223 protein-coding genes (2 of these 223 only partly in view) are annotated in these 229,108 nt (G+C 56.0%); 136 read left to right on the plus strand and 87 right to left on the minus strand.

What is annotated here, in order from left to right; translation table 11 throughout:
* The 22 genes from gpFI to V1572_RS13880 all read left to right on the plus strand — a co-directional run.
* Positions 1–330 carry the 3' portion of a DNA-packaging protein FI gene (gpFI, locus tag V1572_RS13775; RefSeq protein WP_395299245.1) on the plus strand. The gene continues 78 nt to the left of window position 1, outside the view, so 330 of the gene's 408 nt are visible here — the last part of the coding sequence; its start codon lies beyond the left edge, outside the window; the stop codon is at positions 328–330.
* A complete protein-coding gene (locus tag V1572_RS13780; protein ID WP_395299246.1) occupies positions 327–716 on the plus strand; it encodes a hypothetical protein in 390 nt (129 codons plus the stop codon). Before gpFI ends, V1572_RS13780 begins: the two co-directional genes overlap by 4 nt.
* A 36-nt stretch (positions 717–752) precedes the next feature.
* Positions 753–1,406 carry a hypothetical protein gene (locus V1572_RS13785; protein ID WP_262749631.1) on the plus strand — a complete coding sequence of 218 codons (654 nt, stop codon included), beginning with the start codon at positions 753–755 and terminating at the stop codon, positions 1,404–1,406.
* Positions 1,403–1,957 carry a hypothetical protein gene (locus V1572_RS13790; protein ID WP_395299247.1) on the plus strand — a complete coding sequence of 185 codons (555 nt, stop codon included), beginning with the start codon at positions 1,403–1,405 and terminating at the stop codon, positions 1,955–1,957. The genes V1572_RS13785 and V1572_RS13790 overlap by 4 nt, the downstream gene beginning before the upstream one ends.
* A complete protein-coding gene (locus tag V1572_RS13795) occupies positions 1,935–2,771 on the plus strand; it encodes a phage baseplate assembly protein V (protein WP_395299248.1) in 837 nt (278 codons plus the stop codon). The genes V1572_RS13790 and V1572_RS13795 overlap by 23 nt, the downstream gene beginning before the upstream one ends.
* A 4-nt stretch (positions 2,772–2,775) precedes the next feature.
* Positions 2,776–3,126, plus strand: a complete 351-nt coding sequence (locus tag V1572_RS13800; RefSeq protein WP_262749635.1) for a GPW/gp25 family protein — start codon at positions 2,776–2,778, stop codon at positions 3,124–3,126.
* Positions 3,123–4,040 carry a baseplate J/gp47 family protein gene (locus V1572_RS13805; RefSeq protein WP_395299249.1) on the plus strand — a complete coding sequence of 306 codons (918 nt, stop codon included), beginning with the start codon at positions 3,123–3,125 and terminating at the stop codon, positions 4,038–4,040. Before V1572_RS13800 ends, V1572_RS13805 begins: the two co-directional genes overlap by 4 nt.
* A 2-nt stretch (positions 4,041–4,042) precedes the next feature.
* The gene (locus V1572_RS13810; RefSeq protein ID WP_395299250.1) at positions 4,043–4,585 is read left to right on the plus strand and encodes a phage tail protein I; all 543 of its coding nucleotides are present in this window, start codon (positions 4,043–4,045) and stop codon (positions 4,583–4,585) included.
* 12 nt (positions 4,586–4,597) lie between these two features.
* Positions 4,598–5,704 (plus strand): phage tail protein, encoded by a 1,107-nt coding sequence (locus tag V1572_RS13815; protein ID WP_395299251.1) that lies wholly within the window; start codon positions 4,598–4,600, stop codon positions 5,702–5,704.
* 14 nt (positions 5,705–5,718) lie between these two features.
* Positions 5,719–6,222 (plus strand): tail fiber assembly protein, encoded by a 504-nt coding sequence (locus tag V1572_RS13820; protein ID WP_395299252.1) that lies wholly within the window; start codon positions 5,719–5,721, stop codon positions 6,220–6,222.
* A gap of 16 nt (positions 6,223–6,238) precedes the next feature.
* Entirely contained in the window at positions 6,239–7,780 is a 1,542-nt protein-coding gene (locus V1572_RS13825) for a phage tail sheath C-terminal domain-containing protein (protein WP_395299253.1), read from the plus strand.
* Between the two features lie 17 nt (positions 7,781–7,797).
* Complete coding sequence (locus V1572_RS13830; RefSeq protein WP_333073555.1) at positions 7,798–8,313, plus strand: phage major tail tube protein; 516 nt, start codon at positions 7,798–7,800, stop codon at positions 8,311–8,313.
* Positions 8,314–8,331: 18 nt separating this feature from the next.
* The gene (locus V1572_RS13835) at positions 8,332–8,625 is read left to right on the plus strand and encodes a phage tail assembly protein (protein WP_395299254.1); all 294 of its coding nucleotides are present in this window, start codon (positions 8,332–8,334) and stop codon (positions 8,623–8,625) included.
* Between the two features lie 99 nt (positions 8,626–8,724).
* A complete protein-coding gene (locus tag V1572_RS13840; RefSeq protein WP_395299255.1) occupies positions 8,725–10,245 on the plus strand; it encodes a hypothetical protein in 1,521 nt (506 codons plus the stop codon).
* A 2-nt stretch (positions 10,246–10,247) separates the two neighbouring features.
* Complete coding sequence (locus V1572_RS13845; protein WP_333073562.1) at positions 10,248–10,682, plus strand: phage tail protein; 435 nt, start codon at positions 10,248–10,250, stop codon at positions 10,680–10,682.
* Between the two features lie 185 nt (positions 10,683–10,867).
* Positions 10,868–11,083: a tail protein X gene (locus tag V1572_RS13850; protein ID WP_333073564.1), complete on the plus strand. Its 216-nt coding sequence runs from the start codon at positions 10,868–10,870 to the stop codon at positions 11,081–11,083.
* On the plus strand, positions 11,074–12,129 hold the full coding sequence (locus V1572_RS13855) for a late control protein (protein ID WP_395299256.1): 1,056 nt from the start codon (positions 11,074–11,076) through the stop codon (positions 12,127–12,129). The genes V1572_RS13850 and V1572_RS13855 overlap by 10 nt, the downstream gene beginning before the upstream one ends.
* Before the next feature lie 3 nt (positions 12,130–12,132).
* Entirely contained in the window at positions 12,133–12,648 is a 516-nt protein-coding gene (locus V1572_RS13860) for a prophage tail fiber N-terminal domain-containing protein (protein WP_395299257.1), read from the plus strand.
* Complete coding sequence (locus V1572_RS13865; protein ID WP_395299258.1) at positions 12,645–12,950, plus strand: hypothetical protein; 306 nt, start codon at positions 12,645–12,647, stop codon at positions 12,948–12,950. The genes V1572_RS13860 and V1572_RS13865 overlap by 4 nt, the downstream gene beginning before the upstream one ends.
* Positions 12,877–14,310, plus strand: coding sequence for an SGNH/GDSL hydrolase family protein (locus V1572_RS13870; protein WP_395299259.1), 1,434 nt, complete (start codon positions 12,877–12,879; stop codon positions 14,308–14,310). The genes V1572_RS13865 and V1572_RS13870 overlap by 74 nt, the downstream gene beginning before the upstream one ends.
* A gap of 230 nt (positions 14,311–14,540) precedes the next feature.
* Positions 14,541–14,960, plus strand: a complete 420-nt coding sequence (locus tag V1572_RS13875; RefSeq protein WP_111966514.1) for a translesion error-prone DNA polymerase V autoproteolytic subunit — start codon at positions 14,541–14,543, stop codon at positions 14,958–14,960.
* Positions 14,961–14,962: 2 nt separating this feature from the next.
* Positions 14,963–16,231 carry a Y-family DNA polymerase gene (locus tag V1572_RS13880; protein ID WP_395299260.1) on the plus strand — a complete coding sequence of 423 codons (1,269 nt, stop codon included), beginning with the start codon at positions 14,963–14,965 and terminating at the stop codon, positions 16,229–16,231.
* A gap of 78 nt (positions 16,232–16,309) precedes the next feature.
* Here V1572_RS13880 and V1572_RS13885 read toward each other — a convergent pair whose 3' ends face one another.
* Positions 16,310–18,163, minus strand: a complete 1,854-nt coding sequence (locus V1572_RS13885) for an ATP-dependent nuclease (protein WP_395299261.1) — start codon at positions 18,161–18,163, stop codon at positions 16,310–16,312.
* A gap of 218 nt (positions 18,164–18,381) precedes the next feature.
* The gene (locus V1572_RS13890) at positions 18,382–19,053 is read right to left on the minus strand and encodes an SOS response-associated peptidase (RefSeq protein WP_395299262.1); all 672 of its coding nucleotides are present in this window, start codon (positions 19,051–19,053) and stop codon (positions 18,382–18,384) included.
* 347 nt (positions 19,054–19,400) lie between these two features.
* Here V1572_RS13890 and V1572_RS13895 point away from each other — a divergent pair, with 347 nt between their 5' ends.
* From V1572_RS13895 to V1572_RS13905, 3 genes are all read left to right on the plus strand, one after another.
* The gene (locus V1572_RS13895; RefSeq protein WP_008502288.1) at positions 19,401–19,676 is read left to right on the plus strand and encodes a metal/formaldehyde-sensitive transcriptional repressor; all 276 of its coding nucleotides are present in this window, start codon (positions 19,401–19,403) and stop codon (positions 19,674–19,676) included.
* Positions 19,677–19,707: 31 nt separating this feature from the next.
* Positions 19,708–20,826: an S-(hydroxymethyl)glutathione dehydrogenase/class III alcohol dehydrogenase gene (locus V1572_RS13900; protein ID WP_021242543.1), complete on the plus strand. Its 1,119-nt coding sequence runs from the start codon at positions 19,708–19,710 to the stop codon at positions 20,824–20,826.
* Positions 20,827–20,986: 160 nt separating this feature from the next.
* A complete protein-coding gene (locus V1572_RS13905) occupies positions 20,987–22,678 on the plus strand; it encodes a methyl-accepting chemotaxis protein (protein ID WP_196352289.1) in 1,692 nt (563 codons plus the stop codon).
* Between the two features lie 89 nt (positions 22,679–22,767).
* Here the strand turns inward: V1572_RS13905 and V1572_RS13910 are convergent, their stop codons facing one another.
* The 4 genes from V1572_RS13910 to V1572_RS13925 all read right to left on the minus strand — a co-directional run bounded on the left by V1572_RS13910 (position 22,768) and on the right by V1572_RS13925 (position 27,848).
* Positions 22,768–25,149, minus strand: a complete 2,382-nt coding sequence (locus tag V1572_RS13910) for a glucose/quinate/shikimate family membrane-bound PQQ-dependent dehydrogenase (RefSeq protein WP_395299263.1) — start codon at positions 25,147–25,149, stop codon at positions 22,768–22,770.
* Positions 25,150–25,404: 255 nt separating this feature from the next.
* Positions 25,405–26,328 (minus strand): LysR substrate-binding domain-containing protein, encoded by a 924-nt coding sequence (locus tag V1572_RS13915; RefSeq protein ID WP_045910501.1) that lies wholly within the window; start codon positions 26,326–26,328, stop codon positions 25,405–25,407.
* A gap of 181 nt (positions 26,329–26,509) precedes the next feature.
* Entirely contained in the window at positions 26,510–27,394 is an 885-nt protein-coding gene (locus V1572_RS13920) for an SDR family oxidoreductase (RefSeq protein WP_045910502.1), read from the minus strand.
* Between the two features lie 64 nt (positions 27,395–27,458).
* Positions 27,459–27,848, minus strand: coding sequence for a YdeI family stress tolerance OB fold protein (locus V1572_RS13925; RefSeq protein WP_045910503.1), 390 nt, complete (start codon positions 27,846–27,848; stop codon positions 27,459–27,461).
* A 138-nt stretch (positions 27,849–27,986) separates the two neighbouring features.
* On the opposite strand from V1572_RS13925, the gene V1572_RS13930 reads away from it, so the two are divergent.
* Genes V1572_RS13930 through V1572_RS13945 form a run of 4 tightly spaced genes read left to right on the plus strand, consistent with a single transcriptional unit; the run spans position 27,987 to position 30,480 of the window.
* Positions 27,987–28,490: a hypothetical protein gene (locus tag V1572_RS13930; RefSeq protein WP_196364599.1), complete on the plus strand. Its 504-nt coding sequence runs from the start codon at positions 27,987–27,989 to the stop codon at positions 28,488–28,490.
* A 9-nt stretch (positions 28,491–28,499) separates the two neighbouring features.
* Positions 28,500–28,946 (plus strand): DUF421 domain-containing protein, encoded by a 447-nt coding sequence (locus V1572_RS13935; protein WP_008502280.1) that lies wholly within the window; start codon positions 28,500–28,502, stop codon positions 28,944–28,946.
* A gap of 11 nt (positions 28,947–28,957) precedes the next feature.
* Positions 28,958–29,476: a 2-oxo-tetronate isomerase gene (locus tag V1572_RS13940; protein ID WP_045910504.1), complete on the plus strand. Its 519-nt coding sequence runs from the start codon at positions 28,958–28,960 to the stop codon at positions 29,474–29,476.
* Between the two features lie 17 nt (positions 29,477–29,493).
* Positions 29,494–30,480 (plus strand): SDR family oxidoreductase, encoded by a 987-nt coding sequence (locus tag V1572_RS13945; protein ID WP_395299264.1) that lies wholly within the window; start codon positions 29,494–29,496, stop codon positions 30,478–30,480.
* Here V1572_RS13945 and V1572_RS13950 read toward each other — a convergent pair whose 3' ends face one another.
* From V1572_RS13950 to V1572_RS13985, 8 genes are all read right to left on the minus strand, one after another.
* Positions 30,481–32,106, minus strand: a complete 1,626-nt coding sequence (locus tag V1572_RS13950) for an alpha-amylase family protein (protein WP_395299265.1) — start codon at positions 32,104–32,106, stop codon at positions 30,481–30,483. It lies immediately after the preceding gene.
* Positions 32,107–32,114: 8 nt separating this feature from the next.
* Complete coding sequence (gene cydB / locus V1572_RS13955) at positions 32,115–33,125, minus strand: cytochrome d ubiquinol oxidase subunit II (RefSeq protein ID WP_048030525.1); 1,011 nt, start codon at positions 33,123–33,125, stop codon at positions 32,115–32,117.
* Complete coding sequence (locus V1572_RS13960) at positions 33,125–34,528, minus strand: cytochrome ubiquinol oxidase subunit I (protein WP_045910508.1); 1,404 nt, start codon at positions 34,526–34,528, stop codon at positions 33,125–33,127. Before V1572_RS13960 ends, cydB begins: the two co-directional genes overlap by 1 nt.
* A 67-nt stretch (positions 34,529–34,595) precedes the next feature.
* On the minus strand, positions 34,596–35,468 hold the full coding sequence (locus V1572_RS13965) for a manganese catalase family protein (RefSeq protein WP_008502274.1): 873 nt from the start codon (positions 35,466–35,468) through the stop codon (positions 34,596–34,598).
* 17 nt (positions 35,469–35,485) lie between these two features.
* Complete coding sequence (locus V1572_RS13970) at positions 35,486–35,992, minus strand: ferritin-like domain-containing protein (RefSeq protein WP_014883791.1); 507 nt, start codon at positions 35,990–35,992, stop codon at positions 35,486–35,488.
* Between the two features lie 25 nt (positions 35,993–36,017).
* A complete protein-coding gene (locus V1572_RS13975) occupies positions 36,018–36,221 on the minus strand; it encodes a hypothetical protein (RefSeq protein ID WP_013096662.1) in 204 nt (67 codons plus the stop codon).
* 23 nt (positions 36,222–36,244) lie between these two features.
* Positions 36,245–36,739 (minus strand): ferritin-like domain-containing protein, encoded by a 495-nt coding sequence (locus tag V1572_RS13980; RefSeq protein WP_023311678.1) that lies wholly within the window; start codon positions 36,737–36,739, stop codon positions 36,245–36,247.
* A 94-nt stretch (positions 36,740–36,833) separates the two neighbouring features.
* Entirely contained in the window at positions 36,834–37,019 is a 186-nt protein-coding gene (locus V1572_RS13985; protein WP_004150795.1) for a general stress protein, read from the minus strand.
* A gap of 527 nt (positions 37,020–37,546) precedes the next feature.
* On the opposite strand from V1572_RS13985, the gene V1572_RS13990 reads away from it, so the two are divergent.
* Together V1572_RS13990 and V1572_RS13995 are read left to right on the plus strand one after the other, a co-directional pair.
* Entirely contained in the window at positions 37,547–38,890 is a 1,344-nt protein-coding gene (locus V1572_RS13990) for a VOC family protein (RefSeq protein ID WP_045910509.1), read from the plus strand.
* A 43-nt stretch (positions 38,891–38,933) separates the two neighbouring features.
* Positions 38,934–40,439 carry a carboxylesterase/lipase family protein gene (locus V1572_RS13995; protein ID WP_111966694.1) on the plus strand — a complete coding sequence of 502 codons (1,506 nt, stop codon included), beginning with the start codon at positions 38,934–38,936 and terminating at the stop codon, positions 40,437–40,439.
* On the opposite strand, the gene V1572_RS14000 is transcribed toward V1572_RS13995, so the two are convergent.
* Positions 40,426–41,268 (minus strand): LysR family transcriptional regulator, encoded by an 843-nt coding sequence (locus tag V1572_RS14000; protein ID WP_395299266.1) that lies wholly within the window; start codon positions 41,266–41,268, stop codon positions 40,426–40,428. The two genes, V1572_RS13995 and V1572_RS14000, sit on opposite strands and share 14 nt — an antisense overlap.
* A 114-nt stretch (positions 41,269–41,382) precedes the next feature.
* On the opposite strand from V1572_RS14000, the gene V1572_RS14005 reads away from it, so the two are divergent.
* The 4 genes from V1572_RS14005 to rimL all read left to right on the plus strand — a co-directional run bounded on the left by V1572_RS14005 (position 41,383) and on the right by rimL (position 45,888).
* Positions 41,383–42,552 carry a pyridoxal phosphate-dependent aminotransferase gene (locus V1572_RS14005; RefSeq protein ID WP_104948593.1) on the plus strand — a complete coding sequence of 390 codons (1,170 nt, stop codon included), beginning with the start codon at positions 41,383–41,385 and terminating at the stop codon, positions 42,550–42,552.
* Positions 42,553–42,574: 22 nt separating this feature from the next.
* Complete coding sequence (locus tag V1572_RS14010; RefSeq protein ID WP_048030514.1) at positions 42,575–43,348, plus strand: transporter substrate-binding domain-containing protein; 774 nt, start codon at positions 42,575–42,577, stop codon at positions 43,346–43,348.
* A gap of 242 nt (positions 43,349–43,590) precedes the next feature.
* A complete protein-coding gene (locus V1572_RS14015; protein WP_252073308.1) occupies positions 43,591–45,246 on the plus strand; it encodes a glucan biosynthesis protein D in 1,656 nt (551 codons plus the stop codon).
* A 102-nt stretch (positions 45,247–45,348) separates the two neighbouring features.
* Entirely contained in the window at positions 45,349–45,888 is a 540-nt protein-coding gene (gene rimL, locus V1572_RS14020; protein ID WP_063417384.1) for a 50S ribosomal protein L7/L12-serine acetyltransferase, read from the plus strand.
* Here the strand turns inward: rimL and ydcK are convergent.
* Positions 45,883–46,863: a YdcK family protein gene (gene ydcK, locus V1572_RS14025; RefSeq protein ID WP_223540484.1), complete on the minus strand. Its 981-nt coding sequence runs from the start codon at positions 46,861–46,863 to the stop codon at positions 45,883–45,885. The genes rimL and ydcK overlap by 6 nt on opposite strands.
* Before the next feature lie 134 nt (positions 46,864–46,997).
* On the opposite strand from ydcK, the gene tehB reads away from it, so the two are divergent.
* Complete coding sequence (tehB, locus tag V1572_RS14030) at positions 46,998–47,591, plus strand: tellurite resistance methyltransferase TehB (protein ID WP_048030510.1); 594 nt, start codon at positions 46,998–47,000, stop codon at positions 47,589–47,591.
* On the opposite strand, the gene pepT is transcribed toward tehB, so the two are convergent.
* The gene (gene pepT, locus V1572_RS14035) at positions 47,588–48,817 is read right to left on the minus strand and encodes a peptidase T (protein WP_248221664.1); all 1,230 of its coding nucleotides are present in this window, start codon (positions 48,815–48,817) and stop codon (positions 47,588–47,590) included. The two genes, tehB and pepT, sit on opposite strands and share 4 nt — an antisense overlap.
* A gap of 111 nt (positions 48,818–48,928) precedes the next feature.
* On the opposite strand from pepT, the gene V1572_RS14040 reads away from it, so the two are divergent.
* Together V1572_RS14040 and V1572_RS14045 are read left to right on the plus strand one after the other, a co-directional pair.
* Complete coding sequence (locus V1572_RS14040; RefSeq protein WP_048223159.1) at positions 48,929–50,524, plus strand: ABC transporter substrate-binding protein; 1,596 nt, start codon at positions 48,929–48,931, stop codon at positions 50,522–50,524.
* 135 nt (positions 50,525–50,659) lie between these two features.
* A complete protein-coding gene (locus tag V1572_RS14045; protein ID WP_008502258.1) occupies positions 50,660–51,334 on the plus strand; it encodes a DUF3313 domain-containing protein in 675 nt (224 codons plus the stop codon).
* Between the two features lie 34 nt (positions 51,335–51,368).
* On the opposite strand, the gene V1572_RS14050 is transcribed toward V1572_RS14045, so the two are convergent.
* On the minus strand, positions 51,369–52,265 hold the full coding sequence (locus tag V1572_RS14050; RefSeq protein ID WP_008502257.1) for a DMT family transporter: 897 nt from the start codon (positions 52,263–52,265) through the stop codon (positions 51,369–51,371).
* A gap of 173 nt (positions 52,266–52,438) precedes the next feature.
* Here V1572_RS14050 and V1572_RS14055 point away from each other — a divergent pair, with 173 nt between their 5' ends.
* Complete coding sequence (locus V1572_RS14055; RefSeq protein ID WP_395299267.1) at positions 52,439–53,311, plus strand: helix-turn-helix transcriptional regulator; 873 nt, start codon at positions 52,439–52,441, stop codon at positions 53,309–53,311.
* On the opposite strand, the gene V1572_RS14060 is transcribed toward V1572_RS14055, so the two are convergent.
* Complete coding sequence (locus V1572_RS14060) at positions 53,291–54,457, minus strand: benzoate/H(+) symporter BenE family transporter (protein WP_262777682.1); 1,167 nt, start codon at positions 54,455–54,457, stop codon at positions 53,291–53,293. The genes V1572_RS14055 and V1572_RS14060 overlap by 21 nt on opposite strands.
* Before the next feature lie 92 nt (positions 54,458–54,549).
* On the opposite strand from V1572_RS14060, the gene V1572_RS14065 reads away from it, so the two are divergent.
* Positions 54,550–55,077, plus strand: coding sequence for a helix-turn-helix domain-containing protein (locus tag V1572_RS14065; protein ID WP_048223163.1), 528 nt, complete (start codon positions 54,550–54,552; stop codon positions 55,075–55,077).
* A gap of 80 nt (positions 55,078–55,157) precedes the next feature.
* Positions 55,158–57,122, plus strand: coding sequence for a U32 family peptidase (locus tag V1572_RS14070; RefSeq protein WP_395299268.1), 1,965 nt, complete (start codon positions 55,158–55,160; stop codon positions 57,120–57,122).
* Here V1572_RS14070 and V1572_RS14075 read toward each other — a convergent pair whose 3' ends face one another.
* The 3 genes from V1572_RS14075 to ftrA form a co-directional block, all read right to left on the minus strand.
* On the minus strand, positions 57,123–57,353 hold the full coding sequence (locus tag V1572_RS14075) for a DUF2554 family protein (RefSeq protein ID WP_045910627.1): 231 nt from the start codon (positions 57,351–57,353) through the stop codon (positions 57,123–57,125).
* Positions 57,354–57,657: 304 nt separating this feature from the next.
* On the minus strand, positions 57,658–58,194 hold the full coding sequence (locus V1572_RS14080; RefSeq protein WP_262805255.1) for a dihydrofolate reductase family protein: 537 nt from the start codon (positions 58,192–58,194) through the stop codon (positions 57,658–57,660).
* Positions 58,195–58,227: 33 nt separating this feature from the next.
* Complete coding sequence (gene ftrA / locus V1572_RS14085) at positions 58,228–59,235, minus strand: transcriptional regulator FtrA (RefSeq protein ID WP_045910525.1); 1,008 nt, start codon at positions 59,233–59,235, stop codon at positions 58,228–58,230.
* 73 nt (positions 59,236–59,308) lie between these two features.
* Between ftrA and V1572_RS14090 the strand changes: the two genes are divergently transcribed.
* The 8 genes from V1572_RS14090 to zinT all read left to right on the plus strand — a co-directional run bounded on the left by V1572_RS14090 (position 59,309) and on the right by zinT (position 67,327).
* Positions 59,309–59,722 carry a rhodanese-like domain-containing protein gene (locus tag V1572_RS14090; RefSeq protein WP_008502248.1) on the plus strand — a complete coding sequence of 138 codons (414 nt, stop codon included), beginning with the start codon at positions 59,309–59,311 and terminating at the stop codon, positions 59,720–59,722.
* Between the two features lie 156 nt (positions 59,723–59,878).
* Positions 59,879–60,982 carry a cobalamin-independent methionine synthase II family protein gene (locus V1572_RS14095; RefSeq protein WP_395299269.1) on the plus strand — a complete coding sequence of 368 codons (1,104 nt, stop codon included), beginning with the start codon at positions 59,879–59,881 and terminating at the stop codon, positions 60,980–60,982.
* 202 nt (positions 60,983–61,184) lie between these two features.
* Positions 61,185–62,456, plus strand: coding sequence for an urea ABC transporter substrate-binding protein (gene urtA, locus V1572_RS14100; RefSeq protein ID WP_196346318.1), 1,272 nt, complete (start codon positions 61,185–61,187; stop codon positions 62,454–62,456).
* A 24-nt stretch (positions 62,457–62,480) separates the two neighbouring features.
* Complete coding sequence (gene urtB / locus V1572_RS14105; RefSeq protein ID WP_234083126.1) at positions 62,481–64,055, plus strand: urea ABC transporter permease subunit UrtB; 1,575 nt, start codon at positions 62,481–62,483, stop codon at positions 64,053–64,055.
* On the plus strand, positions 64,055–65,128 hold the full coding sequence (urtC, locus tag V1572_RS14110; protein WP_196364585.1) for an urea ABC transporter permease subunit UrtC: 1,074 nt from the start codon (positions 64,055–64,057) through the stop codon (positions 65,126–65,128). Before urtB ends, urtC begins: the two co-directional genes overlap by 1 nt.
* A complete protein-coding gene (gene urtD / locus V1572_RS14115) occupies positions 65,128–65,925 on the plus strand; it encodes an urea ABC transporter ATP-binding protein UrtD (RefSeq protein WP_045910529.1) in 798 nt (265 codons plus the stop codon). The genes urtC and urtD overlap by 1 nt, the downstream gene beginning before the upstream one ends.
* 9 nt (positions 65,926–65,934) lie before the next feature.
* The gene (gene urtE / locus V1572_RS14120; RefSeq protein ID WP_045910530.1) at positions 65,935–66,633 is read left to right on the plus strand and encodes an urea ABC transporter ATP-binding subunit UrtE; all 699 of its coding nucleotides are present in this window, start codon (positions 65,935–65,937) and stop codon (positions 66,631–66,633) included.
* 52 nt (positions 66,634–66,685) lie between these two features.
* Positions 66,686–67,327, plus strand: coding sequence for a metal-binding protein ZinT (zinT, locus tag V1572_RS14125; RefSeq protein ID WP_048030493.1), 642 nt, complete (start codon positions 66,686–66,688; stop codon positions 67,325–67,327).
* Positions 67,328–67,370: 43 nt separating this feature from the next.
* On the opposite strand, the gene ydeE is transcribed toward zinT, so the two are convergent.
* Positions 67,371–68,588, minus strand: a complete 1,218-nt coding sequence (ydeE, locus tag V1572_RS14130) for an efflux MFS transporter YdeE (RefSeq protein WP_277718894.1) — start codon at positions 68,586–68,588, stop codon at positions 67,371–67,373.
* 194 nt (positions 68,589–68,782) lie between these two features.
* Between ydeE and eamA the strand changes: the two genes are divergently transcribed.
* A complete protein-coding gene (eamA, locus tag V1572_RS14135; protein WP_021242508.1) occupies positions 68,783–69,688 on the plus strand; it encodes an O-acetylserine/cysteine exporter in 906 nt (301 codons plus the stop codon).
* A gap of 32 nt (positions 69,689–69,720) precedes the next feature.
* Here the strand turns inward: eamA and marB are convergent, their stop codons facing one another.
* From marB to marR, 3 genes are read right to left on the minus strand one after another with little or no spacing between them, the layout of a single operon-like run.
* Positions 69,721–69,939, minus strand: coding sequence for a multiple antibiotic resistance protein MarB (gene marB, locus V1572_RS14140; protein ID WP_008502238.1), 219 nt, complete (start codon positions 69,937–69,939; stop codon positions 69,721–69,723).
* Positions 69,940–69,972: 33 nt separating this feature from the next.
* Positions 69,973–70,353 (minus strand): MDR efflux pump AcrAB transcriptional activator MarA, encoded by a 381-nt coding sequence (gene marA / locus V1572_RS14145; RefSeq protein WP_008502237.1) that lies wholly within the window; start codon positions 70,351–70,353, stop codon positions 69,973–69,975.
* Between the two features lie 22 nt (positions 70,354–70,375).
* Positions 70,376–70,810 (minus strand): multiple antibiotic resistance transcriptional regulator MarR, encoded by a 435-nt coding sequence (gene marR / locus V1572_RS14150; protein WP_008502236.1) that lies wholly within the window; start codon positions 70,808–70,810, stop codon positions 70,376–70,378.
* Positions 70,811–71,065: 255 nt separating this feature from the next.
* Between marR and V1572_RS14155 the strand changes: the two genes are divergently transcribed.
* Positions 71,066–71,731, plus strand: coding sequence for a MarC family NAAT transporter (locus V1572_RS14155; protein ID WP_069719240.1), 666 nt, complete (start codon positions 71,066–71,068; stop codon positions 71,729–71,731).
* A gap of 96 nt (positions 71,732–71,827) precedes the next feature.
* Here the strand turns inward: V1572_RS14155 and V1572_RS14160 are convergent, their stop codons facing one another.
* Positions 71,828–73,024, minus strand: a complete 1,197-nt coding sequence (locus tag V1572_RS14160; protein ID WP_223540495.1) for a sugar transporter — start codon at positions 73,022–73,024, stop codon at positions 71,828–71,830.
* Positions 73,025–73,201: 177 nt separating this feature from the next.
* Between V1572_RS14160 and V1572_RS14165 the strand changes: the two genes are divergently transcribed.
* Positions 73,202–73,990 (plus strand): PhzF family phenazine biosynthesis protein, encoded by a 789-nt coding sequence (locus V1572_RS14165; protein WP_111966680.1) that lies wholly within the window; start codon positions 73,202–73,204, stop codon positions 73,988–73,990.
* Between the two features lie 27 nt (positions 73,991–74,017).
* Positions 74,018–74,809, plus strand: a complete 792-nt coding sequence (locus tag V1572_RS14170; RefSeq protein WP_024908451.1) for a PhzF family phenazine biosynthesis protein — start codon at positions 74,018–74,020, stop codon at positions 74,807–74,809.
* Here V1572_RS14170 and V1572_RS14175 read toward each other — a convergent pair.
* From V1572_RS14175 to V1572_RS14200, 6 genes are all read right to left on the minus strand, one after another.
* Entirely contained in the window at positions 74,806–75,483 is a 678-nt protein-coding gene (locus V1572_RS14175; protein WP_196352268.1) for an SDR family NAD(P)-dependent oxidoreductase, read from the minus strand. The two genes, V1572_RS14170 and V1572_RS14175, sit on opposite strands and share 4 nt — an antisense overlap.
* Position 75,484: 1 nt before the next feature.
* On the minus strand, positions 75,485–75,955 hold the full coding sequence (locus V1572_RS14180; protein ID WP_196352267.1) for a YhcH/YjgK/YiaL family protein: 471 nt from the start codon (positions 75,953–75,955) through the stop codon (positions 75,485–75,487).
* Complete coding sequence (locus V1572_RS14185) at positions 75,952–77,115, minus strand: exo-alpha-sialidase (RefSeq protein WP_032640178.1); 1,164 nt, start codon at positions 77,113–77,115, stop codon at positions 75,952–75,954. Before V1572_RS14185 ends, V1572_RS14180 begins: the two co-directional genes overlap by 4 nt.
* Before the next feature lies 1 nt (position 77,116).
* A complete protein-coding gene (locus V1572_RS14190; protein WP_395299270.1) occupies positions 77,117–78,529 on the minus strand; it encodes a sodium:solute symporter family protein in 1,413 nt (470 codons plus the stop codon).
* Positions 78,530–78,605: 76 nt separating this feature from the next.
* On the minus strand, positions 78,606–79,490 hold the full coding sequence (locus V1572_RS14195) for a dihydrodipicolinate synthase family protein (RefSeq protein WP_395299271.1): 885 nt from the start codon (positions 79,488–79,490) through the stop codon (positions 78,606–78,608).
* Positions 79,491–79,507: 17 nt separating this feature from the next.
* The gene (locus tag V1572_RS14200; RefSeq protein WP_395299272.1) at positions 79,508–80,650 is read right to left on the minus strand and encodes an iron-containing alcohol dehydrogenase; all 1,143 of its coding nucleotides are present in this window, start codon (positions 80,648–80,650) and stop codon (positions 79,508–79,510) included.
* A 173-nt stretch (positions 80,651–80,823) separates the two neighbouring features.
* On the opposite strand from V1572_RS14200, the gene dtnK reads away from it, so the two are divergent.
* From dtnK to V1572_RS14220, 4 genes are all read left to right on the plus strand, one after another.
* Positions 80,824–82,041 carry a D-threonate kinase gene (dtnK, locus tag V1572_RS14205; protein WP_395299273.1) on the plus strand — a complete coding sequence of 406 codons (1,218 nt, stop codon included), beginning with the start codon at positions 80,824–80,826 and terminating at the stop codon, positions 82,039–82,041.
* Positions 82,034–83,020, plus strand: coding sequence for a D-threonate 4-phosphate dehydrogenase (locus V1572_RS14210; RefSeq protein WP_063621615.1), 987 nt, complete (start codon positions 82,034–82,036; stop codon positions 83,018–83,020). Before dtnK ends, V1572_RS14210 begins: the two co-directional genes overlap by 8 nt.
* A 1-nt stretch (position 83,021) precedes the next feature.
* Positions 83,022–83,783: a DeoR/GlpR family DNA-binding transcription regulator gene (locus V1572_RS14215; protein ID WP_023311787.1), complete on the plus strand. Its 762-nt coding sequence runs from the start codon at positions 83,022–83,024 to the stop codon at positions 83,781–83,783.
* A gap of 80 nt (positions 83,784–83,863) precedes the next feature.
* Positions 83,864–84,346, plus strand: a complete 483-nt coding sequence (locus V1572_RS14220; RefSeq protein ID WP_024908460.1) for a GNAT family N-acetyltransferase — start codon at positions 83,864–83,866, stop codon at positions 84,344–84,346.
* Here the strand turns inward: V1572_RS14220 and ptrR are convergent.
* A complete protein-coding gene (ptrR, locus tag V1572_RS14225; protein WP_032674777.1) occupies positions 84,300–85,178 on the minus strand; it encodes a putrescine utilization regulator PtrR in 879 nt (292 codons plus the stop codon). The two genes, V1572_RS14220 and ptrR, sit on opposite strands and share 47 nt — an antisense overlap.
* 98 nt (positions 85,179–85,276) lie before the next feature.
* Between ptrR and sad the strand changes: the two genes are divergently transcribed.
* The 9 genes from sad (at position 85,277) to V1572_RS14270 (ending at position 95,644) form a co-directional block, all read left to right on the plus strand.
* Positions 85,277–86,665 (plus strand): succinate-semialdehyde dehydrogenase, encoded by a 1,389-nt coding sequence (sad, locus tag V1572_RS14230; RefSeq protein WP_395299274.1) that lies wholly within the window; start codon positions 85,277–85,279, stop codon positions 86,663–86,665.
* Positions 86,666–86,776: 111 nt separating this feature from the next.
* Complete coding sequence (locus V1572_RS14235; RefSeq protein ID WP_395299275.1) at positions 86,777–88,366, plus strand: methyl-accepting chemotaxis protein; 1,590 nt, start codon at positions 86,777–86,779, stop codon at positions 88,364–88,366.
* Positions 88,367–88,428: 62 nt separating this feature from the next.
* A complete protein-coding gene (gene glsB, locus V1572_RS14240; protein ID WP_045910537.1) occupies positions 88,429–89,355 on the plus strand; it encodes a glutaminase B in 927 nt (308 codons plus the stop codon).
* A complete protein-coding gene (locus tag V1572_RS14245) occupies positions 89,355–89,711 on the plus strand; it encodes a DUF4186 domain-containing protein (RefSeq protein ID WP_045910538.1) in 357 nt (118 codons plus the stop codon). Before glsB ends, V1572_RS14245 begins: the two co-directional genes overlap by 1 nt.
* 113 nt (positions 89,712–89,824) lie before the next feature.
* Positions 89,825–91,264, plus strand: a complete 1,440-nt coding sequence (locus V1572_RS14250; protein ID WP_395299276.1) for a GGDEF domain-containing protein — start codon at positions 89,825–89,827, stop codon at positions 91,262–91,264.
* 119 nt (positions 91,265–91,383) lie between these two features.
* Positions 91,384–92,349, plus strand: coding sequence for a sensor domain-containing diguanylate cyclase (locus tag V1572_RS14255; RefSeq protein WP_262810680.1), 966 nt, complete (start codon positions 91,384–91,386; stop codon positions 92,347–92,349).
* A gap of 82 nt (positions 92,350–92,431) precedes the next feature.
* Positions 92,432–92,959, plus strand: coding sequence for a GNAT family N-acetyltransferase (locus tag V1572_RS14260; RefSeq protein WP_395299277.1), 528 nt, complete (start codon positions 92,432–92,434; stop codon positions 92,957–92,959).
* Positions 92,960–93,076: 117 nt separating this feature from the next.
* Positions 93,077–94,528, plus strand: coding sequence for a tagaturonate reductase (locus V1572_RS14265; protein ID WP_395299278.1), 1,452 nt, complete (start codon positions 93,077–93,079; stop codon positions 94,526–94,528).
* A 201-nt stretch (positions 94,529–94,729) separates the two neighbouring features.
* Positions 94,730–95,644 (plus strand): bestrophin family protein, encoded by a 915-nt coding sequence (locus tag V1572_RS14270; RefSeq protein ID WP_048223212.1) that lies wholly within the window; start codon positions 94,730–94,732, stop codon positions 95,642–95,644.
* Here V1572_RS14270 and V1572_RS14275 read toward each other — a convergent pair.
* A complete protein-coding gene (locus V1572_RS14275) occupies positions 95,632–96,180 on the minus strand; it encodes a GNAT family N-acetyltransferase (protein ID WP_045910544.1) in 549 nt (182 codons plus the stop codon). The genes V1572_RS14270 and V1572_RS14275 overlap by 13 nt on opposite strands.
* Before the next feature lie 118 nt (positions 96,181–96,298).
* Here V1572_RS14275 and V1572_RS14280 point away from each other — a divergent pair, with 118 nt between their 5' ends.
* The 6 genes from V1572_RS14280 to V1572_RS14305 all read left to right on the plus strand — a co-directional run bounded on the left by V1572_RS14280 (position 96,299) and on the right by V1572_RS14305 (position 101,774).
* Entirely contained in the window at positions 96,299–96,769 is a 471-nt protein-coding gene (locus tag V1572_RS14280) for a GNAT family N-acetyltransferase (RefSeq protein ID WP_395299279.1), read from the plus strand.
* Positions 96,770–96,781: 12 nt separating this feature from the next.
* Positions 96,782–97,222, plus strand: coding sequence for a GNAT family N-acetyltransferase (locus tag V1572_RS14285; RefSeq protein WP_045910547.1), 441 nt, complete (start codon positions 96,782–96,784; stop codon positions 97,220–97,222).
* Between the two features lie 145 nt (positions 97,223–97,367).
* Positions 97,368–98,363, plus strand: coding sequence for an alpha/beta fold hydrolase (locus V1572_RS14290; protein ID WP_045910548.1), 996 nt, complete (start codon positions 97,368–97,370; stop codon positions 98,361–98,363).
* A gap of 44 nt (positions 98,364–98,407) precedes the next feature.
* Complete coding sequence (locus tag V1572_RS14295) at positions 98,408–99,148, plus strand: response regulator (RefSeq protein ID WP_045910549.1); 741 nt, start codon at positions 98,408–98,410, stop codon at positions 99,146–99,148.
* A complete protein-coding gene (locus V1572_RS14300) occupies positions 99,145–100,446 on the plus strand; it encodes an ATP-binding protein (protein ID WP_395299280.1) in 1,302 nt (433 codons plus the stop codon). Before V1572_RS14295 ends, V1572_RS14300 begins: the two co-directional genes overlap by 4 nt.
* A gap of 137 nt (positions 100,447–100,583) precedes the next feature.
* On the plus strand, positions 100,584–101,774 hold the full coding sequence (locus tag V1572_RS14305) for a cytochrome c biogenesis protein/redoxin (RefSeq protein ID WP_395299281.1): 1,191 nt from the start codon (positions 100,584–100,586) through the stop codon (positions 101,772–101,774).
* A 5-nt stretch (positions 101,775–101,779) separates the two neighbouring features.
* Here V1572_RS14305 and tam read toward each other — a convergent pair whose 3' ends face one another.
* On the minus strand, positions 101,780–102,538 hold the full coding sequence (gene tam / locus V1572_RS14310) for a trans-aconitate 2-methyltransferase (RefSeq protein WP_395299991.1): 759 nt from the start codon (positions 102,536–102,538) through the stop codon (positions 101,780–101,782).
* 439 nt (positions 102,539–102,977) lie between these two features.
* On the opposite strand from tam, the gene V1572_RS14315 reads away from it, so the two are divergent.
* Positions 102,978–103,616, plus strand: coding sequence for an acyl-homoserine-lactone synthase (locus V1572_RS14315; RefSeq protein ID WP_048223222.1), 639 nt, complete (start codon positions 102,978–102,980; stop codon positions 103,614–103,616).
* A gap of 14 nt (positions 103,617–103,630) precedes the next feature.
* On the opposite strand, the gene V1572_RS14320 is transcribed toward V1572_RS14315, so the two are convergent.
* Together V1572_RS14320 and V1572_RS14325 are read right to left on the minus strand one after the other, a co-directional pair.
* Entirely contained in the window at positions 103,631–104,323 is a 693-nt protein-coding gene (locus V1572_RS14320) for a helix-turn-helix transcriptional regulator (protein ID WP_048030459.1), read from the minus strand.
* A gap of 306 nt (positions 104,324–104,629) precedes the next feature.
* Complete coding sequence (locus tag V1572_RS14325; RefSeq protein ID WP_045910554.1) at positions 104,630–105,214, minus strand: NUDIX domain-containing protein; 585 nt, start codon at positions 105,212–105,214, stop codon at positions 104,630–104,632.
* Between the two features lie 86 nt (positions 105,215–105,300).
* On the opposite strand from V1572_RS14325, the gene V1572_RS14330 reads away from it, so the two are divergent.
* Positions 105,301–106,074, plus strand: coding sequence for a DeoR/GlpR family DNA-binding transcription regulator (locus tag V1572_RS14330; protein ID WP_048030458.1), 774 nt, complete (start codon positions 105,301–105,303; stop codon positions 106,072–106,074).
* Positions 106,075–106,112: 38 nt separating this feature from the next.
* On the opposite strand, the gene V1572_RS14335 is transcribed toward V1572_RS14330, so the two are convergent.
* From V1572_RS14335 to V1572_RS14345, 3 genes are all read right to left on the minus strand, one after another.
* Positions 106,113–106,475 (minus strand): DUF4406 domain-containing protein, encoded by a 363-nt coding sequence (locus V1572_RS14335; protein WP_048223225.1) that lies wholly within the window; start codon positions 106,473–106,475, stop codon positions 106,113–106,115.
* Between the two features lie 135 nt (positions 106,476–106,610).
* Positions 106,611–106,982: a VOC family protein gene (locus tag V1572_RS14340; RefSeq protein WP_045910557.1), complete on the minus strand. Its 372-nt coding sequence runs from the start codon at positions 106,980–106,982 to the stop codon at positions 106,611–106,613.
* Positions 106,983–107,076: 94 nt separating this feature from the next.
* On the minus strand, positions 107,077–107,520 hold the full coding sequence (locus tag V1572_RS14345) for a PACE efflux transporter (protein ID WP_395299282.1): 444 nt from the start codon (positions 107,518–107,520) through the stop codon (positions 107,077–107,079).
* Positions 107,521–107,945: 425 nt separating this feature from the next.
* On the opposite strand from V1572_RS14345, the gene V1572_RS14350 reads away from it, so the two are divergent.
* The gene (locus V1572_RS14350; RefSeq protein ID WP_262780702.1) at positions 107,946–108,983 is read left to right on the plus strand and encodes an aldo/keto reductase; all 1,038 of its coding nucleotides are present in this window, start codon (positions 107,946–107,948) and stop codon (positions 108,981–108,983) included.
* A gap of 104 nt (positions 108,984–109,087) precedes the next feature.
* On the opposite strand, the gene V1572_RS14355 is transcribed toward V1572_RS14350, so the two are convergent.
* Entirely contained in the window at positions 109,088–110,074 is a 987-nt protein-coding gene (locus V1572_RS14355; RefSeq protein WP_395299283.1) for an aldo/keto reductase, read from the minus strand.
* Positions 110,075–110,286: 212 nt separating this feature from the next.
* Here V1572_RS14355 and V1572_RS14360 point away from each other — a divergent pair, with 212 nt between their 5' ends.
* Positions 110,287–111,195: a LysR family transcriptional regulator gene (locus tag V1572_RS14360; protein ID WP_045910561.1), complete on the plus strand. Its 909-nt coding sequence runs from the start codon at positions 110,287–110,289 to the stop codon at positions 111,193–111,195.
* 36 nt (positions 111,196–111,231) lie between these two features.
* Here V1572_RS14360 and V1572_RS14365 read toward each other — a convergent pair whose 3' ends face one another.
* Entirely contained in the window at positions 111,232–112,131 is a 900-nt protein-coding gene (locus tag V1572_RS14365; RefSeq protein ID WP_234083179.1) for a LysR family transcriptional regulator, read from the minus strand.
* A 139-nt stretch (positions 112,132–112,270) separates the two neighbouring features.
* Between V1572_RS14365 and V1572_RS14370 the strand changes: the two genes are divergently transcribed.
* The 8 genes from V1572_RS14370 to V1572_RS14405 all read left to right on the plus strand — a co-directional run bounded on the left by V1572_RS14370 (position 112,271) and on the right by V1572_RS14405 (position 118,766).
* Entirely contained in the window at positions 112,271–112,576 is a 306-nt protein-coding gene (locus tag V1572_RS14370) for a hypothetical protein (protein WP_045910563.1), read from the plus strand.
* A gap of 11 nt (positions 112,577–112,587) precedes the next feature.
* Complete coding sequence (locus V1572_RS14375) at positions 112,588–113,277, plus strand: type 1 glutamine amidotransferase domain-containing protein (RefSeq protein ID WP_395299284.1); 690 nt, start codon at positions 112,588–112,590, stop codon at positions 113,275–113,277.
* 84 nt (positions 113,278–113,361) lie between these two features.
* Positions 113,362–114,309, plus strand: coding sequence for an aldo/keto reductase (locus V1572_RS14380; protein WP_395299285.1), 948 nt, complete (start codon positions 113,362–113,364; stop codon positions 114,307–114,309).
* 102 nt (positions 114,310–114,411) lie between these two features.
* Complete coding sequence (locus tag V1572_RS14385; RefSeq protein ID WP_395299286.1) at positions 114,412–115,446, plus strand: amidohydrolase family protein; 1,035 nt, start codon at positions 114,412–114,414, stop codon at positions 115,444–115,446.
* Positions 115,447–115,597: 151 nt separating this feature from the next.
* The gene (locus V1572_RS14390; RefSeq protein WP_395299287.1) at positions 115,598–116,170 is read left to right on the plus strand and encodes an NAD(P)H-dependent oxidoreductase; all 573 of its coding nucleotides are present in this window, start codon (positions 115,598–115,600) and stop codon (positions 116,168–116,170) included.
* A 2-nt stretch (positions 116,171–116,172) separates the two neighbouring features.
* Positions 116,173–117,192, plus strand: coding sequence for an aldo/keto reductase (locus V1572_RS14395; RefSeq protein WP_262780714.1), 1,020 nt, complete (start codon positions 116,173–116,175; stop codon positions 117,190–117,192).
* Positions 117,193–117,251: 59 nt separating this feature from the next.
* Positions 117,252–117,947 carry a putative quinol monooxygenase gene (locus tag V1572_RS14400; RefSeq protein ID WP_252077522.1) on the plus strand — a complete coding sequence of 232 codons (696 nt, stop codon included), beginning with the start codon at positions 117,252–117,254 and terminating at the stop codon, positions 117,945–117,947.
* 15 nt (positions 117,948–117,962) lie between these two features.
* Positions 117,963–118,766 (plus strand): carboxymuconolactone decarboxylase family protein, encoded by an 804-nt coding sequence (locus V1572_RS14405; RefSeq protein WP_111966656.1) that lies wholly within the window; start codon positions 117,963–117,965, stop codon positions 118,764–118,766.
* Between the two features lie 354 nt (positions 118,767–119,120).
* On the opposite strand, the gene V1572_RS14410 is transcribed toward V1572_RS14405, so the two are convergent.
* Complete coding sequence (locus V1572_RS14410) at positions 119,121–119,447, minus strand: Silver-binding protein (protein WP_229225882.1); 327 nt, start codon at positions 119,445–119,447, stop codon at positions 119,121–119,123.
* Between the two features lie 301 nt (positions 119,448–119,748).
* Here V1572_RS14410 and V1572_RS14415 point away from each other — a divergent pair, with 301 nt between their 5' ends.
* Positions 119,749–120,195, plus strand: a complete 447-nt coding sequence (locus V1572_RS14415) for a hypothetical protein (RefSeq protein WP_277718946.1) — start codon at positions 119,749–119,751, stop codon at positions 120,193–120,195.
* A 41-nt stretch (positions 120,196–120,236) separates the two neighbouring features.
* On the opposite strand, the gene silA is transcribed toward V1572_RS14415, so the two are convergent.
* From silA to V1572_RS14435, 4 genes are read right to left on the minus strand one after another with little or no spacing between them, the layout of a single operon-like run.
* Positions 120,237–123,377, minus strand: a complete 3,141-nt coding sequence (silA, locus tag V1572_RS14420; RefSeq protein ID WP_395299992.1) for a Cu(+)/Ag(+) efflux RND transporter permease subunit SilA — start codon at positions 123,375–123,377, stop codon at positions 120,237–120,239.
* 10 nt (positions 123,378–123,387) lie between these two features.
* Positions 123,388–124,638 carry an efflux RND transporter periplasmic adaptor subunit gene (locus tag V1572_RS14425; protein WP_167210702.1) on the minus strand — a complete coding sequence of 417 codons (1,251 nt, stop codon included), beginning with the start codon at positions 124,636–124,638 and terminating at the stop codon, positions 123,388–123,390.
* Between the two features lie 11 nt (positions 124,639–124,649).
* A complete protein-coding gene (gene cusF / locus V1572_RS14430; protein ID WP_262796252.1) occupies positions 124,650–124,991 on the minus strand; it encodes a cation efflux system protein CusF in 342 nt (113 codons plus the stop codon).
* 24 nt (positions 124,992–125,015) lie between these two features.
* On the minus strand, positions 125,016–126,401 hold the full coding sequence (locus V1572_RS14435) for an efflux transporter outer membrane subunit (protein WP_262780730.1): 1,386 nt from the start codon (positions 126,399–126,401) through the stop codon (positions 125,016–125,018).
* 162 nt (positions 126,402–126,563) lie between these two features.
* Between V1572_RS14435 and V1572_RS14440 the strand changes: the two genes are divergently transcribed.
* Positions 126,564–127,247 (plus strand): copper/silver response regulator transcription factor, encoded by a 684-nt coding sequence (locus V1572_RS14440; protein WP_395299288.1) that lies wholly within the window; start codon positions 126,564–126,566, stop codon positions 127,245–127,247.
* A complete protein-coding gene (locus V1572_RS14445) occupies positions 127,237–128,691 on the plus strand; it encodes a Cu(+)/Ag(+) sensor histidine kinase (protein WP_395299289.1) in 1,455 nt (484 codons plus the stop codon). The genes V1572_RS14440 and V1572_RS14445 overlap by 11 nt, the downstream gene beginning before the upstream one ends.
* A gap of 3 nt (positions 128,692–128,694) precedes the next feature.
* On the opposite strand, the gene V1572_RS14450 is transcribed toward V1572_RS14445, so the two are convergent.
* Positions 128,695–129,600 carry a LysR family transcriptional regulator gene (locus V1572_RS14450; RefSeq protein ID WP_048223255.1) on the minus strand — a complete coding sequence of 302 codons (906 nt, stop codon included), beginning with the start codon at positions 129,598–129,600 and terminating at the stop codon, positions 128,695–128,697.
* Positions 129,601–129,717: 117 nt separating this feature from the next.
* Here V1572_RS14450 and V1572_RS14455 point away from each other — a divergent pair, with 117 nt between their 5' ends.
* The gene (locus tag V1572_RS14455) at positions 129,718–131,133 is read left to right on the plus strand and encodes an MFS transporter (protein ID WP_395299290.1); all 1,416 of its coding nucleotides are present in this window, start codon (positions 129,718–129,720) and stop codon (positions 131,131–131,133) included.
* A gap of 46 nt (positions 131,134–131,179) precedes the next feature.
* Here V1572_RS14455 and V1572_RS14460 read toward each other — a convergent pair whose 3' ends face one another.
* The 3 genes from V1572_RS14460 to V1572_RS14470 are packed head-to-tail and all read right to left on the minus strand — an operon-like array spanning position 131,180 to position 133,890.
* Positions 131,180–132,175, minus strand: a complete 996-nt coding sequence (locus V1572_RS14460) for a DUF2891 domain-containing protein (RefSeq protein ID WP_395299291.1) — start codon at positions 132,173–132,175, stop codon at positions 131,180–131,182.
* 9 nt (positions 132,176–132,184) lie between these two features.
* Positions 132,185–133,171, minus strand: a complete 987-nt coding sequence (locus V1572_RS14465) for a DUF979 domain-containing protein (RefSeq protein WP_395299292.1) — start codon at positions 133,169–133,171, stop codon at positions 132,185–132,187.
* A complete protein-coding gene (locus V1572_RS14470; RefSeq protein ID WP_395299293.1) occupies positions 133,168–133,890 on the minus strand; it encodes a DUF969 domain-containing protein in 723 nt (240 codons plus the stop codon). The genes V1572_RS14465 and V1572_RS14470 overlap by 4 nt, the downstream gene beginning before the upstream one ends.
* Positions 133,891–134,090: 200 nt before the next feature.
* Here V1572_RS14470 and V1572_RS14475 point away from each other — a divergent pair, with 200 nt between their 5' ends.
* Positions 134,091–134,636 (plus strand): winged helix DNA-binding protein, encoded by a 546-nt coding sequence (locus V1572_RS14475; RefSeq protein ID WP_024908533.1) that lies wholly within the window; start codon positions 134,091–134,093, stop codon positions 134,634–134,636.
* Here V1572_RS14475 and glgX read toward each other — a convergent pair whose 3' ends face one another.
* Genes glgX through treZ form a run of 3 tightly spaced genes read right to left on the minus strand, consistent with a single transcriptional unit; the run spans position 134,637 to position 140,980 of the window.
* Entirely contained in the window at positions 134,637–136,712 is a 2,076-nt protein-coding gene (gene glgX, locus V1572_RS14480; RefSeq protein ID WP_395299294.1) for a glycogen debranching protein GlgX, read from the minus strand. It abuts the gene before it with no gap.
* Positions 136,713–136,727: 15 nt separating this feature from the next.
* Complete coding sequence (gene treY / locus V1572_RS14485) at positions 136,728–139,196, minus strand: malto-oligosyltrehalose synthase (protein WP_395299295.1); 2,469 nt, start codon at positions 139,194–139,196, stop codon at positions 136,728–136,730.
* The gene (gene treZ / locus V1572_RS14490) at positions 139,193–140,980 is read right to left on the minus strand and encodes a malto-oligosyltrehalose trehalohydrolase (RefSeq protein WP_395299296.1); all 1,788 of its coding nucleotides are present in this window, start codon (positions 140,978–140,980) and stop codon (positions 139,193–139,195) included. Before treZ ends, treY begins: the two co-directional genes overlap by 4 nt.
* A gap of 132 nt (positions 140,981–141,112) precedes the next feature.
* Here treZ and V1572_RS14495 point away from each other — a divergent pair, with 132 nt between their 5' ends.
* The 4 genes from V1572_RS14495 to V1572_RS14510 all read left to right on the plus strand — a co-directional run bounded on the left by V1572_RS14495 (position 141,113) and on the right by V1572_RS14510 (position 144,527).
* Positions 141,113–141,640 carry a GNAT family N-acetyltransferase gene (locus tag V1572_RS14495; RefSeq protein ID WP_045910584.1) on the plus strand — a complete coding sequence of 176 codons (528 nt, stop codon included), beginning with the start codon at positions 141,113–141,115 and terminating at the stop codon, positions 141,638–141,640.
* Positions 141,641–141,739: 99 nt separating this feature from the next.
* Positions 141,740–142,483: a 5'-nucleotidase, lipoprotein e(P4) family gene (locus tag V1572_RS14500; RefSeq protein WP_395299993.1), complete on the plus strand. Its 744-nt coding sequence runs from the start codon at positions 141,740–141,742 to the stop codon at positions 142,481–142,483.
* Positions 142,484–142,624: 141 nt separating this feature from the next.
* Entirely contained in the window at positions 142,625–143,611 is a 987-nt protein-coding gene (locus tag V1572_RS14505) for an MBL fold metallo-hydrolase (protein ID WP_395299297.1), read from the plus strand.
* A gap of 4 nt (positions 143,612–143,615) precedes the next feature.
* Entirely contained in the window at positions 143,616–144,527 is a 912-nt protein-coding gene (locus V1572_RS14510) for a LysR family transcriptional regulator (RefSeq protein WP_262801670.1), read from the plus strand.
* Here the strand turns inward: V1572_RS14510 and V1572_RS14515 are convergent.
* Positions 144,518–145,402 carry a LysR substrate-binding domain-containing protein gene (locus V1572_RS14515; protein ID WP_008501665.1) on the minus strand — a complete coding sequence of 295 codons (885 nt, stop codon included), beginning with the start codon at positions 145,400–145,402 and terminating at the stop codon, positions 144,518–144,520. The genes V1572_RS14510 and V1572_RS14515 overlap by 10 nt on opposite strands.
* Before the next feature lie 113 nt (positions 145,403–145,515).
* Here V1572_RS14515 and V1572_RS14520 point away from each other — a divergent pair, with 113 nt between their 5' ends.
* Positions 145,516–147,006: a UbiD family decarboxylase gene (locus V1572_RS14520; RefSeq protein WP_395299298.1), complete on the plus strand. Its 1,491-nt coding sequence runs from the start codon at positions 145,516–145,518 to the stop codon at positions 147,004–147,006.
* A 24-nt stretch (positions 147,007–147,030) separates the two neighbouring features.
* On the opposite strand, the gene V1572_RS14525 is transcribed toward V1572_RS14520, so the two are convergent.
* The 5 genes from V1572_RS14525 to opgC are packed head-to-tail and all read right to left on the minus strand — an operon-like array spanning position 147,031 to position 151,137.
* On the minus strand, positions 147,031–147,456 hold the full coding sequence (locus tag V1572_RS14525; RefSeq protein ID WP_208762889.1) for an ATP-binding protein: 426 nt from the start codon (positions 147,454–147,456) through the stop codon (positions 147,031–147,033).
* On the minus strand, positions 147,457–147,795 hold the full coding sequence (locus V1572_RS14530; protein WP_048223277.1) for an STAS domain-containing protein: 339 nt from the start codon (positions 147,793–147,795) through the stop codon (positions 147,457–147,459).
* Positions 147,785–148,999 (minus strand): PP2C family protein-serine/threonine phosphatase, encoded by a 1,215-nt coding sequence (locus V1572_RS14535; protein ID WP_126533853.1) that lies wholly within the window; start codon positions 148,997–148,999, stop codon positions 147,785–147,787. The genes V1572_RS14530 and V1572_RS14535 overlap by 11 nt, the downstream gene beginning before the upstream one ends.
* A 9-nt stretch (positions 149,000–149,008) precedes the next feature.
* Positions 149,009–149,908, minus strand: a complete 900-nt coding sequence (locus V1572_RS14540) for a hypothetical protein (protein WP_080474230.1) — start codon at positions 149,906–149,908, stop codon at positions 149,009–149,011.
* An 11-nt stretch (positions 149,909–149,919) separates the two neighbouring features.
* A complete protein-coding gene (gene opgC / locus V1572_RS14545; protein WP_395299299.1) occupies positions 149,920–151,137 on the minus strand; it encodes an OpgC domain-containing protein in 1,218 nt (405 codons plus the stop codon).
* 281 nt (positions 151,138–151,418) lie between these two features.
* Between opgC and V1572_RS14550 the strand changes: the two genes are divergently transcribed.
* From V1572_RS14550 to V1572_RS14590, 9 genes are all read left to right on the plus strand, one after another.
* The gene (locus V1572_RS14550) at positions 151,419–153,236 is read left to right on the plus strand and encodes a glycosyltransferase (RefSeq protein ID WP_395299300.1); all 1,818 of its coding nucleotides are present in this window, start codon (positions 151,419–151,421) and stop codon (positions 153,234–153,236) included.
* On the plus strand, positions 153,233–154,552 hold the full coding sequence (locus V1572_RS14555; protein ID WP_069719201.1) for a DUF3131 domain-containing protein: 1,320 nt from the start codon (positions 153,233–153,235) through the stop codon (positions 154,550–154,552). Before V1572_RS14550 ends, V1572_RS14555 begins: the two co-directional genes overlap by 4 nt.
* Complete coding sequence (locus tag V1572_RS14560; RefSeq protein ID WP_024909516.1) at positions 154,549–156,096, plus strand: DUF3131 domain-containing protein; 1,548 nt, start codon at positions 154,549–154,551, stop codon at positions 156,094–156,096. The genes V1572_RS14555 and V1572_RS14560 overlap by 4 nt, the downstream gene beginning before the upstream one ends.
* A complete protein-coding gene (locus V1572_RS14565; RefSeq protein ID WP_167210758.1) occupies positions 156,081–157,475 on the plus strand; it encodes a DUF3131 domain-containing protein in 1,395 nt (464 codons plus the stop codon). Before V1572_RS14560 ends, V1572_RS14565 begins: the two co-directional genes overlap by 16 nt.
* On the plus strand, positions 157,472–157,897 hold the full coding sequence (locus V1572_RS14570; protein WP_024909518.1) for a globin: 426 nt from the start codon (positions 157,472–157,474) through the stop codon (positions 157,895–157,897). The genes V1572_RS14565 and V1572_RS14570 overlap by 4 nt, the downstream gene beginning before the upstream one ends.
* A gap of 11 nt (positions 157,898–157,908) precedes the next feature.
* Positions 157,909–160,575: a response regulator gene (locus V1572_RS14575; protein WP_395299301.1), complete on the plus strand. Its 2,667-nt coding sequence runs from the start codon at positions 157,909–157,911 to the stop codon at positions 160,573–160,575.
* On the plus strand, positions 160,575–162,746 hold the full coding sequence (locus V1572_RS14580; RefSeq protein ID WP_395299994.1) for a glycosyl hydrolase 2 galactose-binding domain-containing protein: 2,172 nt from the start codon (positions 160,575–160,577) through the stop codon (positions 162,744–162,746). The genes V1572_RS14575 and V1572_RS14580 overlap by 1 nt, the downstream gene beginning before the upstream one ends.
* A 94-nt stretch (positions 162,747–162,840) precedes the next feature.
* On the plus strand, positions 162,841–163,128 hold the full coding sequence (locus V1572_RS14585; RefSeq protein ID WP_395299302.1) for a VF530 family DNA-binding protein: 288 nt from the start codon (positions 162,841–162,843) through the stop codon (positions 163,126–163,128).
* Between the two features lie 7 nt (positions 163,129–163,135).
* Positions 163,136–164,428: a glycoside hydrolase family 10 protein gene (locus V1572_RS14590; protein ID WP_395299303.1), complete on the plus strand. Its 1,293-nt coding sequence runs from the start codon at positions 163,136–163,138 to the stop codon at positions 164,426–164,428.
* Positions 164,429–164,468: 40 nt separating this feature from the next.
* Here V1572_RS14590 and dsbG read toward each other — a convergent pair whose 3' ends face one another.
* From dsbG to V1572_RS14620, 6 genes are all read right to left on the minus strand, one after another.
* Positions 164,469–165,227: a thiol:disulfide interchange protein DsbG gene (gene dsbG / locus V1572_RS14595; protein ID WP_395299304.1), complete on the minus strand. Its 759-nt coding sequence runs from the start codon at positions 165,225–165,227 to the stop codon at positions 164,469–164,471.
* A gap of 41 nt (positions 165,228–165,268) precedes the next feature.
* The gene (locus V1572_RS14600) at positions 165,269–165,880 is read right to left on the minus strand and encodes a DsbA family protein (protein ID WP_395299305.1); all 612 of its coding nucleotides are present in this window, start codon (positions 165,878–165,880) and stop codon (positions 165,269–165,271) included.
* Positions 165,881–165,887: 7 nt separating this feature from the next.
* Positions 165,888–167,912, minus strand: coding sequence for a protein-disulfide reductase DsbD family protein (locus V1572_RS14605; RefSeq protein ID WP_395299306.1), 2,025 nt, complete (start codon positions 167,910–167,912; stop codon positions 165,888–165,890).
* 48 nt (positions 167,913–167,960) lie between these two features.
* On the minus strand, positions 167,961–168,332 hold the full coding sequence (locus V1572_RS14610; protein WP_395299307.1) for a hypothetical protein: 372 nt from the start codon (positions 168,330–168,332) through the stop codon (positions 167,961–167,963).
* Positions 168,333–168,419: 87 nt separating this feature from the next.
* Complete coding sequence (locus V1572_RS14615; protein WP_395299995.1) at positions 168,420–168,980, minus strand: RNA polymerase sigma factor; 561 nt, start codon at positions 168,978–168,980, stop codon at positions 168,420–168,422.
* Positions 168,981–168,985: 5 nt separating this feature from the next.
* The gene (locus tag V1572_RS14620; RefSeq protein WP_023292366.1) at positions 168,986–169,405 is read right to left on the minus strand and encodes a hypothetical protein; all 420 of its coding nucleotides are present in this window, start codon (positions 169,403–169,405) and stop codon (positions 168,986–168,988) included.
* A gap of 484 nt (positions 169,406–169,889) precedes the next feature.
* Between V1572_RS14620 and V1572_RS14625 the strand changes: the two genes are divergently transcribed.
* The 3 genes from V1572_RS14625 (at position 169,890) to V1572_RS14635 (ending at position 172,678) form a co-directional block, all read left to right on the plus strand.
* Positions 169,890–170,399: a hypothetical protein gene (locus V1572_RS14625; protein ID WP_179367252.1), complete on the plus strand. Its 510-nt coding sequence runs from the start codon at positions 169,890–169,892 to the stop codon at positions 170,397–170,399.
* Positions 170,396–170,809: a hypothetical protein gene (locus V1572_RS14630; RefSeq protein ID WP_395299308.1), complete on the plus strand. Its 414-nt coding sequence runs from the start codon at positions 170,396–170,398 to the stop codon at positions 170,807–170,809. Before V1572_RS14625 ends, V1572_RS14630 begins: the two co-directional genes overlap by 4 nt.
* A gap of 498 nt (positions 170,810–171,307) precedes the next feature.
* Positions 171,308–172,678 (plus strand): FRG domain-containing protein, encoded by a 1,371-nt coding sequence (locus V1572_RS14635; RefSeq protein WP_395299309.1) that lies wholly within the window; start codon positions 171,308–171,310, stop codon positions 172,676–172,678.
* Positions 172,679–173,147: 469 nt separating this feature from the next.
* Here the strand turns inward: V1572_RS14635 and V1572_RS14640 are convergent, their stop codons facing one another.
* The 8 genes from V1572_RS14640 to V1572_RS14675 form a co-directional block, all read right to left on the minus strand.
* The gene (locus V1572_RS14640) at positions 173,148–174,698 is read right to left on the minus strand and encodes a methyl-accepting chemotaxis protein (RefSeq protein ID WP_395299310.1); all 1,551 of its coding nucleotides are present in this window, start codon (positions 174,696–174,698) and stop codon (positions 173,148–173,150) included.
* 89 nt (positions 174,699–174,787) lie between these two features.
* On the minus strand, positions 174,788–175,804 hold the full coding sequence (locus V1572_RS14645; RefSeq protein WP_023344186.1) for a LacI family DNA-binding transcriptional regulator: 1,017 nt from the start codon (positions 175,802–175,804) through the stop codon (positions 174,788–174,790).
* Positions 175,805–175,832: 28 nt separating this feature from the next.
* Entirely contained in the window at positions 175,833–177,239 is a 1,407-nt protein-coding gene (locus V1572_RS14650) for a sucrose-6-phosphate hydrolase (RefSeq protein WP_395299311.1), read from the minus strand.
* Positions 177,239–178,609 carry a sucrose-specific PTS transporter subunit IIBC gene (locus V1572_RS14655; protein WP_023619263.1) on the minus strand — a complete coding sequence of 457 codons (1,371 nt, stop codon included), beginning with the start codon at positions 178,607–178,609 and terminating at the stop codon, positions 177,239–177,241. The genes V1572_RS14650 and V1572_RS14655 overlap by 1 nt, the downstream gene beginning before the upstream one ends.
* 66 nt (positions 178,610–178,675) lie before the next feature.
* A complete protein-coding gene (locus V1572_RS14660; RefSeq protein WP_262780765.1) occupies positions 178,676–180,193 on the minus strand; it encodes a carbohydrate porin in 1,518 nt (505 codons plus the stop codon).
* Positions 180,194–180,365: 172 nt separating this feature from the next.
* The gene (locus tag V1572_RS14665; protein WP_395299312.1) at positions 180,366–181,256 is read right to left on the minus strand and encodes an aminoimidazole riboside kinase; all 891 of its coding nucleotides are present in this window, start codon (positions 181,254–181,256) and stop codon (positions 180,366–180,368) included.
* Between the two features lie 89 nt (positions 181,257–181,345).
* Positions 181,346–182,557, minus strand: a complete 1,212-nt coding sequence (locus V1572_RS14670) for a diguanylate phosphodiesterase (RefSeq protein WP_395299313.1) — start codon at positions 182,555–182,557, stop codon at positions 181,346–181,348.
* A 95-nt stretch (positions 182,558–182,652) separates the two neighbouring features.
* Entirely contained in the window at positions 182,653–184,134 is a 1,482-nt protein-coding gene (locus tag V1572_RS14675) for an alpha/beta hydrolase (protein ID WP_395299314.1), read from the minus strand.
* Between the two features lie 265 nt (positions 184,135–184,399).
* On the opposite strand from V1572_RS14675, the gene V1572_RS14680 reads away from it, so the two are divergent.
* From V1572_RS14680 to V1572_RS14710, 7 genes are read left to right on the plus strand one after another with little or no spacing between them, the layout of a single operon-like run.
* Positions 184,400–185,254, plus strand: coding sequence for a MurR/RpiR family transcriptional regulator (locus V1572_RS14680; RefSeq protein ID WP_045410261.1), 855 nt, complete (start codon positions 184,400–184,402; stop codon positions 185,252–185,254).
* A gap of 12 nt (positions 185,255–185,266) precedes the next feature.
* Positions 185,267–185,842 carry a D-alanyl-D-alanine dipeptidase gene (gene ddpX, locus V1572_RS14685; protein WP_025911023.1) on the plus strand — a complete coding sequence of 192 codons (576 nt, stop codon included), beginning with the start codon at positions 185,267–185,269 and terminating at the stop codon, positions 185,840–185,842.
* A gap of 15 nt (positions 185,843–185,857) precedes the next feature.
* Positions 185,858–187,390, plus strand: a complete 1,533-nt coding sequence (locus V1572_RS14690) for an ABC transporter substrate-binding protein (RefSeq protein WP_395299315.1) — start codon at positions 185,858–185,860, stop codon at positions 187,388–187,390.
* Positions 187,391–187,413: 23 nt separating this feature from the next.
* The gene (locus V1572_RS14695; protein WP_023327529.1) at positions 187,414–188,436 is read left to right on the plus strand and encodes an ABC transporter permease; all 1,023 of its coding nucleotides are present in this window, start codon (positions 187,414–187,416) and stop codon (positions 188,434–188,436) included.
* Positions 188,433–189,326 carry a D,D-dipeptide ABC transporter permease gene (gene ddpC, locus V1572_RS14700; RefSeq protein WP_395299316.1) on the plus strand — a complete coding sequence of 298 codons (894 nt, stop codon included), beginning with the start codon at positions 188,433–188,435 and terminating at the stop codon, positions 189,324–189,326. The genes V1572_RS14695 and ddpC overlap by 4 nt, the downstream gene beginning before the upstream one ends.
* Complete coding sequence (locus tag V1572_RS14705) at positions 189,326–190,312, plus strand: ABC transporter ATP-binding protein (RefSeq protein WP_395299317.1); 987 nt, start codon at positions 189,326–189,328, stop codon at positions 190,310–190,312. Before ddpC ends, V1572_RS14705 begins: the two co-directional genes overlap by 1 nt.
* The gene (locus V1572_RS14710; protein ID WP_395299318.1) at positions 190,305–191,234 is read left to right on the plus strand and encodes an oligopeptide/dipeptide ABC transporter ATP-binding protein; all 930 of its coding nucleotides are present in this window, start codon (positions 190,305–190,307) and stop codon (positions 191,232–191,234) included. Before V1572_RS14705 ends, V1572_RS14710 begins: the two co-directional genes overlap by 8 nt.
* Here the strand turns inward: V1572_RS14710 and V1572_RS14715 are convergent.
* A complete protein-coding gene (locus tag V1572_RS14715) occupies positions 191,231–191,980 on the minus strand; it encodes an SDR family NAD(P)-dependent oxidoreductase (RefSeq protein ID WP_223539020.1) in 750 nt (249 codons plus the stop codon). The two genes, V1572_RS14710 and V1572_RS14715, sit on opposite strands and share 4 nt — an antisense overlap.
* Before the next feature lie 115 nt (positions 191,981–192,095).
* On the opposite strand from V1572_RS14715, the gene V1572_RS14720 reads away from it, so the two are divergent.
* Positions 192,096–193,001, plus strand: a complete 906-nt coding sequence (locus V1572_RS14720; protein ID WP_090416843.1) for a LysR family transcriptional regulator — start codon at positions 192,096–192,098, stop codon at positions 192,999–193,001.
* Positions 193,002–193,024: 23 nt separating this feature from the next.
* Here V1572_RS14720 and V1572_RS14725 read toward each other — a convergent pair whose 3' ends face one another.
* Positions 193,025–193,453, minus strand: a complete 429-nt coding sequence (locus V1572_RS14725) for an OsmC family protein (protein ID WP_008501708.1) — start codon at positions 193,451–193,453, stop codon at positions 193,025–193,027.
* A gap of 75 nt (positions 193,454–193,528) precedes the next feature.
* Positions 193,529–194,410, minus strand: a complete 882-nt coding sequence (locus V1572_RS14730) for a LysR family transcriptional regulator (protein WP_045908780.1) — start codon at positions 194,408–194,410, stop codon at positions 193,529–193,531.
* Between the two features lie 110 nt (positions 194,411–194,520).
* Here V1572_RS14730 and V1572_RS14735 point away from each other — a divergent pair, with 110 nt between their 5' ends.
* The 12 genes from V1572_RS14735 to V1572_RS14790 all read left to right on the plus strand — a co-directional run bounded on the left by V1572_RS14735 (position 194,521) and on the right by V1572_RS14790 (position 208,494).
* Complete coding sequence (locus V1572_RS14735) at positions 194,521–195,372, plus strand: Vmh family MBL fold metallo-hydrolase (RefSeq protein WP_023292348.1); 852 nt, start codon at positions 194,521–194,523, stop codon at positions 195,370–195,372.
* 232 nt (positions 195,373–195,604) lie between these two features.
* Complete coding sequence (gene bdm, locus V1572_RS14740) at positions 195,605–195,820, plus strand: biofilm-dependent modulation protein (protein WP_013096534.1); 216 nt, start codon at positions 195,605–195,607, stop codon at positions 195,818–195,820.
* A gap of 95 nt (positions 195,821–195,915) precedes the next feature.
* Positions 195,916–196,053 (plus strand): stationary-phase-induced ribosome-associated protein, encoded by a 138-nt coding sequence (sra, locus tag V1572_RS14745; protein ID WP_008501714.1) that lies wholly within the window; start codon positions 195,916–195,918, stop codon positions 196,051–196,053.
* Positions 196,054–196,229: 176 nt separating this feature from the next.
* Positions 196,230–197,927, plus strand: coding sequence for an NAD-dependent malic enzyme (locus V1572_RS14750; protein ID WP_008501715.1), 1,698 nt, complete (start codon positions 196,230–196,232; stop codon positions 197,925–197,927).
* A gap of 382 nt (positions 197,928–198,309) precedes the next feature.
* Positions 198,310–200,022 (plus strand): ABC-F family ATP-binding cassette domain-containing protein, encoded by a 1,713-nt coding sequence (locus V1572_RS14755; protein ID WP_395299319.1) that lies wholly within the window; start codon positions 198,310–198,312, stop codon positions 200,020–200,022.
* A 196-nt stretch (positions 200,023–200,218) separates the two neighbouring features.
* Positions 200,219–201,229 (plus strand): alcohol dehydrogenase AdhP, encoded by a 1,011-nt coding sequence (gene adhP / locus V1572_RS14760; RefSeq protein ID WP_008501719.1) that lies wholly within the window; start codon positions 200,219–200,221, stop codon positions 201,227–201,229.
* Between the two features lie 150 nt (positions 201,230–201,379).
* The gene (locus tag V1572_RS14765; RefSeq protein ID WP_223539023.1) at positions 201,380–202,999 is read left to right on the plus strand and encodes a TIGR04028 family ABC transporter substrate-binding protein; all 1,620 of its coding nucleotides are present in this window, start codon (positions 201,380–201,382) and stop codon (positions 202,997–202,999) included.
* Positions 203,000–203,009: 10 nt separating this feature from the next.
* Complete coding sequence (locus tag V1572_RS14770) at positions 203,010–203,954, plus strand: ABC transporter permease (RefSeq protein ID WP_223539024.1); 945 nt, start codon at positions 203,010–203,012, stop codon at positions 203,952–203,954.
* The gene (locus V1572_RS14775) at positions 203,951–204,802 is read left to right on the plus strand and encodes an ABC transporter permease (RefSeq protein WP_025910991.1); all 852 of its coding nucleotides are present in this window, start codon (positions 203,951–203,953) and stop codon (positions 204,800–204,802) included. Before V1572_RS14770 ends, V1572_RS14775 begins: the two co-directional genes overlap by 4 nt.
* Entirely contained in the window at positions 204,799–206,406 is a 1,608-nt protein-coding gene (locus V1572_RS14780; RefSeq protein ID WP_048223342.1) for a dipeptide ABC transporter ATP-binding protein, read from the plus strand. The genes V1572_RS14775 and V1572_RS14780 overlap by 4 nt, the downstream gene beginning before the upstream one ends.
* Positions 206,403–207,392, plus strand: coding sequence for a putative FMN-dependent luciferase-like monooxygenase (locus V1572_RS14785; protein WP_223539026.1), 990 nt, complete (start codon positions 206,403–206,405; stop codon positions 207,390–207,392). Before V1572_RS14780 ends, V1572_RS14785 begins: the two co-directional genes overlap by 4 nt.
* A 10-nt stretch (positions 207,393–207,402) precedes the next feature.
* On the plus strand, positions 207,403–208,494 hold the full coding sequence (locus tag V1572_RS14790; RefSeq protein WP_223539027.1) for an alkylhydroperoxidase domain protein: 1,092 nt from the start codon (positions 207,403–207,405) through the stop codon (positions 208,492–208,494).
* A 6-nt stretch (positions 208,495–208,500) separates the two neighbouring features.
* On the opposite strand, the gene araJ is transcribed toward V1572_RS14790, so the two are convergent.
* The 3 genes from araJ to V1572_RS14805 form a co-directional block, all read right to left on the minus strand.
* Positions 208,501–209,676, minus strand: coding sequence for an MFS transporter AraJ (gene araJ / locus V1572_RS14795; RefSeq protein WP_395299320.1), 1,176 nt, complete (start codon positions 209,674–209,676; stop codon positions 208,501–208,503).
* Positions 209,677–209,864: 188 nt separating this feature from the next.
* On the minus strand, positions 209,865–210,371 hold the full coding sequence (locus V1572_RS14800) for a YbjP/YqhG family protein (protein WP_325841341.1): 507 nt from the start codon (positions 210,369–210,371) through the stop codon (positions 209,865–209,867).
* Positions 210,371–210,739 (minus strand): hypothetical protein, encoded by a 369-nt coding sequence (locus tag V1572_RS14805; RefSeq protein WP_229225925.1) that lies wholly within the window; start codon positions 210,737–210,739, stop codon positions 210,371–210,373. Before V1572_RS14805 ends, V1572_RS14800 begins: the two co-directional genes overlap by 1 nt.
* Before the next feature lie 258 nt (positions 210,740–210,997).
* Here V1572_RS14805 and ppk2 point away from each other — a divergent pair, with 258 nt between their 5' ends.
* Entirely contained in the window at positions 210,998–211,816 is an 819-nt protein-coding gene (gene ppk2 / locus V1572_RS14810) for a polyphosphate kinase 2 (RefSeq protein ID WP_069719172.1), read from the plus strand.
* A gap of 58 nt (positions 211,817–211,874) precedes the next feature.
* Here the strand turns inward: ppk2 and fdnI are convergent, their stop codons facing one another.
* Genes fdnI through fdnG form a run of 3 tightly spaced genes read right to left on the minus strand, consistent with a single transcriptional unit; the run spans position 211,875 to position 216,467 of the window.
* Complete coding sequence (gene fdnI, locus V1572_RS14815) at positions 211,875–212,531, minus strand: formate dehydrogenase-N subunit gamma (RefSeq protein ID WP_025910984.1); 657 nt, start codon at positions 212,529–212,531, stop codon at positions 211,875–211,877.
* On the minus strand, positions 212,524–213,408 hold the full coding sequence (fdxH, locus tag V1572_RS14820) for a formate dehydrogenase subunit beta (protein ID WP_045908794.1): 885 nt from the start codon (positions 213,406–213,408) through the stop codon (positions 212,524–212,526). The genes fdnI and fdxH overlap by 8 nt, the downstream gene beginning before the upstream one ends.
* Before the next feature lie 11 nt (positions 213,409–213,419).
* Positions 213,420–216,467: a formate dehydrogenase-N subunit alpha gene (gene fdnG / locus V1572_RS14825; RefSeq protein ID WP_395299321.1), complete on the minus strand. Its 3,048-nt coding sequence runs from the start codon at positions 216,465–216,467 to the stop codon at positions 213,420–213,422.
* Positions 216,468–216,688: 221 nt separating this feature from the next.
* On the opposite strand from fdnG, the gene yddG reads away from it, so the two are divergent.
* Together yddG and ompC are read left to right on the plus strand one after the other, a co-directional pair.
* Positions 216,689–217,567, plus strand: a complete 879-nt coding sequence (gene yddG, locus V1572_RS14830) for an aromatic amino acid DMT transporter YddG (protein WP_008501732.1) — start codon at positions 216,689–216,691, stop codon at positions 217,565–217,567.
* 630 nt (positions 217,568–218,197) lie between these two features.
* Positions 218,198–219,271, plus strand: coding sequence for a porin OmpC (ompC, locus tag V1572_RS14835; protein ID WP_395299322.1), 1,074 nt, complete (start codon positions 218,198–218,200; stop codon positions 219,269–219,271).
* 57 nt (positions 219,272–219,328) lie between these two features.
* Here the strand turns inward: ompC and V1572_RS14840 are convergent, their stop codons facing one another.
* Positions 219,329–220,261 carry a LysR substrate-binding domain-containing protein gene (locus V1572_RS14840; protein ID WP_325841338.1) on the minus strand — a complete coding sequence of 311 codons (933 nt, stop codon included), beginning with the start codon at positions 220,259–220,261 and terminating at the stop codon, positions 219,329–219,331.
* 170 nt (positions 220,262–220,431) lie between these two features.
* Between V1572_RS14840 and V1572_RS14845 the strand changes: the two genes are divergently transcribed.
* The 7 genes from V1572_RS14845 to V1572_RS14875 are packed head-to-tail and all read left to right on the plus strand — an operon-like array spanning position 220,432 to position 226,882.
* The gene (locus V1572_RS14845; protein WP_395299323.1) at positions 220,432–221,382 is read left to right on the plus strand and encodes a branched-chain amino acid ABC transporter permease; all 951 of its coding nucleotides are present in this window, start codon (positions 220,432–220,434) and stop codon (positions 221,380–221,382) included.
* A gap of 8 nt (positions 221,383–221,390) precedes the next feature.
* Positions 221,391–222,497: a branched-chain amino acid ABC transporter permease gene (locus V1572_RS14850; RefSeq protein ID WP_395299324.1), complete on the plus strand. Its 1,107-nt coding sequence runs from the start codon at positions 221,391–221,393 to the stop codon at positions 222,495–222,497.
* Complete coding sequence (locus tag V1572_RS14855; RefSeq protein ID WP_048029857.1) at positions 222,494–223,261, plus strand: ABC transporter ATP-binding protein; 768 nt, start codon at positions 222,494–222,496, stop codon at positions 223,259–223,261. Before V1572_RS14850 ends, V1572_RS14855 begins: the two co-directional genes overlap by 4 nt.
* On the plus strand, positions 223,254–223,973 hold the full coding sequence (locus tag V1572_RS14860; protein WP_069719167.1) for an ABC transporter ATP-binding protein: 720 nt from the start codon (positions 223,254–223,256) through the stop codon (positions 223,971–223,973). The genes V1572_RS14855 and V1572_RS14860 overlap by 8 nt, the downstream gene beginning before the upstream one ends.
* A gap of 28 nt (positions 223,974–224,001) precedes the next feature.
* Positions 224,002–225,159, plus strand: a complete 1,158-nt coding sequence (locus V1572_RS14865; RefSeq protein ID WP_048223361.1) for a branched-chain amino acid ABC transporter substrate-binding protein — start codon at positions 224,002–224,004, stop codon at positions 225,157–225,159.
* Between the two features lie 17 nt (positions 225,160–225,176).
* The gene (locus V1572_RS14870) at positions 225,177–225,659 is read left to right on the plus strand and encodes an L-2-amino-thiazoline-4-carboxylic acid hydrolase (RefSeq protein ID WP_023619185.1); all 483 of its coding nucleotides are present in this window, start codon (positions 225,177–225,179) and stop codon (positions 225,657–225,659) included.
* The gene (locus V1572_RS14875; protein ID WP_395299325.1) at positions 225,656–226,882 is read left to right on the plus strand and encodes a Zn-dependent hydrolase; all 1,227 of its coding nucleotides are present in this window, start codon (positions 225,656–225,658) and stop codon (positions 226,880–226,882) included. Before V1572_RS14870 ends, V1572_RS14875 begins: the two co-directional genes overlap by 4 nt.
* A 35-nt stretch (positions 226,883–226,917) precedes the next feature.
* Here the strand turns inward: V1572_RS14875 and V1572_RS14880 are convergent, their stop codons facing one another.
* Both V1572_RS14880 and V1572_RS14885 read right to left on the minus strand, forming a co-directional pair.
* Entirely contained in the window at positions 226,918–228,801 is a 1,884-nt protein-coding gene (locus V1572_RS14880; protein WP_048029934.1) for a potassium transporter Kup, read from the minus strand.
* Between the two features lie 89 nt (positions 228,802–228,890).
* A protein-coding gene (locus tag V1572_RS14885; protein ID WP_090392474.1) for an MFS transporter crosses the window boundary here: on the minus strand, positions 228,891–229,108 show its 3' end. It continues 1,270 nt past the right edge of the window; only the last 218 of its 1,488 coding nucleotides appear in the window; the start codon falls outside the window, past its right edge — the gene reads right to left on this strand; it ends in the stop codon at positions 228,891–228,893.

A 229,108-nucleotide genomic window follows, 5' to 3' on the forward strand; every position in this document is an offset into this window, starting at 1 on the left:
ACAAATGAGGCGCTGCAGGCGGTTATAGACAGTGCGGAAGCTGAGCTGAAGCTACTGAATGAAGATGACGGCGAAACGCTGCCCCTGCAGCCGCTGCCGGGTGGGTCAAATTCAGGAACGCTGCTGACTGCCAGCTCTCCTGACGAAAATGATGAAGCTGATGCAGACGGCGCAGCGTATCGATTTGTGAAATTACGCGCGACGCTTCATATCGTTCATTACGTTAATCAAAAGCCGGTGCGTGAAATCGTCCCAGCTGGCCAGTCAATCTACGTTGACCCGGAGGAAGCTGCGAAACTCATCGCTGCAAATCACGTCTACGCGCTATGAGCTGCTACGACGACGATTTGAACGCCGGTGACGAGCAGATGCTCGAAGCGTTTGGTCGTCCAGTTCGCCTGCCGAACCGAGCTGACCCCATCATCGCGATATTCAACGAACCCTACGCGCGAACTGATTTACCCAGCTCGGGGGCCGGGTTTATCACCGGCACAGTAACGAGTATTACGGTTAAATCGGGGAGCGTTGATGGTATCGCCAGGCGTGATGTCATCCAGGTACCAAAAAAGCGCGAGCTGGATGAAAAGGGAAACCTGGTCTGGGGCAGCTGGACTGATTACGTCGTGAAAGAGCCGCAGCCGGACGGCACCGGATTAACTGTTATTTATCTCGAGCCGCACACTACCAGCGAAAACAGTATGTACTCGAAATATTAAAGGGTGGGACCGCGGTCCCACCCCGCAGGGGGTCGCATGTCAGAACCTCGCAGCAATGCGCAGATGTTCGATATCGATATGTCTGCGCTGCGCGAATTACGTGAAGCTGTGGGAGCCACACAGCAGCAGATGCTGATGGCATACAACCGCGCGCTGAACAGAACGGCGAAGCATATGCACCGCGTTTCGGTCGGGATGATGATCGATGCGCTTGCAGTCAAAAAGCGCAAAGTAGCGAATAAGCGCATTAAGCCATTCGTGAAACGTCGTAATTTCGGGAAAGAGAGCACCGGCGAGCTGAGCAGCGCGAAGCTCTGGTACGGCCTGAACGATTTTCGCGTTCACGATTTGCGCGGGTCGATGCGGAAACAGCGAAAGCAGAAGCAAAAACGTGACCCGGAGACGGGTCAGTTCATGAAAACGAAAAAAGGTGCGCGCGGTGCGACATTCATTCCCAAGAGCGAAGGGCTGCACTCGATGAGCTGGCCCGATTCGTTTGTCGCTAAACGCTACAGCGTAAAAAGCATCTGGATTCGTCGCGAGGGTGGCGGCGTCGAAGAGGCGCGCGTACCGGTTCATGAAGCGCTGGAAGACGCTATCGACGATTACATTTTTGAAAATATCGGCTCTGTATTCATGCGCTATTTTGAGCAGGATTTACGGGGCCGCGTGGCGGGGAACGTTCAATGACAGCTACTGCTGAAGCGGGAATGGACGCTTTTGATGAGTATACGAACCGGGTTCGAGCAGCAGTTCTGCAGATCCCTTTCGTCAAAACGTTTGGCGTATATCCGGAAATCCCGGAAGGATTCGAAACGCCAGCCGTCTTTTTTGAAATTGAAAACTGGGAGCCGAGCAGTGAAGTGATCGCAGGCTCAGCGCTGACAGTTTCGCTCAACTGCAGTCTGTATGTTCTGCGCGAATTTGCTGCAGATCAGTACGGGCAGAAGGCCAGGAACGCGGCGCTGTATATATCGAGCTGGATAGACGGTCGGGGGTTCGGTCCTGGTACTCAGCCAGCCACGTTCGGCGGCTCGGAGCCTGCTGATTGGGTGAAAAACGGCAAAGCGCTCGGATCGCACTCCGTCTGGTGCGTATCGTTTTCGCAAGTAGTCGGCGTCGGCGTCGGGCCTTTCGTGACCCCGGCAGATGCCCCGCTTCTGAAAGAAGTGTTTGTCAGCCTTGCGCCAGATATTGGAAAAGAGCACGAGGCTGATTATGTCCGGGTCTTCCCAAGATGACTTCACCGGCGCGGATATGTATCGCCGGTTGCGCGACATCATAAAGCGCGGTGTCGTTAAAGAAGTACAGTTGTCACCCCCACGCGTGCGCGTCACGTTCGGCGGCGAGCATCAGTCAGGCTGGCTGCAATGGTTTACCCTTGCAACATCAGAACGTGTGGACTGGAGCGCCCCGAAAGTGGGCGACCCCGTAACGGTCATTTCGGAAGGCGGGGATCTGCGAAACGGCGTCGTTTTTCCGGGTCTTCTCGTTGATGGCCGCGCCGTTCCGTCGAATAAGCCAAATGAGCACGTCACAGCGTACTGTGACGGCGCGACGCTGACTTATGATACCGAGAGCCACGTTTTAACCTGGAAGGGCGTGCAGGGCGGCGCAGTGCGTATTATCGCAGAGTCAAAAGTCGATATTCTCGGTAAAGATGAAGTGACTGTGACAAGCGAAAACGTCGTGAATATTCACGGTGGGAAGCTAATCAACGCTGACGCGGAAGTAATCAACGCTACAGCCGCAAAAGAGATCAATCTGGCCGCGCCGAAGATAAACGCTACGGCCCCGGGGGGAATTCTTTTCGATGGTCCCGTTCATATGACTAAAACGCTCGTTGTGGACGGCCTGGGGACGTTCAGAACGGATCTGAGCGTTGAAGGGGACAAAGGCGGGTCAGGCAACATCAGGACTGCTGGCAGCGTTATCGCCGGTAAAGAGGTCCAGGACCGGCAGGGAACGCTCTCAGAAATCCGTGTCACATATAACGGACACATTCATCATTGCCCGGACGGACCAACTGACGGGCCCTCAATTTTAATGAGCTAACAAAATGAAAGGTATGAACCGCAGCACTGGAAAAGTGCTCGCGGGGACCGATCACATTCGTCAGTCGGTCATTGACATACTGACAACTCCGCTCGGAACCCGCGTGATGCTGCCGGAATATGGCAGCAATCTACCAGACCTGGTCGACAACCCCAGCGACCCCGTTCTGGCCATCAAAATCATCATGGCCAGCGCCGGAGCGCTGGCGAAATGGGAACCCCGCATACGCGTCGACAGGGTGAGGCCCGTCGCGCTGGATGCGAAAACCGGCAGGATGGCCATCGATATCGAAGCAACTGATGTCGAAACACGAAAACGGCTTAAGCTGAACAACCTGGAGCTGCCCTTCAAATGACGACGATTGTGCAGAACTCGATTGTTAAGACGATCGATATGAGCCTGCTGCCGCCACCGGCGTTCGTGCAGACCCCGCTCTTTTCCGATGTAAAAAACGAACTCATTGTAGAGCTGCAGACGCTCGATGAAACGTTCGATGCGCTTCTCGAGTCTGACCCTGCGATGAAGATGCTCGAGATTGTCGCGTACTGGAAGATCATTAACACTGCGCGGGTGAACCAGGGCCAGCTCGCCGTTTTACTAGCTTTTGCAAAGGGCGATGACCTGACGCAGCTCGGCGCGAATCTCGACTGCGAACGCATGCTCATTACACCTGCAGATCCGGATGCAATCCCGCCTGTCGCAGCAGTTTACGAAAGCGATGACGAATACCGGCATCGCATCCAGCTTTCGTGGTACGCGCGGAACACCGCAGGCAGCACTAACGCCTATAACTACTTCGCGCTCAGCTGCGATCCGAATGTTCTCTCAGCGCAGGCGTATGGCCCCCCGGTTACTCAGCCGGGTTATGTCGATATGTACATTTTGTCGCGCACCGGCGACGGCACACCCTCGCAGGCGTTGCTTAATGCTGTTAATGCCGCGCTCTCTCCGGATGATACGCGGCCACTGACTGATTTTGTCACGGTAAAACCAGCGTCGAACTTGGCCTATCAGGTCGAAGCTGTGATTATCGCGGGATTGGGGCCCGATACCGGCGTATTGCTGAATGGTGCGCAAAGTGATCTTGCTTCATACGTTGCTGCTCAGCACAAAATCGGGGCTACAGCAGCAATTTCGGGCATATACGACGCGATTCATCGCGACGGCGTTGAACGCGTGCAACTTATTTCACCTGCTGCAGATGTGATTAGCGGGGTGGGGCAGGCCCCCTATTGCACGAACATTAAACTGTCGGTGCAGATGGGGTAATCATGACGAGTCAGAGCTTATTACCGCCCAATTCAACGCCTGCAGAACGCGCGCTCGAAGCTGTTCTGTCGCATGCCGGTGACCTGCCCGGTGATATCCGGGTCATCAAAAATCCGGATTTGTGTCCGGTTGATTTGCTGCCCTGGCTGGCCTGGGAATACGCGGTCACATTCTGGAACCCTGAATGGACCGAGCAGCAAAAAAGGCAGGTTATTAAAGATGCCGCCTGGCAGAACAAACACCGTGGTACGCGCGGAGCGGTCGAACGTGCGCTGCTGTCAGTGGGCTACGAAAGCCAGCTGCAGGAGTGGTTCGAAATGACCCCAAAGGGCGATCCTTATACCTTCGCGATTAAAATCTTTCTCTTAAAATCAATGGGGATGGATGAAAACCTGCTAAATACTTTCGTTGCGCAGATATTCGATTCAAAAAACTGTCGGTCTTTTTTATCGAAAATAGAATTCGAGAGCAATATAAGCGGTGATTTTTATATCATGGGTTCTGGTTTTGCTCATCTGTATATAGATATACCACCATTAAAATAAGAGTATTTCGTAATGGCAGAAGATAAGGTCTATTCGATTCTAACCAATCGGGGCGCGGAACTGGAAGCGGAAGCTATCGCAACGAATACCCCCGTTATTCTTAATAAATTTGTAGTTGGCGATGCTAACGGCGCAGCTAGTGTTATACCTGACCCGTCACAAACGAGTCTAATACATGAATTATACAGGGGAAGTATTCAGGCTGTTTCGTGTGAAGATAACCATATTACTTTCCAGTTATATATCCCTCCTGAAGTTGGAGGGTATACCATTAAAGAGATTGGTATTTTAACAAATAACGGAGAGCTTTATTCCGTTGGTCGCTCGCCCGATATTATTAAGCCGAACGGCAGCAATGGCGCGGTTGTAGCTATAACGTTTAAATATACACTTGCAGTGTCCAGTACAGATTCGGTTAGTGTAGTCATATATGATGAATACATAACGCCCAAAGAGGGCGATGCCAGATATTTAAAAATTGCTGAAAACCTTTCTGAAATTAAAAAAAAGGGAAACCCGGCTCAGACAGCAGCAAGGGAAAACATTGGCATTGAGGGCGATATTGCATACAGGGATAAAAATAATACCTTTAAATATGAGAATAAACATGAGGGAGATATTTCTTTCACTCTAGATAATGCTTACATAAACTGGCCCGCCAATCGTTTATCTTCCTGCGGTCTTGTATTTGGTGGCGGTCTTAATAACGGAGCGGGTTTATTCGTATATCCAAATAATGAGGTTCAGATACTATCTACGTATAGAGTAGCATTACGTATTCCAACTGCTAATTCGGCATTTATTCGAGATGTGGGTGATAATTATTATAAAATCTGGAATGAGGGAAATTTAACACCAGTCAGAAAAGTAAATAATATCTCACCTGATGCAAGCGGGAATGTGACAATAGCAGGCGGCATAAGGGGGGTGCAACTTGGGTCTGAAATATATCTAAACAGAAATGACAGTGACGGTTCGCATCGACCGCCTCGCGGTTATGTACTGACCGGGGCGCACTCGAATTATAATGATAGCAACTGGGAACTAGACCATGTTTATGCGGCGCCTGTGCAGGTAACGTCAGATGGAAATAATTGGGTGACAATTTCAGCCCTTTAATATTTAGAGGCTTTATGCAAGATATAAAAAATTTTAAACCCTCCACGCCTACTCCGGAACAGATAGAAACATACACATTAAGTCACGGCCAAATACCGCTTTTTCTGAAATCAGAAGATGGACAGGACTGGTATGAATGCCAGTCTTTGTTTTCAGATGATACAGTTAAAATAATGTACGATGAGCAAGGTATTATTTGGGGCGTTGTAACTGAGCCAATACCGCAAAGGGGAAATACATATGCAGTAAGTGTGTTCTTTCCTGTTAATTTGTCAGTTGCTGAAATAAATAAAGAGGAATGCCCGGTCGGATGCACCAACGATAAAACATGGCGATATCAGGCCGGGGTGATATCTAAAATTGAGGAAATACCATTATTGCAGGCGAAAAGAAAAACCACTCAGGAATTGGCGGTTGATGCTTACATTCTTCAATGTGCAGTAGACGCGGGTAATGCTACTGCAGAGCAAGCTTCGCAGTTAGCAGAGCTTAAACAATTTATTGCATCAACTATTTAAAGATAAAAGAGGTTATATGAGTAATACAGATTTTTTACATGGTGTACGGACTATTGAATATGATGACGGTGCGGATGCCATCTCTACAGTAAACGTTTCTGTTATTGGCATTGTAGGCACAGCTCCGAATTCAGAAGGGGCAAAGTGCGCATCGCTTGTGACAGGTAGCGCAATAACGGAAAATCAAATCACTTACTCAGTAGAAACCCCAGGAACGGCGGGAAATGCTTACAGTATTGAAATCGTTCCGGGTGATATTTATCCGGCAGATACAGAATGGGGGAGTGGCACTGATTATAAAACTATCTGGAAATATTCAGTAAAAGCCGATGGTTCTGTTAAGTTAACGATACGTATGCCGGTTGATTCAGCGGGTAATAAGCTGATGAAGGCTGAACAATTATCTAGTGTTTGGGATGATGTCCCTGCACTACCGGGCTATAGCCGTGTTATAGCCTCTGTTGACCCGGACAATGACGGCGGAGAAGTAATGTATCTGTCAGAAACGAACTTCGGGGGTGGCGCAGATGAAGCTTTTCCCTTAAATGTTCCGACGGTCATTGCAGGCAGCTCAACAAAAGCCGCAAAACTTGGGACCACTGGCACGCTACCGGCAGACATAAACGATATCTTTAATCAGACGCGTGCGCTGATCGTCGTTGTGCGCGTAGCTGATGATACAGACGCGTTAAAGCTACAGCAGAACGTAATTGGAGGATTAAACCGTCTCCCGGACTCTGCGCAGCTCAATGAAGTTATGCCCCGCGTCATTATCGCGCCGGACTTCAGCGCAACTGACCCCGTTGCAGCTCAGATTGAAGTGATTGCAAATAAGGTGCGCGGTGTCGGGTATATTGATTCGCCGTCGTTCGCGACCGCAAAAGCCGTTGCTATGCGTCGACAAAAGTTCGGCAAGCGCGTCGAAATCCTCCGGCCCCGAGTTTTCACTACCAGCTCTGGCGCGAAAACGTCACGCGCGTATTCCGCATGCGCAGCTGGCCTGCGCTGCCGGATAGATAACGAAAAAGGTTTCTGGTGGAGCAAATCAAACCAGCAGATCCTCGGCATTACAGCTCTCGAGCAGATTGACGAGTACATCAGCGGCGATGATACGTGTGTTACCAATTTGCTCAACAAAAACCAGGTGAGCACTATTATTCGCCGTAACGGTTTCAGGCACTGGGGAAACTATCTCTGCAATACAGACCCGCAATGGGCTTTTGAATGCGTTCGTCGCACTGCTGATGTTATTGAGGATTCGATTGCAGATACGGTCGAAGATGAGTTTATTGATCGCCCGATTGATTTTCATCTTGGCGATGACATTATCGAAAGCACTAATGGTTTTATTCGCTACCTGTTTGACATCGGAGCTATAAACGGCGGTAAAGCATGGCTTGATCCTGAACTCAATACAAAAGAGAGTCTGGCGGCGGGTAAGCTATATATTAACGTGGAGTTTGCGCCTAAATCGCCGTGCCAGAGCGTTATCATCACTTATCGTATCAATAACGATTACACCGTTGAACAGTTCTCTGAATTGCTGCAAGCGGCATAATTAAGCGGGTATTTAAAATGGCTGAAGCAAATGTATATCGCGCCCATGCGTTATGGGTGCAGGGTCGTCTCGTCTGCGGTTGCGAGTCTTACACTCCGGTTGATATGAAAATCATTGAAGATGAATTTAAAACCGGCTCAATGGATATGGCCATGACGCTTGATGGCGGCATGGAAAAGATGGGCGCAAGCTTTAAAGTTAAAGGCTCTGATGTTGACGTTATGTCCATGTTTGGATTCATTCCCGGTGTACGAACGCGTTTCGAAATCCGTTCGGCGTTTGTTAATACGAATACAGGAAAAACAATTATTCGCAAAGACTTTTATGAAGGTCTCATTACAGGCATTACTGATGATGAAGAAGGAACTGACTCGAAATCAAGCGTCGGTCAGAACGTGACGATAGCACCGAACTATTTCAAACGGATTCAGGGCGATAAAGAAATATATGAGCTTCATCCGGCAAAAATGATTCGCCGTATCAATGGCGTTAACGTCCTCGGTGAAATGGCCAGTGGTTTAAAAATTTACTAAAAATATTGAGATTTTAAAATGACAGATTCATTACTTGAAACAATAGACATCCCATTATCCCGTCCCTATGAAATTGACGGTGTGGCTCATACTAAATTAACTATGTATGAGCCAAAACTGCGCGATAAAATTCTTTATAGTAAAGATAAAGGGACCGAGGATGAAAAAAGCGCACGCATGATTGCTCGCTTATTAAACGTAAAGGATACGGACCTGATGAATTTACCATCCTGTGATTATACGCGCCTGGAGGACGCGTTTAATGAGATGGTAAAGGACCCGAAAGAACGGAACATGAAATTATTCTCATAATTCCGTTTGTTTCTAAAATACTGGCCATACCGCCCGATACGCAGATGAACCTGCCGTATCGGGTTTTTAATTTCTACGTGAGGGAGCTATGTAAAAAAGATGGCTATTTCTCAAAACTTTAAATCGACGGTTACTTTCGGGGGGCGCGTAGACCCCTCTTTTCGTCGTGGCAAAGACGAACTGAAAACCGCAATCCGGGAGACTGGTCAATCAGTCAGCCAGCTCACAAAACGCCAGGAAAAGCTAAAGGCGGAGATGGCCAGCATGAAGCTGGCCGGGAAAGATATTTCAGCGCTGACAAAACAGTATGAAAAATTATCTCGTCAGATCAATAACGCTACAGACGATCAGGAGAAGCTGAACAAGCAGCTCAAACGGCAGGAACGTCTCGATAAGTGGAAAGGGCGAGCAACCGCGGTCCCAAAATGGGCTGGAAAAGCAGCGTGGGGTGCTGCGAAGGGGCTGGCCTTCAGCTCGCTGGCCCCGGCTGCAATGTTCGCCGGTGCTATCCAGATGAACTCTGAGACGTCGGAAAAGCTCGGTCTGGCCAAAAGCTATGGTGTCGGTATCGATAAGTATGGCGCCTGGGAAAATATAGCCAAAAAAGCCGGATTGAACGGTGAGAACGTCGGGGATCTGGCCGAAGAACTGACGAATAAAATAGGCGAAAAGGATAACGAGAAGACCATCAACCCGATGCTCGCTCAAATCAATTTAAGCAAGCGCCGAATGGCGGGCTGGAGCCGTGAAAAGCAGTTCGATGAAGTCATGAGCCGAATTTCCCGGATGAAAGATGAGAAGCAGGCGGCAAGCCTCGCTGACCAGCTGATGGGTGGTGAAGCGAATAAAATCATGACGTATATGCGCATGACCGGGAAGACGTGGGAACAGACGATGGCTGATGCTAAAAAGTCCAACCTGCTGACCCAGGAAGGGGCCGAAGGCGCTGCGAGGGCGCATTTTGCTGTCACTAACTTATGGGGTGCAATCACGTCCGGGCTGTCAGATACGCTCGGGAAAATCGGCGGCGAGCTGGAACCCGATATCAACCGCTTCAAAGAGAGCACGATCAGCTGGTTTAAGGAGAACCAGGGCGCGTTTGTTGACGGGATCAGGAACTGGATAAAACAAGACGAAAGTGGAAGAACCGGGCCGCAGCGCTTGTTCGATACCGTCAAAAAGTTCGGGGAGGGGTTACTCGAGCTGGGAAAAATCGTCTGGGCCGTAGCGAAAAAGCTGTCATGGATTCTCGCTGATGATGAAAAAAATCAGGCGAAAATTAATGAGTACGTGAAAAACGGAAACAGCTATGAGGGGGCAAAATCGCTCGCAGATGACTACGGTCTGGAGGACTGGTTCAAAGAGAACTATACGCCGGAAAAAGTCGCTGCAGCTCAGCAAAAAGCCGCGGGTGATGGTGAGGCCCCTGCAGCGCTGGCGAAACGGCAGGCCAGCCAGCCGGTGGGGTATGGGAACTACTCTCCGCGCGTTGAAATCCATGTGCAGACGCAGCCGGGTCAGTCAGCTGAAGAAGTCGGTCAGTCGACGTATGCCGCGTTTAAAGCAGGCCTGCCAACCGCCCCTGGCGGTTCGGGCGCGATGTATGACATACCGGGGTAAATATGGCTAATACCGAAACTGAAGGCAGCAGCGACGTAATGATGGGGATCGGCGAGTCATTCATCTTCTGCATCTCAACAGTCGCGTATAACTCCCTGCAGCGCTCTGACGAATGGCGCTGGGTAGAACAGACCCGGTTCGGAAAAAATGACGCACTGCAGTACACCGGCAGGCCGAATCCGACGATCACGCTGGCTGGCAAAACCCATGCGTTGTTTCTGGACGGCGCAGGCGTCGGACAGATTGAGCTACTGCGCCAGCTGGGGAACACATACGAGCCGCAGCAGCTCGTGATGGGGACGGGGGAAGTGATGGGCTACTGGACGATAACGGCGCTCTCTGAGAACCAGACATCGTTTCTCGCGAAGGGAGCGCCAAAGGTGCAGGAGTTTTCTTTGTCGCTTAAATACTACGGAGATACGCTGACAGCATCATAATTTAGTGTGCTGGCGCTGGATTCTGAACATTTACCAATCAGCGCCAGCACGATTATGATCATGATGATTCCTCCCCATGGGCCACCGCCTTTTTTCCTTCTGCGTGTTGAAAATGAAACGCCGAACGTCCCGCGGTTATTGATATAAAAACGCATTTATATTCTCTTATCCGTTACGGTTAATTTATGGCTATTACATATAAAACGAGAGATGGAGATCGTCTCGATACAATCTGTTTAAAAATCTACGGCAAAACCGGAAAAACCACAGAGGAGGTTTTATATCAGGTCGCTAATTACGGGGTAGTCGATATGTGCGCAGTATTCCCGGCAGGTAAAGAAATTGTTTTACCTGAAATATCATCGGAGCCAATAGTTGAGGAGACGCAATTATGGGAGTGAATGATTCATACATAAAAACAGGAGAGCAACCGTGGCTCCCTAATTTTTATATATCGGTGGGCGATAATGATATTACTGAAAAAGTTCGGAAGGGGCTTATTAATATCTCGCTTGACGATTACGGCGGTTCAAACAAGCAAACGGATCAGATTAAAGTCGCGATAGTGTCAGAATCGCTGCGTATACCTGCCAGAGGCGTCAAAGTGACGCTCGGGCTTGGGTTCGGTACTCAGATCGTAAATAAGGGCGTGTACGTCGTTGACGGCGGTTCAAGCGGGGGTGAGCCGCGCATCGTCGAATTCACTGCGAAAGCCGCCCCGATGAACAGCGCTAAGGGCCTGAGCACGGTACAGAGCAAAAAGACCCGGAGCTGGACGGGTAACACCCTCGGCGACGTTCTTGCGAAAGTAGCGAGCGACAACGGGCTTACAGCGCGGGTGTCTGCGCAGTTCGCCGGAAAAGTCATCGAGCAGTTAGATCAAGTCGGTGAGTCTGATGCGAACCTTGTTTCACGGCTTGCTGACCGCTTCGATGCCGTCAGTAAAGTCGCAGGGGGGTACTGGATGTTTTTGCCCCGCGGCGCGGGTGAGTCTGCGAGCGGGAAGCCGCTTAAACAGTACACGCTGGAACGCCAGGGGAACTCGCAGTGGAACTATTCGCGGAACGGTCGCAGCGGCGACAGCGGAGACAACAGCGACGGCAGCAAAGATACTTCAACGTTTGTGATCAAGTATCACGACCAGGCAACCGGCACGATAAAAGAACTGCGTTCTGGCAGCGGTGAGCCGATCATAGAGGCCCCGTTTGTGGAACCCTCGCTCGCAGCTGCGCAGGAACTGCTGCCCGGTGCGAGCAGCTCGAGCAAAAAGAAAGAGATCACGATGTCGCACTCGATGACAGCTACCCTCGATCTGCTCTCTCTCACTGCTGAATGCAAAATCACGACAAAAGGGTTCGGCCCGGACGAAGACCGGGACTGGACGATCAACACGCTGAATATGACGCTCGGAGAGAGCGGCCTTTCAGTTCGACTGCAGCTGGAATAAACGATGGCCAGAATCTCAGGAATTTATGCAAACGGGTTTGGGGAGCCGGTTGCCGGTGTAAGCATTCTGCTGACAGCGAGGGCTACCAGCAGCGGTGTCGTGATGACGACGATGGCGAGCCAGAAGACAGGCTCAGATGGCAGTTATGGTTTCGACCTTCGCGCCGGTGTTTATGTTGTAACAGCCAACGGTTTGTACCTCGGTGTGATAACAGTCAGCACCGGCGGCCCGGATGGAACCCTGAACGACTATCTCGCCGCTTATAATCCCGCAGCATTAACACCGGCAGTGGTAGAAACAGTGCAGGGCCTGGTGAAAGAAGCTCAGGCCGCGGCAATAGCGGCAGCTGAGTTTGTTCGTCACCCTGTTATTGAAGTTCCGGCGAGTAAAGATATCCCAGCTAACCCCAGCGGATTTTATTTAGTAAAAGACGATGAGGATAAAGGGGGTGGCCCTCAGTTTTATTATTTTTCTGATGTGAAGAAATATTGGATCGCAATGGTGGAGGATACGCAATGAGCACAAGATTCCCGGTAGAAAATATCAGCGCCCCGGCAGCAAATTTGACAGATTACAGCGGCCAGACAAGCGCCGGTCAAAGTATACAAATTATGCCCGCTAATCCTGCTGCACGGCTTTATCGCCTGCAGAATTTATCGGATAGCGTTTCACTCTGGTTTAACGATACCGGCGCGCCAGCCGCAGCTAAGGCCGCAGGTTCGTATGAACTGGTGCCTGGGGCGTACTATGAATTTTCGTCTCCTTGTGCTGTATCGGTTTATGCCGATGCAGCGATCACGTTCAGCGCTGCGAGATATTAAAATGCCAATGATGATCCCAGTCCGGGGAGCCGCGGAAACGGGCGCGGCAATTAAGAAAAATTTTGATGTTTGGTTTTCTCAGATTCACAGACAGCAGTCGCTAAATATTGCGCCGTTGCAGGTTATGAGTTCGCCGCCGGTTACAGTGCTCACGAAAGCAACCGGCATTGCTGCAGCGGCCATAGTGAATGCCGGAAGCGGCTATTCGTCTGGTGATAACCTGACGCCTGCAGGCGGAGAATGCGCGTCAGCTGGTCGAATCCGTGTCCTTGAAGTGGATGAAAGCGGCGCAATTACTGGTATTGCGGTCCAGTTGCCAGGAGTGTATTCAGTCACGCCGGGAAATCCAGTGGCTGTAACGGGTGGCAAAGGCAGCGGCGCAACGTTTAATCTGTCATGGAACGCAGGGATAGCCAGTTCAATTTATAACGGCAAGACCTGGGCCAGGACTGATACGTCATTCTTTAAATACACAGGCTATGACATACGCGACACAATTTCCGGATATCGCGGAAATGGTATTCAAAACGGTACTCAATGCGTAATAGAATTTCAGAGCGATGCGCCAGTCATGGACTTTCGTTTCGTCGGCGGGAATGGTCAATATGACCTTTATGTTGATGGCTACCGCGTTTCATCAGAATCAGTTAGAACAGATACGTCGGGCGCGCCGTATATTTATACTGTTGATTGGGGTGGGGTATCAGTCACGCGGCACTATAGGTTGTGTGGAATTAATACCGAGTTTGGCGGAGTAATTACGGGTCCGGATTTTACTGTATCATCGCCGCGCGGGAATAAGCGCCCGCTGGCGTGGCAAATGGGAGATTCATATACAGTGGGCGTCGGGGCTAATCAGGGTTCATTTAATGATTTCCGTGTCATGTGTGACCTGCTGGGGATGGACGGCATCGCCGACGGCATAAGCGGCTCTGGGTGGGGGTCACAGCAAGAGGGGCGCGTTCCGGAGTGGCGAGTCAGGAATAAATTAGGGGTTATCACCCAAACTCCGCAATATGTTTTTCTCTCTCTGGGATATAACGACGCCGGGGGCAACATAAACACAATAACGAATTCTTTTGTTTCCTCAGTACAAGCCGTAAGAGAAGTTTGCCCGCTTGCTAAAATAATTGTCATTGGCCCGGCCACGCCAATCGGACATACAAAACAACTTGATGAAATACGCGCGGCATTGATGAATCAATGCAGTATCCTGGGGCTAACATTTATTGACGTGCGTGACGTTGTAAACTCATCAAACGCTGGAATATACACGGGAAGTGACAACACGCACCCAAGTAATGCGGGGCATTTATACAGGGGGGTTCAGATCGCGTTAAGAGTGCAGGAGTGTTTGTAAAACATAAGTGAGTCCATGAGCCACGCCCCATCTTTTTACGTCTTAAATAGCGGGGTTAAAAATGAGCAATTGAACGAACTTCCCAAAATTTACAAACCCCATAAATCCAGCGGCAATAAACGTTTAGAAGCGAAGCGGCTAGGAAGTAGCCACTCCGAGACAAACGGCCATCTTGATCAATGCCTCAGTTAAAACTACTGTATATAAAAACAGTATTTGAGGTGTGCAACATGGAGTTCTTCAGACCGGCAGAATTACGCGAGATTATTGCTATCCCGCTGTTCAGCGATTTGGTGCAATGCGGGTTCCCCAGCCCCGCGGCTGATTACGTTGAACAGCGTATCGATCTCAATGAGCTACTTGTCGCTCACCCGAGCTCTACATATTTCGTTAAAGCTGCGGGTGATTCTATGATCGAAGCCGGGATCAGCGACGGCGATCTGCTGGTGGTCGACAGCTCGCGCACTGCTGAGCATGGAGACATTGTTATCGCCGCAGTAGAAGGGGAGTTCACTGTTAAACGCCTGCAGCTGCGCCCGACAGTCCAGCTCATTCCGATGAACAGCGCTTACTCACCGATCATCGTCGGCAGCGAAGATACGCTTGATGTGTTCGGTGTCGTGACTTTCATCGTTAAATCTGCGAGCTGAATATGTTTGCGCTCTGTGATGTGAATTCGTTCTACGCATCATGCGAGACGGTGTTTCGTCCGGATTTGAGGGGGCGGCCGGTGGTTGTTCTCTCGAACAACGATGGCTGCGTAATCGCGCGCAGCGCAGAAGCCAAGGCCGCTGGAATTACAATGGGGGAGCCTTTCTTCAAGCAAAAGGAGCTTTTCCGACGCGCTGGCGTTGTTTGCTTCAGCAGTAACTACGAGCTTTACGCAGACATGTCGAACCGTGTGATGACGACGCTGGAGGAAATGAGCCCCCGCGTCGAAATTTACAGTATCGATGAAGCTTTTTGTGATCTTACCGGAGTTCGAAACTGCCGGGACCTGACTGACTTTGGCAAAGAGATCCGCGCTACGGTTCTGAAGCGTACTCATCTTACCGTTGGCGTTGGCATTGCTCAGACAAAAACACTCGCTAAGCTGGCAAATCACGCCGCCAAGAAATGGCAGAGGCAGACGGGCGGAGTGGTTGATTTGTCCAATATCGATCGCCAGCGTCGGTTGTTGGCTATTGTGCCGGTAGAGGACGTATGGGGCGTCGGCAGACGCATTAGCAAAAAGCTGAACGCCATGGGTATCAAAACGGCTCTTGACCTCTCTGAGCAGAGTACGTGGATTATTCGAAAGCACTTCAATGTCGTCTTGGAGCGAACTGTCCGGGAGTTGCGCGGCGAACCATGTCTGGATCTGGAGGAGTTTGCACCTGCAAAGCAGGAAATCGTCTGTAGCAGGTCATTCGGCGAACGCGTTACTGAGTACGAACAGATGCGCCAGGCAATCTGCAGCTACGCCGCCCGTGGTGCTGAAAAACTTCGGGGTGAGCATCAATACTGCCGCTTTATCTCTGCGTTCGTGAAAACATCGCCGTTCGCGCTTAACGAGCCGTATTATGGAAACAGCTCATCGGTGAAGTTGCTAACGCCCACCCAAGATTCACGCGACATCATCAACACCGCGGTAAAGTGCCTGGACAAAATCTGGAAGGATGGTCACCGCTATCAAAAGGCTGGAATCATGCTGGGAGACTTCTTCAGCCAGGGTGTCGCCCAACTCAACCTGTTCGACGAGAACGCGCCACGCGCAGGAAGCGATAAGTTGATGGAGGTGCTCGATCACCTGAATGCGAAAGATGGTAGGGGAACGCTCTACTTTGCTGGGCAGGGAATACAGCAGCAGTGGCAAATGAAGCGAGATATGCTGTCACCTCGATATACAACGAGATATTCAGATCTGCTAAGGGTAAGATGAGTTTCGAGATGTCTTGTTCCGCTCTGTAACAGCGGCGGACCAAGACCTTTATAAATTTAATTGTAGTTAAGTAGAAAACTAAGTTGTAGAGTTTACTTGCTCGTTTGCTTGCACCACTTCTTCAGATTGAGCCGCAACTGCTGAGAGTGAGTTCAATATATCCCGAAGTCCTAATATTGTTTCACGCAAAGGTTCTAACAGTTCTGGTTCTTGATCCGCTTGTTGTACAATCCATTCAGCAAAGGTATCTTTACTTTCAGGCATCAAGCAAAGTATATGGAAATGTAGATGATCATCCCTTTCATTTATGTAATCAACAATTTTTTCAAAGTTATCTGTAAGAAATTCACTATGGGGTTTTTTAGTAATTGTCAAAAAACCAGCTGCTGATGCTCTATGTTTAACCTCTGCAGTGAATATATTCTCCAAACAACCAGGCCAAAAAGCTTTTTCCACTCTAATGCTTGTCATCAATTGCTGTAGTTCATTAATAAATGGTAATCTACACCAATAAACTTTATTGGAATTGTCTTGTATCCAAACCCCACCATCGCCTAATCTTTTATTTTTATAAAGCTCACGACCTTCTTTATCATTATCAACTAAAGCAAAAACAGCTCGCCCAGGTGCTAAGGTGCTGATGATTTTCCCATTACTTGCAAGAGCAGCCATTTTAGTTGTCCCTCCACCAGATTCGAAGGTGAAAGGCATGTCGCCTCCAACAAATAATTCCCATGCCTTTGCAAATACAGCTGCATCTGTCGCACCTTCCACAAAAACGATTGAGGAATTATGCTGTACTAACTGCTGTTCCAACGAAGTTCTAAGCGCTTTAGACTTTTCTATTTGTGCATGGGCCTGCTCAAGGTAACTGCTAATCACAGGAAGGTGCGGTGTCTCACCCATTAACTCACTTGGAACATGTGTAGATGAATCGTTAGATAATTCTTTTACAACAGAGTTCAGGCGCCCCATGCGCTTGTTAGTCTTCGAGACAAAATATTTTGTAACCCCCTCATCTTTGAGGGAAAAGAAGGCCGGACTGTGACTGGTTAAGAATATTTGTTTGTTATTGGATTTACCAAGTTCAAGGAAGGTGTTAGCTTCCTCTATAGCACTTGCGAGCTCAAGTGAATTTTCAGGTTCTTCAAAACCCCATATATGGTATTCTTTTGAGCTATTGTCGGAGAGAAATGAAAGAATCTGAGGGATATGTCTTACTTGAATGCCATCACCCCGTTGCAAAGTTAAACTGTATGAATCACCCTCGTCTGAAGTTATTTCAAAATCCAAAGATTTAAATAAGTCCGTAAGATCTCTTGGAGTAGAGACAGAGCTATTAATTTTGAGAGAGCTTAATAGTCCTTGAGTTAACTGTTCAGTCCTGTTTCTTAGCGCATCGGTGAAACTTATTAACGACCCGGAAAATTCTGCATGTTCGGAAATTACTTTATATATTTCAGCCTGGAGGCCTTCAAATATCTTCCTGTCTTTTATTGCAGGAATGTAATGAAACTGTATTTTATTAAGGAATCTCGTCAGATATTGTTGAAGATTAGGCTGAGTAATTGATGAGTAAAATTTTGGTTCCTCTTGATTGGTTATACTCCATTGCTTCTTAACCCAAAAGGAATCACCTAATGATGCTCTCCAGTTTACTGGGGTTGTAAACCAAATCTTAACGTATACAAATTTTCTTATATCATTATCTGGTGTTGCCTCTGCGCGGCGAGTATGCGAGAAATCACGCTCGAAACGAAAAGCTTGATTTGGATTGGTTTCATTTCTGAAGAATAAATTTAGAGCTCGCAAAAAGTTGCTTTTACCGGCATCGTTTCTGCCAAAAATGACATTAGTCCCAGAACAATTATTTAAATCATCTTTATAAATCGAACGGAAATATGCAATTTCCACTTGCTTAATAAGTTTCATCGGTATCTCCCTATTAAAAGTTCAATTATTAACACCTTGAATTATTACTTCAAGCAAAATTTTTATAGCAAATTAGCATAACTAAGCAATCAGATGAAGCAATCTTAACCTAAGAGGAATGAATGAAACATGCATCGTACCAACTATTCGAATCGTTGATGAACAAATCAACGTCAAGTACTCACTCATTTCGGAGGTTATGGGGCTCTCTTGTTTATTCATCGGGCCACTTCGATTAACTCCTGCCCCTGATTCTTCGGATTACCTACAGCTCGCGTCACAGCGTGCCAAATAAACTTCTCTGCTGGCTCTGCACCATCGGCTACTATCTCTTCAGCTTCATTACCGCCGATATCTTGTCTCATCCATTCTCGTGCTGCTTCTGGTGACAAAACTAGTGGCCTACGGTCGTGAATATCAACCAGGCCTTTATCAGCTGCAGACGTAACTATCAGAAAACCTTCTGCTTCATCACCACGCTCAAATGGCGTGCTGCCTATAGCCGCCATAAAGATTGGCTGACCGTCAGCGCGGTGAATGAAGTAGGGCTGTTTCTTGTCGCCTTCCTTCTTCCATTCGAACCATCCGTCGGCGAAGCATATCGCCCGGCCATGCTGCCATAACGGTTTAAACATTCTGCTGGTGGCCGCCGTCTCGACGCGAGCGTTAATCAGTGGCGGCTTATCCCACCATCCGGGTGCGTAACCCCAAAGCACCGGATCGAGATGCAGCTGCTCGTCGCGTTCGCTCAACAGCAGGACTTTTGTACCGGGCGCGACGTTGTATCGACCAATAGGCTCTGGGTCATATGCGATATCACGATCGGCTTCATCTGCCAGGTAAGCAAGATATTCTTCACGGGTTTGGGCTTGTGCAAAACGTCCACACATAGAAACCTCCAGCCAGATGTCAGACTGAAAGTATAGGGCAGGGAGAAAAAACTGGTGCGCACCGAAAGTCTATGATTTTGAAACACGGACATGATGATCGAAGTCAGCGACGCGGTAAAGCAGGGCGTTTCGAAACTGGAAGGAGCTACGCAAAAGAGTGAATTTTGGGGGCAAATTTGGGGGCAAAATACGCTTCGGGGGCAATTTGGGGGCAGTAAAAAGTCCTTTTATGTCCGATAGTGCCTTTTGTGTATACCGCGTAAATGCCTGATAACCATATAAAACTTAATGTTTACATAAAGTTGCTTTGAAAGATACAATACCCCCCTATAGTATCAGGAGGGCGTATGCCGCATTCACCCGAAGATAAAAAACGTATTCTTACCCGCGTCCGTCGCATTCGGGGCCAGGTTGATGCCCTTGAACGCGCGCTGGAGTCGGGCGACCCCTGCCTGGCCATCCTGCAGCAAATTGCCGCCGTGCGCGGGGCTGCCAATGGCCTGATGGGCGAAATGGTTGAAATTCACCTCAAAGATGAGCTGGTAGCGGGGGACACCACGCCGGATCAGCGAGCCGTACGCATGGCGGAAGTCGGCCATTTACTGCGCTCTTATCTAAAATAAATCCACATACCTGACAAAAAAGGGAAGGCATATGAAATCTCGCGCTGCAGTTGCATTTGGCCCCGGCCAGCCGCTCAAAATCGTTGAAATTGACGTGGCACCGCCGAAGAAAGGCGAAGTGCTGATCAAAATCACCCATACCGGCGTGTGCCATACCGATGCGTTTACGCTCTCGGGCGATGACCCGGAAGGCGTCTTCCCGGCAGTACTCGGTCATGAAGGCGGCGGGATTGTGGTGGAAGTGGGCGAGGGCGTGACCAGCCTGAAGCCGGGCGATCACGTGATCCCGCTGTACACCGCGGAATGCGGCGAATGTAAGTTCTGTAAATCCGGCAAAACTAACCTCTGCCAGGCGGTGCGCGCCACCCAGGGGAAAGGGCTGATGCCGGACGGGACGACCCGTTTCTCTTACAACGGCGAGCCGGTTTATCACTACATGGGCACCAGCACCTTCAGCGAATACACCGTTTGCGCGGAGATCTCGCTGGCGAAGGTGAACCCGCAGGCGCCGCTGGACAAAGTCTGCCTGCTGGGCTGCGGCGTGACCACCGGTATTGGCGCGGTGCATAACACGGCAAAAGTCAAAGAGGGCGATACCGTGGCGGTGTTCGGTCTCGGCGGCATTGGTCTGGCGGTGATTCAGGGCGCGGTGCAGGCGAAGGCCGGTCGTATCATCGCTGTCGACACTAACCCGGAGAAATTCAGGCTGGCGGGTGAAATGGGCGCGACCGATTTCGTGAACCCGAAAGATCACGAGAAGCCGATTCAGGACGTCATCGTTGAGATGACCGACGGCGGCGTGGACTTCAGCTTTGAGTGTATCGGCAACGTGAACGTGATGCGTTCCGCACTGGAGTGCTGCCACAAAGGCTGGGGCGAGAGCATCATCATTGGCGTGGCCGGTGCGGGTCAGGAGATTAAAACCCGTCCATTCCAGCTGGTCACCGGGCGCGTATGGCGCGGTTCCGCGTTTGGCGGCGTGAAGGGGCGTACCCAGCTTCCGGGTATGGTTGAAGATGCCATGGTCGGCAAGATTCAGCTCGATCCGTTCATTACCCATCGCTTACCGCTGGAGCAGATCAACGAGGCGTTTGATCTGATGCACGAAGGAAAATCCATTCGTACCGTTATCCATTTCGGCGACAAGTAACTCTTGTGCCAGCGGTTTTTCGCCGCTGGCATTTCTTTAATAATCTTCTCTAAAGTGTGACCAGTGCGGCGTTTTTAGCCGTAATCTAAATCTCTGCCGTGCCGATGACTATTTAACAGGCGTGTTTTTACGCATCTTACCTACAAGAGAGTCGACGGTCATGGACAACACTACTTCGATGCTGGCGCAGCGCAAGCTGGGCTTCTTGCATCACATCAGGCTGGTTCCGCTGTTTTCCTCCATTCTCGGTGGCATTATTCTTCTGTTTGCCTTGAGCTCGGGTCTTGCGGGTTATTTCCTGCTGCAGGCCGATAACGATCAGCAGGATGTCACAGCTGAAATTCAGGTGCGTATGGGGCTGTCGAACAGCTCAAACCATCTGCGAACCGCGCGTATCAATCTGATCCACGCCGGTGCGGCAAGCCGTATCGCGGAGATGGACGCCATGAAGCAGAACATCAGCGAGGCGGAAACACGCATTAAGCAGTCCCAGGAGAGCTTTACCGCCTACATGAATCGTGCCGTGCGCACCGCCGAGGGCGCAGCGCTGGACGCGGATCTCAAGGCGCGTTACGACGCCTATATCGCTGGCATGCAGCCGATGGTGAAATTCGCCAAAAACGGCATGTTCGAAGCGATCATCAATCACGAAAACGAAACGGCGCGTCCGCTGGATGACGCTTATAACGCTGTACTGCTGAAGGCGATTAAGATCCGTACCGACCGTGCCAATGCGCTGACGGCGCAGGCGCACAGCCGCACGCAGCTGGGCCTGATGTTTATGGTGGGCGCGTTTGCGCTGGCGCTGGTGCTGACGGCGATGACCTTTGTCGTGCTGCGCCGCACGGTAATCAATCCGCTGCAGCGAGCAGCGAAACGTATCGAGAATATCGCTAAGGGCGACCTGACGATGCCGGACGACGTGGCGGGGCGCAGCGAAATTGGTCGCCTGACGCGCGATCTGCAAACCATGCAGCACTCGCTTGAAAAAACGGTCGGCACCGTGCGTCAGGGGGCGGAGGAAATCTACCGTGGCACCAGCGAAATTTCTGCCGGTAACACCGATCTCTCTTCCCGCACCGAGCAGCAGGCTGCCGCCATCGAGCAAACCGCCGCAAGCATGGAACAGCTGACCGCGACGGTGAAGCAGAACGCCGATAACGCCCATCATGCCAGCAAGCTGGCGGAAGACGCTTCCGGTAAAGCCACCCGCGGCGGCCAGATGGTCTCCGGCGTGGTGAAAACCATGGGCAATATCTCCAGCAGCTCGAAGAAGATCTCTGAAATCACCGCCGTGATTAACAGCATTGCCTTCCAGACCAATATCCTGGCGCTTAACGCGGCGGTAGAAGCGGCCCGTGCGGGTGAACAAGGGCGCGGATTTGCCGTGGTGGCAAGTGAAGTGCGCACTCTGGCAAGCCGCAGTGCGAATGCCGCAAAAGAGATCGAAAGCCTGATCAACGAATCGGTATCGCTGATTGACCAGGGCTCCGGCGAGGTTGTGGCCGCCGGTAACACCATGAATGAGATTGTCGACGCGGTGAAACGCGTTACCGACATCATGCTGGAGATCGCCGCGGCGTCCGATGAGCAGAGCCGCGGTATTGTGCAGGTGAGCCAGGCGATTTCTGAGATGGATAAAGTGACCCAGCAGAACGCCTCGCTGGTGGAAGAAGCTTCCGCGGCGGCGGCGTCTCTGGAAGAACAGGGCGCACGTCTGACCGAGGCGGTTGGCGCGTTTCGGTTGAATAGCGCAAAGCAGGGCCGCGTGGTGACGGCTGCGCCGGTGGCGCAGAACGTACCGTTGCGCCCGGCGGCGACGGTTTCCGGGGATAACTGGGAGACGTTCTGAGTGGCGTGTTGCGTCGGGTGGCGCTTCGCTTACCCGACCTACAAAAACTGACCTACAAAAAAGGGACCTTTCGGTCCCTTTTTCACATCTTATTTCTTATCAGGTAATGCGTACGCGATAACGTAATCACCGCGGTCCGGCGACTGACGGGCGCCACCGGCGTTAATGATGATGTACTGCTTACCGGTTTTCGGGGACACGTAGGTCATCGGGCCGGATTGGCTGCCAACCGGCAGGCGATCTTTCCAGATCTCTTTCCCGGTGGCGGTATCAAACGCGCGCAGGTAGAAATCCTGGGTACCGGCAAAGAACAGCAGACCGGACTGGGTAGAGAGCGACGCGCCCAGGGTCGGCATACCGATTGGGATTGGCATGTGCATGCGAATGCCCAGCGGGCCGGTATCTTCCACCGTGCCGACAGGAACCTGCCACACCAGCTTGCCGGTTTTCAGGTCAACGGCTGACATGGTGCCAAACGGCGGCTTCTGACACGGAATACCCAGCGGTGACAGGAAGCGTTCACGCATCGCGCCGAACGGCGTGCCGTCCATTGGAACAATCCCCATCTCGATGCCGCTGGCATTTTTCGCCACGTTCGCGCGCGGCACCATATAGTTTGCCAGACCCAGGCGCATATCGTTGACGAACATCAGGCTGTTGTTCGGGTCAACGGAGACGCTGCCCCAGTTCATCCCGCCGAGTGAGCCCGGGAACTGCAGGGAACGGTCGAGACCCGGAGGGGTGAAGACGCCCTGATGACGCATCTCTTTAAACTGAATGCGGCACAGCAGCAGGTCGACTGGCGTCGCGCCCCACATGTCGGACTCGGTCAGCGTCTGGTTGCCAATCATCGGCATGCCTACGGAGTACGGCTGGGTTGGGGAGTAGCGTTCACCTTCAACGTTGCCCGCCGGGACAGGGCGTTCCTCTACCTTCGCCACCGGCTTGCCGGTTTCGCGGTTAAGCATGAAGATCATGCCCTGCTTGCTGGTCTGCACCAGCACCGGCGTGGTGCCGCCCTTACCGTCAGATAGATCGTACAGCAGCGGCTGGGAAGGCAGGTCGAAGTCCCAGAGATCGTGGTGGGTGGTCTGGAAATGCCAGCGGACCTGACCGGTGGCCGCGTCGACGGCGACGATGGAGGAACTGTACTTATCGTCCAGCGCGGTACGCTCGCCCGCCCAGAAGTCTGGCGTGGCGTTGCCGGTTGGCAGGTAGATCAGGTTCAGTTTGGCGTCGTAAGACATCGCAGACCAGACGTTCGGCGTACCGCGGGTGTAGGTCTGGCCTTCCGGCGGCAGGCCGGTCAGGTTCGGATTACCCGGATCCCAGGCCCAGGCCAGTTTACCGGTGTGAACGTCGTAGGCGCGCACCACGCCCGGCGGTTCACCGGTCGAGTAGTTATCCGCGACGCGACCGCCAACGACGACAACGTTCCCGGCAACCAGCGGCGTGGAGGTTTGCTGATAATATCCGGGCTTAATCTCACCCATGCCGACGCTCAGATCCACGATGCCATGGTCGCCAAAGTCGTCGCAGACCTTGCCGTTATCCGCGTTGATGGCAATCAGACGGGCATCGGTGGTGGGCAGGAACAGGCGGCGAGGGCATGCCGCTGGCGATGTTCCGGTCTGTGACGCTGTCACGTTTGCGTGATCTTCAAAGTAGCCCAGACCGCGGCAGCGTTGCCAGTTCGGCGCGGTCGCTTTCGAATCATAACGCCATTTTTCTTTACCGGAATCCACGTCCAGCGCCAGCACTTTACTGTACGGCGTACAGACATACAGCGTGTCGCCAATCTGCAGAGGCGTGTTCTGATCTTCCGCACCCGAGCCGTTGCTCTGCGGAATATCGCCGGTGTGCGCAACCCACGCGACTTTCAGTGAGTTGACGTTTTGCTTGTTAATCTGGTCCAGCGCGGCGAAACGGTCGCCGTGGGTGGTGTTGCCCCAGTGTTCCCAGTTCTTTTGCTGCTCGCCGGGTGCAACGGGTTTCACCGGAACGGGCTCGTTCGCTGCCACGAGGGTTTGCGGCTTAAACATCCAGCCCAGGCTGACCAGCATGGCCACCGCGAGCAGGGCCGCGACGCCAAAGGCGGGCGCCTTGTTCGGGGCAGTGTGGTTTGCTGCGCGCAGGAAGGGCCAGACGATGGCGCATAGGAACGCCAGCACGGCAAAGGTAAACAGGCGGGAGAAGAGCGGCCAGAAATCCCAGCCTGCATCGCTTACCGCCCAGAACAGCGAGGCAATAAACGCGATGCCGTAAAGCAGGATCCCGCTGGTGCGGTTGAGGAAAATCAGGATCGCGGCAATCACCATTACCACGCCCATTATCAGGAAGTAACTACTTCCGCCTACGGTGGCGAGCTTTAAGCCCAACCCGCCGACGGCCAGACCGATGAGCATCATCAGTCCGGCAAGAAGCCACTGCAGAATACGAGGTATCCCGCGCGGCGCGCTGCCAAATGCCATTTCTGTCTCCTTAGATCCCCCGCCGTGTCGGGTATGTACCAGTTGGGTAATAAATGCGGTGGGATTGATGGTTAATACGGGTGAATTCGTTTCTGTCAAATAATTTGCGAACCATTTGGTGAATTCGCCGCTATGATAAAACTGTTAAATTGTTTTACGCAATTGTTAATGATTTATTCCGCATTATTTGATTAACGCACAGGACAGCCCCCTCGCCCCTGAGGGGAGAGGGTTAGGGGGAGGGTCGAAAAGGTTTTAAACCGGCATTGATTTGCGGATGGCGCTCAGCAGCGTCTGCGCGCCTGTGGAAAGTGGAGTATCTACCCGGGTCAAAATACCAATAGGTTCACCAGCGCCGGGGGCCGTTACCGGGAGAGCGGTCAGCGTGCCCTGGCGCAAATCATCTTTTACCGCCCCGGAGGGAACGAACCAGACGTAGTCATAGTCGAGCGTGAGCTGGCGTGAAAGCGAGGCCGACAGCGTTTCGATGCACCCTGATGGCAGCGTACACCCCTGCATTTGCAGCAAGGTTTCGGCGGTCTGACGTGGGACGGTCCCTTTCGGACACACCACCACCGGCCACTCCATCACGCGGCTTAACGTCACCGTGTCCTGTAGCAGAGGGTGATCGGGACGAACCACCAGCTTCAGGGACTCCAGGAACAGCAGTTCGTAATTGAGACCCCCCATCAGTTCAGGATCGGACATGCGGCCGATACCGATATCCAGCTCGCCCGATTTCAGTCCCGCGAGCAGCATGGTGTTATTCATGGTGGCAACCTGGATAGTGGTATGCCGTTGCTGCTTGTGGAACTGGCCAATCACCGGCGGAAGAATGCCGAGCGCGGCGGTAGGCAGGGCCCCGACGCGGACGACCTCGCTGCTGTGCTCTTCTTTTCGATGCAGGGACTGGCCTGCGGTATTGAGCGCATCCAGCACCTTAACGGCGTGCGTCAGGAACTGTTCGCCGACGATGGTAAGCTGCGCGCCAAGCCGACCGCGGTCAAAAAGACGGGCGCCGGTCAGCTGTTCCAGCTCGTTGAGGGTTTTCGAGAGCGCAGGCTGGCTCAGGTTAAGAGTTTCAGCCGCACGCCCCAGCGTTCCCTGTTGAGCGACGGCCACAAATGTATGCAAATGGCGCAAGCGTATGCGCTGACTGAACAGACCATTTTTTTCCATAGGCGATGTTAAAAACAGAGCGATGCGGGTGACAAGTTAAGTTGTTTAATTTTGATAACCTGATAGCAAAATATTTTTAACATTTGATCTGTTTGAGTTACAACATGTTTTTCGGCAGGGGAATATGAGCGAACATCCTTGTTCATTTATTGCTCATTGCTGAGGGGAAAGGGTTATGCGGTTAGATTACCCCGTCACCGCCGTCAGAACACCACACCTGGCCGGACGTAAATGAACATTCATCCGAGGCCAGCGTGACGTACAGCGGGGCAATCTCGACGGGCTGACCCGGACGTCCCAGCGGTGTATCTCCACCAAACTCCTTCACTTTTTCCATCGGCTGGCCGCCGCTGGACTGAAGCACCGTCCAGTAAGGCCCGGGAGCGACCGCGTTGACGCGAATGCCTTTCGGACCCAGCTGCTTGGCTAAGGATTTGGTAAATACCGCCAGACAGGCTTTCGTCTGAGCGTAGTCCAGCAGCACCGGGCTGGGCTTCACCGCCTGGACGGAGGAGGTATTAATGATCACGGACGAGGCTTTCAGGTGGCGCAGAGCCGCCTTCGTGATCCAGAAAGGCGCGTACACGTTAGTTTTAAACGTCGCGTCAAAATCTTCGGTGGTCAGCTCTTCAAGCGATTCACGGAACTGCTGGCGACCGGCGTTGTTGATCAGAATATCCAGCCCGCCCAGCTTCGAGACGGCTTCTTCGACCAGATTCTGGCAGAAGGTTTCGTCCCGGACGTCCCCCGGTAGCGCGACGGCATTCCGCCCTTCGGCTTTGATCAGGTCGATAACCTCAGCGGCGTCTTTTTCCTCTTCAGGCAGATAGTTAATGGCCACGTCCGCGCCTTCGCGGGCATAGGCGATGGCTACAGCGCGACCGATACCCGAGTCACCGCCGGTGATCAGCGCTTTTTTGCCCGCCAGGCGGCCGTGCCCTTTATAGCTGGTTTCCCCGTGGTCGGGTACGGGTTGCATTTCGGATGCCAGTCCCGGTGGCGTTTGTGGCTGTTCCGGGAACGGGGGCTGCGGGTAAGCGTTCGTACGTTGTTTAGTATCACTCATAGCTGACTCCTTAAGCCAAGGGGTGAGATTTGATGGATAACTGCAGCGTTAACGCTTCGCTGAATTATTTCTGCAAACGATCAACACGGACGACGGCAGGAGATGATTTTTTATCAAGCGAACCGTTGATACTGATCATCTGGTCGGGTTTTACCGTTCTGCCGTCGAAGACTGCCTGGGGAATAATAACGTCGATTTTTCCGGTTTTATCCTGAAATACAAACTTATCGCCGCTACCATCAATAAGATTACCGCGTAATGAAATGGTCGCACCGTCGTGCAGTTGTTTTGCCTGATCGATGGTCATAATACGCGCATCATCGGTTCCGCGATATCCGCTATCCAGCGCATGAGGTGGCGGCGGAGCTTCACCTTTTTGTAACCCGCCGTTATTATCTGCGAAGGCGGCCGGAACCAGAAATATCATAAAAGCGGAAATAAGCGATAATTTCATCGGATATCCTTCATTTTGGGTGTCTTGACTTATTAAGTATTGTTGCTATTTCTTTATGTGGCAAATGTGATAAGTCCTAAAAACATTCGCGTGAAAAATCAAACTTATCGGATAATAAGCGAAACGGTGACGATGACCATGAAGCGTGAAAATGAAAAGTTGCCCGGGATAGATGAGAGTTATCGCTTGCTGACGTTTGAATACGCGTTTCGTCAGGTGGGTTTTATTGTTCTGCTGGCTATTATCATCGCAGCCATTGCCGGTCTGTTTTCAAGCGGATGGGTCAGCGATACGGTTAAAACCAATTCCGCTAAATCACTGACCATAAGCTATGAACGGTTTGGCCGCCGGGAGACGGAGACGCGAATGGAGCTGGGGTTCCCGGTGCGAACAGAGGGAAAGTATGTTCTCAGTATGGCCAGCGAGAGCAGCGATGTTTACGAGCCTGGCAGCGTCTGGCCGCAGCCGGACAGCATGTTCAGCCGTGGCAAGACCCTCTATTTTGTCTATAACAACCTGAAAAAGTCAGACCGCTTCGCGGTGTTACTCTTCACCACGCCTTCGAGAGCCGGTAAATGGAACACGACCGTTCGTGTAAACAACGAGCCGGAGATAACCCTCTGGCAATTTATTTACCCCTAGGAGGCTGATATGGATATGGTCTTTCGTGCGCTAGCGATTTATCTGTTCCTCGTGGTGGTATTTAAAGTGGCCGGGCGGCGTGCGCTGCTGCAGATGACCAGCTTCGATCTCATTCTGCTCTTGATAATTAGTGAAGCTACGCAGCAGGCGCTACTCGGACAAGATTTTTCCGTCACCGGTGCGATGATTACGATTACCACCCTGGTGGTAGTGGATATTATTTTTGGCCTTATGAAGAAGTATTTTTCCCCGGTGGAGAATATTCTGGACGGCACTCCCGTGATTCTGGTGGAAAACGGCGTACCCCTGGCGGATAAACTCAAAAAGGTCGATGTCTCTTGCGATGATATTCTGGTGTCAGCGCGTCAAAACAATGGTATTACCGAAATAAGCCAAATTAAATATGCCATACTTGAGCGCAATGGACATATTTCAATCATTCCTTTCGAGAAATAAGAGGCGAAAAGATGAGCAATCTTTTTCACGACAATAATTATACCGTGGGTGAACTGACGAAAAAACTGGCGAGCAAATTAACCGATCTCGGGCTTCGCTTAACCACGGCGGAATCCTGCACCGGCGGAAAGCTATCGGTAGCACTTTGCGCCGAAGAGAACACGGCCGATTTTTATGATGTTGGCCTGGTCGTATTCAGCGACGAAGCCAAAGCGCGGATCCTCGGCGTTCGTCCTGAGACGCTCGCGCGCTATACCGCCGTCAGTGAGCAGACGGTGACCGAGATGGCCGCCAGCATCCGCGACATCGCCCAGGCGGATATCAGTATCGCCATCAGCGGCTATGCTGGCCCGGAAGGGGGCGACGATGGCACGGCGGCGGGGACGGTCTGCTTTGCGTGGAACATCCAGGGCGAGACGCAAACCCGCACCGTACTTTTCTCCGGCGACTGTCAGGACGTGGTGGAAAAAGCGGTGCATTTTTCGCTGGCCGAGCTGGTGACAGCATTGTCGGACGGGCATAACGGTTGATTTCACGTGGAGGTTCTATGGCTGTCATAGTGATTACCGGTGGGACGGCGGGCGTGGGAAAAGCCACGGCGCTGCGCTTTGCAAAAGCAGGTTACGATGTCGGCCTCATCGCCCGCGATGAGGCAAGCCTGCACTCCACCCAGGAAGAGTTGCGCCGCTTCGGCGTAAATGCACACGCCGTGCAGGCTGACGTCGCCGACAGTCAGGCGGTGGTGGACGCGGCTAACGACATTGAGTATCGCCTCGGTGCGATTGATGTCTGGGTTAACAATGCCATGGGGGCTGTGCTGGCGCCGTTTCGCACCCTTACGCCGGACGAGTTTTGTCGCGTGACTGAGGTGACGTACCTCGGCTACGTGAACGGTACCCGCGCGGCGCTCGAGCTTATGGTTCCGCGCGACAGGGGGGTGATTATCCAGGTAGGGTCCGCGCTGGCCTACCGTTCCATTCCCCTGCAGTCCGCCTACTGCGGGGCCAAAGCGGCGATCCGCGGGTTTACCGACGCGGTACGTACCGAGTTGATGCATGAGAACAGCCGGGTTCAGCTTTCGATGGTGCAGATGCCGGGGCTTAACACGCCGCAGTTTGAATGGGCAAGGAACAAGTTCGCGTGGGCGATGCGCCCGGTACCGCCGGTGTTCGAGCCTGAAGTCGCCGCCAGCGCCATCTTCAGGGTGGCGCAAAAGCCGGTGCGTGAGCTGTGGGTAGGCAGCAGCACCATCCAGTCGATTGTCGGGCAGTTCCTCTTCCCGGGGTTTCTGGACCGGCTGATGGTGAAGAAAGCCTGGGAAGGTCAGATGACGGACGATCTGAACGCGCCGGACCGCCGGGATTATCTCGACCAGCCGGTTAACGACCTGCACAGAATCCATGGCCGTTTCACTGACGAAGCGAAAACCCGCGCGACGTCCGTGACCTCCGGTATGCCGGGCAAAGTGGCGTTAGGGGGGCTGGCGTTGGCGGGGATTGTATTAACGCGTTTGCTCACCCGCCGGAAACCGTAATCAGCGCAGCGCGCTGCGGTGCGTCCAGAACCAGCGATAGCCGTAGCCGCCAAGGCTGAGCTCGACGGTTTTACCGCAAACCAGCGCGTCATCGTAGCGTTTGTCCGCAAGACAGGCGGTCCAGGTGGCGTTGCGGATCCCCTTGACGGTGAACCGTACCGGCTGGTCGCTGAAGTTAACAAAGGTCAGGATGCTGCGTTCTTCGGTCTCGTAATAGATCCCCAGCACCGCGTCACTATCGATCGTGAGGAGCCGAAAGGGCGCAACGGCGATTTCGGGGAACTCCGAGCGGGTATTGGTGATATCAATGATCCGGTGCAGAAGCGAGTTGCGGTGGAGCAGCGAATCGGCGACGTTGATTTTCTGATAGCGATAAGGGCCGCGGTCGATAATCGGCGCGATAAATTTTTCCGGGTCGGCTGCCGAAAAACCGCCGCCTTGCGATCCCGCCCACTGCATCGGCGTGCGGACGGCGTAGCGCTCCTCCAGTTCGAGGTCATCCCCCATGCCGATCTCATCGCCATAGCGCATCACCGGAACGCCAGGCAGGGAAAAAAGTACCGCGTGGCAGAACGCCAGCCGCTTCAGATCGCCGTTGAGCATCGGGGCCAGGCGACGGCGGATCCCGCGCTGGTAGACGTTCATCTCGTCGTCAGGGGCGAAGGTATCGAGGACAAACTGTTTGTCTTTCTGGCTGATGCCCTCCAGATCCAGTTCGTCGTGATTGCGCAGCCAGTTGGCAAAACAGCATGAATCGGGCGGGACGATCATCTTCTTCACCGCGTTGCGCAGCGGGCGGGCGCTTTTTCGGGCCAGGCTGACGTAAAAATACTTGTTGAGCCAGAAATTGAGCACCAGATTCAGGCGGTCATTATTGCCAAAGTAGTCCTGATAGGCCTCCACCTCGACGTCCACTTCACCCAGCAGGATCGCCTCCGGATTATGCTCCTCAATAAGACGGCGCATATGCTCGAGGATCCACAGACCCTTTTTTTCATCACCATTTCCCGCCTGCGTGGTCAGGTGCGAGGCGGCATCCAGGCGGAACCCCGATACGCCCAGCTTGAGCCAGAAGAGGATGATGTTCTCAATCTCTTTTAGCACCGCGGGTGAGGTCAGGTTCAGGTCCGGTTCGTGGCGATAGAACATGTGCCGGTAGTATTGTCCCGCCTCGTCGTCCCAGCTCCAGATGCTCTCCTCCACGCCGGGAAACATCGGGGGCGTATCGTCCTCGTCAGTATCTGACCAGAGGTAGTAATCCCGGTAGGGTGACGCCGGGTTACGGCGGGCCTGCTGGAACCAGGGGTGCGCGTCGGAGGTGTGCTGGATCAGCAGCTCAATAATGACCTGCATGCCCAGCTCGCGGGCCTGTTCGATAAGGGCGATGATATCGGCCAGTTTTCCGAAGCGGGGGTCCACCTGGAGATGGTCGCTGACGTCATAGCCTTCATCGAGAAAGGGCGTGAGGTAAAACGGGGTGATCCAGATAACCGTCGCCCCCATCCGGCGAATGTAGCGCAGCTTGGCCGCTATCCCGGCGATGTCCCCGCAGCCATCGCCGTTCAAATCATAAAAGAGCGCGGTATCAATCTGGTAAATAATGGCCCGTGTATGCCAGTCCGTCATAGCGTTCCTCAGTGATAGCCTTCAGTATCCGAGACCTTGCCCCGGAAAACGTAGTAGCTCCAGGCGGTGTACACCAAGATCACTGGAATAATCAGTAACGTCCCAACCAGCATAAACAGCTGGCTGGCAGGCGGGGCTGCGGCCTCCCACAGGGTGATGCGTGGCGGAATAATATTTGGCCAGAGGCTGATGCCCAGCCCGCTAAACCCGAGGAAAATCAGCCCCAACGTCAGCAGGAAAGGGCGAGAGTGGCTGTCCGGATTGCGGGTCAGGCGCCAGATCAGCACGCTGAAGATACCGACCAGCAGAGGAACCGGCAGGAACCAGAAGAAGTTGGGCAGGGTAAACCAGCGGTCGGCGACGTACTGCCAACCGAGCGGCGTCCAGACGCTGACTACCGCGATAACCACCATTAGCGCCAGCAGCACGTGGCGGGTCAGCTCGCGCATGCGTTGTTGCAGCGCGCCTTCGCTTTTCATAATGAGCCAGGTGGTGCCCAGCAGCGTGTAGGCGACGACCAGACCGATGCCGCAGAAAAGGTTAAAGGGGGTGAGCCAGTCCAGCGCCGAGCCGACAAAGCGTCGGCCCTCCACGTCAAAGCCGTTGATCACCGCCCCCACCACCACGCCCTGGCTAAAGGTGGCGAGCAGGGAGCCGCCGGCAAAGGAGTAGTCCCAGAACCGGCGGTGTGAGGGTGTGGCTTTGAAGCGGAACTCAAAGGCGACGCCGCGAAAAATAAGGCCAATCAGCATTGCGGTGAGGGGGATCGTCAGCGCATCTATAATGACCGCGTAGGCCAGCGGAAACGCGCCGAACAGCCCCGCACCGCCGAGCACCAGCCAGGTCTCATTGCCGTCCCAGACGGGCGCTACGCTGTTGACCATCACATCGCGCTCTTTCGCATCGCCCACGAAGTTAAACAGCAGGCCAATGCCCAGATCGAAGCCATCCATAATGATGTACATCAGCGTGGCAAACACGATGATGGCAAACCAAATCACTGAGATATCGACGCCCATCAGATTCTCTCCTCTTCCGGAACAGACTCAGCGGCAGACAGCGGACGGGCAGGCGTGCCCGAGGTGTTTGACGTCAGCGTATCGACGGGCTGAGGTCCTTTCTTAATCAGCCGGATGAGATAAACATAGCCCACCCCAAACACGGATGAGTAGACGACGAAGAACGCCAGCAGGCTGATGCTCATCTGTAGGGTACTATGCAGCGATACCGCGTCGATGGTGCGCAGGTAGCCATAGACGACCCACGGCTGACGGCCCACTTCGGTTGTCACCCAGCCGGCAAGCAGCGCCAGCAGCCCGGCAGGCCCCATGCAGAGGGCAAACCACTGGAACGGACGCGAGTGGTAAAGTCGATGGCGATAGCGTAGCCAGAGGCTGACCAGACCAAGGGTAATCATCAGCAGTCCCATCCCGACCATCACGCGGAACGACCAGAAAACGATGGTCGAGTTGGGTCGATCCTCTTTCGGGAAGTCTTTCAGCGCCGGGACCTGCTTGTCCAGACTGTGCGTCAGGATCAGGCTGCCGAGCGCGGGGATCTCCAGGCCGTATTTGGTGCGCTCTTCCTCCATATCCGGCAGACCAAACAGCAGCAGCGGAGTGGCCTCGCCGGGGGGATTTTCCCAGTGGCCCTCAATGGCGGCAATTTTTGCCGGCTGATGTTCAAGCGTGTTAAGGCCGTGCATATCGCCCACTACCGCCTGAATGGGCGCGACCAGCAGCGCCATCCACATCGCCATCGAAAACATGGTGCGAACGGCGGGCGTATCGTTACCGCGCAGCAGATGCCATGCCCCCGATGCCCCGACAAACAGCGCGCTGCTCAGAAACGCGGCGATAGCCATATGAATAAGACGGTAAGGGAAGGAGGGGTTAAAGACGATGGCCAGCCAGTCCTGCGGGATCACCTGGCCGTTCTCGATAGTGAAACCCTGCGGCGTGTGCATCCAGCTGTTGGAGGCAAGGATCCAGAAGGTCGACATCAGCGTGCCGAGCGCCACCATGCAGGTCGAAAAGAAGTGCAGCCCCGGGCCGACCTTGTTCCAGCCGAACATCATGACGCCGAGGAATCCGGCCTCCAGGAAGAAGGCGGTCAACACCTCATAGGTCAGAAGCGGGCCGGTAATGCTGCCAGCGAACTGGGAGAACCCGCTCCAGTTGGTGCCAAACTGGTACGCCATCACCAGCCCGGAAACGACGCCCATGCCGAAGTTAACGGCAAATATCTTTAGCCAGAAGTGGTACAACGATCGCCAGACGTCGTTTTTGGTGCGCAGCCACATGCCCTCCAGCACCACCAGGTAGCTGGCGAGACCGATGGTGATTGCAGGAAACAGGATGTGGAACGAGACGGTAAAAGCGAACTGAATTCTGGCCAGATGAAACGCATCGAGTTCGAACATGGTCCGTACCTCTGAGACGATGGGGCACGCGAATTGCCGGGCAGTTCAGGCCTGCCCGGCAAACCGATTACGGTTTAGTCTTACCGGCACCCAGCTCGGCACCGGTCAGTGGGTCGGAATGTGGATCGGATTTCGTGCGGGCAGACATCGCCTTGACCAGGGTTGCCTGCTCGGTTGTGAGCGTGACGCTGGCACTGCCATCGCCGCCATCCACCGCAGGCTGGGGGGACTCAACGTAATCGAAATGTTTATCGCTGTTCCAGCTTCCGCGAACCTCTCCACCTTCAGACATATTGTAGTACTTGTTGGTGAATTCCTCGATTGGCGGCAGTTTTCCCGGCGGGAAATTATTACGGATGGACTGCAGCGCCTTCTCAAAGGAGAGCTGATGCGCCGCCTCACGCGTCATCAGAAACGCCAGCGCGTCCTTAACGCCGGGATCGTCAGTCACGTTGATCAGCCGTTCATAGATGATTTTCGCTCTGGCCTCTGCCGCCACGTTTGAGCGCAAGTCCGCCGTCGGCTCGCCGATGGTGTCGACGTAGGCCGCCGTCCAGGGCACGCCCGCCGAGTTGGTGAGCGGGGTACCGCCGCCGTAGAGCAGGGAGGTGATGTGGCTGTCATTGCCGTTTTCGGTCATGGAGCGATACAGCTCGGCCTCATTTTCCACCCCTTCCGCCAGCGCGCCCTTGGCCCCTTTATTCAGCATACCGACCAGGGTACCGATGATTTCGAGGTGGCTTAATTCCTCGGTCGCGATATCCATCAGCATATCCTTGCGGCCCGGATCGTCATCGCTCAACCCTTGCGTAAAGTAGCGGCAGGCGGCGGCCAGTTCACCCTGCGGTCCGCCAAATTGTTCCAGTAAAAGGTTGGCCAGGCCGGGATTCGGTTCGGCGACGCGAACCGTGTATTGCAGCTGTTTGACGTGTCGAAACATAGGCACTCTCCTGTGGATTATTTTTTCGCTTCGACACCCGATGCGTCTGAGCGCAGCAGGAACTGTTCCGTCGTTTGCGGGATATGGCGAATCAGCCAGTCGGCCATTTCGCGCTCTTCTGCGAGGATCGTCTCAATAGCGGGTATCGAAGCGGTGTCCCCGGCTTTTTTGGCCGCTGCCAGCAGGGAGGTATAGCAGGCGATTTCAAACTGTTCGAAAACATATCCGCTGATCGAGCCCTTCACGATTTCGTCTGAAGGGAACATGCCGCCGATGGATTGCCCCAGCGCCGCCATTTTGCTCATCGAGTCTTTTAAGACCGAACGAGAAATATCATTACGGTCGAGGATTTCCTCCAGCAATGTGATTTGCCGTTTTGTCTCATTAATATGCTGTTCAATTCTGGCGCGAACATCAGGATAATTATCGATACGGCTGGCCATGGATTCCAGCATAGATTCGGCTTGCTTTTCCATCGCATGGGCATCGCGTAGCCAGTCATGGTAGTGTTCTACGTGATTCATCATTGTATCCTCATTAGGGGTTCGCTTATTTGGTCTCACTTTCAGCAGCCTGATCGGCACGTGCGGCACTGTAGCCAGATAAATGGCCGACAATATTGGCATAGATACTGATGATAATGACCCATAGCACGCTGTTCTTCCACCATATTACGGAAGGGATAGCGAGTATGAACCATATTATAGCTGCCGTTAAATGGCACCGTTTAATTGTCCTGGGACTGATGCTCATTTTATTTAACCTGTGTTATTGCGTCATTTCTGCGCTTTTTGGTTAATATTTCCAACGGCCAGGTCGGTGAGTTTAAGGTCGGTCTCTTTTTCTTCTTCCAGCGTTTCGGCAAGAAGTTTAACGGCTTTTTTATAGCCCAGTTGTTCTGCTAATGTGGCAAGGGTACCGTAGCTGGCTATTTCATAATGCTCAACTTTTTGTGCAGCAGCAATTAACGCGGCATCACGCACTTCATTTTTTTCCGTGCTTTCGATAACTTCGTTGGCTTCTTCAATTAAGCCTTCCATCGCCACGCACTTCATGCGTTTGATCTTAATACCGTCTTCCTGCTCGACGATCTGGTCGATACGCTCAATCTGACCCTGCGTTTCTTCAAGGTGTGCGGTAAAGGCGGCACTCAGCTTCTCGCTGGAGGCGGCACGGGCAAGTTTACTTAACGCTCGGGTAAGCTGCTTTTCCGCGCTGTAGGTATCCGACAGAAGATGAATAAATACATCCTCAACACTTTTCATATTCATAATAATTACGCTCCGGTAAAATAAAGAAAGGGTACTGCGAGCTTTTCAGCCCGCAGCATGCTCTCTGGTTTTATTAAAAGAGTACTAAATAAGATCAGGAGTTATCAGACTTACGGCCTCCGCCGTGACTGTTCTGTCCCCCTTTCTTACCCGCTTCAGATGCGCGTTGCGGATCGTTTTTAAAATTACCACCGCTGTGCTGGCCACCTTTACGTCCAGCTTCTGATGCTTTTTCACGGTCTTCTGCGAAATTACCGGAACCACCACGATGCTCTGCCATATTAAACCTCATAGTCATATATTGGTTATGTCAGTACGATACGAAAATATTCCGTATCACTCGTCGTTCGAGTAATAACTCTAGTCGCTGTGCGTCATCCGTCAAATGCGTTTTGCTATTTGCGGCTGCGTTATTTTTAAATATTTGTAAATTTACGCTTCGCTTAAAATGGAAATATGGATAGGAAGGAGGGACTTGTAAACAACCATTCGGATTAATCCTAACTTCGAACTAAAAATTTGAAAGGTGAGGAAAAAATAATGGCGCACTCAAATTGGTTAATTTGCAGTCAGGAAAAAAGCAAAAAATACTCCTTTATAGCTAGCAAGCGGAACCCTAAATAATTATAAGGAAAATCCTGGATAAAAACGTTCAGGTCGAAAGGGCGGTTTCGTTCGGACCTGTTCAGGGACCAGTAGCACACGGTTTGACCACTGTCGTCTTAAGATCACAAATCAGAAATTCTTCCCCCCGGAAGGAACGGGTTTCTCTACACTCCAGGTAATATTCACTGGAGGCATGACATCATGGCGAACACCATCACGGCTGATGACATTCGGGAACACTTTTCGCAGGCTATGTCGGCGATGTACCAGCAGGAAGTTCCGCAGTACGGCACCTTGCTCGAACTGGTTGCGGACGTAAACCTGGCGGTGCTGGAAAATAACCCACTATTACATGAACAACTGGCAAATGCCGATGAGCTTGCGCGCCTGAACGTGGAGCGTCACGGGGCGATCCGCGTTGGCACAGCACATGAACTTTCAACCCTGCGTCGTATGTTTGCCATTATGGGGATGTACCCGGTCAGCTATTACGATCTCTCCCAGGCGGGGGTGCCGGTCCACTCAACGGCGTTTCGCCCGATCGATGATGCGGCGCTGTGCCGTAATCCGTTCCGTATCTTTACGTCGCTGCTGCGCCTTGAGCTGATTGACAACGTCGCGCTGCGCGAACGGGCGGCGGAAATCCTCTCTCACCGGAACATCTTTACCCCGCGCTGCCTGGCGCTGCTTGATCTGTATGAATCTGAGGGACAGTTTACTGACGAACAGGCGCACGAGTTTGTGCAGGAAGCGCTGGAAACCTTCCGCTGGCACCGTCATGCGACGGTCGATCAGGAAACCTATCAGGCGCTGCATAACGAGCATCGCCTGATTGCCGATGTGGTCTGCTTCCCGGGCTGCCATATTAACCACCTCACGCCGCGCACGCTGGATATTGACCGGGTGCAGGAGCTGATGCCGAAGTACGGTATCGAGCCGAAAATTTTGATTGAAGGGCCGCCGCGTCGCGAGGTGCCCGTCCTGCTGCGTCAAACCAGCTTTAAAGCCCTGGAAGAGCCGGTGCTGTTTGCCGGGGAACATAAGGGCACCCACACTGCGCGCTTCGGTGAGATTGAGCAGCGCGGCGTGGCGCTGACCCCGAAAGGGCGTGAACTCTACGATAGCCTGCTTTCCCAGGCCGGTACCGGCAAAGATAACCTGACGCATCAGCTGCATCTGCGGGAGATCTTTAGCGCCTTCCCGGACAGTGAACTGCTAATGCGCCGTCAGGATCTGGCGTATTTCCGCTACCGTCTGACGCCTGCGGGTGAAGCGCATCGCCATGCGTTCCGGCCGGGCGATGATCCGCAGCCGCTAATAGAGCGCGGATGGGTGGTCGCTCAGCCGATCACCTACGAAGATTTCCTCCCGGTTAGCGCCGCCGGGATATTCCAGTCCAATCTCGGGAATGAAACCCAGGCCCGTAGCCACGGCAACGCCAGCCGCGATGCGTTTGAAGACGCGCTGGGCTGCCCGGTGTATGACGAGTTCACGCTCTACCAGGAGGCTGAAACCCGCAGCAAACAGCGTTGCGGTTTGCTCTGAAATCGTTACTCTGCTGGGGTGTGATGGAAAAAATAAGGTCGTTATGCAAAATCCTTCCGCCCCTGTGGTTGAAACGCGCCAGGGCGCACTGTCTGGTTTAACCGATGAAAATGTCCACGTCTGGTGCGGCATTCCCTACGCCGCACCGCCCGTGGGCGAGTGGCGCTGGCGCTCCCCGCGGCCCCCTGAGCCGTGGGATGGCGTTCGCCAGGCTACTACCTTTTCGGCCTCAAGCTGGCAAAGCAGCGAATATTGTCAGGAGCTGGGCGGGGGCGATCCCGGTCAGTTCTCGGAAGACTGTCTTTATCTGAACGTCTGGTCCCCCAAAGAGCGCGCCGGGGCGCTTCCGGTTATGGTCTGGCTGCACGGGGGCGGGTTTACGATTGGCGCAGGCGGCCTGCCGCCTTATAACGGCAAATCGCTGGCCACACGCGGGGTGGTTGTGGTCACGATTAACTATCGTCTCGGCCATCTCGGCTTTTTCGCCCATCCCGCGCTGGAAGGCGAGGAAGATCGCGTGGTGCATAATTTTGCCCTGCTGGATCAGATCGCGGCCCTCGAATGGGTTAGGGACAATATCACCGCATTTGGTGGCGACCCCGCTAACGTGACCCTGTTTGGCGAATCCGCCGGTGCGCGCAGCGTGCTCTCTCTGCTGGCATCGCCCCTGGCGGCTGACTTGTTCCACAAGGCGATTGTGCAAAGCGGGTATACCTTGCCGGACACGCCGCGTGAACAGGCGCTGCAAAAAGGGGAGGCGCTGGCCGCCCATTTTGGCCTGGAGAAGGCGACTGCTGAGCAGCTGCGCGCCATTCCGCCGGACGCGTTCTGGCCGTTAACCGCGCCGCTGAACGTCGCCCCGGCGCCCATCGTCGGGGACTGCGTTCTGCCCGAAGCGATGCTGGACGTCTTTTTCGCTGCCCGCCAGCATCCCGTACCGGTGATGATTGGGTCGAACAGCGATGAGGCCAGCGTGATGGCGGTGTTTGGCATCGATCTCGCCGGGCAAATTCAGAAGCTCCGCCGGGAGCGACGCTTCGGGCTGGGGCTGATTAAGCTGCTCTATCCGGGCGTCAAAGGCGATGAGGAGTTGGGCAGGCAGGTGTGCCGCGACATGGCGTTCACCACGATGGGCTACGTCGTGATGCAGGCGCAGCAGCGCGTCGGCGGACTGTGCTGGCGTTACTGGTTTGACTATGTCGCGGAAGCAGAACATGCCACCTATATCAACGGTGCCTGGCACGGCAATGAGGTGCCCTACGTCTTCGATACCCTCGGCCAGGTGGAGCCTTCACGCCAGTATGTCAACGAACGGGATTTACAGTTTGCTGCACAGGTCGCCGATTACTGGGTGAGCTTTGCGCGAGACGCAGGGCCTCGCGAGATCCTGCCAGGGCCGACGCACTGGCCCGCATGCCGAAAAGGGCGGGATGTTTTGTTACGCATTGGCGTGAATAAACATGCAGGTTTCCGGCTTGAAAACCGCTTTATGCGCGCCCGCATGAGCCTCTTCAAACGGGTGATGAAGCACCACGTCAGCCTCGATTAAGCAAACAGGCGCGAAACGCCGCCAGTCCATTTTCCTCCCCTGGCGTTTCGCGCAGTACCAGCCGGTAGCTCGCGCCGGTTTTTATGCTGGTTTCATAAGGCCGCATCAGTCTTCCCGCGCGGACATCTTCGGCCACCAGCGTTTCGTCGGCAATGGCCACGCCCAGCCCCTGAATGGCGGCCGTGATGGCGAGATCCATCGTGTCGAAGTGTTGATTTTTGTGCATGGCAAAGCCCGGACCTTCCTGTTTCGTCAGCCACAGCGACCAGTCTGTCTTATCCCTTGTTGGGTGCAGGAACGTCAGCGATCCCAGCGCTGCACCCGCCCGTACCGGGCTTATCACCGGGGTGAGCGCCTCTTCGAACAGCAGGTCGCCTGCGCTCATGTGCGTACCGAACACGATGGCCGCGTCGTAAGATTCGGTTTTGAAGTTGACGTTGTGATCGGTGGTGGTGGTCAGGGCGATCTGCAGACCCGGCTGCTCACGCTCCACCTCCAGCAGGCGCGGCACCAGCCAGCGCATGGCACAGGTGGGCGCCTTGAGCCGGATCACGGTCTGCTGGCTGCGGGCCTGGTCGGCCACGGTCAGCAAGTGTTCGAAAGCAGACTGCAGTTCCGGGAGCAGGGCGCTGCCCTGCGAGGAGAGACGCAGGCCGCGTGCGTGGCGTTCAAAAAGCGGAAAGCCAAACCACGCTTCGAGGGAGGCTATCTTGCGGCTCACGGCCCCCTGCGTCAGGCAAAGTTCTGCGGCAGCATGGGTCAGATTCAGGTGACGCGCGGTGACTAAAAATGCGTCGATGGCATTAAGCGGGAGCGAACGGCGCGACATGGAAACACCTCAGCTATGCATTTTTCTCATGGCTATTATGACAACAATTCGATTGTCCCGACAACAGAGATGTTGTTTGAATAGTTATGCAATGTCCATGAGAAGGGAAAGAGGATGACTTTACGAACGCCAGTTCAAACGCGCTCTAAACTGCCCGATGTGGGCACCACCATTTTTACCGTTATCGGCCAGCTCTCGGCGCAGCATAACGCGATTAACCTTTCTCAGGGCGCACCGAATTTTTCCTGCGACCCAAAGCTTGTTGCGGGCGTTACCCGCGCAATGGAGGCGGGGCATAACCAGTATGCGTCGATGACCGGTCTGCAGCCGCTCAAAGAGCGCATTGCCGATAAAATTGCCACCCTATACGGCACGCGCTATGACCCGGCCAGCGAGGTGCTGGTGACCGCCAGCGCCAGCGAAGGGCTCTATTCGGCAATCAGCGGGCTGGTGCACCCGGGTGATGAGGTGATCTACTTTGAGCCGTCATTTGACAGCTACGCGCCGATTGTCCGTCTGCAGGGGGCAACGCCGATTGCCATCAAGCTCACCGTGCCGGATTTTGCCGTCAACTGGGACGAAGTCCGGGCTGCCATCACCCCGCGCACGCGCATGATCATCATCAATACGCCGCACAACCCGAGCGGCCAGGTTTTTTCAGCCAACGACCTGCAGCAACTGGCGGCGCTGACGCGCAATACCGACATCATTATTTTGTCTGACGAAGTGTATGAACACGTGGTGTTTGACGGTGAGCCGCACCACGGGATGGCCACGCACCCGCAGCTGGCGGAGCGTAGCGTGATTATTTCTTCTTTCGGAAAAACCTATCACGTCACCGGCTGGCGCGTGGGTTACTGTGTTGCACCGGCGGTGCTGATGGACGAGATTTGTAAAGTCCATCAATTTTTAATGTTTTCTGCCGATACGCCAATGCAGCACGCGTTTGCTGAACATATGGTCGACCCGCAAACCTGGCTGTCGCTGTCGGCGTTTTACCAGCGCAAGCGCGATCTGCTGCAGAGTCTGCTGGCCGATTCGCCGTTCACGCTGCTGCCCAGCGCCGGATCGTTCTTCATGCTGGCGGACTACAGCCAATTCAGCAACGAGCGCGACAGCGAGCTGGTGAAACGGCTGATCGTTGAGTACGGTGTAGCTACCATTCCGCTGTCGGCGTTTTATGCGGACGGTACGGATAATAAATTGATTCGTCTCTCTTTTGCGAAAGATGAGGCGACGTTACGGGCAGGTGCCCAAGCCCTGTGTCGGGTTAAACCACGCTGAGATAGGCTCTGAGGAGTTTGAGATGAAAATACGCGCGCTAGTTGTCGGCATGGGATTGCTGTGTACCTTTTCCTCCTTCGCGGCGTCCGAGCTGCGTTACGGTCTGGAAGCCGAGTATCCGCCGTTTGAAAGCCGCAATGCGGCAGGTGAACTGGAAGGGTTTGACGTTGAGCTGGGGAATGCCATCTGCAAAGCGGCAGCGCTGAAGTGCAGCTGGGTGGAAACCTCGTTTGATGCGCTGATCCCGGGCCTGGTGGCGAAGAAATTCGACGCCATCAACTCGGCGATGAATATCACCGAGCAGCGCCGCAAGAGCATCGATTTTACCCAGCCGATTTACCGTATTCCGTCGCAGCTGGTGGGCAAGGCCGGCACGGCGGTCGAGGCAACCCCAGAAGGGCTGAAGGGGAAAACCATCGGCGTGCTGCAGGGATCCATTCAGGAAACCTATGCCAAAGAGCACTGGGAAAAGCAGGGTGTCACCGTGGTGTCGTATAAAGATCAGAATATGGCCTGGGGCGATCTGCTGAATGGCCGTATCGACGCCTCGCTGGTCATGTCCGCGGCCGGGCAGGCAGGTTTCCTCAGCAAGCCGCAGGGGAAAGGGTTTGGCTTCATCGGCAAGCCGGTGTCTGACGACACTATCCTCGGCAGTGGGATCGGCTTTGGTTTGCGTAAAGGTGACGAGGCCACCAAAAAGCAGCTTGATGCCGCAATTGATAAAGTACGTGCCGACGGCACGATCGCCAAACTCGCTGATAAGTACTTCCCGGGTATCGATGTCAGCGTAAAATAACCGCCTCATTCGCCCCGTCAGCTGATGTCCTGACGGGGCATTTTTATACACATTTTCCAGGCTTTCTTTACACCACTTTCGGGCCGTTCTGGTCGACAGAAAATATTTCTCACTTTGTTCAGATAATCACCGGCCAACAATTGGATTCTTAACCATTTTTGTTTAGGCTGTGCGTTCTTTCTTGCCGTCATTTCGCCGAGCGCGAAACACATTCACACGACCATAAGGACGTTTTTCCAGGCATGAATCGCAGACGTTTTCTAAAAGGCTCGCTGGCAGTGGCAGCCCTGAGCGGCACATCCGGCCTTGCTTCCCTGTTTTCCAAAGCGGCATACGCTGCTGACTCTGACATTGCCGACGGCCAGAGCCGTCGTTTTGACTTCTCCGTCCTGCAATCCATGGCGCATGACCTGGCGAAAACCCCATGGGGTGGCGCGCCGCGCCCGCTGCCGGAGACGCTGGCCACGATGACGCCGCAGGCGTACAACGCCATCCGCTACGATGAAAAGCAGTCACTGTGGAACAACATTGAAGGGCGTCAGTTGGACGTGCAGTTCTTCCATATGGGAATGGGGTTCCGCCGTCGCGTGCGGATGTTCTCGCTGGACCAGTCCACCTCTATGGCGCGCGAGATCCACTTCCGTCCGGAGCTGTTCAGCTACGGTGAAACGGGAGTGGATACCAAACAGCTGGAAGGGCAAAGCGATCTCGGCTTTGCGGGCTTCCGCGCGTTTAAGGCGCCGGAGCTGGCGCGTCGCGATATCGTCTCTTTCCTGGGCGCGAGCTATTTCCGCGCGGTGGATGACACTTACCAGTACGGCCTTTCCGCCCGCGGCCTGGCGGTAGATACCTTCACCGACACGCCGGAAGAGTTCCCGGACTTTACCTCCTTCTGGTTTGAGACCGTCAAGCCCGGCGACACAACCTTTACCGTCTATACGCTGCTCGACAGCCCGAGCATCACGGGTGCCTATAAATTCGTGATCCACTGCGAGAAGAGCCAGGTGATCATGGATGTGGAAAACCACCTCTACGCGCGTAAGGACATCAAGCAGCTCGGCATTGCGCCGATGACCAGCATGTTCAGCTGCGGCAATAACGAACGCCGCATGTGTGACACTATTCACCCTCAAATCCATGACTCCGACCGCCTGGCGATGTGGCGCGGCAACGGGGAGTGGATCTGTCGTCCGCTGAACAACCCGCAGAAGCTGCAGTTCAATGCCTATATGGACAAAAACCCGAAAGGGTTCGGTCTGCTGCAGCTCGATCGCGATTTCTCGCACTATCAGGACGTGATGGGCTGGTACAACAAGCGTCCAAGCCTGTGGGTGGAACCGCGTAACGACTGGGGTAAAGGCGCGGTTGGCCTGATGGAGATCCCGACCACCGGTGAAACGCTGGATAACGTGGTCTGCTTCTGGCAGCCGGAAAAAGCCGTCAAAGCGGGCGACGAGCTGGACTTCAAATATCGCCTCTACTGGAGCGCGATGCCGCCGGTGCGCTCCCCGCTGGCCAACGTCTACGCCACCCGCACCGGCATGGGCGGCTTCCCGGAAGGCTGGGCACCGGGCGAAAACTACCCGAAAGTGTGGGCCCGTCGCTTTGCCATCGACTTCGTCGGCGGCGACCTGAAGGCTGCTGCGCCAAAAGGCATCGAGCCGGTGATTACGCTCTCCAGCGGTGAAGCGAAGCAGGTAGAGATCCTCTACGTTGAGCCGTTTGACGGCTATCGCATTCTGTTTGACTGGTACCCAACGTCGGATTCGACGGAACCGGTGGATATGCGCCTGTTCCTGCGCTGCCAGGGCGATGCCATCAGCGAAACCTGGCTGTACCAGTATTTCCCGCCAGCGCCGGATAAACGTCAGTATGTTGACGACCGGGTAATGCGTTAACTTTTGTGGGATTGTGCCGGGTGGCGGCTTCGCCTTACCCGGCCTACGTTTCAGTACTGTAGGCCCGGTAAGCGCAGCGCCACCGGGCGATGACGAGGCACCATGACATCTGAAATCATCCCCGTTTCACAACACATCGAACTACGTTCCGTCGAAGAGCGCTACACCGCCGACCTGCACAATCTCGTCGTCAAAAACAGAGCCTTTCTGCAAACCGCCTTTGACTGGGCGCAGCACGTGGGCAGCGAAGAGGATACCCGCCGCAACGTGCAGAGTAACCAGATGCTGCACCAGCGCGGCTACGCCAAAATGTTTCTGATCTTCAAGGATGATGCGCTGGTTGGCGTCCTGTCGTTCAACACCATTGAACCGACCAACAAAGCCGGCTACATCGGCTACTGGCTGGATGAAGCCCACCAGGGTCAGGGCATTCTCTCTCAGTCACTGCAGGCGTTTATGCGCTACTACGCTGAACGCGGTGAGATCCGTCGTTTTGTGATCAAGTGTCGGGTGGCGAATCAGCACAGCAACAGCGTTGCCGTGCGCAACGGTTTTACGCTGGAAGGGTGCCTGCGGGAAGCGGAATACCTGAATGGCCGCTTTGACGATGTCAATATCTACGGCCGGATCTATACCCTATAACGCGCCCAGCAGCGGCGTGCGGGTGATGCGCTGGTCGCCATTAATCACTTTTTCGCCGCGCAGGTGAATGCTCTCGCCGGCAAACGCTTCAATGACCGCATCGTCGGTGATTTCAACCCGGTGTTCGATAAGCACATCTCCGCTGATGCGCGCGCGCCCCTGGATCACCACTTTATCATCCAGCATGATTGGCCCGCCGCGCAGCCAGGCCTGCCCGCCAATCAGGACGTGATGCTTAATGACGCAGTTGCCTTCGACCACGGCATTCTCCGCAATCTGAGAGCTATAGCGCACCGTGGGGATGGCATCGTCGTCAAACCCGGCTATCACGCGGGCGTTACCATAGACTTTTGCGCAGTCGCACACCCAGACGTTGTTGAGTTCGTTACCCTCCAGGATCGCGTTGTCAAAGACCTCGGCCCGGTGTTCAACAAAGGCAAAATTGACCATCGCCTCGCCGTAGATTTGCGCCTGGTGCACAATCCGCGACTGGCTCACCGTCGCCTTGTCGTAGATTTGCAGGATCTGTTCATGGTCCGGCGTCAGCCCTTTGGCGGCAATGACAACACTGTGATGCAGCACGCGCGCGTCGCCGGAGATATGACACTCGCCCCGTACGCAGGATTGCTGAATGGTGACGTTGTCACTTATTCGCGCCCCGTGGCTGACCTCTGCGCCGTCCAGCCAGCAGCTGTCGCCGATATGCGCGTTATGGCTAATGATGCACGGAAGGGTAAGACGCGCGTTGCCGGAGACGACTGCACCCGCGAACACCACGCTGTTTTCATCGTAGATCCAGCAGTCGCCGTCCTGCGCGAGGGCGCGCTCATCGTCAATCCAGCCGCCTCTCGTGCCGACTGTCACGTCGTTAAAGTCCGCCGTGGCGATAATCTGCCGCAGCGTGGTGGCGTGGGTGGTTTCGCCGTTTTTCCATTGCCAGAGGCGGGTCTCGTCGCTAAGGCGATATTTGTTCATCTTCATGTCTCTGATAAGCGTCTTCACTAAACGTAGCAAAGTTTTCGCTTTTCGAGCGGCTGGCAACCAGACGGCAAACGCCTTAAAATGGCATGTAAAATGCACTTTCACTTTATGCGAACGCAGGAAAAACAATGACCGTCGATGAGAATTACTTCACAGAGAAATATGGCTTAACCCGTACCCATTCAGAGGTGCTGTACAGCGCGGAGATTGTGAAGCCCGGTAAAACGCTCGATCTGGGCTGCGGCAACGGCCGTAACAGCCTGTACCTTGCGGCCAACGGGTACGACGTGACCGCATGGGACAAGAACCCGATGAGCATCGACAATATCGAGCGCATCAAGGCGGAAGAAGGGATTGCTAATCTGCATACCGCGATTAAGGATCTGAACAACCTGAGCTTTGACGGCCAGTACGATTTTATTCTCTCTACCGTGGTGATGATGTTCCTGGAGGCAAAAACCATCCCGGGCCTTATCGCCAATATGCAGCGCTGCACGACGCCGGGCGGTTACAATCTGATCGTTGCCGCCATGGATACGGCAGACTACCCCTGCACGGTCGGCTTCCCGTTTGCCTTCAGGAGCGGTGAGCTGAGCAACTACTACGAAGGCTGGGAGTTGCTCAAATACAACGAGGACGTTGGCGAACTGCACCGCACTGATGAAAACGGCAACCGCATCAAGCTGCGCTTTGCCACGATGCTGGCACGCAAGCCCGCTTAACGGGCGGCCAGCAGGCAGATCTGCAGGGCAGTCTTATAAGACGCCTCGAACGAGGAGAGCGGCAGGAATTCAAACTTCGAGTGGAAGTTATGCGCCCCGGTGAAGAAGTTCGGCGTGAGTAGCCCTTTAGCCGAGAGCGCCGCGCCGTCGGTGCCGCCGCGCATTGGCGTCGGTTTCGGCGTGATGCCGAGCGATTCCATCGCCTCGAACATCAGATCGATGGCACGCCGGTCTTCGCCAATCGCATTGCTGATATTGCTGTAGGTATCTTCAATGCGATAGTCCACTCTGGCCGTCGGATATTGGGCGGCAATCAGCGCGGCTACGTCGGCAATCTGCTGCTTGCGCGCGGCAAAGCTCTCCTTATCAAAGTCGCGTATATTGGCCTTAAGAACGGCCTCGTTCTGTCCGGCCTGAATGCCGTTAAACCAGATATAGCCTTCACGTCCCTCGGTGCACTCGGGCGTTTGCTGGCGGTCAAAATGGGTGATGTAATCAGTCGCCATCAGCAGGGGATTCACCAGCACGCCTTTGGCGGACATCGGGTGCGCCGTCACGCCGGTAAAACGGATTTCCGCGGCTGCCGCATTAAAGTTCTCGTAGACAATCTCACCGAGCTCGCAGCAGTCAATGGTCCAGGCAAAGTCGACGTCGAAGCGCTTAAGATCCAGCGCTTTGGCACCGTTCAGGCCGATCTCTTCGTCAGGCACAAACGCCACGACGATATCGCCATGCCGGTGCTCCGCCGTCAGGTTTTCCAGCACCGTCATGACCACCGTGACCGCCGATTTATTATCGGCGCCCAATACGCTGGTTCCGTCGCTGAAAATAATCTCCTCGTTCGGATAAGCCAGAATTTCGGGATGCTCGTTTACCCGTAGCCAGATGTCTTTCTCTTTATTCAGACAGAGATCTTCACCGGTAAACGTTAATATTTGTGGATGAATATCCGGTGAAAGTCCCACGTCGACGGTATCAATATGGGTAATAAAGCCGATGCGCGGCGCACCGGGCACGTTGCCTTTTTTAACCGCCGTCACCGTGGCGAATTCATCAATCACAATGTCGTCTAACCCCAGCTGTGCCAGCTCCTGCGCCAGCTCGCGCGCCATGTCATGCTGGCCCGGCGTTGAAGGCAGGGTTTTGACTCTGGGATCGCTCTGGCTGGTGATCGCGAGATAGCGGAAAAAACGGTGCGTTAATTGTCTGGAAAGCGGCGAGCCCATAGTGATTTATTCCTTATTTATTTTTCAGGTGTTTGCCACATCACTTTAATGTTATTTATGAAATGGCAAAAGAATTAATTAGCCGTCGAATTAAAAAGACAGGAATAAATGATGACAAGCAAACTCACAACTTTCACATTGGCGCTCGCGGCACTCACGGTCAGTTCCGCTGTCGCTGCGAAAACGCTGGTGTATTGCTCCGAAGGATCGCCGGAAAACTTTAACCCTCAGCTTTACACTTCGGGAACCAGCGTCGACGCCAGCGCCGTGCCGGTCTATAACCGTCTGGTCGATTTCAAACCCGGCACCACGGAGCTGGTGCCGAGCCTGGCGGAACGCTGGGAGGTGAGCGACGACGGCAAGGTTTACACCTTCCATCTGCGCAAGGGCGTGAAGTTCCAGAGCAATAAATCCTTCACGCCGACCCGTGACTTTAACGCCGACGACGTGATCTTCTCGTTTATGCGGCAAAAAGACGTGAATCATCCCTACCACAACGTCTCTAACGGCAGCTATTCCAACTTCGAAAGCCTGGAGTTCGGCAGCCTGATTACCGCCATTGATAAAGTCGATGACCACACCGTGCGCTTTACCCTGGCGCACCCGGAAGCGCCGTTTGTCGCCGATCTGGCCTGGTATTTTGCCTCGATCCTTTCAGCGGAGTATGCCGACGCGATGCTGAAAGCGGGCACGCCGGAGAAGGTGGATATGGAACCCATCGGCACCGGACCGTTTAAGCTGGCGCAGTATCAGAAGGATTCCCGGATCCTGTTCACGGCGTTTGCCGACTACTGGCAGGGGAAATCGAAGCTGGACAGGCTGGTGTTTAGCATCACCCCGGATGCCTCCGTGCGTTTTGCCAAAATTGAGAAGAACGAATGTCAGGTGATGCCGTTCCCGAACCCGGCCGATCTGCCGCGCATGAAGGCCAACAAAGATATCAACCTGATGAGCAAGGCCGGACTGAATACCGGCTTCCTGGCGTTCAATACGCAGAAGCCGCCGCTGGATAACGTGAAGGTCCGTCAGGCGCTGGCGATGGCCATCAATAAACCGGCCATTATTGATGCGGTGTTCCACGGTACCGGCACCGTGGCGAAGAATCTGCTGCCGCCGGGCGTCTGGAGTGCCGACAGCGAGCTTAAGGATTACGACTACGATCCTGAAAAAGCCAAAGCGCTGCTGAAAGAGGCCGGCTTTGCCAGCGGCGTCAGCATCGATTTATGGGCGATGCCGGTCCAGCGTCCCTATAACCCGAATGCGAAACGCATGGCGGAGATGATTCAGGCGGACTGGGCGAAAATTGGCGTACAGACCAAAATCGTTACCTACGAATGGGGCGAGTATCTGAAACGCGTGAAGGGCGGAGAGCATCAGGCCGCGCTGATGGGCTGGACGACGGCCACCGGCGATCCGGATAACTTCTTCGGCCCGCTCTTTACCTGCACCTCGGCGAACGGCGGATCAAACTCGGCGAAATGGTGCTACAAGCCTTTCGATAACCTCATTGCCGAGGCGAAATCGATAACCGATCATGATAAGCGCGTGGCGTTGTATAAAGAGGCGCAGCAGATGATGCATGACCAGATGCCTGCGGTGATGATTGCGCATTCAACGATTTTCGAACCGGTACGCAAGGAGGTGAAGGGCTATGAAATCGACCCGTTTGGCAAACATCTGTTCTGGCAAGTGGATATAAATCAGTAATTTTTCACTGCCCGGCATGCGTCCGGGCAATCTTTTTGCAATTTGTGCTCACCGCATCATTTTTTGTCACAACAAACCCGCCCGTCTTTTGCTATAACTTCAAATGCATACTTGCAGATAACATGGAAAACTATCATGCGTACTCAAACTTTTTTTAAAGTTGCAGTGCTTACTGGTCTGTTGGCGTTGGCGGGCTGTTCTTCAAAAGTCGCCGCTCCAGAACAATACTCCGGCTTTTTAAAAGACTACTCAGGCTTGCAGCAGACAACGTCTGCGACGGGTAAACCAACGCTGCGTTGGGTTGATCCTTCTTATAATGAAGCTAACTACGACAGTATTCTCTGGACACCAATTACCTATTACCCAACGCCAAAACCGACCACGCAAATTGGTCAAAAAACGCTTGATGAGTTGTTGAATTACACCAATAACAAAATGAAAACGGCGATTGGTACGCGTAAGCCGGTTGTGACCACGCCGGGTAAACATAGCCTGATTTTCCGCGGCGCGATTACCGGGGTGAGTTCGCAGAAAGAGGGGCTGCAGTTCTATGAAGTGGTGCCTGTTGCGCTGGTGGTTGCCGGTACGCAGATGGCAACCGGACACCGCACCATGGATACGCATCTCTTCTTTGAAGGCGAGCTGATCGATGCGGCCACCAACAAACCGGTCATGAAGGTGGTACGTAAAGGCGAAGGTAAAGAGCTGAATAACGAAAACACACCAATGACCTTTGCGACGCTGAAGCAGGTTGTTGATGATATGGCGACGGATGCCACCATGTTTGATGTGAAAAAGACCGCAAAATAAAATAAAAAGGCCTGCGTAATGCAGGCCTTTTTATTTACGCCATCCGTAAGCGTCTGAACCAGGTTTCCGGTTTGGTAAACATCACCATATTTCCCCCCAGGATCAGCACTAATCCCACGATACCGTTGACATGCCAGACGTAGCCTTCATAGACCGTGGAGATGGAGAGCGCCACCAGCGGAAAGAGCAGCGTGCTGTAGGCCGCTTTGCCTGGGCCAATACGTCCCACCAGTGTGAAGTAGGCACCAAAAGCAATCACCGAGCCAAACAGGGCCAGATACACCAGCGCGCCGAGATAGCTCACCGTCCATTCCGGCACAAAGCTATCGCCTCTGAACAGCGCAATGCAGCCCATCACCAGCGTGCCATAGAGCATCGCCCAGGCGTTGGTGGTCATGGTTTCAAGGCCTCTGCGCTGATGGCGCATGCTGATCATATTGCCCAGCGAGAAGCCGTAGGTACCGAGTGCGGAAAGCCCAATACCGGTCAGGAGTGACGCGCTCCAGCCGCTGGCCAGCAGATCGTCCCAGAAGAGGGTGACAATCCCAACCAGCCCCAGTGCCGCCGCCGTCCAGAAACGCGCGGGCGGGCGCTGCCCGAAGAAAATAAAGCTGTTAATGGCGTTATAGAGCACCGCCATGGAGAAGATCACCGACTCCAGTCCGGTATTGATATGTGCCGCTGCCGTGTAAAAACACCAGAAGTTAAAGCAGAAAACACAGCATCCCTGAAGCAGGCAAAAAAGATGATCCCGAAGCGCCAGCGTGCGCAGGCGACGCAGGGCGAGTAACACCACCATCATGGTGAGGCTGGCGACGGCGAAGCGCCAGAAAATCGACACCGGCGCCGCGACGGGGCCCTGCTGCAGGAAAATCGCAATCCAGGTGGTTCCCCAGATAATGACCACGAGTCCATATAATAATGCGTTCATAGTTGTCTCTTCTCAAACCGCGGAAGCCCGCAGTATGGCGCTGAGCTGCGTAACGGGCTTTCACCTTCTTGCGGGTGACTTGCAAAATCTTGCGCTTTTTTCTTCCCTGGGGTCTGGCAACGCGGGACAACTCTTTTTAGACTGATATTCCGATCATTCATGCGCTAACGGTTATGTCTCACGCTTACGATACCTTTGAAACGCTTTGCCAACAGAATGCAGTCCTGCGGGAAACCGTCTCGCTGAATTCGGGTATTCAGCTGGCAGCGTGGTACAACAAGCACGACACGATAACCGTTAAAAGCAACCATCATACCCTCAGCCTGTACGTGGCGGACGGCTACGAAAGCTATCAAAAAACGCCGGGCGGCTGGAAGAACGGTGGGGGGCCGGACCGTTTCTGCCTGATGCCCAAAGAGAGCGAATCGACGTGGGACATCCGTGATGACCTGTCGTTTGTGCATCTCTACTGCACCGATGAACACCTGCGCGACGTGGGGGAGAAAATCTGGGACAAGCGACCGCTTTCGCTGACCCTGGACGAGCGCATTTTTGGCAGCGATCCGAAGATCACCACGCTGTATCGCCAGTTTTTACTGGGCTGTGACTGGCAGCAGCACGCCAACCAGCTGACCCTGAGCACGGCCTCCACGCTGCTGCTGACCCATCTGCTGCAAAACTACTCAAACGTGCAGTGGAAGCTACCGGTTATCACGGGAGGGTTGTCGCCGTTTGTGCTGCGCAACGTCCTCGCCTTTATCGAAGAGAATCTCGGGCAGCCCCTGACGCTGGCCGAACTGGCGGCGCAGGCTGCCCTCAGCGAATACCATTTTGCTCGCATGTTCCGCCAGTCGACGGGGCTGGCGCCGCATCAGTATGTGATGCAGAGGCGAATGGATAAAGCGAAAGCCCTTGTCCAGCATACGACGACGCCGCTGACGGAGATCGCGCTTGCCTGCGGGTTTAACTCCGCCAGCCACTTCAGCAACCGCTTTCGCAGCGCGACGGGCATGACGCCTTCGCAACTACGCGCGGCGAGCGCGTGAAAACAGGGCGTAGCATACTCCGCCCAGCACCAGCCCCCAGAATGCCGAACCGATGCCCAGGATTGTCACGCCGCTTGCGGTCATCAGAAATGTGACGATAGCCGCGTCGCGCTCCGCTTCGTGACTCAGCGCCTGATATAAACTCCCGCTGATGGTGCCCAGCAGTGCCAGACCGGCCAGCGTCTGGATCCAGCTGAGCGGCAGCGCGGCCATCAGCCCGGTAATGGATCCCCCGAAAATTCCCGCCAGCAGATAAAACCCTCCCGCAGCGATGGCCGCCAGCCAGCGTTTACCCGCATCCGGGTGTGCATCCGGGCTTTGGCAAATGGCGGCGGTAATGGCCGCAATGCAGATTGAAAAGACGCCAAACGGAGAAAACAGCAGCGCCATTCCCCCCGTAACGATAATGAGCGGTGAGACCGCCAGCGGGTAACCGGAGGCTTTCATCGTGGCGAACCCCGGTGCGTTTTGTGAGGCCATGGTGACCAGGAAGAAGGGCAAGCCAATACTCACCAGGCTGGTGAAGGTGAAGGCGGGCGCAATAAATTCGGGCATCACCAGTGAAAGCGTGAGCTTATCCGTGACAACGTCACCACCGACCCATGCCACCATACCGCCCACCAGGAGCGTGACCACGATGGCATAGCGCGGCGACAGCGCTTTGGCGATCAGCCACGCCGCAATCATGCTGCCGCACAGCAGAAAGTGTCCCTCAAGATGCGCAAACGCGTGGAGGCCAAACTGCAGCAATACCCCGGCCAGCATGGCGGCAGCAAGCGAATGGGGGATCAGCTTCATCAGTCGGGCGAAAAGCCCGGTAACGCCGCAGAGCAAAATAAGCGCGTTCGCAAAGATGAACACGCCAATGGTTTCCGCCAGCGTGACGCCGTGCAGGCTGGTGGCGAGCAGCGCCGCACCGGGCGTCGACCAGGCGGTCAGTACGGGCGCTTTGTACCACCAGGAGAGCGCCAGCGTGCTGATGCCCATCCCAATCCCCAGCGCGGTCATCCAGCCCGCAATCTGCTGCGCGCTGGCGCCTGCCGCGGCGGCGGCCTGCCAGATGATGGCTGCCGAGCTGGCGTAACCGACCAGTACGGCGACAAATCCAGCCAGTGCGACTGGAATAAGATGAGAGGAAGGGCGCATGAAAACTCCGTTGTGCGTTATAACGTCCGAAGTAAGGTAGCACTGTGCGCTATAGCGTACAAGTGGTATGCTGAATGACACCAGGAGGGAACATGGACATCACACGACATCTTGCAACCACATTAAAAACGCTGCGCCAGGCACGCGGCTGGAGTTTGTCGAAGCTCGCGGACGAGACCGGCGTGTCAAAGGCCATGCTCGGGCAAATCGAGCGAAATGAATCTAGCCCCACGGTGTCGACGCTGTGGAAAATTGCCACAGGACTGAACGTGCCGTTTTCCGCCTTCATCACGCCTGAGGCGGACCGACAGGCGGTGTTTGACCCGCAGCAGCAGGCGATGGTCGTCAAGCCGCTCTTTCCGTGGGACGAGGCGCTCCGGTTTGATTATTTCTCCATTACCCTGGCCCCCGGCGCCCTGAGTGAATCCACGCCGCATGAGGCAGGGGTGATTGAACATGTGGTGGTGATCAGCGGCGAGCTGGAGATGAAGCTCGAGGGCAAGTGGCAGACGATTTCTGCCGATTCGGGCGTCCGCTTCGCCGGCGATAAACCGCATGCCTACCGCAACAGCAGCGACCGGACGGTGCATTTTCACTCCCTGATTCATTATCCCCGCTGAGGCTACGCAAAACTGTTTCGCTGACGCAGACTTCTGACTACAATAGCCGCCATTTTGACCATAACGGATAACGACGAAGTATGCGCCTGCAATCCCATCATCTTGAACTTTTAAGCCCGGCCCGTGACGCCGCCATTGCCCGTGAAGCGATCCTTCATGGCGCAGATGCCGTCTACATTGGTGGTCCTGGCTTCGGTGCCCGCCATAACGCCAGCAACAGCCTGAGCGATATTGCTGAACTGGTGCCGTTCGCCCACCGTTTCGGGGCGAAAGTGTTCGTGACCCTGAACACCATTCTTCATGATGATGAGCTGGAGCCTGCGCAACGTCTGATTACCGATCTCTATCAGGCCGGGGTGGATGCCCTGATTGTTCAGGATATGGGCGTGCTGGAGCTGGATATTCCGCCCATTGAACTGCACGCCAGTACCCAGTGTGATATCCGCACGGTTGAGAAGGCGAAGTTTCTCTCTGACGTCGGCTTTTCGCAGATCGTCCTGGCCCGCGAGCTGAACCTGAATCAAATCCGCGATATTCACCACGCGACAGACGCGACGATTGAATTCTTTATCCACGGCGCGCTGTGCGTCGCCTATTCCGGTCAGTGCAACATTTCCCACGCGCAGACGGGGCGCAGCGCCAACCGCGGCGACTGTTCACAGGCCTGCCGTCTGCCGTATACCCTGAAAGACGATCAGGGCCGCGTCGTGGCATTTGAAAAACACCTGCTCTCGATGAAGGATAACGATCAGACCGCCAACCTGGGCGCGCTGATCGACGCGGGCGTGCGTTCCTTCAAGATTGAAGGGCGCTATAAAGATATGAGCTACGTGAAGAACATCACCGCGCACTATCGCCAGATGCTGGATGCCATTATTGAGGATCGCGGTGACCTGGCGCGCGCGTCGGCCGGTCGTACCGAGCATTTCTTTATTCCGTCGACGGACAAAACGTTCCACCGCGGCAGCACGGACTATTTTGTGAATGCCCGTAAAGGGGATATCGGCGCGTTTGACTCACCGAAGTTTATCGGCTTACCGGTTGGCGAAGTGCTGAAAGTGGCGAAAGATCACCTTGATGTTGCGGTGACGGAGCCGCTGGCGAACGGCGATGGCCTTAACGTGATGATTAAGCGTGAAGTGGTGGGCTTCCGCGCCAACACAGTCGAAAAAACCGGCGAGAACCGCTACCGCGTATGGCCGAATGAAATGCCGGCCGATCTCTACAAGGCGCGACCGAACGCGGCGCTTAACCGTAACCTCGATCATAACTGGCAGCAGGCGCTGCTGAAAACCTCCAGCGAACGTCGTATCGCGGTGGATATTGAACTGGGCGGCTGGGAAGAGCAGTTGATTCTGACCATGACCTGTGAAGACGGCATCAGCGTAACGCATACGCTTGATGGCCTGTTCGAGGTGGCAAACAACGCGGAGAAAGCGCTCAACAGCCTGAAGGATGGCGTGGCGAAGCTGGGCCAGACGATTTACTACGCCCGCAACGTTGAGGTCAACCTGCCGGATGCCCTGTTTGTGCCGAACAGTTTGCTCAACCAGTTCCGCCGTGAAACCGCCGAGATGCTGGATGACGCGCGCCTGGCGAACTACCCGCGCGCTAGCCGTAAAGCGGAAGCCGTTCCTGCGCCCGTCTACCCGGATACGCATTTATCCTTCCTGGCCAACGTCTATAACCATAAAGCACGTGAATTCTATCATCGCCACGGCGTGCAGCTGATCGACGCGGCCTATGAAGCGCATGAGGAGAAGGGCGATGTGCCGGTGATGATCACCAAGCACTGCCTCCGTTTCGCGTTTAACCTGTGCCCTAAGCAGGCAAAAGGCAACATCAAGAGCTGGAAGGCTACCCCTATGCAGCTCGTAAACGGTGACGAAGTACTGACCCTCAAATTTGACTGCCGTCCTTGCGAAATGCATGTGATTGGCAAGATGAAAAACCACATCTTCAAAATGCCACAGCCCGGCAGTATTGTGGCGTCCGTCAGTCCGGACGATCTGATGAAAACGCTGCCAAAACGCAAGGGCAGCTAATTACCGAACGTGCGTGTCCGGTTTGCGCGATTTCTGCCACAGGTGGTGTTCGCGCAAACCTTCCGCCGACTCCTCCGCCGCACTTCGCAATTCATCGCTGTCGGCTTCATGACGCAGCTGATGCTCCACATTCTTTACCCACAGATATTCATGTCCTTTGTGCCCGGCCATAAGCTGGCCTGAAAAGAGGGCACAGATCAGCATCACGAGAGATAAACCTTTTTTAACCATGAAGTCACCGCCGAATAACATTGCGGCTTGATCATGCCGATTATTTATTATGGTTATTATTCAAAACTTCAAATTAGCGCAAAGGAAATGTCAAAGAGTATGATTTCGGGCGCGCTGCATGTCATGCCACCATGCGGGTTAAAAAAGGCTGTTTAACCTTCGTTAAGACAACGGGTGTTAGCTTGTATGGGATCCGCAGCCCGGCCATGTCGTGTCGGGACGTAGAGACCAAAATACAAATCTATCCATGCAAGCATTTACCGCCATTTTTGGCGGTTTTTTTTGCGCAGTATTTACCGTGGTTTTACGGCATCAGTCGGTAGTGCGACTGCACCAGACCCGAAGGGAAGCTGCGGCTGGAGACCAGCGTCAAATCGATATCCCCGGGCAGGGCGCCAAACAGTGATTTACCCGAGCCGAGCAGCACAGGTACGGTCGTGATCACCATATCGGCGACCAGTCCTTCTCGCAGAAACGACTGTATCACCTGCCCACCATCAAGATAGACGCGATGGACGTTCTGCATCGTCAGATCGTCGAGCACCTCCTTTGGCGTGCGGCCTGAAAACTGTACTTTGCCCCTCAATGCGTCGGGCACCGGCGTGTCGGCCAGCCGTCGGGAGAGGACCAGCACGGGCCGATCATACGGCCAGGTGTCAAAAGTCAGCACCTTCTCATAGCTCCCCCGGCCCATCACGATCCACTCTTTGTCCGCGATGAACGCCGCATAGCCATGATCCTCAGTCGGGTCATCGCGCTGCAGCAGCCACTCGATATCGTCATTGTGTCTGGCGATGTAGCCATCAAGACTGGTTGCGATAAAAACGTGTGTGGTGACCATCAGGTGCTCCGTATTAACCATAAAACTAACGCCTCAGCGGGCAGTACCGGAATGAGAAAATTGTTTACGGTACTGGGCCGGGGAAATCGCGAACTGCTGGCGGAAATGATGACGCAACGTCGATGCCTGACCAAACCCGGTCTGTTCCGCGATGCTGTCGATGCTTAAACGGCTGCTTTCAAGATAATCTTTCGCCCGCAGCAGGCGCTCATTGAGTAACCAGCGGGCAGGCGTCGTTCCCGTTGCCGCTTCGAAGCGACGAAGAAACGTGCGCTGACTCATACCGACTCGGCGCGCCAGCGAGTCGACGCTGTGCGGCTCGGTAAGATGCGTGTGCAGAAAATCAAACAGCTGACCAAGGCGCTGGCTTTCGCGCAGCTGCGCCACCGGGCGACTCAGCTGTTGCGGCTGAGAGCCATCCCGGTGAGGGGGAATGACCAGCCGACGCGCCACGCTGTTGGCGGTTTCCATCCCATAATCTCTTCGTACAACGTGAAGGCAGAGATCGATCCCCGCCGCGCTGCCTGCGGAAGTCAGTATATCGCCTTCATCCTGGTAGAGCACATCCTCGACCACGTCGATGTCAGGGAAGCGGGTTTTTAGCGTCTCAATGTAGCGCCAGTGCGTCGTGGCTTTACGTCCGTTCAGCAGCCCCGAGGCGGCCAGCACAAATACGCCCGAGCAGATGGAGAGCAGCTGACAGCCTCGCGCGCTGGCCTGACGTAATGCGTTGCAGAGCGCGTCCGGCACCGGCGAATCCAGCCCACGCCAGCCCGGCACCACGATCAGATCGGCAGACTCAAGCAGGGAGAGATCGCCATCGGTAATGATACGGATCCCGCCTGTCGCCCGAAGCTCACCGCTGTCAACGCTTGCCACGGCAAAACGATACCAGTCGTCGCCCAACTCGGGGCGCGGCAGGCCGAAGATTTCCACCGCCACCCCAAACTCAAAGGTACACAGACCGTCATACGCCAGCACCACCACCTTCGGGCGGGCAATCTGTCTTAACGTTGTCATCTTTTTGCTGTTTTCTGGCATAAGCGAGCGCATTCACGGGCTGAATTTGTGGATAGAGTAGTGTTAACACAAACGCCAAAGATGAGGAAGGATCATGAGCTATGTTACTGAATTTCCGGCTGCCGAGCCGCAGGAAGCCGTTACCCATTTCCTGCGCCGCCTGAGCGTCGAAACCGACTGCGCCGATGTGCATCATGCCATCACGCATAATGAGCAGGACTTTGTTTTACTGCACGTTGTGGGAAGCCCGGAGCAGTTTGCCCGTCGCCATGTGCCGGGCGCTCTGCATATGCCGTGGAGCCAGATGACCGCTGAGCGCATGGCCCAATGGCCTGAAGGGACGCTGTTCGTCGTCTACTGCGCAGGGCCGCACTGTAACGGTGCGGACAGAGCCGCGCTGAAGCTGGCGCGTCTCGGTCTGCCGGTCAAAATCATGCTCGGTGGGATCACCGGCTGGGAAGATGAACGCTACGCGTTTGCCAGCGAGGCGTCCGTGGCCGCGCTGTGAAGATGAATTTTTTTCAACACCCGTGAAATTTTCTCGTTTGCCGGCACCGGTGAGGTATGACATTGTTTTTGGACATTTAGACATCCAGAAGTCTAAATATTCAAATGATGAATTATCACTGCGGGCAATTATTGCCGGCAGACTGAGGAGATTTCCATGCAACGACACCACGCCCCGTTCCGCGCCGATGTAGTCGGCAGTTTTTTACGCCCGGATGCCATCAAGCAGGCTCGCCTGAAATTTGCCAGCGGTGAGATTGATGCCGGGCAGCTTCGCGCGGCGGAGGATGAGGCCATTCGCCACGTCGTCGAGCAGCAGTGTGCGTGCGGCCTGCATGTGGTGACCGACGGAGAGTTTCGTCGTGCCTGGTGGCACTTCGACTTCTTCGACGGTCTTCAGGGCGTTGAGCGTTACGATTCGCAGCAGGGCATCCAGTTTAACGGCGTGCAAACCAAAGCCCACGGCGTGCGCGTCACCGGCAAGCTGGGCTTTGGCGAGCATCCGATGCTGGAAGACTTTCGCTATCTGAAAAGCATCAGCGGGAACGCCCAGCCGAAAATGACCATTCCCAGCCCGAGTGTGCTGCATTTCCGCGGCGGTCGCAAAGACATTGATGCGACCGTCTACCCGGACCTGAACGTCTATTTTGATGACCTGGCGACCACCTGGCGCGACGCCATTCGGGCCTTCTACGATGCGGGCTGCCGTTATCTGCAGCTGGATGACACCGTCTGGGCCTATCTCTGCTCGGACGATCAGCGCCGTCAGATCCGCGAGCGCGGCGACGACGCCGATGAGCTGGCGCGCATCTATGCCCGCGTGCTGAACAAGGCGCTGGAGGGCAAGCCGGACGACCTGACCATCGGGCTGCACGTCTGTCGCGGCAATTTCCGCTCCACCTGGATTTCCGAGGGCGGCTACGAGCCGGTAGCGGAAGTGCTGTTCGGAACCGTCAACGTTGACGCCTTCTTCCTCGAATATGATAACGACCGCAGCGGGGATTTTGCGCCATTGCGCTTTGTCCGCCCGGGCAAGCAGCAGGTGGTGCTGGGTCTTATTACCACGAAAAACGGCGAGCTGGAGAACCCGGAGGGGATTAAAGCCCGTCTGGAAGAGGCGGCGAAATACGTGGCGAAAGAGCAAATTTGCCTTAGCCCGCAGTGCGGCTTTGCCTCTACCGAAGAGGGCAACAGCCTGAGCGAATCCCAGCAGTGGGACAAAGTCCGTCTGGTCACGCAGATCGCCAGCGAAGTCTGGTAAAACCTTCCTCCTCAGCGCTGCATTATAAAAGTGCAGCGCTGTGCCATTGTGAGACGTTCTCTTTACATCCGGCGTTCCCCTCCCAGAAATAGCGCTATCTCCATTCTGGCATTCTTTTTGCTCCTGCTTCGCTGACACATTTTTTCCGCGTCCACGCCGTAACGGACGTTTTCGCACAGCGTTCTTTTTCAGGAGTGAAAATATGCACCGTCGTACTTTACTAAAAGCCTTCGCGTTGTCTGCGTCCGTCGTGGCGATGGGGATGAGTTTTGGCGCGCAGGCGGCCGATACCATCAAAGTGGGGATCATGCATTCTCTTTCCGGCACGATGGCTATCTCCGAGACCCCGCTGAAAGATGTCGCCCTGATGACCATCGACGAGATCAACGCCAAAGGCGGCTTGCTGGGCAAGAAACTGGAGCCGGTGGTGGTGGATCCGGCCTCAAACTGGCCGCTGTTTGCCGAGAAGGCCCGTCAGCTGCTGAGCCAGGATAAAGTGGCGGTGGTATTCGGCTGCTGGACCTCGGTTTCGCGCAAATCCGTACTGCCGGTCTTTGAGGAGCTGAACGGCCTGCTGTTCTATCCGGTGCAGTATGAGGGCGAGGAAATGTCGCCAAACGTCTTCTATACCGGCGCGGCGCCGAACCAGCAGGCGATCCCGGCGGTGGAATACCTGATGAGCGAAGACGGCGGCGCGGCGAAACGCTTCTTCCTGCTGGGAACCGATTACGTCTATCCGCGCACCACCAACAAGATCCTGCGCGCGTTCCTGCATTCGAAAGGGGTGGAGGATAAGGATATTGAAGAGGTGTATACCCCGTTTGGTCATAGCGACTACCAGACCATCGTCGCCAACATCAAAAAATTCTCTGCGGGCGGCAAAACCGCCGTGGTGTCGACCATCAACGGCGACTCCAACGTGCCGTTCTACAAAGAGCTGGCTAACCAGGGGCTGAAAGCGACCGACGTGCCGGTGGTGGCCTTCTCTGTCGGTGAAGAAGAGCTGCGCGGGATCGACACCAAACCGCTGGTGGGTAACCTGGCGGCGTGGAACTACTTTGAGTCCGTCGATAATCCGACTAACCAGGCGTTCGTGGCGGATTACAAAGCCTATGCGAAGGCGCACAAGCTGCCGAACGCCGACACTGTGGTGACCAACGACCCGATGGAAGCCACTTACGTGGGGATTCATATGTGGGCGCAGGCGGTGGAAAAAGCAGGCACTACCGATGTGGACAAAGTGCGTGCGGCGATGGCCGGTCAGTCCTTTAAGGCGCCGTCAGGCTTTACGCTCACCATGGATGCCACCAACCATCATCTGCATAAGCCGGTCATGATCGGTGAAATCGAAGGCAACGGTCAGTTTAACGTGGTGTGGCAGACCGAACAGCCGGTACGCGCCCAGCCGTGGAGTCCGTTCATCGCCGGGAATGACAAAAAGCCCGACCAGCCGATGAAAACCGCCAGCAACTAAGCCATCACCGCAGGGAGAAACGTCATGAACGCCATGCGCCTGTTCATCGCTCTTGTATGGCTTTCCGGACTGCTGCCAGGGATGGTGCAGGCATCGGATGCCGATCGTTTTGTTGCCGCCAGCCGCAGCCAGCAGGCGGATTTGTTGACGCAGTGGGCCGCCGCGCCGGATGCGTCAAGACTGCCGCTCCTTGAGGCGCTGCAGAAAGAAAATCTCTACGTCGATACGCAAAAGCACGCCTTTGCACAACGCGATGGCAACGTCATCCCGCTGGGGGAAAGTCAGACGGCAGAGGGCCCAACTAAAGCCGTTCGACTGACGAACCGGCTGCGCGTGCTGGCTGCGACCGCCATCGCCACGCATCAGCTGGTGAGTGACAGTGTCACCGAAAGGCGAGCGGCGGCGCGTCAGCTACAGCGCGATGCCCGGCCCGACATGCTCGCGTTTCTGGAAAAGCGAGTGAGCGATGAAACGGATGCCGTGGCGCGTCAGGCGCTGCTGCTGGCAGTCGCGAATCTTCAGCTGGCAAGCCCGCAGGCCGAGGTGCGCCGCAAGGCCGTGGCGTTGTTAGGCCAGTCCGACGATCCGGACGTACAGTCCAGACTCACCCCGTTTACCCAGCCACAGACGGAGCCGGATAGCGGCGTTCGCGCGGCCGCAGAAGAGAGTCTTAGCCAGATCCAGCACCGACTGATGTGGGGCGATCTGCTGGGCCAGGCGTTTATGGGGCTGTCCCTCGGATCGGTACTGCTGCTGGCCGCGCTGGGGCTGGCTATCACCTACGGCCTGCTGGGCGTGATTAACATGGCCCACGGCGAGATGCTGATGCTGGGGGCATATGCCACCTGGATGGTGCAGCAGGCGATGGCCGGGCTTGCGCCCCAGTGGCTGGCGCTCTATCCCGTTATCGCCTTGCCGGTCGCGTTCTGCCTGACGGCGGGCATTGGAATGGTGCTGGAGCGCACGGTGATCCGTCATTTGTACGGTCGTCCGCTGGAAACGCTGCTGGCGACGTGGGGCATCAGCCTGATGCTTATCCAGCTGGTGCGCATGACCTTTGGCGCCCAGAACCTCGAGGTGGCGAACCCGGCATGGCTCTCCGGCGGGGTGCAGGTTTTTGCCAACCTGACGCTGCCGTGGAACCGCATTGTGGTACTGGGATTCGTGCTGCTGGTGCTGTTCTTCACCTGGCTCATTCTGAATAAAACCCGTCTGGGGCTCAACGTGCGGGCGGTGACGCAAAACCGCAGCATGGCCGCCTGCTGCGGGGTACCGACAGGGCGCGTCGATATGCTGGCGTTCGGGCTTGGCTCCGGGATTGCGGGGTTAGGCGGCGTGGCGTTATCGCAGCTGGGTAACGTCGGGCCGGAGCTGGGACAGGGCTATATCATCGACTCCTTCCTTGTGGTGGTGCTTGGAGGCGTAGGCCAGCTGGCAGGCAGCGTGGCCGCGGCGTTTGGTCTGGGCATTTTCAATAAAATTCTTGAACCGCAGATGGGGGCGGTGCTGGGCAAGATCGTGATTCTGGTGGCGATCGTGCTGTTTATTCAGAAACGCCCGCAGGGACTGTTTGCGCTGAAAGGGAGGGTGATTGACTGATGAGCCAGCCGCTGACCTTAACGCTGGCGCGTAAAGCGCCACGCACCACGCAGATAGCAGGCAGCCTGCTGGTGGTGTGTTTGCTGATATTGCCGTTTTTCGCCTTACTGCCTGCGACGCATCCGCTGGCGCTGTCGACCTGGATGCTGACGCTCATTGGCAAGATCCTCTGCTATGCCATCGTTGCGGTGGCGCTGGATCTGGTGTGGGGCTATGCCGGTATGCTGTCGCTTGGGCACGGGATCTTCTTCGCGCTGGGAGGCTACGCGATGGGCATGTACCTGATGCGCCAGGCTGCAGGTGACGGTCTGCCTGCGTTTATGTCGTTTCTCTCCTGGAGCGAACTGCCGTGGTTCTGGTGGGGCACCCAGCATTTTGCCTGGGCGCTGGTGCTGATTGTGCTGGTGCCGGGGCTGCTGGCGCTGGTATTTGGCTGGTTTGCCTTCCGCTCGAAGATCAAAGGGGTCTATTTCTCGATTATGACCCAGGCGCTGACCTATGCCGGGATGCTGCTGTTCTTTCGCAACGAAACCGGCTTTGGCGGCAATAACGGCTTTACCGGCTTCACCACGCTGCTCGGGTTTTCAGTAACGGAAACGACAACCCGTATCGCGCTGTTTCTGGCCACCGTGCTGTTGCTGCTCCTGGCCCTGGGCACCGGGTTTGCGCTGGCGAAGAGCAAGTTTGGCCGCATTCTGACCGCCGTTCGCGACGCCGAAAACCGGCTGACGTTTTGCGGCTACGATCCGCGCGGGTTCAAGCTGCTGGTGTGGACGCTCTCTGCCGTACTGTGCGGTCTGGCGGGGGCGCTCTATGTGCCGCAGGTGGGCATTATCAACCCGGGCGAAATGTCGCCGACAAACTCGATAGAGGCCGCCATCTGGGTGGCGCTGGGTGGGCGCGGCACGCTGGTGGGGCCGGTGATTGGCGCGGCGCTGGTGAACGGGGCGAAAAGTTTCTTCACCGTTGCGATGCCGGAATACTGGCAGCTGTTTCTGGGGCTGATTTTTATCGCCGTTACACTGTTTTTACCGCGCGGCGTCTACGGACTGTTTCGTAAGGGAGAAAAATAATGCAGCCAGCCGAAGGGTTATTCACCCGCCAGCTACCCGGCGATCGTTACCGGGACCAGACTGACCCTGTACTTCAGCTTGAATCCATTAACGTCAATTTTGATGGTTTTCAGGCCCTGACCGATCTCTCGCTGAATATCGGCGTGGGCGAGCTGCGCTGCGTGATCGGTCCCAATGGGGCGGGTAAAACCACGCTGATGGACGTCATCACCGGCAAAACGCGGCCAAAGAGCGGCAGGGCGATTTACGATCAGTCCATCGACCTGACCGCGCTGGAGCCTGCGGCCATCGCCCGCCAGGGCATCGGGCGTAAATTCCAGAAGCCCACGGTTTTTGAAGCGCTGACGGTGTGGGAAAACCTGGAGATCGCTATGAAAACCGATAAATCCGTCTGGGCGAGCCTGCGGGCAAAACTCAACGGCGAGCAGCGTGACCGGATCGACGAGATGCTGGTTTTGCTGCGCCTTAGCGCGGAGCGCGACCGACGGGCCGGGCTGCTTTCCCACGGGCAGAAACAGTTCCTAGAGATCGGCATGCTGCTGGTGCAGGACCCGCATCTGCTGCTGCTGGATGAACCCGCCGCTGGAATGACCGACGCAGAAACGGAATACACCGCAGAGCTGTTCAAAACGCTGGCAGGCAAACACTCCCTGATGGTGGTGGAGCACGATATGGGCTTTGTTGAAACCATCGCCGACCATGTGACCGTGCTGCATCAGGGGCGGGTGCTGGCGGAAGGGTCGCTTCGCGAGGTGCAGGCCAACGAGCAGGTGATTGAGGTCTATCTGGGACGTTAAGGAGAGGGAATGTTACAGGTCAACGAACTGAATCAGTATTACGGCGGCAGCCATATCCTGCGCGGCGTGAGCTTTGAGGCCGTCACCGGGGAAGTCACCTGTCTGCTGGGGCGCAACGGCGTGGGGAAAACCACGCTGCTAAAGTGTCTGATGGGGCTGATCCCGGCGAAAACCGGGGAGGTCATCTGGCAGGGAAAAACGATCACCCACAGTAAACCGCACCAACGGGTGCAGTCTGGTGTGGCGTATGTCCCGCAGGGACGGGAGATTTTCCCGCGCCTGACCGTGGAGGAGAACCTCCAGATGGGACTGTCGCGATTTTCTGCCCGCGAGGCGAAGCAGGTGCCGGAGGAGATCTGGCAGCTGTTCCCGGTGCTCAAAGAGATGAAGCATCGTCGCGGGGGCGATCTCTCCGGCGGGCAACAGCAGCAGCTGGCGATTGGGCGCGCGCTGGCGAGCCGTCCGCAGCTGCTGATCCTGGATGAACCGACCGAAGGTATACAGCCTTCCGTTATTAAAGAGATCGGCCACGTGATCCGCACCCTGGCAAACAGAGGTGACATGGCGATCCTGCTGGTGGAGCAGTTTTACGACTTTGCCGCCGAGCTGGCCGACAGCTATCTGCTGATGTCCCGCGGCACCATTATTCAGCGCGGGCGGGGCGAAAACATGGAGCAGGAGGGCGTGCGCGGCCTGGTTGCGATCTGAAATGTTATAATATAACATCATCATTCTTATAAAACGGAATGAGGGCGTTACTTTGGCTGCACATATTGGAAAATTTGCCATGACTCTGGGGGCGCTGCTGGTCAGCGGCCAGCTGTTTGCTCACTCGCACGGCCATCAGATGACCGAAGCGGAACAGAAGGCGGCGAACGGCGTGTTTGAGGATAAAGACGTGAAGGACAGAGCGCTGTCTGACTGGGACGGGACCTGGCAGTCGGTCTATCCGTTCCTGCTCGATGGTTCGCTGGATCCGGTCTTTAGACAGAAAGCCCAGAAGGACAAAAGCAAATCCTTTGATGAGGTGAAAGCCTACTACCGCACGGGATATGCGACGGACGTGGATGCCATCGGCATCGAAAATAACGTGATGGAATTCCATCAGGGCAAAGCGGTCAGCCGGTGTCAGTATGATTACAGCGGCTACAAAATTCTGACCTACGCGTCAGGTAAGAAAGGCGTTCGCTATCTGTTTGAGTGTAAGGATGCCGCTAGCAAGGCGCCGAAGTTCGTTCAGTTTAGCGACCATACCATCGGACCGAAGGCCTCGTCTCACTTCCATATCTTCATGGGCAACACCTCTCAGGAGGCGCTGCTGAAAGAGATGGACAACTGGCCGACCTATTACCCGAACGAGATGTATAAAGAGCAGGTGGTGGAGGAGATGTTGCACCACTGATGCTTTATTGCCGGGTGGCGGCTTCGCCTTACCCGGCCTACGATTAGGGTTTTGTAGGTCGGGTAAGTGCAGCGCCACCCGACACGCTATCTTCACTTTTCACGCTCATCCCACGCAAAATCATCAGCCAGGCCACGGCGATGGCGACCATCATGATCACAAATAAGGACCAGTGCGGCAGGTTGGTCAGGATGATACCGGTGATCATCGGGTTTGCCGCCGCGCCGAGCCAACCCAGCGCCTGCGCGGAGAAATAGCTCGCTTTCATACCCGGTGGCGCAATGTTGTCGATCAGCATGTATTCACCCGGCGCATAGATAATCTCACCCAGCGTGAAAATGGCGGCAGCGATGCCCCAGTAAACCAGGTTTTCCCCGGAGAGCATAAAGCCGCCCAGTCCCACGATAAAAAACAGGGTGGCAAGGGTCATCAGCGGGCGGATATTGCTGGCTGAGATTTTGCGGCCCAGCGCATATTGCAGCGTCACCACCACGGCAGCGTTGACCGGGAGCACCACGGCCACCACCTTTTCGGCGAAATCACTGTCCGCATGCGCGGCCAGAACGTATTGCGAAATACAGCTCGCGAACGACCCGCCCACGTAGGACGCCAGCAGGCCAGAGAGCGTGTACCAGAACAGCGCGCGGTCTTTCAGCAAGACCGACGGCTGCCAGGGCGTCTTCTCCTCTGCGGTATCTAACGCCACGCTTTTTTGCACAAAGAAATGGATAAAGCCCAGCGGCAGGGCGGCACAGAAGGCTGCCAGCCAGAACGGCAGCTGCAGGCTGTACATCACCAGCAGGGTGCCAATCGGCGGGCCGACCGTCCAGCCAATGTTCAGGAAGCTGTAGTTCAGCGAGAAGACCCGCGCCTTCTGGCTGGACGTCAGTACGTCGGAGAACCAGGCTTTCAGCACCGTCGAAAAGACGGAGTAGGCGCAGTTAATCAGCGCAAAGAACAGCACCACCAGCGTAACGTTATTGACCAGCGGGATCGCCACAAAGCCGGCGATAAACGCCACAATCGCGATCAGCATGTAGCGTTTTTTATCAAACTTATCGGCCAGAATGCCAAATCCCAGGCTGAATACCACGCCAATGGTCAGCGCCACGGTCAGGGCATAACCAATATTCTCGACGCTCATGCTGTAGACGCGCGTGAGATAGATGGTCATGAACGGCAGCGTTGCCCCTCTACCGATGGTTAACAACAATGACGATGCCAGCAGCGCTGCGGTTGAGCGCCTGAGAGATGGTTTCATATTCCTGCCCGACAGTTGCTTATGCTTTTATTAGATGTGTGTTAACAGGATTACCATGACATAAGGGGCTTGTATAGCACCTGATTTATCCCTAAGTGCTTCAGCTGCCTGCCAGAAATAATGATCTTCTCGTGACGTACTTTTTTCTGTTACCTTGAAGTGTTAACAAATTATTAATAATTCAGGGGCGGGATATGACGCGGAAAGACGGGCTGCTGGCATTGCTGGTGGTCGTAGTATGGGGGCTCAACTTTGTGGTCATTAAGCTGGGGCTGCATAACATGCCGCCGCTGATGCTGGCCGGTTTACGCTTTATGCTGGTCGCTTTCCCGGCCATCTTTTTTGTGGCGCGTCCAAAGATCCCCTTTAAACTGCTGCTGGGCTACGGTCTGACCATTAGCTTTGGCCAGTTCGCGTTTCTCTTTTGCGCCATCAAGTTCGGTATGCCGGCGGGTCTTGCCTCGCTGGTGTTACAGGCGCAGGCGTTCTTTACCATTATTCTCGGCGCGTTCGTGTTTGGCGAGCGCCTGCAGGGCAAACAGCTGGCGGGGATCACCCTGGCGGTGTTCGGCGTGCTGGTGCTGATCGAGGCCAGCCTGAATGGTCAGCATGTGGCGCTGCTCGGGTTTATGTTGACGCTGGCGGCAGGGCTGAGCTGGGCCTGCGGGAATATCTTCAATAAGCTGATTATGCAGCACGAGGCGCGCCCGGCGGTGATGTCGCTGGTGGTGTGGAGCGCACTGATCCCGGTTATTCCGTTTCTGCTGGCGTCGAGTATTCTGGACGGTCCGGCGGTGATGCTGAACAGCCTGGTCGACATCGATATGACCACGATCCTGTCTCTCGTCTATCTGGCCTTTGTCGCCACCATTGTTGGCTACGGGATCTGGGGATCTCTGCTGGGGCGGTATGAGACCTGGCGCGTCGCGCCGTTATCTCTGCTGGTGCCGGTGGTAGGACTTGCCAGTGCGGCGATATTGCTGGATGAAACGCTAAGCGCGCTGCAGCTGTTGGGTGCCGTGCTGATCATGGCCGGGCTGTACATTAACGTGTTTGGTCTGCGGGTTCGTCGGACGACGCGGGTAAGCGAAAAGGCATAAAAAAAGCCCCGCATCTGCGGGGCAAAAACGAATCAGAAGCCGTGCTGATTATAATAAGGCACGCCTAATTCGTCGGATTTGTCGCTACCAGCACCCATGTGGTTGAAATCATAAGGCGACTGGTCATGTGCTGACGGCAAAATCATCGTATCAGGATTATTTTGCTGCGTTGCACGAGGGGTTTGCTCCGCGAAGGTCTGGCTGGAGAACAGCACCAGCAAGGCGAGGGCGGCGGAGGCGATAACTTTCATGATTTCCTCGGTTACGTCTGTTACAGGCGATGATTAACTACAGTGTTTTAACGGATACAGGTATCGGGATTCGCCCGGCACGCTGGTGATTCGGTACTTATGAGGCGGCACGTCAAAATAGTTCTTGAACGTACGCGTCAGGGTTTGCTGTGATTCAAATCCGTAACGCTCCGCCAGATAAAGGATCGGCTCATTGCTTTCTTTCAGTTTCTGGGCAATTTCCGTCAGCTTGCGGCTGCGAATATATTGACCTAATGAATGACCGGTCTCTTTTTTGAACATCCGTTGCAGGTGCCATTTGGAGTAACCCGAACGCTCTGACACTTTTTCAAGGGAGAGCGGCGATTCCAGGTTATCCTCGATCCAGTCCAAAATGCTATGAATGGTGATAGCGTCAGTATTGCGTCTGGACATCGTCATACCTCTTTTTTTCTGTTTACGGCAGGATTTTCTTCAGCAGAAGCTCAAGGGTTGCCACTTCATCTGCCGTTAAGTTTTTTGTTAGTTCCTGATGCAGTGTTTGTCCTACTAATTGATGACATTGCTCGCACATGGCCGCGCCATCGCTGGTTAGCTTCACCAGTACGCCGCGTTTGTCATTCGGGTTAGGGCTTCGTTCTATCCATCCTTTGCAGACGAGACGATCGAGCATGCGGGTTAACGCACCCAGATCGACAGAGAGCACCTTTTTCAGCTCAACCGGCGTGATACACACTTCGCAGCGAATGGAACACAGCACTTTGAACTGTGTTGCGGTGATATCCAGCGGTGACAGGTAGTCATTGAGCAGGCGATCTTTTTTCTGATTGACCATATGAATAAGACGACCCAGCGGAACAACGTCGTTAAAGATATCACTGGTGCTTTTCACAATGGTTGCCCTGGCAAGTAGTTAGTCACGGCAGATATTATTGCTCAGGCAAGTATAAGTCAACTGAATGAATCAGCCGATGCCACGAATTGCTAAAACGTTTCATGAACTTTTTTTGAGGTCTTTCAAATCATAGAGATAACTGACAGTTATCTTTTCTGAAGGAAAATAATCGTTACGTTGCCCCCATGGCTGAATGTCACACTTTCCCCCTATAATTGCTGTGTTAAATATGGATAAGGACGACAACGCACTATGTTGGATTTAATTAAAGCAGTCAGCCTCGGGCTGGTGGTCTTGCTGCCGTTGGCTAACCCGTTAACGACGGTGGCGCTTTTCCTCGGGCTGGCAGGGAACATGAACAGCGCCGAGCGCAACCATCAGTCGATGATGGCCTCGGTGTATGTGTTTGCCATCATGATGGTGGCTTATTACGCCGGACAGGTGGTGATGAATACCTTCGGGATTTCCATCCCTGGTCTGCGTATCGCCGGGGGGTTGATTGTGGCCTTTATTGGTTTCCGCATGTTGTTCCCGGCGCAAAAAGCGCATGAGTCGCCGGAAGCGACCAGCAAATCGGAAGAGCTGGAAACCGAACCGAGTGCGAATATCGCCTTTGTGCCGATTGCCATGCCGAGCACGGCGGGGCCGGGGACTATCGCGATGATCATCAGCTCCGCGTCAACGGTGCGTGACAGCGCAACTTTTCCTGACTGGGTACTGACGGTTGCGCCACCGCTGATTTTTGCGATTATCGGTCTTATCGTGTGGGTGTCGCTGCGCAGCTCCGGCGCCATTATGCGCTGGGTAGGTAAGGGCGGTATCGAGGCAATTTCCCGTCTGATGGGCTTCTTACTGGTCTGTATGGGCGTGCAGTTTATTATCAACGGCGTGCTGGAGATTATTAAGACCTATCACTAAGTTCATTGCCGGGTGGCGGCTTCGCCTTACCCGGCCTACGAAATCCGTCTTTTTGTAGGCCGGGTAAGCACAGCGCCACCCGGCACCAACAATCCCTCACCCGTGCTGCCCCTGTTCCTCCAGCGCCACCGGCCACTTACGGAAGATGAGTACCGACCAGATCAGCGCCACCAGGGCCGGAATAGCCCCCAGATAGCCAATCGCCGACATCGACACGTGCAGGATGACCTGATTTCCCACCAGCGCCCCCGCGCCAATGCCCAGATTGAAAATCCCCGAGAACAGCGACATGGCGACGTCCGTCGCATCCGGCGCCAGGGCCAGCACTTTCACCTGCATGCCCAGGCCAATAATCATGATCGCCACGCCCCAGAAAAGGCTGAGGATCGCCAGATGGCTTTCACTGCCCGCGGCGGGCATCAGCAACAGCAGACAGCCCAGCAGCAGGCCGATGGCGCTGCTCACCAGCAAGGAGGCGTGCCGGTTACCCAGCTTGCCAAACAGCACGCTGCCGATAATGCCCGCGCCGCCGAGGATCAGCAGTAAGACGGTGGCAAAGTTGGCGCTAAAGCCCGCCACCACCTGTACAAACGGTTCAATGTAGCTGTACGCCGTGTAGTGTGCCGTCACGACGATGGCGGTCAGCAGGTAGATGCTCAGCAGTGCAGGGCGACGCATCAGCAGCGGCAGGCTTTTCAGCGAGCCGGAATGTTCGCTCGGCAGCGTGGGCAGCAGTTTAATCAGGCATACCAGTGTCACCAGCGCGCCCATACCGATGGCGAAGAAGGTCGTGCGCCAGCCGAAGTATTGCCCCACGATGCGGCCAATTGGCAGACCCAGCACCATCGCCAGTGCGGTACCGGTAGCAATCAGGCTCAGCGCCTGGGCGCGTTTACCTGCCGGCGCCAGGCGAATCGCCAGCGACGCGGTAATCGACCAGAACACCGCATGGGCAAAGGCGATGCCGATTCGGCTCATGACCAGCACCGTAAAATTCCACGCCATAAACGACAGCACATGGCTCGCAATGAACAAGACAAACAGACCGATCAGCAGCTTGCGCCGCTCCATCTGGCTGGTCAGCAGCATAAACGGCAAAGACATCAGCGCCACCACCCAGGCGTAGATGGTCAACATAATGCCCACCTGCGCTGTTTCCATCTGGAAACTGTCAGCGATGTCAGACAACAGCCCAACCGGCACAAATTCTGTGGTATTAAAAATAAACGCGGCAACTGCCAGCGTGACCACGCGTAGCCACGCGACCCTGCGGGAAACTGTGTTCGTTGTCATAGGGATGTCTGAGATTCGTTGCTGAAAAGAAGAGGAGACGATCTTAAAACGTCGAACGGCGAAAACTCAACCATTATGTGACGCAGATCTCAATATTTACCTTATAAAAGCGGTAGCCGGGGACGCTGTTTTCATTGAATATAAAAGAACAACACAATAAAAACAGGCGGTAAGACAATGCAGGAGATTGATTTTTATCTGGTCGATGCGTTCAGCGATACCACGTTTGGCGGTAATCCGGCCGCCGTGTGCCCGCTGAAAGCATGGTTACCCGATGAGATCTTGCTGAAGATGGCGCAGCAGCATAATCAGTCGGAAACGGCGTTTTTCGTCTGCAGCAAAGGGGGCATTGAGCTACGCTGGTTTACCACGCTTAGCGAAGTCAATCTCTGCGGTCACGCTACGCTGGCGGCGGCGCACGTACTGTTTACCGAGCTGGATTATCCGGACGCGCGGATCCACTTTGATACCGCCTCTGGCCGCCTGACGGTCACCCGGGAGGGGGACTGGATGACGCTGGACTTCCCGGCATGTCCAACCCATGAAGAGACGCCCCCGCCGGAAATGCTTTCGGCGCTGGGTATCAGCCGCTACGTTGAAGCCCGTAAAGGGCGCGCCTGGGTCATCGTTCTGGAAAATCGCCAGCAGGTCGAGGCCCTCGCCCCGGATTTTTCGGCGATGACGCCGGGCGAGCATAAGGTGAGCGTGACGGCGCGCGGTGAGGGGGAATACGATTTTGTCAGCCGCTTTTTCTCCCCCGGCGTTTCCGTACCGGAAGATCCGGTCACCGGCTCCGCGCACACCATGCTAATTCCCTGGTGGAGCGAAAAATTGGGGAAAACAGCCATGCTTGCCCGTCAGGTTTCCGCGCGCGGCGGCGACGTGCGCTGTGAACTGAAAGGCTCGCGTGTGCTGATGAGCGGACAGGCTTCACTTTATCTGAAAGGCACAGTTTTTCTGCGCTAAATACCCATAACAAGAGAGGAAGAGACAATGCAGGAAATTGATTTTTATCTGGTGGATGCCTTCAGCGACAAAACCTTTGGCGGCAACGCGGCAGCGGTATGTCCTCTGGAAGAGTGGCTGCCGGACGAGACGCTGCTCAAAATGGCGCAGCAGCATAACCAGTCTGAGACCGCCTTTTTCGTCCGTACCGACGGTGGGTTTGAGCTGCGCTGGTTTACCACGCTGGATGAAATTAACCTGTGCGGCCATGCCACGCTTGCCGCATCGCACGTTATTTTCGAATACCTTGACTATCCGCACACTGAAATCACCTTCACCACGCGCTTCGTGGGCGAGCTGACGGTTAAACGCAGCGGCGACTGGCTGACGCTGAACTTCCCCGCGTGGTCAACGGAGGTGGTCGAGAACCCACCTGCGCTGTTGTTTAGCGGCCTGGGCATCACAGAGGCAAAAGAGGTGCGCGTTGGACGTGATTACCTGGTGGTGCTGGAGAGCCAGCAGCAGGTAGAAGCGTTAACGCCGGATATTGGGGCAATGCTTCCGCTGGATAAAATGATCTGCGTGACGGCGCCGGGCGATAAATATGACTTCGTCAGCCGCTTTTTCTGCCCGGGCGAAGGGGTGCCCGAAGATCCGGTTACCGGATCTGCCCACAGCATGCTGATCCCTTACTGGAGCGAAAAGCTGGGTAAAACGTCACTCAATGCCCGCCAGGTGTCACACCGTGGCGGGGATCTGCGCTGCGAATTGAAGGGCGACCGCGTGCTGATCGGCGGTCAGGCCACCCTGTATCTGAAAGGGCGCGTTTTCCTGCGCTAGCCGAGTGAGGCGCCGCCGCATATCACCATCTCCTGACCGGTGATAGCGGCGGCTTCATTGCTAAGTAAGAAATTCACCAACCCCGCCACCTCCTCTGGGGCGATCAGACGTCCGATTGGCGGACACTTCGGCGGCGAGGTTTCTCTCCCCGGTGCGCTGAGCATCGGCGTTTGGGTTGCCCCTGGCGCGACCACGTTAGCGGTGATCCCGCGCGGGGCCAGTTCCGCCGCCCAGCTTCTGACCATCCCTACCATCGCTGCTTTGGTGGCAACGTACTGCGATCGTCCTGCTGCACCGCGAGAGGTTCTGCTGCCAATCGCCACAAACCGTCCACCTGCGGCCATTGCGGGCGCAAAATGGTTAAACAACGCCTCACAGGCCCGGACGTGGAGTTGCCACAGTGAGGCGCTCACATCGCTTTCGAGCTGGCCCAGGGGCGCAGCGGCCATCATCCCTGCAGCATGGATCACCGCCTGGGGCGTCGCGATGGTTTGCAGGGCACTGCACAGCGCAGCAGGATCGCTGATATCCACGCGCAGGCTCGTGAAGCCAGGGGCATTCAGCATCACTGCCCGGCGGCTGAGCCCGGTGACCTGCCAGCCTTCCGCCAGTAAACGCTTGACGATGGCCTCACCAATTCCGGAGCTGGCCCCGGTGACGACGGCGTGACGCATGTCAGACCTCCAGCATCGCTCGGGGAATTTTAAATACCGCTTTGCGAACGGTCTGCGGCGCCTCTGCGGCGCACAGCGCCTGGTGGGGTTCTCCCGGACAAAAGACCGCAAAGTCTCCTGCGGCAAGACGGATCCTCACGCTGTGTTCAGCAGGTGAAGTAATAAAGAGATCCGGTTTACGCTCTTCGTCCTCCGGCTTGCCAGTGGGGCGTGCGCCAGCATAAATATGTTCTTCTCCTGCCAGTACAACCTGAATATCGGCCCACTGGCGATGGTACTCCGTATGCCGATCTGCACGTGGCTGCGTCTGCGCCGGACCAATCTGGCAAAACCAGGTTGCATTTTCCGGCTGCCAGCGCCCGTCATCGCGTTCGCTGAGCGCCTGCAGCGTGCAGTCCGGACGGGATAGCAGGGCGTACAACGTAGACGGAAGCCCTGCCAGCGGCAGGGCGTTGAGATGACCGATGATCATATGGACTCCTTAACCCATTCCGGGGTCACCCGCACATATTTGATGGCCTGGCGGAAGTAGGTGTACGCGATATGAAGCGCGCCATCGGGCCCCTGTTTGATGCTGGGATAGGAGAATTCGCGGTTCAGCTTTTCCAGAGAGTTGTTGGTCATGCAGTAACCATCCCCCTCGTCCAGATGACGCTGCCACGGCCAGGTTTTTCCGCCGTCAGGCGAAATGGCGACGGTCATCGGCGCCCGCGGTGCGCCCCAGAAGGCCGTCCGACCGTGGGTAACAACCGGCTCCTTGCGGTCATCACCATCGTCAATTTCATCGTATAACGAGGCGCGACGTTCCCGCGCCCCAGCGGCGCTCATGGGGTTAAAGACCAGCGCGAGTTCACCGCCCGCAAGCGTGGTCACCTGGATAGAGGAGTTATTATTAGGGAGCTCCGTGGGCTCCGGTACGGACCAGCTTTCGCCGTTATCCGTTGACTGGCTGTAATAGATATTGTCTGCCCAGCGGCTGCGGAACAGGGCGACCAGTGTGCCGTTGAGCAGGCGGGTAATATTCATATGTACGCAGCCGAGGCTTTCCGGTACTTCAACATCGCGCCACGTTTTGCCGCCGTCCCCGGATATTTTTACCGCGCTGATATCGTCGTTTCCGACCCATTTCTCACCTGGTTGGGTACGGCAATAAAACACCGGGAGCAGCCAGTTACCGTTATCCACCACGACAATCGGCTGACGGATAAACGTGCCCGGTTTATCGAGCAGGGTAGCGATCTCCCCCCAGGTTTTCCCCAGATCCCGGGACTGGCGATAGCGAACGATAGCCGTATCCTGATTACCTGAGATCTGCGCGGTCCACAGCAGCCACAGGACGTTGTCCGGGGCCAGGAACAGAACCGGGTTCTGTTCGGAACGCGTGGCATCGTCCGACAGTTTTACCGCATCACTCCACTGCTGGCTGCCCGGTGCCAGGCGTGACCCCCACACGGAGATATCGGCAATGCCTTCCTGAGTGCCGCCAAACCAGACGCACATCAGCGAGCCATCCGGCAGCGGCAGCAGATTCGCCGCGTGGTTTTGTGGGCAAGAGGAGGGCAGCATGGCGGTTTGCACGTGCGCATCCTGTTGTGGTCGAACAATCCCGTCGCGGGTTACGGTTACAGACATATCAGACTCCATTATTTTGAGCGGGGGTTGGTGCTTTACCCTGCGCTTTTCCCGGAATGAGGCGGTCGATCGCCATGATGACGGCAGGGGTCAGCAAGGCAATGTACATATTGTTGATGCCGAAAGGATCGCCCAGCAGATACCAGACGGAGGTGACGACGCAGGCGCCAATCAGGCCCGCATTGGCACCGCGGGTGCTGCGGAAGAACGGCGCGTAAAACGCAATAACGGCCACCACGGAAATCGACAGGCGAATGGCGCGGGTAAAGAACGAGAGCTTCAGGACTTCAGGTACCAGCAGAACAAAAATCAGCGGCAGGAAACCAATCAGCAGGGAGATCCAGCGGGTGGCCTTAAACTCCTGATCGGGCGTTGGGTTGCGCATCGGCACGTAAAAGTCTTTTACCACCAGGGAGGCGATAGCCAGTGCCACGGTACTGACGCTGACGAAAATAGACGCCACCAGAGAGGTGGTGACCAGGCCGGCCAGCCACGGGTTCATGTCCTGCAGGAAAATCGGCATTGCATACAGGCTGTTAATTTCCGGGTGCAGGTATTTTGCCGCCACCCCAATCACCGCAATGGCCAGCGCAATCGGCAGGCAGAAGAAGAAGGCGACCCAGGTAGAGCGTTTGGCCGATTTCACATCTTTGGTGGAGGAGATTGCCTGGATTACAAACTGGGTACAGAAGATAGAGCCGATGGTGCCGATGAGCCAGGCGAAAATGGTCGACGCACCGATGTTACCGTCCCAGGTCCAGTAGAAGGCCGGCATGTTTTCAATCATTGGCGTAAAGCCGCCGGTTTTGGAGAGCGCAAAGCCCATGATAGCGAGGATACCAAAGTATTTCAGCGCGCTGTGCAGTACGGTCACCCAGGCTACCCCCTTCATGCCGCCAAAGGCGAAGTAGAAGGTACTGACGATGGCCGTAATGAAGGCGGCAACGGGCAGGTTGACTTTCAGTACGGTGGAAATAGCCGCTGCGCCGCTGACGTAATTTCCCACGTTAACCAGCAGCAGGGCGTAAATCATGATGACAGAGATAATGTTTTTGGTGCTGTTACCGTATTTTTCAGCAATCGCACCAGAGATAGTGATTTTCCCGGTGTTGTAGATGCGTTTTACCAGCAACAGGCCAAAGAGCGGGAAGCCAATCGCGGCCCCGATGACCGACCATGACGCGGCAAAGCCGTCTTCAAACGCCGCCTGTGCGGTGCCGATGGTGGATTTAGCGCCGATATACTCGGACATCAGCAGGATCTCGACAATAAACGCCGGCATCGCGCGGGAGCCTTCCATAAAATCGCCTGAATTTTTACTGCGGATCCGGAAGGTCAGCCAGGTGGTGAAAAGGATGTAAGCAATAACAATGCCCACAATGATTAGGGTATCTTCAGCGGTAAAATTATTCATCTTTGCCTCTCTTCAGGGCGAGTGAATCCTGGGCACCTCAGGTACCCGGTATTCTTATTGACGAAACCAACGCCGTTTAGTTAAGTGACGTTGTCACTATTCGGCGTATCTGTTGGCACTGCTGCTCGCTAAATGCCACGGCATATCGACTCTCACCGACGTCTTCCCCCATGATCTGCAGCGCTTTTTTGACTGCAGCAGGGGAAAACGCCACGTTGTACAGCTCGGTGCGCAGTTGGGTGACGCTCTCCTGCGCAAGGCGGGAACCGTCAATATCCCCCGCGTTAAAGCGTGACCAGATAGCGTTGATGGCCGTCGGCGCCACGTTTGCCAGCCCGGAAATGCAGGCCGAACATCCTTCTACGAAGCCCTGGTGGATAAGCGAATCTGGGCCGTTGAGCACGTCGAATCCATCCATGTCCCTCACCGCATTAAGGAATCCGCGCAGGCTTTCATAGCTCCCGGCACTGTCTTTAATACCGACGATGTTGGGATGTTCGGCCAGCGCGCGTGCGGTAGCGGGTTCAATGGTATTGCCGGTACGCGCTGGAATGTTGTACAGAAATACCGGTACGGCTAGCGCGTCGGCGATAGCGGTGTAGTGCGCGACGAGTTCGGACTGTTTCAGCGGAACGAAGTAAGGGGTAATGACGGAAACGGCATCGACGCCCAGCGAGGCGATCTGTTTCCCCAGACGGATGGTTTCGCGGGTCGAAATTTCCCCAATGTGCGCCACGACCGGTGCGCGGCCGGCCACCGTTTCCACGCAGGTGCGGGTGACGGCGATTTTTTCTTCTTCGTTAAGCACGAAGAACTCGCCGTTTGTGCCGCCGCAGAAGATGCCGTTGCCAGCACTGAGTTGACGATCGATCTGTCGTTTCAGGCCCGACAGGTTCAGCGCGCCTTCCATGTCAAAGGGGGTTACAACGGCCGTTAGCACGCCCCTGATGTTGTTACGCATTACACACTCCTTGGCTATTAATGTTGGGGAAACAGTGTCCGGTAAATCGCCTGCACCTCGTCGTGATTAACCTGACAGGGTGCATTGTTCATGAGCCGCTTAACGTTAAGGGCCGCATCACTTAGGGAGGCGATATCTTCACGCGGTACGCCCAGTGTCTCCAGGTTATCCAGCAGGTTGAGTCTGCGAACCAGCGCGGCAAAGTACTCCACCAGCGCGTGGGATTTTTCTTCGTCTGACAGCGACGTATCCGCGCCGGGCACCAAATCCCAGACTTGCGCAAATTTCGTCACGCAGTGGGGACGAACCACGCGCATGCAGGGCGCCAGCAGAATCGCGTTGGCCACCCCGTGAGGCAGGTGATATTTGCCGCCGAGCGGGTAGGACAGGGCGTGAACCAGGTGCGTGCCAGCATGTGCAATGGCGACCCCGCCGTAGTAAGACGCCCACAGCATCTCCAGCTTCGCCAGCAGATTGCCCGGTTCGGCGCAGGCCGTTTCAATGTTGTTGAGCAGCTTAGACAGGCCCATCAGCGCGGCGTTATCGCTAACCGGATTAGCGACCGTTGAGGTGAAACACTCAATCAGATGGCACAGGGCATCAATCCCGGTGGATGAGGCAATGTGTGCGGGCATGCTGGTCGTCAGCTCCGGCAGCAGGGCGACGTAATCGGGCAGCAGGACGGGGGAGATGATGCCCACTTTCGTGCTTTGCTCCGGTATGGCCAGAATGGCATTCGGCGTCGCTTCCGATCCGGTTCCTGCAGTGGCCGGGATCAGCAGTGACGCGATGCGTGCCACCGGTTTTATGCCCGCGAGCAGGTTGTCCAGCCCCGGAGAAAGCGGGTGACAAAGCACTGAAAGCAGTTTGGCTACATCCAGTACGCTACCGCCGCCGAGCCCGACGACCAGCCCAAACGTTCCCTTTAACATCGAGAGCAGCTGGTTCACGTCGTGATGGGTGGGCTCAGGCGGGACATTGTCGATAATCGTGACGCCGCGCTGGTCCTCTTCGAGGATCGCGCGGATCTGCTTTGCTGCCTCCAGACGCGCAATATTGCCGTCCGTCACCAGCAGGATCTGCTTTTTATCAGTAAGTAATGGCCTGATGGCGGCGATGGCATTCGCCCCGCTAATCAGGGTGCTGTTGATCGTAACCACGTTTTTCTCCTGTCTCTGTATCCATGATTGATTTCGCTCAAGCAAGACGCTTCATGGTCATCGTGTGGTTAAATTTATAATTTATTCGCAAACTGATTAACTTGATCTTGCTCACATATAATCAATCATGATTGAATATAATCATTAACGGGAAAGGCTAACCCGAAGTGGGGATGAAAGTGAGCAATGTGAACAGAGAGGTCGTGGTCGTCGCCGATGACTTTACCGGCGCAAATGATGCCGGTGTCAGCTTGGCGCTGTGCGGCAAAAAAGTCAGCGTGGCGTTTCATACACCGTTTACCCATGCGAGCGAGGTGCTGATCGTTAACACCGACTCCCGGGCGCTGAAGGCATCGGAGGCGGCCGAAAGGGTGGCCGCACTCGGGGCTGAAATCGCGGATGCCCGCTGGCTCATTAAAAAGATGGATTCCACGCTGCGCGGCAACGCAGGAGCCGAATCTCAGGTTCTTAAGGCATTAAGCGGCAGGCGGCAGGTGATCGTGGCGCCGTCATACCCGTCAGCAGGGCGGATCACGCGGTACGGCAGGTGTCTGGTAAACGGCGTTCCGGTGAATGAAACCGAATTTGCCAGCGATCCCAAAACGCCCGTCCCGTCTGCCGCTATTGCTGACCTGTTTACCGGGGTCAGCGCTAAAAGCGTGACCGTGAAAACACTCACAGCCGAACTCGCCCGAGGAACGGAATGGCTCATCGTGGATGCGCACACCGATGAGGAGATGGACGCCATTATCGATGCCGCGTTGGCCTGCGCGCAGACGCCGCTGCTGGTGGGCTCTGCCGGACTATGCGATGCGCTGGCCCGTCATCTGGCCCCGGTCCGGCGTAAACAACTGCTGGCCGTCGTCGGCTCGATGAGTGAGATCGCGCAACGACAGATTGCGCTGGCGGTAAGCCAGGCGGACGTCTCGTCGGTACTCATTGATGTGAATGACGCGCTGCGCGGAGACACGTCCGGGTATCTCGAACAGATTGCGCAGGTACTTCAGTCTGGCCATCACTGCATTGTGCATACCTGTGCGGGTCACGAGGCCCGGCATCAGGTCGAGCAACTCTGCCAGCAGTATCGCGTCACCCGCGCAGGCCTGGGCGAAAAAATTTGTACGTTTTTAGGCGAACTGACCCGACAGGTGCTGGCGGCGCAGACGCCTGACGCGCTGTACGTCTCCGGTGGCGACGTGGCGATGGCTGTCGCGAGGGCACTGGACGCTCGGGGGTTTGAGATTACCGAGTGCGTCGCACAGTGCGTGCCAGTCGGAAAATTTCTGGGTTGTGGCTGGCAGCAGCCGGTAATGACCAAAGCAGGGGGCTTCGGAAACGAAGAGACGCTGCTTGAGGTGTTGCATTTTATCGAGGAGAGACTGAGTGACTAAAATTATTGCTGTAACCATGGGTGACCCGGCTGGCATTGGCCCGGAAATCATCATCAAATCCCTCACCGAGGGTGAGTTGTCAGGGGCGCCTGTGGTGGTTGTGGGCTGCGCCAGAACGCTGCAGCGGGTGCTTGAGAAAGGAATCACCGGGCAGGCGGATATCCGCACTATCGACACGGTCAGCGGCGCGCGCTTTGCCGCTGGCGTGATTAACGTGCTTGATGAACCGCTGGCCGATCCTGATGCACTGAAGCCGGGTATCGTTCAGGCTGAGGCCGGGGATCTGGCTTATCGCTGCGTGAAGCGTGCTACCGAACTGGCGATGGCGGGTGAGGTGAAGGCGATTGCAACGGCTCCCCTGAATAAAGAGGCGCTGCACCTGGCCGGTCATCTCTATCCGGGTCATACCGAGCTGCTGGCGCATCTGACCGACAGCAAAGATTACGCCATGGTGCTGTATACGGACAAACTGAAGGTGATTCACATCACGACCCACATTGCGTTGCGCAAATTCCTTGATACGCTCAATCAGGATCGGGTAAAAACCGTGATTGGGATTGCGGATAGATTCCTGAAACGCGTCGGCTTTCAACAACCGCGCATTGCGGTTGCCGGCGTTAACCCGCATGCGGGTGAAAACGGCCTGTTTGGCGATGAAGAGATCAAGATTGTCGGCCCGGCTGTCGACGCGATGAAAGCGCAGGGGTTAAACGTCACCGGACCGTGTCCACCGGATACGGTATTTATGCAATGCCACGAAGGAATGTATGACATGGTCGTTGCGATGTATCACGATCAGGGGCATATTCCGCTAAAATTACTCGGCTTTTATGACGGGGTGAATATCACCGCCGGCTTGCCGTTTATCCGTACCTCTGCGGACCACGGTACCGCATTCGATATTGCCTGGACCGGCAAAGCGAAGTCTGAGAGCATGACGGTGTCTATCCAGTTGGCTATGCAAATTACACGGGAATGATATGAAGGGATATAACCGGTTAGAGCAGATAATGGATTACCTGAAAGGGCACAATCTGGTGACGGTGGATCAGCTGGTGGCAATTACCGATGCCTCTCCGGCGACGATCCGCAGGGATCTGATAAAGCTCGATCAGGAAGGTGTCATTAGCCGCACCCATGGCGGTGTTACCCTTAACCGGTTTATTCCTTCCCAGCCCACAACGCATGAAAAAATGCAGCGCAGTCTGGCAGAAAAACACGCCATCGCCAGCGCGGCGGCAAGCTTTGTTAAAGCGGGCGACGCCATTGTTCTTGATGCTGGCACCACGATGATTGAACTCGCTCGCCAACTTACGCATCTGCCGCTTCGCGTCATTACCAGCGACTTGCACATCGCGCTGTTTCTCTCGGAATTCCGTCAGATTGAAGTGACGATAATTGGCGGGCGTATTGATGATTCGAGTCAGTCCTGCATCGGTGAGCACGGGCGTCGCTTGCTGCAGAACGTGTGGCCAGACGTGGCTTTCGTTAGCTGTAACGGATGGGATATCACCCGCGGCATTACCTCACCAACGGAAGAGAAGGCTGCCTTAAAGCGGGATCTGATTGCCAATGCAAAACGTCGCGTGCTGCTGGCGGACAGTTCCAAGTACGGAGCCTGGTCGTTGTTTAACGTGGCGCATCTTAATACCCTGACGGATATCGTCACGGACAGCAGGCTGGACGAAGCGACACAGGCCGGGTTGAGGGCGTTAGATGTCCAGTTGACGCTGGCGTCATGACATAAGTTAATACTATGAAGCACCCTGGCAGGCCTGCGCTATGTTGAAATTTAGCCTCATAAAAAAGCAAGGAGCCTGCCATGTATTCCATTACCTCTGAATCTGCACGTCACCCGGACATTCTTAGCCTGATCGCGGCGCTTGACCGCTATCAGAGCGAACTCTATCCCGCTGAAAGTAATCATCTGCTCGATCTGGCTGCGCTGCCGGAAGCCTCGCTGATCCTGATGATCATTCGCGACCAGCAGCTTCAGGCCGTTGGCTGTGGCGCTATCGTGCTCAACGGCGACGGTACGGGCGAGATGAAGCGGGTCTATATTGACCCGGCCCATCGTGGCCAGCATCTGGGAGAGACGCTGCTGGCCGCCCTGGAAGATGAAGCTCTGAGCCGTCATTGCCATACGGTACGGCTGGAGACGGGCATCAAGCAGCATGCCGCGGTGCGTCTTTATGAACAGTGCGGATACGATTTGCGCCCGGCGTTTGCCCCGTACGTTGACGATCCGCTCAGCCTGTTTATGGAGAAGGCGCTGGTTGAAGACGTTCGTTTAGCAGCGCTATAAAGGCCTCCAGCTGGCGGGTCATCGCCCCGCGTCGCCACACCAGCCAGGTGGTGAGCCAGCGCCAGTTTTCTGCCAGCGGCCAGGCTTCCACCTGATGATGTCCAGGCATACTCTCCAGCATCGAGCGCGGCATCAGCGCGATGCCCGCGCCCGCAATAACGCAGGCGAGCATGCCGTGATAGGATTCCATCTCATGAATGCGACCGGGCGCGGCGCGGTCAGCGTGAAACCAGCTCTCCAGGTGTCGGCGATACGAGCAGTTGGCGCGAAAGGCATACACGTCGCTGCCGCTGACCTGCGCGGCGCGCGTCACCTCCACATGCCCGGCAGGCGTGACCAGCATCATCTCTTCCCGGTAGACCGGCATTCCTTCCAGCTCCGGGTGCGACAGCGGCCCGTCGACGAAGGCGGCGCTGAGGGTTCCCTCCAGTACGCCATCAATCATCGTCCCGGATGGCCCGGTCGAAAGGGCAAACTGAATGCGCGGATAGCGCTGGTTAAACTGTGCCAGCGTTTCCGGAATGCGCACGGCGGCGGTACTTTCCAGCGCGCCGAGGGCAAATAACCCCTGCGGCTCATCCCCCGCGACAACCATGCGCGCTTCATCCACCAGCGCGAGGATCTGCTTGCTGTAGCGCAGGAAGTTATGCCCGGCCGGGGATAAACGCAAACGCTGGTTCTCACGAATAAACAGCTCAACGCCCAGATCGGCTTCCAGCTGGCGGATGCGGGTCGTCAGGTTAGACGGCACGCGATGCACCTTTTGCGCCGCCTGGGTGATACTGCCCGTCAGCGCGACGGCGTTAAACATCTCAAGCTGGGTTAAATCCATAATGTTCTCGTTTCGTGAATAAGGTGGTTAGTATTATTCATTTTTAAGAAATAGCAGAGTGGGCCACAATTAATCAACCGAAAAACGTGGAGAACACCATGACTTATTCCTCTGCAACACATGCCTTCTCTGTCAACCCGGCCACGGGTGAAACCCTCGCCGCGTATCCGTGGGCGACGCCGGAACAGGTTGAACGCGCGATTTCTCAGTCCGACGCGGGCTATCGCCAGTGGCGTCGCGAAAGCGTCTCCCACCGGGCGCAAAAGCTGCGCGATCTTGGTGCCGCGCTGCGTCATCGCGCTGAAGAGATGGCGCAGACGATCTCCCGTGAAATGGGCAAACCCATTCAGCAGGCGCGGGCGGAAGTGGCGAAATCCGCTGGCCTGTGCGACTGGTACGCCGAGCACGGCCCGGGGATGCTGCGTGCGGAACCCACGCAGGTGGAAAACCAGAACGCGGTTATTGAATACCGTCCGCTGGGGCCGATCCTCGCGGTAATGCCGTGGAACTTCCCGCTCTGGCAGGTGCTGCGCGGCGCGGTGCCGATTCTGCTGGCAGGGAACAGCTATCTGCTCAAACACGCGCCCAATGTGCTCGGCTCGGCGGATCTTATCGCGCAGATTTTTGCGGATGCGGGTTTCCCTGAAGGCGTGTTCGGCTGGGTGAACGCCACCAACGACGGCGTCAGCCAGGCGATTAACGATCGTCGTATTGCGGCGGTGACCGTCACCGGCAGCGTGCGTGCCGGGGCAGCCATTGGTGCTCAGGCGGGGGCCGCGCTGAAGAAATGCGTTCTTGAACTGGGCGGCTCAGACCCGTTCATCGTTCTCAACGATGCCGACCTGGATCTTGCCGTGAAGGCGGCGGTAACAGGCCGCTACCAGAATACCGGACAGGTGTGCGCGGCGGCCAAACGCTTCATTGTGGAAGAAGGTATTGCGGACACCTTTACCCAACGCTTTGTCGATGCGGTTGCGGCCCTGAAGCTGGGTGCGCCGGACCTGGAAGAAAACTATCTGGGCCCGATGGCGCGTTTTGATCTGCGCGATGAACTGCATCAGCAGGTACAGGCGACGCTGGCAGAAGGGGCAACGCTGCTGCTGGGCGGTGAGAAAATCAGCGGCGAGGGGAATTATTATGCGCCAACCGTGCTGGCGAATGTCACCCCGTCGATGACGGCGTTCCGTCAGGAGCTGTTTGGTCCGGTCGCGGCCATTACGGTCGCGAAAGACGCGGAGCACGCCCTGATGCTGGCCAACGACAGCGATTTTGGTCTGTCAGCCACGGTCTTTACCGCCAGTGATGCGCTGGCAGAGACCTTCTCCCGCGAGCTGGAGTGCGGTGGGGTGTTTATCAACGGCTTTAGCGCCAGCGATGCGCGCGTAGCCTTTGGCGGCGTGAAGAAAAGCGGCTTTGGCCGCGAGCTTTCCCACTTTGGCTTGCACGAGTTCTGTAATGCGCAGACGGTGTGGAAGGATCGCGTGTAATCCTTAATTTCGGCCCTCATCGCGAGGGCCGTTGTCACTAATCTGCAATGGTTCTGTCATTTTCATTTCGTAGACTCGCTCGCGTCTAACGCCTTGTAAATGAAGCTAATTATGAACCTAACGCAAATTTTTCGCCGTATTGCGCAGCGTCTCACCCCCCGTCACTTTGGCCTGCTGACGGGGATCTTTTGCATCATTGGCCTTTTCTCCGCGCTGCAGCTCTCCTCGTCACTCCTGCTTAACGCCTCCCTGAACGAAGCCCAGCGCAACGAGCAGCACAACCTGCTGGCCTGGCAGCAGCAGAGCAAGCTGGATTTGGCTCGCGTCTCTCTGCTGGCCGCAAGCGATCTCCTTAACCGCTCCGGCGTCTGGTTTATGCAGGATAAAGAGACCGGCTCCGACGGAAGCTGGCATAGCCTGATGGATGACGCGCAAAAGGCGCTGACGGTTTCGCAGCAGGCGTGGAAGGCCTGGCTGGCGCTGAATCCCCCGAAAGACGACGCGCTGGTGAACAGCTATCAACTTTTCTACGGTGCGATCAAAGAACAGGCTGAAGGTCTGGTCAAGACCAACACCATCGACGCTTTTTTTGCCGTCCCGGCGCAGGCGTTTCAGACGGATTTTAACGACAACTATGCGCGCTATCAGCAGGCAAGCGAGAAGCAGGCGATGCAGGGGCGTCAGAGCCTCATGGCGCAGCTCTCCGACCTGCAAACGTTATTCCTGTTTGCCCCGGTGCTGTTAGTCGCCATCGCCGCTGTCGTCTGGTTCGGTATGTCCCGATGGGTGATTACGCCGCTGCGTCGGCTCATCGCGCATATCAACCGGCTGGCAGCAGGGGATCTCTCCGGCACGCCGCCGAACGTTATGCGCTTCAATCGCGAGATTGGGCAGCTTAGCGACAGTATTGCCACGATGCAGCTTGGCCTGCAGCAGCTGGTGACGCAGGTCAGCCATGCCACGGCGACCATGGTGGAGAACATTGATGCCCTGGCACAGGGTAACCAGAAGCTGTATCAGCAGTCGGCACGCCAGGCGAAAGAGCTTGAGGATGTGACGGCGCATATCGCGGCGCTCGAAAGCCACGTTGAAGGCAATACCGGGTATGCCAGACTCGCCAGCGCCCGGGCCGATGAAGCGCGCCAGGCAGCCGTGGGGGGAGACCAGAAGATGTCGACCGTAAACGCGTCCATGCAGGCGATCGTCGAGCGATCGTCAGAGATGCGCGGGATCGTGGCGATGATCGACAGCGTGGCGTTTCAGACGAACATCCTGGCGCTGAATGCCGCTATTGAGGCGGCCCATGCCGGAAATCAGGGGCGCGGATTTGCCGTCGTTGCCCGGGAGGTTGGGCTGCTGGCCAGAAAGAGCAGCCACTCAACGCAGACCATTCAGGAGCTGATCAACCGCTCGGTGCAGGGGATTGAAGACGGTTCTCGTGCCGTCACCCTGATGGAAGAGAATCTGCAGCAGGTCACCGGTCTGGTGGGCAATTTAAGCAGTTTGCTTAATGAGATCTCCACCGCCACGCTCAGCCAGGGAGACAGTATTCACCAGATGACGCGTCAGCTTCAGGCGCTGAACCAGGTCTCCCGTCAGACGGATTTACTGGTCTCTGACGCCTCGGATGCTTCTGAACGTCTGCAAAAGCAATCCGATCTTTTATTGCAGGCCGTTTCGCGTTTTCGTCTTAGCGCCTGACGCAATACATAAGCCTCTGTTATACTCGCAGCCCGTTTTAGCCTGAGGGCAAGGAGCAAAGTGTGGCTGCGGTCATCCATAATGAGATGTTGGACGAGATTCTGGCGCAGGTTCGTCCGTTAATTGGAAAGGGGAAGGTTGCCGACTATATTCCGGCCCTTGCCTCGGTCAGCGGGAATAAGCTGGGCATTGCTATCTGTACCATCGACGGACAGCGATACCAGGCAGGGGATGCAACAGAACGTTTTTCCATTCAGTCCATTTCGAAAGTGCTCAGTCTGGTTGCGGCGATGCGCCAGTATGAAGAAGACGAGATCTGGCAGCGGGTGGGCAAAGATCCGTCCGGCCAGCCTTTTAACTCGCTGCTTCAGCTCGAGATAGAACAGGGTAAACCGCGAAATCCCTTTATCAACGCCGGGGCGCTGGTGGTCTGCGATATGCTGCAAAGCCGCCTCAGCGCGCCGCGTCAGCGTATGCTGGAGATCGTGCGCCAGCTTTCGGGCGTCGACGACATTGCCTACGATCCGGTGGTGGCCCGCTCGGAATTCGAACATTCCGCCCGTAACGCGGCCATCGCGTGGCTGATGAAATCCTTCGGCAATTTCCATAACGACGTGGCGACCGTCCTGCAAAACTACTTCCATTACTGCGCCCTGAAGATGAGCTGCGTTGAGCTGGCTCAGACGTTCCTGTTCCTGGCGCATCAGGGGCACGCGCCGCATCTCGATCAGGAGGTGGTTTCACCTCTGCAGGCACGCCAGGTTAACGCGCTGATGGCGACCAGCGGGATGTATCAAAACGCCGGCGAGTTTGCCTGGCGCGTTGGTCTCCCGGCTAAATCGGGCGTCGGTGGCGGAGTCGTGGCTATTGTGCCGCATGAAATGGCGATTGCGGTCTGGAGCCCCGAGCTGGATGAAACCGGAAATTCCCTTGCCGGTGTCGCGGTTCTGGAGAAACTGACCCAGCGTATGGGACGTTCAGTCTACTGATGTCTGACCTGGATCCTCTTTTTTCCCGTCTGGCGCGATCGACGTTTCGCTCGCGCTTTCGCTTAGGCGATAAGGAACGGCAGTACTGCTGGGACAAAGGCCCAGATACCATTGACCGGCATGCCGCGGATTTTGTCGAAAAGCGTCTTGCCCCTGCACAACCTGCAAACGACGGGAAACAGACGCCCATGCGCGGTCACCCGGTGTTTATCGCCCAGCATGCTACCGCCACCTGTTGTCGGGGCTGCCTGGCAAAATGGCATAATATTCCACACGGTGTTCAGCTCACCGCGCAGCAGCAGCAGTATATCGTCAGCGTTATTCACCACTGGTTGGTACTGCAGATGAACGCCTAAATTTGACGAGTTATGATCCCGCTGTATTTGTGTTATAGATGCATCTTAAGTGAGCTCCGATCGTGCTGACGACCGCAATAATTGCCATAAGCTTTCATATGGAATGATATTTAATGCGTTCTGCTCTTACCGCTTTCAGACCGTTCCAGCCTGACACGCCGCTGCGAAATGCATCGACGATCTTTATCCTCACCACCTTGTTCTATTTTGTGGGCGCGGAATTACGTCTCGTGGAGGCCTTGTCGCTGTTCTGGCCACTCAATGGCGTGATGGCAGGGATCTTTGCCCGTTATGTTTTCCTGAATCGCCTGCATTACTATGCGGTATCCTATGTCGCGATGCTGTTGTACGACGCGGTCACGACCAGTTGGGGGATGGCCTCCGTGGTGATCAACCTGTCTAACATGGTCTTTATCGTCGTTGTGGCCGTGCTGGTTCAGCGTGACAAGCGGCTGATGAAGAAAACCCCCGATCCGCTTAACGCATTACGCCTGTTCAACTACTGTCTGATCGCCGCGCTGCTATGCGCGTTGCTCGGCGCGGTAGGTTCGGTCGGGATTGACAGTCACACCTTCTGGCCGTTGTTTGCCGACTGGTTTAGCGAGCAGTTCTCAACCGGCGTGCTTGTTGTGCCGTGTATGCTCACGCTGGGCATGCCCGTGCGCGAATTCAGGTTGCGTCTGGAGCAACTGTTACCGGTTATTGCGCTAATTGTCTCGGTGGTCGCGTCGGTGGTGATCGGCGGAGCGGGGAGCCTCTCTTTTCCTCTGCCTGCGCTTATCTGGTGTGCGGTACGCTACCCATTGCCTGTGACCTGCTTGCTGACGTTTGTGACGGGCGCCATTGAAATTATTCTGGTCGCCAACTCGGTGATTAATATTGCCGTGGCGACGCCGTTTACCACCCCAATGATGTTTTCTGCCCGGCTGGGTATTGCCACGATGGCGATCTGTCCGGTGATGGTCTCCGTCAGCATGGCTGCCATTAATTCCCTGATCCGTCAGGTTTCCCTGCGGGCGGATTATGACTTCTTAACGCATGTTTACTCGCGTTCCGGGCTTTATGAGGCGTTAAAACACGAAGAGACGCACCGGCACTCGCGTTTTCTGACCGTCATGCTGCTGGATATCGATTACTTTAAAAGCATTAATGATAACTATGGTCACGAGTGTGGCGACCGCGTGCTGGCGTCATTTGCCCGGCAGGTTCAACAGGTTGTCGGCGAAGACGGCATGGTTGCGCGAATGGGCGGGGAAGAGTTCGCGGTGGTGGTAAACTCTGGTAATGCGCAAAACGGTTATGAACTGGCGGAACGTATCAGAACCAACGTCGCCAGCCATCCTTTTACGTGGCGCCACCAGACGCTCTATCTGACGGTCAGTATTGGCCTCGGAAGCGGAAAGTCTGAGTCATGGCAGTTGACCGAGGTCTTCAACACGTTGATGGCCGAAGCGGACGATCATCTTTATCGTTCAAAAAAAGCGGGTCGAAATCGTACCAGTGCCCGGATGTCGGACGAGCAGGTTGCCGCGACCTCCGGGAGTGAAATATAGCTGCGTTAATCGTCATAAGGCATTGACGTGAATAGCAAGCGGCTTAACAGGACGTTCGAACACTGACAATGTCTCTGTTTAAGCTACGCTTTTAGTAACGCTTTACGTCAGGAGACATTATGAAAGCACCTGCAACCCCTGAAAATGAAACAGACAGACTGAACTCGCTGCGCGAATCCGGTTTGCTTGAGATAGACAGCTCCCCGGCGTTTGACCGGTTAACTCGTCTGGCAAAGCGCTTCTTCCAGGTGCCGCTGGCGATGGTCAATCTGATTGATGAGCATTCACTTATTGTGAAGTCGGCAGACGGGCAGGCACCCAATTCCGTACCGCGTAACATTTCGTTTTGTGGCCATACGATCCTCACCGAAGCACCGCTGGTGGTGGGAGACATGCTGCAGGACGATCGTTTTGCGGATAATCCGCTGGTGGCCGGTGAACCTCGCGTGCGTTTTTACGCGGGCTTCCCGCTGCGCCTGCGTGACGGCGCGAGCGTGGGCTCGCTCTGCCTGATTGACTACGCGCCCAGGGAGTTTTCAGCGGCCGATCTCGCCGTGCTGGGGGATCTTGGCGCGCTGGCTGAAGATGAGTTTGCCGCTATCAGCGCGGCGACAACGGATGAATTAACGGGTTTATTCAACCGTCGGGGCTTTAATCAGCTGGTGCGGTTCACGCTTTCCGTTGCCCGACGCCGGGCTGAGCCGCTCACGCTCGGCTGGCTGGATCTGGATCGCTTTAAGGAAATCAACGATCGCTTCGGGCATGAAGAGGGTGATAAGGCGCTGAAAGCCATGGCGCAACTGATGCGTGCTTCTTTCCGCGAAGCGGATCTGCTGGTGCGTTTTGGCGGGGACGAGTTCGCCGTGCTGTTTGCGGATACCGACGAGCAGGGCGCCTGGATTGCCATGCAGTATCTCGCTGAGCAGGTGGAACACTATAACGCCCGCAAGCTGCATCCCTGGTCGCTTCATTTCTCATGGGGGCTTAGCGAATTCGATCATAACGGCAACGACCTGCAGCAGTGGTTAAAAGATGCCGATGAAAAGATGTACGCCATGAAACAGCAGCGCCAGCGCGCCCGGTGACATAACAAAAGCCTATGTCCGATCCGCTTGCGTTAATAAGTTGTTAAATACAAAGTGAGTGTATTCAACGTAAGGAAAAACAATGAATACCTCACTGCAAATCAAAAATCTCACCCGGGAAGAGATCCTCACCCATCTTGATGCGCTGGCCGGGATCCTCGAAAACTGCGTAAACGGCGGGGCATCCGTCAGCTTTATGCTTCCTTATGGCCTGGATAAGGCCCGTATTTTCTGGCGCGGTATTGCCGAAAGCGTCGCGCGTGGCGAGCGACTGGTGCTTGCCTGCGTCGATGCGCAGGACGGCGTCATCGGAACGGTGCAGCTGATCACAGATCAGCCCGAAAACCAGCCGCATCGCGCCGATGTGGCGAAGCTGCTGGTTCACGAGAAAGCTCGCCGGAAAGGAGCCGCGATGGCATTGATGGAAGCGCTGGAAGCTGAAGCCAGAGCCAGAGAGATTTCGGTGCTGGTGCTCGATACCTCCACCGGCAGTGGGGCCGAAACCTTCTACCAGCGTGCTGGCTGGCAAAAGGTTGGTGAGATCCCGCGCTATGCCCTGATGCCGGACGGTGCCATTACATCCACGTCCGTGTTTTATAAGTTCTTATAATTTTTCTGCACAACTACGCGACGTATTGATCAAAACAGGGTTTCTGGTCGTTAAGTTTTGATAAGTTATCGTACCAATCTTATCAGGCTGTATGACTAATCATAAAAGGAACCTCTTGTGAACACGCTCAACCGTCGCGACTTTCCCGGTGCTCTGTATCCCGAACGCATCATTCAGTTTGGTGAAGGCAATTTCCTGCGCGCGTTTGTCGACTGGCAAATTGACCTGTTAAACGAACATACCGATCTTAACGCCGGCGTGGTTATCGTCCGTCCGATTCAGAGCGACTTCCCGCCGCCACTGAATACGCAGGACGGTCTCTATACCACGCTCATTCGCGGTCTGAATGAGAAGGGTGAGACGGTGAGCGCAAGCCGGCTTATCCGCTCCGTTAACCGGGAAATCGACGTCTACGGACAGTATGATGCGTTCCTGAAGCTGGCACACAATCCGGATATGCGCTTTGTTTTCTCGAATACCACCGAAGCGGGTATCAGCTACCACGCGGGTGATCGGTTCGACGATGCCCCTGCGGTGAGCTATCCGGCGAAGCTGACGCGTCTGCTGTTTGAGCGCTTTAGCCACTTCAACGGTGCGGCTGACAAGGGCTGGATCATCATTCCCTGCGAGTTGATTGACTACAACGGTGACGCACTGCGTGAACTCGTCTTGCGCTATGCGCAGGAGTGGGCGCTGCCCGCCGCCTTTATTCAGTGGCTCAACGACGCCAACAGTTTCTGCTCGACGCTGGTTGACCGTATCGTGACGGGGTATCCACGTGACGAAGCGGCTGCGCTTGAAGCTGAGCTGGGTTATCACGATGGATTCCTGGACACGGCCGAACACTTCTATCTGTTTGTTATTCAGGGACCTGCATCCCTTGCCCGCGAACTTCGTCTGGATAAGTACCCGCTAAATGTACGGATTGTCGACGACATCAGGCCCTACAAAGAACGCAAGGTTGCCATTCTGAACGGGGCGCATACGGCGCTGGTGCCGGTCGCCTTCCAGGCCGGGCTGGATACGGTAGGCGAGGCGATGAATGATGCGGAGATCTGCGCGTTCGTCGAAAAAGCAATTTATCAGGAGATCATTCCGGTCCTCGATTTGCCGCGTAACGAGCTGGAATCTTTCGCCAGTGCGGTGACTGGGCGTTTTCGTAACCCTTACATCAGACACCAGCTGCTTTCCATTGCGCTTAACGGTATGACCAAATACCGTACCCGCATCCTGCCGCAGCTGCTGGCAGGGCAGAAGGCAACGGGGCAATTACCGGCACGTCTGACGTTTGCCTTAGCCGCGTTGATCGCGTTCTACCGCGCGGAGCGTGACGGGGAGAGCTATCCGGTGCAGGATGATGCGTGCTGGCTGGAACGCTATCAGCAGCTCTGGGCGCAGCACCGCGATCGGCAGTTGAGCACCCGTGAGCTGGTGCAGTCGGTGCTCAGCGCACGCGAACACTGGGAGCAGGACTTGACGCAGGTAAGCGGTCTTGTCGACCAGGTCACGCTGGACCTGGATGCCATTCTGCTGAAGGGCATGCGCGCTTCGGTTAAACCGCTTTGCTAATGCGTTCACCCGGCTTCGGCCGGGTTTGAATACGATCTATTTAGTTACAACATACTATTGGCTTTTTTTTAAAAAAAACACATGCAACACTGTGCGGATTTCGCTAATCAGGGGAGAAAATGCAATGTCCCGTTAACAAGCTTGCAACGGTGACGGGGATCTCGTTTAATAGCCTCGCTCTTTTCTTTCCTGAAACTCACTATGATCGTTCGTCCTAAACAGCACTGGCTACAACTGATTTTTGTCTGGCACGGTTCGGTACTGCCTAAGATCTATACCCGATTGCTGCTCAATTTCCTGCTTTCTATTGCCGTTATCCTGATGTTGCCGTGGTATACCTCGCTGGGCATCAAATTTACCGTGGCGCCATTCAGCATTCTCGGCGTGGCGATCGCTATCTTTTTGGGTTTCCGAAACAACGCCTGTTATTCACGCTACGTTGAGGCTCGTCTGCTCTGGGGGCAGTTGATGATAGCGGCACGCTCGCTGTTTCGCGAGGTAAAAAACACCTTGCCTGACGATAAGCACCTTGGCGAATTCGTGCGACTGCAGATTGCTTTTGCCAACTGCCTGCGGATGACCCTGCGCCGGGAGCTGAACGCAGAGCAACTCTCTCGCTATCTTTCTCCGGATGATTTACGTCAGGTGATGAACGCCAGCGCGCCCGCGAACCGTATTTTACTGATCATGGGGGAGTGGCTGGCCGTGCGGCGACGTAACGGGCAACTCTCAGACATCCTGTTTCACAGCCTGAATAACCGTCTGAACGATATGTCCATCGTCCTGTCCGGCTGCGAGCGCATTGCGACCACGCCAGTACCGTTTGCCTACACGCTGATTTTGCACCGTACGGTCTATCTGTTCTGCATCATGCTGCCGTTTGCGCTGGTTGTGGATCTGCACTACATGACGCCCTTTGTCTCGGCGCTGATTTCATACACCTTTATCTCGCTGGACACCCTGGCGGAAGAGCTGGAAGACCCGTTTGGCACAGAAGATAACGACCTGCCGCTGGACGCCATCTGCAACATGATGGAACGCGATCTGCTGCAGATGAACGACGAGGAGAATATTCCGGAAAGGCTGGTGCCGGATAAGCACTATCAGCTGACCTGACGGGCATTCCACTCGTCGCGGGTGATCTCCCACAGCTCGGAGTCCAGCATCCCGCTGACGTAGGCTTTCTTCTCCGTCCTGATAAGCCGCATGCCGCTACTGTCTGAAATACGACGGGAGCGGCTGTTAGCAGCGGCCTTCGGTGCCCGCAAAACGGATTTGTTTAGCGTGTTGAACCAGTAATCCGTCGCGGCAATGCTGGCTTCGCGCATATATCCCTGACCCTGGAACTCCGGTGCGAGCCAGAACCCGCGGTTGTTATCCTCGACGTCGTACAGGCAAATAATGCCCATCAATTCATCCGGCACCTCACGTCGCCGGATGCTCCAGAACCAGGCAATCCCTTTCGCCATATCCGGCAGCGCCACGTTGTTGACATAGTTTTCCGCGCCGTTATCCGGATAGGGCCAGGGCACGGAAGAGACCATATAGCGGACGATCTCCCAGCGCGGATACAGCGTTTGTATCTGGACGGCATCTTCCGCAACCAGCGGTTTCAGCAGTAAACGTTCTGTCGTGAGCGTCGGTATCGTCATGCGCGGATCTCCCTATTTAGGCGTTATGCTTTTGTTTGCGTTCTGGTATTTTCATCTCAATAGCACTCTATCTCAGCAAGCTCACTTTTCCATCCTACTATCATTTGCAGAGGTCACTATGGCATTGAGACGAGCCCACCCACAGGAAGCCGAAACACTCTGGAATATTCGCAACCAGGCGATTCGTCACGGCTGTAAAACCAGTTACGACGCAGAGGTCATTGCGCGCTGGACGCCTGATCTGATGCCCGAACGCTATCGGCAGATGGTCATTGAATACCCTTTTTACGTGGTTGAAGATGAAAAGGGCGATGTTGCGGCAAGCGGCTATCTCGATCTGGATACCCATTGCCTGGAGGCGATTTTCACCTTGCCTGCAGCCTTCGGTAAAGGCATGGCGACCCGGATTATTGAGGCACTCAAACATGAGGCCCGCAGCCGGGGGATAACCCGCCTGACGCTCGATGCGACGCCTAACGCCCAGTCGTTTTATCAGAAGCTTGGGTTTGTTACGCTGAGAGAACATAATCATCATTCGCGTATGGCGGGGGCTGATTTACGCTGTTTTGAAATGGCAATTGACCTGTAATGTGAGGAAAACATGGCAGTTACGGTAAGACCTTTACGCGCAGAGGATTATTCCCAATGGCGACCGCTGTGGGATGGTTACACCCATTTTTATGATTGCTTCCTCGAGGAATCCGTCACCGCAGCGACGTGGGAAAGGGCGCTCTCAGCGCATTCATCGATGTTCTGCCGGGTCGTGGAGAAGGACGAAAAGGTCATCGGTTTCGCAATGTGTGTTCTGCATGAAGGCACCTGGTCAACCGCGCCCATCTGCTACCTGGAAGATCTGTTTGTTGATGCTGCCGAACGCGGGGCGGGAGCCGGTAAGGCGCTCATTGACGCGCTGATTGAGGAAGGCAAGCGCGAAGGGTGGTCGAAACTGTACTGGGTCACCCGGGAAAACAACCCGGCGCGTAAACTCTATGACAAATATGGTGAAGCTGACGATTACGTCCGCTATCGTCTCTCCCTCTAAAACTTCAGCGCCTGTGTTTGTATCACACTGTATCAGCGTCCCGGATACATACACAGGCTTGCAATAAACCCGCTTTCGCACATATCCGCTATACATTGAGGTGTTGTGATATCCCCGTGAATTGTACTCAACCGGAGATACCAACATGTTCAGCAAACTTGCTTACTCAACCCTCGCACTGACCGTTTCGCTTGGCACCGTGATGTCCTGTCAGGCCGAAGTCACTGGCACAAACGTCACCGCAGCCTTTGATCATCCTCAGCAAATTAACGCCGGCGATCTGAATGTCGGTTATGTCGACATTGGCCCGAAAGACGGTCAGCCGGTTATTTTACTGCATGGCTGGCCCTACGATATTCACAGCTATGCCGAGGTTGCACCCGCACTGGCGGCAAAAGGGTACCGGGTCATTGTGCCGTCTCTGCGCGGCTACGGTACCACGCGTTTCCTGTCAGCAAACACACCGCGCAACGGCCAGCCCTCGGCGATGGCGAAAGATATCGTTAATCTGATGGATGCCCTGAATATCAGGCAGGCGGTATTTGCAGGATATGACTGGGGCGCCCGGACGGCGGATATCGTCGCGGCGCTGTGGCCTGAACGCGTAAAATCACTGGTGTCGGTGAGCGGGTATCTCATCAGCAGCCAGCAGATTGGCAAACAGCCGCTGCCGCCAAAAGCAGAGCAGCAGTGGTGGTATCAGTTCTATTTCGCCACCGCACGCGGTGCTGAAGGCTATGCCAAAAACACGCATGACTTTGCGCGCTTAATCTGGTCGCAGGCCTCGCCTGACTGGAAATTTAGCGATGCGGTCTTTAACGCCAGCGCCAAATCCCTCGATAATCCGGACCACGTCGCGGTGACGCTCAGTAATTATCGCTGGCGTTTAGGACTGGAAAAAGGCGAGCGCAAATACGACCGCTACGAGCAAAAACTGGCCACGCTGCCGAATATCACCGTCCCAACGATCACCATCGAAGGCGGCAACAACGGCGCGCCGCATCCGGCACCGCAGGCCTATGCAGCTAAATTTACCGGCAAATATGAGCACCGCACCTTCGGCGCAACCGTGGGGCATAACCCGCCTCAGGAAGATCCACAGGATTTCGTCAAGGCAGTTATCGACGCGGATAAGCTGTGAAATGTGCTATTTTCAGTACGTTACCCTTCGGTCTGGAGAGTTCGGTGGAACATATTGACCACATCCTTGTCGTCGATGACGACAGGGATATTCGTGAACTGATTGTCGATTATCTCGGTAAGTCTGGCTATCGCGCGACGGGCGCGGCCAACGGCAAAGAGATGCGTAGCGTACTGGATAAACAACATATCGACCTGGTGGTGCTGGACGTCATGATGCCCGGCGATGACGGTCTCACGCTATGCCGGCAGCTACGCAGCGGCAAACATAAAGATCTGCCCATCCTGATGCTGACGGCGCGCAATGAGGAGACGGACAGGATCCTGGGTCTGGAGATGGGGGCGGATGACTACGTGGTGAAGCCGTTTATCGCCCGTGAGCTTCTGGCACGCATTAAAGCGATTTTACGGCGTTTTCGCACAATGCCGCCCAATCTACAGGTGACAGAAGCAGGGCGGCTGGTGATGTTCGGTGAATGGCAGCTCGATACCGTTGCTCGCCACTTAATCGACCCGGAAGGGGTGATTGTGGCACTCAGTGGGGCGGAGTATCGTCTGCTGCGCGTTTTCCTGGACCATCCGCAACGCGTGCTGACCCGTGACCAATTGCTCAATTTGACGCAGGGACGTGACGCCGAACTGTTTGAACGTTCTGTCGATCTGCTGGTAAGCCGGGTTCGCCAGCGTCTCAATGAAGATGCCCGCACGCCCGCCTATATCAAAACCGTGCGCAGCGAAGGCTACGTCTTTACGATGCCGGTGACCATCAAAGAGGTTAACGAATGACACTCTGGCCACGCTCTCTGTTGGCCCGTTTGCTGATCGTCGTACTGTCCGGTTTGCTTCTGGCTAACGCCATGAGCCTGACGCTGGTCATGACTGAACGCATGCACAGCGCGCGCACGGTGATGCTCGGTAATCTGGAAAACGATGTCGCAACCAGCGTCGCCATTTTAGACCGCTTACCGGCCAGCGAACGCGCCGCCTGGCTGCCTCGACTTGAACGAGGTAACTATCGTTATATTCTGGGCACAGGAGAACCCGGCGCAGCGCCGACGGATAAGCGTTCGCAAGATGCTATCCGAACCTTAAAAGCGACGCTTGCCGCGCATTACCCGCTTAGCTTTACCGCGGTTCCCGGCGCCATTTCACATATTCAGGCCCATCTTACGTTACGCGATGGCGCGCCGCTGACCATTGACCTGATCCCGCGCATGCCGCCCGTCGCCAGCTGGCTCCCGATCGTTCTCGTTTTGCAGCTGCTGGTTGTGGCCGTCTGCGCCTGGGTCGCCGTGCGGCAGGTGGTACGGCCTTTTTCACACTTTACCCGCGCGGTGGATGCGCTGGATCCGGCGGCCAGCACGCCAATGACGGAAAAGGGGCCGCTTGAGGTGCAGCGGGCAGCGCATGCCTTCAACGCCATGCAGGCGCGCATTCAGTCTTATCTCCGGGAACGCGCGCAGATCCTGGCCTCGATTTCCCACGATCTCCAGACGCCCATTACTCGCATGAAGCTGCGCGTCGAAATGGCCGGGGAGCCGGAACTACGCGACAAGCTCCTCAATGATCTTGATAACATGTCTCGTCTGGTGCGGGAGGGTATTGCGTATGCCCGGTCATCAGAATCACTGGAAGAAACGTCGCTGAAGCTGGAGCTGAATGCCTGGGTCAACAGCATCGCCAGCGATTATCAGGACATTGGTAAAAACGTGCAGTTTCAGGCAAACAATGTTCGTTTGCCGATCGTCACGCGTCCACAGGCGCTTCGTAGAGTGATGACTAACCTGCTGGATAATGCGCTTAAGTTCGGCGGCGGTGCCGTTATTGCCATTGATATTTCGTCTGCCGAAGAGGTGGTGATTCACATTGTGGACGACGGGCCGGGAATACCCGAAGCCGAACTGGAGGCGGTTCTGCAGCCGTTTTATCGGGTTGAAACCTCGCGTAATCGCGATACCGGCGGGACAGGACTCGGCCTGGCGATTGCCGCGCAGCTGACCGCACAGCTGGAAGGAAAACTCAGGCTGGCGAACCGCGCCGGAGGCGGACTGGATGTCGCCATTACGCTACCGCGTCGTTCGTAAAATTGTACGGCTTTGTATCTCCCGGCCTGAGTGATACAGAGCCAGACAAAAACCGCGCGTTTACACATATCCTGAACACATCAGGACGATGAAATAGCCTCACTGCAGTGTCGCAGGACGTGTAATGTGAGGTCATTATGTTTCTGTTAATCGCTTTTCTGGGTGGGATGATAAGCCTGCTCAGCCCATGTACGCTCCCGGTTATTCCACTCCTGTTTGCCGGTTTTCAGGGGCAACGACGACATATTTTGGCCCTGCTCGCAGGGCTGGTCGTGATGTTCACCCTGGTGGCGATGGTCGTCACCGTCGCCAGCGAGTGGATAACAGAGGCGACCATTGTCGGGCGCTGGATCGCGCTCGTCATTGTGGCCACCGCCGCGCTGGCCTTAATTTTCCCGTCTTTCGCCCAGCGTATTGCCGGTCCGGCCGTCAGCGCGGGAAATGTCCTCAACACCCGAAGCGGGCAAACGCGCGGAATGGCATCGGCTTTTCTGGCCGGGCTTGCGGTAGGACTGCTCTGGTCTCCCTGCGCGGGCCCCATCCTGGGAGCGATCTTCAGCATTAACATTGCGGGGCATTCCGCCATTACTACCGGCGCACTGCTGGCTGCCTATGGCAGCGGATGCGCGCTGATGCTGGGATTACTCGTCACTGGAGGCCGCACGCTAATGACCCCGCTGAAAGCAAAATCGGCACTCATGGCGAAGCTGCGTCAGGGGGCGGGGGTGGCGATGTTAGCGGCAGTCGTCCTGAATGCGACGGGGATGACCTCGTTGCTGAAAGGCGCTAACGGCGTCGCAGACCGTCTTGAGACCGCGCTCTTAAACCTGGCAAAACCCACAACCGCGACGGTGAAGCTCCAGCCGGTGGCAATCGCTGAGCCCAGCAGCCAGCTTCCCCAGCTAAGTGGTGGAACAGGATGGATTAACGGTGACCCTGTCACGTCTGAATCCTTGCGAGGGAAGGTTGTTCTGATTGATTTCTGGACCTGGGACTGCATTAATTGCCAGCATACGCTCCCACATGTGCGGGAGTGGGCTACAAAGTATCAATCGCAGGGTCTGGTGGTGATTGGGGTTCACACCCCGGAATACCCCTGGGAAAAACCGCTTTCGTCGGTTAAAAATGCTGTGAAAAAGTGGCAACTGCCGTATCGGGTCGTGACGGATAACAACTATCAAATCTGGAATGCGTTCGGCAACCAGTACTGGCCAGCGCATTACTACTTTGATGCCAAAGGGCAGCTGCGCTATACCGCCTTTGGCGAGGGGGATTATGCGCAGCAGGAAAAGGTTATCCAGCAGTTGCTCAAAGAAGCCCGCCTGTAATCGGATCAGGGCTGGCGTTGAGCCACGATAAACAACCGAGGAAAAGCCAGCAGTATCTGCCCGTTTTCCTGAAGCGGATACTGCTCTTCCAGCAGTTCATGGTAGCGTTTCAGGAAACGTTTCTGTTCGCTCTCATTCAGTTCCTGGAGCCAGGGCCGCAGGCCGGTGGCGCTTACCCAGTCAATAATGGCCTGATGAGAGCTCATTTTGTGATAATAGGTTGTCCGCCAGATATCCACGTCACAGCCAGCCTCCGACAGAATATCGTAATAAGCATGTACGCCCGGCAGAGGTTCGCGGCCCCGGTCTGGGTAGTCTTGCTCCAGCGCCACTTCACGCATCGCCACATGAGTAGGTTCCAGCCAGTTGTCGGGCATCTGGATCGCCAGCACGCCATTTAACTTAAGCAGGGAGACAAGATGCGGCAGGAGATCGTAATGGTCCGGAACCCATTGCAGCGACGCGTTGGCATAAATCAGGCTCAGCGGCTGACCAGGCTTGTACTGCCGGATATCGGCCTCAACAAAGTGGCAGTCAGGTAAGGCGGCGCGTGCTTCCTCAAGCATAGCAGGGGAGTTATCGACCCCGGTGATGTATGCAGAAGGCCAGCGATGCTTCAACAGCGCCGTGCTGTTGCCTGGACCGCAGCCCAGATCGGCGATAGTCGTAGCCTCATCCAGAGGAATTCTGGCGAGCAATTCGGCGGCTGGACGCGTTCTTTCTGCGCCAAATTGCAGGTAAAGAGAAGGGTTCCAGTCGGCCATCATCAATTCTCCGTCTTACATGATTCAGCAAGAATAGCACAGGCAGATGTCTGTAAAGCGGTACCGACGAGGGTTTTGGGCAGATGAAATCAGCAGAGTCAGTAAAACGAAGGGAAGGTAGAAAAAATAAGCAAACGGAAATATTACCCCTTAAAAGATTAAGGGGCAATGTTTTTATTGTAATTATTTTGTGATTATTGTTTTTTAATATTTTATCGGCAAAGTGCTTCTTATGCTCTGTACCCGAAACTTTAAATATTAGATAATCATCGATGGGTATATCCCTGGTGTTTCGTAGGTCTTTGACCTCCTGACCGCTTAGTTTTGCGAGAACTTCGTGGTCAGGTACTTTTTAAGTATAGGGAATATGCGGCACAATGAAAGCTGTCCTTAAAGACAGGTGATAATAGTTTCAGGTGTTATTATCAGGAACAAGAGCATGAATTCTGTCATTGAATTTTTTTTACACGACTACGATGATTTACCACCAGCATTAGCACACGAACTCTACCGACTCAGAAGAAAAACTTTTCGGGACCGACTCGACTGGAAAGTGGAATGCATCGAAGGTATGGAAAAGGATCAGTTTGATTCCCATAACACGACATACTTGCTGGGGATGTATGATGGACAGCTGTTATGCGGCGCGCGATTTATTAACGCAACGCAGCCGACAATGATAAGCGAAATCTTTCACAACTATTTCGATAATCCCATTGTTTTTCCAGCAGATGTTCCCTGCTGTGAAGTGAGTCGTTTATTTTTAGATAAAGAAACACGAGACTCTGCAAGTCTGCAGGGCGTGCCCGCCAGTAAAGCATTGTTTCTTGCAATGAATATTTATTGCCTAAAGAAAAAATATCACGGGATGTACGCAGTAGCCAGTCGTGGGATGTATGCCATATTTCGCCATGCGAACTGGAAAGTAGAAGTAATTCAGCGCGGTGTCTCTGAAAAAGGGGAGGTTATTTATTATATTTATATGCCTGCCAGCCCCAGCATTATTGAAGACATTATTAGCAAAGATAAATCCAGTCACTGGCTTCGCGAAATGCTCGAGCATTTACGCCATTTATAACCAGTGGCTGAGGCTCAGTCCTCCAGTAACCGGAGTTCCGTTCCAAGTTTTATTGCGTGTCTGGCATTATTTACACCGAGTTTTTTCATTATATTGCCCATGTGAAATTTAACGGTGCGCTCAGCAATAGACAAAATAACCGCAATTTCTGCGTACGTTTTCCCGGCGCTGACCCATTTAAGGATTTGGCGCTCGCGTGGCGATAAGAAAACATTCTTCTTCTGCTGATGCTGACTATAAAGGTTGAGTGTCTTCTGATGTAACTGAACAAGGAAGCGTAGAAATTGCGGTCGATATTTCTCTATGTCAATGCCAGAATGCTTAGGACTGATGACGGATAAGACCACAAGATTATTCAGATAGTCATGAAGAGGAAACGTCTGTCCCTGGTAAATATCATACTGGACACTTTCGTCGAAAATGCGTGTCAGGTTGTAACCATCCGACAGGACGACATCACTTTCCCAGAAAAAATCGTCAACACAGCGCAAAGCCCGAATAATAACAGGGTCAATGAACTGATATTTTCTTTCAAGGTAGATATTAAACCACTCGGGGCTATTATTGAGTATCCTCATCTGTGAAGGATCTTTCTTGTTCATAATAGCGTAGGCGAAGACGATCCCTTTGAAATCCTCAAAAAACGCGTCCAGCTCACTCTGAATTTGCGTGTTGATCGTTATGTCGTTGTAATATGTATCCTTCACGTGAGTTGCTGCCTCCTGTTCGAGTGGAGGACCAAGTATAATATGCTTCGTTATCTGTAGCGAGTCGCATTTTAATCCAGACAACCGATAAGACAGGCTACCTCAGCAGGCAGCCTCGTGAACGTTTGGCATTTTTGAATGATAAATGCAGGTGACTCAGGGAATAGTTGATGATTTTATCGAATTTCGAAATCGTTCACTAAATATAGTAGGCTGCAAAATTTAGGAGGTTTTCCGCTTTTCATCCGGGTAGCGCACAAGCGTACCGATTTCATGCGCCTTCAAATCAGGATGTAAACCAGTAGGTTACAGAATACCTTTCAGGGCAACATGATAAAGCAGCATGATGGTCTTACCGTCGACAATCTTGCCCGTTTCAATGCTGCGTAATGCCTCTTCAAGCGTCATTTCCAGCACGTCGATATCTTCACCCTCGGCCTTGATCCCACCGCCTGCGCCGGTTCTGTCATCTGGCTGGTACTCGGCAAGATAAAAATAGAGTTTTTCCGTGACGGAGCCTGGGCTCATATAGGCTTCAAAGATTTTCTGCACGCGAGAAACGTGAAAGCCGGTCTCTTCTTCCGCTTCTGCTTTTATGCGGCTTTCGGGATCCATGTTGTCCAGCAATCCCGCGGCAGCTTCAATTAAATCGTCCTGGTGGCCGTTGATAAAGACAGGGAAGCGGAACTGGCGCGTCAGGATCACCGTCTTTTTCTCACGGTTATAGAGAAGAATCGTCGCGCCGTTGCCACGGTCATAGACTTCCCGATGCTGCCGTTGCCATTCGCCATCACGTCGCTGGAGGTCAAAGGTATATTTTTTAAGGATGTACCAGTTGTCAGAAAGGGTTTCACTGTCGATGATGCGCACATCTGCACGTTTTGATTGCACGATTGTTCCTCCTTACGTAGAGTAATGATCATAAACAGCAATATCATGCATGTTCAAGATAAAACATGCAACGTCAGGAATTCAAGATGCTCACCAGTCAGCGAAAACAATTGATCCTTGAAAAGCTGGGTGCCGAAGGCCAGGTCCAGTCAAAAGCGCTCAGCATTCTCTTTGACGTCTCTGAAGATACCATCCGGCGCGATCTGCGCGAGCTGGCAGCAGAAGGGCGTTTGCAGCGTGTTCATGGCGGCGCGCTGCCGTCATCTTCCGCTATAGCTCCGTTTGCAGAACGGCAATCCGTGAAGATGGATGCGAAAAAACGGGTGGCCCGGAAAGGAGCACAGCTGATTTCATCAGGCCAGGTGGTGATTGTCGACGGTGGCACGACTACCTCGGAGCTGATTACATTTTTCCCTCCTGACTTGCGCATCACCGTGGTGACGCACAGCCCAAGTATTGCTCTGGGGCTCGTTGATCATCCTTCCATTGAGGTGATTTTAATCGGTGGACGCTTGTATAAACACTCGATTGTTGCGGTCGGTGCTGCGGCCATCGAAGGCATAGAGAATATACATGCAGACCTGTTCTTTATGGGAGTGACCGGTATTCATCCCGATGCGGGGCTGACAACCGGTGATTTCGAAGAGGCATGCATCAAACGTGCATTTTCCGGCAGAGCCGCGGAAACGGTCGTTCTGGCGTCTCCGGAAAAGATCAACACCGCGTCGTCGTTTGTGATTGGCGATGTATCTTCAGTGAATACCATCGTCGTTGAAGACGGTACGGATAAGGCGTGGATCCGCGCGGTATCGGAAAAGGGGGTATCCGTCGTGCTGACCTCAGATCGTGACCGCCTCTGACAGCCAGCCTTTAACGTCAGGCTGGCTGGCGTCCAGGCTTACGCTTCTGGAATGTTCTCAAGCGCGGTATACACGCTGAGACCATATTTTCTGGCTACCTCAATGTCCATATCGGCACCTTTAGACGCACCGGCAATACGATAAATCGCATCGCATTTTGCGATGAGCCGGTGAGCAACGGGGTACAGCATCGCTTCGCTGATTTCATCACCTACCGTTTTTGAGCCTGCGGCTTTTGCCAGCGGCAAAGCAAGCCATTCACCAATGACCGGGATGTGGCCACGCTGGTAAACGGCTAATGCTGCGTTTTCGAGACGCGCCAGATTCTCGTCAATTCGCGCCTGAACACCATCGGTTCCGCTGCGATAGGGACCGGCAATTAAAATCAACTGTTGTGTCATTAATACCTCTGTCAGCGTTATTGCATGAAACTGCACATTTACAGAGGATACCTTACGCCATTACCGGCCTGAAATACAACACTTCGTGCAATATCGTGCACAAAGTCGCATGAGCATTTTGACAAAGGCGTTGTGCTACCGGTTCTCCGGTGCATGGCACACGGCCTCGATGTTATGACCATCAGGTGAGATGACAAAAGCGGCATAATAATTTTCACCGTACGGTCGTAATCCCGGCCCGCCGTTATCACGTCCGCCAACGCGCAGCGCGGCGTGGTAAAAATCATCAACCTGCTGACGTGTAGTAGCCACAAACGCCAGGTGCAGAGGCGCAGGTTTATCATTTGTCTGGAAAAGGCAAAGTGAAACATCGCCAGCGCTCATTTCAACACCGTAATCTGGCGCGCCTTCATCAATGAGTTCCACACCAAGCGGGCGAAGCGCCTCAAGGAAGAAGGTTTTACTTTTTTCATAATCGCTGACGCCGAATTTAACGTGGTCAAACATTTTCGACTCCTCAAAAGAGATAGAGAAATGAAGAGTATAGAAGGTGAGAGGAGTCGAATATGATCAAGGGCGTGCCTATGTGACAGATGTCTCGCTACAGAGCAGACCGTTTCCGTCCAACAAATGTCCAGCGCAGGTAGTCGTAGAGCCAGTTAAACAGCATCGTGTACGGCAGGAAAAACAGTACAAGACCGATCTCTACAAAAAAAGCCTCCGTCACCGTTAAATTCAGCATCACCATTGCCACAGGAATTAACGTGATGATAAGGCCAACTTCAAAACAGGCCGCATGGAGCGCGCGGACCAGAAATGTTCTTTCAAATCGGTATTTTTTCTGAAGAGAGTCAAAGAGTTTGTTAAACACAAAATTCCAGGCCGTGGCGGTTAGCGCGGATATCAGGGACAGCGAGCCTGACTGGAGTACCGACACGTTCATCAGCCAGGCAAGCGACAGCGCGATGATAACGTTGGCCGTCACTTCAAAAATAACCGCGTGGAAAATCCTTTCTCTGACACTTTTATCTAATTCAATTTCCATAAGTTTACGGCAGCAGTGGTCAAAGGCTGAAGTATATCAAACGTCTTTCAACCATGTGTAAACGCAGATGTTGGGTTGTGTGGGTATCATGTCAGCATGAACGCGTGAAAAGGCGACTGCACGAGCTCGGAATGGTCCAGGACAATTACGACCGAATACATCCAGATTTTGAGGAATCATACATTGGTGCGCATAATGTATATTATGTTAAATTGACTTCATTGGTCTATTCTCCATGGTGCTCTCATGCAGCTCCAGAAATTAGTACGTTGGTGTCCTCCCTTCTCGATAAAATCCACCGTCGATAACAAACCATTTGTGAGAAAAACTCACAGCACCATTCGATAGCACATGCTGGTCCCCTTCATACCAGTGCAATAACCTGTCGCATACAGAATTGCTGATAATAAAAGAAGGAACACCGAATGAAGTATGTGAATCTGGGTCGTAGCGGTTTGAAAGTCTCCCGTCTTTGTCTCGGTTGTATGAGCTATGGTGACCCCGAACGTTTGCCTCAACCCTGGTCCCTGGATGAAAAAGCGTCACGTCCGCTCATTCGTCAGGCGCTTGAAGCTGGCATTAATTTTTTTGATACCGCAAATATCTACTCGGGCGGAAGTTCTGAAGAGATCACAGGAAAAGCGCTGAGAGAAATGGCCAGACGCGACGAGATCGTTGTGGCGACAAAGACCTTCTTTCCGTGGCGCAACTCACCCAATACCGGGTTTCTTTCCCGCAAGGCCATTTTTCAGTCTATTGACGATAGCCTGATGCGCTTAGGTATGGATTATGTGGATCTTTTTCAAATTCACCGCTTTGATCACTCCACGCCTGTTGAAGAGACCATGGAGGCTCTACATGACCTCGTTAAATCAGGAAAAGTACGTTACATCGGCGCATCATCTATGGAAGCCTGGCGCTTTGCAAAAATGCAGCATACTGCAGAGCGTAACGGCTGGTCCCGATTTATTACGATGCAACCGCAATACAACCTGCTTTACCGGGAAGAAGAGCGCGAGATGCTGCCCCTGTGTGAAGACCAGGGCGTTGGTGTGATCCCCTGGAGTCCGATGGCACGCGGCAGGCTCACGCGCGACTGGAGTGTCACGTCCCAACGAACGCAAAACGATGCCTTTGCGTTAAAAATGTATGAGAACGCAGCCCTGCTGGATAAGCCCGTTGTTGATGTTGTTGCCAGAATTGCTGAAAAGCACGATGTGCCAAGAGCCCATGTTGCAATTGCCTGGTTGCTATCAAAAACGGTCATCACAGCACCGATCATCGGCGCGACGAAACCAGAACATCTTTCCACGGCTATCAGCGCGCTGGACTTTTCACTTAGCGATGCAGAAATCACGGAACTCGAGGCACACTATCTGCCACACCCCGTCGACGGGATCATCCCCCCACTTCCGGATACGCCACCTTCACTCACGCCGCCTTCAGCAATACAGGACTGTTAATGCCCTACCCTGGCCCGGCGTTGCCGGGTCCCCCAGTAAAGGTTTAACTTTTATCAAACTGACTCTCGGTTAACGGGTCTGCGCGACCACCCTACATACGGTAATTACCAGGCATAAGCCTGGGGCGCTTCTCCCCCGGGTCCGGGCCAGATTTCGTCGAGACAGCTCATGGTGTCGTCTGATAGCGTGATTGTCGTTGCGTGAAGCGCCTGATGGAGTTGTTCGACCGTACGAGGCCCGATAAGTGGAGCAGTAACGACAGGATTCTGCAGGAGCCACGCAAGCGCCACATCGGAAGGGGTTTCACCGAGGTCCTCACATAATCCTTCGTAGGCTTCCAGCTGAGGACGGTGCTGTTCAATTAGACGGGCAAACGCGGGCCTTGCACGGCGCCCGCTTGCCATCTTTTTCAGTGCGCCGCCAAGCAACCCTCCGGCAAGTGGGCTCCAGGAGATCAACCCCATGCCAAAATGGCGGCATGCGGGAATGACCTCCAGCTCAACAGTTCGGGCAGTCAGATTGTAGAGACTTTGCTCAGCAACCAGGCCAAGGGAATGACGGGCCGTAGCAACTGACTGCGCAGTCGCAATGTCCCAGCCCGCGAAATTGCTGCTACCGATATAAAGCACTTTTCCCTGCTGAACAAGGAGTTCCATGGCCTGCCAGATCTCTTCCCATGGCGTATAGCGATCGATGTGATGCATCTGATAGACGTCAATATGGTCGGTCTTAAGCCGTCGCAAACTGTCCTCGCAGGCCTTGCGAATATGGTAAGCAGAAAGACGGCGATCATTCGGACCTGGCCCCATTGGCTGATAGACTTTCGTCGCCAGAACGATACGGTCACGGCGTCCACCCTGCTGGATCCAGCGACCAATAATCTCTTCGGACAGCCCCGAGCCTTGCTGGATATCGGGTGATTGTTCGGTGCCATACACGTCTGCTGTATCAATGAAATTTATACCTGCCTCAAGCGCTTCATCCAGAATGCGGGCGCTGGTTTTCTCGTCGGTGACGTCACCAAAATTCATGGTTCCGAGACAAAGGCGGCTGACTTTCAGGCCGGTGCGGCCAAGATGCGTATAGTTCATACACGGCTCCGTTAGGTGAATGTTCCGCCCTGACCGACCGCCAGAGCGCATAATTTTCAAGAATAACGAAGCACAACGTGTTCAGTGAGAGGCGATGAGTGGATGGACTTGTGAAATAAATTCAGCAACGGATTAGCGCTAATCGGTCTATGGTGTATATCATTTCCGTATCAATACATTCGGGCCTTAACGCACAAGGAAAACGATTCTGTATGCAAATAAGCAGAGCTGATGTCGCTGATCTCATTTATTTCATGGCTATTGCACGTCATCGCAGTTTCAGCCGTGCGGCGATTGAATTAGGTGTCAGTGCATCAGCGCTTAGTCATGCCCTGAAGGGGCTGGAAACCCGGCTCGGTGTTCGCCTCCTTAATCGCACGACCAAGAGCGTTACACCTACGGCTGCAGGTGAAGAACTGGTTCAGTCTGTCCTTCAGCCTTTCGACAAGATAGAAGGCGCGCTTGAATCGCTTAACCGGTATCGTAATACCCCTACCGGACGTATCCGCATCAATGCTGCCGTTGAAGCGGCCAATCTTTTGCTTGCGCCAGTTATGCCCGCGTTTATGGATCGCTATCCCGATATTGAAATCGATATTGTGGCCAGCAACCGTATGGTTGACGTCACTGATGCGGGCTTCGATGCCGGTATCCGCTATGGTGGCACCGTCCCGGAAGACATGGTTGCCCGGCGTTTATCTGCCGATATTCGCTGGGTTATCGCAGCATCCCCCGACTACCTTGAACGCTACGGAACGCCTGAACATCCTGATGATTTATTACACCATCGCTGTATAAGCAATCGTCTCGGCGACGATCGGATTTATCGCTGGGAACTTGAGCGAGACGGCGAAACGTACCAAATCAGTGTGCCTGGCTCTGTGACGGTCAATCAGGCTGAAACGGGCCTTGTGGCCGTATTAGGCGGAGCCGGCCTGATGTATTTTCCGGAGCCTCTTGTTGCATCCTATGTGAAGGATGGACGGCTCCGCCTGGTGCTTACGGAGTGGTCCCCGCTGGAGGAAGGTTTTCATATCTATTATTCAAGCCGCCGGCAACTACCGACCGGGCTTCGCCTTCTGATTGAGTTCATACAGGAGGCCCGACCGCTAGGGTTGTGAAATAGCGCCTCCATACTGAACGAGGCGTTATCGTCTTTATCGTCCCGTAGCGGATATCAGAAAATCAATCAGGGCCTTCACTCTTTTCGTTTTACCCGCATTTTTGGGGTAATAGAGATACACTGCCGGGTAGGTTTTCCAGTAGCTCTCCATCACGGGTATAAAGCGCTCCCTGTCCGGCTGTAACTGCCAGATGGGTTCAAACAAACGTCCAATTCCCAGGCCGTTACGGATCCCGTCTGCCATAACGTCAATATCGTTGCTGATTAACTGCCCGGGCATCTCAACCGTCAACTGCTCTCCGCGATCGTTCAGAATCAACGGAAGGATGCGGTTGTTAGTGATAAAACGGTAGCCAATCAGCTTGTGATGACTGAGGTCAGCCGGCTCCTCGGGCATTCCATGCTCGCTGATATAAGCTGAGGATGCATATAGCCCTTCACGAAAGGGTTTCATTAACGGCCGCGCCACCACCCCACCTTCGAGGATATCGCCAAAACGGATCCCAAGATCAAAACGCTCTTCGATAACATTCACGGTACCGTCGTAAACCGAAATTTCAAGCTGTATACCCGGATATTGCTGACAGAATTTCGCCATTGCAGGCTTAAGAATTAACAGATAGGCAAAACGCGAGAGCGTGATTCGCACGATACCAGAGGGCTCCTGATTCTGGTCGCGAATGCTTTCAAGCGAATGTTCCAGCGACTCCACCGCCGCAGCGGTCTGTTCCAGCAACAGCTGCCCAGTTTCCGTCAGCTCAATACGGCGGGTCGTACGCACAAAAAGCGGATGGCCAATATGATCTTCCAGCAGCTTAAGCGCATTGCTGACGGAGGGAGGCGTAATTTCCAGTTTTCTTGCGGCTGCCGAAATATTGCCCTCACGTGCAATGCTCTGAAAGATCCGTATCTGGTTATACAGGGCGTTATTCATAATGTTTTCCTAAAGCAATCTCCGCCTGATTATTAAGTACAGTCTAAAGATGCTTAAGTCAATGCTCCTCTAATCTTCGTGAAATTCGCCTCTTATACTTTTATCTCTTTCTACAACGACCTGAGTTCAGGAGACTATGATGCGAATTTTATGTCTGGATATCCCCGCACCTGGAGCATCGCTGGAAAAATATGCGCCACACCTTAACGCTGAAGCGCTGCACGCCTGGGGATTGTATAAATCCGGCTTCATCCGCGACATCTACTTCCGTCAGGACAGACCTGGCGTCGCTATTTTTCTTGAATGTGACTCTGTCGATGAAGCGATGAACGTAATGGCCGAATTCCCGCTGGCAAAAGCTGGCTTATTAAGCTTTGAGTGCATTCCGCTTGGCTCCTTTATTAACTGGGAAAATCTCTTTGCCGCTGAATTTAAAAATAAATAGTGAGGCCCGATATGAAACCTGCAGATAAACCCGTGCTGTGTGTCGTTTCCAGCCATCCGATTAAAGGCGCATCCGGTGTACCAACCGGTTTTTTCCTGGCCGAGCTGACCCATCCGCTGAAAGTACTGGAAGATGCCGGACTAAAAACAATGATCGCCAGCATTCGCGGGGGACAGCCGCCGGTGGATGGATTTGACCTCAGTGATCCTGTCAACGCCTGGTACTGGAACGAAACCGATTTTCAGCAGCGCCTGGCAACAACACCAGCGTTATCCGAGCTAAACGGTACCGATTACAGCGCCGTTTTCTTTGCAGGCGGCCATGGAACCATGTGGGATTTCCGCGACAGCCAGGATGCCCAGCGTATTATCCGCGAAGTATATGAAAGTGATGGCATTGTCTCAGCCGTCTGCCACGGACCTGCGGCACTGGTTGACGCAAAGCTCAGTAGCGGCGAATACCTGGTGAAAGGCAAAAACGTGGCGGCCTTTACCAACAAGGAAGAGGAAGAAGTTCACACTACAGATGTGGTTCCCTTCCTGCTTGAGACTGCACTTCGCGAGCATGGCGCGCTTCATCATGAAGCCCCGAACTGGTCTGAAAATGTGGTTACTGCCGGTCGCCTTATCACGGGGCAGAATCCCGCTTCAGCGCACGGTGTCGGTGTGGCGCTGTTAAATGCCCTCCGCCAGTCAGCTTAATCCATTCATCTCTTTTTCACCGTTACTCACCCTCTTTGGCCGGTTTACGTCAGCAACGTTCCGGCCTTTTTACAGGAGCTGAATATGAAAACACTACCTCCCGTCGCGCTGGGCACATGGTCCTGGGGCACAGGTTTCGCCGGTGGCGACACCGTCTTCGGCAATCATCTTTCTGATACTCAGATGGCAGACGTGTTCACCACGGCCATGAGTAAGGGCCTCAATCTCTGGGATACCGCAGCAGTATATGGCATGGGGAGTTCCGAGGCAGCGCTGGGAGCATTAGTCCGTCAGTTCCCCCGCGAGGATATGATTTTATCCACCAAATTCACGCCGCAGATTGCGAACGAACAGTCAGCGCAGCCTGTCAGCGATATGCTTGAGGCCAGCCTCGGACGCCTGGGCGTGGACGCGATTGATATCTACTGGATCCATAATCCCCTCGACGTTGAGAAATGGACGCCAGGACTGATCCCACTTTTACAAAGCGGTAAGGTAAAACGCGTAGGTGTTTCCAACCACAATCTGGCACAAATCAGACGCGCCAACGAAATCCTTAACGCTTCCGGTTATTCCCTCAGTGCAGTACAAAATCACTACAGCCTGCTCTATCGCGCTTCTGAAGAGGCCGGGATCCTTGATTATTGCCGACAAAATAACATCACGTTCTTTGCTTACATGGTCCTGGAGCAAGGCGCGCTCAGTGGTCGTTATGATTCAAATCATCCCATGCCTGCCGGGAGTGGCCGGGCCAAAAGTTATAACTCTGTACTGCCGCAGATTGAAAGATTAACCGCCGCCATGAAAAAAATGGGAGCCGAAAGGAATGCCAGCGTGGCACAGATAGCCATCGCATGGGCTATTGCGAAAGGTACCCTTCCCCTCGTTGGTGCGACTAAAGTCCATCACGTTCTGGACGCCGCCTGCGCTTCAGACATCCAGTTACGCAATGAGGAAATCATCCTGCTGGAACAACTCGCCGCAGAGACCAGAGTGGATACACGAGGCGCCTGGGAAAAACCGATGGTGTAAAGTCCATCCGGAACAGACTGTCATGAATCACATTCACGTATGGACAGTTCCGGGCGATCCTAATCTGTATCACTTTTACTGCTTTGTATGAAGGGTGAGAATATGAAAATCATTTGCCTTGAAGAACATTATCTCGACAGCGAGTTAGGCCGAGCGTGTATGCCTGTTGCGCTTGAGCAGGCGCCTTTCCTTGGCGACTGGGGGAAAACCGTCGCTGATGGTCATAATCCTGACCGAAGCCGGCCGCAGATAGAAAAGAATGCGCTGATAAACGCGAAAGGCGCTGATTTGGGAAGCCGCCGCCTCAGGGATATGGATGAGGCTGGAATTACCCTTCAGATCCTTTCTGTGGGCGGATTCCCCCAGCTGGCACCTAAGGATGAAGCGGTAACATTAAATACGGCGGCAAACGACCGCCTTGCCGGGGCGGTAAGAAATCATCCGGATCGCTTCGCGGCATTTGCCACTCTTCCCTGGGCACAGCCGGAAGAGGCTGAAAAAGAGCTTGTCCGCGCAGTTGAAGAATTGGGGTTTAAGGGGGCACTTCTGAATGGCCGACCCTCTTCATGCTTTCTCGATAATCCTGACTATGACTCCCTGCTTTCCCGCTTTAATAAACTGAATATACCACTCTATCTTCATCCCGGATTACCGTTTAACAGCGTGCAACAGGCCTACTTCACGGGCTTCAGCGCAGAGGTCAACGCCCGGCTCTCTATGTTTGGCTGGGGCTGGCATCACGAAGCCGGGATCCATTTGTTACGGCTGATGTTATCGGGCGTATTTGATAAATATCCCCACTTGCAGGTAATCAGTGGCCACTGGGGGGAGATGCTGCCCTTCTGGCTGCAGCGTCTTGATGACAGCCTTCCACTGGCTGCAACGGGTCTGTCACGCACGCTAACGAGAACCTTCCAGGAGCACGTTTACGTTACCCCGTCAGGTATGCTGTCGCTGCCGCACTTCCAGTTTATCTACGCGTTAATGGGGGCAGAAAGGATCCTGTTCTCCGTCGATTATCCCTATCAGACCCTGGACGGTGTAAAAACCTTTATCGACAGTCTGCCCGTCAACAAGGCTGAAAAAGAGGCCATCGCATTTCGCAATGCAGAACGTTTACTGGGCATCACGGCGTAGTTCACGGGTTCGTGATGACCGGTACAATGAGAACAGTCGACCATTATTAGTTTTTGTCTAAAAGTGAATGAGTCTTTACTGCTCTAAAAAAAAATAATGGTGTCACTCTATACTGGGTTAAACATTCATCAAATATATTTAACTCATTGAAATGAAAAATATCCTTATTGTTTCAGGCCATCCTGAGCTTACCCATTCCGTCGCCAATGCCACGATCCTTGATGAAGTGGCGACCGCCCTTCCCGATGCTGAAATTCGTCGTCTGGACTGGCTCTATCCGGACGGCAAATTCAATATCGCTGCGGAGCAGGAAAGCCTGCTCAGGGCCGATGTGATTGTCTGGCAGTTTCCTTTTTCATGGTATGGGCTGCCCGGGTTAATGAAACAATGGCTGGACGAGGTCTTTGTCCACGGCTTCGCGCATGGCTCAACGGCGAAACTGGGCGGTAAAAAGCTGATCCTCTCCTTCACTACAGGGGCGCCGCAGGTGCTCTATACCGCTGACGGTTTCTTTGGCCATGCCATAGAAGAGTATCTTATTCCATTCGAGACCACGGCAAGGCTGTGCAATCTTGAGCTGCTGGCGCCGGTTTATACCTGCGGTATCAGCTATGCCGACCGGGATGCCGACAAAATCGCGCAGCAAAAAACGCTTGCCCGGGAACACGCTTCAAGGCTTGTCGATCTGCTCAATTCCGTCGTGAATAATCCAGAGGGAGAATAACGATGCAGTATACCCGGCTCGGTAAAAGTGACTTACTGGTCTCCCGCATCTGTATGGGATGTATGGGGTTTGGCGACCCGTTAACGGGCCAGCATCGCTGGACGCTGGACGAAACAGCAAGCCGGGACATCATCCGCTACGGTCTCGAAAAGGGTATCAATTTTTACGATACCGCCCTCGCCTATCAGAACGGCTCCAGCGAGCGATACGTTGGCCGGGCGCTGCGGGAGATGGCAAAACGCGAGGACGTGGTGCTGGCCACCAAGTTTCTGCCACGAACCGCCGCGCAAATTGCCGCGGGGATCGGCGGAAAAGAGGCAATAGCCCGATCACTCGACCAGAGCCTGCAGAATCTGGGGATGGACTACATCGACCTCTACATTTACCACATCTGGGATTACAACACGCCAGTTATTGAGGTGCTTGAAGCGCTTCATGCCGCCGTTACTGAGGGCAAAGTGCGCGCTATTGGTATATCCAATTGCTATGCCTGGCAGCTTGCGAAAGCGAACGCCCTTGCCGAACGCGAAGGGCTGACGGGCTTTGTTTCCATGCAAAGCCACTACAACCTGATTATGCGTGAAGATGAACGAGAGCTCTTCGGTCTGTGCGCTGAAGATGATATCGCCATGACCCCCTATAGCGCGCTGGCCAGCGGTCGTCTCTCCCGGAAAGAAGGCCACACGCGGCGAGCCTCCGAGGATGCCTATGCCCGCGGAAAATATGACAGCACGGCTGAACAGGATCGGAGCATTATCGAGCGCGTCGCCGAGCTTGCTGAACGACATCAGGTGTCCATGACGGAAATATCTCTCACCTGGCTGCTGACAAAAGTCACGTCACCTGTCGTAGGGGCCACAAAAAAAGATCACGTCGATGGCGCGGTAAACGCCGTAAATCTTCAACTGAGCCCGGAGGAAATCCGGTTTCTGGAAGAAACCTACCAGCCGCACGTTCTGACGGGGATCATGGCGCAAAACACGCCGCAAACGAAAGACGTTAATCAGGTCTGGACGCGGTAGCAAACAGTAATTTCAGTAAAAGGATCATCGTGAAAAAGCCCCTTATGCTTTTAATTTGTATGCTCATAAGCAGCCCTGTCTTTGCAACAAAACTGGACGCGCCGGATAAGCGAGTGATGAATATCTTTGAGCTCGGCGTCAGGCACGATCGGGACAAAGATTTTGCAGACGTAGCCAGACAGACGATTTCCGCTTCGGTTGATCATGAAGCAGGTACGCTGGCGATGTACGCCCTGCACCGCAGCGACAATCCACGTCAGGCATTCATGGTCGAACTTTATGAAAACGAAAGTGCTTACCGCAAACATCTGAATGCCGAACCATATAAGGCATTCGCTGCCCGGGCACCTGACATTATCGATCGGAAAAATAAAATCACCCTGGAGCCCCAATTTCTGGGGGACAAACACATCATACCGGATGAGCGAACCATTAATAATCTGGTGATCGTCGAGGTAAAGCCTGAATTTCAGACCGAGTTTAAAAACATCGTCCTGCCCGAAATGGCGGAATCGCTCAAAGTAGAGAAAGGCGTATTAGCGATGTATGCCGCTACAGATTCACAGACTCCGAACCGCTGGTATTTCTATGAGATTTACGCCAGTGAGGAAGCGTATCAACTGCACCGACAAACGCCACACTTCCGTGACTATCTCAGGCAAACGGCGCATATGAGCACCAGTAAGGACGCTATCCCGGTAAAACCGGTATTTCTTCGTAACAAAGGCGGAATCAAACAGGATCCGCACCGTTGACCAGTGAGGATTAACATGAAAAGCGTAATTGCAGCGGCGGCCATGTCGCTTGTTATTTCTGATTTTGCTACTGCTGAGGAAACAAAAGGTAAAGCGATGATGAAAATTGAACCTTCAACAATTTCGGAAGCTGATATTCGTTCCGTCTCACCGGCTCTTGCGCGCTTTGGTCGAGAAGCGATTACTGAAGATCTGTGGACACGCGATGCCCTCTCGCCCAGGGATCGTAGTATGGTGACCGTCGCCATGCTAATTGCCAGAAACCAGCCTGGCGACCTTAAGCACTATATAGACATTGCCCTTGATAATGGCGTTACGCCAGCGGAGTTGTCAGAAATCATTACCCATCTGGCGTTCTACTCAGGTTGGCCAAATGCCATGTCAGCCGTCAGCGTGACCAAAGCAGTATTTGAAACTCGTGGCGTCACGGCAGATGTACTTCCTGAAGCTTCTCCGGACCTGCTTCCTCTCAATCAGGAAGCAGAAAAGCAGCGTTCAGAGACAGTGGAAAAAAATGTTGGCCCAATATCTCCGGGCCTGGTTAAATTCACTACAGATCCACTGTTCCTGGATCTCTGGCAAAGACCCGCGCTGAAACCCCGCGACAGAAGTATGATTACGGTCAGCGCGTTAATCGCATCCGGACAGAGCGCGCAGATTGGCTATCACCTCAATAGAGCAATGGATAATGGACTTTCTGTTGAGGAAGCTGGTGAGATCGTTACCCAGGCCGCGTTCTACGCTGGCTGGCCAAACGCATTTACTGCTGCTCCGGTTGTCGGAGAGGTGCTAAACAATCGATCATCGAGTAAAAGGTAATATTACTGAACACTAAAACCTGACGCACATCACAAAATTAGAACGAACAGTTCATGAACCAACAGGCGTGACATCGAGTGATTTATGGACAGCGTTTAACACAGTTATGAACCAAAACTGAGTTCATAACTGTGAGTTTGAATCGCCATTTGATTAATATGCATTTAAAACAGTTTGTTATACTGTTTCTGGTGCTGTCGTAAATTATGTATATTCCTCAAACCCAGAATAGTTAAATACGATATGCCAATAACCATTCTCTACGTGATAACCCGGCCTTCCCACTAACAAACGCCCCTTTTTTTAAGGAGCGTATGAGTAACGTCAATAATCACTGAGAGGCTTCGCAGCCGATTAATTCTCAGTCATCTGGCGACGATGCTGTTCAGCCTGCTGCTGATGGCTAGCCGAAGACTGGCCGTTATTCGCCGTCTCGTGTGCAATCGCCGCTTTCTCGTGTTCATTCACCGCAGAAAACGACGTCGCAGTTTCGTTAGTACTGCATGGACCGTTTTTGATCATCTCCTTATGCATGTCAGCCATGCTCTGGTGTGCAGCTTCTGTGTTGTTTTGCATCATGTCATGAGACATTGCTGCCTGTTCGTTGTTGTTTGTCTCTGCAGCCCAGCTGGATGCAGAAACCGCCAGGATGGCAATAACAGATAAAAGGAACTTTTTCATGGTTGTATCTCCGAAATTAAAGTGCTCAACAGTTGGTGGCCTTCTTTATAATGAATTATAAAAACCGGCCGCTGTTTATCGCATGACTGGCGAGTGACATTTCTGTCACTCCAGGGGCTTAATCCCTACCCTGATCCAGGACTCAAGGAGTGAGAGAGGCAAAACTTTGATTATTCAAATAATTAGAAGAGCATCCCGTCGCCTGCAACACTGTAACGAGGCGGCTACCAGCATAAGCAATACCTGCCCGACACAGCTGCAACAGCTAAAGACTCAGTTGGCTGAAGAAATGGGCAAACCTGTGGGTCTACACACCATGGGTATTCCGGCGGCAATCAGCACTCTCGGGGTAATTGTCAGCTTCGCGATTCCTCAGCTGTGGTTGGGCTATAGCGTACTCGCCGCACTCGGCCAGCCAGCCGAACGCGTATTCGTGTGGATTGTGCTGATCGCCCTACTGTTCGCAGGCATCAACGGCGTGACGATGTTTATGATTGGCAAAGGCAGCATGCGCGCCGTGCGGTTACATCTTACGCTGGCGGTGATGAGTCTGGTATTAACGGCAGCCTATTTGCTGGCCGCGCTGAGCGGTAGCGCTGCTCCGGGCGTCAGTCTGACCGCTGCGATGGTGAGTACTGTCATGCTGGGGCTTAGCGGCAGCTGTATCCTCTCTACCGCTTTCTATAAGATGCTGCTATTTACGCTACATAACAGAGCCTGGCGCAAACTGCTCAGCAAGGCGCGCTAAGCATTCATCCCGTAAAAACCCGCCGCTACCGGCGGGTTTTTTTATGGTTTTTTATGTCTGCGCAACCAAATTAACTTATACGCCGCAGGAATAATAAACAGCGATAGCAGCGGTGCCGTAATCATCCCGCCGATCATGGGCGCCGCTATCCGGCTCATGACTTCTGACCCTGCGCCGGTCCCCCAGAGAATGGGCAGCAGACCCGCGATGATCACCGCGACGGTCATTGCCTTTGGCCGCACGCGCAGCACGGCACCATGATAAAGCGCCTCATCAAGCCCCTGTTCGGTGAACGTTTCCTGGCGGGACAACGCCGGATGTGCTTCTACGGCATGACGCAAATACATCAGCATGACCACCCCAAATTCTGCCGCCACCCCGGCCAGGGCGATAAACCCGGTGCCGGTTGCAACTGACATATGAAAACCCTGCCAGTAGAGGAACCATATCCCGCCGACCAGCGCGAACGGCAGGCTCATCAGGATCAGCAACGCTTCGTCCACGCGACGGAACGCCAGATAGAGCAGAATGAAAATGATCATCACCGTCATCGGCACCATCAGCTTCAGTTTCTTGTTAGCGTGCTCAAGCAGTTCAAACTGTCCGGAAAATGACACGCTGGTACCCGGCCTCAGCTTCACGTTCTGACCGATGGCCGTTTTAATGTCGTTCACTAAGGACACCATATCCCTGCCGCGGGCATCAATATAAATCCAGCTTGCAGGTCGGGCATTCTCCGTTTTTAGCATCGTGGGGCCGGAAACCACGTTGATATCCGCCACATCACCCAGCGTGATCTGCTGTTTCATCGGCGTCAGGATCGGCATCTGCCTCAACGCGTTCGGGCTGTTCCGGTAGTCCTGAGGATAACGAATATTAATCGGGTAGCGGGCCACGCCTTCCACCGTTTCCCCCACCGTCGCGCCGCCGATGGCCGAGGAGACGAACAGCTGCACGTCGCCAACCGTCATCCCGTAGCGGGAGGCTTTCTCCCGGTTGATATCGACATCAATGTAGCGCCCGCCTTCCAGACGTTCAGCGAGGGCAGACACCACGCCTGGCACCGTTTTGGCGACTGCCTCTATGCGCTGCGCCGTGGCGTCGATATCAGCCAGAACGGTACCTGACACCTTGATACCAATGGGGCTTTTAATCCCGGTTGAAAGCATATCGATGCGGTTGCGGATGGGCGGAACCCAGAGATTCGCCAGGCCAGGCAAACGAACGGTCTTATCGAGCTCGTCAACGATCTTGTCAATCGTCATGCCGGGTCGCCACTGATCCTCAGGCTTAAGCTGAATGGTGGTTTCGACCATTTCGAGCGGCGCGGAATCCGTGGCCGTTTCGGCTTTACCGGTTTTACCAAACACCGATGCTACCTCAGGCACGGTTTTGATGAGTTTGTCCGTGGTCTGCAGGAGCGCCGCCGCTTCTGCCGGAGACACGCCTGGCAATGTCGAGGGCATATACAGCAGATCGCCTTCGTTGATCTTCGGTAAAAACTCGCCACCCACCTGGCTCAGGGGCCAGATCACCGTGAAGATGGATAATGTCGCAACCAGCAGGGTTGTTTTAGGCCAGTGGAGCACCCGAATCAGAAGCGGATGATAGGCGTTAATCAACAGTCTGTTCAGCGGGTTACGGGTCTCGGCAGGGATTTTACCCCGGATCCAGAATCCCATCAGAATGGGGATCACGATGATGGCCAGCGCGGCTGCGCCCGCCATGGCGTACGTTTTCGTGAAGGCCAGTGGACCAAACAGCCGCCCTTCCTGACCCTCGAGGGTAAAGATGGGAATGAACGACAAGGTGATGATCAGCAGGCTGATAAACAGGGCTGGCCCCACCTCAACGGAGGCACTGGTGATCACCTGCCAACGGGTGGCGTTGTCAATCTGTTCCCCCGGATGCTGGTGATCCCACTCTTCCAGCCGTTTATGCGCATTTTCAATCATCACGATGGCGGCATCCACCATTGCACCGACGGCAATGGCAATGCCTCCGAGCGACATAATATTGGCGTTCAGCCCCTGGAAATGCATGACGATGAAGGCAATACACAGGCCAAGCGGCAGAGAGATAATCGCCACCAGCGCCGAGCGAATGTGCCAGAGGAACAGCGCGCATACGATGGCCACCACAATAAACTCTTCGAGAAGCTTGCCGCTCAGGTTATCAATGGCCCGGTCGATGAGCTGGCTGCGATCGTAGGTGGTCACAATCTCAACGCCTTCCGGCAGGCTGGCCTTCAGCGTCTCCAGCTTATCCTTCACCGCCGTGATGACCTCGCGCGCGTTTTTACCCGAACGCAGGATCACCACGCCGCCCGCCACTTCACCCTGCCCGTTCAGCTCGGCAATACCGCGGCGCATTTCCGGCCCTGTTTGTACGCGGGCAACGTCACGCAGATAGATCGGTACGCCGTTCTCGCCGGTTTTCAGGACGATGTGATTGAAATCATCGATGGTCTGCAGATAGCCGCTGGCCCGCACCATATACTCCGCTTCCGCGATTTCTACGGACGATCCCCCTGCTTCCTGATTAGACGACTCAAGGGCCTGCTTAACCTCCGGCAGGCTGACGCCATACTGTGCCAGCTTTAACGGATCAACCTGAATCTGATACTGCTTCACCACGCCGCCGACGGAGGCCACTTCGGCCACATTCGGGATCGTTTTCAGCTCAAACTTCAGGAACCAGTCCTGCAATGAGCGCAGCTCGGCGAGATCGTGTTTTCCGCTGCGATCCACCAGCGCATATTCAAATATCCAGCCCACGCCGGTGGCATCCGGGCCGATCTCGGAACTCACGCCAGCAGGGAGTTTGCCCTGAACCTGGTTCAGGTACTCCAGCACGCGCGAACGGGCCCAGTACAAATCGGTGCCATCTTCAAAAATGACATAGACATACGAATCACCAAATTGCGAAAAGCCGCGCACGGTCTTCGCGCCGGGAACCGACAACATGGTGGTGGTGAGTGGATAGGTCACCTGGTTTTCAACAATCTGCGGGGCCTGGCCGGGATAGCTGGTTTTGATAATCACCTGAACGTCAGACAGATCGGGCAAGGCATCGACCGGCGTATTGATGATGGTCCATGTTCCCCAGACGCTGAGAAACAGCGCACCCATCATAACCAGGAAACGATTAGCCACTGACCGCCGGATAATCCATTCAATCATCATCGTCTCCTTAATGGCCAGAATGGGCGTCGTCAGGGGTTTCAGCGTGGCGCATGCGCTCCAGCGCACCGGTAATATTGGCCTCCGAGTCAATCAGGAACAGACCGCTGACGACGACTGACTCCCCCTCTTCCAGCCCGCTACCAATGCCGGACTGCTGCTGAGATTCATGCAGAACGTGGATCCTTTTCGGTACAAAATTCCCGTTAGCGTCAACGGTAATAACGCGCTGCTCTTTGCCGGTATCGATAACGGCCTGAGACGGAATCAGCAGCATTTCCTGACTTTGGGTATTCAGCTTCAGGTAGGCATTCATGCCCGGTTTCAGCAGTTCATCCTTGTTGGAGACCTGCAGGCGCACCTGCAGCGTACGGGTGGTTTGATCCACGCTCGGCAGAAGACTCCACTTTTCAACCGGGAAGGATTTATCCGGCCAGGCCGGTACCGAAACAGCAAACTGCGAGGTATCTTTCAGCAGATACGCAATCGATTCTGGGACCGCCGCGCCGATCCAGACCGGATCCATCCCCTGAATTTGCGCCACGACCTTATCTTTCGAAATATTCATCCCGGTGCGCAGGTCAAATCCCGTAATCACCCCGTCGATGGGCGCCCTGATGGTAAACCGGGTCTGGATAGTGCGGGTCGCACGCAGCCGCTGAATATCCTCATCCGGCATACCCGCCAGCCTAAGCCGTTCCAGAACTCCTTTAATCTGCGTGGGCGTTCCACCGGTGCCGGAGAGCAGCAGGAACTCGCTCTGCGCTTCGACCCAGTCCGGAATGGTAATATCAATCAGCGGCGTGCCTTTCTTCACCTTATCGCCGATCGTCAGCGGGTAGACTTTCTCAACGAACCCATCCGCACGCGCCTGCACAATGACAAACTGATAGTCGTTATAGCTGACGTTGGCCGGGATCGTCTGGGCATAATTCAGCGTTCCGCGCGTCACTTTTTGCGTTTTTAATCCTAAATTCTGGACCTGCGTCGGATCGATACGGATACCGCCGCCGCTTTTATCGTCATTTTCGTCCGCATATTTCGGGACCAGATCCATATCCATAAACGGTGATTTACCGGGCTTGTCGAATTTCACGTCAGGCTTCATCGGGTCATACCAGAAAAGGACCTTTCTTTCCGCAACGCTATTTGCTGTTTTTTCAGATGAATAAAGTGTCTGCCATGCCGTCACGGATATCAGCCCTCCGGCAATAAGGCTGCTGACTATCATGGCAGCGTATTTTATTTTTAATGAGGCCATGCCGTTTCTCGCTATTTTATGCTCTTTAGTAAAGAGATATTGCCCTGCTGAACAAATGAAAAATCAACGTGACTGCCGACCTTTAAGGCGTTGATGCTCTCATCGGCCTCAATAAAGGTGAAACGCATGGTCATCGCGGGCCAGCCAATCGTCGGGATGGCCTCATGAGAAATCGTGACTTTTTTATTCGTGAGATCAATGTCTTTCACGATACCGGTCCCCGTAATAACCTGCTCTGCGGCCCCTTCACGGGCGGCGCTCATCGCCTCGTGCTGATGAACCTCAGCCTGAAGGCCGGCAGAAAACGTCACGGCGATCGCACCGAATACCACGGCTTTAAGTGAATTACGCATTTTTAGTTTCCTCTTTAAGTACAGTTATTCGACCCAACCGCCGCCCAGGGCGGTGAAGAGCGTTATTTCATTAACCTGTCGGGCATAAATAAGGTCGAGAAGGGTCTGGCGGGTGGAGAAAAGAGAACGTTCCGCGTCCAGCACGTTGATATAACTGACCGCACCACTGGCATATAATCCTCTGGCACGCTGGAGCGTGATCTGGAGCGAATCAAGATAACGACGCTGAGCGTCAATTTGCTGGTTAATGCTGTCCCGCAGCGCGAGCGCATCGGCGACCTGTTTGAAGGCGGCCTGTATTTTTTGTTCGTAATTCACAACCGACTGCTGCTGACGAATTTCAGCCAGCTTCAGGTTGGCCTTATTCCTGCCCGCATTAAAAATGGGAATATCGATTTTAGGGATAAAATTCCACATCCCGCTGCCCGCGGTGAACAGGCTGGATAATTCCGTGCTGCCTGTGGAAAGCCCGCTGGTCAGGGAAATCGACGGGAAAAAGGCGGCACGCGCGGCGCCGATATTCGCATCGGCCGCGTTAAGCTGATACTCCGCCTCCATAATATCCGGGCGCTGCAACAGTATTTCTGAAGAAAGATGAGGCGGGAGTTTTACCGGCGCAATATCGCTGGCGTTCATTCCACTGTCGCCCGGCAGCGCACGGTACGTCCCGAGGAGCAGCTGCAGGGCATGATTGGCCTGCGCCAGCTCCCCCTCACGTTTGGCAATCTCTGCCTGCGTGCTTTCGATCTGTCCCCGGGCCTGCTCCAGCGCGAGTACGTTCGTGCTGCCCGTCACCAGCTGTTGCTCAACGAATGCATAAGACTGCCGGTAATTTTCCAGCGTTTCCCGCGCGATACGCAGCTGTTTATACGCCAACTGCTGGTTGAAATAGCTCTGCGACACGTTAGAGACGAGCAGGATATGCACGGCGCGACGGGCCTCTTCCTGGGCATAATAGTTCTGTCGATCAGCCTCACTCATGTTCTTCAGCCTGCCGAAAAAGTCGAGTTCGTAACTGAGCGCAAGACCCGCGTCGTACTGTTGAGAAGTCGGTTTGTCACTTTTCAGTCCACCGCTGTACGTGATACCCGCGGATCCGTTCAGCTGCGGATAACGGTCCGCCTCCGTCACGTTGAACTGCGCCCGCGCCTCTTCAACCTTCAGGACGGCCATTTTTATATCGCGATTATTGTTCAGGGCTTCCGTAATCAACCCGGCTACCTGCGGATCGACAAAAAAGGTGCGCCACCCGGTGTCCTGATACCCCGCCACCGCGGGCGTCAGGCCGTTACGCGAAAGCGAAAACTGCTGGGGGACCGGTGACGCCGGGCGCTGATAGTCGGGGGCCAGCGAGACGCAGCCTGCCAGGATAAATACCGTACTGATGCTAAGTCGTTTTATCAGGAACATAACGGTTCAAATGAAGTCCAGAGTATTTTTAGGGCTACTCTACTGAACGCTTCCTGTTTGACGGGTGACGGGATAATGACAATGTTGTCATTTTTAACGTAAGTCATTGTGAACGGTGGCGGGCGCCATAGAATGTCATCAGCAGCCAGTCAGGGGAGCAAGATGAAAATACTGATCGTTGAAGACGAAATGAAAACCGGTGAGTACCTCAGCAAGGGACTCACTGAAGCGGGGTTTGTCGTGGACCACGCTGATAATGGCCTGAACGGTTACCATCTCGCCATGACCGCTGAATACGATCTGCTGATTCTCGACATCATGCTGCCCGATGTGAACGGCTGGGATATTGTCCGCATGCTTCGCTCTGCCGGAAAAGGGATACCCATACTGCTTCTGACGGCTCTCGGTACGATTGAACACCGTGTTAAAGGGCTTGAGCTGGGCGCAGATGATTATCTGATCAAGCCGTTCGCCTTTGCCGAGCTGCTCGCCCGGGTAAGGACGCTGTTAAGACGCGGAAATACGGTGATCGCAGAAAGCCAGCTTCAGGTAGCAGACCTGACGGTTGACCTCGTGTCGAGAAAAGTCAGCCGGGCCGGTAGTCGGATTATGCTCACCAGCAAGGAGTTCAGCCTGCTGGAGTTTTTCATGCGCCATCAGGGGGAAGTGCTGCCCCGCTCCCTGATTGCCTCCCAGGTATGGGACATGAACTTTGACAGCGACACGAACGCGATTGATGTGGCGGTAAAGCGGCTGCGCGCAAAGATCGATAATGACTTTGAACCGAAGCTGATCCAGACGGTGCGCGGCGTGGGCTATATGCTGGAGGTGCCGGATGCGCGTTAAGCCCCTCCGACGCCCGTTCTCTCTTGCGCTGCGGCTGACCTTTTTTATCAGCCTCTCCACCATACTGGCCTTCTTCGCCTTTACCTGGTTCATGCTGCACTCCGTTGAGAAGCACTTTGCCGAGCAGGATATCAGCGACCTTCAGCAGATCAGCACCGCGATGCACCGCATTCTGCACTCACCGGCCGATCCCGACCAAAAGAAAATCAGTAAGATCAAAGAGTCGATCGCCAGTTACCGCAACGTGGCCGTCCTGCTTCTGGATCCACAGGGCAATACCCTGTTCAGCTCGACGCAAGGGGCGGCATTGCGCCCGGCAATGAAGACGGCGGACTTTAGCGAACACCGTCGTGCACAGGATGTGTTTCTCTGGACGGTAGAAGACCCGGCCAACCCCATGCATGCCGGGTCCGACATGAAAATGGAAACGTACCGGATTATCGCCTCCTCAGGCACGGCGACGCTGCAGGGCAAAACCCAGGACTACGTCATGCTGATCGGGCTCTCCATTAATTTTCATCTTCACTATCTTGAGGCGCTGAAAAAAAACCTTCTGGCGATTGCCGCGGTTATCAGCCTGCTGATTATTCTTGTCATCCGCATCGCGGTGCGTCAGGGACATTTGCCCCTGCGTAACGTCAGCAACGCCATTAAAAATATCACCTCCGAAAACCTGGATGCACGACTGGAGCCGTCCCGCGTCCCCGTTGAGCTGGAACAACTGGTCATCTCCTTCAACCAGATGATCGAGAAGATTGAAGATGTTTTTACCCGTCAGGCTAACTTTTCCGCCGATATCGCGCACGAAATCAGAACCCCCATCACCAACCTGGTGACGCAAACCGAAATCGCGCTGAGTCAGAACCGTTCTGCGAAGGAGCTGGAGGATGTGTTGTACTCCAGTCTGGAAGAGTACAACCGGATGACCCGCATGGTCAGCGACATGCTGTTTCTGGCACAGGCCGATAATAATCAGCTCATCCCGGATCGGGTGATGTTTGATTTAAGCGCCGAGGTCATAAAGGTGTTTGATTTCTTCGAGGCCTGGGCGGAAGAACGCCACATCGCGCTGACATTCAACGGGATGCCCTGCCTGATAGAAGGCGATCCGCAGATGTTCAGAAGGGCCATCAATAATTTGTTATCTAATGCCCTGCGCTATACGCCAGCGGGCAAAACGGTGACGGTCTCACTGCGAAAACAGGATAACGACGTTGAGCTGGTGACAGAAAACCCCGGTACGCCGATCCCGCAGGCGCATCTGCCGAAGCTGTTTGACCGTTTTTATCGCGTCGATCCATCCAGGCAGCGTAAAGGCGAAGGCAGCGGCATTGGGCTTGCCATCGTGAAGTCCATCGTCACCGCACACCACGGAAAAGTCCGCGTGGAATCGGATGCGGTGTCGACGCGCTTCATCCTCACCGTGCCGGGGAAAGTGCTCTGAGCGTCAGCAAACTGCGCGGCACACCTCAAGGACCTTTTCCCTGAGCCAGCGATGCGCCGGGTCCCGTTCCATGCGCGGATGCCACATCTGGGATACCGTAATAGTGCGGGTCTTAAAGGGCAGTTCAAAGACATGCACGCGCTCGGTCATCGCCTGATTGAGCAGGTATAACGCCGGCACCATGGCAATCAGATCGGAGGCCAGCGCCACGGATAACGCCGTCGGAAAACCGGGCACCACGCTGGCGACCTTGCGCTTCATCCCGCGCTCCGCCAGCGCCTCATCGACAAACCCGTGCAGCGATCCGTCCGGCGAGGCCACCACATGCCCCCAGGCGACATAGTCACTCAGGCTGACCTCCGGCTGCTCTGACAGCGGATGCCCCTTGCGCACCGTGCCAACAAACCGATCCTGGAAAAGCCTTTGCAGCCGTATTTCAGGCCCCATGTTGCCCTGCACGCCAATCTCCAGATCGACAAGTCCCTCCCGCAAGTAGCGCGACGTTTTTTCCGGTTTCGGTGAGAAGCGGATGCACACCCCGGGCGCGACGCTCGCCACCGCAGCAATAAGCAGAGGCCCAAACGCCACCACAAAACCGTCATTGGCCCGGATGGTGAACAGCCGTTCGAGGTTTTCCACCTTCAGCGCGTCGGTGGAGGGCTGCAGCACCGCCCTCGCCTCGTGCACGGCGCTTCTGGCGCGGTCCCGGGTGGCTTCGGCCCAGGGCGTCAGCACCATGTGACGACCGGCCCGTACCAGGATCGGATCGCCGGTCACCTCCCGCAGCCGGCTCAGGGTGCGGCTCATGGCGGAGGTGCTCAGGTTCAAACGTCGCGCCGCGCCCGCCACGCTGGCTTCTGCCAGCAAAACGTCGAGCGCAACCAGAAGGTTAAAATCAGGATCGGACACGATGGCTCCTCAGATATGGCGTTACGTGCAACGATTAAGTGCAAATACTGCGTCTTCCGCCCTGTATACCGCATGATTATAGTTTCGTCATCACGATTCTTATTCGGAGTAACGACGATGACGCTCTTTTCAAACCAGCCCGGCGATGAAGGTTTACCCGGACATGAACGCGCCAGGGTGATGGCCGCCGTTATGACCACCACGCTGATGGGCGTTTTTGACGGTACCATGATCAACATCGCGCTCCCCTCCATGGCAAGCGCGATGCAGGTCCCCGCGAACGTAGCGGTCTGGTTCGCCAACGGTTATCTGCTGTCAGCGGCGATGACGTTGGCCATCTTCGCGGCGCTGGCGGCCCGTGTGGGCTATCGCCCAATCTTTCTGACCGGGCTTGCCACCTTTACGCTCACCTCGCTGGGCTGCGCGCTGGCAACAACGCCGGAAATGTTAACCGGGATGCGAATTCTGCAGGGCATCGGCGGCGCGGCGACCCTGAGTATCGCCCCGGCGATCCTGCGGTCCGTTTTTCCGGGGCGACTGCTGGGCCGTATCCTGGGACTGCACGCCCTGCTTATCGCCTCCAGCACGGCGATAGCCCCGGTACTCGGCGGAACAATACTGGACGCCCTGAGCTGGCAATGGCTTTTCGCCATTAACCTTATTCCGGGCAGCATCGCCCTGCTGCTGGCATGGCGGGCCTTACCGCGGGAATCGGCCGTTGATCGCACTCCCTTTGACGCGCCGGGCGCCGTGCTCTCCGCCGTCCTGTTAGGTTCGGCGATCATGATGGCCGACAGCCTTCAGCACGTGACGGAGCACATTAACCGGCAGGCCGTCTGCTGGGGCGTTCTCGCGCTGGTCAGCGCCTTCGCCTTTACCTGGCGTATCCGGCGCGCGCAACATCCTTTACTGCCGCCGGTGATGTTCAAAAACGGGCGCTTCACCCTCGCCGCGCTGACCTCGCTGGCCTCGTTTGTGAGCCAGGGGATCACGTTTGTCACGCTGCCGTTCCTGTTTCAGAGCGTGTATGGCTACAGCCCGGTGGTGTCGGCGCTGCTGTTTACCCCGTGGCCGATTGGCATCGTGCTTATCGCGCCGCACGCGGGTCGCTGGGCGGATACGATCTCCGCGCCGCTGATCTCGACCCTCGGGCTTATCGTCTTTGTCGGTGGGTTGGTCCTGCTGGCCACGTTGCCGGAGAATCCTTCCGTGTGGAATATCTGCCTGCGCAGCCTGGTATGCGGTATTGGTTTTGGCTGCTTCCAGAGCCCCAATAACCGGGAAATGCTCGCTAACGTCGCGCGGGAATATGCCAGCTATGCCTCCGGCGTGTTGTCGATTGTGAGGACATTCGGCCAGTGTCTCGGCGCCGCCGTGGTGGGGGTTCTGCTGGGAGCAGCGGCAGGATGGGACCATCAACATGCTATCCAGGTTGCACTGTGGCTAGCCGTCATCGCCTCGACGGGTTCGGTGATATTTAGCCTGAGCAGGCTGCGCCCTGCGCGGTCTACAGGCAAGCGTTGCACAATGTAGGCCGGGTAAGCGCAGCGCCACCCGGCAAGAAAGACGGCGCGTTTGTTTACTCCAGCGCCAGCAGCGCAAAGCTCGCCAGCCAGTGCCCGCCGCTATAGTGGCTGCCGACCACATGCCCGACACTTGCGGCCAGATGTTTCGTCACCGCCTCGCGCAATGCCGGTTGCGCCGGGTGGCTGGCAGGAAGCGCTTTCGCAATGTGCTTCATACACCACGCGCGGCTGAGGTTTAATCCGTCCAGGTGGGCAATTTTCGGGTCGGTACGATCGTTCACTTCCGCCGGGTTCATCAGTGCCGTAACCGCGCCCACCTCCGGCAGAAACGCGTCAAACCAGGCCGGGAAATCTTCAGCCACCTTACTCATCAGCAGCGCCTCCGTCAGCGCGCCGGAAATATACTCGTCTCCGCCGGGCTCATAATGAGCCGGATAGCGCGTGTCGGCGAGATAAAACCGCTCCGCCGCTGCCACCATCGCCTGTTCAAGCGCCTTGTCTCCGACTGCGCGACCGTAATCGAGCGCCAGCGCAAGGGCAAACGCGGTGTTGTAGTGCGTCCCGACGCGGATCGGATAGGTGAGCTTACCGAGGTAATCCACCAGCCGGTTGCGAATATCCTGGGTGAGCGGCGCCAGCGTCTGGTACCAGCCCGCGGCCTGCGGCAGCGACGACTGCTTCAGCTCCTGGGCCAGCGCCAGCAGCCAGCCGTAGCCATACGGACGCTCAAACGAGGCGCGGAACGGCGCGGTAAAATAGGCCAGCTCCTTCGCCACGTTCTCTTCGGTCATGTGCTCGTCAAAAAGCGCGACGATCGCGTCCCGACACGGTAATTCTGGATAGAGGCGTACGCAGCGCAGCAGCAGCCAGTAACCGTGCACCGCCGAGTGCCAGTCAAAACAGCCGTAGAAAATGGGATGCAGTTCACGCGGCGGCAGAACGTCACCATCATCATTAAGCAGGTGCATGATGTGGTTCGGGTATTCCTGGCGCAAATAGGTCAAAGGCATGCGGGCAAACGCGTCGGCCTGATGTTGCGTTAATTCCATGACAGCTCCTTAGCGAAACACGAGGAAATACATTAAGAACACGTTCACCACCAGCAGGGTTAACGCGGTCGGGATCTGGATCTTGATCACCTGATATTTGTCTTTCAGCTCCAGCAGCGCGGCGGGAACGATATTGAAGTTCGCGGCCATCGGCGTCATCAGCGTGCCGCAGTAGCCTGCATACATGCCAATCGCCAGCAGCGGCGCAGGGTTGCCGTGATGCACGTTGATCAGAAACGGCAAGGCGATACCGGCACTTAACACCGGGAAGGCCGCAAAGGCGTTACCCATGATCATGGTAAACAGCGCCATACCCACGCAGTAAATCACCACCAGCATAAAGCGGCTATCCGGGTTCACAAACAGGCTCACCACCTTCTGTACCGAGTCGCCCGTGTTGGCCACCACGAACACGCCGCCGAGCATGGCCAGCATCTGCGGCAGGATCACCGCCCAGCCGATGGTATCGACAAGACGACGGGACTGACGAACGGCATGGAGCGGTGTGCCTTTGGTCAGCCACCAGCCGGTGAGGATCGCCGCGACGCAGGCCACGCACAGCGCCGCCAGGGTGAGCTGCTTCTGATCGAGCAGAAACACGCCGCCGATCGAAACGCCCTTCAGGAATAACGTGCCCAACACCGTCACCACCGGGATCATCAGCGCGGGCAGGAACAGCCAGTTTTTAAGCCGGTTTGACGACGCGACGCGCTCCTCCTCGGTCGATATTTTATAGTGCCCTTTCCCGACGAGGCCAAACCCCGCCAGCAGCGCGATGGCGATAACGCCGCCGCCGATAATCCGGTACGCCAGCGATTTGCCGAGTTCCTGAACCATCAGATCGCCAAACAGGAAGATCCCGCCAAACAAGAACCAGAACAGCGCGGTGGTAAAGCGCTTCGGATTGGCGCGATCGCGCAGGGTCATCACAACCAGCAGCATCACGACAAAGCCAATCAGGTAGTACACGCGGTTGATGGTGATAAGCGTCATCATTGCGCGGCCTCCTGCGTACCCTGCTCTACACGCCAGGCCATCACGTCGCGACGGATGCTTGCATCGAGGCGCAGCAGGCGCGTCATATGAATAATCAATGCCGCAATCGCGGTGGGAATGGCCCACAGGCCGATATGCAGCGGTTCAATGCCCTGAATACCGTTCTCTTTCAGGAACGCGTCGATCAGCAGCACCGCCCCAAAGGCAATAAAGATATCTTCCCCAAAGAAAACCGCGATGTTGTCGCACGCGGCGGCGTGGGCTTTGATTTTGTCGCGAATGTGCTGCGGCAGCTCGCCATATTCGTTCAGCGCCGCTCCTTCGGCCATCGGCGCCAGCAGTGGGCGCACCGTCTGCGCGTGACCGCCCAGCGACATCAGGCCCAGCGCGGCGGTGCCTTCCCGCGCGACAAAATAGAGCATCAGAATACGCGCTGAGGTGGCGCTGGCGATCTTCGCCACCCAGGCCTGGGCGCGCTCTTTAAGCCCGTAATATTCCAGCAGACCAATCACCGGCAGGATCAGGATGAAGGTGGCCAGCGATCGGCTATTGACGAACTTCTCGCCAAAGGTCTCCAGCAGCATGCCGAAATCCATCCCGACCAGCAGACCCGTCGCCAGCCCCGCCACCACGACCACCAGCAGCGGGTTGAAGCGCAGTGCAAAACCAATAACCACGATCGGTATCCCGATCAGCGGCAACAGCGTAGTACCGTCCATAACGTTTACCCTATCGAAAGTGAGCGTTGCGCGCCGACGGCTATTTTTTTAATTTGCGGCGAGCGATGTTGTGTTTTGTTGGCAGGCTTCGCAAAACCTGCGCTAAAAAGCTATATCTGAACCTCAAAAACATGTAAACAAATTATCAATAAAATGTTCTTATTTTATCGATGAGTTTACATTTCTGGCTAAGGAACGTTATGACCTCAGAAAAGAGTGCTTCACCCGATCGCGACGATATCAACGATGGCCGGATCGTCTCTTCCCGCCACCTGGTATCCGAGCGCTGCGCGGAGTTATCAGAGCTGGAATATGCGCTGATCATGACCAGCAACGCGTTCAACAAATGGATGGTGCGCTGCATGACGGCTGCCGGCGAGCCCGATATGGGCGCCTTTGACGTTTCGCTGCTGCATCACGTGAACCACCGCGACCGCAAGAAAAAGCTGGCCGATATCTGCTTCGTCCTCAACGTGGAAGATACCCACGTGGTGACCTATGCCCTGAAAAAGCTGGTCAAAGCAGGCTACGTGACGAGCGAGAAAGCGGGTAAAGAGCTTTTTTTCTCCACCACGGAGGAAGGGAAAGCGCTGTGCATGAAATACCGGGACGTGCGGGAAGCGTGTCTGATTGCGATCCACGCGGAGAGCGGCATTGCCGGGAAGTCGATTGGCGAGACCGCGCAGCTGTTACGCACGATCTCCTCCCTGTATGACACCGCCGCCCGGGCGGCGGCGTCACTGTAACTAAGGACGGCGGAACAGCGTAATGCTGCGCCCGGCCAGTTCGTACTCAACGGTTTCGGTGATCGCTGTCCCGGTGGCAGCGTCATCCGCCGTAGACAGCTCCAGCACCCATCCCCCTTCGCCAAATTGCGGGATCTGGAACGGCACGGTGCCTTCAAACGGGTTGAACAGCATCAGCACGTCGTGCCAGATACCGTCCTCCTGCCGCAGATCCGGCCTGCTGATGGAGACCCCAAGCGTCGAGCCTTCATCCCACTGCTCGGCCTGCTGTGGACCGCCTCCGGCATTGAACCAGCGGATCTCCAGCCCGTCTCGCCAGCTTTCACGGCGCAGCAGCGGCTGTTGCGCGCGAAGGGCAATGAGACGACGGGTAAAGTCACGCAGCGCAGCGTCGTTTTCGGAGAGTCCCTTCCAGTCGATCCACGAGATCTCACTGTCCTGGCAGTATCCATTGTTATTCCCCTTCTGCGTACGGCCAAACTCGTCCCCCGCCAGCAGCATCGGCGTGCCGTGGGAGAACAGCAGCGTGGTCAGGAAATTACGTTTCTGCCGTTCGCGGGTAGCAATAATATCCGGGTTCTCGGTTGGCCCTTCCTCGCCGTAGTTGTACGAGCGGTTATCGTTATGCCCGTCGTTATTGTCCTCACCGTTGTCGGCGTTGTGCTTTTCGTTGTACGACACCAGGTCATTCAGCGTAAAGCCGTCATGGGCGGTGATAAAGTTGACGCTGGCCCACGGACGGCGTCCGCGCAGATCGTACAGATCGCCGGAACCGAGCAGACGCGCGGCAAAGTCCGTGGAGACGTTGTCCCCCTTCCAGTACTCGCGAACGGTGTCGCGGTATTTGTCGTTCCACTCCCCCCAGCCTGGCGGGAATCCGCCCACCTGATAGCCGCCGGGACCGATATCCCAGGGTTCACCAATCAGCTTCAGTCGGGATAAGACCGGATCCTGAGTCATGGCGTCAAAAAAACCGCCGCGCGGGTCAAACCCTTCGGGCTCGCGGCCCAGGATCGTCCCGAGGTCGAAACGAAAACCGTCAATGTGCATCGATTCCGCCCAGTAGCGCAGGGAATCCATCACCATCTGCAACACGCGCGGATGCGAGGTGTTGACCGTGTTTCCCGTCCCGGTGTCGTTGATGTAGTACCGGTGCTGGTCCGGGAGCGTGCGGTAATAGCTGTAGTTATCAATCCCCTTAAACGAGAGCGTCGGGCCAAGCTCGTTCCCTTCCGCCGTGTGGTTGTACACCACGTCAAGAATGACCTCGATGCCCGCGTCATGATAGGCGCGCACCATATCGCGAAAGCCCTGAATCCCTGCCGGGCCGTAGTAGCGCGACGCCGGAGCAAAAAAGCCCAGCGTGTTATAGCCCCAGAAGTTCTTCAGGCCGCGGTCGAGCAGGTGCTGGTCATCCGGGAACCAGTGAACCGGCAGCAGCTCCACCGAGGTAATGCCCAGGCTTTTGATATAATCGACCGAGGCTTTATGCCCCATGCCTTCAAACGTGCCGCGCAGTTCGGGTGGTATGGCCGGGTTCATCTGGGTAAAGCCTTTCACGTGGCTCTCATAGACAACGGTATGCGGCCAGGGCACGTTCGGCCGGCTGTTGTCCTGCCAGTCAAAGGCGTTCGGGTCGATGACCCTGCCTTTCGGCGTAAACGGCGCGCTGTCTCGCGTATCAAAGCTCAAATCCAGCTCGTCATGCCCCAGCTCATAGCCGAAATGGGCGTCGTTCCAGTCGATGTCACCCACCAGTTCGCGGGCGTAGGGGTCGATAAGCAGCTTATGCGGGTTGAAGCGATGACCGTTTTCCGGGTCGTAGGGGCCGTAGACGCGATAGCCATACAGTGCCCCCGGCTTCAGGTCGGGCACATAGCCGTGCCAGACCTCATGGGTATACTCCGGCAGCTCCAGCCGGGCGATTTCCGTTTTCCCGGACGGGTCAAACAGACAGAGCTCCACCCGTTCAGCGTGAGCGGAGAACAGCGCGAAGTTAACGCCCTTCCCGTCATAATTCGCCCCCAACTGCTGGCCATGACCGGCCCGAATTTCAAACGTTGTATCCTTTGCCATTTTCGTTCTCCACGATTATTCGCAGGTAAGCAGAACCAGTACACATCCCTTTTCTGACGTTAACGCCAGCGTTTCTTGCAGCATGCGGCTTTCGCCGCTGAACAGATCCCGATAGCGCTTCCCGGCCAGTTCGTCGGGTAACGCGACCGTGGTATTGACCCACAGCTGATGATTATCGGTGACGTCAAAAACCAGACGCGGTACGGCGACAATCAGCGCCTCGTCGTCCTTAACGCGCGCATAGACAATCAGGTTCTCCTCGCGCTCGCCGCTGACCTTGAGCGGTAGCCAGTCGCCGTAGCGGAAAAGCGCGTCGTAGTGCGGTCGAAGCCGCAGCAGCGTGGCGGTAACGAACTGTTTTACCCTGCCGTCCAGCCAGCATGCCGGGTTGTCAAACACCCCGGCATCCGCCGCGCTGAGGCTCTGCACCAGGGCCGGAAAGTCCGGCTCGCGTCGGTTATCCGGGTCGACAAGGCTGAAGTTAAGCGCCTCGCTGCCCTGATAGATATCCGGCACGCCGGGTGCCGTCAGCTTGATCACCGTCTGGCTGAGGCTGTTCATCAGCCCGGCGCGGATAAAGGGCTGCATCGCCTCGCTGAAATCGTGCAGGAACAGGCTATTGTCCGGTGAAAGCAAGTGCCGCGCGTAGCTCAACACCACGCTCTCATAGCTCTCGTTACTGTCAATCCAGTCGGTGCGCTGTTTCGCCTCGCGCAGCGCTTTTTCGAGGAAGCCGAGAAAACGTTCTTCCAGTGATGCCAGCCCGTCAGCGTCGTCCGGTGACAGCCTGGCGGGCCAGACGCCCGCGAGCGCCTGGTAGATCATCCACGTATCGGCGGCGTTTGGCGCGGTACCGTCATTGAGAAAACGCACCTGGGTCTGGTTCATCTGCCGCCAGCGGGCCAGATTTTCCCCCCAGCGTTCCGGGGCTTCCGTCAGGGTGTAAAGGCGCGCCCGGGCATCTTCCCCGCGCTTGGTATCATGCGTGGAGGTGCCCAGCAGCGCGTCGGGCTGACGGGCCAGACGAATGCGCATCTCCTGGTGAAAGCGGGATAAGGAAAACGCGCGCGGGGTCGGGTCAGCACCGACTTCATTGAGCGCAAGCTCGAGGTTGTGGCGAAAGAACAGCGTGTCTTCAACGGACTTCGCCATCAGCGGCCCGGTTAGCTGCTGGAAGCGGGTCCTGAACAGCGCGGCGCTCTCGCGGCAATCTTCCGGCAGGTCGCCGGTAAGAATGCGCACGATCAGGCTGAGCGCGGCTTCCGACGTCTCCACGCTGGCAACTACGCGGTTAAGCAGCGCCACGTCCGGCGGGGTTAATCCTTCCCGGGTGCCGTAGGTGCGGTAGACCGGAAACGCAATAAGCAGTTCGCGCAGCGCGTGGCGGATTTCCTCGCGCGGCAGCGCAACCTCATTGCGGCGTGCCAGATCCTCAGCAAGGTTTAGCAGCGTAGTGAATTCACCCTCAAAATTACGATCGGCCATCAGGCCTTTGGCATCGCGCAGTTCCGCGTGGCGATCGACCGTGATGCCCAGCGTCTCGTCGTGGATTTTCTCCAGACGCCCCAGGCTACTGTCGTCGACCAGCACTTCCGCCAGCGAGGCGATAAACTCGTAGCCGGTGGTACCGGATACCGGCCAGTCAGTGGGGAGCTGTTCCCCTTTGGCGAGAATCTTTTCGACCGTAATGTAGCAGTCGGGCCCGGTGGCATGCCGCAGGCGCTGCAGATAGCCCAGCGGATCCGCCAGGCCGTCGACATGGTCAATGCGCAGACCATCCACCACGCCCGCGTGGACCAGCTCAAGGATCAGCCGGTGCGTGTCGTCGAAGACTGCATCATCTTCAACCCGGACGCCGACCAGCCCGGTGATCTCAAAGAAGCGCCGCCACGAGAGCTGCTTTGGCGCCTCCCGCCAGGACATCAGCCGCCAGCTTTGCGCGTTGTGCAGTTCTGCAATGCTCTTCTCCTCGCTGTACGTGCCGGGGTTGAGCGGATACTCCGCGTCGTAGTAGACCAGCGCGGCCTTTTTCGTGACAGGGTCACGTTTTAGCGTGATAGCTCCCTTCTCCAGCTCCGCCTCAAAGGTGTCGCCAAGAAACGGCAGCGTTAGCGGTCGCGACCCGTCGATATCGAAGTAGCGGAAATAGCGGCTCTGTTGGCCATATTCAATCACATCCCGCCACCAGAGGTTTTCCAGCGAGGTGGACATATGGTTCGGGACAATATCCAGAATCAATCCCATGCCGGCCTGTTTGAGCGCGGCGGCCATACGGTCAAACCCGTCTCGCCCGCCGATGGCGGGGTCGATTTCATTCGGGTTGGTCACGTCATAGCCGTGGGTAGACCCCGTCGTGGCAGTGAACACGGGCGATGCGTAAAGGTGGCTGATGCCGAGGTCCTTCATATACGGCACCAGCGCCACAACGCGGTCGAAGGTCATGCCGTTACGGAACTGAATTCGGTACGTGGCGGAAGGGATCATAACGATGCTTCTCCATCAGCAAAGCGAACGACAATACCGTTCGGGGGTAAAACGTCAGTGACCTCCGGCGAGGCAAAACGCGTCTCCCCCGCCAGAGCGGGCAGCGCGACAGGCTTAATGCCGATATTAAGCGCCAGTGAGAGCGTCCCCGACGGAAAGCGCCAGCATACCGCCACCATGCCGGGCGCGGTCTTGAGCACATGGCTCTCAACGGCGCCGCCCGGATGCAGAAGCGGAACGATATAGCGATGGCGCAGCGTCAGCAGATGGCGCGTATAGCGCAGCCACGTCTTGCCCTCGTCGGTGGCGACTTTATGCCAGTCGAGCTTTGAGCGGATAAACGTGTTCACGTCGTTCGGGTCCGGGACGGTTTCATCGTGCCCGGCATGGCCAGTAAACTCTTTCGCGCGCCCTTCCCGCACCGCCTTTGCCAGTTCGCCGTGAAAGTCGGTGAAGAACAGGAACGGGTGGGTTTCACCATACTCCTCGCCCATAAACAGCAGCGGGATATGGGGGGAGAGCAGCAGCGCGGCAAGCAGCACCCGCGTCTTGTCGGCACCCGCGAGGGAGATAAGCCGCTCGCCCTGGGCGCGATTGCCGGTCTGATCGTGGTTTTGAATAAAATCGACGAAGAACTGCGGCGGCTGCGTGCGACACTCCACCCCGCGGGATTCGCCGGTTTGCAGAGACACCTCGCCCTGGTAGACAAACCCTTCCGCCAGCGCCCGGGCGAACTTTTTCTCCGGCTCAAAGGCAAAATCCTGGTAGTAGGCGTGCGTCTCACCGGTGGCAAATACGTGGGCGGCGTTGTGGAAGTCATCGTTCCACTCGCCGGTAAACAACGGCGCGTTGCCCTGTTCATCGCGCGGATGCAGGAAAATCACGTTGCGGCTGTCTTCCGTGGTCAGGTGAACGTGACGATGCGGAATGGCCTCGCGAATTTTTGCGGCAATCTCCTCGAGAATATGCGTATCCGAGCCGTCTTTAATCTGGTCGATGGCATCAAACCGCAGGCCGTCCAGCCGGTATTCCGTCAGCCAGAAGAGCGGCGCGTCGGTCATGTACTGTCTCACCGGCTCGCGCTCGTAGGCGATGCCGTTGCCCCACGGCGTCATCCGCTGAGCATCGAAAAACGCGGGTGACAGCAAAGGCAGATAGTTCCCCTCCGGGCCGAAGTGGTTGAGCACGATATCCAGCACCACGGAAAGCCCCAGCCCGTGCGCGGCGTCGATAAACGCGTGGAAATCCTCCGGCGTACCGTAGGCAGAGTGAGGGGCATACAGCAGCACGCCGTCGTACCCCCAGCCGCGGGAACCGCCAAACTGAGAGACGGGCATCACTTCAAGCTGGGTAATCCCGAGTTCTGCCAGATACGGCAGCTTGTCGATGGCCGCCCGGAAGGTGCCCTCCGGGGTAAAGGTGCCGATGTGCAATTCGTAAATGATCGTCTCTTCCCACGGCCGCCCTGCCCAGTCGCGGTTGACCGGCTGGTAACGTCGGGGATCGATCACCACCGAGGGTCCGTTAACGTCGCCCTTTTGCGCCCGCGAGGCGGGATCGGGCACCGCCATGCCGTCCTGAAGAACAAACTGATATTCTGCACCGTGCGTGACGCCAGGGACGTCTGCCTGGAACCAGCCGCGGCCTGTTGCCGTCATCGGCACATCGGTGGCGGCAAGACGTAGCGTAAGTTCTTTCTGTCCTTCTGCCCAGACGCGAAAACGTACAACGTCATCGGAAATAAACTCAGCACCCCACTGCTTTTGAAATGTCCTGAATTCCATTCATTGTCCTCGAATGACCCACATTTTACGCGGAACGAAGTACAAGCTTAGTTCAGGATTAAAAGTGCGTGAGCTCAGCGGATTTAACCGCTTCGTCTATTCTTTATGAAATAACTCACTATCGGGAATACTATGCAGATTCGAAAAGGATTAAATACGGACCTCGTCCGTCTTGAATGTTGTGACTTTTCTTTCACCATTAGCCACATTGCGCGAGAGCCCTTTATCCATTGTGATTTGCATATTGAAGCCGTCGCCGAGCCGTGGATAAAAACCTACGAACTTGACATTCAAACGCTTGAAAACCATTGCGTTAATCCGGACGCCATATTTCTTGTGGCGGAAACGGATGACGGTGAATTAGCCGGATTTATTACCGCGTCGATCGGCTGGAATAAGTTTATTTCAGTGGATTATATTGCCGTTGATCGCACCAGACGCAGAACCGGCGCCGCGCAAAAATTAATGGCCGCCGCCCACGTCTGGGCCCGCAGCGTAAACGCGCCGGGATTACGGCTTGAAACACAAAATGTGAACGTCTCTGCCTGCCTGTTTTACCGTCACTACGGATTTACCCTGGGCGGATACGACCGTTATCTCTACAACGCCTTGCCGGAAAAAGACGAGGTCGCCCTGTTCTGGTATTACATGCTGGTCTAGCGGAAACACATTGCCACATCACGGTCATATTTCTGTCACTGAATTTCATTACGCTTTCGGGATTTTAACCAGGGTGTTGAGGAAAAAAGCGTGAATTCAATGGCTAAGGCATTACTGCTGGCATTACCTGTTCTGAGTGCGACGGCAACGGCCGCTGAGAGTAACCTGTGTGAACCGAAAGCGTACGAAATGGCGCTGCGCTATCAGCAGAAATCGGCAGAGATTATGGCCCTTCAGCTGCAAACCTATCGGTTTGCCACCGAGCGTTTCAACGAGAAGTTAAAAGATCTGAAAACGCCCGAAAACTACGCCGTGGTGATGGACCTCGACGAAACGGTGCTGGATAACACCCCTCTGCTGGTGCGCGACGCGGAGCAGTGTCACGACTATACACAATGGGACACCTGGAGCGACTGGGAGAAGCAGGGAAAACCCGGCTTAATCCCGGGTGCAAAAGCGTTTCTTGACCACGTGAATCAGAGCAAGGTCCGGATCTACTATGTCTCGGATCGTATGCAGGAAAATAAAGCCGACACGCTGAAAACGTTAAACGCTCTCGGCCTGCCGCAGGTGTCTGACGAAAGCGTGCTGCTGGATACGGTCAGCAAGGAAGAGCGCCGCCAGAGCATCCTCAAAAAGCAGCAGATCGTGATGCTGTTCGGCGACAGCCTGCCGGACTTCGCCGTGCAGTTTAAAAACAAAAAGCCGAGCGAGCAGCAGCGTGAGCTGGTTGAAGCCAGCGCCGAACACTTCGGCAACGACTGGATTGTGCTGCCTAATGCCGCTTATGGCGCCTGGTCCAAAGCCACGCTCGAGAGCTGGAACGCACCGCTGAAAAAATAAGGTCTTACGGGCCGGAAAAGCATTGCACGCCTTCCCGGCCTTTCGGTTGACTATCCATCCCGTTTATAGGTCCTATCATTTCTGGGCAGGTTCTTATAATTTTACGGAGCAGTAAGATGAGCACTTTCAAAGGAGACTCGTATGCTTACCGTGAAAAAACTTGCTCTTTCCACGCTGATTTCCAGTTCACTGCTTTTCTACCCTGCGCTCCAGGCCTCGGCAGAAACGCCCCAGCACGTCGTTAAACAACCGGCGGGCGGATATAGCGTTCAGGTTGGGGACGTTCTGGTCACCTCGTTTACCGACGGGACCGTCGCGCAGGATCTGCACAAGCTACTGCGCCGGACAACGCCGCAAAACATTGATGCGCTGCTCGCGAAAAATTTCCAGACCAACCCGGCTGAGGTCTCCATCAACGCGTTCCTGATTGCGATACCCGGACATAAAATCCTGGTGGATACCGGCTCTGGCCAACTCTTTGGTCCTGATACCGGCGGACGTCTGGTTGAAAGCCTCGCAACGCAGGGGATAAAACCCGAGGACATCACTGAAGTCCTGCTGACTCACGCTCACTCCGATCATGCCGGTGGTCTGGTGAAAGATGGCAAGGTGGTGTTCAGCAACGCGCGCGTTTTCGTTGGCAAACCGGATATCGACTTTTTCTTTAACGACGACAATCAGAAGAAAACCGGCTACGGCAAGAACTACTTTGACGTCGCGCAGAAGACCTTGAAGCCCTATCTTGACGCGGGGAAAGTGGTGCCGTTTAGCGGCACATCGGAAATTCTCCCGGGTCTGACCGGCACGGTTCATCCCGGCCATACGCCGGGTTCAGCCTTCTACACGCTAACGAGTAAAGGCGAGAAGATCACCTTTGTCGGCGACATCATTCATGCCGCGGCGGTTCAGTTCCCGCAGCCTGCGGTGACCATCACCTATGATGAAGATCAGAACAAAGCGGCAAGCGTACGCGAGCATGCGTTCGCTGACTTTGTGAAAAACAAGGACCTGGTTGCCGCCCCGCACCTGCCTTTCCCGGGCATCGGCTATGTGACGAAAGGCGAGAAAAGCGGTTATGCCTGGGTCCCTGTCACCTATACCAACCGGGACGCCAGCGGCGCGAAATAGAGCGATGACGCGGATATCTGACATGGACATAGCCCTGCTCCTGACGCTGGACGCCCTGCTTCAGGACAGGAACATCACCCATGCGGCCGCTCGGCTGGGCATCAGCCAGCCCGCGCTGTCTGCCCGTCTCGCCCGTCTGCGCACGCTGTTTGGCGAACCGCTGTTCATTCCCTCCCCGCATGGACGCGGGGTATTACCCACGCCGCGAGCGGAAGCGCTCAGGCCGCAGGTGGCGAACGTACTGCGCGGCATCAGCGCGATGTTTGCCCCCACGGCATTTGATGCGCAAACCAGCAGCCGGACCTTTGTTATCGCGCTGCATGAGAACCCGGCGCTGATGCTCGGCACCGAACTACTTAACCAGGTGGGAACCGACGCCCCCGGCATCCGCCTGCGCTTCGCCCTGCCAGCAATGGCTGACCTGCCGCAGCAGCTGGAAAACGGGGATGTGGACATCTACATCGGCGTGAGCGCGGGCGCCCATGACGGCTGGGTGAGGCGCAAACTCCTCGACGACGCGTTTGCCACCGCTCAGCGTAAAGGCCATGCGCGCGGAACAGGTCCGTTAGATCTGGAAAGCTACTGCGCGCTTTCCCATCTGGTGGTGTCGTCAGTGGGAGATCCGTTTACCGGCTTTGTCGACCAAACTCTTGCCGGGCTGGGCTATCAGCGACACGTCGCCATGTCCACCCAGAGCTACGCCATGGCGCCGCCGCTGGTTGCCGGTACCGACCTGGTCTGTACCCTGCCGGAACGGATGCTGCGACGGTTCGCCAGCACGCTGGATATTTTTCCACCACCGCTGCCGCTCCAGCCGATTATCATCAACATGTACTGGCACCCGAAAAACAGCCAGGATCCGGCGAATGCCTGGCTACGCGAGCAGCTGCTGCGGGCCGCCGGACGTCAGGTGTGATCGAGGGTAACCAGAAACTTTTTAAGCACTTCTGAGCGTATAATCCGGTGGCAAACCAGGGTGAGTTCGCTCTCCCGCAACCGGTCGAGGATGTCCACGTAGACGACGTTCTCGACGCTCACCGCCTTTGCCGACGCGGGCAGCAGCGCCAGACCAAACCCTGCCGATACCAGGCTTATCACCGTGGGCACGTCAGTCGCGTTTTGCACCACGTCCGGCTGAAAGCCCGCCCCGCTGCAGGCGTCATAGAAATACTGTTCCAGCCCCATACCCTCCGGGTCGCGCAGGGAGATCCATTTTTCGTCTTTCACCGAAGAAAGCGTCAGCGCGGCGGACCCGGCCAGCGGATGCTGACGATACAGCGCCAGCACCGTTTTCTCCGAGGCGAACGGCCGGCTTTGCAGATCGTCCGGTAGTGACGGCAGCGGCGCGCGGATGATGGCCACATCCAGCTGGTTGCTCTGCACGGCGGCATAGAGCGTCTGCACGTTTCCCGTCATCAGCGACATGGTAATGGCCGGCCAGCGGCTATGCATCTGGCGAAGCGCGGCGGGTAGCCTGCCGTCGAACATCGCGCTCGACACGCACCCGAGGTTTAACACGCCCTGCTCGCCCCTTGCCGTCTGTCTGGCGTCCAGCACCGCCTGCTCGGTTAACGAGATGGCAAGCCTGGCTTTTACCAGGAACGCTTCGCCCGCGGGCGTCAGGGTTAAGCGGCGATTCGCACGGCTGAAAAGCGTGACGCCTAAACGTTCTTCCAGCGCCTTTATCTGCTGGCTCAGCGCCGGTTGCGCCATGTTCAGACGCTCGGCGGCCCGGTGCATATGGAGCTCTTCGGCCACGACGATGAAGTGGCGCATCTGACGAAACTGCACGAGACGACTTCCTGAATTGATATGAATTTACTTATCAATTTAACAGTAATGATGCAATTGATGCTATTGGTCATTGCCATAAAAATGGAGGTATTCAACCGAGGGAGGAAAATATGGAACACAAGATTAACGATCTCCGCAGCGCCATCGCCTTACTGCAGCGCCACGAAGGGCAGTATATCGAAACCGATCATCCGGTCGATCCCAATGCGGAGCTGGCGGGCGTCTATCGCCATATCGGCGCGGGTGGCACGGTCAAACGTCCAACCCGTACGGGCCCGGCCATGATGTTCAACAGCATTAAGGGCTATCCGCACTCCCGCATCCTGGTGGGCATGCACGCCAGCCGCGAGCGCGCGGCGCTCCTTCTGGGCTGCGAGCCCTCTGAACTGGCAAAACACGTCGGCCAGGCAGTCAAAAAGCCGGTTGCGCCGGTTGTCGTCCCGGCCTCGCAGGCCCCCTGTCAGGAGCAGGTCTTCTACACTGACGATCCTGACTTCGACCTGCGCAAGCTGCTTCCGGCCCCAACCAACACGCCGATTGATGCGGGTCCGTTCTTCTGTCTGGGGCTGGTGCTGGCAAGCGATCCGGAAGACAGCTCGCTGACGGATGTCACCATTCACCGCCTCTGCGTGCAGGAGCGCGACGAGCTTTCCATGTTCCTTGCCGCCGGGCGCCATATCGAAGTGTTCCGCAAAAAGGCGGAAGATGCCGGAAAGCCGCTGCCGGTGACGATCAACATGGGTCTCGATCCCGCCATCTATATCGGCGCGTGCTTTGAGGCCCCAACCACGCCGTTTGGCTATAACGAGCTGGGCGTCGCCGGGGCGCTGCGCCAGCAGCCGGTTGAGCTGGTGCAGGGCGTGGCGGTCAAAGAGAAAGCCATCGCGCGGGCGGAAATCATCATCGAAGGTGAACTGCTTCCGGGCGTGCGCGTGAGAGAGGATCAGCACACCAACACCGGCCACGCGATGCCAGAGTTCCCGGGCTACTGCGGCGAGGCGAATCCCTCCCTGCCGGTGATCAAAGTGAAAGCCGTGACCATGCGAAACCACGCCATCCTGCAGACGCTGGTGGGACCGGGGGAAGAACATACCACGCTGGCCGGACTGCCGACCGAGGCCAGCATCCGCAATGCGGTTGAGGAGGCTATTCCGGGCTTCCTGCAAAACGTCTATGCCCATACCGCGGGCGGCGGTAAGTTCCTCGGGATACTGCAGGTGAAAAAACGCCAGCCGTCAGACGAAGGACGCCAGGGCCAGGCGGCGCTTATCGCCCTGGCCACTTATTCGGAGCTGAAAAACATTATTCTTGTCGACGAAGACGTGGATATTTTCGACAGCGACGACATCCTGTGGGCGATGACGACGCGCATGCAGGGCGATGTCAGCATCACCAATATTCCGGGGATCCGCGGCCATCAGCTGGATCCGTCCCAGTCGCCGGATTACAGCACCTCGATTCGCGGTAACGGCATCTCCTGCAAGACGATCTTCGACTGCACGGTGCCGTGGGCACTGAAGGACCGCTTCGAGCGCGCGCCGTTTATGGAGGTGGATCCGCGTCCATGGGCGCCGACGCTGTTTGCTGACAACACGAAATAAAATCATGCGCGTATGACCTGCGGGTCATACGCTGATTTTCTTCTCAAGTGTGGCGATATTTTCACCCGCCACGCGTTCCACAGTGAAACGATCGACGCTCAGCAAAATGAGCATCAGCCCCCTGCCGCTCTCCAGCAGCGGCGACATTTCGCAGAAGCGGTCTCGCCTGGCGGCCTCAAGCCGCTCCTGCGGGAACGCGTCACCCGCGTCGCTAAAAACAACGCAGACGTCATTGCCGCGGACATCGAACTGGACGCGAAAGACGCGCGAGTTATCCTCGTGAAGCGCGTAGCGGATGATGTTCGTCGCCACTTCACAGGCGGCGAGATCGAAGGCGAAACGCCACTCATCATCGACGGGAAGCGCGCTCAATCTGTCGCCAAGCCAGCCGGACAGCGGCGTCAGGGACGCGATCGCCGCCGGAAACTCAGCCTGTTCCGGCCTCTGCATCTACTGCCCCAGTTGCGCAAGCGCGCTATGTTTATCCGGATAGATGCGGAAGATGCGATCCATTCGGGTCAGGGTGAACATGTTCATGATCCCGGGGTTCAGGGCGCACAGCGCCATTTCGCCTTTTCCGTTCATCAGCTTGAACAACGACACCAGCATCCCCAGCCCGCTGCTGTCGATAAAATCCACTTTGCTAAAGTCGACGATTAAGGCTTTACGATCGCTGCCAATTTCCTCCGTCACGGACGCTTTAAACGTCGCGGCAACGGAGGCATCCAGCCGCCGGACCGCGGGCGTGAGAATGTTGGCATGCGGTAGTCGCTCGGTGTTAATAATCATTCTGTTCTCCCTGACGTTCAATCACGAGCAGTGACACGTCGTCGGTTAAGGCGATCGGTTCATCACGATTTGCATTGCGCCAGCCAGTCAGGTGGTCACCAAACCGCGGCAGGAGCTGGTCAACCGGGAGCCGGGCATGCTCATGAAGCCAGCGTTCGAGACGCTGCGGGCCAAACTGCTCGCCGCTGACGTTCTCGCACTCCGTAATACCGTCACTGAATAAGCATAAGCGATCCCCCGGATTGAGGGTAAACGCGACATCCTCCCAGCTCAGGTCTGGGATCAGGCCGACCGGCGGGCCGCCATCGCCCACGGACGTGACAGCGCTGTCTGCGTTCACAATGACGGGAGTAGGATGCCCTGCCTGGCACAACAATCCCTGCCCGCTTTCTGGATCGATCACGCCGTAAATGAGCGTGAAATAACTGGTGATGTCGCTCTCTTCACTGCAAAAGCGGCTGTTCAACATCCTGACAACCTCCGCGGGTGACTGAATGCCGCCCTCATCGGTAAACAGGAAGCGGTCCACCACCCGGCCATGTAAAAACTGGCGAGCCACCGCGAGGGACATCATCGCGGCCCCCACGCCGTGACCCGAGACATCAACGCAATAGAATCCCAGATGGGAATCCAGCGGAAAGATATTGAACACATCGCCCGAGACCCAGGCTGACGGCAAGAAAAGCCAGTCGGAGAAGTAGTCGCCGTAGCGTAAGCGGTGTGAAGGCAGCACCGAGTGCTGAACCCGTGCCGCCAGTTCAAGATCTTTTTCAATCTGATGCAAGGCTTCACTCAGGCGCTTGTTGTGCGCCGCGAGGGTCGCCTCCAGCGTCAAAATACGAACCCCGGCGTGAAGCCGCGCCCGGAGTTCAGCCTGTTCAACGGGCTTACTCAAAAAATCATCCGCCCCGGCATCAAACCCCTGCGTCACGTCCCCGGCATTCTCACGGGCCGTCAACAGGATCATATACACATAGCGGCCAAACTGACGGTTGCGGATGGTCTGACACAGCGTCAGCCCGTCCATTTCCGGCATTTCCCAGTCGCTTATCACCATGCTGACCGGCTGACTGGACAAGATTTCCAGCGCGGCAACACCATTTTCCGCCTCGCTCACGAGATACCCCCACTGGGTGAGCATCCGGGAGAGTAACCGACGATAAATCAGCGAATCTTCAACAATTAACACGTGCAGCGCCGACATGTATCCCTCCTATAGCGGTAAGAACCAGATGAGGCTCACGGTCCCTTCCCTGAATTTTGCGTTACCGTTGCCGTGCCCCGGATAGCGCGTCCCCGCATAGTTAGCATACTGAACAGAGAACGATCCCGGCGTATAGCCCGCGTAGCCAAAGCTGTAGCTGTAATCGCCGTTCCAGGGCTGCTGCTGGCTGCTGTCCGGGAACCAGAATGCCGTCGCACGAACGAAGAAATGTTGTTTAAAGGTGTAGCCGCAGCCGCCAAGCATGACGTTTTTATTTTTACGGATGTCATCGCTGCTGAGGTCGTAGTAGCGCGGCACCCAGCTGTACCCGACCTGGCAAATGATGGAATCCCCTTTATTAATCAGGAGCGTGTTTTCAACCGGTTTCGGTAGTGAAAACTTGTAGGCCAGCGTGAAGGCGCCCTGTTCGAAATAGGTATGTCTCCGGCTGCCTGACGTCCAGAAGTGGTTTTCACCGTAGTTACCGTAAACCAGGCTGAACGTATTGGCGTGCCAGTCGTCATAGCCGAAGCTGTAGCGAAAATCGGCGGTATAGCGGGTGGTATCTCTGACCGGCAACCGGGAGGTAATGTTGGCAAACCAGAAGCTGTACGGGGAATACTGCAGACTAAGGTTGAGCGTCTGGTTAATTTTTTTCTCCTGCGCGGCGCTGTCAGAGCTATTAGGCACGCTCACCAGCTGCTCTTTCAGCCCCGAACTGAAGCTCAGAGCGCCTGAAAATTTCTTGTCATTTCCCGAGAACAAACGCCCCCACCGGCTGGTAAAGACGCCTGCCTGAACGGGTTCACCGTTTTTATCGCGCAGGGTTTCTTTATCACTACTTTGTGCCGCCTCTGCGGCGGGGATCGCGGCGAGCAGCACGCCCGCCAGAAGCCATTTTTCGCGCATAACCGCCATCCTTAGTTAGGTATCCAGCGTGCGCCGACGTCGTATTTTGCCATCAGCCACAAAATACCCAGTGCCGCCGCATGCACTAACGTGTTCTCTATCCAGGCGTGACGCCATAAATCGAAGGTAATGAACTGGCTCACCAGCAGCACCACGTACACATGCAAAATAAAGGTATAGAGCGAGTGCTGGCCTAGCGGGATCAGGAACCATCCCAGCAGGCGGTTGAGCGGCGTCCAGCAAAACGTCAGCACCAGGTAGACGGTAACCATCAGGGCGATATCGTTTAGCACCCTCACCGGGCCCAGCCCGTTCTTCGCCGCCCAGGTGTGATAAAACGTATTGAAGCTGTCAGGCGGGATGACGTGCATAAGTAGCGCGGGCGGCATAAACGGGTTGGTATGGTTCTGGGCAACAAACCCCAGCACCAGCGACACCATGACCAGCGCCACTACCACCCCTTTCCCCGGAGGCGTCCGGGCGAAAGAGAGCAGTTCGGCTTTATACCAGCCGCTGGCCATCCCCAGCACAAAGATGAACTGCCAGGCCAGCAGCGGGAAGGCAAATTCGAACTCCGACGGCGTCAGCCGAAGCGGCCACCGCTGCCACAGGCTGTACACCAGCAGCGACAGCCCCAGCAGCCACCAGACTTTCCCTTTCTGCAGCATCCCCAAAAATAGCGGGCTGAGTAGCAGCAAGAAGATATACAGCCCCAGAATCTGCGTCTGATGGGGGCCGATCTGCAAATAGAGAATAATGTTGAACCAGGTCTCTTTAATTTGCGGCGTAACAGGATAAAGCGACCAGCTTTGACCCGAAAAACGGTCGGTAAAATGGGTGACCTCGAACACATTAATATGTGGGATATAGGCCAGGAGAATAAATGACACTATGATAATGATATTTACGCGATATATTTTCCACGCCCTGAGATAAAGCCCCCAGGAAACCGTGAGTAAAACCACTTTTTGCAGACGCGCGCGATTCAGCATGCCAAGCATAAACCCCGAGAGAATGACAAAGCCTTCTGCACCGGTTGTTAGCCCAAAACGTTCCCAGGAGAATATATTAAATACCGACATGACCTCCGTATGCGCCACGACCATCATGACGAGGGCTATGCCGCGCATAAAGTCAATTCTCAGGTCCCTGGCACCTGCTACGGCATAACGCCATGCTGTTGATTTAGCGTCATCTTCTTGCGCTACCGACGGCGCAACATGGCTCATAGGGTGTCCTTTGCCTGAAAACGAAAATTAAGGTCTAAATAAAGTAGATAGTCTAAAGGAATAGTAACCGCAATATATCGACGGCCGATGAAACATCATTAAGCAGAATTTAAGCTGAATTAACCACCGCTACATATTAATAAAAACGACGCTGGACACTTTTATTCGGCGTTCTACACTTATCTTAAATCTTGTTTAATCGCTATTTTCTTTCGCTTTTGGGCAACTGTCTGCGCAGCAGAATGGGTCTGCATTTTCACGGAATCAGGAACGCCGGAACTATGGATTTTTATTTTTCCCGTTTTGAACATCGTCGTCCTCCGGAGCCGTTAACAACACCGCGTTGGGTAATGATGACCTGGCAGGTGTTAGCGGTCGCGGCGCTTATTCTGGGTGCCAATTATATTTACTGGCGCTGGACCGCCTCCCTGAATACTGACGCATTATGGTATGCCATTCCGCTGGTCCTCGCCGAAACCATGGCGTGGATTGGCACCGTGCTGTTTACCATCAATTTGTGGAAAGAACAGGATCCTCCTCAGAGTCCGCCGCCCGGCGAAATTAACGAATGTCTGTCACCTGAGGAGGTCGTAGAACCTCGTCCTGTAAAAGTGGATTTGTTCATTGCCACCTACTCGGAAGACACCGAGCTGGTCAGGCTATCCATTCGCGATGCCCTGAAGATGGCGTACCCGTTCCCGATTGACTACCGCATCCACGTGCTTGATGACGGCCGCCGCCCGGAGATGAAAGCCGTCTGTGAAGAGGAAGGCGTTAACTATATTACTCGCCAGACCAACATCGGCTTTAAGGCCGGCAACCTGCGCAACGGCCTTGAGCAAACCGACGGCGATTTTATTGTTATCTGCGACGCCGATACCCGCGTATTTCCCACCCTGCTCAGCCATACGCTGGGTTATTTTCGCGATCCGGACGTGGCCTGGGTACAGACGCCGCAGTGGTTCTTCGATCTTCCGGAAGGAGAAAACCTGTCTCGCTGGGGCCAGCGAAAAGCCGGAAAAGTGGGCTACGGTCTGGGCTGGCTGATTCAAAAGTGTGTTGGCCCGGTCACGATAGGCCGCGACCCGTTTTTTAACGATCCGCGCATGTTCTATGACGTGATCCTGCGGCGGCGCAACTGGGCGAACGCGGCTTTCTGCTGCGGCGCGGCGTCCATTCACCGTCGCGAGGCGGTCATGCAGGCCGCGCTGAGAAGCTATGTCTGGTCCGTCGAAGAGGAGATCCATCGACATACCCGCGACATCCGCGATGACGAAACGCGGGACGCGCTGCAGAATGCAATGCGTCCGCACGTGGCGTTTGACACCGAGCTTACCCCCTACAAATTCCACGTCTCGGAAGATATTTACACCTCGGTGCTGCTGCACGGTGACGCCGCACGACGCTGGCGCTCGGTTATGCATCCGCGGGTGGAGTCGAAGATGCTCTCTCCGCAGGATATGCTGACCTGGATGATCCAGCGTTTTAAGTACGCCGCCGGTTCGCTGGATATTTTGTTTCATGACAACATCTTCAGCCGTCGCCGCTTCAGGCTTTCCCTCCCCCAGACGCTGATGTATGCCACCACCTTCTGGTCGTACATGGCCTGCGTGTGGAACACGGTGTTTTTGATTTCGCCCATTATCTATCTGTTTACCGGCATTCCGCCGGTGTCCGCCTGGTCGACGCCGTTCTATCTGCATTTTCTTCCGTTTTTTATTTTCTCCGAACTGGCCTTTATGTTCGGTACGTGGGGGATCTCGGCCTGGGACGGCAGGGCCTCTTACCTCTCCTTCTTTTCCATGAACCTGCGCGCGCTCAATACGGTGCTGCGCGGCGAGCAGATTAAATTTCACGTCACGCCAAAAGAGCGGCAGACGGGCCGTTTTCTCTACCTGGTGAAGCCGCAGATTGCCATCGTAGTGCTGACCCTCGCAGGGCTTATCTGGGGCGGTATCCAGGTGGCGCGTGGACAGGTGGACGACCCCTCCGGCTACGTCATCAATATTTTCTGGGGAGGGGTGAACATCGCCGCCATGCTGCCGCTGATTTTCGCGGCCATGTGGACGCCCGCTGAAGAGGATGAGGTCACCCAATGAGGATACGTGATGCCCTGCTGCCCGCGCGCAGCTACCTCACCATTTTGCTCGGCTTCCTGCTCGGCTTTGCCATTGTGGTCTGGGTGGAGAAACAGATGCCCACGCGCGTGGAAAGCAGCGGCGGCATCGCGCTCAGTAAAGACTTCCCGCCGCTGCCTGCGAAACGCGCGCTGACCTATGACGAAGCCATCTGGGCGCGCGTCGCCTGGCAATACTACGTGAATAATACCCAGCCAAACGGTCTGGCGAACGCCAGCGACGGCGAGCCGTGGCTGAGCCTCTGGAGCGTAGGGAGCTACCTGTTTGCGACCGCTGCCGCAGAGCAGCTCAACATTATTTCCGCCGATGAATTCGACGAGAGGGTCGGCACGGCCCTGTTCACGCTGGGGCAGTTGCCGCTCAACAAGCAAGGCCTCCCTGCCGCGTATTACCATGCGGACACCCTGAAGATCCTCGGCAAACCCGACGCCTCGGCAATTGGGCTGAGCCGCCTGCTGACGGCGCTTCAGACCCTCCTGTGGCGCTATCCTCAGCACGCGGCGGCTATCCACGATCTGTTTAGCCTCTGGAACACCGGCGCACTGATTGAAAATAACGTTCAAAGTCAGGCGGCCGTTCCACTCCATCACTGGACGCTGACTGATGACGAACAGCGGGACAGCTTTGGCTACCGTCTCTATGCCAGCCATACGCTGCGCCTGATTGACAGCGCGGCAGGCCTCGCGGTGACCAACCCCCCTGAAGGGCAAAAGATGATCGATCTGGATGGCGTGATGGTGCCCGATGAGGGACTACGCACGCCATGGGGCAAGCAAACCTCCCTGATCAGTCTCCCCTATCTGTTAACCGGTCTTGAGCTGGGCTTTGATGCGCAGAGCGCTGAAATCGCGTGGCGGATTATGCAAATCCAGCAGCGGCGCCATAGCCTGCGCAGCCCAAAACCGCCGGTCAGCACGGATTATGCCGAACCGGCGCCGGATTACGTTAACGATCTGCCGGACAGGCAGCCGGTTCAGGCGCGCAATCTGCGCGACGAGGTGCCAGAGAAAGTGGCGATTACCTCCACCCGCACCGCGTTTGCCTGGTATGCCCTGTTCCGCAACAGCTGGAGCGAAGCGCTGCGCCAGCAGGTTCTGGCCCTTCAGGTGCCGGGTAAAGGCTGGCAGCGCGGGTTAAATCTCAACAACAGCGTCAATGCCGTCGTGGACGCCGATACCAATGCCATTGTGCTGGAAAGTCTGTCTTACATCGCGCATGGTCAGATGCTCTGTCTGGCCTGCCTCTACACTTCCCCCTCAGCAGGAGCAACGCCATGAAGCCACGATCCCCGATCCTTTTTCACCTGCTCACGGGAATAACGATCTGCTGGCTGGCGTTATCGACCGTGCGTGCGGATACCGAGCTGCCTGCATCAGGTTACTCCCCGCGCAGCGGCGAGCTGACCGCCCGGGAGATGACCATCGCGAAAAACGCCTGGCAGTATTTCGTCTCCAACTATCAGCCCACGACGGGCCTGGTGAATGCGGTCAACAAATATCCCTCCACCACCATGTGGGACAGCGCCTCCTATCTGGCCGCCCTGACGGCGGCGCGCGAGCTGGGGATCATTGATAAAGCGGAATTTGACCGCCGGATGCTGAAATTCCTCGCCACGTTAAACACCCTGGTACTGTTCCGCAACGAGCTCCCCAATAAAGCCTATAACACCATCAGCGGTCAGAAAGTGGACTACACCAACAAGCCCGGCGAAATTGGCTTCTCGGCGCTGGATATCGGGCGAATGCTGGTCTGGCTGAAAATCATCAAAGAACGTTACCCGGAATACGGCAACAGTATTGATAACGTGGTGCTCGGCTGGGATTTCAGCCATGCGATCGACCCCTGCGGCACGCTGTATGGGGCCTATCTGGAGAACGGCCAGCCGAAATATGTTCAGGAAGGTCGGCTGGGCTATGAAGAGTACGGCGCGGCCGGTTTCCAGCTGTGGGGGTTTAATACCTGTAAAGCCAGCCGTCCGCAGCCTTACGAGCTGGCCGAAATCTACTGCGTGCTGGTCCCGTACGATACGCGCGATCCGCGCAACACGTCGCAGCATAACTACGTGGTGACGGAATCCTACCTGCTCTACGGGCTGGAGTTCGGCTTTGATAAACCGACCGACCGGGATAACGCCCCGCGCGACTACTCCCTGACGTGGATGAAAAACTTTGCTGACCGCGTTTATCAGGCTCAGGAGAACCGCTATACCATTACCGGCGTCCTCACCGCGCGCTCCGAGCACCAGCTCGATAAGGCGCCTTATTTCGTCTATGACACCGTCTTCAGCGACGGATACAACTGGAACACCATTACCGATAAGGGCCAGTTCGTCCCTAACGCTGCCGCGATTTCGCTGAAGGCGGCGCTGGGCATGTGGGTGCTGTGGAACTCCCCTTATACCGACCGCCTGCTGAATACCATTGAGAATGCCAACGAAGAGGGAAAAGGCTACTACGAAGGGCTGTATGAAAACGGTGACGGCCCGATCAAAGAGTTCACCGCGAACAATAACGGCATCATGCTGGAGGCCCTGTTGTTCAAAAAAGAGGGAAAACTGCTAGCCTTCAACACCGACAACCCGAAGAGCAAGGATTTTGCGCCGTCGCTGTGGGATCAAAAGCTGCTCGATCAGTTTGAAGAGAACAACGCGCTGCGCAGTCGCCCGTTCCTGACCAGCACACCGGCCGTAAAAAGCTGGTGCGACCGGACCGGCGTCACGCAGCGTACCAAACCCGCCTGTCAGGCCTGTCAGTGCGCGTCATGCAGCGCGGACGAGCCCGTTAAACTGCCTCCGGTGACTGCGCAATGCTTAAAACCTTAGCCAGAGGGCTCGCGGGATTACTCCTCGCAGGCGCGATCGTCTTTGCCCTGTTTGGCCATCAGGGCGCAGGCTGGCGCTGGCTCATCCATGGCGGATGGCACTCCAGCGCGCGTATTGCCGCCCTGACGCCGGAGGAGCAGACGTGGGCGGCGATCGCCTGGCGCTATTTCGTCAATAATACCCAGCCGCAAACGGGCCTGGTCAACGGGAGCGACAAACAGCCTCGCGTCACGCTCTGGCAAATGGGCGATACGCTTATTGCCCTGCTGGCGGCAAAAGAGCTGGGGCTAATTGATGATGCCGAGTATGACGCTCGCTTAACCCGTATCATGGGCACCCTTAACCGTCTGATGCTGACCGATGCCCGGACGCCGGGCCGACTCTATTCCAGCCAGACGGCGACGCCCGTCGATTTTAGCGGCAAGCCCAGCAAAAACGGCTGGTCCGCGCGCGATATGGCGCGTCTGATGCTCGCCCTGCGCCTTACCGCAGAGCGGGAACCGCAGTACAGCGAATACCTCGATAAAATCATCCTGCGCTGGAATTTCTGTCCGGTCATCGACGACGAAGGTGAACTGTGGTCATCTTCCCTGCAAAACGGCCAGCCGGTGGTGCGCGAGGAGCTGCGCCTGGGCGAGAGCGAATATGCCGCGACGGCGTTTCAGCTGTGGGGGTTTTCCCCGGAGAAAGCGTTTACGCCCCCGGCGCACCACGTCATCATCGCCCAGCGGCGTCTGGCCGTTGATGCCCGGGATCCGCGCACCACGTGGCAGCCCTCCCTGATTACCACCCTTCCCTATATGCTGCCGGGTCTGGAGTTTGGCTGGGAGCCCGAAGGCGTTGCGGCCGATCGGCAAAAGCACCTGCGCAAGCAGGCCGAAAACGTCTGGCTGAGCCAGAAGAGCCGCTGGGAGACCGATAAGATCCTGACGGCCAGAGCAGATTTCTCGCTCTCTCAGGCGCCCTGGCATATCCAGGATACGGTCTGGGGAAATGGCTATGCCTGGAACTCGGTCGGAGACGATGGCCGGGACTACACCCGTTTCGCGCAGGTATCGACCAAGGCGGTTTTTGCCCTGTGGGCCCTGTGGGACACTCCGTACACCGACGTGCTGATGACGGTCACAAAACACCTTAACGATCCGCAGAAAGGCTGGTACGAAGGCCGTCAGGAAGCCACGGGCGATACCAACGCTGCCTTAACCCTCTCAACCAATGCCACGGTTCTGGAAGCCCTTTTCTTTAAACACAACGCCGGGCCGCTGTTTGACGTTCGTCGGTCGAAGAAAGAGAGCTATTTTTCACGCCGTCTGGCAGAGGAATACACGCCTGTCGGCCACTGTCTGCCGGGCGAAAGCACCATAAGGAGGACGCCGTGAAGTTTTATCGCGATCTGTTTGAATCCAGCCTGAACCGCGTCTTTCCGAATAATGAAAAAACCGCGTTTTTTCAGACGTTCTATGACGCCTTCGTCCACATGTCACCCGAAACGGAAGCGCATTTTTCTCGTCTGCCGGATCGGGAGGGTCAGCAGACCCTGTTTAAAAGTTTCTTCGCCATGCTTGCGGTAGACGGCGCCCTGATTGTCCCTGATTTCCTCGAGCGCCTGGCGCGGGAGCAAAGCGACGACGGCCTCCACCTCCCCCCGCGATTCTTTGCCCTGTGGCGCGAAGCGATGTTGAACGCGGTGAGCGAGCGCGATCCGCAGTGCGACGATGAGATCCTGACGGCCTGGGCCATGGCGATCGCGCCCGGGCTGGAATATCTGCGCCGACAGGCAGAACTGCACTACCGCGCGTAGGGAGGATCACGATGAGTTCGTTCACGTACGATCTTAACGCACTGCCAGCCGCCGTCATGATTTATGACCGCGAGGAACGCCTTCAGGCCTGGAATCACAACGTGGCCCTGTTTTATCCGGTCATAACCCCGTGGCTGAAGGTGGGAACGACACTTGAGGCGCTGGCGGAACGCTTTATCGATGCCGTTTACAACGTCGACCCCGGCCTGCGCCAGACGCTGCGCGAGTCGATCGTGCGCAACTGTCGACAGAATAAACACTGCGAAGTGCGGCAGGCCGGCCAGCGGCGGATCTTCGTCCAGCATCAGCGGCTTGCGGACGGCGGCATTGTCAGCCTGCACAGCGATATCACGGAGCTGGATGAAGCGCAGCGGGCGCGCCACCAGCTGCATGACGACTTTCTGCTGACGGCGGAATCCATCCATATCGGGATCTGGGACTGGCAGGTTTCCGGCGACACGCTCCAGGTGAACGACACCCTGCTTGCCATGCTGGGCCAGTCGCGCACACAGTGGCGATATCCGGTGCGTTTTCTCCTCAATCAGGTCCACGAGGACGATCGCGCAGCGCTACGCAAGGCGCTGCACGCTTCGAAGCAGGATCACCGTCCGGTCTTTGAATGTGAAATTCGCGTACATCACCCTACCGAAGGTCTGCGCTGGATGCTGCTCTCCGGCCAGGTGGTCACCCTCTCCATTGAGGGAAACGCCGAGCGCGTGATTGGCACGCTGCAGGATATTACGCGGCGCAAAGAGGCTGAAATTCAGGCGTTCGCCTCGGCCATTGAGGCACAAAAAGCCAATGAGGCAAAAAGCGCGTTCCTGGCGAATATGAGCCATGAAATTCGCACCCCGATGAACGGCATTATTGGCATGACCCAGCTGTGCCTGGATACGTCTCTCAGTGCCGATCAGCGCGATTATCTGACCCTGGTGATGAGCTCTGCCCAGTCTCTGCTGCATATCATCAACGACATTCTCGATTTTTCCCGAATTGAAGCCGGCAAAGTGGAGCTGGAGGCGGACCCCGTGCCTGTGCGCACATTTATTCAGTCGCTTATTCGCCCACACATGCCGGGGGCGAGCGAAAAAGGCATTGAGCTGCTGGTTGATATTGCGCCCGACGTCCCCGACGTGCTGCTGGTCGACGGCGCGCGTCTGCGCCAGATCCTGACCAATCTGCTGGGTAACGCGTTGAAGTTTACCCATCAGGGAGAAGTGATCCTGGTTGTTGAGCCCGACGATAGCGCGGGCAGATGGCGTTTTCGCGTGCGCGACAGCGGCATTGGCATACCGGCAGATAAGCAGAAGGCTATTTTTGAAGCCTTCAGCCAGGCGGATAACTCAACCACCCGCCGCTACGGCGGTACGGGGCTCGGGCTAACCATCTCGGCAAGACTGGTTGCGGCGATGGGGGGCGAATTAACGGTCTCCAGCGAACCGGGAAAAGGCAGCGAATTTTCGTTCTCGCTGCCGCTGGCGGCGCAGCCCCTTGCGCCCGGAGAGCGCCCACATAGCCAGCGCTTTAACGGGGAACCCGTGCTGGTGGTTGATGATAACGCGACCAACCTACGGCTGCTGGCCGCGATGCTCAGCCAGATGGGGCTGAAACCCACCTGTGTTAACAACGCCAGCGAGGCCATCAACCGGGTTAAAACGGGAACGGCTTGGCCACTGATCCTGCTGGACGCGCAGATGCCGGATATGGACGGCGTGTCGCTGGCCCTTGAGCTTTCGGTTCTGCCGCAGGTTGCTGAGAGCCATATCATTATGCTGAGCTCCATGAGCCGACATTTTGATATCAATATGCTGAAGCGGATCGGGATCAAGACCTATCTGCATAAGCCTATCGCCCAGGATGAATTACATCAGGCGATTGCCGCCGCGTTTGAACGTTCGCCGGGGCCCGTGGGTGAAAACATCCCCGCGCCTGTCGCCTCGCCAGGGGCTACGGGACTGCGGATCCTGCTGGCTGAAGATAATCTGGTCAACCAGAAGGTCGCCGCGCGCCTGCTCGAGCGGCTCGGACACACCTGTCAGATCGTCGATAACGGCGTCACGCTGCTTGAACGCTGGCGCGAGGATACGTGGGACGTTTTGCTGATCGACCTTCAGATGCCAGAGATGGACGGAGAAACCGCCATTCGCCTGCTGCGTGAAGAAGAACGGTCCCGCCCCGGCCCGGCTCAGCCCACCGTCGCCATGACCGCACACGCCATGCAGGGGGACAAAGAGCGCTGTCTTAACATGGGTTTCGACGGCTACATTGCCAAACCCATCAGCCAGGAGCGTCTCGCTGAAGAGATTGCCCGCGTACTCCAGCACCACGAAGACACCTCCGCTTTTCCGGATGAAGCACGCCTGCTGAAGCAGTGCGCTGACGATCCCGCCCTGGTGCAGGAGCTGCTGGCCCTGTTTGGCGAAGGGCTAAATGAAGCAATCAAAACCATTACCCAGGCGATCGACAGCAACGACCGCGAGGCGCTGCGCCGCGCGGCCCACAAGCTGCGCGGAGAGGCCGTCACCCTGGACTTCAGCACGCTCGCACAGCAGCTGCAGGTGCTGGAAAGCGATGCGCATGCGCTGGATGGGCAACAGCTTGCGGCCCTGAATGACAACCTTCGCCAGGAATCGCTGCGCCTGATGGCGTGGCTCACCGCACGCGGGGTAAACGCATGATGACTCGCAACTGCGCACTGCTCTTTGCCCTGTTGACCACCCACACGGTGGCGAACTCCGTGCCGGTCAGCTGGTCTCTGGCAGGTGAATGGCAGGTTCAGGATGCCAATGACAGCGTACATCCTGCCGCATCAGGCTGGCGCCCGCTTCAGGTTCCTGCCAACTGGTACAGCGCCGGGTACGATCACCAGGGCGCGCTGTGGTATAAGCACGCGTTTTCCCTGCCCGTGCAGCCCCCCGACGTAATGAGTACTCTGGTGTTTGACGGCGTCGATTATCTTGCAGAGGTGACGCTGAACGGCCAGCCGCTGGGCAAGCATGAGGGCTATTTTCAGCGATTTTCGCTGGATGCCCGCTCAGCGTTACAACGTCACAACCAGCTCGTGGTCAGGGTCGACAGCCCTTACGAAGATCCCACTAAGGTCTGGCCGCTGCATAAAACGCTTATGAAGGGGATCCTTAACCAGCATGACACGCGTCCCGGTGGGGCCTGGTCGCCGCAAGGACAGGACGCTAACTCAGGCGGCATCTGGGCACCGGTCAGGCTGCATCTTAGCCGGGGCGCTACCCTTGATGAGACCATCCTGCGGCCCGACTGGACGCAGGGGCTGACTCGCCCGGCGTTAAAGGCGGAGATTCGCTATCGCGCGCTCGATCCGGGCCCGGCGACCGTACGGCTCACCGCCACGCCCGCCAATTTCAGCGGCAAGCGCTATCAGGCTGATTTTCCGGTTACCCTCGAAAGCGGCGCCCATTCCGTGCAGGTGACGCTGCCCATGCCGAAGGCAAAACTGTGGTGGCCCGTCGGCACGGGGAAACAGCACCTGTATACCATTCGCGTGGCATTACGCGATGAAAACGGCCTGATGGATACGGCGGTCACCCGCACCGGGCTGCGTAAGATCGTCGAGCAGCCCGACAATAAGGGCTGGCTCATTAACGACAAACGCCTTTTCATTAAGGGCAGTAATTACATCGGTTCCCCCTGGCTCAGCACCATGACGCGAGAAAAATACCGTCGCGATCTTCGTCTGGTGGAGGCCATGAACGCCAACGCCATACGCGTGCACGGACACGTTGCCGGACGTGCGTTGTATGACGTGGCCGATGAGATGGGCATGATGATCTGGCAGGATGTTCCGCTGCAGTGGGGCTACAACAACAGTGCGGCTTTCACGGAAAATGCGGTTCGCCAGACGCGGGAGATGATCGAACAGTTTGGCAATTCGCCCGCCATCATCGTCTGGGGCGGCCATAACGAACCGCCGTGGAATTCGCCGTGGATGGAAAAACGCTTCCCGGACTGGAATAAAGATCTGAATCGCGAGCTCACGCAGCAGGTAGCGGATACGCTTGCCGAAGATACTTCGCGCATCGTGCATCGCTTTTCCGCCGTCGAGGAGCATTACTGGGCGGGCTGGTACTTCGGCACCCTGCGCGACCTGCTTGCACCGGCTAAAACGGGGATCATTACCGAGTTCGGCGCGCAGGCGCTTCCCCGCTTATCGACGCTAAAAACCATCATCCCGGCGGCGTCGCTCTGGCCAAAAACGACCGCCGCTGACGATCCCGGCTGGACCGTCTGGAAATACCATAATTTTCAGCCCTTCCAGACCTTTAAGTTTGCCGGTATTCCGCGCGGGAAGAACATTCAGGCGATGATTCGCAATACTCAGGCGTACCAGTCTCAGCTGGTGGCCACGGCGGCAGAAAGCTATCGCCGACAGCGATACCAACCGGTGACGGCCCTGTTCCACTTCATGTTCGTGGAAACCTGGCCCTCCATCAACTGGGGCGTGGTGGACTACCTGCGTAAGCCTAAAGCCGGGTTTTACGCGTTACAACGTGCGTACCAGCCTGTTCTGCCGTCCATTGAGCCGGTCACCGCGCAGTGGCAATCCGGGGCGGTGGCGACCGTGCGTCTGTGGGCCATCAACGACACCTGGAAACCGTGCCGCGAATGCCGTCTGACCTGGCGTATCACCCAGCGCGATAAGGTGCTGGCAAAAGGCACGACGACGATGACGATCGCAGCAGACTCGGGAACGATGGTAAAAGCGGTCACGGCTACGCCCGCGGGCCAGGATGACGTGTCGATTCGGTTTACGATAAAAAACAGTGCGGGAAAAATTGTCGGCGAAAATCAGCGCACGGAGTCCGTCATAAAGTGAGCGAGGGGAAAAGGAAAATTGCCGCTTCCCCTGCTTTCTTGTACCCTTTCAGCGTTTACCCCAATCCCCTAAAAATCGAGATAACCGGACGCCTATGACTGCACATATTTCCAAAGATCCTTTGCATGGCGTAACGCTGGAGATGATGGTCAACGCCCTGGTGGCGAAATATGGCTGGAGCGAGTTGGGCGACCGCATCAAAATTAACTGTTTCAGAAAAGACCCCAGCGTTAAATCGAGCCTGAAATTTCTGCGCCGCACCCCATGGGCGCGTGCGGAAGTGGAAGCCCTGTATCTGGACTCTCTCAACGATGAGGGAAATACAGCGCAGGCGGCGCCCTCCTTTAATCCCTGGGCCAACAGTCGGATTATCAAGAGCTAATACGCAAATGACGCGACACGTAAAACGGATCGGTGCGCTGGCTGCCTGCGCGCTTTTACTTGTGAGCTGCTCCTCAAAACCACCGAAATCGCTGGTTACCCCTCTCCCCACCGTCAGCAAACCGACGCCGCAGGCAAACCAGCCGATGCGCGGCATCTGGCTGGCGACCGTCTCGCGTCTCGACTGGCCCCCGGTGGCCTCGGTGAATGGCCGCAGCGCGGACCAGCGCATCGCGATGCAAAAGCAGGCGCTGATCGCAAAGCTCGACAACCTTAAGCACCTCGGCATCAACACGGTCTTTTTCCAGGTGAAGCCGGACAGCACGGCCCTCTGGTCATCAAAGATTCTCCCGTGGTCGGATATGCTGACGGGCAACATCGGGGAATATCCGGGATACGACCCGCTGCAGTTTATGCTCGATGAAGCGCACAAGCGCGGCATGAAAGTCCATGCCTGGTTCAACCCCTATCGCGTGTCGACCAACACCAAACCGTCTACTATCACCGCCCTGAACCGGACCGCCTATCAGACCCCGTCCAGCGTCTATGTTCAGCATCCGGAGTGGGTGCGCATCTCAGGCGACCGCTTTGTGCTTGACCCTGGCATTCCCGAGGTGCGGGACTGGATAACCAAAGTGGTCACCGAAGTGGTGGCGAACTACCCGGTAGACGGCGTGCAGTTTGATGATTACTTCTATGCCGAATCGCCGGGCTCCGCGCTGAATGATTCACAGACCTGGCGGCAGTACGGCCAGGGTTTTGCCTCAAAAGCCGACTGGCGAAGGCACAACACGCAGCAGCTGATCGTCCAGGTCTCCCGCGCAATCAAGCAGACAAAGCCCGACGTTGAGTTTGGCGTCAGCCCGGCGGGGGTATGGCGTAACCGCTCCTTTGACCCGGCAGGCTCCGACACACGGGGCGCCGCGGCCTATGATGAATCCTTCGCCGATACGCGTCAGTGGGTGCAGCAGGGCCTGCTGGACTACATCGCGCCGCAGATTTACTGGCCCTTCGCGCGTGATGCCGCGCGCTACGACGTGCTGACCAGATGGTGGGCCGACGTCGTGAAGCCGACCCACACGCGCCTGTATATCGGCATTGCGTTCTACAAGGTAGGCGAGCCGTCGAGAAACGAGCCGGACTGGACGGTTCAGGGCGGCGTGCCGGAGTTGAAAAAGCAGCTCGATCTCAACGATTCGCTGCCCAACGTCAACGGCACCATCCTGTTCCGGGAAGATTACCTGAACCAGCCGCAGACCCAGCAGGCGGTAAACTACCTCCGTGGACGCTGGGGTAGCTAAGTAACGAGCAGGCAGAAACGCCCGTTTCTGCCTGTTTTTTTTACGGCTTCGGCCCGAACATCGCCTCGAGCTGCTGCGCATCCGGCATCCCCACCACCTGCTGCAGCTCGTTTTCCGCATTCAGATAATAAATAGCCGGCGTGGCGTTAGCGCCCAGGCTGTCCATCAACGCCTGATGTTTCTGTAGGATCTCAACCGTTTCGCGGGAAGCCTCGCCTTCAGGCTTGGGCAATTTTTTGCCGCCGGAGAGCTCGTATTCGCGCCAGGCCGCAACCGGATCTTTCGCATTCAGAATGGCGGCGGCGTTGCGTCCGCTGTTGGGGTTGAGGAACGCCACCAGCAGCGTATTGAGCTGCACCTTACCGGCCTTCACCCACGGCTGCGCCTCGGACCAGAACTGCTTGCAGTACGGACAGAACGGATCGGCAAAGACAAAGACCTTACGCGGGGCGTTATCCGCCCCTTCTTTCAGGGGATGCGCCACATTCAGGTTCTTCCACATTTCACGTCCCATTGGGGCGTAGATCTCTTTCTGGAAATAGCCCTCGCTGAGGTTCTTCCCTTTGTCATCATAAAGATAACCTGAGATCACGTGCTTGCCGTCCGGCGTAAGAAAGAGCGTCACGCCCATATCCTGATACTGCCCCAGCCAGGCTGGCGCGCCGCCCGGCGCATCCAGCTTCTTGATGATCTTGATGTTCTGCTGCTCGCTGAAGTGCTTCACCACATCCGGTATGGCTTCAGCCGCCTGTACCAGCCCTGACGTCGCCAGCGCCGAAAGTAACAGTAATTTTTTCATTTCCCTCTCCGGTTTGTCGGGGGCATTTCGCCCCCTTCAGGTTAGCGGTTTTTCAGTGCGTCACTGACCATTTCGTCGAATTGTTCGAACGGCACCCAGCCGGGAAGCAGCCCCTCGCCGATAAGCGTGGCGGGCGTGCCCTGGATCCCCATTTTTTCCGCCACAATGAGGCTGCGCCTGATCGTCAGAAAACTCTCCTCGTCCGGCGTCGTCACGCTCACGCCCGCCCGCTTTTGCGCCTCCTGAATGCTGGCGTCATCGTGGTACCCCTTTTTCGCCATCAGGGTGTGGTTCAGCTTCATAAACTGCTCAGGATGCGCACGCCAGACGGTTAACGCGTCTCGTGCGGCGGTCAGCGAACTTTCCGAGCGGAAAGGTAAAAACTTAAAGACCACCGCCACGTCCGGATGTTTTTCGACAATCTTCTCCAGGTACGGATCGAATTTTTTACAGTACGGGCAGTTGTAGTCGGTAAACACCACCAGGGTGAGCTTTGGGTTTTTTGCGCCGATGCGCGGGGAGTTTGGATCGTTAAACAGGAAATCAGCGATCATCTTCTGCGCGCGCTGCTCCTGGTCCGGCGTCAGCGGCTGGGCAGCAAACACCTGAACCGGGGGCAGCAGGAGCAGCAGCGTAATAAGGAATTTTTTCATGACACAGTTAGCCTTTTGCGTTGTTCAGGGTGGTGACCAGGGTGCGCTTGTCCAGCAGCGGCGAGAGGATTTCGCCATCAGGCAGGCCGGGGCCATACACCGCGTTAAACGGAATGGCGTAGCGGTTTCGCTTCGCCAGAAAATCCGCGATAAACGCGGACGGCTGGCTCCAGTCTCCGCGCAGGGCCACCACGTCCGGCTGGCGCAGCGCGGCAATCACGTCCGGCTGACTGAGTACGCGGTGCTCGTTAACTTTGCAGGTCACGCACCAGTCCGCCGAGATATCCACAAACACTCGCTTCCCCTGCGCCAGCGCCTGCTCAATGGCCTCTTCACTGAGCGGCTGCCACGGGACGGTTTGCGCAACGCTTTGTGCCGGAGCGTCAGACGGCGCGTTAAGCAGACCGCGCAGCTGATACCCGCCGAACGCCGACAGCGCGATGACCACCAGCCAGAACAAGAGCGAAGATTTTTGCCCCTTCAGCGCGAACAGCACCAGCGCAGCGGCAGTCAACGCCAGCATCACGATCTGGCTGACCGCCTCGCCCAGATGCGCGCTCAACAGCGTTGCCAGCCAGAGACTGGAGGCCAGCATCATCATGCCGAGGATGACCCTGAGCGTGTTCATCCAGCGGCCGGGTTTCGGCAGCAGCATGGCCGTTTTCGGTACCAGGGCAACGAACAGCCACGGCAGACTCATGCCCACACCGAGCATCAGGAAGATCAGCCACAGGGCGTGCAGCGGCGCGCCAAGGGCAAAGGCGACCGCGGTACCGAGGAACGGTGCGGAGCACGGCGTCGCCAGCAGCGTGGCGAACATTCCTTCGCAGAAGCTGCCGCCGATCCCCGATCCCCCTGCCGTCGCCAGCCGTCCTGCGGCAGAAGAAGGCAGCAGCATTTCAAACGTCCCAAACAGGTTCAGCGCAAACAGGAAGGTCACGGCGACCATCAGGCCGATAAACCACGGGTTCTGGAACTGAATGCCCCACCCCAGCGACGCTCCGGCCAGCTTCAGCGCGGTGACCATCACGGCCAGCAGCATAAAGGAGGTGAGGATCCCGGCGCTGGTGGCCAGAAAGCGCAGCCTGATGGCGCGGCTGTTCGATCCCGCCAGCAGGATGCTGTTAAGCTTCATGCCCATCACCGGCAATACGCAGGGCATCAGGTTCAGGATCAGCCCGCCCAGCAGGGCAAAGAGCACCATTTTTCCCGTCCCGTCCGGTACGGAGGTCTCTTCGGGCGTTGTCCCAACGGTCATGGTGGTTTGCTGCGCCCGATCGCCGTTGGTCAGCACAAACGACAGCCTTTTGCCTTCCAGCGAAGCGGGCTTATCGCCCCATTCGTCGGTCACGGGTACCGTCACCCGAAGCGTAGTGCCGTCATGTTTAATGACCGGCTCGCCGGGCAGAATATCGCCCTCCAGCGGGTCAAAGTAGATCCCCGGATTGTCCCACTTCCCGTCCGTCGTGCCGGTAATCACCAGCTTGTCGCCAGCGAGCCAGGCGGAGAGATCCGTGGATACGCCAGACGTGCCCGGCACGGCGCGCATCGCTTGCCCGAAGGCGCTACGGAAGCCCTCATCCACCGGCTGGGTAAAATCGAGGTGCAGCGGGTAGTCCGTCAGCAGGCAGACGTTGCTGCACGTAGAGAGCGTCAGCGTCCCGTCGAGCGTGTCGCCCTTCGCTCCGTCGAGCGTAATCGGGATCGTCACCTTATCGTGATAGCCCTGCGTGGTCATGCCGGAGATATCAAAGCGCGACGGCACCGGCCAGGACCAGCTGTCCGTTACGCCTTCCGGCCAGCTGATTTTCGGCGCCACGCCGCCCTCGCCCGGCGATCGCCAGTAGGTTTTCCAGCCGGGCTTTAGCTCAACGGTGAGCAGGCCTTTAACATGCGTTTGTTCCCTCTCCGCCTGAAAGCGGATGCGGGCGTGATCGTTTTGTGGGGAGACCAGCCAGCCGGTGTCTGCCGCATGGACAATGCCGATGCAGGACAGCCACAGGAAGACGAATCCCCTGAAGAGGTTAACCATGTTGTACTCCGTGAACAGTGAAAAATTATCGTGTGGTGACGATGTTTTTCATTCACGGAAAACGCAGTTTTTCAGGTGTATTCGGGGAGGCGGTGCCTGAATGGGCTGTTCCGCCGGAGCCAGTGCCCGCCCTTGCGTCAACAGCTGCAGCAGCGCGAAGAAGATAATAATGGCCGGTAATGCACCGTCGAAGAACAGCGGCTGGGCGCAAAGCAGCGAGTGCGCGCCGAGCTGACACGGCGACGGGCCGGGTTGTTCAGTGGTGCTGGTTTGAGCCGGGGCATCTGCACTCAGCGAAATCTGCGGATCCAGTCCCTGTAAAAAATGGTTAAGCATCACCGCACGCTGCACGAGGCAAAGCGCCATCGCGAGACAGGTGATAATCAAAAGCCATTTTCCGAGGAGCTGACGGTTGCGCATAACATTCCAGAGTGACAAGACGCCCCGATCATAAACGATAGTGATGAATCTACAAGTGCCGGAAGTGTAAGGTTTTGTCTGTCGCCGCTATTCGCCCGTCAGCGCGTCATAGACGTCCCGCAGCCGCGTGCGGAGAAACAGCACCGCCTTGTGCTTGCGGGATAACAGCGCCTGTTCGCTGGCGCCGGTCTCCTCTGCCAGCATCTTAATGCTGTAGCCGTGGAGCTCGGTCTTTTCAAACGCCTCCCGCTGCGGCTGTGGAAGTTCAGACAGCGCCTGCCCCAGCTCTTCCCACAGCAGCGTCTTGAGGTACTCCTCCTCCGGCGTGTGCGGTACGCCGAACAGGGTTTCGGCCAGCTCGTCTTCCGGATAACCGTCGTCATCTTCGCCCGTAAAATAGCTGGAGAGCGACACCTCGCGCTTTTTACGCGCCCGGTCGGTCATTTCGTTACGCGCCGCGCGGAACAGCCAGGCGGCGACGTTTTCGACCGGCTGCTCCACTTTCATCAGCTGATACGTCACTTCCTGCAAAATGTCGTCGGCATCATCGCGCACGGACGACCGTCCGCGAATGAAGGCTTTCAGCCGGGCGCGGCAGGCATTGAGCGCCGACATCAGCATGGATCCGCCCGCCTCCCCGGCTTTCATCTCGCTCACTCCGCGTCCGGCGCTTTTGGCGTGGCGTCATCGCGCTTATCGTCACGATGACCGTGCCAGCCGCAGTGGCCGCGTCCGTGGCGACCAAACCCTTCGCGACGCTGCTGAATAAACGCCTCACGCTGTTCGGGCGTCATGTTCATCCAGCGCTCGTGCATCCGGCGGTGCGCGCCAAACATTCCGGGGCGGAAACCTAACCCGCCAAACAGAATGCGGCTCAGCACCAGAATGCCCAGCGCCTGCCAGAATCCGATGGCCTTCACGCCCAGGATCGCCGGGAGCAAGGCGTTCCACAGGGACATCACCAGCAGGCCGAGCACGATGAAAATCACCGCGCCGATGACTAAGCCCTTGCCCATACGGTGGCGACCAAATCCACGCCCGTGACCTCTGCCGTGCAGTTCAAAATCTCTCATGGTGTTTACCTCGTTTATACTAACTGATTATGGCGTGTGATGAGGTAGACGGATGAGGGAGTGAAATATTGCTGGGGTGAAGGTATATTTCGTACTCGTAACCCAAAATAATCGTAAAAAATTTTCGCATACCAAGAAGATCGGTTCCGCTGTCCTTTATGGCCAGCATATCAACCAAGCCCCTGCGCACGTTTTCGTCGCGCCACGCCTATGTTTTTTAACGTAGCATCCTGCCATACTAACCACAGAGAGTAGACTTGAGTCTGTCCTACTGGTACTTGAATCCTCTATGATCATGAAAATTTAGCCTAGTGCGGATAGGGTTACGGACCACGAGTAAGATTTCGTTAAGTGTCTGTTCAAGATGAAAGATTGAAAAGATGCTCATTTATATGCAGTATGATAGGATGTGCTTGGTTTTATGAAATAGTTCAAACGTTCTATACATGAATAGTATTTCGTACCGCAGAATGGCGAGGGAAAGGTGAATCTTAAATCATTATTGCCTAGTTTTTCATCAGTAGCATTTGGTGCTGCCGGCTTCCTTTCTGCAATTGTTACTATGTTTATAAACACATCAAGTTCACTTTCAATTAAATGGTTCATTTTTTTAACTTGGGTGTTTGCAACTATTACAGTAGTGTTAATAAAAATAATTATTAACTCAGAAAGAGAATTCAACAAGAAGAGACCACTTCCTTTTGAACATCCAATTGGTCTTCCTGACGAAGAAGGAATATTATTAATAAGAAGAAATGAAGCCTTCGCTAATAACATAATAATAGGGGTTTATTTTGTAAATGAAGAGATGGAAAGACCAGCCTTTGCGGCCCACGTATTTCATGTGCAAGAAAAAATAATACAAATAAAAATCATCAAATCCTTTTTATCCGAGGAAAAAATGCAACTCCTACAACAAAAAGGGTTTTCTAGTCTTATTGTTAGACCAAATATCCCATATGACTTATTAACGAATGCAGGAGTTGATTTATGAGCACTGAATATATTGGCGTCATCGCTTTAGTTTATGATGACCATACGCAATTCGTTCTTAATAAAGGCTGGGCACATGGGGTACAAGAGCATCATAGATTTATAATTTTTGAATTAGGAAATGAAGTAATTGATCCTGAAACTGGGGAGAATTTGGGTACATTGGAAATAATAAAAGGGCGAGTTAGACCCCTGCATATACAAGAAAAAATAACAACCTTAATTTCAGAGGAAATTACAAAATCTCCTGTTACTGCAGAGTATATATATAGAAACAACTCAGGTAACCGATGGGCTTTTGGTCTAAACAATAACTTACCAGCAAGTAAAATTGTTTCGGAAGAAGCAAGAAAAATAAAACCCTTACGAAATGTTAAAATTGGCGACAAAGTTAAAATCAACAAATTATAATTACAGGGGCGTAAAATGCCCCTTTCTGTAAAGGATCGTGAATTAAGAGTAAGTTAAAAGAAAAAATGCGCGTTTACGGGTTACATTATGTAAATGATTGATGCAGTAAAGATTAGCACCAACGTAGAGACACTGTATATCGTGATGAGTAATCAGCAAGGACTCTGAGTTTCAGACACTTTATCGTTCCAAACTAGAAACAGGATGATATTAAGATTGCATCATTAAGTTAAATCACTTCGAATGATGATTTTAAATATTAATAAAATAAGCACAGTTAATTTCTTTCGATGCACACTGTTATGCATTTCTTGATGGTTGGTGATAACTCTAAGGATATGGGCTCGATGCTTATGCTTTATCCCATAAGCTAATTTTAAGTATATAAAATCTATATTTTGAAGTATTTCACAAAATTTCTTTTTGAGCATTGTGCTTTCCAATATGAAATAAGCATAATACTTGTTATTCAAAAGACCAACAAAGCGAAGGCAAAAAATGATAAATTTGATCATGGGAGGGACCCCAGGTTTTTATGATTACTGGATACCTTTCAACCAGAAAAGTGGCGACTTTTCTTTCCTCTTATCCCGACTGTTTGAAGGTACAACCGACGAAATACGCAAAAAATTGCAGCCTTTAAACAGTAAAGTATTTTCTTTCTTAGAACAATTACCTGTGGTTTTTATGACGGAAGCCTATCAACCAGATGGTTCATCCGAGTTGTATGTTGATATCCGCACGGGAAAAATATCTGACATCCGAATAAAAGGAAAAGAGATTTTATTTCACTTTGAAATAGAAAACGAATACAATCAAGTAATAATAATAAATAAAGAACTAATTGAAAAAGAATTAGATCTAGGTTCGTTTGGCTTACACAGAACTCATTGGGCAGTAAAAACCAAAGATATTGAAGATATAATAGAGCTATTCAATATCGAAACATCTCCTTACCAACATGTGGACTCTGTAGAATTCCCCACAGAAGAAAACGCAACCGCAAACATTAGTACTTTGAAAGACTTTATCGATAGAGTGCTTAATGTCCATTTTTTAGATCACGAAGAGGTTTTTTATCGCGGGCATTCTGACGCCTCATATGACTTAGCCCCATCGATCTTCAGGAAAAATGAAAATGGAAATTATAAATTCCTTCATTCAGAAGCAAGCTTAGTTCGAGAAGCATTAAGTGCAAGGCCATCGGAATTTATGGCTGATAGAACCATGCTGGATAAACTTGTTAGGATGCAACACTATGGATTACCAACCCGGTTACTTGATATAACATCTAACCCTTTGATGGCTCTTTACTTTGCTTGTAATGAAACTAAACTCGACAATGAAGGGAAAGAAATTGCCGGTCAAATAATAATATTCAAAACATTGAGAAAAGATATTAAATTCTTCGATTCCGATACAGTAAGTTGTATTTCCAATTTATCCATGCTTTCTCAGGAATTAAAAGATAAACTTGATTGCAATTTAGATAAAATCGATTTCAATAACTCCGAAGCATGCAGGAAATTAGTGCATTATATCAAAGATGAAAAGGCTTATTTCCAGAATGGAATTTCCCCAAACGATTTGGAAAAAATAATCTTTGTTAAAAGCCGCGTAAACAACGAAAGAATATCTTCTCAGTCTGGTGCTTTCTTATTATTTGGAAATAACGCTGTCTTTCCTGACATAGCACCAGATACACTACCTGACTCCCCTCACAACTTTAAAGTTGAGAGGATAAATATCAAAAACAAAAGTGGGATTTTAAAAGACTTAGCGACATTAAACATTACTGACGCGACAGTTTATCAGGGATTAGAAAGAACCATGAAATTAATTTCTGATAAATACGCATCATTCAACTGATATTTGTTAGTGATTAAATTCAGTGTATTTCCGCACATCCTTACCAGTTTTATTTTTTAGAACTGGCAAGGATATAACTAACAATACCTTGCATTCTTTCAAATTTAATGCCTCGGCAAACACCTTGTTAAAAAAAATAAAACCAACAACATTAGAAATTTTTATAAAAATAAAATGATATTTTTTTATTTAAATTATAACGCCTGCAGTTTTCATAGTTATGACAAATAAATTCAATTGCATGAAAATCATTAATATGCAAAATTTTGCACCACAACAAACTACTCTAACTCACACCAGAACTTAAACCCTAATTTTCTAACTTTTCATCATCATGAACATATTAGACACGCACTTTAGCGAAACATTTTCTTTTTGTTAGTAGCTAAATATGAAGTCTTGTGTAACCCATTTTTCTTGACATGCTAGCTACTATAAAGGCCCTCGCCAGGGGCCTCCCCTCATACCATCAAGCCTGCACCGGCAACCTAAAACTCGAAATACTCCGTGAAAGCTGCTGCGCCTGCTCTTCCAGCGAGGCCGCTGCCGCAGCGGACTGCTGCACCAGCGCGGCGTTCTGCTGGGTCACGCCGTCCATCTCGGTCACCGCCTGCCCGACCTGACTGATCCCGCGGCTCTGCTCTTCGGAGGCGACGGAGATCTGCTCCATCAGCGTATTTACTTTATTCACCGACGAAATGATCGAGTCAATCACCTCCCCCGAGCGGCTTACCAGCTCCGCACCGTTTTTCACGCTGGAAACCGACTGCGCGATCAGGCTTTCGATATCTTTCGCCGCCACCGCGCTTTTCTGCGCCAGAGTGCGCACTTCGCTGGCTACGACCGCAAAGCCGCGTCCCTGCGTACCGGCGCGCGCCGCTTCAACCGCCGCGTTCAGTGCCAGAATGTTGGTCTGGAAGGCGATGCTGTTAATCACGCTGGTGATGTCTTCAATGCGCTTCGAGTTCGCCGCGATGGTATTCATCGTGTCGATGACTTCGCGGGTTACCGCTTCACCGGTGTGGGCATTTTTCACCGCGTCCTGCACCAGCTTCCCGGCCTGATACACATTATCGGTATTGTTCGCCACCGTCGCGCTCAGCTCTTCCATGCTCGCTGCCGTCTGGGTCAACGCGGAAGCCTGCTGCTCGGTGCGTGACGCCAGGTCGATATTCCCGGAGGCAATCTCCTGGGCGGCGTGCGTCACGGTATGACTCGCATCGCGCACCTGGGCGATAGTCGCCAGTAGCGCCTGACGCATCTGCTCCATCGAGCCCATCAGATGGTCGATTTCGTTGCCTGTACTCCCCTTCACCGGCACCGGAATGTCCAGCTTGCCTGCCGCAATCTGACTGCAGTGCTCGCGCGCCAGGTTAACTGGCGCAAAGACAAAGCGCTTCATCAGCAGGCTGACGGCGACAATCACCACCACAAACAGGCTTGCGATAGCGGCAATGATCGCCAGGCCAGAGACGAAGTTACTGCTGGCATCTTCGTTCAGGCTTTTGGCGTATTTCTGGTGGACGGAAAGCACCTGGTCGAGAACGATCTCGTACTGGCGGTCGAGGCGGGAGACTTCCGGGATCAGCGCGTTGAATTTGGCAACATCGTGCGCCTCGGCGGCGTCGATCAGCGGCGCCAGCCCCTGGTTGCGGTAGTTTTGCCAGGCGTCCTGATAGGCAGTGACCAGCGGCGCTTCATCGCTCAGGCGCGGCGACGCCATAAAGGCCGCAAAGGCGTGATCCGCTTTGGTCAGCGCCTCTTTCACGGTGGTAAGCTTTGCAGCGCCGTCCGCCGCGTTGCCCGCTTCCACCATCTTCACATACTCCATCACCCGCACGCGCAGCGTACGGCTGTGGTTAATAGGGTCAATAATGGACAGCACAACCTGGATCTCTTTGTTGACGTTATCCAGCGAATTATTACTTTTAATGATGAGGCCAACGCTGGTGACGGTGCTGACAACAAAGAAGAAAAGCAGCGAGAACAGGACAATCAGGGACGACTTTTTCAACGACATAAACCAATACCTCAAGGAGAATTATTCCTTATGGTTATCGGCCATTCCAAAACTTAAATTAATTAAAGTTACTGAAGTATCGAACCGGGCTATTTCGCTGACTTATAGCGTCGCTGCAGGGTGGCATTGAGCTTGCGCTGCAACGGCTGCGGCGTCTCCCCTTCGATTAATTTGCTAATCAAATCAAAGCAGTGCCACGCCAGCTGGCGGTTGTCCTGGCGAATGGTATCCACCGGGATCGTCAGCGAATCATAGAGATAGTGATCGTCAAAACTGGCTAACCTGATATCGCTTTGCAGCAGGTTATGTTGGCCCATATAGCGCAGCACCCCTTCCAGCAGCCCGCAGGCGGCGGCGAAGAGCGCTTTCGGCGGACGCCCCAGGCGGGCGCAGAGTTCAGCAAACATCTCGTATCCGGAGCTCGGATGATAGTTGCCGTGAATGATCCACTCGGGCCGCAGCGCCACACCGGCCTCACGCAGCCCTTGCTTAAAGCCTTCCAGGCGGTCGCGCGTGGGCGACAGGCGGGGCTGGCCGCCGAGAAAGTAGAACTCATCAGGATGCTGGCGTGCAATGTCGGCCACCAGTTCGGTCGTCGGGGTAATGGAATCGGTGATCACCAGCGGCAGCGCGCTGTCGTTGATGTGGCGGTCAAACAGAACCACCGGCAGTTGCTCGCTCAGCTTATGGTAGTCCGCGTCGTTGAGCATGCTGGAGGCCACAATCAGCCCGTCCACCTGACGCGCCACCATGTTGTTCACCACCACCGTCTCCTGCCCCGGGTTTTCATCGCTGCAGGAGATCAGCAGCTGAACGCCCGCCTCGCGACACAGCGTTTCCAGCTCGTGAGAAAAGACGGCAAAACCGTAGTTGGTGATCTCAGGAACCACCAGACCAATGGTGTGGCTGCGGTTATCGCGCAGCGACCGGGCGTGAATGCTGGGCTGATAGTGGTGCTCTTTTGCAATTGCCAGCACGCGCTCGCGCGTCTCTTCCGCCACGCGAAGCTCTTTGCTGCGACCGTTCAGGACCAGGCTGGCGGTGGCTTTTGACACACCCGCCAGCTCCGCGATGTCTTTAATGGTGACGCGTTTTGTTTTTCTCACAACGACTTAGATCCGGCTGCCAAAACCCTCATTCTATCATGCAGGCGCGCAGCGACCAGTAGCGTAATGTGATATCGGACGCACCTTCGAATCGCACCCGGGCCGGATGGTCAGGGAAATAGCGGCTGCTCATCACCCCTTCACCGTGATTGATGAAAATTTCAACGCTGGAGCGGTCGCACAGAACGCGTAAATGACGGACGTCGCCCTGCCAGTAGCGGGTCAGCGTTTCACCGGTTTTCAGGCTCGCGCGTTCCAGGAGTATACCCTGCTCATCGAGCGTGAGACGAAGCGCGCCGCCAAAATCGACGTTCACCTGCGATGCGTCCAGCTCAAACTCCAGGCGCATCGCGTCCAGTTCGGGCGCGTCGCTGGCGCGCCCCTGCCAGTGCTGCTCATCTTCACGCAGCGCCGCTAGTTCGCGCGCCGGGGTCTGCCAGAGCCTGCCGTCGCGATAGCGTAGTTCGCGCGGGCAGGTCATCTGGTGCATCCAGCCGTGCGCCCGGGTGGGCTGAAGCATCTCTTCCCCGTCCGGTACGCCCATCCAGCCAATCAGGATGCGGCGTCCATCTTCCGCCAGCGTGGTTTGTGGGGCGTAAAACTCAAACCCCGCGTCCAGCTCGTGAAGCTCGCCGTGATCGAAAGCGGCGCTGGCGTAATCAAACGCCCCGCTCATCCAGGTAGCCGGATAGGTATTGAGATAGCGATGCGGCTCGCGCGCCAGCCCCTGCGGGCAGCAGATCAGGACATGTGTCCCGTCGAGGGCAAACAGGTCCGGACACTCCCACATATAACCCGCGTCCGTCAGGCCGTTAACCCCGTGACCGGCGATCTCCCCGCAGGATGTCCAGGCGTGCAAATCGGCTGATTTAAACAGCAGCACCTTGCCGCGCTTCTGCACATCCTGCGCGCCGAGCACCATGTACCACATCCCCTCGTGCTGCCACACCTTCGGGTCGCGCACGTGGCCGGTGTAGCCTTCCGGCAGCGCCAGCACCGGCCCCAGCTTCCTGAAGGTCCCGTCCGGCTGCTCCACGGCCAGGCACTGCCAGGCGGTGCGGCTGCCGTCATCGAACTTGACGTTGCCGGTGTAGCACAGGGTCAAAACGCCCTCGTTATCGACGGCGCTACCGGAGTAGCAGCCGTTGCGGTCATACGCTTCGTCAGGCATCAGCGCCAGCGGCTCATGCCGCCAGTGCACCAGGTCCGGAGAGCTCCAGTGCCCCCAGCACTTAAAGCGGTGCTCGCAGTCCAGGGGGTTCCACTGATAGAACAGGTGATAGCGGCCAGCGAACCAGATAAACCCGTTCGGGTCGTTCATCAGCCCCGTCACCGGCGCGGCGTGCCATTGCGGATAATGGCTGTCCGCCAGCGCCCGCGGCTGACCTGTCATAACGGCCTGCAGGATCGCAGGCCAGCGGGAAGGTAACGTCATTATTCAGAATCCGTTTTATATTTCAGCAGCAGTGAGACGGTAAACGCCACGCCGAAGGCAATCACCATGCCGATAATATAGTTGAGCAGCGAGCTGGCCTGCACGATGGCCATCCCCGGAATCGCGGTCAGCCCGACAGCGGTCATGTACACATGCACGGAGACCACCCAGGCCCCGCCCACCGCGCCGCCAATCAGCGCAGCGATAAACGGCTTAACGAATCGCAGGTTGATACCAAAAATGGCCGCTTCGGTGATACCCAGCATTGCAGAGAACGCCGACGGCAGGGTAATGGCTTTGATTTTGGCATCTTTGGTTTTGAACCACACCGCCAGACAGGCACCGCCCTGCGCCACGTTCGCCATGGCCCAGATCGGCAGCAGGAAGTTAACGCCAATCGACGGGTTGCCCAGCAGCCCGGCTTCAATCGCGTGGAAGCTGTGGTGAATACCGGTGATCACAATCACCGAATACAGTCCGCCGAACAGCAGCCCGGCGAGCCAGCCCGCGTGGGCGATCAGCGTGCTCAGAATAAAGGAGATACCGTCCCCCAGAGCGCGCCCCGCCGGGCCGATAATCAGCAAGGCGATAAAGCCGGAGATGACGACGGTGAGGAACGGCGTCAGGATCAGGTCTAACGCATCCGGGATCGCGCGGCGCAGGTTTTTCTCCACGATGCTCATAAACCAGACGGCCAGCAGCACCGGGAATACCGTGCCCTGATAGCCAATCATCGCGATCTCAAGACCGAAGAAGTTCATGGTGTGGAAGCCCGATGCCACGCCCCAGGCGTTGGTCAGCGCCGGGTGGGTCAGAATGCCGCCCAGCGTCGCGCCGAGATACGGGTTACCGCCAAATTCGCGCGCGGCGGTAAAGCCAATCAGAATAGGCAGAATGATAAACGCCGCCGAGCTGCACATGTCCAGCATGATATAGATGGCGTTATCCGCATTGACCCAGCCGTAGGTTTTCACCATACCGAGCAGGCCCATCAGCAGACCGGACGCCACAATCGCGGGGATGATCGGCACAAAGATGTTGGAGAGCAGACGGGCAATGCGCTGGAACGGGTTCAGCTTGCGCGCCGCCAGATCCGCAGCCTCAGATTTACTGGATTCGCTAATCCCCGCCGCCTGAATAAAGGCGGCGTACACCTTGTTGACCACGCCCGTGCCAAAAATCACCTGCATCTGCCCGGCGTTACGAAAGCAGCCTTTCACACCGTCGACCTTGCCGATAGCCTGCTGATCCGCCAGCGCGTCATCGACCAGCACCAGACGAAGACGCGTTGCGCAGTGCGCCGCGCTGGCGATATTTTCCTTGCCACCGAGCAGCGGAATAAGCTCGCGGGCGATTTGATTAAAATCCATAGATACCTCTGCCTGACTTCTTTTTATGATGTGCGAAACGCTCCCGCCAGGCGGGAGCGTGATGGGTTAAAACCAGGTTTCCATCTGGACCCCAAAGTTCCATTCCCCGCCGGCGTTGAAACCGCTGCTGCCAAAGGCATCATCGCTGGCGTAATGATCCAGTTTGCTGCTCCAGTCCATCCAGGTGGCAAACAGGCGCAGTTCGGGACGGCTGAAGAAATCGCCGATTTTGCTTGCTTTTAAGGTTGGCGCAAAGGTCAGCTTGTAGAAACTGCCGTTCACGGCGTTGCGATCCTTATAGCCTTCCGGGTTTAAATCCATGTACTGATAGCTGCCCTCAAAGGCCAGCGCGAAATTCTGGGTGACCTCTTTGATCAGGCGGGTGTTGAGTGTTACCCACTCATAGCTATCGCCCTTGACGTAGCGATCTTTACTGCTTTGTGCCAGAACGGCCGGCGCAACGCTCCAGCCACCGCCGATCGGCGTGACACCGTAACTTGCGAAGCGCCAGGTATCCGCGTCAGACAGCAGCGCGCCGTCGGAGCCGATGCTTTTCACCTCCGCACCCAGCCCGTGACCATACAGCAGCGCCGTTTTAGCGGTCCCTTCGCGCAGGCCGTAGAAGCTGTCATTATGCAAGCCCACCAGGGCATGAACGCCGTGATTGGCGGCATCCGTTTTAATCAGATCGCCGTTAGTGTCTTTACGGTCGTCGTTATCCTTCGCCCGCAGGCCGCTTACCATCAACTGGAACGGGCCGGCGAAGTGGTTCATGCTGAGGATATAGTTCTGAACGTTATTGTCGGTCTGCTCAACGCTGCCGAAGTTGCGGCCATAAATGGAGAAGTTGCTGCGCAGCGAATCGTTCCATTTCACGTCATAAACGCCGCCGCCGGTACCGGCCAGGAACACCACGTCGGAATCCAGCCAGTGGATGTCAAAGTTGTCGCGGTCGAAGCGTTTACCCGCCCAGAAGGTACTGCCCTTCAGCGCGCCGGTAAAATCAGGCAGGTTGCCCAGCTCTGCGAAGGCCTGGCGAATATTGAGGTCGCTGGTATCGGCTGACCAGTCGTTATAGGTTCTCTGACCATCGGCCAGCATCGCCTTGAAGCGCGTGGTCGCCCCGTTATCCAGGGTTTGCTTGTGCTCGAGGTTCAGCTCGACGTAGGTGTCGGCTTCGTTACCCAGACGCCCCACCGCACCGCCGGTTTCACCGGCTGGCGTCAGGTAAGGGCCGCTTTTGCTGCTGGAGGCCGCATCGTTCATCAGCAGGCCAGAGCGGGCATAGCCGTGGAACTCAAACCCGCCGGTCTGATCCGCCTTTTTCTCCAGCGCGGTGGTGCGCTGCGCCACCTCCTGGGTCGTCGTTTGCGCCTGCTGCTGAGCGGCAACCAGCTGCTGCGTTTTTTGTTCTGCTGCCGCGGCGCGTTTCTCAGCCACCTGCGCGCGCGTCTCCGCGTCCTGAAGGCGCTGCTCCATCGCGGCAAGGCGCGCTTCAATACTGGACATATCCGTCTGGGCAAAAACAGAGGTACTTCCGGCCAGCATGCCTATCATCACGGCAAGTCTGCGTTTTTTATACATTTTGTCGCATCCATAAAAGAAGTCATTAAACGTGCTAAATTGCTAAACCGGTTTAGGTTGCTGATACTAAACCTGTGAATTTTGGATCGGCAATCTTTTTTGCTAAACCGATTTAGTAAGTGTGATCGAGGCGACAATTCAGGCCGCCGGATGACGGCCAGGAGAGGAGAAATTACAGGTCGTGCTGCCAGGGCAACGCGGTCATCGCCCCTTTGGCGGTGGTAGCCAGTGCGCCGCAGCGCTGGGCGAGCGCGATAACTGGCGTCAGGTCCTGTCCGGCGGCCAGCCCGTAGAGCAGCCCCGCCACAAAGGCATCGCCCGCACCGGTCGTATCGACGCACTGCACAGGCGTTGCCGGGTAGTGGTTTATGGTACCTTCATGCCACGCGGTTACGCCCGCTTTTCCCTGGGTAACCAGCACCAGACGCGCCGGGCAGCGCTGCATCAGCACCTCCAGACCGCCGTTGACCTCCGCGCTGCCGGTGAAAAAGGCCAACTCTTCTACCGAGAGTTTCACTACATCAGCGCTTTGCAACGCCTGTTCAAGACAGCGGTGAAGTTCGTTCTCATCCGGCCAGAGATCCGGGCGAATATTGGGGTCGAAACTGACGTAACCGCCCGCTTCCCGGATGGCGGCCATCGCCTGAAAGGTCGCAGTACGGCTCGGCTCGGCGCTTAAGGCGATGGAGCAGACGTGCAGCCACTCCCCGGCGCTGAACGACGGCAGGTCGGCGGGTTCGAGAAACAGATCGGCGCTCGGGCGCACCATGAAGGTAAACGATCGCTCGCCGTGGTCGTCCAAATCGACCACCACCGTTGAGGTGCGGCGCGCCGGGTCAAGGCGCATCCACGTCACGTCAACCCGCTCGTCAGCGAGCGTTTTCGTCATAAAGCGCCCGAAAGGATCGTCGCCAACCCTGCCGATAAAGGCGCTCTGGCCGCCCAGCCTGGCAATACCGACCGCGACGTTCGCCGGCGCGCCACCGGGACACTGCAGTAATCGACCTTCTCCATCGGGCAGCAAATCCACTACCGCATCGCCAAGTACCCAGATTTTCTTCATGTGATCCTCGCAAGCTAAACTATGTTAAACCGTTTTAGCTATTTAAGCACAGGCCGGGCTAAGGGGAAATAACGGGAGGGAAATTTGACTTAACGCACCAGATGCGGCCAGTGGATATCGCCGACGCCATTCAGCTGCGGCCGGGCAAACAGGAATCCCTGAAAGCGTCGGATCCCGGCAGATTCGAGCCAGCACCACTCCTCAATTTTCTCGATGCCTTCCGCCACCAGGGTGATTTCAAGATCGGAGCAGCAGCTGATGATGGAGCGCACAATCGCCTGCTTCGGGCCGCTCAGGTGGATATTGCTGACAATTTCCCGGTCGATTTTAATTTTATCCGGCTGGAACCGGGTCAGCAGCGAAAGTCCGGCATAGCCCGAGCCAAAATCATCGATCGCCAGGCCAATCCCCTCACCGCGAAGCTGCTTGATGGCACTGTTAAACTGGTTGAACCCGGAGATCATCTCGTTTTCAGTGACTTCAATGACCACCTGCTCCGGCTGAAGGCCATGTTTTTTAATCTGATCGACCAGAAATTCCACTGCGCCATGGACATTCACCAGCGACATGGGCAGCAGGTTTACCGCGATTTTATGGCTGCCAATGCCCAGCTTTTCCGCCAGCGCAAAGGCATAGGCTTTTGTCTGGAGATCGACTTCGTAGACGTTGTCCGGGTTGACGGTGCTGAAGAAATGCTCCGGGCTGCCGCCGTCGTTGCCGCGGATAAGCGCCTCAAGGGAGCTGATCTTCCCTTCCGAGGGCTCGACAATAGGCTGCAGCGCGAACTGGCAGGTTTGCCCGGCAATCAGGCCCAGGTGTTCGCCAAAGGGTAGCGTTTCGGTCGAGAGCGTCCATTTGTCCGCGGTGTAGCGTGCCCCCGACGGGACCGGACGTTTACCGGTTATAAAGGTCTGAATAAATTTGAACACCCGATCGTCGGAGGTCAGATAGCTGTCCAGCTTGCTGTAGCGCAGCACCGACTGCAACACCTCTTTCGGCGACTGCGTTTGCAGATCGAACAGCAGCATGCCGACGTTTTCGAAGCGTCTGCGCGGACCATAGTCCCGCAGCAGTTCTACCACCCCGCTGTGCCGCTTGTCCTCACGGATGGTATGGAAAAGTTTGACCACACTCTCTTCCGACCCTTCGAGGATCTGCAGAACCTCATTCCCATTAGCCAGGAGGACGCCGGTAATAGCCAGTTTTGTGTTGCGGCCCCTGGCGCGCGCCACCAGCTCCCGCAGTTCAGTGGACGGGCGGGATAAATTCAACTGGCTTCGGTAGATCAGAGTCGTCAGCACAAAAAGGGGTTCCAATGAGAAAGAGAGGTGCCTTGAAGCTACTATGTAACATACTTAATCAATGCGACCTAACATATTCACGCTACAGGGGAACGTTACTTTTTCTCGTCCCCGATCCGGCTGTTAATCCTCTCCTGCATAAAGTCGTAAAACGGGTTCGAGGTGACCCGCATCAGCGCCTCTTTTCCGACGCTTAATACGGACGTTTCTCCCCAGAGCGCAATCGTCCCCAGGCTGATACCGTAGCGGTTTTTCACCCCAGGTTCGCGACCATAGAGATCGTCATCCGGCGGGAACGGCACCGCAACGTGCGACAGGGAATAGACATCCTGCGGCCAGGACTGGGCAAGCGGCACCACCGTCTCCTGCGTTCTGCCTGCCGGGGTTATTTTCGCCACCGTCGAGAAACTGTGCTCGCTGGCATTGGTGATAATCGTGACACCGTAACGTCTCTGCGCGACCGGTAGCAGCGCCGTGGTGGCCGTCCAGGACGACGGTTTGAAGAGCGGACGGAAGCTCGCCGCCTGGTTGATATCGAACATCACCAGCTCGCTGCCGTTTGCCGGAAGCTGGTCAAATAGGCCGCTGACCACCGCGCGGGTACTGACCGTGGAGTCCATCACCGACTGGAACGCCAGCACCGGCGGCAAATTCGCCAGCCTGTTTTCCCGCGCCGCGCGGCCAATCTGCTCCTGCAGGGCCTTCGTCAGCAGCCACGACTGGCGGGCGGCGTTCACCGGGAACGAATTGTATTTATACGGATTATATTCCGGGGAGATATTCAGCCAGGCCGCTTTGGCAAACGGCGGCAGCAGCGCCGGTAGCCCGGCGAAACCGGCGAACCGCGCAAAGGCCGTCACGCCAATCATCGGTGAGAGCAGGATCACCTGCTGTGGTTTACGCAGCGCTGGCGCGTCCAGCGCATCGAGGGCATATTTCATCGCCAGCGCCCCGCCGTTGGAGTAGCCCACCAGATGCAGAGGCACAGCCTCACCCGCCAGGCGCGTAGCTTCCCGTACGGCAAGGCGCGTGGCCGCCAGCCACATTTCCCAATCAACATCCGTCAGCGCGCCGGGCGCGGTGCCATGGCCGGGAAGACGCGGGACCACGGCCACAAAGCCGTGCTGCTGATAGTTCACGGCAAGGTGCCTGACGCTGTATGGCGAATCCGTCAGCCCGTGCAGCAGCACCACCGCGCCGCGGGGCTTGCCGGCTGGCATCAGCACAAAGGAGCGGTTGGCATCGGGGGCAAACTGACCCGGCCACACCAGGCTCTGGCGGTAATAGCGGTTTAACGGGGTTTGTTCCTCGCCCGCTGTTTTCGCCGTCACCGCGTTATCCAGATCGGTGAAAATCGCCTTTTCCCGGGCGAGGTACCCGGCAAAATCGGCGTTATCCAGCTCGCGAACGGACATCTCATCTGCCCGCCAGGTGTGCCACAGGTGCAGTTCCGGCCCCTGCTGCGAGAGATACACCCGCACCGCCAGCAGGACGACCAGGACGATCCCCACGACCATTCCTGTTTTCTTTGCAAGCGCGATCAGGCGCACGCTGACTCGCCAGGGCAAATTCGCCATGAGGGATCCCTTTTATGTTCTCAGTGCTTCTATCTTATCAAAAATGTGAACAGGCTGACGTATTCACCAAATTCATACCTGTCCGGTCAGCCAGTGCACCAAAAGTGAACTACGCTGCACAAATGTTGATCATTGATTAACCAAATATTGCATGAAGTTTACTGCGCAGCGGGTTTTCGCCCGCCTGTGAACATGGCACGCGTCATGCATTGTTAATCAGGTAACACAATTTCGGCCATTGACAGCCTGTTAACAGCGAGGCGGTATGACGACGAAACCTGAGATGTTGAGCCGTATCGAAGCGACGTTCAGCCAGCTGACCCCCAGCGAGAAGCGGGTCGGAAGCTGGCTGCTGGCGCACGCCGCGCAAATCCCGTTTGAAACGGCGGAGAGCGTCGGGCTGGCGAGCGGAACCAGCGGGATCACCGTCGGACGCTTTCTGCGCAAGCTGGGGTATCGCAACCTGGAGGATGCCAAAAAAAGCCTGCGCGATCCGTATCAGCCCTGGGGCATGAACGAGCGCCTCGACTCCTGGCAGCAGCAGCGCCCCCTGCCCAACCGCCTTCAGCACGCCCTGTCACTGGAAGTGGACGCCATCACGCAGGTGTATCAGCTGGCGCAAACGGACGCTTTTCGTCAGGTGGTGCACCATCTGGCCCACGCGGACGCGGTCTTTGTGTTGGGGATCCAGTCCACGCGCGGGATCGCCAACGCCTTCTTCAGCCACCTTGAATACCTCCGCCCGCGGGTGAGCTACTCCGAAGGGGCATCCGGCAGCTGGGTGGAATCCCTGAACTCCGGGTTTGCGCACCCTTATGTCGTGCTGACCGATACGCGTACCTACTCCACGATGGCCCGACAGTACTGCCGCGTCGCGAGCGAGAAAGGCATTCCGCTGGCCTTAATCACCGATATCTGGTGCCCGTGGGCGCGGGATTATCCGATTGATTTACTGCAGGTGAAAACCGATACCGGTCATTTCTGGGATTCACTTGCCCCCGTGAGCTGTCTGTTCAACCTGCTGCTGTCGGGTGTGGTGGAAGCGCTGGGTGATGCGCTTCCGGCGCGCCTGGCAGTAAACCGACAATTACAACAAGAGTTTGGTCAATTCGAACGCTAAAGGAGCGGAGCTATGCCCGTAGAGAGTGAACTGATTGATGTGGCGAAGACGTTCCCCACGCTGCATATCGATCTGAAGTACGCCACCGCCGACAATATTACCGGCCGCCCAATTTACCAGGAGGCGCTGTGCCTGCTGCATACCGACGCGGCCACCGCGCTGGCAAAAGCCATCAGCATTGCTACGCTGGCCGGACTGAAGCTGGTGGTCTACGACGCCTATCGGCCGCAGCAGGCGCAGGCCCAGCTGTGGGAGGCCTGCCCGAACCCGGAATATGTTGTCGACGTGGCGATTGGCTCCAACCACAGTCGCGGCACGGCCATCGACGTGACCTTGATGGACGAGCATAACGCCGTGCTGGATATGGGCGCCGGTTTTGACGAAATGCATGACCGCTCGCATCCGTATCACCCTTCCGTGCCGCCCCACGCCCAGCGCAACCGTCTGCTGTTGAACGCCATCATGTTCGGCGGCGGTTTTGTCGGGATCGGCAGCGAATGGTGGCACTTCGAACTGCCGAACGCCGCCAGCTACCCGCTGCTTGATGACCGTTTTGCCTGTTTTCCCCTGACGCACACCCCTCTTTAAACCTGGAGCACTGCCATGAAAACATCGCTTCTCTCGACCGTCATTGCCGCCACGCTGGCCCTTAGTGCACCGCTGGCGCTGGCTGCCGTCCCGAAAGACATGCTGGTCATCGGTAAAGCCGCCGACCCGCAAACGCTCGATCCGGCCATCACTATCGATAACAACGACTGGACCGTCACCTATCCGTCCTACCAGCGTCTGGTCAAGTACAAGCCAGGCTCAACCGAGGTGGAAGGCGATCTGTCGACGGGCTGGAAAGCCTCCGACGACCAGAAAGAGTGGACCTTCACCCTGGCGGATAACGCCAAATTCTCCGACGGCACGCCGGTCACCGCCGAGGCGGTCAAACTCTCCTTTGAACGCCTGCTGAAGCTCAGCCAGGGGCCGTCTGAAGCCTTTCCAAAAGATCTGAAAATTGATGCCGTTGATGACCATACGGTGAAATTCACCCTCAGCCAGCCGTTCGCGCCTTTCCTCTACACCCTGGCGAACGACGGCGCCTCCATCATTAACCCGACGGTGCTGAAGGCCAATGCCGCGGACGACGCGCGCGGGTATCTGGCGCAAAACACCGCCGGGTCCGGGCCGTTTATGCTGAAGAGCTGGCAGAAAGGCCAGCAGCTGGTGCTGGTGCCAAACCCGCACTGGTCGGGCGACAAGCCGCACTTCAAGCGCGTCTCGGTGAAAATTATCGGTGAGAGCGCGTCGCGTCGTCTGCAGCTTTCCCGCGGTGACCTGGACATTGCCGACTCCCTGCCGGTCGATCAGCTGGCGGCCCTGAAGCAGGAAGGGAAAGTCGCCGTCGCCGAATACCCGTCCCTGCGCGTGACCTATCTCTACCTCAACAACAGCAAAGCGCCGCTCAATCAGGTCGATTTACGCCGCGCGGTCTCGTGGGCGACGGACTATCAGGGGATGGTGAAAGGCATTCTGAGCGGCAACGGCAAGCAGATGCGCGGCCCGATCCCGGAAGGCATGTGGGGCTTTGATGCCACGGCCATGCAGTACAGCCTCGACGAGGCCAAAGCCAAAGCGTCCCTGGAGAAGGTTAAAGACAAGCCCGCCAGCCTGACCTTCCTCTACTCTGACAACGATCCGAACTGGGAGCCTATCGCGCTCTCAACGCAGGCCAGCCTTGGCAAGATCGGCATTAACGTCAAGCTGGAAAAACTGGCCAACGCCACCATGCGCGACCGCGTCGGCAAAGGCGATTACGACATCGCCATCGGCAACTGGAGTCCGGATTTTGCCGACCCGTACATGTTCATGAACTACTGGTTCGAATCGGACAAGAAAGGGCTGCCGGGCAACCGTTCGTTCTATGAGAACAAAGAGGTCGATTCCCTGCTGCAGGCCGCGCTGAAAACCACCGACCAGGCGGAACGCACTAAAGATTACCAGCAGGCGCAGAAAGTGGTTATCGACGAGGCGGCCTACGTTTATCTGTTCCAGAAGAACTACCAGCTGGCGATGAACAAAGAGGTCAAAGGCTTCACCTTTAATCCGATGCTCGAGCAGGTGTTTAACATCGCCACCATGAGTAAATAACGGTTCTCGCCGGGGGAAAGTGTATGACGTTCTGGAGCATCGTGCGCCAGCGCTGCTGGGGGTTACTCCTGGTGGTGGCCGGTGTCTGTATTATCACTTTTATTATTTCGCACCTGATCCCCGGCGATCCGGCCCGTCTGCTGGCCGGCGACCGCGCCAGCGACGATATCGTGCAGAACATTCGCCAGCAGTTGGGGCTGGATCAGCCGCTGTACGTTCAGTTTGGCCGCTACGTGGACGCCCTGGCCCATGGTGATTTAGGCACCTCCATCCGGACCGGCCGTCCGGTTGCGGAAGACCTGAAGGCTTTTTTCCCCGCCACGCTGGAGCTGGCCTTTTGTTCCTTGCTGCTGGCGCTGGTCATCGGCGTGCCGCTGGGAATTTTGTCGGCGGTATACCGCAACCGCTGGCTGGATCACCTGGTACGTTTAATGGCGATGACCGGGATCTCCACCCCGGCCTTCTGGCTCGGTCTGGGCGTCATTGTCCTGTTCTACGGGCACCTGCAGATCCTGCCGGGCGGCGGCAGGCTGGACGACTGGCTCGACCCACCTGCCCACGTCACCGGCTTTTACCTGCTGGATGCCCTGCTGGAAGGTAACGGAGAGGTCTTTTTCAATGCGCTGCAGCACCTGATTTTGCCCTCGCTGACGCTGGCGTTTGTGCATCTGGGCATCGTGGCGCGTCAGGTTCGCTCGGCGATGCTGGAGCAGCTTAGCGAAGACTACATTCGCACGGCCCGCGCCAGCGGCCTGCCCGGCTGGTATATCGTCCTGCGCTACGCCCTGCCGAATGCGATGATCCCGTCGATTACCGTGCTCGGGCTGGCGCTGGGCGACCTGCTGTACGGTGCCGTGCTGACTGAAACCGTCTTTGCCTGGCCGGGCATGGGGGCCTGGGTGGTGACATCCATTCAGGCGCTCGATTTCCCTGCCGTGATGGGCTTTGCCGTCGTTGTTTCGCTGGCCTACGTGCTGGTTAATCTGGTGGTCGATCTGCTTTACCTGTGGATTGACCCGCGAATTGGGCGCGGAGGTGCCGAATGATGTTAACGCAGGAAACGCCCGTCCCGGTTAAACCCGTCAGACAACGCATCAACTGGGCAAAGCTGTTCTGGATGCTGCGTCAAAGCCCGCTCACGATCGTTGGTGGCGTCATTATGCTTGTGATGCTTTTCATTATGGTGGCCGCACCGTGGATCGTGCCGCACGACCCGAACGCGCTGGATCTGACCGCGCGCCTGAAGGCGCCGTCTGCGCAGCACTGGTTTGGTACCGACGAGGTGGGCCGCGATCTGTTCAGCCGCGTGCTGGCGGGCAGCCAGCAGTCCATTACCGCCGGACTGGCGGTGGTGGTGATCGCGGGCGGCATCGGTTCGCTGCTGGGCTGTCTGTCCGGCGTGCTGGGCGGGCGCGGCGACGCCGTCATCATGCGGGTGATGGACATTATGCTCTCGATACCTTCCCTGGTGCTGACCATGGCGCTGGCCGCCGCGCTCGGGCCGAGCCTGTTTAACGCCATGCTGGCGATTGCGATTGTCCGCATTCCGTTTTACGTCCGCCTGGCACGCGGCCAAACCCTGGTGGTACGCCAGTTTACCTACGTGCAGGCCGCCCGCACCTTTGGCGCCTCCCGCTGGCATTTGATCCGCTGGCACATCCTGCGCAACGCCCTGCCGCCGCTGATCGTGCAGGCGTCGCTGGACATCGGCAGCGCCATCCTGATGGCCGCCACGCTGGGGTTTATTGGCCTGGGGGCGCAGCAGCCGACCGCCGAATGGGGCGCGATGGTGGCCGTCGGCCGTAACTACGTTCTGGACCAGTGGTGGTACTGCGCGTTTCCCGGTGCGGCGATTTTGATAACCGCCGTGGGCTTTAACCTGTTTGGCGACGGTATCCGCGATCTGCTGGATCCGAAATCGGGAGGTAAACAGTGATGACCGATCCGGTACTCAAGATTGAAGACCTGCATCTGAGCTTCCCGATTTTCCGCGGCGAGGTCCACGCGCTGAACCACGTCTCGCTGGAGATCGGCAGGGGTGAAATTGTCGGCGTGGTGGGCGAATCCGGTTCAGGTAAATCGGTGACCGCCATGCTCGCCATGCGGCTGCTGCCGGAAGGCAGCTACCGCATTCATCATGGTCAGGTGAAATTACTCGGCGAAAATGTCCTGGCGGCATCCGAGAAACAGCTTCGCCAGTGGCGCGGCGCAAAGGTCGCGATGATTTTTCAGGAGCCCATGACCGCCCTCAATCCGACGCGGCGGATTGGCAAACAGATGGTCGAGGTGATCCGCCAGCATCAGTCGCTTTCCCGGCATGAGGCGCAGCAGAAGGCGATTACCCTGCTGGAAGAGATGCAAATCCCGGATGCGAAAGCGGTCATGGCGCGCTATCCGTTTGAGCTGTCCGGCGGGATGCGCCAGCGGGTGATGATCGCCCTTGCCTTCTCCTGCGAGCCGGAGCTGATTATCGCCGACGAACCGACCACCGCGCTGGACGTCACCGTCCAGCTGCAGGTGCTGCGCCTGCTGAAGCACAAGGCACGGGCCAGCGGCACCTCGGTGCTGTTTATCAGCCACGATATGGCTGTGGTGTCCCAGCTCTGCGACAGAGTGTACGTGATGTATGCGGGCAGCGTGATCGAGAGCGGTGCCACGCAAACGCTGATCCACCAGCCTGTACATCCCTATTCCATTGGCCTGCTGCAGTGCGCGCCGGAAAACGGCCAGCCGCGCGCCCCGCTTCCCGCCATCCCCGGCACGGTCCCCAACCTCAGCCAGCTTCCGCAGGGATGCGCGTTCCGCGAGCGCTGCTTTGCCGCCGGGACGAAATGCAGCGAAACACCGCGCTTACAGCCCCATGGCGCAGAAGGCCAACAGGCTGCCTGCTGGTATCCACAACGGGAGAAAGCCCATGTCTGATGTACTGCTGGAACTGGATAGCGTGCACGTGAATTTTGCGGCACGTAAAAACTGGCTGGGCCGCGTGACGGAACAGGTCCACGCGCTCAACGGGCTCGACCTTAAAATCCGTCGGGGAGAGACGCTTGGCATTGTCGGGGAGTCCGGCTGCGGGAAAAGCACGCTGGCCCAACTGCTGATGGGCATGCTTAAACCCAGCATCGGCACCTGCCAGCGGGCGCACCATGCGGGCGGCATGCAGATGGTGTTTCAGGATCCGCTCTCTTCGCTCGACCCGCGCCTGCCGGTCTGGCGCATTATCACCGAGCCGGTGTGGGTACAAAAGCGCAGCAGCGAGCGCGAACGCCGTCAGCTGGCTGAAAACCTGGCGCTACAGGTGGGCATTCGCCCGGAGTATCTCGACCGGCTTCCGCACGCCTTCTCCGGCGGGCAGCGCCAGCGCATTGCCATCGCCCGGGCGCTCTCGTCCGATCCGGATATCATCGTGCTCGATGAACCCACCAGCGCACTGGATATCTCCGTGCAGGCGCAGATCCTCAACCTGCTGGTGACCCTGCAACAGCAGCGTAATCTGACCTACGTGTTGATCTCACATAACGTCTCGGTGGTCAGGCACATGAGCGACCGCGTGGCGGTGATGTACCTTGGGCAGATTGTGGAGCTGGGCAGCGCCGCTCAGGTGCTAGGGGAGCCGCGCCATCCTTACACTCGTCTGCTGCTCGATTCGGTTCCCCGCACCGGTGAACCGCTGGATGAGACGCTGGCCTTACGCAAAACGGAGCTTCCCGGCAACCGTCATCTGCCCGAAGGCTGTTTTTTCCGTGACCGATGCCCGATGGCCGCGCAGGGGTGCGAACGTCCTCAGCCGTTACAGCCCTCTCGCGAGGGCCGTGATGTCCGCTGCTGGCGCAGTCTGGGTTAAATTTGCGCCATCCCACCGTCCACGAACAGCTCGGTGGCGTTAATAAAGCTGGCCGCGTCGGAGGCCAGAAACGCCACCGCTTTACCCACCTCACCCGGCGCGCCTAAACGGCCGAGCGGCACCTGTGCGGCCAGCGCGTCGTACAGCCCCTGACGATGTTCTTCCGGCACCAGATCGCCGAGGCCAGGGGTTTTGATCGGCCCCGGGCTTACCACGTTGACGCGGATCCCACGGCCCTGCAAATCCAGCGCCCAGGAGCGGGCAAAGTTGCGCACGGCGGCCTTGCTGGCGCTGTAGACGCTAAAGTTTGCCGTCCCTTTAATGGACACCGTCGAGCCGGTCAGAATAATCGAGGATCCGGCGGACAGCAGCGGCAGCGCCTTCTGTACCGTAAACAGCACCCCGCGGACGTTGGTGCCGAAAATCCGGTCAAATTGCTCTTCGGTTATCGCGCCCAGCGGCAGCATATCGCCGCCACCCGCATTGGCGAACAGAATATCGAGGCGGCCTTCTTCTTTGGCTATCCGGGCATAGACCTCGTCCAGGTCCGCCAGTTTTGACACGTCAGCGCGAATGCCCACTGCCGTTGAAGCGATTTCAGCCACCGCCGCGTCCAGCTCGGCCTGACGTCGTCCGGTGACGTACACCTTCGCGCCCTGTGCAGCAAGCTCCTGCGCCGTGGCAAGACCGATGCCGGTGCTGCCGCCGGTGACCAGTGCGATTTTTCCTGAGAGAGTCGTGTTCATGTCATTTACCTTTTGTTGGGTTTGCGTTGGACAAACTTTAGCCCTTGCCGGATTAGTGAAAAACCGGCAAAAATGAAAATGACTATTCACACACAGAAATAATCAGGGGAGCCGAATGGACCAGCTAATGGCGATGCGCGCGTTTACCCGGGTGGTGGAAACCGGCAGCTTTACCCGCGCGGCGGACTCGCTGAACATGCCCATTGCCACCCTGAGCAAGCTGGTGAAAGCGCTTGAGTCGCATCTTGAGATACGTCTCCTGCACCGGACGACTCGCCGGGTGGTCGCGACGCCGGAAGGGGCGGATTACTATGAAAAAGCGCTCAGGGTCTTGATAGATATCGAAGATATCGACACCGCGTTTCGCGTTTCCCGCGCGACGCCCAAAGGGCATTTGCGGGTTGACGTGGGCGGCTCCACCGCTCGGGACGTGCTTATTCCCCTGCTGCCGGATTTTATGCAGCGTTATCCGGAAATCCGCATCGACCTTGGGGTAGCCGATCGTCCGGTGGATCTTATCAGCGGTAACGTAGACTGCGTCATCCGCGGCGGCCCGCTGAACGACTCGACCCTCATCGCCCGCCATATTGGCAACGCCGAAATGGTTACCTGCGCGACGCCGGGTTACCTGAAAAACCATGGCGTTCCGGCCTATCCGCAGGAGCTGTGCAACGGGCACAAGCTCATTAGCTACCTCTCGCCCGTCACCGGGCGGGCATTTCCGTTTCGCTTCAGAGAGAACGGCGAGACGCTGGAAATCAATATTCCGCATTATCTCGGCGTAAACGAAAGTAATGCCCATCTGGCGGCTGCCGCAGCGGGATTGGGGATCGTTCAGACGTTTGAGTATTCGGCAAATGCGTATTTACAGGCGGGTACGCTGACGGCGATCCTGAGCGACTGGCGCCCTGCCGCCTATCCGTTTCATGTGGTTTACCCTCAGAACCGGCATCTGACGCACCGTCTTAAGGTGTTTATTGCGTGGCTGGCGGAGGTGTTTCCCGCCGCACTGAAGGGATAGCCGGGCGCAAACCCGGCAGGGAGTTAATTTAGCGTGTAGTCCAGGGTAATCTCGGCTTTCAGGAGCTGCGAAACCGGGCAGCCCGCTTTCGCTTTCTGAATAATACCGTCAAACTGCTGAGGAGCGATGCCGGGAACGGTCACCTTGCTTTTCAGGGCAACCTTCGTAATCGCAAAGCCGCCGTCGGTTTTATCCAGAGAGACGTCCGCGGTGGTATCAATAGCGTCAGCGGTATAGCCCGCTTCCCCGAGCATCAGCGACAGCGCCATCGAAAAACAGGCCGCATGTGCCGCGCCGATCAGCTCTTCCGGGTTGGTCCCCTTTTCACCCTCAAAGCGGGTATTGAAACCATAAGGCTGCTGATTGAGAACGCCGCTCTCGGTGGAAACCGTCCCTTTACCGCGCTTAATGTCGCCAGACCAGTGTGCCGAACCGTGCTTATGAATAGTCATTCTTGCTCTCCTTTTGGCTTACAAAGGGTTAAGTATAGAAGACTGCTCGGATTTTGCGGGCAAGACAGACGAGTCTTAGTCACTGAGTAAATGGTGCGCCAGCGCGTCGAGGAACACCCGCAGCGCGGCAGGCTGGTATTCCCGGGACTGATAAATGCCATGGATGGCCAGCGGTTTCGGCTCCAGCGTCTCCAGTACCGGCACCAGTATTCCCTGCGCCAGCGCGGTTCGCGCCTCACGCTCCGGCAGCATGGCGATACCGCAGTGCTTAACAGCCGCGTCCATCAGCAGCGAAGAGATGCTGGCGCTCAGGTTGCCGCTGACGGCCACGCTCAGGCTTTCGCCTTCCGGCGTCAGGAAGTGCCAGGACTGCCCGGCAAAAAAGCTGTAGTGCAGGCAGTTATGCCGGGCTAATTCTTCGGGGCTGACGGGCGTGCCGTGCTGCGCCAGATACTCCGGCGAGGCGCAGAGCACCGAGCGACACTCCCCCAGCCGGCGGGCAATCATGCCGGGTTCGGGGTTGTCGGTAATGCGCACGGCGACATCAATGCGTTCTCCCACCAGGCTCACCGGATGGTTGTTCACATCCAGTTCGATGCGCAGCTGCGGGTAACGCGAGAGCAGACCGGGCAGCACCGGCGCAATCAGGTGCATCGCGGTAAAGTGCGCGCAGGCCACCCGCAGGGTACCTGACGGGAGATCTTTCTCTGACTGGCCTTCAATTTCCTGCGAGATCTGCGAGAGGGTCCGCGTTTTTTGCAGCACCTTTTCCCCTGCTGCAGTCAGCGTCAGCTTGCGCGTGGAGCGGTTTACCAGACGCGTACCCGCCCACTTTTCCATCTGTTCAAGGTAGCGGCTCACCATTGGTCGGGAAATACCCAGCGCGCGGGCCGCCGCGCTCAAACTTCCCAGCTCGCATATCCGGTTGTAAACCTGGGCGGCAATAACGCGATCCATATAAGCTCCATTTGCTCGATTTATGAAACTAAGCATGTCCTGTTTCAGGAATTCTGGCAAATGCGATTATCCGTACAATAGAGACATTCCTGAACAACAGAGACAACAGTATGAAATTCACTCACCTTGCCCTGCTTTCCACGCTTTTCACTCCGGCTGTTTTTGCCGCACCGTTGAGCATTGATACCTATAACCCTCAGGAGAAAGGCATTTTCGCGGTCTCCTCCACGCTGGTTTCCGGCCCGAAAGAAGCGGTGCTGTTTGACGCGCAGTTCAGCGTGAAGGATGGCGAAGCGCTGGTAGAGAAAATTCGTCAAAGCGGTAAAACCCTGAACAAGATTGTGATCACCTCCGGCGATCCGGATTTCTATTTTGGCCTGCAGCCGCTGGTCAAAGCCTTCCCGAACGCCAAAGTGGTGGCCACGCAGCATGTGGTTGACCACATCAAGGCTACCAAAGACGCCAAGCTCGCCTTCTGGGGTCCGCAGATGAAAGACGGCGCGCCAACCGAGCTGGTCGTCCCGCAGGTGCTCGCCTCCACCACGTTTATGGTGGACGGAGAAAAGATCGATATCGAACAGCCTGACAGCTACGCGGCCTATGTGTGGATCCCGTCAGCGAAAACCATCCTCGGCGGCACCGGGGTAGCCTGGGGAATTCACGTCTGGACGGCAGACACCCAGACAGCGGAAAGCCGTAAGCAGTGGCAGGAAACGCTGGTGAATATGGCGGCGCACAAACCCGAGCGCGTCATCCCGGGTCACTATCTGGGCACCCCACCAGCCGGGACGGGGGCGATTGATTTTACCCGTGACTATCTCCAGCGCTTTGAAAAGGCCTTATCCGTTCATAAAGATTCTGCAGGCGTCATCAGCACCCTGAAAAAACAGTATCCGAACCTGGCTGAAGAGAGCTCGCTGGAATTAAGCGCTAAGGTGAATACCGGCGAAATGAAGTGGTAATGTAAACTCTGCTCCTGCTATATTTTCGTGATAGCAGGAGCACCGTCATAATATTCTCTCAACGCCACGTCGATTTACCCCCACATTTCAAAACCACACAAAAGCATACACTTATGTCATTTTTATTTCTAAGATGAATCTGAGCCACAACCGGGAAAATATTTGCCATTCTGTTTATGAATTAATTTTTTTGCGAGCCGTACCATTAAACAGACAACGACACGGAGGCAGCATGTTTACTTATTACCCGGCAAATACCGCAGCAGCACAACCTGAACTCGTTAACGCGATTGCACAGGGTCTTCACGCCGAGCACGGTGCTGTGACTGAAGATGACATTTTGATGGAACTGACCAAGTGGGTGGAATCCACAGATAATGACATCCTCAGTGACATCTACCAGCAGACCATTAACTACGTCGTCAGCGGGCAAAACGCACCCTTGTAAAAACCTGCTAAGCTGGATCTGCAACCTAAGGGGTTACATTTCGTTTGCGTAAGCAAACTGGTCCTTAAAACTATCAACAGGATTGAGGAGTTAATATGAAATCGAACCGTCAGGCACGCCATATTCTGGGACTGAATTACAAGCTTTCTAATCAGCGCAAAGTGGTGATTGAAGGCGACCACGAAACGCAAGTCACTCACGCCACCGGCAGAAAACGCCACGCGGGCAAGTAAGTTCCAGACTGAGATCCAGAACACCATCGGCAATCCCGATGGTGTTTTTGTTTATGTGTTGCGGTAATTAATATTTAGCTCCTTTATAATACCGCCGGACCGCACCCCATCGCACAGGCCAGAAAGATGACAAACAGCAGTGTCAGGGACGGATCTTCATAAAAAGAGTGAGTGACATGGACAACAAACTGAAAAAACATCGTTCCTTATACATCCCATATGCCGGACCGGTTTTACTCGAATTCCCCCTGCTCAACAAAGGCAGCGCCTTCAGCATGGAAGAGCGCAGCAGCTTTAACCTGCTGGGTTTACTGCCTGAAGTGGTTGAAACCATTGAAGAACAGGCAGAGCGCGCGTGGATCCAGTACCAGGGTTTCAAAACTGAAATCGACAAACACATCTACCTGCGCAACATTCAGGACACCAACGAAACCCTCTTCTATCGCCTGGTACAAAACCATCTTGAAGAGATGATGCCGGTGATCTACACCCCGACGGTGGGTGCCGCCTGCGAGCGTTTCTCAGAGATCTACCGTCGCTCCCGCGGGGTATTCATCTCTTATCAGAACCGTCACAACATGGACGATATTCTGCAGAACGTGCCTAACCACAATATCAAAGTGATTGTGGTGACTGACGGCGAACGTATTCTCGGCCTCGGCGACCAGGGCATTGGCGGGATGGGGATCCCAATCGGTAAGCTCTCACTCTACACCGCCTGCGGCGGCATCAGCCCGGCGTATACCCTGCCGGTAGTGCTGGACGTCGGCACCAACAACCAGCAGCTGCTCAACGACCCGCTCTATATGGGCTGGCGTCATCCGCGTATTACCGACGACGAGTACTATCAGTTTGTCGACGACTTCATCCAGGCCGTGAAGCACCGCTGGCCGGACGTGCTGCTGCAGTTTGAAGACTTTGCGCAGAAAAACGCGATGCCGCTGCTGAACCGCTATCGCGATGAGATCTGCTCCTTTAACGACGATATCCAGGGCACCGCAGCCGTCACGGTGGGTACGCTTATCGCCGCCAGCCGTGCAGCGGGAAGCCAGCTGAGCTACCAGAAAATCGTCTTCCTTGGCGCAGGCTCCGCAGGCTGCGGTATTGCCGAGCAGATTATCGCCCAGACGCAGCGCGAAGGCTTAAGCGAAGAGCTGGCCCGCTCCCGCGTCTTTATGGTGGACCGTTTCGGCCTGCTGACCGACGGCATGCCGAACCTTCTGCCATTCCAGACGAAGCTGGTGCAGAAACGCGAAAACCTGAAAAACTGGGATACCGACAACGAAGTCCTTTCCCTGCTGGACGTCGTGCGCAACGTGAAGCCGGATATTCTGATCGGCGTTTCCGGGCAAACCGGTCTCTTCACTGAAGAGATTATTCGCGAGATGCACAAGCACTGCGAGCGCCCTATCGTGATGCCGCTGTCTAACCCGACTTCCCGCGTGGAGGCGACGCCGCAGGACATCATCGCCTGGACCGAAGGTAACGCGCTGGTTGCGACCGGCAGCCCGTTCGATCCGGTGGTGTGGAAGGATAAAACCTATCCGATTGCCCAGTGCAACAACTCCTATATCTTCCCGGGCATTGGTCTGGGGGTGATTGCCTCCGGCGCGTCCCGAATCACCGACGAAATGCTGATGTCGGCGAGCGAAACCCTGGCGGGCCACTCGCCGCTGGTCAACGACGGCGAAGGTCTGGTTCTGCCTGAGCTGAAGGATATTCACAAGGTGTCGCGCGCTATCGCGTTTGCGGTGGGTAAAATGGCGCAGCAGCAGGGCGTGGCGGTGAAAACCTCTGCCGACGCGCTGCAGCAGGCCATCGACGACAACTTCTGGAAGCCTGAATACCGCAGCTATCGCCGTACGTCGATTTAATCCGCTCCGCCCGGTGGCGCTTCGCTTACCGGGCCTACGGGCTGGCTGTTTTCCCTCTCCCTGTGGGAGAGGGTCAGGGTGAGGGCAACAAACCGCACCATCGAATACCCACTAGCCAAACCCCTTTTCCCCCGCTACACTCCTTTCATCCATTAACCCACTGAATATATAAGGAGGCCAATTATGCTGTATCGTGAAATTTTCAATGTTTCACATACATTTGGTGATCGCACCAGCTCAAGCGTTATCGGTATCGTGCTGCGATAACTTCTGCTTGAGCGAAGACACCAACCCCTGAAATCCCTTCTCTCGGGCTTACTGAGTTATCGTCAGCGATGTTTGACGAGGCATAAACATGCCTGTAACTCTTGGGTAAGCAACAATGAGCACTTTACTCACTGCACAATCTTTACGCGTTGATACGGCGTTTAGCACGCTCTTCGACTCACTCTCCTTTACGCTGAAAAAAGGCGATCGCATTGGCCTGCTGGGCGACAACGGCTGCGGTAAAAGTACGCTGCTGAAGGTGCTGGACGGCACTGACTCCCCCGCCGCCGGAACGGTCTCGCTGGCCGGGCACTGCCTGATGGCACGCGTGGAGCAACATCTCCCGGGCGCTATTTTTCCGCTGACCATGCTGGATGCCGTCCTGGCCCAGTTGCCCTCAACTGAACGGGAAAGCCTGCGCTGGAAAGCCGAAACGCTGCTGGCAAGCATGGGCTTCACGCCGCAGGATACGATGCTGCAATCCGCCACGCTGAGCGGCGGACAGCACACCCGCCTGCTGCTGGCCCGGGCACTGATTCACGAGCCGGACCTGCTCCTGCTGGATGAACCCAGCAACCACCTGGACCTGCCGACCATGCTCTGGCTGGAACACTTCCTACAGAACTGGTCGGGCAGCTTTGTGCTGGTCTCGCATGACAGACAGCTACTGGATGCCGTCACCAACGGCAGCTGGATCCTGCGCGATAAAACGCTGCACTACTTTGCCCTTCCCTGTACGGCAGCACGCAAGGCGCTTGAAGCAAAAGATGAGAGCGATGCGCAGCGCCACAAGGCGGAGCAAAAGGAGATCGACCGCGTGACCGCCAGCGCGAAGCGGCTGGCGACCTGGGGCAAGGTTTACGACAACGAAGACCTGGCCCGAAAAGCCAAACAGATGGAAAAGCAGGTCGAACGGCTCAGGGAGAGCCAGACGGAACTCACGGCAGGTAGCCCGTGGACGCTAACCCTTCGCGGCGACGCGCTGCGGGCCGACCGTTTACTGGAGATGGAAAACCTTGACGTGCCCCCTGCTCCGGGCCTGCCTGCGTTGTTCAGCGTCGACGTTGCGCGGTTAAAAAGCGGCGATCGCGTGGCGATTGTCGGTCGTAACGGCTGCGGTAAATCGTCGCTGATGAAGCTTATCTGGCGACAGTTTACCGATGAACTGACCCACGACGGGTTGAAGCTGCACCCGCGCGTGTCGCCGGGCTATTACGACCAGACGCTGAATCAGCTGCCCGACAACGCCACGCTGCTCGACGCGCTGGAGCCTTTCGCTCCGGATCCGCAGAACCGCAAAATGGCCCTGATAAGCGCCGGTTTCCCGTGGGCGCGTCACGGACAAACGGTCAGCACGCTCAGCGGAGGCGAACGCTCGCGCCTGCTGTTCGTTGGCCTGACGCTTGCCCGCTATAGCCTGCTGATGCTGGATGAGCCTACCAACCACCTGGACATGGAAGGCAAAGAGGCGCTGGCGCACACCCTTCAGCAGTTCGAAGGCGGCGTCCTGCTGGTCAGCCATGACCGTCAGTTAATTAGCCAAAGCTGCAACCGTTTCTGGCTGATTGAAGAGGGAAAACTGAGCGAGTGGCACGATGCAGAAGCGGTGTTTGAGCGGCTGCGTGATCGCGCGGGGCTGGTCACATCCACTGCGCCTGACATCGCGGCGCCGACGGATCGCCCCTCGCCGTATGACGATCTGCTTGAACGCCTGGTCGCGCTGGAAACGCTGCTGGAAAACGATCTGGCGCGTAAGCCGAAGCATCAAAAGCCGCAGCTGCAGGCGCAATGGCGTAAAGAGATAGAGGAGATAGAAGCCCAGCTGTAAGTCTGCGCCCGGCGAGCGCCTCGCCGGGCCAGAATTTTCCCCCTTAATTATTAGAGGAACGCCGTATTCTTAATCTGAAATCGAATCAAATGATGACATTATGTTGCTGCAGCCTTGCATTACCAGGCTAATGTATTAATCCTTAAGAGGTACTACACCTGCTATGCAGATTCTTATCATGAACAAGGAGATACACATGAAGGCTGCTGTTGTCACTCAGGATCACCAGGTCAACGTTACCGAAAAAACCTTACGCCCGCTAAAGCATGGGGAAGCCCTGCTGAAGATGGAGTGCTGTGGCGTATGCCATACCGACCTCCACGTGAAGAACGGTGATTTCGGCGATAAAACCGGGGTCATCCTGGGCCATGAAGGGATTGGTATCGTTAAAGAAGTCGGCCCTGGCGTGAAGTCGCTGAAAGTCGGCGACCGCGCAAGCGTGGCCTGGTTCTTTGAAGGCTGCGGGCACTGCGAATACTGTAATTCCGGCAACGAAACCCTGTGCCGTGACGTGAAAAACGCCGGTTACTCCGTTGACGGCGGCATGGCGGAAGAGTGCATCGTCACCGCGGATTACGCGGTAAAAGTGCCGGACGGTCTGGATTCGGCGGCGGCCAGCAGCATTACCTGCGCGGGTGTCACCACCTACAAAGCAGTGAAGGTATCGGGTATTAAACCGGGCCAGTGGATTGCGATTTACGGTCTCGGCGGGTTGGGTAACCTCGCGCTGCAGTACGCCAAAAACGTCTTTAACGCCAAAGTCATCGCCCTTGACGTTAACGACGAACAGCTGAAGCTGGCGGCCAGCATGGGTGCGGATCTCACCATCAACTCCCGCAGCGAAGATGCCGCTAAAATTGTGCAGGAAAAAACCGGCGGCGCGCATGCCGCAGTCGTCACTGCCGTCGCAAAAGCCGCCTTCAACTCGGCGGTGGATGCCGTGCGTGCCGGTGGCCGCGTGGTCGCCGTTGGTCTGCCGCCGGAAGCGATGAGCCTCGACATTCCTCGCCTGGTGCTGGACGGCATTCAGGTGGTGGGTTCGCTGGTCGGTACCCGTCAGGATCTGCAGGAAGCGTTCCAGTTCGCCGCTGAAGGTAAAGTCGTGCCGAAAGTCACGATGCGCCCGATCGAGGACATCAACGCCATCTTCAAAGAGATGGAACAGGGCCAGATCCGTGGCCGTATGGTGATTGACCTGCGTTCATAATCACCCACCGTTCAATTACCGCTCCTGACAGGGGCGGTTTTTTTATAGCCATTTTCCGGCAATCCTTATCTTAATTCCTTTGTTCCCTTGTTTTCCCCTGCGCCCGATGATGAATCCGACGCTAACAAGAAGATAACAAAGGAATTCACCATGCAAACCCCATTTCGTCTGCCGCTGTTGACGGCGCTGATTCTGACGACCACCGCCGCCTGGTCCGCGGATGCGCCTGTTAAAGGCGGCACGCTGATTTATCTGGAGCAACAGGCGCACACCAACCTCTATCCGCCTGCCGGCGGCTTCTACCCGAACGGGGGCATTCTGAACCAGATTACCGACAAACTGACGTGGCAGAACCCAAAGACGCTGCAGGTCGAACCGTGGGTGGCCGAAAGCTGGACCACCAACGCCGATAAAACCGAATACACCTTCAAAATTCGCCCGGGGATCACCTTCTCCGACGGCACGCCGCTGGATGCTAACGCCGTGGCGAAAAACTTTGATACCTACGGTTTGGGCAACAAGGCGCAGCGCCTGCCGGTGTCAGAAGTGATCAATAACTACGATCGCAGCGAAGTGGTCGACCCGCTGACCGTGAAGTTCTACTTCAAAAAACCGTCACCGGGATTCCTGCAGGGCACCGCCACCATCGGGTCGGGCCTGGTCTCGCTCAGCACGCTCGAGCGCAATTTTGAAGAGCTGGGTGACGCCCGGCATATCATTGGCTCAGGCCCGTTTGTGGTGAAGGACGAGAAGCTGGGTCGCGAAGTGACGCTGGAAGCACGTAAGGACTACCAGTGGGGGCCCAAAAATCTGGCGCAACAGGGGCCAGCCAATCTTGATGGCATCAAGTTTATCGTGACTCAGGAAGACAGCGTGCGCGTCGGCGCCCTGCTGGCTGGTCAGGCCGACTTTATTCGCCAGGTGCAGGCGTATGACGAAAAGCAGGCGACCGATCAGGGCTATAAAATCTACGCCGCCCCGACCCGCGGGGTGAACGACAGCATTAGCTTCCGTCCGGATAACCCGCTGGTCTCCGATATTCGCGTGCGCCAGGCGCTGCTGCATGCCACCAATGCAAAACAGGTGGTTGAGACCCTCTTCTCGGCTAACTATCCGCAGGCGAAGTCGGTAATTGCCGATTCCGCCGCTGGCTTTGTCGATCTCAGCGACAAATTGTCCTTTGACCCGGCAAAAGCCAACCAGCTGCTGGACGAGGCAGGCTGGAAAGCAGGCAGCGACGGGATCCGCACCAAGGATGGACAGCGGCTGGCGCTGACGGTGTATGAATCCCTGCCGCAGCCACAAAATAAAGAGGTGCTGCAGCTGGTTGCCCAGCAGTGGCGTCAGGTGGGCGTGGCGCTGAACGTGAAAGCCGGCGACGCAGGCAGCCGCACGCTGGATAACCTTGATCCGCTGAAAACCCCGTTAACCGTCTCCGAAGTGGGCCGCGCCGATCCGGACGTGGTGAAAAGCATGTTCTACCCCGCTAACCGCGACGCCCTGCTGCAAAAAGGCGGCTCCAGCGACAAGGTCAAAAGCTTCCGTGACGACAAGCTGAATGCGCTGCTGGTGAATATCTCCTCAGAGGTTGATCCACAAAAACGCCTGCAGCTGACCGGCGATGCCCAGCGTTACCTGCTGGATAACGCCTACGTCATTCCGATTTTCGAAGAGCCGCAGGTCTTTGCCGGTGCGCCGTGGCTGAAAGGCGTCAATTTTGAAGCAGTCGGCCGCCCGTCGTTCTACGGCGCGTGGATAGAGAAACACTGAGGAGCTGACGATGCGCCACGCACTTCTTCAACGTTTTGGGCACGGGCTGCTGGTCTTGTGGACCGCCTTTACCCTCTCGTTCGTGTTGCTCCAGGTGCTGCCGGGCGACGCGGTGCTGATTAAATTTCAGAACCCGGACCTGGGCTTAAGCCCGGCGCAAATCGAGGAGATGCGCGTGGCCTACGGCGCGGACAGCCCGCTTTGGCAGCAATACGGCCACACGCTGCTGGCGATGCTGCGCGGGGATTTCGGCTACTCGTTACAGGCCGGGGTGCCGGTCAGCGAGCTGATTGCCAGCAATCTGCCGGATACCCTGAGCCTCGCCCTGCCCGCTTTTTTACTCGCGGTCCTGCTGGCGTTTGCGCTGGCCTTTGCGTCGCGCCTGCCGGGTCTGCGCTGGCTAAGTAATACCCTCCAGTCTCTGCCGGTCCTGTTTATCTCCTTACCGACGTTCTGGCTGGGGATTGCCCTCATCCAGCTCTTTTCTTTCCAGCTGCGGCTGATCCCGGTGATTAACCCGACGCCGCTGCAGGGGCTGATCCTGCCGATCGTGACCGTCGCGATCCCGATCTCCGCCCCGCTGGCACAAATCCTGATGCGCAGCCTCGACCAGGTGGCGACGCAGCCGTTTGTCGCCGTGGCCAGGGCTAAAGGGCTGAGTGAAACCGCTGTGCTGTGGCGTCACGTCACCGGCAACGCCCTGCTGCCGGTCCTGAACATTGCCGGGCTGCTGCTGGGCGAGCTGATTGCCGGGGCGCTGATCACCGAAACCGTTTTTGGCCGCAGCGGGCTCGGGCAGCTGACCCAGCAGGCGGTGAACAACCAGGACATCGCCGTGCTTCAGGCGGTGGTCATGATATCCGCCCTCGGTTTTGTCCTGATCAATCTGCTGGTGGATCTGCTGATGCCGCTGCTGGATCCCCGTCTGCAAACCGTTACCGGAGGTGCATCATGAGCCTGGTTGATTACGCTGCCGCTGCGCGAAAACGCGTTCCGGGCTGGCAGGGCGTCGCGTGGCAGCCCGGACTGTGGCTGGCATGGGCGGTCATTATTATTGCGCTTTTTGCCGCCGTGGCGCCCGGCCTGTTAACCCACTACAGCCCGATTGAGGGCATCGCCGGAGCGCAACGTCTGGCGCCGCAGGCGGGCCACTGGCTCGGCACCGATCAGCTTGGCCGCGATGTTTACACCCGTATTGTGTATGGTGCGTCCCACTCCCTGAGCGCGGCGCTCGCTGCCGTCACGATGGGGCTGGTGGCAGGCACCGGCCTGGGGGTCATCGCCGGGGCGTTCGCCGGACGCGTCGAGTCTTTCCTGATGCGTTTTGTCGACGTGCTGTTGTCCATTCCGTCTCTGCTGCTCTCGCTGACGGTCATTATTCTGCTCGGGTTTGGCACCGTTAACGCCGCGATTGCCGTCGGCGTGGCCTCCATTGCCAGCTTCGCCCGCCTCGCGCGCGGTGAAGTGGTGCGCATCCGCCATACGGATTATGTCGAGGCAGCGTTCGGCAGCGGCGGGACGTTCCTGGCGGTGCTGTGGCGACACATACTGCCCAATGCCTTAACCGCCGTCCTCGCCTTTGCTACGCTGCAGTTTGGTCAGGCCATTCTGGCCCTCTCCACGCTGAGCTTTCTCGGCTACGGCACCCCGCCGCCCGTACCGGAATGGGGTTTATTGATCGCCGAAGGCCGTAACTATCTCTCTACCGCATGGTGGCTAACCACCTTCCCCGGCGTGGTCGTCATCGCCGTGGTGCTTGCCACCAACCGTATCAGCCAGCAGTTCAGCGGAGGCCTGAAATGACCGTACTCTCGGTAGAAAACCTGACCATCAGCTACCGTACCGCGCGCCAGTGGCGCGAGGTGGTACATAACGTCAGCTTTACCCTCAGGCGAGGGGAAATGCTGGCCTTTGTCGGCGAATCCGGATCCGGCAAAACGACCACGGCACAGGCAATCATTGGCCTGCTGGCGGATAACGCCCGGCGCGATGCGGGAAAAATCGTGCTCAACGGCGAGGAGATTAGCCGGTGGTCAGCGAAGCGTCTCGATACCCTTCGCGGGGCGCGAATCAGCCTGGTTCCGCAGGATCCGGGTAATTCCCTCAACCCGGTCAAGACGATCGGCGTGCAGGTCGGGGAAATTATTCAGTTGCACCAAAAGGTAACGGCTCTCCAGCGTGACGAGCAGGTGCTCGCCCTGCTGAGAAAGGTCGGCCTGAGCCACCCCGAACAGCGCATGACGCAGTATCCGCATCAGCTCTCTGGCGGGATGAAACAGCGCGTGCTGATTGCCATCGCCATTGCCCTGCGCCCGGACGTGATCATTGCCGATGAGCCCACCAGCGCGCTGGACGTGACGGTGCAAAAACGCATTCTCGATCTGCTGGATATCCTGCGTCGGGAATCGGGTACTGCGGTTCTGTTTGTGACCCACGATCTGGCCCTGGCTGCCCAGCGCGCGGACAGGCTGCTGGTGTTTCGCAACGGTGAGGTTCAGGAGCACGGCGACACCGCCGACATTGTCCGCACGCCGCAGCACGCCTATACCCGTCAGCTACTGAGCGATCTCCAGGGCCAGCGCCTGACCATCGCCCCGGTATCAGGTCTTCCGCTCTCGTCACCGGCCATTCGCGCCCGGGCCATCAGCAAACGGTTCTCGCTGGGTAAAGGTCATCAGCTTCAAGCGTTGGATCGGGTGACGTTTGACGTCAGACGCGGCAGCACCCATGCGCTGGTCGGTGAGTCCGGCTCCGGGAAGACCACCCTCGCCCGTATTTTGCTGGGTTTTGAACAGGCGGATAACGGACAGGTCATTATTGATGACATTGATGCCACCGCGCTCAGCCGCGAGGCCCGTCGTCAGCTGCGCCAGAAGATCCAGTTTGTCTACCAGAACCCGTTCGCCTCTCTCGACCCGCGTCAGACGCTGTTTGACATCATCGAAGAGCCCCTGAAGAACTTTTCTCGACTCGCTAAGGCGGAGCGAAAGGCCCGGGTAGAGACCGTGGCGCAGCGGGTTGCCCTGCCCGTCGAACTCCTGACCCGTACAGCCAGAGAGCTTTCAGGCGGGCAGCGCCAGCGCGTGGCCATCGCCCGGGCGCTGATCCTGGAGCCGACTATTCTGGTGCTGGACGAAGCCACCTCCGCGCTGGACGTCACCGTACAGGCGCAAATTCTGGCTCTGCTTCAGCAGCTGCAGCAACAGCTGGGATTAACCTATCTGTTCATCACGCACGATCTCTCCACCGTTCGCCGGATCGCCCACAGCGTCACGGTGCTGCGCAGCGGTCAGGTGGTCGAACACGGTGACGTCGAAACCTTATTCACGTCGCCACAGAACGACTATACCCGCGAACTGATTGCCGCCATTCCCCATTTTTCACCCGCTACGGAGGAGTTCGCATGACGCGAAAACGCCTGGGATTTTTCACCCGCCTGCTTGACGATGCCACGCCAAAAGAGCGCTATCGACTGGCTACAGAACAGATCCGCCACGCCGAACGCCACGGTTTTGACAGCGCCTGGATTGCGCAGCACCACTTCCATGAGAATGAAGGCGGCCTGCCGTCACCGCTGCTGTTTCTGGCCCACGTTGCGGCGCATACCGAAACCATTCGGCTGGGTACGGCCATCATTACCCTGCCGATGGAAAACCCGCTGCGTGTGGCGGAAGATGCCGCCGTGCTGGATTTACTCGCTGATGGCCGTCTCGAAGTCGGTTTTGGTTCGGGCGGCACACCGACCTCTTTCCTGCCGTTCGGACTGACGTTTGAACAGCGCGGCGCGGCCTTTGCCGATCATCTACATGTGATCCAGAGCGCCTGGCGCGGGGATTCGCTCACCCATCCGGATAACCACCTTTACCCGCCAGCGCCACAGCTGGCTGACCGGATCTGGATTGCCACCTTTTCCGTCGACGGTGCCGTTCGCGCCGCGCGGGCCGGACACGGTTTAATGCTCTCCCGCACGCAGCCGCGCCCGGCAGACCAGTTGGATTTAACGCTTGACGCGATCCAGAACCCAATTGTGGATGCCTACCTTGAGGCGCTGCCCGCCGGTACCGCACCGCGCATTCTGGCTTCTCGTACGGCATTCGTCGCCGACAGCGATGACTATGCGCTGAAAGTTGCAACGCCGGGTCTCACGAAACAGGCCCAGCAGCATCGCGCTGCCGGACACGTGGTTAAAGGTGACACTGTCACAGATTTTCGTCGCCAGTTCGACGCCCATATCGGTTCGCCTGAGACGGTGCTGCGTTCGCTGCAGGTCGATTCCGTTCTCAGGCGCGCCACTGACATCTCATTCCAGGTCCATTCGGTCGAGCCCACCCATCGCGACACGCTGCGCTCCATCGAACTGATCGCCGAACATATTGCCCCCCATATCCATTGAGGAGATACCTATGTCATTAAGTCACGACATTCTCGCCGAGCTGGCGGAAATTAAACCCGGTTCCCCTCTGGCAGAGGCGCGCGCCACGCGGGACGCCGCCACGCGCCACGCACAGGGCAGCTACGAAATCTTATTCACTCAGCAGAATAGCGATTTTGCGCTGGACGAGCGCTTCGCCGTCGCGGCAAAAGTTGCGAGGTGGCACAACGCGGAGGCGCTGGCCGCGCACTATGCGGGGTTTGGCCTGGCAGACCCGACCTCAGACCGTCTGACCCCGGCGCTCAATTTCGCGCGCCTGCTGACCTTCTCCCCCGTCGAAGCCACGCCGACATCGTTAAGGGCGCTGACCCAGGCGGGATGGAGCAAGGAAGGCATCGTGACTCTGGCGCAGCTTATCGCCTTTGTCAGCTTCCAGAGCCGACTGATTGCCGGGCTGCGGCTGCTGAACGACAGGCCTGTCGCCACAAGCGATGCGCCGGTGGCGGCAGGCGTCTGGCACACGACCGCCACCACGGCCACCGGAAAGGCGGCTCCCGTCGCCTTCACCCAGCAGGAACTGGGCTGGGAGCCGTGGATCGCCGCCAAACCGCTGGCGGATTTTCGTGATGACGAGGTTGCTGTACTGGCGAAGTTTGGCCACACCGATTCCGACTACTTCCGCCTGCTGGGACGCAACCTGCCGGTGCTTGAACAGCGCACGCTAACGGATAAAGGGATTTTTTATACGCCGGGGGGATTGCCGCGCGCCGAGCGCGAGCTGGCCGCAACGGTCGCCAGTAAAATTAACGGCTGCATCTACTGCGCATCTGTCCATGCGCGGAAAGCCAGCCAGCTGTCAAAGGATGACGCGGCGGTAGAGGCCCTGCTGGCCGTGCGTCCGGGACAATCCCTGAGCGAGGGGCAATCTGCGCGCTGGCAGGCGGAGATTAATTTTGCGGCAGCGCTGTCGGTAACCCCGCCTGCCGCCACGCCGCTGCACCTTGCCGCGCTGGAAAAAGAGGGGCTGGACACCTTAGCCCAGCTTGATCTGGTGCAGTCCGCCGCGTTCTTCGCCTGGGCCAACCGCCTGATGCTGACTCTGGGCGAGCCCTGGATTGCCTGACTTCAATCAGGCTAGCGCGCGAGCGTTAGCCTGAGCCTGTCTGGCCCGCAGATAACCGTAGATCAGTAATGCACTCATGGCCGAGAACGAGAGTAACGCCGCAGGCAGCGTGACGTAGCGCCAGCTAAAGCCGAGGGTAATCATCATCCCGCCAAAGTACGCCCCGATAGCACTGCCGAGATTAAACGCCATCTGCCCTCCGGCCGCCCCCAGCATCTCGCCGCCCTTCGCATTTTGCAGAAGGAGGATTTGCAGCGGCGCAGAGAGCGCGAACAGCCCGGCGCAGCAGATAAAGCCCGTGATTAGCGAGGCCGTTTTCAGTTCACCGCAGGCGAAAAGCAGCAACAGCGAGGCAACAATCACCATGTCGGTGGTGGCCGCAATGCGCAGCGGGCTAAAGCGTCCCGAGAGTTTGCCGCTCAACAGATTGCCCAACACCATGCCAAGGCCCATCAACATCATGATGATGGTCATCATGCCTTCGGAGAAGCCAGAAACGTTGACCATAAACGGTTTAACGAAGCTGAACCACGCGAATACACCAGCATTGCCAAACATCGTGGCGGCAAAAATCAGCCAGGGCTCCGGTTTCTTCAGGAACTGGAACTGCTCGGTCAGTTTAATTTCTGATTTGTCATGGATGTCCGGTACCCAGATCAGCACCGAGAGGATCACCAGCGCATCGAACAGGGCGATCAGGAAAAAGGTATAACGCCAGTTGAACTGGTGTCCCAGCCAGGTGCCGAGCGGGACGCCAACGAGATTGGCGACGGTCATCCCGGCGATCATCCCGGCCACCGCAGCCGTCACCTTCCCCGGCGGCGCAATTTTAGACAGAATAATCGCCCCGACGCCGAAAATCGCGCCGTGAGGAAAACCAGAAATCAGGCGCCCGGTCGCCAGCCAGAAATATGACGTAGAAAACGTAAACAGAGCGTTCCCGACCGCGCACAGGGCAACCAGAAACAGCAGCGTGGTTTTTAACGAGAACTTGCCTGAGAACAGCGCCACAATCGGGGCGCCAATCACCACGCCGAAGGCATAAAACGAGATCATATTCCCGGCGGAGGGAATCGAAATACCGGTGTCACGCGCCAGCTCGGTTAACACGCCCATAATGCCAAATTCAGCCATGCCCAGGCCAAATGTGCCAAGCGCCAACGAAAATATTGTCTTTTTCATACCTCAACCACGGGTTAATCACTCGCAACGGGCATTATTGAATAATCTTGTATGGTGAGCCAGTTCAAATCAGCTGGCTGACAGGTTAATCCATTGATTCAGGAGTTTTCTCCAACTGCTACGCGGTGGGAGTGGCAAACAAAAAGCCCCGGCAGGTGTCAGGGCTGGAAAGGGTTCAAGGTCTGGTTTTACAGTGCGCTCTCTGCCGCTGCTTTAGCGCGTGTAATAGCACCAGCATTGAAAATAGGATGCTCATGATTGTTCGTTATGTCACGAACGCGGTAGATTTTCCATGCATCATCTTCACGACGAAGAAATACCTCAAGATGGATGCTTCTCCCGTTACCCGCCCCTTCAATGACCTGGACTACTTCACCGTTTAAAAATTCCCTGGCGTTTTCCACTCGTAACGCAGGTATCCATTCACGAGAATAATCTTGGGTATACGTAAAATAGTCAGACTCAATTAACTCTTGTTCAGAAATTTCCTGAATGGTATTAATGCGAGCAATCGTATCAGCAGAAACATATTTACGTAGTTCGTCGGCAGGATAAGGCCTGGTTTCATCGCTGCCGAATACGGAAAGATAGGATTTATAAAATGATTCGGTAGCGTCTTGCGCGCTATGATGTTGATTGGTAGCCGAACTGCATCCCACCAGCAACAAAACGAATGATAAAAATATTCTTTTCATCAGTGCATCCTGTAAATTTTAAATGATGGTTGCATTTTGCGGTACCCAGGCCCCGGATACATGCTTTTTTGAATAAAATCAGAAATCCACTGCGTACCGTCATACATAGTCATATGACCTATGCCATTTCCACCAGGGTAGGGCTGTATAACAGCTACATCGCCAGAAATTAACGTTGAACCGGGCGGCAGCTCACTGAATCCTGCGCGTAATAATTCAACCCCATAATCTTTTGCATAATCTGTGTTCGCTACCTTAACACCGCCAGCCAGAATGGCCAGGCGGGTAAACTTAGCACATTCACTGTGAGAGCGCCCCAGAGCGTGTGAACGGAGATACGAAACTGCGGCTTCTTTATTCCAACTCATTCTTAGTTCCTTTAAGTAAATAAGAATGAAATTATCACATTAACCACACATAGCATGAGGAATTAAAAGTGCTAATTTTATTGCATCCGCGGCATTCTAATAGAGGAACAGGTGCTTAGCACCTTCGTGCATACCTCAGTATCTGAAAAAAGTGTCGTGACATTAATTACCTAAAAACAATACGCATAATATCAGGTGGATTACACTTCATAGTGCGGCCTCGCTTTTTCCGCACCGGACAACCTGAGGATGACAATCATGGGAAGCAAAAAGAAAACCCCTGTCGCTGTTGATGTCGTAACGAATGCACCGCTTAAGACCAAAGAGTATGAGAAAGAGCTCCGCCGCCTGCACGTCGAACTGGTTAAGCTCCAGCAATGGGTCGTCGCCAAAGGGTTAAAAGTGTGTATTGTTTTTGAAGGACGCGACGGTGCCGGCAAAGGCGGCACCATTAAAGCGATCACCGAGCGCGTCAGCCCGCGCGTGTTTCGCGTTGTTGCGCTCCCTGCGCCGACTGAAAAGGAAAAAAGCCAGCTCTACTTCCAGCGCTATGTGCCCCACCTGCCCTCAGCGGGTGAAATCGTGATCTTCGATCGCAGCTGGTATAACCGCGCGGGCGTGGAGCGGGTGATGGGGTTCTGCACGGAGGAACAGGCGGAGAAATTTTTGGACGGCGCGCCAGTCATGGAAAAAGCAATGGTCGATGCCGGGATTATCCTGCTGAAGTACTGGCTGGAGGTGACGCCGAAAGAGCAGGAGCGACGCCTGCGCGACCGTATTAACGATGGGCGTAAGATCTGGAAGCTGTCGCCGATGGATATTAAATCCTTTAACCTGTGGGACGAGTACACCCGCGCCCGCGACGCCATGTTTGAAGCCACCGATACCGCCTGGGCGCCGTGGTTTGTGGCGCGTTCAGAGGATAAAAAACGCGTGCGACTGAACATTATTTCGCATTTGCTTTCGCAGATCCCGTATAAAGAAATACATGTTGAGAAAGTGGATTTACCGAAACGCAAAATCGGCAAAGTCAAACCCACAAAATATCCGTTCCGGTATGTGGAGGAGCGGTTCTGATTTGAAGAGTAGGCCCGCGCAAGCGCAGCGCCGCCGGGCAAAGCCGACGGCGCAGGTCTTACTTCATCCCTTCCGTACTTTCCTGTTTTGCTTCCAGTCGCTCCACATCACGGTACCAGCGCGGGTGGTGTTTCTGCGCCCAGCGGCGGCTCACCTTCCCTTCAATCATCCCTTTGATTGACCCTTTCACCCAGAACGCCATATACATATGGATCAGGATGGCATGAATCAGGATGATGGCCGACGTCGCGTGGATAAGCAGCGCGTAACGCACCACCTGAATCGGGAAATAATGCGCAAAATACGGACGCCAGATCATCACGCCGGTCACCAGCAGCACAAAAATCATGCTCATGATGGTCCAGAACATCATCTTCTGCCCGGCGTTGTATTTCCCGACCTTCGCGACTTTGTGCTCGTTACCCTTCAGGACTTCGACAATCCCTTTCACCCACGGGATATCCTGCTTGTCAGGAATATTGTGATGGACGAAGCGCACGAACATAAACATCAGCACCACGAAAATCAGCACGCCGAAGAACGGGTGCAGAATGCGCCCCATCTGCGGCGTACCGAAGGTTTCGGTCAGCCACTGCAGCGTCGGGAAGAAGAACGAAATTCCCGATACCGCCACCAGGAAGAAGCAGATCACCACCGTCCAGTGACAGGCGCGATCGACAAATTTGGTGCGCACTATCATTTTCGACTTACTCATGATGCTCCTCCTCGTCGTCATCCACCTCTTTGTTTGGCCCGATACCGATGTAGTGATAGATCAGCCCGGCAAAGGTGGCGATAAAGCCGGCCGCTGAGAGCGGTTTAAGCGCCCCTTTCCACAGGTTGATGGAGGTGTCGATCGCCGGATCCTTCGGCAGGTTGTGGTACAGCTCCGGCTGGTCGCTATGGTGCAGCACATACATCACGTGCGTACCGCCCACGCCCTGCGGGTTGTAAATGCCCGCTTTGTTGTAGCCCCGCGCTTTGAGCTTATCGACGCGCTGCTGCGCCACCTCCAGCATCTCTTTTTTGGTGCCGAAGTGGATCGCCCCGGTGGGACAGGTCTTCACGCAGGCTGGTTCCTGACCGACGCTGACGCGGTCCACGCACAGGGTACATTTGTATACCCGGTTATCCTCTTTATTGAGGCGCGGAATATTAAACGGACAGCCCGCGATGCAGTAGCCGCAGCCGATGCAGTTGTCCTGCTGGAAATCAACGATCCCGTTGGCATACTGGATAATGGCCCCGGCAGACGGGCACGCCTTCAGACAGCCAGGATCTTCACAGTGCATGCAGCCGTCTTTGCGGATCAGCCACTCCAGCTTGCCGTTCTGGTCGGTTTCACTAAAACGCATCACCGTCCAGGATTTGGCGCTCAGATCCGCCGGATTATCGTAAACCCCTACGCAGTGCCCCACCTCGTCGCGAATGTCGTTCCACTCCGAACAGGCCACCTGGCAGGCCTTACAGCCCACGCAGGAAGAGACGTCGATAAGCTTGGCGACTTCTGCCTTGTAGTCCCGCGCGCGAGGCGCGGGGGTAATCGGGTTCGTCGCGGAGCGTTTAATAATGTCTTGTGTTTCCATCGCCATTTAATCGCTCCTTACGCTTTCTCGATGTTGACCAGAAACGCTTTGTACTCCGGCGTTTGCGAGTTAGAATCGCCGACGTTTGGCGTCAGGGTATTAGCGATGTAGCCTTTCTGCGCCACCCCTTCAAAGCCCCAGTGCAGCGGGATGCCGACGGTTTCCACCTGCTGGCCGTGCACGTTCAGCGACTGCAGGCGGCGGGTGACCACCGCCACCGCGCGAATAAACCCGCGCTTGCTGCTCACCTTCACGCGATCGCCGTTGGCAATGCCTTTCGCCTTCGCCAGCGTTTCGCTTATCTCCACAAACTGTTCCGGCTGCGCGATGGCGTTAAGCCGCGCGTGCTTGGTCCAGGTATGAAAATGCTCGGTCAGGCGGTAGGTCGTCCCCACGTACGGGAATTTGTCCTTTTTGCCCAGACGCAGCGCGTCGTCTTCGTAGATACGCACCACCGGACTGGAGACCACGTTCGGGTGCAGCGGGTTTGTCCCCAGCGGCGTTTCCATCGGCTCGTAGTGCTCCGGGAACGGCCCTTCCGCCAGCTTGTTGAGCGCAAACAGGCGCCCCAGCCCTTCCGGCTGCATGATAAACGGCCCGGTGTTGCTGCCCGGTGCGGCGGTGCTGTAGTCCGGGATATCGTTCCCCGTCCATTTTGCCCCGTTCCACTGGATCAGCATGCGCTTCGGATCCCACGGCTTACCGTTGATGTCCGCCGACGCGCGGTTGTACAGCACGCGACGGTTCAGCGGCCACGCCCATGCCCAGCCCAGGGTGTTGCCCAGACCTGACGGATCAGCGTTATCGCGGTTGGCCATCTGGTTACCCTGCTCGGTCCAGCTGCCGGTGTAGATCCAGCAGGAAGAGGCCGTGGAGCCGTCGTCGCGCAGCAGCGCGAAGCTGTTCAGCAACTGACCTTTCTTCGCCACCAGATTGCCGCTCGCGTCATACAGATCCGCCAGCGCCACGCCGTTGTTCTCTTTCGCGACTTCTTCAGACTCGGGACGATCCGGCTGCTTGTAGCGCCAGCTCATCTTCAGCAGCGGCTCCGCGCCTTTGCCGCCTTCGGTGCGGTACATTTCGCGCAGGCGGTGGTAAATCCCGGCCAGGATCTCGCCGTCGTTACGCGCTTCACCCGGTGCGTCCTGACCTTTCCAGTGCCACTGCAGCCAGCGGCCGGAGTTGGCAATGGAGCCATCCTCTTCCGCAAAACAGGTGGACGGCAGGCGGAACACTTCGGTCTGAATCGAGGCCGGATCGACATCGTTTGATTCCCCGTGGTTCTGCCAGAAGGTGGAGGTCTCGGTCACCAGCGGATCGATAACGACCATGTACTTCAGCTTGCTCAGGCTGCAAACGACTTTGTTCTTGTCCGGGAAGGAGGCCACCGGGTTGAAGCCCTGGCAGATATATCCCGTGACGTCGCCCTTATCCATCATGTTGAAATACTTGATGACGTCATAAGCCTGATCCCACTTCGGCAGCCACTCAAAGCCCCAGTCGTTCTCTTTCTGCGCCGCATCGCCGTAGAAGGATTTCATCAGGCTGACGTAGAACTTCGGATAGTTGCTCCAGTAGTTCACCTGGTCCGGCAGCGTCGCTTTTGGCGTGTTCTCCGCCAGATAGCTTTGCAGATCCGTCTGCTTTTCAGACGGCAGCGTCAGGTAGCCCGGCAGGCTGGTCGAGAGCAGTCCGAGGTCGGTCAGCCCCTGAATGTTGGAGTGCCCCCGCAGCGCGTTCACGCCGCCCCCGGCCATGCCCATGTTGCCGAGCAGCAACTGGATCATCGCCATGGTGCGGATGTTCTGCGCGCCGACGGTGTGCTGCGTCCAGCCCAGCGCGTACAGGAACGTGGTGGTTCTGTCGGCGGCGCTGGTGGAGGCCAGCACCTCACACACCTTCAGGAAGTCCGCTTTCGGCGTGCCGCAGATGTTTTCCACAACCTCCGGCGTGTAGCGGGAAACATGCTGTTTCAGCAGGTTCCACACGCAGCGCGGATGCGTCAGGGTTTCATCCCGCATCGCATAGCCGTTTTCATCGAACTGATAGTTCCAGGACGTTTTATCGTACTGGCGTTTTTCGGCGTCATAGCCGCTAAACAGTCCGTCATCGAAGGCAAAGTCATCCCGCACCAGCAGGTTGGCGTTGGTGTAGTGCTTAACGTATTCCGCGTTAATTTTGTTGTTTTCGATCAGGTACAGCAGCACACCGGACAGGAACGTGATGTCCGTACCGGAGCGAATTGGCGCATAGATATCGGCCACCGATGCCGTACGCGTAAAGCGCGGATCGACGACGATAAGCGTCGCATCATTGTTGTTTTTCGCTTCCATCGCCCAGCGGAACCCCACCGGATGGGCTTCAGCGGCGTTACCGCCCATCACCACCACGACGTTCGCGTTTTTGATATCAACCCAGTGGTTGGTCATCGCACCGCGACCAAATGTTGGAGCAAGACTTGCTACCGTTGGTCCGTGTCAGACGCGCGCCTGGTTGTCTACCGCCAGCATGCCGAGAGAGCGCACAAATTTTTGCGTCAGCATGCCGGTTTCATTACTGGCCGCCGAGGCACATAACATGCCGGTGGTCAGCCAGCGGTTGACCGTCACGCCCTGCGCGTTCTTTTCAATAAAGTTGGCGTCGCGGTCGGCTTTCATTAATTTTGCAATACGGGAGAAGGCCTCATCCCAGGAGATACGCTGCCATTTATCAGAACCCGGCGCGCGATATTCCGGGTAGCGCAGGCGGTTTTCGCTGTGAACGTAGTCCAGCAGCCCCGCCCCTTTCGGGCAAAGCGCTCCGCGGCTCACCGGATGATCCGGATCCCCTTCAATGTGGTAAATCGCTTCTCTGGCGTTCTTCGCGCCATCGCCCAGGCTATACATTAAAAGCCCACAACCCACGGAGCAGTATGTGCAGGTGTTACGGATCTCTTTCGCGCGCAGCAGCTTATAGTTGCGTGCCTGAGCCAGCGCCATTTTGGGAGCAAATCCCAGCATTGCGGCTGTTGTTCCGGCCATACCGCCCGCGCAGATTTTAAAAAATTGTCTGCGGCTGACGTCCATTGTTGTCCTCGTTATCTGAAAAGACTTCGCGCCGCAAACTAACAGCAAAGCCCCTGATTTTTTTGCGTCAAATCAAGGTCATCTGTCTTCCCCCCCTTAATAGTCACCCCCGTAATATTTCATTACCCCTTTTTGATTAACGGCTTAAGAGAATAATTCACGACAGCGACAGGCGTAATGCGATACATTTTTCCTTTGATTTTTATTGCGATGGCGAAGTAATGGACAGAAAGAGAGCAACGCTTATTGGGCTGGCGGCGATATTGTTATGGAGCACCATGGTCGGCCTTATTCGCAGCGTGAGTGAGGGACTGGGCCCGGTAGGCGGTGCGGCGATGATCTATACCCTCAGCGGATTGCTGTGCCTGGTGACGGTAGGATTTCCTGATATCAGACGGTTCTCGCCGCGGTATCTTATTGCGGGCAGCGTTTTATTTGTCAGCTACGAAATATGCCTGGCGCTGTCGCTGGGCTATGCCGCCACGCGCGCGCAGGCGATTGAAGTCGGTATGGTGAATTACCTCTGGCCGAGCCTGACGATCGTATTTGCGATTTTGTTCAACGGGCAAAAATCTACCCTGTGGGTGATCCCAGGCCTGGTCATTTCGCTGCTGGGCGTCTGCTGGGTATTGGGCGGCGAAGAAGGATTACACCTTGAAGAAATAACCCGCAATGTCGTTTCCAGCCCTCTCAGCTATGCGCTGGCGTTTGCCGGGGCCTTTATCTGGGCCGCCTACTGCACGGTCACCAGCAAATTTGCGAAAGGACAAAACGGCATCACCCTGTTTGTCTTGCTGACCGCGCTAAGTCTGTGGGTGAAATATGCCCTGAGCGATCAGCCCGACATGGTGTTTACCCTCCCGGTGGTGGTGAAGCTCGTTATGTGCGGCATTGCGCTTGGGTTTGGTTATGCCGCATGGAATATTGGTATCCTGCACGGTAACGTCACGGTGCTGGCTGCCGTGTCCTATTTTACCCCCGTCCTCTCTGCTGCGCTTGCTGCCGCAGTGTTAAGCTCCCCCCTTTCATTCTCGTTCTGGCAAGGCGCGCTGATGGTCTGCGCCGGGTCGTTGCTCTGCTGGTACGCAACGCGAAAATAAGGTTTTCTCCCGTGGCCGGGGGAATATCAACCCGGCAACATAATTAACATAAATTTAAAATGTGATCGCACTTCAGAATATTTATCCTGATAACAGACAGTCTGTTTAAATTCGGTTTATATTTGCTGTTATCTGTAAAGCCCCCTGAAAGGAATTGACATAAACTGACAACGACTTGAAATTACTCAACCATCAATATTAACGCCATGGATAGCCATGACTGCAATAATTCAGATCTGACACATTTGTGGAAATATGCGGAATAGCCGTCCAATACTCAGACCAACCCACTGCTTTTAAAGAAAAATAGTAATAGAAACCGCCTCAAAACCTCGAACATACCGAAATCTAACGCACGATACTAAAACCTTCAGAAATTATAGCGACAGCAATAATTCCACGCATTAAATACATATTAATCGTATAAATTCCGGTCATATTGTTTAAATATCACCCTTCCCACACGATCGAGATCACACTAATTGAAATTATCTCTAATATTTTGAAACTTATTATTGAAATAAGACTACGAGATTTTTAAGAATAGCATGCCATTGACGAACAGCCTCGTTTAGAAATCGTTCAAAGTGGTTCAGGAAATACCCAAAAAAATTATAAGGAACATTTAAGATGAAACTTAAATTAGTTGCAGTGGCAGTCACTTCCATGCTGGCAGCAGGCGTTGTTAACGCTGCCGAAATTTACAACAAAGACGGTAACAAGCTGGATCTGTACGGTAAAGTGACAGGTCTGCACTATTTCTCTGATGATACAAACAACGACGGCGACAAAACTTACGTTCGTCTGGGTTTCAAAGGCGAAACGCAGATTAACGACCAGATGACCGGTTACGGTCAGTGGGAATATGAGTTCAAGGGCAACCGCTCCGAAGCTCAGGGTTCTGACGGTAACAAAACGCGTCTGGCGTTTGCAGGTCTGAAATTCAACGAGTTCGGTTCTTTCGACTATGGTCGTAACTACGGTGTTGCTTACGACGTCGGCGCATGGACTGACGTTCTGCCAGAGTTCGGCGGCGATACCTGGACCCAGACCGATGGCTTTATGACTGGCCGCACCACTGGCGTTGCAACCTACCGTAACACCGACTTCTTTGGCCTGGTTGATGGTCTGAACTTTGCAGCACAGTACCAGGGTAAAAACGACCGTACCGATATCACCGAATCCAACGGTGACGGCTGGGGTCTGTCTTCCAGCTATGAGTTTGATGGATTTGCTGCAAGTGCAGCCTACGCGAAATCTGACCGTACTGACCGTCAGGTTCGTGCTGCAAGCAACCTGAATGCAGGTGGTGAGAACGCAGAAGTATGGGCTGCAGGTCTGAAGTACGATGCCAACAACATCTACCTGGCAACCACTTACTCTGAAACCCGCAACATGACGGCATTCGGTAACGGTCACGTGGCGAACAAAGCACAGAACTTCGAAGTTGTGGCTCAGTACCAGTTCGACTTCGGTCTGCGTCCATCCATCGCTTATCTGAAATCCAAAGGTAAAGACATCGGTTCTTACGGCGAACAGGATCTGGTTGAATACGTTGACGTTGGCGCGAGCTACTACTTCAACAAAAACATGTCTACCTACGTTGATTACAAAATCAACCTTGTTGATGACAGCAAGTTCACCAAAGATGCTAAAGTGGCTACCGACAACATCGTTGCTGTAGGTCTGACCTACCAGTTCTAAGATGTGTCAGGACAAAAGGCCGGCGATTATCGCTGGCCTTTTTTCTATTCAGGGCGTTTATTCATGGCCCGCCGCCCGACGCAGCCAGGTTTGCAGCAGCTTGCCGTCCTCGGTCATTTCTGTATCTGAACGCACGCAGAGGTAATAATCGCGCCCGTCATCAATCGGTAGGTCAAATATCTTCACCAGCTCACCGCTCTCAAGATACGGCGCAATCAGCGGCTCACGCATTAGCGCACAGCCCAGACCAGCCTGTACGCCCGCCAGCGTCAACAGTCCGTCTTCAAACAGCGGGCCGCTGCGCCGGAGAGGACGTTTTACCCCCTGCAACAAAAACCACTGCGTCCAGCTCGTGCGCTCTTCATCGTGCAGGAGCGGCATTTGCAGCAACTGCTCAGGCGTATCGATATGGCCATGAATGCGTAAAAACGCGCGGCTGCACACCGGCACCATCTGACCGGAAATCAGCTTTTCACTCTGATAGCCCGCCCACTGCCCGTTGCCAAAACGAATCGACATATCCGACGCGTCGCTCAGATAGTTACGGTGGTTGGCATACACCACGTTGATCTCGGTTTGGGGATTGGCGCGCATAAACGCAGGCAAACGTGGGATAAACCACCCCATACCAAACAGCGGGATCAGGCTGATGGTGACCTGACGCGTTTGCGCCTGCTCCGCCAGATGCTCCGTCGCCTGGCGCAGCACGTTAAACGCCGCACGGATCGAGCGGTAATATTCCCGCCCGTGCTGGCTCAGCACCAGCCTGCGCCCCTGACGTTCCGTGAGCGGCATTTGCAGGTATCCTTCGAGCACCTTGAGCTGATGGCTGACGGCCGACGGAGAGATATTCAGCTCCTGTGCGGCCAGCGTGACGCTGCCCAGCCGGGCGATGGCCTCAAAGGCACGTACGGCCCGAAGCGGCGGATCGTTTGCCAGGCGGCTTTCTGCATACGCCGCCAGATTCGCCAATTGTTCTGTTTTATTCATATGTTGATTTCTTTAGGCTTTTCACCCAAAAGCAGGCATAAACTATTTTCATATAAATCATAAAGATAAAACAATATTTATTTATCATAAGAAATAATAGATGCGTATTTTACAATTTAATTCATTTATTGGATGGTAGCCGCAGAACGAGCACTTTGCGGGTACAGACGTTGGATACACTCATACAACAACTGATCAACGGTGTGATGCTGGGAAGCATCTACGCGCTGATCGCGCTGGGCTATACCATGGTGTATGGCATTTTGCGCATTATTAACTTTGCCCACGGCGATATTCTGATGGTCGGCGCGCTCACCACGCTCTCCGCCATGAACGCCCTGAACACCACCTTCCCGCATATGCCGCTGCTGTTGCAGCTTGGCATTGCCCTGATGATTGCCATGGCCGTTTGCGCCGTGCTGGCGATGGCCGTGGAACGCTTAGCCTATCGTCGACTGCGCAACGCCCCGCGGCTCGCGCCGCTGATCTCGGGTATCGGCGTCTCCGTCCTGCTGCAAACCGTGGCGATGATTATCTGGACACGCAACCCGCTGATGTTCCCGCAGATCCTGCCCATGGATCCGATTGCCGTGACGTCTGGAAGTGAAACGCACCCGCCCGCCATCGTGACCGTTACCGGCATTGTCACCGTGGCGCTGGCGCTGGCTGTGATGACCGGCCTGTGGCTGCTGGTGGAATACACCCGTCTGGGGCGCGGCATGCGCGCCGTGGCGGAAAACCCACGCGTGGCCACGCTGATGGGGGTTAACCCAAACGCCATCATCACCCTGACGTTTGCCATTGGCGGCGTGTTTGCCGCGCTGGCAGGCGTGATGATGGCCAGCAATTACGGTAACGCCAGCTTCTCGATGGGCTTTTTGCCCGGGATCAAGGCCTTTACCGCCGCCGTGCTGGGGGGCATTGGTAACATTCGTGGCGCCATGATTGGCGGCATCCTGCTCGGCATTATCGAAGCGCTGGGCGCAGGTTACCTCGGTGAACTGACCCATGGCGTATTTGGCAGCAACTATCAGGATGTCTTTGCCTTTATGGTGCTGATCCTGGTGTTGGTCTTCCGTCCGGCTGGCCTGCTGGGCGAGCGCGTGGCGCACAGGGCGTAAGGAATACCATGACAACACTTCAACTCCAGACCCCGGCGACGACACGCAAATTCTGGTCAGGCATGAGCCTGTTCTGCCTTGCGCTGCTGATTGCTCCCGTGGTGGCCACGCAGCTTGGCGGCAACTACTGGGTGCGCGTCATCGACTTCGCCCTGCTCTACATCATGCTGGCGCTGGGGCTAAACATTGTGGTGGGCTATACCGGCCTGCTGGACATGGGCTTTATCGCCTTTTACGCGGTCGGCGCCTATCTCGCTGCGCTGATGGCCTCCCCACACCTGCTGGAGGTGCTTCCAATCCTCGGCGTCTGGTTCCCGGACGGGCTGCACACCTCGTATCTGCTCATCATTCCGCTAGCGGCCCTCGTCGCGGCAGTTTGCGGGATTTTACTCGGTGCTCCTACGCTCAAGCTGCGCGGGGACTACCTGGCGATAGTGACCCTCGGCTTTGGCGAAATTATTCGCATCCTGATGCGTAACCTCGACCGTCCGGTAAACATTACCAACGGCGCAAAGGGCATTACCGGGGTGGATACGCTGAACCTGTTCGGCCTGAAGTTCAGTGGCGTATACTACTGGTTTGGTTTCAAAGTGCCTGCCCTGTGGCTGTGGTACTACCTGCTGATGCTGGTCATTGTGGCGATTATTTTTGTCTGCCTGCGCCTGCAGCATTCCCGCATTGGTCGCGCCTGGCACGCCATCCGCGAGGATGAAGATGTGGCGCGCGCGATGGGCATCAACGTGCGTAACTATAAATTGCTCGCCTTTGCGATGGGCGCCTCCTTTGGCGGCGTGGCGGGTGCGCTTTTCGGCGCGTTTCAGGGCTTTGTCTCCCCGGAATCCTTCACGTTACAGGAATCGATTGCCGTACTGGCGATGGTGGTGCTGGGCGGCATGGGGCACATTCCGGGCGTGATCCTGGGCGCGGTACTGCTTACCGCCCTGCCGGAACTGCTGCGCAGCCAGGCAGCGCCGGTTCAGCAGGCGCTGTTCGGTACGGTGCTGATTGACCCGGAAGTGCTGCGACAGCTGTTTTACGGTCTGGCACTGGTGCTGGTGATGCTGGTGCGCCCGTCCGGGATCTGGCCGGTTCGCCACAAGGAGGCGAAGGCATGAGCCTGTTAACCGTACGCAACATGACAAAACGCTTCGGCGGGCTGACTGCTGTAGATGACGTTTCGATAACCGTGAACAGAGGCGAGATCTACGGGCTGATCGGCCCCAACGGCGCGGGAAAAACCACCTGCTTTAACCTCATCACCGGCCTTTATCCGGCGGACAGCGGCGAGTTTTCGATAGCGGATAAGCCCTATTTCCCAAAACACATAGAGAAAGTGACCGCCGCCGGGATTGCGCGCACCTTCCAGAACGTGCGCCTCTTCAACGACATGTCGGTACTGGAAAACGTGATGGTGGGCCGCCACGTGCGCACCCGTAACGGCCTGTGGGCCGCGCTGAGCCGCCACAAACGCGCCCGTGAGGAAGAGAAACAGACCCGCGAACTGGCCTGGCACTGGCTGGACTATACCGGCATTGCGCAGTTCGCCCACTATCGCGCCTGCGATCTGGCCTATGGCCATCAGCGTCGCCTGGAAATCGCCCGCGCGCTGGCAACAGATCCGCTGCTGCTGGCGCTGGACGAGCCCGCCGCCGGGATGAACGCGGCGGAAAAAGTGGCGCTCGGCGAGCTGCTCATCCGCATCCGCGATGACGGCAAAACCCTGCTGATGATTGAACATGACGTCAAGCTGGTGATGGGCATCTGCGACCGCCTGACGGTCCTTGATTACGGCAAAACGCTTGCCAGCGGCACGCCGGAAAACGTGCGGCGCGATCCGGCAGTGATCGCCGCCTGGCTTGGAGGCAACGCCCATGTCTGAATTACTGAAGGTAGAACGTCTGGACGTGCATTACGGCGGCATTCAGGCCGTACGCGACGTCTCCTTTACCCTGCGCGAGGGCGAACAGGCTACGCTGATCGGCGCGAACGGCGCGGGGAAAAGCTCCACCGTACGCGCTATTACCGGGCTGGAAAGTTTTAGCGGCAGTATTGAATTCAGCGGTAAAGCGGTGCGTAAACAGAGCCCGGAGACCCTGCTTCGCGACGGACTGGTGATGGTTCCGGAGGGGCGCGGCATCTTCTCCCGCATGACGGTACTGGAAAACCTGCAGATGGGCGCCTGGCTAAGGCGTGACACTGTCACCGTTAAGCGCGAGATGAACGAGATATTCGAGCGCTTCCCGCGTCTGGGCGAACGCCAGCATCAGCTTGCCGGGCTGTTGTCCGGCGGTGAGCAACAGCTGCTGGCCCTTAACCGCGCCCTGCTCAGCCGCCCGCGTCTATTGATCCTCGACGAGCCTTCGATGGGCCTTGCCCCGAAGATGGTCGAGAACATTTTTGCCGTGATCGCCGGGCTGCGTGAGCGCGGTGTCGCCCTGCTGCTTATTGAACAAAACGCCCGGCTCGCGCTGGAAGTGACCGACAGCGCGTGGGTGATGGACAGCGGCAGCATTGTTCATCATGGCGAATCGACAGCGCTGCTTAACGACGACCAGATTGCACAGATTTATTTGGGCGAAATGCCCGTTTAACCACACCAGCCAACATCAGGGAAATACAATGAAAACAGTAAAAATCAGTGCGCTCAGCGCCGCTATTCTCCTCGGCAGCTTTGCCTCGACGGCCACGTGGGCCGCTGACAGCGAAACCGTGGTCATCGGTCTGGCAGGCCCGCTGACCGGCCCATCTGCCCGTATCGGGAAAGATCTGGAGAACGGCGCGCAGCTGGCCATTGACGACATTAACAAGCAGCACCCGACTATCGGCGGCAAAGCGGTCACCTTCAAACTGCAGTCCGAAGACGATCAGTCTGACCCGCGTACCGCCGTGGCCGTCGCGCAGCGTCTGGTGGACAGCGATGTGGCGGGCGTGGTCGGCCACTGGAACACCGGCACCAGCATTCCTGCGGCCCGCATTTATCACGATGCAGGCATCGCCCAGGTGGCCCCGGTCGCGACCGGTCACGCCTATACGCAACAAGGTTTTGATACCAGCTTCCGCGTGATGGGACACGACGATGACGGCGGCCAGCTCGCCGGTCAGTATGCGGTCAATACCCTGAAAGCCAAACGCATTGCGGTGATCGACGACCGCACCGCATTTGGTCAGGGGCTTGCAGACCAGTTTATTAAATCGCTGGAATCCCAGGGCGTGAAAATTGTCGATCGTCAGTACGTGGATGACAAAACGGTCGATTTCAGCGCCGTACTGACCGCTATCCGCAGTAAAAACGCCGATCTGATCTTCTTCGGCGGCGTCGACAGCCAGGCCGCACCGCTGGCCCGTCGCATCAAACAGCTGGGCATGAATGCCACGCTGATGGGCGCAGGCGGATTCGTCAGCCAGACGTTCCTCAAGCTGGCGCAGAAAGAAGGCGAAGGCGTTGTGGCGCTGGAGCCGGGTCTGCCCGTTGACCAGATGCCGGGTGGAAAGGCATTCGAACAGGCCTATCAGTCCCGCTACCACACCCATATCGAACTGCACGCCCCGTTCGCCTATGACGCCACCCGCGTGCTGGTTGCTGCAATGGAAAAAGCAGACTCCGTTGAGCCTTCCGCGTATCTGCCTGCCCTGCGCGCCATTAGCTATTCCGGCGTCACCGGGCAGATCGCGTTTGATAAAGAGGGCAACCTGAAATCGCCGTCGTTCACGGTCTACAAGGTTGTCGACGGCAAATGGCAGCCGCAGACCGTGCTGGGCGGCGCAAAAGCGAAGTAACGCAGCGAGGCAATGTGATGAGTGATAATAACGAGCTGGGCATTCTCGCCCGCCGCAAAATTGAAGCCGAAATTATTAAGCCAATTTATGAAATCCTGGTGCGCGAGATAGGGAAAGCCCGCGCCCAGGCGGTGATTGGCGAGGCCATTGAGCAGGCCGCGATTGACGCTGGCAAAGCGTTTGCCAGCAAAGAACCCAACGGCGCGAACATCAAGAGCTTTATCGCCCTGCAGTATCTGTGGGAGAAAGATAACGCCCTGGAGGTGAAGGTGATCGACGCCGACGACCAGCAGTACAACTATAACGTGACCCGCTGTCGCTACGCGGAGATGTACCACGAGATGGGGCTGGGCGAGATTGGCCACCTGCTCTCCTGCGCGCGCGATGAAAAATTCATCGTTGGCTATGCGCCGGACGTTGAGCTAACCCGCACCACTACCATTATGCAAGGCGGTGCGTGCTGTGATTTCCGCTACCGCAGCAGCAAGGACAAGCCATGATCCGCGTCAACGCCGAACGGTTGTGGTCAACGCTTGAGATGATGGCGCAGATCGGCGGCACGCCCGCCGGTGGCGTCACCCGTCTGGCATTAAGCGAGGAAGATCGTGTTGCGCGTAACCTGCTGCGCGACTGGGCGCTGGACGCCGGTTTTACCTGTGACGTCGACAGCATGGGCAATATGTTTATCCGCCGCGCGGGAAAAAACCCGCAGCTTGCCCCGGTCATGACCGGTTCACACGTGGATACCCAGCCGCTGGGGGGGAACTACGACGGGGTTTACGGCGTGCTGGCCGGGCTGGAGCTGCTGCGTACCCTCAATGACCATCACGCTGAGACGGAGCGTGACATCGTGCTGGTTAACTGGACCAATGAAGAAGGCGCGCGCTTCGCGCCAGCCATGCTCGCTTCAGGGGTCTGGACGGGGCAGTTTAGCGAAGCGTACGCTCATGCCCGCGCCGATCACGATGGCATCACTGTGGGTGAAGCGCTGGAGAGCATTGGCTATCGGGGTGAAGCCCCTGCCCGCGCGTTTCCGGTTCACGCCTGCTACGAGCTGCACATCGAACAGGGACCGATTCTGGAAGACGAAGCCCTGGATATCGGACTCGTCCGCGCGGCAATGGGCCAGCGCTGGTTTACCCTGACGCTGGAAGGATTTGCCGCCCACGCGGGCACCACGCCGATGCACAGCCGCCGCGACGCGCTGACGGCCTTCGCCGAGCTGGCGCTGAAGGTGGAAGAGATTGGCTATCGGCATGCACCGGACGGGCGTGCGACGATCGGTATGGCGCAGGTTACGCCAAACTCGCGCAACGTCGTGCCGTCTCGCGTGGTATGCAGCGTGGAGTTTCGCCATCCGGCGCAGGCGGCACTGGAAGCCATGGAGGCAGCGCTGCATAAGGTAGCGGAAAGCCTGAGCCTGCGCGGCGTGTCGGCTCTCGTTGAGCGCATTTTTGACTACGCGCCCATCGCGTTTGATGCCCAATGTCTGGCTCGCACGGAGAAGGCGGTGGCAGAACTGGGCTATTCGTCGAAATCGATGGTCTCGGGTGCGGGACATGACACCTGCTATGTCAGCAACATTGCCCCTGCCAGCATGATCTTTATCCCCTGCGTGAAAGGCATCAGCCATAACGAAGCGGAAAGGATCCTGCCGGAGTGGTCCGAGAAAGGGGCGAACGTGCTGTTGCACAGCGTCCTGTCCGCGGCCCAGGAGAGCTAGAACGGCGCGAAAGCAGCCCCTGCTTTCGCGCGACGCTAGACGGCAACGCGGCGGCTGATTTCAACCACTCGATCGCTGGGAAGGTGGTAGTGGTTGATGACGTGCGTGCAGTTGCGCTTCATGAAGGCAAAAATGTGTCGTTGCCAGGCCGCCATACCGGCCCCGCCTTCGCCTGCCACAATGGTTTCATGTCCGACATACCAGGTGGCGTCGTCCGTGGCAAAAATTGCGTTAATCTCGCTGACGCCCTGCAACAAACGCGGGATGTCCGGGTGTTCCATAAAGCCATATTGCGCCACGCCGTGCCAGTAGCCCGGCGCGCGCTGCTCCACCCTGATACGCTGCTCTTCTCCGACGTAGGGCACGTTAAGAATATCAATGGTCAGCGACAACACGTCCTGCTGTAGCGCCCGGTTTCGCGCGACATGCCAGCGCATTACCGGTGGGATATTGTTCTGCGTGCGGGTCAAAAAGACGGCAGAGCCCGTCACTCTGGGCACCGTTTTTTGCTGAAGCTGGGCAAAGAACGCATCCACGCTGACGCCCTTCTCGCCCACCGACGCGGATACCGCCTGCACGCCGCGATGCCAGATCAGCATCACCGTACAAATGGCGGCGGCCATTAGCAGCGGGATGTAGCCGCCCTCAAGGACCTTAATCAGATTGGCAAATAAGAAGGTGGCATCGATCGTCAGGAAACAGAGGGCGATGATCCCGCTGCTGAACAGGCTCCAGCGCCATACTTCCCGCATAGCGACAAACAGCAGTCCTGTCGTCATCAGCATGGTTAACGACACGGCAATGCCGTACGCCGCGGCAAGCTTATCGGAGGATTTAAAGAACACCACCAGGCCTATCGTCACCACCATCAGCAGCCAGTTTATTATCCCGATATAGATCTGACCGTAGCTTTCTGCCGCCGTCTGTTTGATGCGTAGCCGGGGTAACCAGCCGAGCTGAATCGCCTGACGCGTCATGGAAAAAGCGCCGGTAATAATCGCCTGACTGGCAATGATCGTCGCCAGCGCGGCAAGAATGATGAGCGGCACCTGAAGGGCTGGCGGACAGAGCGTATAGAATAGATTTTGTTTGCTGTCGGCACCGGCCAGAATCAACGCTGACTGACCAGCATAGTTGAGCAGCAGCGAAGGAAAGACGACGCCGTACCAGGCAAACCAGATGGGCTTTTTACCGAAATGCCCCATGTCGGCGTACAGCGCCTCGGCCCCCGTCACGCAGAGAAATACGCCCCCCAGGACCAGAAAACTGGTGTACCCGTTCGAAAACAAAAACGCGATGCCGTAAGCAGGATTAAGGGCCAACAGTACCGAGGGGTGCTGAACGATCCCCCGCACGCCCAGGGCCGCAATCGCCAGGAACCACAGCGCCATCACCGGGCCAAATATCTTCCCTATGCGGGCGGTACCAAAAGGCTGGATCAGGAACAGCGCCAGCAACACCGCAACCGTGAGGGGTAAGATGTACGGCTGGGACTCCGGAATGACCATCTCCAGCCCTTCCAGGGCGGAAAGCACGGAGATGGCCGGGGTTATCGCGCCGTCACCGTATATCAACGCGGCGCCGATGAGGGCGGCAAAAATGACCCAGCGACCGCCTTTGCCTTTTTCCACCAGAAGCGACATCAGGGCCATAATGCCCCCCTCGCCATGATTATCAATTCGCATGGCGAAGGCGGCATACTTGATGGAGGTCACCAGGATGAGCGTCCAGGTAATCAGGGAGAGCAGGCCCAGGATGACGTCGGGCGTCGGGTCATGCTCAGAGAGCGAAAGCACAGTCCGGAAGGTATAAAGCGGGCTGGTGCCGATATCACCAAAAACAACACCCAGCGCGCCCCCTGCAAGCAGGGTTAACCGGGAGAGAGGTTGGGACGGTTCACTGCTGTGGCGCGGGCTCATATTTTCCAGCAAGAGTCAGATAATCCTTTAAAAAACATAGCTCATCTGCCCCGCCCGCGCCAACCGCTGCCCCTGTTTTACCACGCGGTTTACTGCGGATTGACCTTCGCCAGGCTGAACCAGATCCCCACTGCCAGCAACAGCAGCATGCCGCCCGCACTGCCCAGCGCCACGCTGTGGGAGGTAATAAACGCACTTTTCGCCGCCTCAATCACCGGCTCCGCCAGGGACGGCGTCAGATCCTGCGCCACCTTCATCGCTTCCCCAATCGATGACGAGGCTTTATCGATGAGCGAGGCATTCAGCC

Origin of the sequence: Enterobacter quasiroggenkampii (assembly GCF_043972695.1) — a bacterium.
GTDB classification, from domain to species: Bacteria; Pseudomonadota; Gammaproteobacteria; order Enterobacterales; family Enterobacteriaceae; genus Enterobacter; species Enterobacter quasiroggenkampii.

Coding starts and splice junctions, on each gene's coding strand:
- V1572_RS14575 (WP_395299301.1), top strand. CDS start 157,909: ATGAGTTCGTTCACGTACGATCTTAACGCACTGCCAGCCGCCGTCATG.
- V1572_RS13790 (WP_395299247.1), top strand. CDS start 1,403: ATGACAGCTACTGCTGAAGCGGGAATGGACGCTTTTGATGAGTATACG.
- adhP (WP_008501719.1), top strand. CDS start 200,219: ATGAAGGCTGCTGTTGTCACTCAGGATCACCAGGTCAACGTTACCGAA.
- V1572_RS14235 (WP_395299275.1), top strand. CDS start 86,777: ATGAACCTAACGCAAATTTTTCGCCGTATTGCGCAGCGTCTCACCCCC.
- V1572_RS14715 (WP_223539020.1), bottom strand. CDS start 191,980: ATGAACACGACTCTCTCAGGAAAAATCGCACTGGTCACCGGCGGCAGC.
- V1572_RS14175 (WP_196352268.1), bottom strand. CDS start 75,483: ATGCGTCACGCCGTCGTCACCGGGGCCAGCTCCGGAATTGGTGAGGCC.
- V1572_RS14405 (WP_111966656.1), top strand. CDS start 117,963: ATGAAAAGCGTAATTGCAGCGGCGGCCATGTCGCTTGTTATTTCTGAT.
- V1572_RS13785 (WP_262749631.1), top strand. CDS start 753: ATGTCAGAACCTCGCAGCAATGCGCAGATGTTCGATATCGATATGTCT.
- V1572_RS13975 (WP_013096662.1), bottom strand. CDS start 36,221: ATGAGCATCAGTCCCAGGACAATTAAACGGTGCCATTTAACGGCAGCT.
- V1572_RS14250 (WP_395299276.1), top strand. CDS start 89,825: ATGCGTTCTGCTCTTACCGCTTTCAGACCGTTCCAGCCTGACACGCCG.
- V1572_RS14600 (WP_395299305.1), bottom strand. CDS start 165,880: ATGAAAAAATTCCTTATTACGCTGCTGCTCCTGCTGCCCCCGGTTCAG.
- V1572_RS14340 (WP_045910557.1), bottom strand. CDS start 106,982: ATGTTTGACCACGTTAAATTCGGCGTCAGCGATTATGAAAAAAGTAAA.
- V1572_RS14060 (WP_262777682.1), bottom strand. CDS start 54,457: ATGCGCCCTTCCTCTCATCTTATTCCAGTCGCACTGGCTGGATTTGTC.
- V1572_RS13985 (WP_004150795.1), bottom strand. CDS start 37,019: ATGGCAGAGCATCGTGGTGGTTCCGGTAATTTCGCAGAAGACCGTGAA.
- V1572_RS14350 (WP_262780702.1), top strand. CDS start 107,946: ATGAAGTATGTGAATCTGGGTCGTAGCGGTTTGAAAGTCTCCCGTCTT.
- V1572_RS13860 (WP_395299257.1), top strand. CDS start 12,133: ATGGCCAGAATCTCAGGAATTTATGCAAACGGGTTTGGGGAGCCGGTT.
- marB (WP_008502238.1), bottom strand. CDS start 69,939: ATGAAAGTTATCGCCTCCGCCGCCCTCGCCTTGCTGGTGCTGTTCTCC.
- V1572_RS14770 (WP_223539024.1), top strand. CDS start 203,010: ATGCGCCACGCACTTCTTCAACGTTTTGGGCACGGGCTGCTGGTCTTG.
- silA (WP_395299992.1), bottom strand. CDS start 123,377: ATGATTGAATGGATTATCCGGCGGTCAGTGGCTAATCGTTTCCTGGTT.
- ddpC (WP_395299316.1), top strand. CDS start 188,433: ATGATGTTAACGCAGGAAACGCCCGTCCCGGTTAAACCCGTCAGACAA.
- V1572_RS14580 (WP_395299994.1), top strand. CDS start 160,575: ATGACTCGCAACTGCGCACTGCTCTTTGCCCTGTTGACCACCCACACG.
- V1572_RS14260 (WP_395299277.1), top strand. CDS start 92,432: ATGAATACCTCACTGCAAATCAAAAATCTCACCCGGGAAGAGATCCTC.
- V1572_RS14720 (WP_090416843.1), top strand. CDS start 192,096: ATGGACCAGCTAATGGCGATGCGCGCGTTTACCCGGGTGGTGGAAACC.
- V1572_RS13810 (WP_395299250.1), top strand. CDS start 4,043: ATGACGAGTCAGAGCTTATTACCGCCCAATTCAACGCCTGCAGAACGC.
- V1572_RS14805 (WP_229225925.1), bottom strand. CDS start 210,739: ATGAGTTGGAATAAAGAAGCCGCAGTTTCGTATCTCCGTTCACACGCT.
- V1572_RS13965 (WP_008502274.1), bottom strand. CDS start 35,468: ATGTTTCGACACGTCAAACAGCTGCAATACACGGTTCGCGTCGCCGAA.
- V1572_RS14470 (WP_395299293.1), bottom strand. CDS start 133,890: ATGGACGGTACTACGCTGTTGCCGCTGATCGGGATACCGATCGTGGTT.
- V1572_RS14155 (WP_069719240.1), top strand. CDS start 71,066: ATGTTGGATTTAATTAAAGCAGTCAGCCTCGGGCTGGTGGTCTTGCTG.
- V1572_RS13960 (WP_045910508.1), bottom strand. CDS start 34,528: ATGTTCGAACTCGATGCGTTTCATCTGGCCAGAATTCAGTTCGCTTTT.
- V1572_RS13890 (WP_395299262.1), bottom strand. CDS start 19,053: ATGTGTGGACGTTTTGCACAAGCCCAAACCCGTGAAGAATATCTTGCT.
- V1572_RS14680 (WP_045410261.1), top strand. CDS start 184,400: ATGACGACGAAACCTGAGATGTTGAGCCGTATCGAAGCGACGTTCAGC.
- V1572_RS14850 (WP_395299324.1), top strand. CDS start 221,391: ATGACAACACTTCAACTCCAGACCCCGGCGACGACACGCAAATTCTGG.
- V1572_RS14500 (WP_395299993.1), top strand. CDS start 141,740: ATGGCTAAGGCATTACTGCTGGCATTACCTGTTCTGAGTGCGACGGCA.
- V1572_RS13805 (WP_395299249.1), top strand. CDS start 3,123: ATGACGACGATTGTGCAGAACTCGATTGTTAAGACGATCGATATGAGC.
- dtnK (WP_395299273.1), top strand. CDS start 80,824: ATGAAAGTGAGCAATGTGAACAGAGAGGTCGTGGTCGTCGCCGATGAC.
- pepT (WP_248221664.1), bottom strand. CDS start 48,817: ATGGGCTCGCCGCTTTCCAGACAATTAACGCACCGTTTTTTCCGCTAT.
- V1572_RS14330 (WP_048030458.1), top strand. CDS start 105,301: ATGCTCACCAGTCAGCGAAAACAATTGATCCTTGAAAAGCTGGGTGCC.
- V1572_RS14880 (WP_048029934.1), bottom strand. CDS start 228,801: ATGAGCCCGCGCCACAGCAGTGAACCGTCCCAACCTCTCTCCCGGTTA.
- V1572_RS14455 (WP_395299290.1), top strand. CDS start 129,718: ATGACGCTCTTTTCAAACCAGCCCGGCGATGAAGGTTTACCCGGACAT.
- V1572_RS14690 (WP_395299315.1), top strand. CDS start 185,858: ATGAAAACATCGCTTCTCTCGACCGTCATTGCCGCCACGCTGGCCCTT.
- V1572_RS13870 (WP_395299259.1), top strand. CDS start 12,877: ATGAATTTTCGTCTCCTTGTGCTGTATCGGTTTATGCCGATGCAGCGA.
- V1572_RS13880 (WP_395299260.1), top strand. CDS start 14,963: ATGTTTGCGCTCTGTGATGTGAATTCGTTCTACGCATCATGCGAGACG.
- V1572_RS14410 (WP_229225882.1), bottom strand. CDS start 119,447: ATGAAAAAGTTCCTTTTATCTGTTATTGCCATCCTGGCGGTTTCTGCA.
- tehB (WP_048030510.1), top strand. CDS start 46,998: ATGACCGTCGATGAGAATTACTTCACAGAGAAATATGGCTTAACCCGT.
- V1572_RS13815 (WP_395299251.1), top strand. CDS start 4,598: ATGGCAGAAGATAAGGTCTATTCGATTCTAACCAATCGGGGCGCGGAA.
- V1572_RS14010 (WP_048030514.1), top strand. CDS start 42,575: ATGAAAATACGCGCGCTAGTTGTCGGCATGGGATTGCTGTGTACCTTT.
- V1572_RS13990 (WP_045910509.1), top strand. CDS start 37,547: ATGGCGAACACCATCACGGCTGATGACATTCGGGAACACTTTTCGCAG.
- V1572_RS14360 (WP_045910561.1), top strand. CDS start 110,287: ATGCAAATAAGCAGAGCTGATGTCGCTGATCTCATTTATTTCATGGCT.
- marA (WP_008502237.1), bottom strand. CDS start 70,353: ATGTCCAGACGCAATACTGACGCTATCACCATTCATAGCATTTTGGAC.
- V1572_RS14475 (WP_024908533.1), top strand. CDS start 134,091: ATGACCTCAGAAAAGAGTGCTTCACCCGATCGCGACGATATCAACGAT.
- V1572_RS14185 (WP_032640178.1), bottom strand. CDS start 77,115: ATGTCTGTAACCGTAACCCGCGACGGGATTGTTCGACCACAACAGGAT.
- V1572_RS14800 (WP_325841341.1), bottom strand. CDS start 210,371: ATGAAAAGAATATTTTTATCATTCGTTTTGTTGCTGGTGGGATGCAGT.
- V1572_RS13865 (WP_395299258.1), top strand. CDS start 12,645: ATGAGCACAAGATTCCCGGTAGAAAATATCAGCGCCCCGGCAGCAAAT.
- V1572_RS14080 (WP_262805255.1), bottom strand. CDS start 58,194: ATGGTCACCACACACGTTTTTATCGCAACCAGTCTTGATGGCTACATC.
- ydeE (WP_277718894.1), bottom strand. CDS start 68,588: ATGAAACCATCTCTCAGGCGCTCAACCGCAGCGCTGCTGGCATCGTCA.
- V1572_RS14495 (WP_045910584.1), top strand. CDS start 141,113: ATGCAGATTCGAAAAGGATTAAATACGGACCTCGTCCGTCTTGAATGT.
- V1572_RS14180 (WP_196352267.1), bottom strand. CDS start 75,955: ATGATCATCGGTCATCTCAACGCCCTGCCGCTGGCAGGGCTTCCGTCT.
- V1572_RS14660 (WP_262780765.1), bottom strand. CDS start 180,193: ATGTATAAAAAACGCAGACTTGCCGTGATGATAGGCATGCTGGCCGGA.
- urtE (WP_045910530.1), top strand. CDS start 65,935: ATGTTACAGGTCAACGAACTGAATCAGTATTACGGCGGCAGCCATATC.
- V1572_RS14335 (WP_048223225.1), bottom strand. CDS start 106,475: ATGACACAACAGTTGATTTTAATTGCCGGTCCCTATCGCAGCGGAACC.
- V1572_RS14785 (WP_223539026.1), top strand. CDS start 206,403: ATGACGCGAAAACGCCTGGGATTTTTCACCCGCCTGCTTGACGATGCC.
- V1572_RS13795 (WP_395299248.1), top strand. CDS start 1,935: ATGTCCGGGTCTTCCCAAGATGACTTCACCGGCGCGGATATGTATCGC.
- V1572_RS14395 (WP_262780714.1), top strand. CDS start 116,173: ATGCAGTATACCCGGCTCGGTAAAAGTGACTTACTGGTCTCCCGCATC.
- V1572_RS14375 (WP_395299284.1), top strand. CDS start 112,588: ATGAAACCTGCAGATAAACCCGTGCTGTGTGTCGTTTCCAGCCATCCG.
- V1572_RS14160 (WP_223540495.1), bottom strand. CDS start 73,024: ATGACAACGAACACAGTTTCCCGCAGGGTCGCGTGGCTACGCGTGGTC.
- V1572_RS14725 (WP_008501708.1), bottom strand. CDS start 193,453: ATGACTATTCATAAGCACGGTTCGGCACACTGGTCTGGCGACATTAAG.
- V1572_RS13930 (WP_196364599.1), top strand. CDS start 27,987: ATGAAGCGTGAAAATGAAAAGTTGCCCGGGATAGATGAGAGTTATCGC.
- V1572_RS14655 (WP_023619263.1), bottom strand. CDS start 178,609: ATGGATTTTAATCAAATCGCCCGCGAGCTTATTCCGCTGCTCGGTGGC.
- V1572_RS14315 (WP_048223222.1), top strand. CDS start 102,978: ATGAATTCTGTCATTGAATTTTTTTTACACGACTACGATGATTTACCA.
- V1572_RS13835 (WP_395299254.1), top strand. CDS start 8,332: ATGACAGATTCATTACTTGAAACAATAGACATCCCATTATCCCGTCCC.
- V1572_RS14615 (WP_395299995.1), bottom strand. CDS start 168,980: ATGAAAGCCGGGGAGGCGGGCGGATCCATGCTGATGTCGGCGCTCAAT.
- V1572_RS14520 (WP_395299298.1), top strand. CDS start 145,516: ATGGAACACAAGATTAACGATCTCCGCAGCGCCATCGCCTTACTGCAG.
- V1572_RS14605 (WP_395299306.1), bottom strand. CDS start 167,912: ATGGTTAACCTCTTCAGGGGATTCGTCTTCCTGTGGCTGTCCTGCATC.
- sad (WP_395299274.1), top strand. CDS start 85,277: ATGACTTATTCCTCTGCAACACATGCCTTCTCTGTCAACCCGGCCACG.
- V1572_RS13800 (WP_262749635.1), top strand. CDS start 2,776: ATGAAAGGTATGAACCGCAGCACTGGAAAAGTGCTCGCGGGGACCGAT.
- V1572_RS14400 (WP_252077522.1), top strand. CDS start 117,252: ATGCTCATAAGCAGCCCTGTCTTTGCAACAAAACTGGACGCGCCGGAT.
- V1572_RS14860 (WP_069719167.1), top strand. CDS start 223,254: ATGTCTGAATTACTGAAGGTAGAACGTCTGGACGTGCATTACGGCGGC.
- V1572_RS14015 (WP_252073308.1), top strand. CDS start 43,591: ATGAATCGCAGACGTTTTCTAAAAGGCTCGCTGGCAGTGGCAGCCCTG.
- V1572_RS14380 (WP_395299285.1), top strand. CDS start 113,362: ATGAAAACACTACCTCCCGTCGCGCTGGGCACATGGTCCTGGGGCACA.
- urtD (WP_045910529.1), top strand. CDS start 65,128: ATGCAGCCAGCCGAAGGGTTATTCACCCGCCAGCTACCCGGCGATCGT.
- V1572_RS13850 (WP_333073564.1), top strand. CDS start 10,868: ATGGCTATTACATATAAAACGAGAGATGGAGATCGTCTCGATACAATC.
- eamA (WP_021242508.1), top strand. CDS start 68,783: ATGACGCGGAAAGACGGGCTGCTGGCATTGCTGGTGGTCGTAGTATGG.
- V1572_RS14735 (WP_023292348.1), top strand. CDS start 194,521: ATGAAATTCACTCACCTTGCCCTGCTTTCCACGCTTTTCACTCCGGCT.
- V1572_RS14255 (WP_262810680.1), top strand. CDS start 91,384: ATGAAAGCACCTGCAACCCCTGAAAATGAAACAGACAGACTGAACTCG.
- urtB (WP_234083126.1), top strand. CDS start 62,481: ATGAACGCCATGCGCCTGTTCATCGCTCTTGTATGGCTTTCCGGACTG.
- V1572_RS13895 (WP_008502288.1), top strand. CDS start 19,401: ATGCCGCATTCACCCGAAGATAAAAAACGTATTCTTACCCGCGTCCGT.
- V1572_RS14665 (WP_395299312.1), bottom strand. CDS start 181,256: ATGAAGAAAATCTGGGTACTTGGCGATGCGGTAGTGGATTTGCTGCCC.
- V1572_RS14365 (WP_234083179.1), bottom strand. CDS start 112,131: ATGAATAACGCCCTGTATAACCAGATACGGATCTTTCAGAGCATTGCA.
- V1572_RS13830 (WP_333073555.1), top strand. CDS start 7,798: ATGGCTGAAGCAAATGTATATCGCGCCCATGCGTTATGGGTGCAGGGT.
- V1572_RS14000 (WP_395299266.1), bottom strand. CDS start 41,268: ATGTCGCGCCGTTCGCTCCCGCTTAATGCCATCGACGCATTTTTAGTC.
- cusF (WP_262796252.1), bottom strand. CDS start 124,991: ATGCGTAATTCACTTAAAGCCGTGGTATTCGGTGCGATCGCCGTGACG.
- V1572_RS13825 (WP_395299253.1), top strand. CDS start 6,239: ATGAGTAATACAGATTTTTTACATGGTGTACGGACTATTGAATATGAT.
- V1572_RS14635 (WP_395299309.1), top strand. CDS start 171,308: ATGATAAATTTGATCATGGGAGGGACCCCAGGTTTTTATGATTACTGG.
- V1572_RS14445 (WP_395299289.1), top strand. CDS start 127,237: ATGCGCGTTAAGCCCCTCCGACGCCCGTTCTCTCTTGCGCTGCGGCTG.
- urtC (WP_196364585.1), top strand. CDS start 64,055: ATGAGCCAGCCGCTGACCTTAACGCTGGCGCGTAAAGCGCCACGCACC.
- V1572_RS14385 (WP_395299286.1), top strand. CDS start 114,412: ATGAAAATCATTTGCCTTGAAGAACATTATCTCGACAGCGAGTTAGGC.
- glgX (WP_395299294.1), bottom strand. CDS start 136,712: ATGGCAAAGGATACAACGTTTGAAATTCGGGCCGGTCATGGCCAGCAG.
- V1572_RS13900 (WP_021242543.1), top strand. CDS start 19,708: ATGAAATCTCGCGCTGCAGTTGCATTTGGCCCCGGCCAGCCGCTCAAA.
- V1572_RS14730 (WP_045908780.1), bottom strand. CDS start 194,410: ATGGATCGCGTTATTGCCGCCCAGGTTTACAACCGGATATGCGAGCTG.
- fdnI (WP_025910984.1), bottom strand. CDS start 212,531: ATGAGTAAGTCGAAAATGATAGTGCGCACCAAATTTGTCGATCGCGCC.
- V1572_RS14790 (WP_223539027.1), top strand. CDS start 207,403: ATGTCATTAAGTCACGACATTCTCGCCGAGCTGGCGGAAATTAAACCC.
- V1572_RS14530 (WP_048223277.1), bottom strand. CDS start 147,795: ATGATTATTAACACCGAGCGACTACCGCATGCCAACATTCTCACGCCC.
- V1572_RS14305 (WP_395299281.1), top strand. CDS start 100,584: ATGTTTCTGTTAATCGCTTTTCTGGGTGGGATGATAAGCCTGCTCAGC.
- ptrR (WP_032674777.1), bottom strand. CDS start 85,178: ATGGATTTAACCCAGCTTGAGATGTTTAACGCCGTCGCGCTGACGGGC.
- V1572_RS14510 (WP_262801670.1), top strand. CDS start 143,616: ATGACGCGGATATCTGACATGGACATAGCCCTGCTCCTGACGCTGGAC.
- rimL (WP_063417384.1), top strand. CDS start 45,349: ATGACATCTGAAATCATCCCCGTTTCACAACACATCGAACTACGTTCC.
- V1572_RS14695 (WP_023327529.1), top strand. CDS start 187,414: ATGACGTTCTGGAGCATCGTGCGCCAGCGCTGCTGGGGGTTACTCCTG.
- V1572_RS14075 (WP_045910627.1), bottom strand. CDS start 57,353: ATGGTTAAAAAAGGTTTATCTCTCGTGATGCTGATCTGTGCCCTCTTT.
- ftrA (WP_045910525.1), bottom strand. CDS start 59,235: ATGCCAGAAAACAGCAAAAAGATGACAACGTTAAGACAGATTGCCCGC.
- V1572_RS13935 (WP_008502280.1), top strand. CDS start 28,500: ATGGATATGGTCTTTCGTGCGCTAGCGATTTATCTGTTCCTCGTGGTG.
- V1572_RS13995 (WP_111966694.1), top strand. CDS start 38,934: ATGCAAAATCCTTCCGCCCCTGTGGTTGAAACGCGCCAGGGCGCACTG.
- V1572_RS14300 (WP_395299280.1), top strand. CDS start 99,145: ATGACACTCTGGCCACGCTCTCTGTTGGCCCGTTTGCTGATCGTCGTA.
- ppk2 (WP_069719172.1), top strand. CDS start 210,998: ATGGGAAGCAAAAAGAAAACCCCTGTCGCTGTTGATGTCGTAACGAAT.
- dsbG (WP_395299304.1), bottom strand. CDS start 165,227: ATGAAAAAATTACTGTTACTTTCGGCGCTGGCGACGTCAGGGCTGGTA.
- V1572_RS13915 (WP_045910501.1), bottom strand. CDS start 26,328: ATGGAAAAAAATGGTCTGTTCAGTCAGCGCATACGCTTGCGCCATTTG.
- V1572_RS14555 (WP_069719201.1), top strand. CDS start 153,233: ATGAGGATACGTGATGCCCTGCTGCCCGCGCGCAGCTACCTCACCATT.
- V1572_RS14390 (WP_395299287.1), top strand. CDS start 115,598: ATGAAAAATATCCTTATTGTTTCAGGCCATCCTGAGCTTACCCATTCC.
- V1572_RS14550 (WP_395299300.1), top strand. CDS start 151,419: ATGGATTTTTATTTTTCCCGTTTTGAACATCGTCGTCCTCCGGAGCCG.
- V1572_RS14285 (WP_045910547.1), top strand. CDS start 96,782: ATGGCAGTTACGGTAAGACCTTTACGCGCAGAGGATTATTCCCAATGG.
- V1572_RS14055 (WP_395299267.1), top strand. CDS start 52,439: ATGTCTCACGCTTACGATACCTTTGAAACGCTTTGCCAACAGAATGCA.
- V1572_RS14875 (WP_395299325.1), top strand. CDS start 225,656: ATGATCCGCGTCAACGCCGAACGGTTGTGGTCAACGCTTGAGATGATG.
- V1572_RS14755 (WP_395299319.1), top strand. CDS start 198,310: ATGAGCACTTTACTCACTGCACAATCTTTACGCGTTGATACGGCGTTT.
- V1572_RS14190 (WP_395299270.1), bottom strand. CDS start 78,529: ATGAATAATTTTACCGCTGAAGATACCCTAATCATTGTGGGCATTGTT.
- V1572_RS14525 (WP_208762889.1), bottom strand. CDS start 147,456: ATGCAGAGGCCGGAACAGGCTGAGTTTCCGGCGGCGATCGCGTCCCTG.
- treY (WP_395299295.1), bottom strand. CDS start 139,196: ATGATCCCTTCCGCCACGTACCGAATTCAGTTCCGTAACGGCATGACC.
- V1572_RS13920 (WP_045910502.1), bottom strand. CDS start 27,394: ATGAGTGATACTAAACAACGTACGAACGCTTACCCGCAGCCCCCGTTC.
- V1572_RS14090 (WP_008502248.1), top strand. CDS start 59,309: ATGAGCTATGTTACTGAATTTCCGGCTGCCGAGCCGCAGGAAGCCGTT.
- V1572_RS14355 (WP_395299283.1), bottom strand. CDS start 110,074: ATGAACTATACGCATCTTGGCCGCACCGGCCTGAAAGTCAGCCGCCTT.
- V1572_RS14620 (WP_023292366.1), bottom strand. CDS start 169,405: ATGAGAGATTTTGAACTGCACGGCAGAGGTCACGGGCGTGGATTTGGT.
- V1572_RS13840 (WP_395299255.1), top strand. CDS start 8,725: ATGGCTATTTCTCAAAACTTTAAATCGACGGTTACTTTCGGGGGGCGC.
- V1572_RS14370 (WP_045910563.1), top strand. CDS start 112,271: ATGCGAATTTTATGTCTGGATATCCCCGCACCTGGAGCATCGCTGGAA.
- V1572_RS13885 (WP_395299261.1), bottom strand. CDS start 18,163: ATGAAACTTATTAAGCAAGTGGAAATTGCATATTTCCGTTCGATTTAT.
- V1572_RS14170 (WP_024908451.1), top strand. CDS start 74,018: ATGCAGGAAATTGATTTTTATCTGGTGGATGCCTTCAGCGACAAAACC.
- V1572_RS14540 (WP_080474230.1), bottom strand. CDS start 149,908: ATGCGCGAAAAATGGCTTCTGGCGGGCGTGCTGCTCGCCGCGATCCCC.
- V1572_RS14095 (WP_395299269.1), top strand. CDS start 59,879: ATGCAACGACACCACGCCCCGTTCCGCGCCGATGTAGTCGGCAGTTTT.
- V1572_RS14840 (WP_325841338.1), bottom strand. CDS start 220,261: ATGAATAAAACAGAACAATTGGCGAATCTGGCGGCGTATGCAGAAAGC.
- V1572_RS14005 (WP_104948593.1), top strand. CDS start 41,383: ATGACTTTACGAACGCCAGTTCAAACGCGCTCTAAACTGCCCGATGTG.
- ompC (WP_395299322.1), top strand. CDS start 218,198: ATGAAACTTAAATTAGTTGCAGTGGCAGTCACTTCCATGCTGGCAGCA.
- V1572_RS14065 (WP_048223163.1), top strand. CDS start 54,550: ATGGACATCACACGACATCTTGCAACCACATTAAAAACGCTGCGCCAG.
- ddpX (WP_025911023.1), top strand. CDS start 185,267: ATGCCCGTAGAGAGTGAACTGATTGATGTGGCGAAGACGTTCCCCACG.
- V1572_RS14630 (WP_395299308.1), top strand. CDS start 170,396: ATGAGCACTGAATATATTGGCGTCATCGCTTTAGTTTATGATGACCAT.
- V1572_RS14215 (WP_023311787.1), top strand. CDS start 83,022: ATGAAGGGATATAACCGGTTAGAGCAGATAATGGATTACCTGAAAGGG.
- V1572_RS13980 (WP_023311678.1), bottom strand. CDS start 36,739: ATGAATATGAAAAGTGTTGAGGATGTATTTATTCATCTTCTGTCGGAT.
- V1572_RS14045 (WP_008502258.1), top strand. CDS start 50,660: ATGCGTACTCAAACTTTTTTTAAAGTTGCAGTGCTTACTGGTCTGTTG.
- V1572_RS14425 (WP_167210702.1), bottom strand. CDS start 124,638: ATGGCCTCATTAAAAATAAAATACGCTGCCATGATAGTCAGCAGCCTT.
- V1572_RS14705 (WP_395299317.1), top strand. CDS start 189,326: ATGACCGATCCGGTACTCAAGATTGAAGACCTGCATCTGAGCTTCCCG.
- V1572_RS14440 (WP_395299288.1), top strand. CDS start 126,564: ATGAAAATACTGATCGTTGAAGACGAAATGAAAACCGGTGAGTACCTC.
- V1572_RS14535 (WP_126533853.1), bottom strand. CDS start 148,999: ATGTCGGCGCTGCACGTGTTAATTGTTGAAGATTCGCTGATTTATCGT.
- V1572_RS14650 (WP_395299311.1), bottom strand. CDS start 177,239: ATGACGTTACCTTCCCGCTGGCCTGCGATCCTGCAGGCCGTTATGACA.
- V1572_RS13845 (WP_333073562.1), top strand. CDS start 10,248: ATGGCTAATACCGAAACTGAAGGCAGCAGCGACGTAATGATGGGGATC.
- V1572_RS14270 (WP_048223212.1), top strand. CDS start 94,730: ATGATCGTTCGTCCTAAACAGCACTGGCTACAACTGATTTTTGTCTGG.
- V1572_RS14675 (WP_395299314.1), bottom strand. CDS start 184,134: ATGGCGAATTTGCCCTGGCGAGTCAGCGTGCGCCTGATCGCGCTTGCA.
- V1572_RS14220 (WP_024908460.1), top strand. CDS start 83,864: ATGTATTCCATTACCTCTGAATCTGCACGTCACCCGGACATTCTTAGC.
- ydcK (WP_223540484.1), bottom strand. CDS start 46,863: ATGAACAAATATCGCCTTAGCGACGAGACCCGCCTCTGGCAATGGAAA.
- araJ (WP_395299320.1), bottom strand. CDS start 209,676: ATGAAAAAGACAATATTTTCGTTGGCGCTTGGCACATTTGGCCTGGGC.
- V1572_RS14710 (WP_395299318.1), top strand. CDS start 190,305: ATGTCTGATGTACTGCTGGAACTGGATAGCGTGCACGTGAATTTTGCG.
- V1572_RS13940 (WP_045910504.1), top strand. CDS start 28,958: ATGAGCAATCTTTTTCACGACAATAATTATACCGTGGGTGAACTGACG.
- V1572_RS13855 (WP_395299256.1), top strand. CDS start 11,074: ATGGGAGTGAATGATTCATACATAAAAACAGGAGAGCAACCGTGGCTC.
- V1572_RS14465 (WP_395299292.1), bottom strand. CDS start 133,171: ATGATGACGCTTATCACCATCAACCGCGTGTACTACCTGATTGGCTTT.
- yddG (WP_008501732.1), top strand. CDS start 216,689: ATGGACAGAAAGAGAGCAACGCTTATTGGGCTGGCGGCGATATTGTTA.
- V1572_RS13875 (WP_111966514.1), top strand. CDS start 14,541: ATGGAGTTCTTCAGACCGGCAGAATTACGCGAGATTATTGCTATCCCG.
- V1572_RS14750 (WP_008501715.1), top strand. CDS start 196,230: ATGGACAACAAACTGAAAAAACATCGTTCCTTATACATCCCATATGCC.
- V1572_RS14610 (WP_395299307.1), bottom strand. CDS start 168,332: ATGCGCAACCGTCAGCTCCTCGGAAAATGGCTTTTGATTATCACCTGT.
- bdm (WP_013096534.1), top strand. CDS start 195,605: ATGTTTACTTATTACCCGGCAAATACCGCAGCAGCACAACCTGAACTC.
- V1572_RS14765 (WP_223539023.1), top strand. CDS start 201,380: ATGCAAACCCCATTTCGTCTGCCGCTGTTGACGGCGCTGATTCTGACG.
- V1572_RS14070 (WP_395299268.1), top strand. CDS start 55,158: ATGCGCCTGCAATCCCATCATCTTGAACTTTTAAGCCCGGCCCGTGAC.
- V1572_RS14775 (WP_025910991.1), top strand. CDS start 203,951: ATGAGCCTGGTTGATTACGCTGCCGCTGCGCGAAAACGCGTTCCGGGC.
- V1572_RS14585 (WP_395299302.1), top strand. CDS start 162,841: ATGACTGCACATATTTCCAAAGATCCTTTGCATGGCGTAACGCTGGAG.
- urtA (WP_196346318.1), top strand. CDS start 61,185: ATGCACCGTCGTACTTTACTAAAAGCCTTCGCGTTGTCTGCGTCCGTC.
- V1572_RS14290 (WP_045910548.1), top strand. CDS start 97,368: ATGTTCAGCAAACTTGCTTACTCAACCCTCGCACTGACCGTTTCGCTT.
- V1572_RS13780 (WP_395299246.1), top strand. CDS start 327: ATGAGCTGCTACGACGACGATTTGAACGCCGGTGACGAGCAGATGCTC.
- V1572_RS14640 (WP_395299310.1), bottom strand. CDS start 174,698: ATGTCGTTGAAAAAGTCGTCCCTGATTGTCCTGTTCTCGCTGCTTTTC.
- V1572_RS14780 (WP_048223342.1), top strand. CDS start 204,799: ATGACCGTACTCTCGGTAGAAAACCTGACCATCAGCTACCGTACCGCG.
- opgC (WP_395299299.1), bottom strand. CDS start 151,137: ATGAGCCATGTTGCGCCGTCGGTAGCGCAAGAAGATGACGCTAAATCA.
- V1572_RS13925 (WP_045910503.1), bottom strand. CDS start 27,848: ATGAAATTATCGCTTATTTCCGCTTTTATGATATTTCTGGTTCCGGCC.
- V1572_RS14855 (WP_048029857.1), top strand. CDS start 222,494: ATGAGCCTGTTAACCGTACGCAACATGACAAAACGCTTCGGCGGGCTG.
- V1572_RS14505 (WP_395299297.1), top strand. CDS start 142,625: ATGCTTACCGTGAAAAAACTTGCTCTTTCCACGCTGATTTCCAGTTCA.
- V1572_RS14195 (WP_395299271.1), bottom strand. CDS start 79,490: ATGCGTAACAACATCAGGGGCGTGCTAACGGCCGTTGTAACCCCCTTT.
- V1572_RS14275 (WP_045910544.1), bottom strand. CDS start 96,180: ATGACGATACCGACGCTCACGACAGAACGTTTACTGCTGAAACCGCTG.
- V1572_RS14565 (WP_167210758.1), top strand. CDS start 156,081: ATGCTTAAAACCTTAGCCAGAGGGCTCGCGGGATTACTCCTCGCAGGC.
- V1572_RS14870 (WP_023619185.1), top strand. CDS start 225,177: ATGAGTGATAATAACGAGCTGGGCATTCTCGCCCGCCGCAAAATTGAA.
- V1572_RS14280 (WP_395299279.1), top strand. CDS start 96,299: ATGGCATTGAGACGAGCCCACCCACAGGAAGCCGAAACACTCTGGAAT.
- V1572_RS14865 (WP_048223361.1), top strand. CDS start 224,002: ATGAAAACAGTAAAAATCAGTGCGCTCAGCGCCGCTATTCTCCTCGGC.
- V1572_RS13820 (WP_395299252.1), top strand. CDS start 5,719: ATGCAAGATATAAAAAATTTTAAACCCTCCACGCCTACTCCGGAACAG.
- V1572_RS14435 (WP_262780730.1), bottom strand. CDS start 126,401: ATGTTCCTGATAAAACGACTTAGCATCAGTACGGTATTTATCCTGGCA.
- tam (WP_395299991.1), bottom strand. CDS start 102,538: ATGGCCGACTGGAACCCTTCTCTTTACCTGCAATTTGGCGCAGAAAGA.
- V1572_RS14050 (WP_008502257.1), bottom strand. CDS start 52,265: ATGAACGCATTATTATATGGACTCGTGGTCATTATCTGGGGAACCACC.
- V1572_RS14460 (WP_395299291.1), bottom strand. CDS start 132,175: ATGGAATTAACGCAACATCAGGCCGACGCGTTTGCCCGCATGCCTTTG.
- V1572_RS14590 (WP_395299303.1), top strand. CDS start 163,136: ATGACGCGACACGTAAAACGGATCGGTGCGCTGGCTGCCTGCGCGCTT.
- V1572_RS14245 (WP_045910538.1), top strand. CDS start 89,355: ATGTCTGACCTGGATCCTCTTTTTTCCCGTCTGGCGCGATCGACGTTT.
- cydB (WP_048030525.1), bottom strand. CDS start 33,125: ATGGGCGTCGATATCTCAGTGATTTGGTTTGCCATCATCGTGTTTGCC.
- V1572_RS14165 (WP_111966680.1), top strand. CDS start 73,202: ATGCAGGAGATTGATTTTTATCTGGTCGATGCGTTCAGCGATACCACG.
- V1572_RS14345 (WP_395299282.1), bottom strand. CDS start 107,520: ATGGAAATTGAATTAGATAAAAGTGTCAGAGAAAGGATTTTCCACGCG.
- V1572_RS13970 (WP_014883791.1), bottom strand. CDS start 35,992: ATGAATCACGTAGAACACTACCATGACTGGCTACGCGATGCCCATGCG.
- V1572_RS13945 (WP_395299264.1), top strand. CDS start 29,494: ATGGCTGTCATAGTGATTACCGGTGGGACGGCGGGCGTGGGAAAAGCC.
- treZ (WP_395299296.1), bottom strand. CDS start 140,980: ATGGAATTCAGGACATTTCAAAAGCAGTGGGGTGCTGAGTTTATTTCC.
- fdxH (WP_045908794.1), bottom strand. CDS start 213,408: ATGGCGATGGAAACACAAGACATTATTAAACGCTCCGCGACGAACCCG.
- V1572_RS13950 (WP_395299265.1), bottom strand. CDS start 32,106: ATGACGGACTGGCATACACGGGCCATTATTTACCAGATTGATACCGCG.
- V1572_RS14040 (WP_048223159.1), top strand. CDS start 48,929: ATGACAAGCAAACTCACAACTTTCACATTGGCGCTCGCGGCACTCACG.
- V1572_RS14560 (WP_024909516.1), top strand. CDS start 154,549: ATGAAGCCACGATCCCCGATCCTTTTTCACCTGCTCACGGGAATAACG.
- V1572_RS13905 (WP_196352289.1), top strand. CDS start 20,987: ATGGACAACACTACTTCGATGCTGGCGCAGCGCAAGCTGGGCTTCTTG.
- V1572_RS13910 (WP_395299263.1), bottom strand. CDS start 25,149: ATGGCATTTGGCAGCGCGCCGCGCGGGATACCTCGTATTCTGCAGTGG.
- sra (WP_008501714.1), top strand. CDS start 195,916: ATGAAATCGAACCGTCAGGCACGCCATATTCTGGGACTGAATTACAAG.